The 230,686-nt window shown below is 34.9% G+C and carries 193 protein-coding genes, 2 tRNA genes and 1 pseudogene (1 of these 196 only partly in view); 122 read left to right on the top strand and 74 right to left on the bottom strand.

Annotated features, from left to right (window positions below; genetic code table 11):
* The 5 genes from KAOT1_RS18095 to KAOT1_RS18075 form a co-directional block, all read right to left on the bottom strand.
* Positions 1 to 412: the 5' portion of a hypothetical protein gene (locus KAOT1_RS18095; RefSeq protein WP_157560177.1), read on the bottom strand. Its footprint begins 167 nt before the window's first position; 412 of the gene's 579 nt are visible here — the first part of the coding sequence; it begins with the start codon at positions 410 to 412; its stop codon lies beyond the left edge, outside the window.
* A gap of 151 nt (positions 413 to 563) precedes the next feature.
* Positions 564 to 1,850 (bottom strand): site-specific tyrosine recombinase/integron integrase, encoded by a 1,287-nt coding sequence (gene xerA, locus KAOT1_RS18090; RefSeq protein WP_007096334.1) that lies wholly within the window; start codon positions 1,848 to 1,850, stop codon positions 564 to 566.
* A gap of 668 nt (positions 1,851 to 2,518) precedes the next feature.
* Complete coding sequence (locus KAOT1_RS18085; protein ID WP_007096333.1) at positions 2,519 to 4,531, bottom strand: carboxypeptidase-like regulatory domain-containing protein; 2,013 nt, start codon at positions 4,529 to 4,531, stop codon at positions 2,519 to 2,521.
* A 163-nt stretch (positions 4,532 to 4,694) separates the two neighbouring features.
* Complete coding sequence (gene odhB, locus KAOT1_RS18080) at positions 4,695 to 5,918, bottom strand: 2-oxoglutarate dehydrogenase complex dihydrolipoyllysine-residue succinyltransferase (RefSeq protein WP_007096332.1); 1,224 nt, start codon at positions 5,916 to 5,918, stop codon at positions 4,695 to 4,697.
* 129 nt (positions 5,919 to 6,047) lie between these two features.
* Positions 6,048 to 8,819 (bottom strand): 2-oxoglutarate dehydrogenase E1 component, encoded by a 2,772-nt coding sequence (locus KAOT1_RS18075; protein ID WP_007096331.1) that lies wholly within the window; start codon positions 8,817 to 8,819, stop codon positions 6,048 to 6,050.
* A gap of 206 nt (positions 8,820 to 9,025) precedes the next feature.
* Here KAOT1_RS18075 and KAOT1_RS18070 point away from each other — a divergent pair, with 206 nt between their 5' ends.
* A complete protein-coding gene (locus KAOT1_RS18070) occupies positions 9,026 to 9,478 on the top strand; it encodes a hypothetical protein (protein ID WP_007096330.1) in 453 nt (150 codons plus the stop codon).
* On the opposite strand, the gene KAOT1_RS18065 is transcribed toward KAOT1_RS18070, so the two are convergent.
* Positions 9,462 to 9,812 (bottom strand): hypothetical protein, encoded by a 351-nt coding sequence (locus KAOT1_RS18065; protein ID WP_007096329.1) that lies wholly within the window; start codon positions 9,810 to 9,812, stop codon positions 9,462 to 9,464. The two genes, KAOT1_RS18070 and KAOT1_RS18065, sit on opposite strands and share 17 nt — an antisense overlap.
* 388 nt (positions 9,813 to 10,200) lie before the next feature.
* Between KAOT1_RS18065 and KAOT1_RS18060 the strand changes: the two genes are divergently transcribed.
* Complete coding sequence (locus KAOT1_RS18060; RefSeq protein WP_007096328.1) at positions 10,201 to 11,520, top strand: DUF2254 domain-containing protein; 1,320 nt, start codon at positions 10,201 to 10,203, stop codon at positions 11,518 to 11,520.
* Between the two features lie 210 nt (positions 11,521 to 11,730).
* Here the strand turns inward: KAOT1_RS18060 and KAOT1_RS18050 are convergent.
* Positions 11,731 to 11,812, bottom strand: a tRNA-Leu gene (locus KAOT1_RS18050).
* A 154-nt stretch (positions 11,813 to 11,966) separates the two neighbouring features.
* Here KAOT1_RS18050 and KAOT1_RS18045 point away from each other — a divergent pair.
* From KAOT1_RS18045 to pth, 3 genes are all read left to right on the top strand, one after another.
* Positions 11,967 to 12,908: a ribose-phosphate pyrophosphokinase gene (locus KAOT1_RS18045; RefSeq protein ID WP_007096326.1), complete on the top strand. Its 942-nt coding sequence runs from the start codon at positions 11,967 to 11,969 to the stop codon at positions 12,906 to 12,908.
* Positions 12,909 to 12,933: 25 nt separating this feature from the next.
* A complete protein-coding gene (locus KAOT1_RS18040; RefSeq protein WP_007096325.1) occupies positions 12,934 to 13,533 on the top strand; it encodes a 50S ribosomal protein L25/general stress protein Ctc in 600 nt (199 codons plus the stop codon).
* Between the two features lie 180 nt (positions 13,534 to 13,713).
* A complete protein-coding gene (gene pth / locus KAOT1_RS18035) occupies positions 13,714 to 14,355 on the top strand; it encodes an aminoacyl-tRNA hydrolase (protein WP_007096324.1) in 642 nt (213 codons plus the stop codon).
* A gap of 66 nt (positions 14,356 to 14,421) precedes the next feature.
* Here the strand turns inward: pth and KAOT1_RS18030 are convergent, their stop codons facing one another.
* Complete coding sequence (locus tag KAOT1_RS18030; protein WP_007096323.1) at positions 14,422 to 17,784, bottom strand: reprolysin-like metallopeptidase; 3,363 nt, start codon at positions 17,782 to 17,784, stop codon at positions 14,422 to 14,424.
* Between the two features lie 216 nt (positions 17,785 to 18,000).
* Between KAOT1_RS18030 and KAOT1_RS18025 the strand changes: the two genes are divergently transcribed.
* The 18 genes from KAOT1_RS18025 to KAOT1_RS17940 all read left to right on the top strand — a co-directional run bounded on the left by KAOT1_RS18025 (position 18,001) and on the right by KAOT1_RS17940 (position 33,764).
* On the top strand, positions 18,001 to 18,933 hold the full coding sequence (locus tag KAOT1_RS18025) for a bifunctional riboflavin kinase/FAD synthetase (RefSeq protein ID WP_007096322.1): 933 nt from the start codon (positions 18,001 to 18,003) through the stop codon (positions 18,931 to 18,933).
* Positions 18,923 to 20,269 (top strand): HTTM domain-containing protein, encoded by a 1,347-nt coding sequence (locus KAOT1_RS18020; protein ID WP_007096321.1) that lies wholly within the window; start codon positions 18,923 to 18,925, stop codon positions 20,267 to 20,269. The genes KAOT1_RS18025 and KAOT1_RS18020 overlap by 11 nt, the downstream gene beginning before the upstream one ends.
* Positions 20,270 to 20,485: 216 nt before the next feature.
* The gene (gene serS, locus KAOT1_RS18015) at positions 20,486 to 21,757 is read left to right on the top strand and encodes a serine--tRNA ligase (protein ID WP_007096320.1); all 1,272 of its coding nucleotides are present in this window, start codon (positions 20,486 to 20,488) and stop codon (positions 21,755 to 21,757) included.
* A gap of 1,438 nt (positions 21,758 to 23,195) precedes the next feature.
* Complete coding sequence (locus tag KAOT1_RS18010) at positions 23,196 to 24,980, top strand: tetratricopeptide repeat protein (RefSeq protein WP_040559682.1); 1,785 nt, start codon at positions 23,196 to 23,198, stop codon at positions 24,978 to 24,980.
* A gap of 76 nt (positions 24,981 to 25,056) precedes the next feature.
* Positions 25,057 to 25,371 (top strand): DUF4286 family protein, encoded by a 315-nt coding sequence (locus KAOT1_RS18005; RefSeq protein WP_007096318.1) that lies wholly within the window; start codon positions 25,057 to 25,059, stop codon positions 25,369 to 25,371.
* A 2-nt stretch (positions 25,372 to 25,373) separates the two neighbouring features.
* Positions 25,374 to 25,814 (top strand): hypothetical protein, encoded by a 441-nt coding sequence (locus tag KAOT1_RS18000; RefSeq protein ID WP_007096317.1) that lies wholly within the window; start codon positions 25,374 to 25,376, stop codon positions 25,812 to 25,814.
* Between the two features lie 14 nt (positions 25,815 to 25,828).
* Positions 25,829 to 26,611 (top strand): 16S rRNA (adenine(1518)-N(6)/adenine(1519)-N(6))-dimethyltransferase RsmA, encoded by a 783-nt coding sequence (rsmA, locus tag KAOT1_RS17995; protein WP_007096316.1) that lies wholly within the window; start codon positions 25,829 to 25,831, stop codon positions 26,609 to 26,611.
* Positions 26,598 to 27,950, top strand: a complete 1,353-nt coding sequence (mgtE, locus tag KAOT1_RS17990; protein WP_007096315.1) for a magnesium transporter — start codon at positions 26,598 to 26,600, stop codon at positions 27,948 to 27,950. Before rsmA ends, mgtE begins: the two co-directional genes overlap by 14 nt.
* A gap of 86 nt (positions 27,951 to 28,036) precedes the next feature.
* Positions 28,037 to 28,558, top strand: a complete 522-nt coding sequence (locus tag KAOT1_RS17985; protein WP_007096314.1) for a GNAT family N-acetyltransferase — start codon at positions 28,037 to 28,039, stop codon at positions 28,556 to 28,558.
* A gap of 19 nt (positions 28,559 to 28,577) precedes the next feature.
* A complete protein-coding gene (locus KAOT1_RS17980; RefSeq protein ID WP_007096313.1) occupies positions 28,578 to 28,943 on the top strand; it encodes a cupin domain-containing protein in 366 nt (121 codons plus the stop codon).
* A gap of 5 nt (positions 28,944 to 28,948) precedes the next feature.
* Positions 28,949 to 29,887, top strand: coding sequence for a 2-hydroxyacid dehydrogenase (locus KAOT1_RS17975; RefSeq protein WP_040559680.1), 939 nt, complete (start codon positions 28,949 to 28,951; stop codon positions 29,885 to 29,887).
* Position 29,888: 1 nt separating this feature from the next.
* Positions 29,889 to 30,329, top strand: coding sequence for a LuxR C-terminal-related transcriptional regulator (locus KAOT1_RS23745; RefSeq protein WP_007096311.1), 441 nt, complete (start codon positions 29,889 to 29,891; stop codon positions 30,327 to 30,329).
* A gap of 199 nt (positions 30,330 to 30,528) precedes the next feature.
* Positions 30,529 to 31,044 (top strand): DUF4199 domain-containing protein, encoded by a 516-nt coding sequence (locus KAOT1_RS17965; RefSeq protein ID WP_007096310.1) that lies wholly within the window; start codon positions 30,529 to 30,531, stop codon positions 31,042 to 31,044.
* A 22-nt stretch (positions 31,045 to 31,066) separates the two neighbouring features.
* Positions 31,067 to 31,453 (top strand): VOC family protein, encoded by a 387-nt coding sequence (locus KAOT1_RS17960; RefSeq protein ID WP_007096309.1) that lies wholly within the window; start codon positions 31,067 to 31,069, stop codon positions 31,451 to 31,453.
* 154 nt (positions 31,454 to 31,607) lie between these two features.
* The gene (locus KAOT1_RS22575) at positions 31,608 to 32,180 is read left to right on the top strand and encodes a hypothetical protein (protein ID WP_007096308.1); all 573 of its coding nucleotides are present in this window, start codon (positions 31,608 to 31,610) and stop codon (positions 32,178 to 32,180) included.
* A gap of 74 nt (positions 32,181 to 32,254) precedes the next feature.
* On the top strand, positions 32,255 to 32,587 hold the full coding sequence (locus KAOT1_RS17950) for an ArsR/SmtB family transcription factor (protein ID WP_007096307.1): 333 nt from the start codon (positions 32,255 to 32,257) through the stop codon (positions 32,585 to 32,587).
* 190 nt (positions 32,588 to 32,777) lie between these two features.
* A complete protein-coding gene (locus KAOT1_RS17945) occupies positions 32,778 to 33,197 on the top strand; it encodes an arsenate reductase ArsC (RefSeq protein WP_007096306.1) in 420 nt (139 codons plus the stop codon).
* Positions 33,198 to 33,365: 168 nt separating this feature from the next.
* Positions 33,366 to 33,764 (top strand): VOC family protein, encoded by a 399-nt coding sequence (locus KAOT1_RS17940; RefSeq protein WP_007096305.1) that lies wholly within the window; start codon positions 33,366 to 33,368, stop codon positions 33,762 to 33,764.
* Between the two features lie 18 nt (positions 33,765 to 33,782).
* Here KAOT1_RS17940 and KAOT1_RS23065 read toward each other — a convergent pair whose 3' ends face one another.
* Positions 33,783 to 33,962: a hypothetical protein gene (locus KAOT1_RS23065; RefSeq protein WP_157560173.1), complete on the bottom strand. Its 180-nt coding sequence runs from the start codon at positions 33,960 to 33,962 to the stop codon at positions 33,783 to 33,785.
* Positions 33,963 to 34,060: 98 nt separating this feature from the next.
* Between KAOT1_RS23065 and KAOT1_RS17935 the strand changes: the two genes are divergently transcribed.
* The 4 genes from KAOT1_RS17935 to KAOT1_RS17920 are packed head-to-tail and all read left to right on the top strand — an operon-like array spanning position 34,061 to position 39,837.
* Complete coding sequence (locus KAOT1_RS17935; protein WP_007096303.1) at positions 34,061 to 37,192, top strand: TonB-dependent receptor; 3,132 nt, start codon at positions 34,061 to 34,063, stop codon at positions 37,190 to 37,192.
* A gap of 19 nt (positions 37,193 to 37,211) precedes the next feature.
* A complete protein-coding gene (locus KAOT1_RS17930) occupies positions 37,212 to 38,093 on the top strand; it encodes a sterol desaturase family protein (RefSeq protein WP_007096302.1) in 882 nt (293 codons plus the stop codon).
* Between the two features lie 5 nt (positions 38,094 to 38,098).
* On the top strand, positions 38,099 to 39,025 hold the full coding sequence (locus tag KAOT1_RS17925) for a DUF547 domain-containing protein (RefSeq protein WP_007096301.1): 927 nt from the start codon (positions 38,099 to 38,101) through the stop codon (positions 39,023 to 39,025).
* Positions 39,026 to 39,063: 38 nt separating this feature from the next.
* Complete coding sequence (locus KAOT1_RS17920) at positions 39,064 to 39,837, top strand: TIGR04283 family arsenosugar biosynthesis glycosyltransferase (protein ID WP_007096300.1); 774 nt, start codon at positions 39,064 to 39,066, stop codon at positions 39,835 to 39,837.
* A 137-nt stretch (positions 39,838 to 39,974) separates the two neighbouring features.
* Here KAOT1_RS17920 and thiL read toward each other — a convergent pair whose 3' ends face one another.
* A complete protein-coding gene (thiL, locus tag KAOT1_RS17915; protein WP_007096299.1) occupies positions 39,975 to 41,030 on the bottom strand; it encodes a thiamine-phosphate kinase in 1,056 nt (351 codons plus the stop codon).
* 92 nt (positions 41,031 to 41,122) lie between these two features.
* On the opposite strand from thiL, the gene KAOT1_RS17910 reads away from it, so the two are divergent.
* The 8 genes from KAOT1_RS17910 to KAOT1_RS17875 all read left to right on the top strand — a co-directional run bounded on the left by KAOT1_RS17910 (position 41,123) and on the right by KAOT1_RS17875 (position 50,689).
* On the top strand, positions 41,123 to 42,553 hold the full coding sequence (locus KAOT1_RS17910) for a choice-of-anchor B family protein (protein ID WP_007096298.1): 1,431 nt from the start codon (positions 41,123 to 41,125) through the stop codon (positions 42,551 to 42,553).
* Positions 42,554 to 42,584: 31 nt separating this feature from the next.
* The gene (locus tag KAOT1_RS17905) at positions 42,585 to 43,841 is read left to right on the top strand and encodes a choice-of-anchor B family protein (protein ID WP_007096297.1); all 1,257 of its coding nucleotides are present in this window, start codon (positions 42,585 to 42,587) and stop codon (positions 43,839 to 43,841) included.
* Positions 43,842 to 43,850: 9 nt separating this feature from the next.
* Positions 43,851 to 45,245 carry a hypothetical protein gene (locus KAOT1_RS17900; RefSeq protein WP_007096296.1) on the top strand — a complete coding sequence of 465 codons (1,395 nt, stop codon included), beginning with the start codon at positions 43,851 to 43,853 and terminating at the stop codon, positions 45,243 to 45,245.
* An 8-nt stretch (positions 45,246 to 45,253) separates the two neighbouring features.
* Positions 45,254 to 46,012, top strand: a complete 759-nt coding sequence (locus KAOT1_RS17895) for an MbnP family protein (RefSeq protein WP_007096295.1) — start codon at positions 45,254 to 45,256, stop codon at positions 46,010 to 46,012.
* A 114-nt stretch (positions 46,013 to 46,126) separates the two neighbouring features.
* Positions 46,127 to 46,660: a DUF421 domain-containing protein gene (locus KAOT1_RS17890; protein ID WP_007096294.1), complete on the top strand. Its 534-nt coding sequence runs from the start codon at positions 46,127 to 46,129 to the stop codon at positions 46,658 to 46,660.
* A gap of 190 nt (positions 46,661 to 46,850) precedes the next feature.
* Positions 46,851 to 47,921, top strand: a complete 1,071-nt coding sequence (locus tag KAOT1_RS17885) for a cytochrome-c peroxidase (RefSeq protein WP_007096293.1) — start codon at positions 46,851 to 46,853, stop codon at positions 47,919 to 47,921.
* Positions 47,922 to 48,257: 336 nt separating this feature from the next.
* Positions 48,258 to 49,721 carry an MBOAT family O-acyltransferase gene (locus KAOT1_RS17880; RefSeq protein ID WP_007096292.1) on the top strand — a complete coding sequence of 488 codons (1,464 nt, stop codon included), beginning with the start codon at positions 48,258 to 48,260 and terminating at the stop codon, positions 49,719 to 49,721.
* Between the two features lie 8 nt (positions 49,722 to 49,729).
* Complete coding sequence (locus KAOT1_RS17875) at positions 49,730 to 50,689, top strand: hypothetical protein (RefSeq protein WP_040559678.1); 960 nt, start codon at positions 49,730 to 49,732, stop codon at positions 50,687 to 50,689.
* Positions 50,690 to 50,757: 68 nt separating this feature from the next.
* On the opposite strand, the gene KAOT1_RS22140 is transcribed toward KAOT1_RS17875, so the two are convergent.
* Positions 50,758 to 51,786 (bottom strand): LamG-like jellyroll fold domain-containing protein, encoded by a 1,029-nt coding sequence (locus KAOT1_RS22140; RefSeq protein ID WP_007096290.1) that lies wholly within the window; start codon positions 51,784 to 51,786, stop codon positions 50,758 to 50,760.
* A gap of 417 nt (positions 51,787 to 52,203) precedes the next feature.
* Between KAOT1_RS22140 and KAOT1_RS17865 the strand changes: the two genes are divergently transcribed.
* From KAOT1_RS17865 to sufD, 6 genes are read left to right on the top strand one after another with little or no spacing between them, the layout of a single operon-like run.
* Entirely contained in the window at positions 52,204 to 52,533 is a 330-nt protein-coding gene (locus KAOT1_RS17865) for a HesB/IscA family protein (protein WP_040559676.1), read from the top strand.
* A 40-nt stretch (positions 52,534 to 52,573) separates the two neighbouring features.
* Positions 52,574 to 52,975, top strand: a complete 402-nt coding sequence (locus KAOT1_RS17860; RefSeq protein ID WP_007096288.1) for a four helix bundle protein — start codon at positions 52,574 to 52,576, stop codon at positions 52,973 to 52,975.
* 33 nt (positions 52,976 to 53,008) lie between these two features.
* Positions 53,009 to 54,457, top strand: a complete 1,449-nt coding sequence (gene sufB / locus KAOT1_RS17855) for a Fe-S cluster assembly protein SufB (RefSeq protein WP_007096287.1) — start codon at positions 53,009 to 53,011, stop codon at positions 54,455 to 54,457.
* A gap of 20 nt (positions 54,458 to 54,477) precedes the next feature.
* The gene (locus KAOT1_RS17850; protein ID WP_007096286.1) at positions 54,478 to 54,915 is read left to right on the top strand and encodes a hypothetical protein; all 438 of its coding nucleotides are present in this window, start codon (positions 54,478 to 54,480) and stop codon (positions 54,913 to 54,915) included.
* Positions 54,916 to 54,944: 29 nt separating this feature from the next.
* Entirely contained in the window at positions 54,945 to 55,697 is a 753-nt protein-coding gene (sufC, locus tag KAOT1_RS17845) for a Fe-S cluster assembly ATPase SufC (protein WP_007096285.1), read from the top strand.
* Positions 55,698 to 55,707: 10 nt separating this feature from the next.
* Entirely contained in the window at positions 55,708 to 57,027 is a 1,320-nt protein-coding gene (sufD, locus tag KAOT1_RS17840) for a Fe-S cluster assembly protein SufD (protein WP_007096284.1), read from the top strand.
* 59 nt (positions 57,028 to 57,086) lie between these two features.
* Here sufD and KAOT1_RS17835 read toward each other — a convergent pair whose 3' ends face one another.
* From KAOT1_RS17835 to KAOT1_RS17820, 4 genes are all read right to left on the bottom strand, one after another.
* Entirely contained in the window at positions 57,087 to 57,623 is a 537-nt protein-coding gene (locus tag KAOT1_RS17835) for a hypothetical protein (protein ID WP_007096283.1), read from the bottom strand.
* Positions 57,624 to 57,675: 52 nt separating this feature from the next.
* Positions 57,676 to 58,425: a hypothetical protein gene (locus tag KAOT1_RS17830; RefSeq protein WP_007096282.1), complete on the bottom strand. Its 750-nt coding sequence runs from the start codon at positions 58,423 to 58,425 to the stop codon at positions 57,676 to 57,678.
* Positions 58,426 to 58,494: 69 nt separating this feature from the next.
* On the bottom strand, positions 58,495 to 59,043 hold the full coding sequence (locus tag KAOT1_RS17825) for a DUF2589 domain-containing protein (RefSeq protein WP_007096281.1): 549 nt from the start codon (positions 59,041 to 59,043) through the stop codon (positions 58,495 to 58,497).
* A gap of 345 nt (positions 59,044 to 59,388) precedes the next feature.
* Positions 59,389 to 60,732, bottom strand: a complete 1,344-nt coding sequence (locus KAOT1_RS17820; protein WP_007096280.1) for a serine hydrolase domain-containing protein — start codon at positions 60,730 to 60,732, stop codon at positions 59,389 to 59,391.
* Between the two features lie 203 nt (positions 60,733 to 60,935).
* Between KAOT1_RS17820 and KAOT1_RS23060 the strand changes: the two genes are divergently transcribed.
* Together KAOT1_RS23060 and KAOT1_RS17810 are read left to right on the top strand one after the other, a co-directional pair.
* Entirely contained in the window at positions 60,936 to 61,196 is a 261-nt protein-coding gene (locus tag KAOT1_RS23060) for a class I lanthipeptide (RefSeq protein ID WP_007096279.1), read from the top strand.
* Positions 61,197 to 61,215: 19 nt separating this feature from the next.
* Complete coding sequence (locus KAOT1_RS17810; RefSeq protein WP_007096278.1) at positions 61,216 to 61,494, top strand: class I lanthipeptide; 279 nt, start codon at positions 61,216 to 61,218, stop codon at positions 61,492 to 61,494.
* 55 nt (positions 61,495 to 61,549) lie between these two features.
* On the opposite strand, the gene KAOT1_RS17805 is transcribed toward KAOT1_RS17810, so the two are convergent.
* Complete coding sequence (locus tag KAOT1_RS17805; RefSeq protein ID WP_007096277.1) at positions 61,550 to 64,033, bottom strand: O-antigen ligase family protein; 2,484 nt, start codon at positions 64,031 to 64,033, stop codon at positions 61,550 to 61,552.
* A gap of 253 nt (positions 64,034 to 64,286) precedes the next feature.
* On the opposite strand from KAOT1_RS17805, the pseudogene KAOT1_RS17800 reads away from it, so the two are divergent.
* The 12 genes and pseudogenes from KAOT1_RS17800 to KAOT1_RS17745 all read left to right on the top strand — a co-directional run bounded on the left by KAOT1_RS17800 (position 64,287) and on the right by KAOT1_RS17745 (position 74,875).
* Positions 64,287 to 65,496, top strand: a pseudogene (locus tag KAOT1_RS17800) (aminotransferase class V-fold PLP-dependent enzyme).
* 264 nt (positions 65,497 to 65,760) lie between these two features.
* Entirely contained in the window at positions 65,761 to 66,801 is a 1,041-nt protein-coding gene (locus tag KAOT1_RS17795) for a zinc metalloprotease (RefSeq protein WP_040559673.1), read from the top strand.
* 92 nt (positions 66,802 to 66,893) lie between these two features.
* Entirely contained in the window at positions 66,894 to 67,352 is a 459-nt protein-coding gene (locus KAOT1_RS17790) for a hypothetical protein (RefSeq protein WP_007096273.1), read from the top strand.
* A gap of 55 nt (positions 67,353 to 67,407) precedes the next feature.
* Positions 67,408 to 67,830: a SufE family protein gene (locus KAOT1_RS17785; RefSeq protein WP_007096272.1), complete on the top strand. Its 423-nt coding sequence runs from the start codon at positions 67,408 to 67,410 to the stop codon at positions 67,828 to 67,830.
* Position 67,831: 1 nt separating this feature from the next.
* Positions 67,832 to 68,158 carry a DUF59 domain-containing protein gene (locus KAOT1_RS17780; RefSeq protein WP_007096271.1) on the top strand — a complete coding sequence of 109 codons (327 nt, stop codon included), beginning with the start codon at positions 67,832 to 67,834 and terminating at the stop codon, positions 68,156 to 68,158.
* Between the two features lie 4 nt (positions 68,159 to 68,162).
* Entirely contained in the window at positions 68,163 to 68,678 is a 516-nt protein-coding gene (locus KAOT1_RS17775) for a DUF2480 family protein (protein WP_007096270.1), read from the top strand.
* Between the two features lie 108 nt (positions 68,679 to 68,786).
* Complete coding sequence (locus tag KAOT1_RS17770; protein WP_007096269.1) at positions 68,787 to 69,710, top strand: DUF3078 domain-containing protein; 924 nt, start codon at positions 68,787 to 68,789, stop codon at positions 69,708 to 69,710.
* Positions 69,711 to 69,816: 106 nt separating this feature from the next.
* Entirely contained in the window at positions 69,817 to 70,755 is a 939-nt protein-coding gene (locus KAOT1_RS17765; protein ID WP_007096268.1) for a DUF3078 domain-containing protein, read from the top strand.
* 242 nt (positions 70,756 to 70,997) lie between these two features.
* On the top strand, positions 70,998 to 72,392 hold the full coding sequence (locus KAOT1_RS17760; protein ID WP_007096267.1) for a sensor histidine kinase: 1,395 nt from the start codon (positions 70,998 to 71,000) through the stop codon (positions 72,390 to 72,392).
* On the top strand, positions 72,392 to 73,108 hold the full coding sequence (locus tag KAOT1_RS17755) for a response regulator transcription factor (protein ID WP_007096266.1): 717 nt from the start codon (positions 72,392 to 72,394) through the stop codon (positions 73,106 to 73,108). The genes KAOT1_RS17760 and KAOT1_RS17755 overlap by 1 nt, the downstream gene beginning before the upstream one ends.
* Before the next feature lie 31 nt (positions 73,109 to 73,139).
* Entirely contained in the window at positions 73,140 to 74,471 is a 1,332-nt protein-coding gene (locus KAOT1_RS22135) for a hypothetical protein (protein WP_007096265.1), read from the top strand.
* A gap of 200 nt (positions 74,472 to 74,671) precedes the next feature.
* Positions 74,672 to 74,875, top strand: a complete 204-nt coding sequence (locus tag KAOT1_RS17745; RefSeq protein WP_007096264.1) for a hypothetical protein — start codon at positions 74,672 to 74,674, stop codon at positions 74,873 to 74,875.
* A gap of 86 nt (positions 74,876 to 74,961) precedes the next feature.
* Here the strand turns inward: KAOT1_RS17745 and KAOT1_RS23055 are convergent, their stop codons facing one another.
* The 3 genes from KAOT1_RS23055 to hflX form a co-directional block, all read right to left on the bottom strand.
* Positions 74,962 to 75,135 carry a hypothetical protein gene (locus KAOT1_RS23055; protein ID WP_007096263.1) on the bottom strand — a complete coding sequence of 58 codons (174 nt, stop codon included), beginning with the start codon at positions 75,133 to 75,135 and terminating at the stop codon, positions 74,962 to 74,964.
* A gap of 31 nt (positions 75,136 to 75,166) precedes the next feature.
* On the bottom strand, positions 75,167 to 75,322 hold the full coding sequence (locus KAOT1_RS23050; RefSeq protein WP_007096262.1) for a hypothetical protein: 156 nt from the start codon (positions 75,320 to 75,322) through the stop codon (positions 75,167 to 75,169).
* Between the two features lie 220 nt (positions 75,323 to 75,542).
* Positions 75,543 to 76,754 (bottom strand): GTPase HflX, encoded by a 1,212-nt coding sequence (hflX, locus tag KAOT1_RS17740; protein ID WP_040559670.1) that lies wholly within the window; start codon positions 76,752 to 76,754, stop codon positions 75,543 to 75,545.
* Between the two features lie 84 nt (positions 76,755 to 76,838).
* Between hflX and KAOT1_RS17735 the strand changes: the two genes are divergently transcribed.
* The 30 genes from KAOT1_RS17735 (at position 76,839) to KAOT1_RS17595 (ending at position 119,572) form a co-directional block, all read left to right on the top strand.
* The gene (locus KAOT1_RS17735; RefSeq protein ID WP_007096260.1) at positions 76,839 to 77,801 is read left to right on the top strand and encodes an endonuclease/exonuclease/phosphatase family protein; all 963 of its coding nucleotides are present in this window, start codon (positions 76,839 to 76,841) and stop codon (positions 77,799 to 77,801) included.
* 91 nt (positions 77,802 to 77,892) lie between these two features.
* Complete coding sequence (locus KAOT1_RS17730; RefSeq protein ID WP_007096259.1) at positions 77,893 to 82,158, top strand: T9SS type B sorting domain-containing protein; 4,266 nt, start codon at positions 77,893 to 77,895, stop codon at positions 82,156 to 82,158.
* Positions 82,159 to 82,211: 53 nt separating this feature from the next.
* On the top strand, positions 82,212 to 83,129 hold the full coding sequence (locus KAOT1_RS17725) for a PorP/SprF family type IX secretion system membrane protein (RefSeq protein WP_007096258.1): 918 nt from the start codon (positions 82,212 to 82,214) through the stop codon (positions 83,127 to 83,129).
* A gap of 19 nt (positions 83,130 to 83,148) precedes the next feature.
* Positions 83,149 to 85,029: an OmpA family protein gene (locus KAOT1_RS17720; protein ID WP_007096257.1), complete on the top strand. Its 1,881-nt coding sequence runs from the start codon at positions 83,149 to 83,151 to the stop codon at positions 85,027 to 85,029.
* Between the two features lie 112 nt (positions 85,030 to 85,141).
* Positions 85,142 to 85,531, top strand: a complete 390-nt coding sequence (locus KAOT1_RS17715) for a hypothetical protein (RefSeq protein ID WP_007096256.1) — start codon at positions 85,142 to 85,144, stop codon at positions 85,529 to 85,531.
* 9 nt (positions 85,532 to 85,540) lie between these two features.
* Positions 85,541 to 88,126 carry a DUF4132 domain-containing protein gene (locus KAOT1_RS17710; RefSeq protein ID WP_007096255.1) on the top strand — a complete coding sequence of 862 codons (2,586 nt, stop codon included), beginning with the start codon at positions 85,541 to 85,543 and terminating at the stop codon, positions 88,124 to 88,126.
* A complete protein-coding gene (locus KAOT1_RS22130) occupies positions 88,126 to 88,770 on the top strand; it encodes a HesA/MoeB/ThiF family protein (protein ID WP_007096254.1) in 645 nt (214 codons plus the stop codon). Before KAOT1_RS17710 ends, KAOT1_RS22130 begins: the two co-directional genes overlap by 1 nt.
* A 94-nt stretch (positions 88,771 to 88,864) precedes the next feature.
* Positions 88,865 to 89,779: a TolB-like translocation protein gene (locus KAOT1_RS17700; RefSeq protein ID WP_007096253.1), complete on the top strand. Its 915-nt coding sequence runs from the start codon at positions 88,865 to 88,867 to the stop codon at positions 89,777 to 89,779.
* A gap of 139 nt (positions 89,780 to 89,918) precedes the next feature.
* Positions 89,919 to 90,773 carry a helix-turn-helix transcriptional regulator gene (locus KAOT1_RS17695; protein WP_007096252.1) on the top strand — a complete coding sequence of 285 codons (855 nt, stop codon included), beginning with the start codon at positions 89,919 to 89,921 and terminating at the stop codon, positions 90,771 to 90,773.
* A 332-nt stretch (positions 90,774 to 91,105) separates the two neighbouring features.
* Positions 91,106 to 91,678, top strand: a complete 573-nt coding sequence (locus KAOT1_RS17690; protein WP_007096251.1) for a DUF4255 domain-containing protein — start codon at positions 91,106 to 91,108, stop codon at positions 91,676 to 91,678.
* Positions 91,675 to 92,487: a hypothetical protein gene (locus tag KAOT1_RS17685; RefSeq protein ID WP_007096250.1), complete on the top strand. Its 813-nt coding sequence runs from the start codon at positions 91,675 to 91,677 to the stop codon at positions 92,485 to 92,487. The genes KAOT1_RS17690 and KAOT1_RS17685 overlap by 4 nt, the downstream gene beginning before the upstream one ends.
* Positions 92,488 to 92,538: 51 nt before the next feature.
* On the top strand, positions 92,539 to 94,119 hold the full coding sequence (locus KAOT1_RS17680) for a phage tail sheath family protein (RefSeq protein ID WP_007096249.1): 1,581 nt from the start codon (positions 92,539 to 92,541) through the stop codon (positions 94,117 to 94,119).
* A gap of 66 nt (positions 94,120 to 94,185) precedes the next feature.
* The gene (locus KAOT1_RS17675; RefSeq protein WP_007096248.1) at positions 94,186 to 94,647 is read left to right on the top strand and encodes a phage tail protein; all 462 of its coding nucleotides are present in this window, start codon (positions 94,186 to 94,188) and stop codon (positions 94,645 to 94,647) included.
* Positions 94,640 to 95,089: a phage tail protein gene (locus KAOT1_RS17670; RefSeq protein WP_007096247.1), complete on the top strand. Its 450-nt coding sequence runs from the start codon at positions 94,640 to 94,642 to the stop codon at positions 95,087 to 95,089. Before KAOT1_RS17675 ends, KAOT1_RS17670 begins: the two co-directional genes overlap by 8 nt.
* 19 nt (positions 95,090 to 95,108) lie before the next feature.
* Entirely contained in the window at positions 95,109 to 95,279 is a 171-nt protein-coding gene (locus KAOT1_RS23045) for a DUF5908 family protein (protein ID WP_007096246.1), read from the top strand.
* Positions 95,280 to 95,322: 43 nt separating this feature from the next.
* A complete protein-coding gene (locus tag KAOT1_RS17665) occupies positions 95,323 to 95,994 on the top strand; it encodes a CIS tube protein (RefSeq protein ID WP_007096245.1) in 672 nt (223 codons plus the stop codon).
* A 5-nt stretch (positions 95,995 to 95,999) separates the two neighbouring features.
* On the top strand, positions 96,000 to 97,796 hold the full coding sequence (gene vgrG, locus KAOT1_RS17660; RefSeq protein WP_007096244.1) for a type VI secretion system tip protein VgrG: 1,797 nt from the start codon (positions 96,000 to 96,002) through the stop codon (positions 97,794 to 97,796).
* Between the two features lie 171 nt (positions 97,797 to 97,967).
* Positions 97,968 to 98,267, top strand: coding sequence for a PAAR domain-containing protein (locus tag KAOT1_RS17655; RefSeq protein WP_007096243.1), 300 nt, complete (start codon positions 97,968 to 97,970; stop codon positions 98,265 to 98,267).
* Positions 98,260 to 98,688 (top strand): GPW/gp25 family protein, encoded by a 429-nt coding sequence (locus KAOT1_RS17650; protein WP_007096242.1) that lies wholly within the window; start codon positions 98,260 to 98,262, stop codon positions 98,686 to 98,688. Before KAOT1_RS17655 ends, KAOT1_RS17650 begins: the two co-directional genes overlap by 8 nt.
* Before the next feature lie 4 nt (positions 98,689 to 98,692).
* Positions 98,693 to 103,420 (top strand): hypothetical protein, encoded by a 4,728-nt coding sequence (locus KAOT1_RS17645; protein ID WP_007096241.1) that lies wholly within the window; start codon positions 98,693 to 98,695, stop codon positions 103,418 to 103,420.
* Positions 103,417 to 106,248: a hypothetical protein gene (locus KAOT1_RS17640; RefSeq protein ID WP_007096240.1), complete on the top strand. Its 2,832-nt coding sequence runs from the start codon at positions 103,417 to 103,419 to the stop codon at positions 106,246 to 106,248. The genes KAOT1_RS17645 and KAOT1_RS17640 overlap by 4 nt, the downstream gene beginning before the upstream one ends.
* Positions 106,241 to 110,452: a contractile injection system tape measure protein gene (locus KAOT1_RS17635; RefSeq protein WP_007096239.1), complete on the top strand. Its 4,212-nt coding sequence runs from the start codon at positions 106,241 to 106,243 to the stop codon at positions 110,450 to 110,452. Before KAOT1_RS17640 ends, KAOT1_RS17635 begins: the two co-directional genes overlap by 8 nt.
* 133 nt (positions 110,453 to 110,585) lie before the next feature.
* Complete coding sequence (locus KAOT1_RS17630) at positions 110,586 to 113,030, top strand: hypothetical protein (protein WP_007096238.1); 2,445 nt, start codon at positions 110,586 to 110,588, stop codon at positions 113,028 to 113,030.
* Between the two features lie 12 nt (positions 113,031 to 113,042).
* Positions 113,043 to 113,885, top strand: coding sequence for a hypothetical protein (locus KAOT1_RS17625; RefSeq protein ID WP_007096237.1), 843 nt, complete (start codon positions 113,043 to 113,045; stop codon positions 113,883 to 113,885).
* A gap of 51 nt (positions 113,886 to 113,936) precedes the next feature.
* A complete protein-coding gene (locus tag KAOT1_RS17620) occupies positions 113,937 to 114,860 on the top strand; it encodes a hypothetical protein (RefSeq protein WP_040560152.1) in 924 nt (307 codons plus the stop codon).
* Positions 114,850 to 116,202, top strand: coding sequence for an ATP-binding protein (locus KAOT1_RS17615; protein ID WP_007096235.1), 1,353 nt, complete (start codon positions 114,850 to 114,852; stop codon positions 116,200 to 116,202). Before KAOT1_RS17620 ends, KAOT1_RS17615 begins: the two co-directional genes overlap by 11 nt.
* 11 nt (positions 116,203 to 116,213) lie before the next feature.
* On the top strand, positions 116,214 to 116,732 hold the full coding sequence (locus tag KAOT1_RS17610) for a hypothetical protein (protein WP_007096234.1): 519 nt from the start codon (positions 116,214 to 116,216) through the stop codon (positions 116,730 to 116,732).
* A 29-nt stretch (positions 116,733 to 116,761) separates the two neighbouring features.
* Positions 116,762 to 117,799, top strand: a complete 1,038-nt coding sequence (locus KAOT1_RS22430) for a DNA/RNA non-specific endonuclease (protein ID WP_007096233.1) — start codon at positions 116,762 to 116,764, stop codon at positions 117,797 to 117,799.
* Positions 117,800 to 117,806: 7 nt separating this feature from the next.
* Complete coding sequence (locus tag KAOT1_RS17600; RefSeq protein WP_007096232.1) at positions 117,807 to 118,661, top strand: hypothetical protein; 855 nt, start codon at positions 117,807 to 117,809, stop codon at positions 118,659 to 118,661.
* Between the two features lie 74 nt (positions 118,662 to 118,735).
* Positions 118,736 to 119,572 carry a DMT family transporter gene (locus tag KAOT1_RS17595; protein ID WP_007096231.1) on the top strand — a complete coding sequence of 279 codons (837 nt, stop codon included), beginning with the start codon at positions 118,736 to 118,738 and terminating at the stop codon, positions 119,570 to 119,572.
* Positions 119,573 to 119,863: 291 nt separating this feature from the next.
* On the opposite strand, the gene KAOT1_RS17590 is transcribed toward KAOT1_RS17595, so the two are convergent.
* The 3 genes from KAOT1_RS17590 to KAOT1_RS23040 form a co-directional block, all read right to left on the bottom strand.
* The gene (locus KAOT1_RS17590; RefSeq protein ID WP_007096230.1) at positions 119,864 to 120,514 is read right to left on the bottom strand and encodes a response regulator transcription factor; all 651 of its coding nucleotides are present in this window, start codon (positions 120,512 to 120,514) and stop codon (positions 119,864 to 119,866) included.
* 11 nt (positions 120,515 to 120,525) lie between these two features.
* Positions 120,526 to 122,487 (bottom strand): tetratricopeptide repeat-containing sensor histidine kinase, encoded by a 1,962-nt coding sequence (locus tag KAOT1_RS17585; protein WP_007096229.1) that lies wholly within the window; start codon positions 122,485 to 122,487, stop codon positions 120,526 to 120,528.
* Positions 122,488 to 122,624: 137 nt separating this feature from the next.
* Complete coding sequence (locus KAOT1_RS23040) at positions 122,625 to 122,798, bottom strand: hypothetical protein (protein ID WP_007096228.1); 174 nt, start codon at positions 122,796 to 122,798, stop codon at positions 122,625 to 122,627.
* Positions 122,799 to 123,172: 374 nt separating this feature from the next.
* Between KAOT1_RS23040 and KAOT1_RS17580 the strand changes: the two genes are divergently transcribed.
* On the top strand, positions 123,173 to 124,108 hold the full coding sequence (locus tag KAOT1_RS17580; RefSeq protein WP_007096227.1) for a hypothetical protein: 936 nt from the start codon (positions 123,173 to 123,175) through the stop codon (positions 124,106 to 124,108).
* 105 nt (positions 124,109 to 124,213) lie between these two features.
* On the opposite strand, the gene KAOT1_RS17575 is transcribed toward KAOT1_RS17580, so the two are convergent.
* The 6 genes from KAOT1_RS17575 to KAOT1_RS17550 all read right to left on the bottom strand — a co-directional run bounded on the left by KAOT1_RS17575 (position 124,214) and on the right by KAOT1_RS17550 (position 128,559).
* A complete protein-coding gene (locus KAOT1_RS17575; protein WP_007096226.1) occupies positions 124,214 to 125,023 on the bottom strand; it encodes an endonuclease/exonuclease/phosphatase family protein in 810 nt (269 codons plus the stop codon).
* Positions 125,024 to 125,183: 160 nt separating this feature from the next.
* Entirely contained in the window at positions 125,184 to 125,759 is a 576-nt protein-coding gene (locus KAOT1_RS17570; protein WP_007096225.1) for a DUF2911 domain-containing protein, read from the bottom strand.
* On the bottom strand, positions 125,756 to 126,568 hold the full coding sequence (locus KAOT1_RS17565; RefSeq protein ID WP_040559666.1) for a DUF6503 family protein: 813 nt from the start codon (positions 126,566 to 126,568) through the stop codon (positions 125,756 to 125,758). The genes KAOT1_RS17570 and KAOT1_RS17565 overlap by 4 nt, the downstream gene beginning before the upstream one ends.
* Before the next feature lie 99 nt (positions 126,569 to 126,667).
* Positions 126,668 to 127,267 (bottom strand): methyltransferase domain-containing protein, encoded by a 600-nt coding sequence (locus KAOT1_RS17560; protein ID WP_007096223.1) that lies wholly within the window; start codon positions 127,265 to 127,267, stop codon positions 126,668 to 126,670.
* 62 nt (positions 127,268 to 127,329) lie between these two features.
* A complete protein-coding gene (locus KAOT1_RS17555) occupies positions 127,330 to 127,545 on the bottom strand; it encodes a hypothetical protein (RefSeq protein WP_007096222.1) in 216 nt (71 codons plus the stop codon).
* Positions 127,546 to 127,674: 129 nt separating this feature from the next.
* Positions 127,675 to 128,559: a hypothetical protein gene (locus KAOT1_RS17550; protein ID WP_007096221.1), complete on the bottom strand. Its 885-nt coding sequence runs from the start codon at positions 128,557 to 128,559 to the stop codon at positions 127,675 to 127,677.
* Positions 128,560 to 128,746: 187 nt separating this feature from the next.
* On the opposite strand from KAOT1_RS17550, the gene KAOT1_RS17545 reads away from it, so the two are divergent.
* From KAOT1_RS17545 to KAOT1_RS17530, 4 genes are all read left to right on the top strand, one after another.
* Positions 128,747 to 129,256, top strand: a complete 510-nt coding sequence (locus tag KAOT1_RS17545) for an RNA polymerase sigma factor (protein ID WP_007096220.1) — start codon at positions 128,747 to 128,749, stop codon at positions 129,254 to 129,256.
* Between the two features lie 50 nt (positions 129,257 to 129,306).
* Positions 129,307 to 130,215 (top strand): FecR family protein, encoded by a 909-nt coding sequence (locus KAOT1_RS17540; RefSeq protein WP_007096219.1) that lies wholly within the window; start codon positions 129,307 to 129,309, stop codon positions 130,213 to 130,215.
* Positions 130,216 to 132,576 carry a TonB-dependent receptor plug domain-containing protein gene (locus tag KAOT1_RS17535; RefSeq protein WP_007096218.1) on the top strand — a complete coding sequence of 787 codons (2,361 nt, stop codon included), beginning with the start codon at positions 130,216 to 130,218 and terminating at the stop codon, positions 132,574 to 132,576.
* Positions 132,577 to 132,662: 86 nt separating this feature from the next.
* On the top strand, positions 132,663 to 133,385 hold the full coding sequence (locus tag KAOT1_RS17530) for a glycosyltransferase family 2 protein (protein WP_007096217.1): 723 nt from the start codon (positions 132,663 to 132,665) through the stop codon (positions 133,383 to 133,385).
* A gap of 1 nt (position 133,386) precedes the next feature.
* Here KAOT1_RS17530 and KAOT1_RS17525 read toward each other — a convergent pair whose 3' ends face one another.
* The 7 genes from KAOT1_RS17525 to KAOT1_RS17495 all read right to left on the bottom strand — a co-directional run bounded on the left by KAOT1_RS17525 (position 133,387) and on the right by KAOT1_RS17495 (position 140,067).
* Positions 133,387 to 134,535, bottom strand: coding sequence for a glycosyltransferase family 2 protein (locus tag KAOT1_RS17525; protein WP_007096216.1), 1,149 nt, complete (start codon positions 134,533 to 134,535; stop codon positions 133,387 to 133,389).
* On the bottom strand, positions 134,525 to 135,805 hold the full coding sequence (locus KAOT1_RS17520; RefSeq protein WP_007096215.1) for a hypothetical protein: 1,281 nt from the start codon (positions 135,803 to 135,805) through the stop codon (positions 134,525 to 134,527). Before KAOT1_RS17520 ends, KAOT1_RS17525 begins: the two co-directional genes overlap by 11 nt.
* 40 nt (positions 135,806 to 135,845) lie before the next feature.
* Positions 135,846 to 136,934, bottom strand: coding sequence for an SGNH/GDSL hydrolase family protein (locus KAOT1_RS17515; RefSeq protein ID WP_007096214.1), 1,089 nt, complete (start codon positions 136,932 to 136,934; stop codon positions 135,846 to 135,848).
* A gap of 63 nt (positions 136,935 to 136,997) precedes the next feature.
* Complete coding sequence (locus KAOT1_RS17510; protein ID WP_007096213.1) at positions 136,998 to 137,768, bottom strand: LytR/AlgR family response regulator transcription factor; 771 nt, start codon at positions 137,766 to 137,768, stop codon at positions 136,998 to 137,000.
* 2 nt (positions 137,769 to 137,770) lie between these two features.
* The gene (locus tag KAOT1_RS17505) at positions 137,771 to 138,835 is read right to left on the bottom strand and encodes a sensor histidine kinase (RefSeq protein WP_007096212.1); all 1,065 of its coding nucleotides are present in this window, start codon (positions 138,833 to 138,835) and stop codon (positions 137,771 to 137,773) included.
* A 6-nt stretch (positions 138,836 to 138,841) separates the two neighbouring features.
* A complete protein-coding gene (locus KAOT1_RS17500) occupies positions 138,842 to 139,642 on the bottom strand; it encodes a hypothetical protein (protein WP_007096211.1) in 801 nt (266 codons plus the stop codon).
* The gene (locus KAOT1_RS17495; protein WP_007096210.1) at positions 139,639 to 140,067 is read right to left on the bottom strand and encodes an ABA4-like family protein; all 429 of its coding nucleotides are present in this window, start codon (positions 140,065 to 140,067) and stop codon (positions 139,639 to 139,641) included. The genes KAOT1_RS17500 and KAOT1_RS17495 overlap by 4 nt, the downstream gene beginning before the upstream one ends.
* Before the next feature lie 518 nt (positions 140,068 to 140,585).
* Here KAOT1_RS17495 and KAOT1_RS17490 point away from each other — a divergent pair.
* Both KAOT1_RS17490 and KAOT1_RS17485 read left to right on the top strand, forming a co-directional pair.
* The gene (locus KAOT1_RS17490) at positions 140,586 to 147,800 is read left to right on the top strand and encodes a T9SS C-terminal target domain-containing protein (protein WP_007096209.1); all 7,215 of its coding nucleotides are present in this window, start codon (positions 140,586 to 140,588) and stop codon (positions 147,798 to 147,800) included.
* 7 nt (positions 147,801 to 147,807) lie between these two features.
* Complete coding sequence (locus KAOT1_RS17485) at positions 147,808 to 148,815, top strand: PorP/SprF family type IX secretion system membrane protein (protein WP_007096208.1); 1,008 nt, start codon at positions 147,808 to 147,810, stop codon at positions 148,813 to 148,815.
* Positions 148,816 to 148,985: 170 nt separating this feature from the next.
* On the opposite strand, the gene KAOT1_RS17480 is transcribed toward KAOT1_RS17485, so the two are convergent.
* The 4 genes from KAOT1_RS17480 to KAOT1_RS17465 form a co-directional block, all read right to left on the bottom strand.
* Positions 148,986 to 149,711, bottom strand: coding sequence for a hypothetical protein (locus tag KAOT1_RS17480; protein WP_007096207.1), 726 nt, complete (start codon positions 149,709 to 149,711; stop codon positions 148,986 to 148,988).
* Positions 149,712 to 149,926: 215 nt separating this feature from the next.
* Positions 149,927 to 150,000, bottom strand: a tRNA-Asn gene (locus tag KAOT1_RS17475).
* Positions 150,001 to 150,100: 100 nt separating this feature from the next.
* Positions 150,101 to 151,435 (bottom strand): RIP metalloprotease RseP, encoded by a 1,335-nt coding sequence (gene rseP / locus KAOT1_RS17470; protein ID WP_007096206.1) that lies wholly within the window; start codon positions 151,433 to 151,435, stop codon positions 150,101 to 150,103.
* Between the two features lie 120 nt (positions 151,436 to 151,555).
* Positions 151,556 to 153,310 carry a M1 family metallopeptidase gene (locus KAOT1_RS17465; protein WP_007096205.1) on the bottom strand — a complete coding sequence of 585 codons (1,755 nt, stop codon included), beginning with the start codon at positions 153,308 to 153,310 and terminating at the stop codon, positions 151,556 to 151,558.
* A gap of 139 nt (positions 153,311 to 153,449) precedes the next feature.
* On the opposite strand from KAOT1_RS17465, the gene KAOT1_RS17460 reads away from it, so the two are divergent.
* From KAOT1_RS17460 to KAOT1_RS22425, 4 genes are all read left to right on the top strand, one after another.
* Complete coding sequence (locus KAOT1_RS17460) at positions 153,450 to 154,118, top strand: SCO family protein (protein ID WP_040560149.1); 669 nt, start codon at positions 153,450 to 153,452, stop codon at positions 154,116 to 154,118.
* Positions 154,119 to 154,196: 78 nt separating this feature from the next.
* On the top strand, positions 154,197 to 154,424 hold the full coding sequence (locus KAOT1_RS17455) for a FeoA family protein (RefSeq protein ID WP_007096203.1): 228 nt from the start codon (positions 154,197 to 154,199) through the stop codon (positions 154,422 to 154,424).
* Positions 154,425 to 154,432: 8 nt separating this feature from the next.
* The gene (feoB, locus tag KAOT1_RS17450) at positions 154,433 to 156,589 is read left to right on the top strand and encodes a ferrous iron transport protein B (RefSeq protein ID WP_007096202.1); all 2,157 of its coding nucleotides are present in this window, start codon (positions 154,433 to 154,435) and stop codon (positions 156,587 to 156,589) included.
* A gap of 4 nt (positions 156,590 to 156,593) precedes the next feature.
* Entirely contained in the window at positions 156,594 to 156,716 is a 123-nt protein-coding gene (locus tag KAOT1_RS22425; RefSeq protein WP_007096201.1) for a FeoB-associated Cys-rich membrane protein, read from the top strand.
* A 13-nt stretch (positions 156,717 to 156,729) separates the two neighbouring features.
* On the opposite strand, the gene KAOT1_RS17445 is transcribed toward KAOT1_RS22425, so the two are convergent.
* A complete protein-coding gene (locus KAOT1_RS17445) occupies positions 156,730 to 157,377 on the bottom strand; it encodes an outer membrane beta-barrel protein (protein WP_007096200.1) in 648 nt (215 codons plus the stop codon).
* 168 nt (positions 157,378 to 157,545) lie between these two features.
* Positions 157,546 to 158,196, bottom strand: a complete 651-nt coding sequence (locus KAOT1_RS17440) for an outer membrane beta-barrel protein (RefSeq protein ID WP_007096199.1) — start codon at positions 158,194 to 158,196, stop codon at positions 157,546 to 157,548.
* Between the two features lie 124 nt (positions 158,197 to 158,320).
* On the opposite strand from KAOT1_RS17440, the gene KAOT1_RS17435 reads away from it, so the two are divergent.
* The 3 genes from KAOT1_RS17435 to KAOT1_RS17425 all read left to right on the top strand — a co-directional run bounded on the left by KAOT1_RS17435 (position 158,321) and on the right by KAOT1_RS17425 (position 159,955).
* The gene (locus tag KAOT1_RS17435) at positions 158,321 to 158,572 is read left to right on the top strand and encodes a hypothetical protein (RefSeq protein ID WP_007096198.1); all 252 of its coding nucleotides are present in this window, start codon (positions 158,321 to 158,323) and stop codon (positions 158,570 to 158,572) included.
* Positions 158,573 to 158,663: 91 nt separating this feature from the next.
* The gene (locus KAOT1_RS23455; RefSeq protein ID WP_007092873.1) at positions 158,664 to 159,050 is read left to right on the top strand and encodes a helix-turn-helix domain-containing protein; all 387 of its coding nucleotides are present in this window, start codon (positions 158,664 to 158,666) and stop codon (positions 159,048 to 159,050) included.
* Between the two features lie 5 nt (positions 159,051 to 159,055).
* Positions 159,056 to 159,955 (top strand): IS3 family transposase, encoded by a 900-nt coding sequence (locus KAOT1_RS17425; RefSeq protein ID WP_007092993.1) that lies wholly within the window; start codon positions 159,056 to 159,058, stop codon positions 159,953 to 159,955.
* A gap of 291 nt (positions 159,956 to 160,246) precedes the next feature.
* Here KAOT1_RS17425 and KAOT1_RS17420 read toward each other — a convergent pair whose 3' ends face one another.
* The 7 genes from KAOT1_RS17420 to KAOT1_RS17390 all read right to left on the bottom strand — a co-directional run bounded on the left by KAOT1_RS17420 (position 160,247) and on the right by KAOT1_RS17390 (position 166,633).
* Positions 160,247 to 160,849, bottom strand: coding sequence for a cysteine peptidase family C39 domain-containing protein (locus tag KAOT1_RS17420; RefSeq protein WP_007096197.1), 603 nt, complete (start codon positions 160,847 to 160,849; stop codon positions 160,247 to 160,249).
* 12 nt (positions 160,850 to 160,861) lie between these two features.
* Complete coding sequence (locus KAOT1_RS17415) at positions 160,862 to 162,253, bottom strand: metal ABC transporter permease (RefSeq protein WP_007096196.1); 1,392 nt, start codon at positions 162,251 to 162,253, stop codon at positions 160,862 to 160,864.
* On the bottom strand, positions 162,246 to 163,316 hold the full coding sequence (locus KAOT1_RS17410; protein WP_007096195.1) for a metal ABC transporter permease: 1,071 nt from the start codon (positions 163,314 to 163,316) through the stop codon (positions 162,246 to 162,248). Before KAOT1_RS17410 ends, KAOT1_RS17415 begins: the two co-directional genes overlap by 8 nt.
* Positions 163,317 to 163,372: 56 nt before the next feature.
* Entirely contained in the window at positions 163,373 to 164,137 is a 765-nt protein-coding gene (locus tag KAOT1_RS17405) for a hypothetical protein (protein ID WP_007096194.1), read from the bottom strand.
* A gap of 10 nt (positions 164,138 to 164,147) precedes the next feature.
* On the bottom strand, positions 164,148 to 164,885 hold the full coding sequence (locus KAOT1_RS17400) for a metal ABC transporter ATP-binding protein (protein WP_007096193.1): 738 nt from the start codon (positions 164,883 to 164,885) through the stop codon (positions 164,148 to 164,150).
* A gap of 138 nt (positions 164,886 to 165,023) precedes the next feature.
* Positions 165,024 to 165,938 (bottom strand): metal ABC transporter solute-binding protein, Zn/Mn family, encoded by a 915-nt coding sequence (locus KAOT1_RS17395; RefSeq protein ID WP_007096192.1) that lies wholly within the window; start codon positions 165,936 to 165,938, stop codon positions 165,024 to 165,026.
* Between the two features lie 44 nt (positions 165,939 to 165,982).
* On the bottom strand, positions 165,983 to 166,633 hold the full coding sequence (locus KAOT1_RS17390) for a metal-dependent transcriptional regulator (RefSeq protein ID WP_007096191.1): 651 nt from the start codon (positions 166,631 to 166,633) through the stop codon (positions 165,983 to 165,985).
* A 107-nt stretch (positions 166,634 to 166,740) separates the two neighbouring features.
* On the opposite strand from KAOT1_RS17390, the gene KAOT1_RS17385 reads away from it, so the two are divergent.
* The gene (locus KAOT1_RS17385) at positions 166,741 to 169,014 is read left to right on the top strand and encodes a TonB-dependent receptor (protein WP_007096190.1); all 2,274 of its coding nucleotides are present in this window, start codon (positions 166,741 to 166,743) and stop codon (positions 169,012 to 169,014) included.
* Between the two features lie 269 nt (positions 169,015 to 169,283).
* Here KAOT1_RS17385 and KAOT1_RS17380 read toward each other — a convergent pair whose 3' ends face one another.
* The gene (locus tag KAOT1_RS17380; RefSeq protein ID WP_007096189.1) at positions 169,284 to 170,258 is read right to left on the bottom strand and encodes a polyprenyl synthetase family protein; all 975 of its coding nucleotides are present in this window, start codon (positions 170,256 to 170,258) and stop codon (positions 169,284 to 169,286) included.
* 131 nt (positions 170,259 to 170,389) lie between these two features.
* On the opposite strand from KAOT1_RS17380, the gene KAOT1_RS17375 reads away from it, so the two are divergent.
* From KAOT1_RS17375 to KAOT1_RS17355, 5 genes are all read left to right on the top strand, one after another.
* Entirely contained in the window at positions 170,390 to 170,998 is a 609-nt protein-coding gene (locus tag KAOT1_RS17375) for a TetR/AcrR family transcriptional regulator (RefSeq protein ID WP_007096188.1), read from the top strand.
* Position 170,999: 1 nt separating this feature from the next.
* Positions 171,000 to 172,427, top strand: a complete 1,428-nt coding sequence (locus tag KAOT1_RS17370; RefSeq protein ID WP_007096187.1) for a TolC family protein — start codon at positions 171,000 to 171,002, stop codon at positions 172,425 to 172,427.
* Positions 172,428 to 172,465: 38 nt separating this feature from the next.
* On the top strand, positions 172,466 to 172,828 hold the full coding sequence (locus KAOT1_RS17365) for a four helix bundle protein (RefSeq protein ID WP_007096186.1): 363 nt from the start codon (positions 172,466 to 172,468) through the stop codon (positions 172,826 to 172,828).
* Between the two features lie 84 nt (positions 172,829 to 172,912).
* Positions 172,913 to 174,082, top strand: coding sequence for an efflux RND transporter periplasmic adaptor subunit (locus tag KAOT1_RS17360; RefSeq protein ID WP_007096185.1), 1,170 nt, complete (start codon positions 172,913 to 172,915; stop codon positions 174,080 to 174,082).
* Positions 174,083 to 174,096: 14 nt separating this feature from the next.
* On the top strand, positions 174,097 to 177,654 hold the full coding sequence (locus tag KAOT1_RS17355; RefSeq protein ID WP_007096184.1) for an efflux RND transporter permease subunit: 3,558 nt from the start codon (positions 174,097 to 174,099) through the stop codon (positions 177,652 to 177,654).
* Positions 177,655 to 177,732: 78 nt separating this feature from the next.
* Here KAOT1_RS17355 and KAOT1_RS17350 read toward each other — a convergent pair whose 3' ends face one another.
* Complete coding sequence (locus KAOT1_RS17350) at positions 177,733 to 178,092, bottom strand: toxin-antitoxin system YwqK family antitoxin (RefSeq protein ID WP_007096183.1); 360 nt, start codon at positions 178,090 to 178,092, stop codon at positions 177,733 to 177,735.
* A 399-nt stretch (positions 178,093 to 178,491) separates the two neighbouring features.
* Between KAOT1_RS17350 and aspS the strand changes: the two genes are divergently transcribed.
* The 5 genes from aspS (at position 178,492) to KAOT1_RS17320 (ending at position 184,038) form a co-directional block, all read left to right on the top strand.
* Positions 178,492 to 180,246 carry an aspartate--tRNA ligase gene (gene aspS, locus KAOT1_RS17345; RefSeq protein WP_007096182.1) on the top strand — a complete coding sequence of 585 codons (1,755 nt, stop codon included), beginning with the start codon at positions 178,492 to 178,494 and terminating at the stop codon, positions 180,244 to 180,246.
* An 861-nt stretch (positions 180,247 to 181,107) separates the two neighbouring features.
* A complete protein-coding gene (locus KAOT1_RS22570; protein ID WP_007096180.1) occupies positions 181,108 to 181,629 on the top strand; it encodes a hypothetical protein in 522 nt (173 codons plus the stop codon).
* A 105-nt stretch (positions 181,630 to 181,734) separates the two neighbouring features.
* Positions 181,735 to 183,507: a chloride channel protein gene (locus tag KAOT1_RS17330; RefSeq protein WP_007096178.1), complete on the top strand. Its 1,773-nt coding sequence runs from the start codon at positions 181,735 to 181,737 to the stop codon at positions 183,505 to 183,507.
* Between the two features lie 16 nt (positions 183,508 to 183,523).
* Positions 183,524 to 183,763, top strand: a complete 240-nt coding sequence (locus KAOT1_RS17325) for a hypothetical protein (RefSeq protein WP_007096177.1) — start codon at positions 183,524 to 183,526, stop codon at positions 183,761 to 183,763.
* An 80-nt stretch (positions 183,764 to 183,843) separates the two neighbouring features.
* A complete protein-coding gene (locus KAOT1_RS17320; protein ID WP_007096176.1) occupies positions 183,844 to 184,038 on the top strand; it encodes a cold-shock protein in 195 nt (64 codons plus the stop codon).
* Positions 184,039 to 184,099: 61 nt separating this feature from the next.
* Here KAOT1_RS17320 and KAOT1_RS17315 read toward each other — a convergent pair whose 3' ends face one another.
* The 5 genes from KAOT1_RS17315 to KAOT1_RS17295 are packed head-to-tail and all read right to left on the bottom strand — an operon-like array spanning position 184,100 to position 187,784.
* Positions 184,100 to 184,555 carry a nucleoside deaminase gene (locus KAOT1_RS17315; protein WP_007096175.1) on the bottom strand — a complete coding sequence of 152 codons (456 nt, stop codon included), beginning with the start codon at positions 184,553 to 184,555 and terminating at the stop codon, positions 184,100 to 184,102.
* Between the two features lie 23 nt (positions 184,556 to 184,578).
* Positions 184,579 to 186,138, bottom strand: a complete 1,560-nt coding sequence (locus KAOT1_RS17310; RefSeq protein ID WP_007096174.1) for a LytTR family DNA-binding domain-containing protein — start codon at positions 186,136 to 186,138, stop codon at positions 184,579 to 184,581.
* Position 186,139: 1 nt separating this feature from the next.
* Positions 186,140 to 186,394, bottom strand: a complete 255-nt coding sequence (locus tag KAOT1_RS17305) for a hypothetical protein (RefSeq protein ID WP_007096173.1) — start codon at positions 186,392 to 186,394, stop codon at positions 186,140 to 186,142.
* Positions 186,395 to 186,417: 23 nt separating this feature from the next.
* Positions 186,418 to 186,858, bottom strand: a complete 441-nt coding sequence (locus KAOT1_RS17300; RefSeq protein ID WP_007096172.1) for a hypothetical protein — start codon at positions 186,856 to 186,858, stop codon at positions 186,418 to 186,420.
* 17 nt (positions 186,859 to 186,875) lie between these two features.
* Positions 186,876 to 187,784 carry a hypothetical protein gene (locus KAOT1_RS17295; RefSeq protein WP_007096171.1) on the bottom strand — a complete coding sequence of 303 codons (909 nt, stop codon included), beginning with the start codon at positions 187,782 to 187,784 and terminating at the stop codon, positions 186,876 to 186,878.
* Between the two features lie 282 nt (positions 187,785 to 188,066).
* Here KAOT1_RS17295 and KAOT1_RS17290 point away from each other — a divergent pair, with 282 nt between their 5' ends.
* Entirely contained in the window at positions 188,067 to 189,839 is a 1,773-nt protein-coding gene (locus tag KAOT1_RS17290; protein WP_007096170.1) for a 1-deoxy-D-xylulose-5-phosphate synthase, read from the top strand.
* Between the two features lie 410 nt (positions 189,840 to 190,249).
* Here the strand turns inward: KAOT1_RS17290 and KAOT1_RS17285 are convergent, their stop codons facing one another.
* The 3 genes from KAOT1_RS17285 to KAOT1_RS17275 are packed head-to-tail and all read right to left on the bottom strand — an operon-like array spanning position 190,250 to position 197,378.
* Positions 190,250 to 193,051 carry a WD40/YVTN/BNR-like repeat-containing protein gene (locus tag KAOT1_RS17285; RefSeq protein ID WP_007096169.1) on the bottom strand — a complete coding sequence of 934 codons (2,802 nt, stop codon included), beginning with the start codon at positions 193,049 to 193,051 and terminating at the stop codon, positions 190,250 to 190,252.
* A gap of 59 nt (positions 193,052 to 193,110) precedes the next feature.
* The gene (locus tag KAOT1_RS22125; protein WP_007096168.1) at positions 193,111 to 196,005 is read right to left on the bottom strand and encodes a M4 family metallopeptidase; all 2,895 of its coding nucleotides are present in this window, start codon (positions 196,003 to 196,005) and stop codon (positions 193,111 to 193,113) included.
* Positions 196,006 to 196,034: 29 nt separating this feature from the next.
* Positions 196,035 to 197,378 carry a deoxyguanosinetriphosphate triphosphohydrolase gene (locus tag KAOT1_RS17275; protein ID WP_007096167.1) on the bottom strand — a complete coding sequence of 448 codons (1,344 nt, stop codon included), beginning with the start codon at positions 197,376 to 197,378 and terminating at the stop codon, positions 196,035 to 196,037.
* 217 nt (positions 197,379 to 197,595) lie between these two features.
* On the opposite strand from KAOT1_RS17275, the gene KAOT1_RS17270 reads away from it, so the two are divergent.
* A complete protein-coding gene (locus KAOT1_RS17270) occupies positions 197,596 to 199,932 on the top strand; it encodes an inorganic phosphate transporter (protein WP_040559655.1) in 2,337 nt (778 codons plus the stop codon).
* 189 nt (positions 199,933 to 200,121) lie between these two features.
* On the top strand, positions 200,122 to 200,826 hold the full coding sequence (locus tag KAOT1_RS17260; protein WP_007096164.1) for a DUF6503 family protein: 705 nt from the start codon (positions 200,122 to 200,124) through the stop codon (positions 200,824 to 200,826).
* A gap of 432 nt (positions 200,827 to 201,258) precedes the next feature.
* On the opposite strand, the gene KAOT1_RS17255 is transcribed toward KAOT1_RS17260, so the two are convergent.
* The 3 genes from KAOT1_RS17255 to KAOT1_RS17245 form a co-directional block, all read right to left on the bottom strand.
* Positions 201,259 to 203,697, bottom strand: coding sequence for a ribonucleoside-diphosphate reductase subunit alpha (locus KAOT1_RS17255; protein ID WP_007096163.1), 2,439 nt, complete (start codon positions 203,695 to 203,697; stop codon positions 201,259 to 201,261).
* A 151-nt stretch (positions 203,698 to 203,848) separates the two neighbouring features.
* Entirely contained in the window at positions 203,849 to 204,829 is a 981-nt protein-coding gene (locus KAOT1_RS17250) for a ribonucleotide-diphosphate reductase subunit beta (RefSeq protein WP_007096162.1), read from the bottom strand.
* A 271-nt stretch (positions 204,830 to 205,100) separates the two neighbouring features.
* Positions 205,101 to 205,670, bottom strand: coding sequence for a DUF3109 family protein (locus KAOT1_RS17245; protein WP_007096161.1), 570 nt, complete (start codon positions 205,668 to 205,670; stop codon positions 205,101 to 205,103).
* A gap of 159 nt (positions 205,671 to 205,829) precedes the next feature.
* Between KAOT1_RS17245 and KAOT1_RS17240 the strand changes: the two genes are divergently transcribed.
* The 3 genes from KAOT1_RS17240 to KAOT1_RS17230 all read left to right on the top strand — a co-directional run bounded on the left by KAOT1_RS17240 (position 205,830) and on the right by KAOT1_RS17230 (position 207,305).
* On the top strand, positions 205,830 to 206,414 hold the full coding sequence (locus KAOT1_RS17240; RefSeq protein WP_007096160.1) for a MarC family protein: 585 nt from the start codon (positions 205,830 to 205,832) through the stop codon (positions 206,412 to 206,414).
* An 82-nt stretch (positions 206,415 to 206,496) separates the two neighbouring features.
* Positions 206,497 to 206,703 (top strand): hypothetical protein, encoded by a 207-nt coding sequence (locus KAOT1_RS17235; RefSeq protein WP_007096159.1) that lies wholly within the window; start codon positions 206,497 to 206,499, stop codon positions 206,701 to 206,703.
* Complete coding sequence (locus KAOT1_RS17230; RefSeq protein ID WP_007096158.1) at positions 206,703 to 207,305, top strand: FAD-dependent oxidoreductase; 603 nt, start codon at positions 206,703 to 206,705, stop codon at positions 207,303 to 207,305. The genes KAOT1_RS17235 and KAOT1_RS17230 overlap by 1 nt, the downstream gene beginning before the upstream one ends.
* Positions 207,306 to 207,535: 230 nt before the next feature.
* On the opposite strand, the gene KAOT1_RS17225 is transcribed toward KAOT1_RS17230, so the two are convergent.
* The 4 genes from KAOT1_RS17225 to KAOT1_RS17210 form a co-directional block, all read right to left on the bottom strand.
* Entirely contained in the window at positions 207,536 to 209,134 is a 1,599-nt protein-coding gene (locus KAOT1_RS17225; RefSeq protein ID WP_007096157.1) for a S41 family peptidase, read from the bottom strand.
* An 11-nt stretch (positions 209,135 to 209,145) separates the two neighbouring features.
* Positions 209,146 to 209,580 (bottom strand): deoxycytidylate deaminase, encoded by a 435-nt coding sequence (locus KAOT1_RS17220; RefSeq protein ID WP_007096156.1) that lies wholly within the window; start codon positions 209,578 to 209,580, stop codon positions 209,146 to 209,148.
* Positions 209,581 to 209,714: 134 nt separating this feature from the next.
* Positions 209,715 to 210,296, bottom strand: coding sequence for a HupE/UreJ family protein (locus tag KAOT1_RS17215; RefSeq protein ID WP_007096155.1), 582 nt, complete (start codon positions 210,294 to 210,296; stop codon positions 209,715 to 209,717).
* A gap of 62 nt (positions 210,297 to 210,358) precedes the next feature.
* The gene (locus tag KAOT1_RS17210; RefSeq protein ID WP_007096154.1) at positions 210,359 to 211,168 is read right to left on the bottom strand and encodes a molecular chaperone DjiA; all 810 of its coding nucleotides are present in this window, start codon (positions 211,166 to 211,168) and stop codon (positions 210,359 to 210,361) included.
* A 192-nt stretch (positions 211,169 to 211,360) separates the two neighbouring features.
* Here KAOT1_RS17210 and KAOT1_RS17205 point away from each other — a divergent pair, with 192 nt between their 5' ends.
* From KAOT1_RS17205 to KAOT1_RS17195, 3 genes are all read left to right on the top strand, one after another.
* On the top strand, positions 211,361 to 211,771 hold the full coding sequence (locus KAOT1_RS17205) for a BrxA/BrxB family bacilliredoxin (protein ID WP_007096153.1): 411 nt from the start codon (positions 211,361 to 211,363) through the stop codon (positions 211,769 to 211,771).
* A gap of 106 nt (positions 211,772 to 211,877) precedes the next feature.
* Positions 211,878 to 212,600 carry a lysophospholipid acyltransferase family protein gene (locus tag KAOT1_RS17200; protein ID WP_238528711.1) on the top strand — a complete coding sequence of 241 codons (723 nt, stop codon included), beginning with the start codon at positions 211,878 to 211,880 and terminating at the stop codon, positions 212,598 to 212,600.
* A gap of 4 nt (positions 212,601 to 212,604) precedes the next feature.
* On the top strand, positions 212,605 to 213,258 hold the full coding sequence (locus tag KAOT1_RS17195) for an HD domain-containing protein (RefSeq protein WP_040560146.1): 654 nt from the start codon (positions 212,605 to 212,607) through the stop codon (positions 213,256 to 213,258).
* A 48-nt stretch (positions 213,259 to 213,306) separates the two neighbouring features.
* Here the strand turns inward: KAOT1_RS17195 and KAOT1_RS17190 are convergent, their stop codons facing one another.
* Positions 213,307 to 214,179 (bottom strand): AraC family transcriptional regulator, encoded by an 873-nt coding sequence (locus KAOT1_RS17190; RefSeq protein ID WP_040559651.1) that lies wholly within the window; start codon positions 214,177 to 214,179, stop codon positions 213,307 to 213,309.
* A gap of 197 nt (positions 214,180 to 214,376) precedes the next feature.
* Here KAOT1_RS17190 and KAOT1_RS17185 point away from each other — a divergent pair, with 197 nt between their 5' ends.
* Positions 214,377 to 214,973: a hypothetical protein gene (locus KAOT1_RS17185; RefSeq protein WP_007096149.1), complete on the top strand. Its 597-nt coding sequence runs from the start codon at positions 214,377 to 214,379 to the stop codon at positions 214,971 to 214,973.
* A gap of 79 nt (positions 214,974 to 215,052) precedes the next feature.
* Here KAOT1_RS17185 and KAOT1_RS17180 read toward each other — a convergent pair whose 3' ends face one another.
* Both KAOT1_RS17180 and KAOT1_RS17175 read right to left on the bottom strand, forming a co-directional pair.
* Complete coding sequence (locus KAOT1_RS17180) at positions 215,053 to 215,484, bottom strand: hypothetical protein (protein WP_157560167.1); 432 nt, start codon at positions 215,482 to 215,484, stop codon at positions 215,053 to 215,055.
* A gap of 126 nt (positions 215,485 to 215,610) precedes the next feature.
* Complete coding sequence (locus tag KAOT1_RS17175; RefSeq protein ID WP_007096147.1) at positions 215,611 to 216,684, bottom strand: PA0069 family radical SAM protein; 1,074 nt, start codon at positions 216,682 to 216,684, stop codon at positions 215,611 to 215,613.
* 235 nt (positions 216,685 to 216,919) lie between these two features.
* On the opposite strand from KAOT1_RS17175, the gene KAOT1_RS17170 reads away from it, so the two are divergent.
* Positions 216,920 to 219,067 (top strand): S46 family peptidase, encoded by a 2,148-nt coding sequence (locus KAOT1_RS17170; protein ID WP_007096146.1) that lies wholly within the window; start codon positions 216,920 to 216,922, stop codon positions 219,065 to 219,067.
* 132 nt (positions 219,068 to 219,199) lie between these two features.
* On the opposite strand, the gene KAOT1_RS17165 is transcribed toward KAOT1_RS17170, so the two are convergent.
* The 5 genes from KAOT1_RS17165 to KAOT1_RS17145 all read right to left on the bottom strand — a co-directional run bounded on the left by KAOT1_RS17165 (position 219,200) and on the right by KAOT1_RS17145 (position 226,393).
* The gene (locus tag KAOT1_RS17165) at positions 219,200 to 220,243 is read right to left on the bottom strand and encodes a T9SS type A sorting domain-containing protein (protein ID WP_007096145.1); all 1,044 of its coding nucleotides are present in this window, start codon (positions 220,241 to 220,243) and stop codon (positions 219,200 to 219,202) included.
* A 217-nt stretch (positions 220,244 to 220,460) separates the two neighbouring features.
* A complete protein-coding gene (locus KAOT1_RS17160) occupies positions 220,461 to 221,243 on the bottom strand; it encodes an enoyl-CoA hydratase/isomerase family protein (protein ID WP_007096143.1) in 783 nt (260 codons plus the stop codon).
* A gap of 6 nt (positions 221,244 to 221,249) precedes the next feature.
* Complete coding sequence (locus KAOT1_RS17155) at positions 221,250 to 222,707, bottom strand: sensor histidine kinase (RefSeq protein WP_007096142.1); 1,458 nt, start codon at positions 222,705 to 222,707, stop codon at positions 221,250 to 221,252.
* A gap of 47 nt (positions 222,708 to 222,754) precedes the next feature.
* On the bottom strand, positions 222,755 to 223,306 hold the full coding sequence (locus KAOT1_RS17150; RefSeq protein ID WP_007096141.1) for a CopD family protein: 552 nt from the start codon (positions 223,304 to 223,306) through the stop codon (positions 222,755 to 222,757).
* Positions 223,307 to 226,393 (bottom strand): VPS10 domain-containing protein, encoded by a 3,087-nt coding sequence (locus KAOT1_RS17145; RefSeq protein WP_007096140.1) that lies wholly within the window; start codon positions 226,391 to 226,393, stop codon positions 223,307 to 223,309.
* Between the two features lie 266 nt (positions 226,394 to 226,659).
* Here KAOT1_RS17145 and KAOT1_RS22120 point away from each other — a divergent pair, with 266 nt between their 5' ends.
* Positions 226,660 to 230,142, top strand: coding sequence for a reprolysin-like metallopeptidase (locus KAOT1_RS22120; protein ID WP_007096139.1), 3,483 nt, complete (start codon positions 226,660 to 226,662; stop codon positions 230,140 to 230,142).
* A gap of 72 nt (positions 230,143 to 230,214) precedes the next feature.
* On the opposite strand, the gene KAOT1_RS22415 is transcribed toward KAOT1_RS22120, so the two are convergent.
* Positions 230,215 to 230,686: MATE family efflux transporter (locus KAOT1_RS22415; RefSeq protein ID WP_007096138.1), on the bottom strand; the 472-nt coding region annotated here is incomplete at its 5' end.

Raw genomic sequence — 230,686 nt, 5'->3', positions numbered from 1 at the left:
TTTTTCCTTTTGAATCGAGGGAATGCATTGTTGCTTGAACAGAAGAAGGTGTTAAATCATTTGAATAACTATTCCAACGCTCTTGGTCTAAATTAAAATCTTTGCTTAAAATTTTAGCAATCAGAATTTTTTGAGATTGTCTTTTAGCAGTATTTACATTATTACTTCCAACAGATGAAATCATTTCTAAACAAGCAGTTACTGCCAATTTTTGTTCTGTATTGAAAATTTCATTTATTACATATGAACTACTATTTTGTTTTGGAAATTGATTATTTGGCAAACTATCTACTGTAACTCTTCTTACTGGTTTTTTCGAACGTGCTTCACTTATCAATTTACGTTCAGCACGTTTATTTGAAACTAAAATATATATTATGATGGCGAACATCACAAACCCTAAAGGAATCATAAACATAATGTGTCTTTTTTTAGTGTATTAGTATTCACAGGCGTTTTTTTTAATTGTGGGCAACGTACGTATATACCGAATTCGGTATATTTCTACTATAACCAAACCTATTTTTATTTAAGAATTTAGTTATTTTAAAACTACAATTTTCTTACTTAAAGTCAAAATCATCCAACGGATTTTTAATGTTTTCAATACCCGTTTGTGTAATATGTGTATAGATTTCTGTAGTTTTTGAATTTTGATGTCCTAATATGTATTGTATATATCGTAGGCTGATTCCTTTTTCTAATAAATGAGTTGCAAAACTATGTCTGAGTGTATGAGGAGTTACATTTTTTGTAAGACCTGCTTCGTTACTATATTTCTTTATAAATTTTTGAATACTTGATGTTGCATATTTCCCTCCTTTTTGCCCTTCGATTAGATAGTGTTCTGGAGCATATTTTTTTATATAAATTTTTATGAGTTTCTTAGTTCTAACCGCTAAAGTCACGTAACGGTCTTTCTTTCCTTTACCAGCTACAATATGTATTTTATTTTCTTCTAAATAAATAGATGATAATTTTAAATCAATGAGTTCACTAACTCTCAGACCACAACTATAAATTACAGTTAAAATAGTCTTATGTTTTAAATTGGGAATAGATTTGAGTAATTGAATAGTTTCTTTTTGTGAAAGTACAATAGGTAATGGCTTGCTTCTCTTTGGACGGTCTATAAAATAGGTTTGCTGTTTTCCTCCTAAAACTTTTTCATAATAGAATTTTATGGCATTAATCATTTGATTTTGATAGGATTCACTTATCTCTCTTTCTTGAACCAAATAGCGCATGTACGTCCTAATCATTTCATTGGTAATTTCTTGAGGTTCATAAGCATAGTGATATGTAAAAAAAATTGATAGAAAACTTTTGTAAATTTTGATGGTTGATTCACTGTAACGCAATGCTTTTAATTTATCAATTACAATGTTAGGACAATCTCTTTGATGTTCTCTTAATACTTTGGTTTTACAGGACTTTTTAGCTCTTTTTTCTCTTTTGTCAATGTAATTGATTTTATAGTTGTTTTCAAGTATCGATTCCAATGTGTCAGTATTGATTTCTGTATAGGGAATTGTCCAATGTTTATATGCTGAATTATAGTAATAATAGCTAAGGGATTTAATAAACTTAATTCCTTTTTGTGTAGGATGACAAGTGATGCGGAGTCTATTTCCTTTGAGAATAATAAATGTAACTTCTTTTTTTGATTGCCTTGCAATAGATTTTAGAAATGTTCTTGAAGCTTCATTTTTAGGAAACAGCCATTTTTTATTCTTTTGAGACCATTTTGAATTAGCATAAGTCTTGATAAGCTCAATTCTCTTGTCCGTTCGATGAATTTCAACTTCATACCAATACTTATTTCTATAAAAAACTGCTGTTACTTTCATTAAAACTTCCTGTTATTATTCCAAATAGGAGAAATATACGGAAGTTTTAATTCTACTTTTTAAAATTGTTAATAAGCGTCATTAATAATGTATGAACGTTGAAAAGTGATTAATTTCATTTTTATTTAGTATAATTATAAAATTTTTCTGCTAAGGTCATACATCTCAGCTTACTTCTAATAATTCAGAATTATTTTCCAAGTACTCCCCAAAAACTATAATATCTTTGATAGAAAACTTAGATTTCGGAATGTTGTGGCTTCGAAAATTTTTAACGAAAAACTCCTGCTATACTGCGGAAAAGAAGAGTTTCAAACTAAAATTCTTACGTCAAACTCACGTTAGTTTAAGACTCCGTCCTGCGACGGAGTTAGTTTAACTAACAGTATTGAATGCGCATTTTGGCTTTTCAATACTGAGTTTCACTAAAACAGGTAATTTTACGTATTGTTTGGCACGTTTCTTTTGATGAATTTTACAGCATTGAAAAACCAAACTATATTTGTGATGACTTCCCTTAATCAAAACAATAAACGAGTTACTATTTTATTTGCCATACAAACCATCTTGTTAATTATAGGTTTGTGTTTGAATTTATATATGCTATTGTAAACTCAATTTTTGCACTTTATTTCGTTTTTTAGATTGAAGTGATTTAAAAGTTCATTTTACTGATCTAACTGATATGTTATTTTATCTAAGGTTACTTTTTGCAGTTGCTTGTAGAGTTTCACCACTTTTATTGAACGTTCTTCATTGGGTGTTCCGTAATTTTTGTAGATCGTATATTTTAGGTAAGCTGGATTGAACGCTTTTTCTTCTTTTAAATTTTTTACATTTATCATCCATTCGCCAGTCGTTAAAGCTTCGTCAATGATGAATTCTTCTGTGTGATATCCATTTTTTACTTCATCAAATAAACGGTCTTTGTTTTCAGCTACCGAATGTTTCCATGTGTACTCTTTGTTTTCTGGACTTACAAATTGCAATTCAAATTCAGCTTCAGGTTTGTTCCATTCAAAAACAACACGAACATCATATTTAAAGGTTGTTGTGAGTAAGTTTGATGGAATATTTTTATAATCTACTTCACTTCTGTGTCTACGCAATAAATGTTGCATTTCGCTGACAAGTGTTTTTTCCAATCCTACAAAACTGACATTTTCAAAAGAATCCGTAAGCATTTTTACATATAAATCTAGAGATTGTTGGTAATATCCTGAACGTTTGTAAATCAATGCTAAATCGCGATACGATTGCGCTGCATTTGGCAATAAGATTGCAATACGCTGATAGATCAATTTTGCTTCTTCAAAGCGTTCCAATTCTTCAAGTTTATACGCCAACACTTTTAGTGCTTTAGGATTGTTGTACGCTAATGTTTCAATATTTTGCAATACTTCCACAGCTTTTTCGTCATTCCACTTTTTAAAATATGCTGCTGTATCAATATAATAAGGGATGGTTTTATTACTGCTACTTTGTTGTTGCGTATTGTAAATTTTCAGTGCACTTTCATACGTTTTTGCATTTTCTAGTGCTGTAATGTATGCTGGTTTTTCCGTATTATTTGCGAGTAACGGAACTGTTTCGTTATAGTTATTATTGGTAAGCAATGCGCTGTCGATAATTTTTCCTTCTTCATCTCTTTTCTGGAATCTGTTTTTGGAAGTAATTAAAATTGTTGGTACACCGCCATATAATATGGTAGAACTGATCGATTTTAGAACGACAATATTATCAATGGTACGAATTTCAATATCGTCCACGCTTCCGCGGAATGGAAAACCATCATAATATACTTGCACTTGTTCTCCTCTGATAAGCATTAAAGTTTGTGAGAATGATTGTATTGGAGTTGCTTTCATTCCTCGTAAACTTTGTCGTGGAGAAATAGCAAATTTTGGTCGTGTGTTTGCGCCGCCGTTGTACACAAATAAACCTGCTACGCTTCCACGCAAAATATCGGAAGTATAAATGTGTTGTGGTCCAATATCTTCGGAAGTCAATACTTGACCAATTCCGTAATTTTCAAGATTTACAGGACCGAATCCAGAATCAAAATAACGTTTTTTCTTTTCCTGTTTTTTTCCTTTTAGCATTACTGTTTTTAAAAGTTCTGCATTTGGTTTTAATTTTACATCCATCATGATTGTATCTGTAACCACTACTTCTTTTTCGCTCATTCCAAGATATTCTACAACAAGTGTATCTCCTATTTTTGCAGGAATTTCGAACGAACCATCAAATGAAGTTTGCACTTCCGTAAAAGTGTTTTTGACACGTACAGAAGCATTTTGAATAGACATATTTTTTTCGGTAAATACATTTCCTTTGATGGTACTTACTTTCGAAATTTCTTTTTTGGGATGAAGATATATTTTGTTAGAAACCCTTAAGTATTTACTCAACTTTGACATTTCTACGGTAATCAAATCATATCCTTTGGTTTTAAATTGAAAACGATCTTCATCTAAAATGCTGTCTTCATCAAACGTCAGCGTAAACTTCCCAGAAGTATCTGTAACTGCCTGCAAATCTTTGTCTATACATTGCACATTTACATACGGAATTGGCTCTTTGGTATCCCTATCAAGCAAATATGCATCTATAGTAATTTGATATTGCGCAGAAACTACAGTTGTGATGAGCAAAAAAAGTATAAAAATGATCTTTTTCATGGCGGATTGATTTTGACTGTATAAGATACTAAAAATCAACACATAAGACAATATATAGATTCTTAAAAAAAGTTAATTTCTTTTGAGTAAAATTGCAGATTATTTCCAACAAAAAAGCCACTGCTTTTCGGCAATGGCTTTGATTTATTTATAGAATTACTGTTTACAATTCTAATGCTCTTAGAACATTGTTGTCCATTAATAATTCTTCTGGATTTTCTAATGCTTCTTTGACTGCTACTAAGAAACCTACAGATTCTTTTCCGTCAATAATTCGGTGATCGTATGATAATGCTACATACATGATTGGGCGAATTACCACTTGTCCATCAATAGCAACTGGTCTTTCTACAATGTTGTGCATTCCTAAGATTCCTGATTGTGGCGGATTGATGATTGGTGTTGATAACATACTTCCAAAAACACCACCGTTTGAGATTGTGAATGTTCCTCCTGTCATTTCATCAACTGTAATTTGTCCGTCACGCGCACGAATTGCCAATCTTTTTACTTCCGATTCTACACCTCTGAATGATAAGTTTTCTGCATTTCTAATCACAGGAACCATTAATCCTTTAGGTCCAGAAACTGCAATACTAATGTCACAGAAATCATAGCTTATCATTTCTTTTCCATCAATCATTGAGTTTACAGCAGGATATAATTTAAGCGCACGAACAACTGCTAGTGTGAAGAAAGACATAAATCCTAAACTTACACCATGTTTTGCTTTGAATGTTTCTTTGTATTGTTTACGCAATGCAAAAATTGGCGACATATCAACTTCGTTGAACGTTGTTAACATAGCCGTTTCATTTTTTGCAGACACCAAACGTTCCGCAACTTTTCTACGCAACATTGATAGCTTTTTACGTTCACTTCCGCGCGTTCCACCTGTTGGTGTTCCCATGCTTGGTTGTGCTTTTACAGCGTCATCTTTAGTAACACGACCGTCTTTTCCAGTTCCTTTTACTTCATTGGCGCTCATTCCTTTTTCAGCCAATACTTTTTTAGCTGCTGGAGATGCACTCCCTGTAGCATATGTTTTAGCAGGTTCTGCTGCTTTTGGCGTTTCTTCCTTTTTAGGAGCTTCCGCTTTTGGCGCTTCTTCTTTCTTTTCTTCCTTTGGAGCGTCGCCACTTGGTGCTTCTGCACTTGTGTCAATTAGACAAACTACTTGTCCAACTTCTACCGCGTCGCCTTCTTCGGCTTTTAAGGTGATTGTTCCACTCGCTTCTGCTGGCAACTCTAAGGTTGCTTTATCAGAATCAACCTCAGCAATTGCTTGGTCTTTTTCTACGTAATCGCCGTCTTGTACTAACCATTCTGCAATTTCTACTTCAGTGATGGATTCTCCTGGCGAAGGAACTTTCATTTCTAAAATCATCGTGTTCTATATTTTAGTTTTTATTTTACTTTTTTTGGGCGTTTGCTTCGACAAGCTCAGCAACCTTTGTTTGAGTTTTTGTATTGTAAAAGACTGCACTGCTTATTGAGCTAAGTCGAAATACAATCCTTAACGCATGTTATTTTTAGTTTTATCAAAAACATATGCAATTACTTCCGCATGACGACGTTTTGATCGTACTGCACTTCCTGCCGCTGGCGCTCCGTAGAATCTTCTAGAGGCAACTCTAAAGTTTCTTACTTCATCCATGTGCATTAATAAGTGACTGTACGCTCCCATGTTTCTAGGTTCTTCTTGCGCCCAAACAATATCGTCTGCGTTTGTATATTTTGCTAATATTTCTCTAATTTTTGTTTTTGGCAATGGGAATAATTGTTCTAATCGAACCAAAGCAACATCTTCTTTTCTACCTTGTTTTTCACGTTCTTCTAATAAGTCATAATAGAATTTCCCTGTACAGAATACCAATGTTTTTACCTTTTCAGGTTTTGCATCTACATCATCAATTAACGTTTGGAAACTTCCATTGACAAAGTCATCTATTTGTGAAACTGCTGCTGGTAAACGCAATAAACTTTTTGGTGTAAATACGATTAATGGTTTTCTGAAACTTGCCTTCATTTGACGACGCAACAGGTGATAAAAGTTTGCTGGCGTTGTACAATCGGCTACATACATATTGTCTTTTGCACATAGTTGCAAGTAGCGTTCCATACGTGCTGATGAATGCTCTGCTCCCTGACCTTCATATCCATGTGGCAGTAACATGACCAATCCGTTTTGTGTTTTCCATTTGTCTTCTGCCGAAGAAATGTATTGGTCAATCATAATTTGCGCTCCATTGCTAAAATCTCCAAATTGCGCTTCCCAAATGGTTAACGTGTTTGGACTCGCCATGGCATATCCGTAATCAAAACCTACAACTCCATACTCTGATAGTAAAGAGTTATATATGTAGAATTTTCCTTGATTTTCTGCTACGTGATCGAGTAATTTGATTTCTTCTTCTGAGTCTTCAACTTTTACAACCGCATGACGGTGCGAGAACGTTCCTCTTTCTACGTCTTGCCCTGTGATACGCACGTCAAATCCTTCTTCAAGTAAAGAACCGTATGCTAAGGTTTCTCCCATTCCCCAATCGATTTCATTTCTTTCAAAGAACATCTTGTTACGATCAGAAATAATCTTATTGATTTTACGCAAAAACTTTTTGTCTTCTGGCAATTTGGAAACCGCTTTGGCAATTTGTGCTAGTTTTTCTTCTGGATAGGTTGTATCGACCTCTTTTGCCATTTCATTTTCGTCTACTCTTTCCAAACCTACGTCTTTCCAGATATCTTGCATGAATGGTGTGATGACTGTTTTTTCTTCTTTACGAGAATCTTCTAGTTTTTCTTCTAGCGAGTCTTTGTATTTTTTTTCTAGTTCTCGTACATAGTTTTCATCAATGACACCTTGATTGCGGAGTTTTTCCGCATAGATGTCTCTCGGATTGCTGTGTTTTGAGATGGCTTTGTATAATTTTGGTTGCGTAAAACGCGGCTCGTCACCTTCGTTGTGTCCGTATTTACGATATCCTAATAAGTCAATAAATACGTCACGTTGGAATGTCATTCTGTATTCTAACGCAAATAAGGCGGCATGCACAACAGCTTCTGCAGCATCTGCATTTACGTGTAATACTGGAGAAAGTGTTACTTTTCCAACATCTGTACAATAGGTAGAAGAACGTGCGTCTAGATAGTTTGTGGTAAATCCAACCTGATTGTTAATGACAATATGAATGGTTCCACCAGTTTTGTAACCGTCTAGTTGCGACATTTGTACAATTTCATATACCAAGCCTTGTCCCGCAATTGCGGCATCACCGTGAATTACAATTGGCAATACTTCTGAAAAATTGTCTGCATGATGTCTGTCTTGTTTTGCTCTAGCGATTCCTTCCACAACTGCTCCAACCGTTTCTAAATGCGAAGGATTTGGCGCAATATTCATGCTTATTTTCTTTCCAGAATCGGTAGTTCTATCAGCTGTTAATCCTAAGTGATATTTTACATCACCATCAAAGATTGCTTCTTCGTAGTCTTTTCCATCAAACTCACTAAAGATGTTTTTGGCTGATTTTCCAAAGATATTTGTTAGCACATTGAGACGACCTCTGTGTGCCATTCCAAGAATAAATTCTTCCACACCTTTTTCTGCAGCTTTTTCAACAACCGCATCTAATGCAGGAATTAAGGATTCGCCACCTTCTAGTGAGAAACGTTTTTGCCCTACATATTTGGTATGCAAGAAGTTTTCAAACGAAACTGCTTCGTTCAACTTTTTGAGAATGTGTTTTTTCTGATCGGTTGAAAACTTTGGATGATTGTCGTTTTTGTTCAGCTGTTGCTGAATCCACTCAATCTGCTCTGGTTTTCTTATGTACATATATTCCACACCTATAGATTCGCAATAAATGCGCTCTAAATGTGTGATGATGTTTTGCAGTGTTGTTTTTCCAAGACCGATAATTTCGCCAGCTTCAAAAGATTTGTCTAAGTCACTTTCACTTAGTCCAAAGTTTTCTAAAGCTAATGTTGGCTCGTACTTTCTTCTTTCTCGTACAGGATTTGTTCTGGTGAATAAGTGTCCACGAGTACGATAGCCATCAATGAGTTTTACCACTTGAAATTCTTTCTTTACATTTTCTGGAACGACTACTTGTGACACCGTTTGGGAAGCTTCTTGTTCTTCTCCGTAGGTTTCTGTTCCAAAGTCGTATCCTTGAAAGAAAGCACGCCAACTTGGCTCTATGCTATCTGGGTTTTGTAAGTATTGATCGTATAATTCAGCAAAGTATGCTGTATGCGCTGCATTTAAAAAGGAAAATCTATCCATGTTTTTTACTTCCTGTCTTGTTTTGACAAAATTTTATCAAAAATACAACTTTTGGCAAAAACACATCATATGTTTTGCATATATTTATAGGATTAATATGTAAGCTTTTCCAAGAAATGAAAAATTCTATTTTTTATCGCCCTAAAATTGAGATTTTGACAATTTTTTTGTGTTTAATTTCATTTTCAGCATTTTCTCAGAATACTATGCCAACTTCACAAGGAAGTGATTTTTGGCGAAATGTCCGTTTTGGTGGTGGATTGGGCTTAGGTTTTGCCAATGGTGTTTTTAGTGCCACTGTTGCACCAAGTGCTATTTACGATTTTAATTCTCAGTTTGCTGCAGGAGTTTCACTGAACTACACTTATTTTAATGATGACGATTTTTTTAAGTCAACCATTGTTGGTGGAAGTTTTATTGGATTATTTAATCCGTTGCCTGAGATTCAGCTTTCAAGCGAGTTTGAGTATTTGCATGTGAGCCGAAATTTTGAAGATCCCATTTTTGAAGATGATAATTATTGGCAACCTGCCGTATTTTTTGGTGTGGGTTATACAACGAATAATATTACTGTTGGCGTGCGTTATAATGTACTGCATGATGATGATAAGAGTATTTATGCAGATGCGCTCGTTCCGTTTTTTAGAGTTTATTTTTAAACCATACTTTTTGCCATTCGCGTTTTAAGATTAGGAATGCAACTTGCGCAGAGAGTTCTACAACGTCTGAACCATCTAGCGCTTTTATTTTTGCTTCAGAAACATCCATGATGTAAAGCAGATTGAGATATTCGGCAAATTTTTCTTGAATAAGTTGATAGATGATTGCATGTAATTCTTTTTTGAGCTGTTCTGGTGAAATTCCTTCCGAAAACGATTCTTCAATATTTGCCATTAAAAAATCTTTGTTGAGTTGCGCAATGAGTTTTTCATACAATGCTTCCTGCGTTGCTTCAACCAATAGTTCTTCAATGTGCTTGTGATTTTTTAGCATGATACGAAGTTAGGGAAATAGTTGGCGTAATAAGTGCTCAATAGATTTAATTTGTTTATGATTAACAATATTTTAATACATTCGAGTTCAACATAAATTGTTTGAATAGTTTTCGGTTTTTTACATCGAATTCATTTTTTACCAACATCCGCTTACTGTAGGTGCTGTACAATGAAAAATTCTTCGTTCATCTTTAATTTTTTGCGCCTTAGGATTCGCGATAGTTTTCTTGACACCTTTTACAATTTTAGACTTCTTTTCTTTAGGGTTTGAGTTTTTATTTTAAAATAAATTTATAATTCGTGATAAATCTTGGTTTATTTTTCAATTCATTTAATAAAACACATTTTTAGTAATATCTTGTAAGAGATTAAAAAAAACAATCTACATGCTCAATCTAGAATATTTATTTAGAAAAGTACGTGACAGCTTCTGGTTTGTGCCTACGCTTATTATTTTTATGAGCATTTTGATGGCGATTTTCCTTTTATATATGGACAAAACGTATCCGTTTACACCTGAAGGGATTTTTAAGATTATTTTTTCTGAAAACTCAGAATCTGGCAGAAATGTATTGACGGTTATTGCTGGTTCGATGGTGGGAATTGCAGGAACCGTTTTTTCAATTACTATTGTAGTACTACAACTTGCGTCTTCACAGTTTGGTCCACGATTGTTGCAAAATTTTATGTATAAACGCCTCAATCAAGTTGTGTTGGGACAATATGTTGGTGTGTTTTTGTATTGCATTATTGTGATTAATGCCACGCGAGATAACGATAGTTACGCTTTTATTCCGAATTTGTCGATTCTTTTTGCGTTGCTTCTGGCGATTTTTAATGTGTTTTTGCTAGTGATTTTTATTCACAGTATTAGCATGAGCATTCAACCAAGCAAAATTATTAATGAACTGCGAATTCGCATTGAAGGAAATATAGAAACCATGTATCCACAACAAGTGGAAAAAGATGTGATTTTAGCAACAGAAGAAAAAGATTATACTTCAAATTTGACAAGAATTAAGCAAATTAAAGTAACTTCTAGCGGATATGTTCAGTATTTTGATTTGGATTTGTTAGTAAAGAAAGCTCGTGAACATGAAGTTATAATTAAGGTATTACTAAAACCAGGAAAATATGTCGTGAAAGAACAGGCAGTTTTTGATATTTTCCAGCAATCTAACTCAGAAAACACACAACTTGATGATGATTTTTCACTGAAAGAATCATTTAAAATTGCTACGAAAAAAACCTTTTTTCAAGATGTAGAGTTTGGGATTCATCAAATTGTGGAGATTGCTTCCAAAGCACTTTCGCCAGGTGTAAACAATCCGTATACAGCAGTGATTTGTATTGACAATTTGACTTCCGTTTTGTGTAAATTGGTTCGTATTGACATGCCTGATAGCGCCATGAAAGACGATGACGATATGACGCGCGTTATTGTGGTTAATGATTCTTTTGAAGGTTTTTTGGAAGCTGCTTTTAATTTGATTCGCCAATACGGGAAAACAAGTCCTTACATTATTATTAGATTGATGGAAGCGCTAACCGTTATTTTAGAGTTTGATACTTCTCAAAAGCATACAAAAACCTTGGAAGAATATGCAGAAATTGTAATGCAGACAGGCAAAAAATCATTTTTATTAGAAACTGACATGAATGATTTGAGAGATCGTTACACGGTTTTTAAAACATCTATCCGCTAAAACGAAAGCTAGAAACTAAAAAATTAGACACAAAAGCATCCTACTTCTTCTTGTAACATTTCTGGCAAATCTGGATTGTTATCATAAATGGAAACGTTTCCATCGCCAGGTTCGCACATAATAATACACATTAAACTATCACTTCCTTTAATGTGTCTTTGCTCATCTTTATAAAAAAACCCAACATTGCTGTTAGGTTTTTGTTTGAAGTACTCGAGGTGGGAATCGAACCCACACTCCCGAAAGAACTGGATTTTGAATCCAGCGCGTCTACCAATTCCGCCACTCGAGCTTCTTTTGTTTCAAAAGGAGTGCAAATTTAGAAAATATTTTTAATTCTCCCCTAAAAAAAGAAATAAAAGCTTTTAGAGTTGTAATAAATTTCTAAATTTGCACCTCATTTGACACAACACAACAATTAACTAACTACTAAACAGAATTTTAAAATGGCCTACACTGTCCCAGTACCAAAGATTTTTGCGTGTACGCAAAGTGATGAACTCGCAAGAAAGATTGCAAAAGAGTATGGAGCAGAATTAGGAAAAGTAACGTTCTCAACCTATAGTGATGGCGAATTTCAACCTTCATTCGAAGAGTCAGTTCGTGGAGCAAGAGTATTTATCATAGGATCTACGTTTCCAAACTCAGATCATTTAATGCAAATGCTTTTAATGCTTGATGCCGCAAAAAGAGCCTCTGCACGTCATATTACTGCCGTTCTTCCCTACTTCGGTTGGGCAAGACAAGACCGTAAAGACAAACCAAGAGTTCCAATTGGTGCAAAACTGATAGCAAAAATGCTTGAAGTAGCTGGAGCAACACGCATCATTACTATGGATTTACATGCAGACCAAATTCAAGGTTTCTTTGAAAAACCCGTAGATCATTTATTTGCTTCTACCGTGTTTTTACCATACTTAAGAAATCTGAACTTAGATAAACTCACAGTAGCTTCTCCAGATATGGGAGGATCAAAAAGAGCATATGCGTATTCTAAATTTTTAGAAAGCGACGTTGTTATCTGTTACAAACAACGTAAAAAAGCCAATGTGATTTCTCATATGGAATTGATTGGTGATGTAACTGGAAAAAATGTGGTATTAGTAGATGATATGGTAGACACTGCCGGAACATTAACAAAAGCTGCAGAAGTAATGATGGAAAAAGGTGCATTATCTGTACGAGCAATTTGTACACACCCAATTTTATCAGGACAAGCGTATGAACGAATAGAAAACTCAAAATTAGAGGAGTTAATCGTAACCGATTCTATTCCATTACGCAAAGAATCGAGCAAAATAAAAGTAGTAAGCTGTGCCAATTTATTCGCAGATGTAATGCAAAGAGTACAAAACAATACTTCTATAAGCTCAAAGTTTTTAATGTAATTAATTATTAATATAAACACAAAAAATGAAATCAATTACAATCAACGGATCTCAAAGAGAAAGCGTAGGTAAAGTAGCAACGAAAGCCTTACGTAATGCTGGAAAGGTTCCTTGCGTATTATACGGAGGAGACAATCCATTACACTTTTCAGCAGAAGAATTATCATTTTCTAAATTAGTGTATACTCCAAATGCGCACACAGTTGTGATTGCATTAGAAGACGGCTCTACACACAATGCGATTTTACAGGATATTCAATTTCACCCTGTAACTGACAAAATTTTACACATAGACTTCTACCGTTTATTTGACGACAAAGAAGTAACTATGGATATTCCTGTAAAAGTTGTTGGAAAATCTCCAGGTGTAATGAATGGTGGTGTTTTACGTTTAAACAAGCGTAAATTAAGAGTAAAAGCTATTCCAGCTAACTTACCTGATTTTATTGAAGCTGATATTTCTGAATTAAAAATTGGAAATAAATTATATGTGACAGCTTTACAAAATGAAAACTACAAATTGTTACATGCTGATAACACTGTAGTATGTCAAGTAAGAATTTCACGTGCTGCAATGAAAGCTGCTCAAGATGCTGCCAAAGCAGAAAAAGAAGGAGAAGCTTAAAAATAGTTGATCTTACAATCTATAAAAAGCATTCCGATATGGAATGCTTTTTTATTTTAGTGAAACTCAACTTTCAAAAATCCGTAGGATGTATTGAAAGCTGTATGTTGAACTAATTTTGATAGTTTAAGTTTGTCATAAGTGATAATACACTTTACTTTTACATAAATTTATAAAAACATGTTTCAGTTTTTAAAAAAAATATTTAGTCCAACTCAACTAGAATCATCACAAAAAATAGAAGAAACAGATCCTATGAAAAAATTTCTCATTGTAGGTTTAGGAAATATTGGAAGTGAATACGAAAATACGCGACACAATATCGGGTTTAAAATAGTAGACTTTTTTGCCAAGAAAGAAGAACTTACGTTTAAAACAGATAAGCTAGGCGATCTTTGTACGTACAAATTCAAAGGAAGAACATTTATCTTCTTGAAACCTAGCACATATATGAACCTCAGCGGAAAAGCTGTGCGTTATTGGATGACGAAAGAGAAAATTCCTGTTGAAAATATCCTAATTATTACAGACGATTTAAATCTTGAATTCGGAACAATTCGTGTAAAAACCAAAGGAAGCGACGGCGGACACAACGGATTAAAAAGTATTCAAGCATTATTAAACACGACAAAATATCCACGATTTCGTTTTGGAATCAGTGCCGATTTTGGCAAAGGAAGACAAGTCAATTATGTATTAGGAGAATGGAATGCAGAAGAAGAAGCAAAACTACCTGAGCGACTCGAAAAAAGCGTAGAACTCATCAAATCCTTTGGAACGGCTGGCGTTTCAAACACAATGAATAATTTTAATGGAAAATAAAAAAGAGTGGCACGTTTGCCACTCTTTTTATAGTATTTAGTTTAGTTAGGTATTATACCAAATCTACTATTGTACAATTAGTTTTTTAATACTCACTTTTTCTCCATCATTTACACGTACCATATACAATCCTGCTTGTGCAGAAGTTATATTCAACTCTTGTCTAAAATTGGATGAATTATTGTATTTCTTTGAAAAAATTGCACGTCCACGAACATCAAAAATATCAATCGTTATATCTTCAGAAGAAGTTGATGTAAAGTTTACTGTAAATTTCCCTCTTGTTGGATTTGGCCAAATGGCGAAGTTTTCCAGTTCATCTTCTACAGTTGATAGTGTATTCTGAACATTCACTCGATAATCTTCCACTTCCGCATCCGCACCATTCTCACAAGAAGTTGGGAATACAATTGTATTTCTTGAGGTATATTTTGTTGAAACTCGCATTGTTGTACTTCCTGTCAATGCTGTACTTGGCACCACAATCATCATTCCTGAATTTGCTGTAGCTCCATTGGCTACATTATCCGCTTCTCCTAAGTCATATTCTTCTCCAGGATCGTCAAAACTACAGTTCTGATTCCAATCAATCCAAACTTTCGTCTGTGTTCTATAATTTCCATCCGTATTCGCATTTACGGTAATTGGATACGAAGCTTCTTTAGTAACATTTGCAATATCTGTCGCTGTATAATCACTGTAACCTGAAGGTTTTCCTGAAGTTCTATTAATACTTTCAAACATTACCAATGTCGTACTTGTTTCAAATTGCGTATTGGCTACCGAAGCACATACACTACAACTTTGTGTCGTAAAAGAATATACACTAGAATATACAGTAGATACACAATCATTCGCAATACCGACTCTCCAGTAATAGGTTGTTGATTGGCTCAATGACGAAGGCATATAACTTTCTGTAGTCACTGTTGCCGATTCTACAATATTAGAGAATCCTGCATCGGTTGCAATTTGTACCTGATAATTATCTGCCAATGTTTCTTCCGACCAAGTTAAACTTGTATTGGTTGGCACATTGGTTGCCGCATCACTTGGAGAAACTAACGTTACAGGCGATAAACTTCCTGGCAAAACGCTCAATAATACATCTGCCGATCTTGAAGTGGCTCCAGATGTTCCTCGTGCCGAAAACGTGTAATTTCCTGCTGTAGTACCTGCCGTATTAGAAATTGTCAATGTTACCATAGTTCCATCTGCGGAAGCGCTTGTAGGGTTGAATGTAGCATTAGCTCCTGCTGGAAGGTTTACTGTTGAAAATGTTGTTGTACCACTAAATCCGTTAAAAGTATTGTACTCAAAAGTATACACTGCATCTGCTGGCTGACATGCTGTTTCGTCATTATCGGTAAAAACCAATGCAAAATCTGGTTCTACTAAAGTGAAATTGCTAGAGTTCATCGCATAAAAAATGTGTCCAGCTCCTTCTACAATAATTCTCGCTTGTGAAGTTGGCGTTGTTACAGGAACAGTAATCGTATGCGAACCATCATTTGCTACATTTGAAGCTAATGTTGTTGGAAATGTTTGTCCGCCATCTGTAGATAATAAAATATTGACGTTTGACGAATTTACTGGCGCAACATCAGTATTTGCAACATTCCACGTAATTGTTTGACTTGTTCCCATTTCCCAACTTACGTTAGAAGTTTGTGAACTTACCGTAAAAGGTCCTGCGGCAGTAGTTACTTGGATAGAAGTTAAATCAAAGCTAGATTGTCCTCCAAGTCCAGTCGCAGTTGGCTCTCTATCACGCACCGTTAATGCCCAATTCATGGTTCTGTTTACTGTGGCAACAGTTTCCCAAGCAGAATTTATTGTTGGATTTGTTTGTGTTAAATTCCCAGAAGCTACTCTACTCAACTTAGGAATATATCTATTTGGTGAATTTGTTGGTGGCAACGATCTGTTCATAGAACCATTTGTTACTGTTGGTCCAAATGACGTATTTGTTACCTGTCCGCTATCTGTTTGTTCCCAGCAATAGGTCAATGCGTCTCCGCCATCAGCATCTGTAGCGCTTCCTCTTAGCACATATGCCGTTCCTTGTGGAATGGTAAAATCGCTTCCCGCATTTGTGTTTGGTGGATTATTTGCCAACACTGGTGAGTTATTCGCATTCCAACACGTACGCACTTCTAAGTTATCCAATACTTGTTTGATACTGTGATAGTGAAAATATGGATCACTGTTTTGCTGTACGTTATTTGCACCTGTAATTCCTGCATAACCCATTACTGTAGATCCACTTCCTGGCTCTGCATTTACACCTGTTCCTTCAGTACTAAAAGCCCAAGTATGGTTAGCGCCCATTTGGTGACCAATTTCGTGTGCTACATAATCTACATCAAACGTGTCTCCTTCTGGAATTCCATCTGCTGGAGAAGTATATGCGCTTCCTTTATTTTTATCTGTATTATTTGCGGTATCGTCTCTACAAACACAACCAATACAACCTGCATTTCCACCGCCGCCAGTAGCTCCGAATAAGTGTCCAATGTCATAAGCTGCATTTCCAACAGTAGCAGTATTTGTCAAAACATTCTGTACTTGAACTCCCCAACCATTGGTATTGTTACTATTTGACGAAGCAGTTCCTACATTTGCATCAGAATACGGATCTGTGTTTGCATTGGTGTAAATAAGATCATCATTATTTGCAATCACTTCAAAGGTAACTGCCATATCTACTTCAAAAATTGCATTTACACGAAGCATTGTTGCGTTGATCGCTGCCATGGCATCTGCAACAGTTCCTCCATGATACTGAGTATACTCACCCGTAACAGAAATTGCGATACGAAATCTTCGTAATCTTTGATCGTCTGCATCTTCTGGTGAAAAATCTATGTTTGTAAATCTATCTTGAACTTCATCAATCGTTGAACATTTAAAATTATTCACAGAACTTGTTCTTGCATCTCTAGTATAGAGCACATAATTTTCTGCATTACTACTAGAAGGATGCATAAAGACGGTAGGTTGATTTGCATAAGAAATCATAGTTTGCACACCTTTATGAGAAACACTCATACGCAATTGCGCTCCGTAGTTATCTTGACTATAACCAACGTATGATTTGATATTTGGAAAATTGGCCGCAAGTTCTGGCGCAAAAACTGACGCTTCATACAATCTAAAAGATTCTATAGTTCCATTAATTCCAGGTACTTTTACAATTGTACTAGAATTCATTCCTATTCCTCTTAAAGGAACATTGACAAGTTGTTGTTTAAAATTTTCGAAATTGAGTTCAAAAAAATGAACTTTTTGTGCAGAAAGGTTAAACTTTGATACAGTTTCAGCACTTGTAGCGGTTTCTTGCTTCTTCCAGTCGTTGCTTTGCGAAAATGCGAAGTTTGAGAGTAAAAGTATACACACAAGTAAACCGAAGCGAGTAATATGCTTCATAGGTTTTTAAGATTTAGGGGTTTCTTTTTTGATTTCCAAAATTAGCGCATTTTACATATTTACATAAATTTCGACTGTTTTTTCGATTAATAAAGCAAATCGAGCGACGAAGCATTTATTTTCTTCCGTGAGTATCTTTTTTAAAAAAACAAAGATTAAAATCAGATTATTTACTTTTTGTAAAAGAATTAAATAGTTTTGTAAAAAAGACGCATAGTGAATACCATAGATTTTTTTGAAGCATACAAAGCAAAAAATCCATCTGCAATAACCATTGGTACTTTTGATGGTGTTCATGTGGGACATAAAAAAATTATAGAAAATCTCATTGCAAAATCAGAAGGTCTAGACACTATGTTACTTACTTTTTTCCCGCATCCGCGAATGGTCTTGCAACAAGATGCCAATATAAAATTGATTAACACAATTGATGAACGTATTCAACTACTAGAAGCTACCGGACTCAATACGCTCATTATTTACCCATTTAACAGAAAGTTTTCACGCTTAAAAGCAAGCGATTTTGTGCGCGATTTTTTAATAGCTCATCTAAATTTAAAAAAAATCATCATTGGTTACGATCATCGTTTTGGTAGAAACAGAACGGCAAATATTGACGATTTACGTGAATTTGGAGAAGCTTTTGACTTTAAAGTAGAAGAAATTCAAGCCAAAGAAATTGATGACGTTACGATCAGTTCAACCAAAATCAGAAAAGCATTAAACGAAGGAGATATTGCAACAGCAAACGCGTATCTTGGTTATGAATTTATGCTGACAGGAACTGTAATTTCTGGAAAAGGCTTGGGAAATACGATCAATTTTCCAACGGCAAACATTCATATCAAAGAAGATTACAAACTGATTCCAAAACAAGGTGTGTATTTTGTTAAAAGTATGATAGATGAAAAAACTGTTTTTGGAATGATGAATATTGGCACAAACCCTACCGTAGCAGGAAAAAAACAGACAATTGAAGTTCATTTTTTTGATTTTGATCGTGATATTTATAATGAAAAGATTCAAGTGCGACTCATTGAACGTTTGCGCGATGAGCAAAAATTTGATTCTGTAACGCAACTGCAAGCTCAATTGCAGAAAGACAAACAAACCTCTTTACAACTAATACAGAACTATCATGCTGAATAAACTTCTTTTCAAACAAGTAGACAATACTTCGCTCGTGGTTTTTCGAGTGTTTTTTGGTTTGCTTATTTGTTTGGAAGGATTTGGCGCTATTCTCACAGGTTGGGTAAAACGCACATTTATTGATCCTGATTTTACATTTACATTTATAGGTTTTGAATGGTTGCAACCACTTCCAGGAGTTGGCATGTATTTTTATTTTATGCTGATGGGAATTTGTGGTTTTCTAGTCATGATTGGGTATAAATATCGCTGGAGTATGGGAATTTTTACCATTCTTTGGACGTGTGCCTATTTGATGCAAAAAACATCATACAACAACCATTATTATTTATTGGTTTTGTTGTGCATTTTTATGTGGATTGTTCCTGCACATCATTACCTTTCGGTAGATGCAAAACAAAATCCGAAACTAAAAAAGATTCACATGCCCAATTGGGTTTTGGTAATTTTTATTTTACAATTATTCATTGTGTATACGTATGCTTCGGTTGCCAAAATGTATCCTGATTGGCTTTCGGGAGAAGTAACAACAAATTTAATGGCTGGACGAAAAGAATTGCCAATCATTGGTAAATTTCTACAACAAAAATGGATTCACACGATGTTAACCTATGTCGGAATTGGTTTTGATTTGCTCGTAGTTCCTGGATTGTTATGGAAACGTACACGCGTATTTTTCTTTGTGTGTTCTATCGTGTTTCACTTGTTCAACTCGTTTGTATTACACATCGGAATTTTCCCGTATATGTCCTTGGCTCTTTGTCTTTTCTTTTTCGAACCAAAAACCATTCGAAATCTATTTCTAAAAAACAAACCTTTGTATACAGGAAACGAAGTCATTTTGCCACCATTTCGAAAAATTGCCATTCCTATATTTACAATTTATTTCATTTCGCAAATTCTCTTACCTTTACGTCATTGGACTTTTGAAGATGATGTGCTTTGGACAGAGGAAGGACATCGCTTAAGTTGGCGTATGATGTTGCGCTCCAAAACAGGTTACATTCAATTGAAAGTTGTAGATAAAAAAACAGGCGATATTACGTATGTAAAACCTGCCAATTATGTAACAGCAAAACAAGCCAGCAGAGTTGCTACAAAACCAGACATGTTATGGCAATTTGTACAGTTTTTAAAGAAAGACTATGCCAAAAAAGGCACTGATGTCGAAATTTACGCTGAAGGTCGTGTACGTGTCAACAATCATCCGTACCAAAAACTCTTTGATCCTACGGTGAATTTGGCTGATGAAGAATGGTCACATTTCTCACATCATCATTGGTTATTGCCTTTTAAAAGTAAATATGACACCAACGATACTACCAAAAAGAATTGATTTTCAAATTCCTTTTCAAGCAAGCTAAAAAAAGTACGTCAATTCTGTTAATTTGATTATTTTTGTGCCTTCAATTAATTAATGCGTTAAGGATTAAGGCATTTGTTGAAGCTCCTCGTAGAGAGCGACTGCCGAAAGCCTGACCGAAGTACACTGTCACATTGAGCGCAGTCGAAATGCGAAAGTGTACGAAGGAAACGCCATAAACATAACAAAATGTTACAATTACAATTTATTAGAGAGAATAAAGCTGAAATTATTGAGGCTTTGAAGAAACGAAATTTTGATGCCACTGAAGTTGTAAACGAAGTAGTTTCGCTTGACGAAGCGCGTAGAAGTTTGCAAGTTGAGTTAGACAACACATTAGCTTCCTCTAATAAATTATCCAAAGAAATTGGACAGTTGTTTAAAAGTGGAGAACGTCAAAAAGCAGAAATTTTACGCGAAAAAAGTACGCAGTTAAAATCGCAAGCAGAAAGTTTAAAAGCAGACTTAAAAGAGAAAGAAACTTCGGTTGCTGAACTTTTATACACCATTCCAAATGTACCAAACGAATTGGTTCCTGCGGGAAATAGTGAAGACGATAACGAAGAAGTTTTTCGCAAAGGTGACATTCCTACATTGCATGAAAACGCACAACCACACTGGGAATTGGCAAAAAAGTACGATATCATCGATTTTGAACTAGGAAATAAAATCACAGGTGCAGGATTTCCTGTATATAAAGGAAAAGGTGCGCGTTTGCAACGTGCATTGATTCAGTATTTCTTAGATAAAAACACAGATGCAGGATACACAGAATATCAAGTGCCACATTTGGTCAATGAAGCTTCTGGTTATGGAACAGGACAGTTGCCAGATAAGGAAGGACAAATGTATCATGTAACGGCAGATGATTTGTATTTAATTCCTACAGCGGAAGTTCCTGTGACAAATATGTTTCGTGGCGATTTGCTAAAAGCTGACGATTTACCGATTTGCTGTACAGGTTACACACCATGTTTTCGTCGTGAAGCAGGAAGTTATGGTGCGCATGTTCGCGGATTGAATCGTTTGCACCAATTTGATAAAGTAGAAATTGTTCGTATTGAACGTCCAGAAGATTCGTATAAAGCATTGGATGGAATGGTAAATCACGTCAAAGAAATTTTGGAAGAATTAAAGCTTCCTTACCGAATTTTACGTTTGTGCGGTGGCGATTTAGGATTTACGGCGGCATTAACCTATGACTTTGAAGTATTTTCTACTGCGCAAGATCGCTGGTTAGAAATCAGTTCGGTTTCTAACTTTGAAACATTTCAAGCGAATCGTTTAAAACTCAGAATCAAAGACAAAGATGGCAAAAAACAATTGGCACATACGTTAAACGGAAGTGCGTTGGCTTTACCAAGAGTCTTAGCTGGAATTTTAGAAAACTATCAAACCGAAAACGGAATTGAAATTCCTGAAGTATTGCAAAAATACACAGGTTTCGATATCATATCGTAAGTTAAAAATTATACATAAGAACTAAATTAAAACATCGATAATGTATTTTATCGATGTTTTTTGCTTTTTGGCGATAATTTAATTACGTTTGTCATCCCAATTTAATACAAAATTATGTGTTACGTAATCCATAGATTAATAGCTAGTACGTACCATATAAGAACTTAACAGAAATGCTATACACCCAAACCTAGTTTTAAATAGTTTTAATCTATGGAATTTATAGCTGATAGAAATGCCTGAGCAATTGTTCGGGCATTTTGACTTTATAGTATAATGCGTTTCCACAAGTGTGAACATTGAGCTTGCCAAAATGAAGCCGATCTAGTATCTAAATCAAGAATCTAGAGTCAGGATTCAGGATGTTTTATAGAAAACTACGTCAAACTGAACTCGATTCAATTTCCCATAAGAGTGTGAGATTTTTAAAAAAGGTGAAGCAAAAAAACATCCGAGTAAGAAGTCTAAAAGCACGAAGTGCGATCTAAAAGCAAAGCGACCTTACTTCTAACAGCGATAGCGATCTAGTATCTAAATCAAGAATCTAGAGTCAGGATTCAGGATGTTTTTATAGAAAACTACGTCAAACTGAACTCGATTCAGTTTCCCATAAGAGTGAGAGATTTTTAAAAAAGGTGAAGCAAAAAAACATCCGAGTAAGAAGTCTAAAAGCACGAAGTGCGATCTAAAAGCAAAGCGATCTTACTTCTAACAGCGCAAAAGCGCGATCCAAAAGCAAAGCGATCTAGTATATGAATCAAGAATCTAGAGTCAGGATTCAGGATGTTTTATAGAAAACTACGTCAAACTGAACTCGATTCAGTTTCCCATAAGAGTGAGAGATCTTTAAAAAAGGCAAAGCAAAACATCCGAGTAAGAAGTCTAAAAGCACGAAGTGCGATCTAAAAGCAAAGCGATCTTACTTCTAACAGCGCAAAAGCGCGATCCAAAAGCAAAGCGATCTAGTATATGAATCAAGAATCTAGAGTCAGGATTCAGGATGTTTTATAGAAAACTACATCAAACTGAACTCGATTCAGTTTCCCATAAGAGTGAGAGATTTTTAAAAAGGCGAAGCAAAAAAACATCCGAGTAAGAAGTCTAAAAGCACGAAGTGCGATCTAAAAGCAAAGCGATCTTACTTCTAACAGCGATAGCGATCTAGTATGTAAATCAAGAATCTAGATTCAGGATGTTTTATAGAAAACTACGTCAAACTGAACTCGATTCAATTTCCCATAAAAGTGAGAGATCTTTAAAAAAGGCAAAGCAAAACATCCGAGTAAGAAGTCTAAAAGCACGAAGTGCGATCTAAAAGCAAAGCGATCTTACTTCTAACAGCTATAGCGATCTAAAAGCGGAGCGATCTAACATCTAAAAGTGCTGAAAGCACGATCATCCTCTAAAAAATATGTTATCTTTGAACAAAAGCTTTTATATGCGTTATCTACTTTTCATCATTTTCAGTTTGGCAATGTATTCACAAACAATTGCGCAAAGTGATGCATTAGCGCAGCAATATTACGAGAAAGGAGAATACAAAAAAGCAATTGTTGCTTTTGAAAAACTCTACAAAAAATCGCCACGTAAAATCAATTATTTTATTGGTATAATAAGCAGTCATCAACAATTGGAAGATTTTGAAACTGCTGAAAAATTACTCTTAGAAGCCATTCAAAAACCAAGACTAAATCCGTTGTTATTAGTAGAAACTGGCTTTAATTATGAATTAAAAAAAGATACTGTTAACGCCAATATTTATTACGAAAAAGCAGTTGCATATACAAAGCAAAAAGTATCGGCTTCTTATATTGTTGGTCGTTCATTTGAGAAAAAATCCTTGTTAGACTATGCTTTGCGAGTGTACAAAGATGCGATGATTCAAAACCCGAACTACAATTTCTTAAACAACATTGCACGTATTTATGGTGAAAAAGGGGACATTGAAAAAATGTTTTCTAGCTATTTAGACCTCATCAAAGATCGTGTAGAACAAAAAGGATATGCACAGCGAATCATCAGTCAGTTTTTACGTAACGATCCAAATGACGAAAACAATACCTTATTCCGAAAATTACTCTTGAAGCGCAATCAGGAAGAACCAAATTTGTTGTGGAATGAACTATTAAGTTGGTTATTCATTCAGCAAAAACAATACAAAAGAGCGTTCATTCAAGAAAAAGCAATTTACATGCAAGGCGATTATTCGTTGCAGCGTATTTTTGAACTTGCAAGTTTAAGTATTGAAGATGGTGAAATGGAAATTGCACGCGAAATCTTGACCTATATTATTGACAAATCTACACAAGATTCCACAAAAATTCGTGCGTCTCAAAACTTGATTCAAATTGACATTGAAGCCGTAACAGATGGTAATTATGATGCAATACAAGAACGTTTTGATGAACTATTCACAAACTATCAACGGAATTACCGAACGGTATTACTACAACGTGATTACGCAAACTTCTTAGCATTTCAAAAAAATGATCCTAAAGCCGGAATTGCCTATCTAAAAGAAACCTTACAACAAAAACTAACCCTACGTCAACAAGCTGCTGTCAAACTTGCTTTGGGTGATATTTTGGTGTATCAAGAGCAATTCAATCAGGCATTAATCTACTTTTCGCAAGTACAAAAAGCTTTAAAAAACGACATTACAGGACAAGAAGCACGTTTTCGTGTAGCGCGCACAAGCTATTACAAAGGTGATTTTGAATGGGCAGAAACGCAACTCAAAGTATTAAAATCGTCTGTATCTCAATTAATTGCGAATGATGCGTTACAACTCAAACTAATTATTTCTGATAATTCTTTAGAAGATTCCACACAAACAGCGTTGAAAAAATATGCAAAAGCAGATTTATTAAAATATCAGAAAAAAGAAACGGAAGCCATTGCTACGTTAGAAGATATTCTGCAAAATCACAAAGGAGAAAAAATTGAAGACGAAGCCTTACTCATGCAAGCCAAACTCTACGAAAAACGTGGCGAATATGACAAAGCACGCTTAAATTATAAAAAAATCATTGAGTTTTTTAAAGATGATATATTGGTGGATGACGCGTATTTTGCCATGGCACAACTCTATCTCCATCAATTTGACGATCCTGAAAAAGCAAAAGACTTCTTTGAAGAAATCATTTTCAATCATCAAGACAGCATTCACTATGTAGAAGCGCAAAAAGCGTACAGAAAGTTGCGTGGTGATTCGGTAAATTAAAAGATTAAACCCTTTCTCGATAAGGTGTAATTCAGCTTAAAACCGTAATTTTGCACTATATTATCAAAAGAGAGAGATGTACATTTACAACGTAACCATAAACATTGACGAAAGCATTCACGAAGAATTCAAAACGTGGATCAGATCGCACATTCCAGACGTACTAGCAACGGGAAAATTTACGGCGGCGCGATTGGTAGAAGTTTTAGTAGAAGAAGAAATGGGCGGAACAACTTATGCCGTACAATACACCGCAAAATCGAAAGCAGATTTAGAAGCATATTACGAAGAAGACGCGCCAAGATTACGTGAAGAAGGCATGAAAAAATTTGCAGACAAAATGTTAGGTTTCCGTACTGAATTACGAATCATAGAAGACTTTAAAGCATAGCGATGGAAAAAAGATATTATTCGCAAGTTGCGTATTTATTAAAAGCTGTATTAATCATTGTGGTTATTGGCGTTGGCTTTTACATTGCTACACAAGTTTCACACAAAATAGCTACTGAATTAAGCATCAAACTGCGTAAAGACTTGGTTGTAATTGAATATACAATTAACGCAATTGTTGGAATCATTGCCTTTCTTTCAATCTTGGTAATTTTACTCAGAGGAAAACCACAAATTTCCATCAACGATACAACCTTAAGAACGAATCGTTTTAAAAGAGATTTTTCAGAACTAAAATCCTATCATAAAGGCAGAGGTGGAAGCGAACCGTATGTCATTTCACATGACGGAAAACAATTTGACATTGAATTATCTTGGTTTTCTAAAAAAGATCGTAACGAAATTGAAGCATTCATCATCAATCAAATAAAAGCTGCTAACTAAACTTAAAAAGCAACATGTCAGACAAGGTAAGAGCAAAAAAACATTTAGGACAGCATTTTCTCAAAGATGAAGAAGTAGCGCAACGCATTGCAGATACGCTTACGCTGAATCACTATAAAAATGTATTAGAAATTGGTCCTGGAATGGGCGTTTTGACTAAATATTTGCTCGAAAAACCTGTAACTACGTATGTTTGTGAAATTGACACAGAATCGGTTGCCTATTTAAAAGCGCATTATTTACAACTTTCGAACAAAATATTAGAAGAAGATTTCTTAAAATACGATCTTAAAAAAACATTCAAAGACGAACCTTTTGCCATTATTGGAAACTTTCCGTACAACATTTCTACGCAAATCGTATTCAAAACCTTAGAAATGCGCGATCAAATTCCAGAATTCAGCGGCATGTTTCAAAAAGAAGTCGCACAACGTATTTGCGCACCACACGGAAACAAAACTTACGGAATTCTTTCTGTACTCACGCAAGCTTTTTACGATGCAGAATACTTATTTACCGTGCCACCAAATGTTTTCAAGCCGCCACCAAAAGTAGATTCTGGCGTGATGCGACTCATCCGAAAAGAAAACTACACACTTCCTTGTGAAGAAAAATTATTCTTTAGAGTCGTAAAAACTGCATTTCAACAACGAAGAAAAACACTACGTAACAGTTTAAAAACATTCAATCTTTCCGATAATTTAAAAGAAGATACTATCTTTGGGCTACGTCCTGAACAAGTAAGCGTTCAAGGATTTGTAGATTTAACCATCAAGATAGCAAATGATTCCATTTAAACTCAGCGAAGAACTCATTGCGCAAGTAGAACAGCTCATTGAAGAAAAAAAAGATACTGTACTTCTAGAATTGCTAGAAGAACTTCACTATGCGGATCTTGCAGAAATTATTGACGAACTCAATCTTGATGAAGCAACCTACATCATCAAACTGCTAGACAGTGAAAAAACGTCCGACATTCTTACGGAAGTTGATGATGATATTCGTGAAAAAATTCTTGAAAATCTTTCTGCCAAAGAAATTGCAGAAGAAATTGACGAACTCGATACAGATGATGCTGCCGATATTATTTCTGAACTTCCTGAAGAACGAAAGCAAGAAGTAATTTCAGAATTAGAAGACAAAGAACACGCCAAAGAAATTGTAGAATTACTTCGGTATGATGAAGATTCTGCTGGTGGATTGATGGCGAAAGAACTCGTAAAAGTCAACGAAAACTGGAATGTGCTTACTTGTGTGAAAGAAATGCGCAAACAAGCGGAAGAAGTAACGCGTGTACATTCAATTTATGTAGTGGATGATGACGATATTTTAAAGGGAAGACTTTCATTAAAAGACTTACTGACAACTTCTACTAGAACCAATATTAGTGATGTTTACATTCCGAAAGTAGACTATGTAAATGTAGGCGACAAAGCAGAAGATGTTGCCAAAGTCATGTCTAAATACGATTTGGAAGCCATTCCTGTAGTAGACGAAATGAAGCGTTTGGTTGGTCGTATTACTATTGATGATATTGTAGATGTCATTCGAGAAGAAGCCGAAAAAGATTACCAACTTGCCGCAGGTATTACACAAGATGTCGAAGCCGATGATAGTATTTGGCAACTCACACGCGCACGTTTACCTTGGCTATTTTTAGGATTACTTGGTGGAATTGGCGCTGCTGCCATCATGGAAGGTTTCGATAAAATGTTGGAAAGTTATTCAATTCTTTTCTTCTTTACTCCATTAATTGCCGCGATGGCTGGAAATGTTGGTGTACAATCGAGCGCTATTATTGTGCAAGGTTTGGCAAATGACGACATTAAAGGAAGTATTAACAATCGTTTATGGAAAGAAATGCTATTGGCAATGCTCAACGGCATTGCATTGGCAATCATTCTATTTATAGTGGTGGCAATTTGGAAAAACGATCCAATAGCTGCATTGGCAATTTCTGCGTCGTTAGTTGTAGTAATTATTGTTGCAGGAATTATAGGGACTTTTATTCCATTATTCTTGGACAAACGCGGAATTGATCCAGCAATTGCTACAGGACCATTTATTACGACAAGCAATGATATTTTTGGAATTTTAATTTATTTCCTCATTGCAAAACTGATTATTGGTATATAAAAAGAGCTACGCTCTATACTAATTCACTATTAACAAGCGTTACAATTGCGTCTTTATAACTATTTGACACAAAGGTTCAAAAAGCAATGGAAAATCATACAATTAGAAAAGCGGTTGTCGCAGATGCAAAATTTATATCACTATTAGCAAAAATTACATTTTCCGAAACCTTTGGCAATCTATTTCGTGACAAAAGTGACTTGCGTGCTTATCTAGAAAAAACCTTTTCCTTAGAAAAAATTACGTCTTCGCTCAAAAAAGAAGAAAATGTATTTTGGATCGCTTACGCGGATGAACTTCCTGTAGGATATGCCAAACTCAAAAAACGATCACCAGTACCAAATAGTTCCTTTCATGAAGCGGCTCAATTGCAAAAAATATACGTTCTCAAAGATTATTTAGCACATAAAATTGGCACAAAACTACAAGACGCACTTTTTAAAGAAGTGCAAACATTACAAGTCGCACAACTTTGGTTATCTGTGTTACATACCAATGAACGTGCTATTGGTTTTTATCGCAAACATGATTTTCATAAATATGATTCGTACAGTTTCAGCATCGGAAAAGAAGATTTTGTATTTAATATTATGATGAAAACATTCTAAAATCTTGTAATTTAGTCGCATGAACGCAATCAACATCAGAGAAAAATTTCAAAAAGTCAACGGACAATGGCATCCACACCAAATTGCTACGGTTGACGATATGCAAGTCATCTTGGCAAAAATTCAAGGCGAATTCGTTTGGCACAAACATGATGACGAAGACGAATTATTTCAAGTCATCAAAGGAACCCTATACATGAAATTTCGTGACAAAACTGTGACAGTTAACGAAGGCGAATTGATTGTTGTGCCCAAAGGTGTAGAACATTGCCCTGCAACCAAAGATGATGAAGAAGTACATCTTTTACTTTTTGAAAAACTATCTACGGCACACACAGGCAATGTTGTACATGAAAAAACACAAAGCGAATATCCTAAAATCTAACTCCTGTGAACATATTACATCTTGACAGAAATCATCCGTTGCTCATGTCGCAACTAGCAGCATTAGGACATACCAATCATGAAGATTACACATCTTCTAAAGCTGAAATTGAAGCAAAAATTCACGAGTATGACGGTTTTATCATTCGTAGTAGGTTTAAAATTGATGCAAAATTTCTAGCCAAAGCGACCAATTTAAAATTCATTGGACGCGTCGGTGCAGGTTTGGAAAATATAGATTGTGAATTTGCTGAAACAAAAGGAATCAAATTGATTTCTGCCCCAGAAGGCAATCGAAACGCTGTTGGTGAACATGCATTGGGAATGATTTTGTCATTATTCAACAAACTTAACAAAGCCGATCGTGAAGTGCGTGAAGGCAAATGGTTACGCGAAGCCAATCGTGGTGTAGAACTCGACGGACAAACTGTTGGAATTATTGGATATGGAAACATGGGGAAAGCCTTTGCCAAAAAATTACGTGGATTTGATGTCGAAGTCATTTTTTATGACTTAAAAGATGCTATTGGTGACGAAAATGCTACCCAAGTTTCACTTAACGAATTGCAAAAACGTGCAACAATACTGAGCTTACACACACCGCAAACTCCGCTTACGCTAAATATGGTAAATACACAATTTATAGAAGCATTTCGACATAACTTCTGGTTTATCAATACAGCACGCGGAAAAAGTGTTGTGACAGAAGATTTGGTAACAGCATTGCGATCAGGAAAAATTTTAGGCGCAGGATTGGACGTATTAGAATACGAAAAAAGTTCGTTTGAAAATCTATTTAATGACGATCAAATGCCAGAAGCATTCAACTATTTAATTCATGCAGAAAATGTATTGCTTTCACCACATGTTGCAGGCTGGACCAAAGAAAGCAAAGAAAAACTTGCACAGACAATTGTAGATAAATTCAAAGCTCACTTTCACTAGAATGAAAAAAACTATTTTCATTTTCTCTATCTTAATCATTTCAATACTCGTACTATTCCAACTGAGTAAATTCTCGATTATACGAGGCGAATCCATCATAGAATTGGTCATCGTCATTGTTGCCATTGTTTTTTTATTCATCGGAATCTATATCAATAAAAAAGGAAAACGCACGGAAGATGATTCAAAATTTTCCTCAATAGAAGCAAGCGCACCAATAATCAATTATGCACAAATTGAAACTTTAGGATTGAGCAAACGTGAATACGAAGTATTATGCCTTCTTGCCGAAGGACATTCCAATAAAGAAATTGCTTCGCTCCTATCTGTCTCAGAAAGTACGATAAAAACACATGTTTCTAATGTGTACACCAAACTTGATGTAAAGCGACGTACACAAGCCATTCAAAAAGCAAAACAGTTGCAAATTTTACCTAATTAAAAATGTACTTCCCTCAGTAAAAACACTTTTTGTGGTACTTGGAGTGAAGCTAGCGATATCAAAAGATGGTTAAAATAATTTCAAATACACTGAATTTCTCAAAATTACTACCTTAGTATGACTGAATTGGTACTTTCGTATGAGTACTATTTTCAAGGTCTATGCTACTTTTGAAGCATCAACATAAAATCATACTACTATGAAAAACACAATCTTCAAATACGGAATATATGGCTTTCTAACGGCGTTGATCGTCTTTTTTAGTATGCTTTATTTCGGACAAGGATTAAGTTTCCCGACTCAAGAAATTCTTGGTTTTCTTTCTATTTTTATGGCGTTAAGTTTTGTTTATTTTGGCATCAGACATCATAAAAACAATGAACTTAACGGAACAATTGATTTTAAAACTGCCTTTATTGTCGGCGCATTAATTTCGATATGTACAGCGATAGGTTTTGGAATTGTAGATGCAATTTATATTACCAAAATTAATCCAGATTTTACCGAACAATACTTAACCTATCAAAACGGTATTATTGATGCAAAAACCAATCTTACGCCAGAAGAAATAAAACTAGAAAAACTAGCTTTATTAAAACAAAGTGAAGCGTACGGAAGTCCTGGTATTGTATTTTTGGTAATGTCAATGACAGTGCTTGTGATTGGCGTTATTATCTCATTACTTTCAGCTTTAATTCTACAAAAAAAAGAATAAAAAATAATTAAATAACGAACAGATGAAAAATAGAGTTACAGGTTTGGGCGGATTCTTCTTTAAAACTGAAGACCCAAAAGGACTAAAAAATTGGTACGGAAAACATTTAGGTTTGCCTGTAGATGATTATGGTTGCACTTTTTGGTGGAAAGATAAAGACGGAAACGACTGTTCTACGCAATGGAGCACATTTCCAAACGACACCAAGTATTTTCAGCCAAGCGAAAAACAATTTATGATGAATTTTAGAGTAGAAAATTTAGTCGAATTGTTAGCCGTTTTAAAAGAAGAAGGTGTCACGGTTGTCGGTGAAATTGAAGAATACGAATACGGAAAATTTGGTTGGATTGTAGATCCTGAAGGTAATAAAATTGAACTTTGGGAACCTAAAGACGATGCTTTTAAATAATTTTCTTGTGTGAATTTAATAATTTGATAATGAATTATGTAACAAACAATCATCATTCATCACTAATTTTAATACAACAATATTTGCTTTTTAAGGAAAATAACAAAATTCGAAAAAAAGCTATACATTTAAGTGTCCAACTAAACAGAGTATTATGAGTGAACAAAATGACGATTTAAAGAAAAAAATAATAGATGACGCTGAAAAAAATGCTCCCGAAGTAGAAAATGAAGCGAAAGCTAATACAGAAAGTAAAGCAGAAGAAATCAAAGATGAAGTAAAAGATACCTTTGGTACTGCCAAAGAAAAAGCTACCGAATTTGCCGAAGCTGCTCAAGAAAAGGCTGCCGATTTCGCTGAAGAAGCGAAAGAAGCATTTGGAGATGCCAAAGAAAAAGCATCTGAGTTTGCAGACGAAGCAAAAGAGAAAGCTGCTGAATTTGCCGAAGCTGCACAAGAAAAAGCTGCCGACTTCGCCGAAGAAGCCAAAGAAGCATTCGGAGATGCCAAAGAAAAAGCGGCTGAGTTTGCAGATGAAGCCAAAGAAAAATTTGAAGAATATAAAGAAGTTGCCAAAGAAAAGGCGGCTGAATTCTCTGAGGAAGCAAAAGAAGTATATGAAGATGTAAAAGAAAAAGCATCTGAATTTGCCGAAGAAGCAAGTGAAGTTATTGAAGAAACGACTAAGAAAACGAAAAGCTTCTTCCAACGCTTGTTTGGAAAATAAAAATATTGAAAAAGCTGGAAAATATTTCCAGCTTTTTTTATCTTTATTGTAATATTACGTTATAATCTTATTTTATGGGTATTACAAAAAATCACATCTTTGACGATTACCAAAACGAAACAGCTTTAATCACTAAAGTACTTGGACATCCTGCAAGAATTTCCATCTTACAATATATTAGTAAAAACGAATATTGTAATTGCAACGAATTGGTCAAAGCAACAGGTTTGGCGCAACCAACGGTTTCACAACATCTTTCTGAAATTAAAAGAATCAACTTACTCAAACAGAAACATCAAGGGAAAAATACATTTTATGCCATTGATGTAGATTTATGGAATCAATATCGACGAAAAATCAATGACTTTTTTGTAAAAGTTCAGGTAAACTGTCAAAGTAAAAGTTAGGACTGTAATTTCAATCTTGCATATGTTAAAATCACATCTTTTTGCTTAAAAGATAAATAGCGTATACATTCTTCTTCTTACATTTGCAATTAACTAAACTGTTTGCTGTCTAAGAATTTCCCAAATCGACAAAGTACATTTTCTTTGATGCTGACATGATTTAGTTACATATAAAACCTACCATAAAATTATGAAAAATGTACTCGTACTTTGTACAGGTAACTCATGTCGCAGTCAAATGGCACATGGATATCTGGAACATTTTGCACAAAAAAAAGCTAGCATTTATAGTGCAGGAATTGAAACACATGGCGTAAACCCGAAAGCGGTTGCCATTATGAAACTAGACAACGTAGATATTTCAAAAAATACTTCAAACAATGTTTCAGAATATCTAGACATTGATTTTGACTTTATCATCACCGTTTGCGATCACGCATATGAAAACTGCCCGTATATTCCAAGTAAAAACGCCAAACGCATTCATCAAAACTTCTTTGATCCTTCAAAAGTAATTGGCTCAGAAGAACAGGTTTTTAATGCTTTTCGAAAAGCAAGAGCGCAACTAAAAGATTTTTGTAAAAACTTTATAGAAACAGAGTTGCGTTAGGTTTTGTGTCTCGACTACGCTTGATGTGACAGGTTTTAGGTTTTGCAATAAACTCTAAAATAATAAAAGTTTACATCTTGAACTAGTCAAAAAAAAATCATGTTGATTTTATTAATATAACTATTAAAATTAAGATATTTGATATTAAAACCGATCAAACCTTTATAAATGCACACGTTTTCATTCAACCATATCGCGCTTTCTGTAAAAGATGTTGACAAATCTGTCGTCTTCTATCAAAAAATATTTCAGTTTAAAGAAATTGAAAATACTGCATCTAATTCTACAACAAGATGGTTGGCGATTGGCAATGGCAAACAATTGCATCTCATTCCGCGTCCAGATGCAGAAATAAAAACCAACAAAGCAGTTCATTTTGCACTCGCAACTCCAAATTTTAATGCATTTGTAAACTTTCTAGAAGAATTAAAACTTCCATATTCTGATTGGCGAAATACTCCAAAAAAAGACTATATCCGAAAAGATGGCATCAAACAAGTATACTTTCAAGACCCTGACAACTATTGGATTGAAGTTAATAATGACACGCCACAAAATGAATTGTAGCAATCCTGAAAAAAATCTTTATTTGATAAATTTTGAGCTTACAAGCTTGTAAATAGTCAGCGCAATTAAGATTGATCCGACAAGGATAATTGTGTCACTTGCGGTTTCATCTTTTACAAAAGAAGTAATTGGAATCACTGTAACAATAACAAAAGCCAACAGAAGTGAACCTACGGCTAAAAAAATTTTTTTAAGCATCTTCCAAAAATATGAAAAATTCAAAAAAAATGCGGAAACTGTAAGTTTTAAATGATTTTTAAGACTAAACCTGCCCAAATTGAATTTCAAACCATTACATGAACTACTCATTGTTACGCATAACCTTGTTATGTTTTTTCCCCTTAATAATATTCGCTCAAGAAACTACAGGTCGTCTAGAAGGTAAAATAAATGACACTAAAAATCAACCGATTGCCTTTGCTGATATAATTGTAACCGACACTTCAACAAATTTTAAATATGGAAGTATTTCGCAAGAATCTGGATACTATCTCGTAAACAATCTTCCACCAGGAAACACCTATAAAATTGAAGTCCGTTTTTTAGGATATCACACGGAAACGCTAGAAAATATCACGATAAATTTGGGCGCAACTACGACAAAAGATTTTATCTTAAAAGATGAAGATGAAGCACTTGACGCTGTTGTTTTAACTATTGATAGAACAAACTTTAAAAAGGACAACGAAAAGCTCATTTCAAGAAAAACCATTGCACAAACGCCAACCATTAGCAGAAGCATTCAAGATTTAACACGAACGCTTCCAGAAGCAAATTTAAACTCGTTTGCAGGCGCGAGTAACCGTTTTAACAATCTAAATATTGATGGAGTTGCCAACAATGATGTTGTGGGTTTTCAAGAACCTGCAAGTGGCGCTGCTGGATCTTCCGCCAATGGAACACCAGGAAGTTTATCCAAAACACAACCTATTGCGTTTGGCGCGATTAAAGAACTTTCGGTAAAAACCACTCCTTTTGATGTTAGCATCGGAAACTTTACAGGTGCAAATATCAATCTAGTGACCAAAAACGGAACCAATACTACGAAAACGGCTATTTATGGTTTTGGAAACAATCAAAGTTTGGTAGGAAAATATGCTGATGGAACGCGCCAAGAAGTCAATAATTTCTACGACATTCAAGTAGGTGCAAGTATTGGCGGCGCGCTAAAGAAAGACAAATTATTTTACTTTATAAATGTAGAACAATCGCTGAGCAGCCTTCCTGTATTAAACGCGCCCGGAAGTGCAACTTCTAATATCGATTTTGAAACAGTACAGTTAATTTCCGAGACGCTTCAATCACGATACAATTACGATCCTGGAACGTTTACCAATGCAGAACTCAAAACGGTAAGTACGAAGATTTTTGCACGTTTAGACTATAATATTTCAGACAAACACAAACTCACACTTCGCAACAATTATGTGAACAGTTTTTCAGACAATTTAGAATGGAATGAATCTATCTTTAACTTTGGAAATCAAGGATATCGACACAATAGCATTGCCAACAGTCTGACAGCAGAATGGAATGCAAATTTCAACAACAACACATCCAATGTATTATCAATTGGGTACAACAAAGTAACGGAAGACAGAGAATTTGAAGGTCGTGTGTTTCCACATTTACTCATTCAAGATGCTTCCAACAGAATATTTGCAGGAACATATCGAGAAGGTTCTGTGTATAATACAGATTTAAACACATTTCAAATCACCAATAAATTTAATTACATAAAAGACAAACATACATTTACAATTGGCGCATTATTGCAATACAACGATATTGATTACGGCTTTTTATCTGCTTGGAATGGACGCTGGCAATACAACTCTGTAGAAAATTTTATCAACGACAGACCTTCGCGAATTCGTGGCGTGTACAGAACGTCTAACAATACGTTTGACTTTGTGAGCAATACACCTTCGGCAACGTTAGATATTTTAACGACAGGATTTTATGCCCAAGATCGAATTCGTTTCAATGATCTTTTAACGGTTTCTGCGGGAATTCGTTTGGACAATCAAGTATTATTGGATGAATTGCCTGTGAGTGATGAAGTAAAGAATACACCAGAATTCAGTCGTTTTGAAAACACCATCAATGCTACGCCACAAATCAATCCGAGAATTGGTTTCAATTACTATCTCAACGACGACAAAAAAATTCAAATTCGTGGTGGTACAGGATTATTTACGGGTCGTATTCCCTATTTATGGTTCGCTTACGCGGAATACATCTCGGGAACGGACTATTTTAACGTAGACATTCGCCCAACAGGAGAAACACCAATTGTGGAAAATGTGGAAGATTTGGCGAGTCAGCAACCTGGTTTAACCGAAATAAATTTGATTGATAATGATTTCGATTTACCACGCGAATGGAAAAGTAATATTGCTGTAGATTTTAAATTACCAAATAATTTTGGGGTGACCGTTGAAGGAAGTTACACCAATGTCATTAACGGAATCTTCTTCAAATCGATTAACAGAAAAGACGAAACGGCGACATTTTCTGGCGCTGACAATCGTTCGTATTTTACAGGAACTGGCGAAGCAATCAAAATCAATCCAAACTTTACCAATGTGTTTTTACTTACGAATACCAACAAAGGTTATCGCTACAATTTAACGCTTGGTTTGACAAAAAGAACCGATCAATACAACGGATTTTTAGGCTATACGTACGGAAAGAGTAAAGACATTTCGAGTACGGTTCGCAATTCGCCTGCGGCTAACTTTGAGTGGAATCAGTCCATAAATGCAAACAATCCTGAATTGTCGTTTTCCAACTTCGATTTACGGCATAAAATTGTGTCGTCGCACAGTTATCAATTCAACATTTCAAACAAAAGTGATTTCTTAGTTTCCATGTTGTACAACGGAACTTCGGGAAGTCCATTTTCATTCGTAAATCAAGGTGACGTTAATAGAGATGGTTCTTCACGAAACGATTTGGTGTATGTACCAAACGATCAAAGTGAAATTAATTTGATAGACATTACAGACAGCAACGGAACTGTAATTACTTCTGCCGAACAACAGTGGGAAAATTTAAATAATTACATCAACAATAACGATTATTTACGTTCTCGTCGCGGACAATATACCGAACGAAATGGTGCAAATACACCTTGGAATCACCGATTTGACGCACGTTTGGAGTACGGTTTAAAACTGAAAGGTTCGCATCGCATCAGTTTGTCGTTAGATATTTTTAATGTATTGAATTTGATGAACAGAAATTGGGGAAAACTCGTTTTTGTACCCAATGTGGTAAACTCTAGTTTTAGTTTGCTGAATTTTCAAAGAATTGAGAACAATCAGCCAACGTATCAATTTCAAATTGAAGACGCTACACCGTGGGTTGTAGATACGGAAAGTTCGCGTTGGAAAGCACAATTTGGAATAAAATATCATTTTTAACTTGTATCTTTACAACGCTATGGAAAAGTATCTTGAAATCATTCAAAACTCGTATCGCGATTATTGGAATTACTTCCAAGGACAAGTTTTTTTTGAACATTTAGAGAATTATTTTTATGGTTTAATTGCAATTTCACTTATTGTTTGGATTTTAGAAATTGTTTTTCCTTGGCGAAAAAATCAATCGATCTTTCGTAAAGATTTTTGGTTGGATACGTTCTACATGTTTTTCAACTTTTTCATCTTTAACCTCATCATTTTTGCAGCATTATCCAATACAGTTGCTACTTTTTTTAATGACATTTTAGGAGTTGTTGGTTTGTCTATTGAAAGTTTTCAATTGTTTGATGTAGACGACCTTCCAACGTGGTTAGGTTTGCTGATTTTCTTTGTTGTAGCAGATTTTGTGCAGTGGAATACACATCGTATGTTGCACAGAGTTGACTTTTTGTGGAATTTTCACAAAGTACATCATTCGGTAAAAGAAATGGGCTTTGCGGCACATTTGCGTTTTCACTGGATGGAAACCGTTGTGTACAAATCTATGTTGTACATTCCGATGGCAATTATTGGCGGATTTAGCGTGAATCATGTCGTTTTTGTATACTTTTTTACCATTGCTATCGGACACTTAAATCATGCTAATTTGGGTTGGGATTATGGTTTTTTAAAATACATTTTCAACAATCCGAAAATGCACATTTGGCATCATAGCAAAGAACTTCCTGTAAGGTATGGTGTGAATTTTGGACTAACCTTAAGTGTTTGGGATTATATTTTTAAGACAAATTACATTCCCAAAAACGGTCGCGATATAGAACTAGGTTTTACCAATGACGAAGCGTTTCCGCAAGATTTCATTCAACAAGAAATCTATCCTATAACTCTTAAAAAAGAATAATATTTATGATTCGATCTACCTATATATTTTTAGTTTCTTTCCTATGTATCGCTTGTGGAACGCATCAGAAAACGGTTAAAAATTCTTCGGAAGAAACAACCAAAACTGTCAATTCAGCCATTATTGATTCTGTAAATGCGCAACATGATAAAGTTGCAGTTACCGATAAAATGGAAAGTGAAACAATGAGAGACACTGTTGCTTTTAAAAAAAATGTAAAGTTTACGACCACGAAAGATTCTGTAGTTTTCAATGGTAAAAACACCGTAAAAAGTACAAAAAAAGAAACTGCTTTTAGTCATGAATCTTTCAATTCTCTATTAAAAAAACATGTTTCGCCAACTGGAAATGTAAATTATAAAGGATTTAAAAAAGATTGGGCAAAATTGCGTGCTTACATTGCTTCTTTAGGTAAAAATGTACCAACCGACAATTGGACAAAAGAAGAAAAATTAGCGTATTGGATTAATGCGTATAATGCACTGACTGTAGATTTAATCCTGCGAAATTACCCATTAGAAAGCATTAAAGATATTCGTAAACCTTGGGATCAACGTTTGTGGAAATTAGGCAAAAAATGGTATAATTTAGACGAAATAGAACATAAAATTCTGCGTAAAATGGACGAACCAAGAATTCACTTTGCAATTAATTGTGCATCTTTTTCTTGTCCGCCATTATTGAACGAAGCATTTACTGCAAAAAAACTAGAAATGCAATTAACGAATGTTACGAAAGCTTTTTTGGCAGATTCCAAACGAAATACCATTACAAAAGACAATCCAGAAATTTCCAAAATCTTTAAGTGGTTCTCAAAAGACTTCAAACAAAACGGTTCGCTGATCGATTTTTTAAATAGCTATACAACTATTAAAATAAGTGAAGACGCTGACATTGACTATAAAGACTACGATTGGACGTTAAACGAATAAACAAAAACCGCCACGCTCCTATTTACGTATATTAAGAAATGAAGCTCCATAAAATTTCTATCATTGTACCAATTCTCAATGAAGCTGAGAATATTACTTTACTCTTACAAACGCTGTTGGAGCGCGTAAAATATACACATCATGAAATTCTGTTGATTGATGGCGGAAGTACAGATAACACCGTAAAAATTATCTCCGAATTTATTGTCAATTTTGAAAAATGGCATCATCCAAATGCAAAAAGATGTGTAGACGGTTTGTTTGAAATGAAAGAGGAAAATATTACGATTCAATTATTTTCTTCCAAAAAAGGACGAGCTAAGCAAATGAATTTTGGCGCACAAAAAGCCACTGGAAATATCTTGTATTTTTTGCATGCAGATACATTTCCACCAAAACATTTTGACGAATTTATTCTTAAAAAAGTAACCGAAGGATATCAAGCTGGTTGCTTCCGAATGAAATTTGATTATTTACATCCTGTGCTAATCGTTTCACAATTTTTTACACGTTTTAATGTGAATTGGTGTCGCGGTGGCGATCAATCATTATTTGTGAGAAAATCGTTGTTTCACGAATTAGAAGGTTATAATGAAAGTTATCCTATTTATGAAGATTGCGAATTTATTCATCGTTTATATGAACAAGAAGAATTTACTGTAATTCCAAAAAGTGTTGTGACTTCTGCCAGAAAATATCGTGAACAAGGAACTTGGAAATTACAGTATCATTTTGCAGTTATTCACATTAAAAAATCTAAAGGTGCTTCACCAGAAGAATTATACGCGTATTACAAGAAATATGTTTGTTAGCTTCGCTTTGCGCTATTCAAGTGTTTGATAATACACTATTAAATAAAAACAATTAACGTGATTTCTTAAGCGAACTGACGTTAATTACAAAGTTTTCTTAGTGTACGGTTAATTTAAAATTCAATATTCAAAACCTATTATTCCGAATCAGCATCCATTGCATTCCAACCTTGTGCTTTCAATGGAATTTTAGTATTTGCTCTTGTAATCAAATGAATACCTTCACTTGCTTGTGTCATATGTCCGATAACGGTTAAGTTCGGATTTGCCTTAATTTTTGGAAAATCTTCCTGACTGATGGTAAACAACAATTCGTAATCTTCGCCACCACTCAAAGCAACCATTGTACTATCTAGATTGAATTCTTCACAAGTAGAAATCACTTGCGGATCTAATGGAATTTTATCTTCATACAAATTACAACCAACTTCAGATTGCTTGCACAAATGCATAATTTCAGACGACAAACCATCGCTAATATCAATCATAGCAGTAGGTTTCACATCTAAATCGTTCAGCAAAACAGGAATATCTTTTCGAGCTTCTGGTTTCAATTGACGTTCAATAATATAAGAATACATATCCAAATCTGGCTGATTGTTCGGATTTACTTCAAATACCGATTTTTCACGTTGCAATACTTTCAACCCTAAAAATGCGCCACCAATATCGCCACTTACAACTAACAAATCGTTCTCTTTTGCGCCGTTTCTATAAGTAATTTTTTCTTCTTCAATTTCGCCTATTGCTGTTACACTAATCAGCAAACCTTTCGTAGAAGAAGTTGTGTCACCACCAACAACATCTACATTATATATTTTTGCAGCCAATTGAATTCCTGCATACAATTCTTCCAAAGCTTCTAGCGGAAATCTATTGGAAACAGCAATGGATACAGTTACTTGCGTCGCTGTTGCATTCATGGCATAAATATCAGACACATTTACCACAACTGCTTTATAACCCAAGTGTTTTAGCGGCATGTAACTCAAATCAAAATGAACTCCTTCAACAAGTAAATCGGTAGAAACTACTACTTTTTTCGATTTAAAATCAAGAACTGCGGCATCATCACCAATTCCTTTTATGGTAGAACTTTGTGTAATCTTAAAATTTGCTGTCAAATGATCTATCAAACCAAACTCTCCCAAACTTGCTAATGACGTACGTTGTTCATCTTTATCTTTTAACATGCTGCAGTTGTATTTATTAAGTTAGAAATTGTATTTTTATGGACTGTTTTTTTAAGCCTCGATCACTTAAAAACGCAAAATTAGCCAAAAAAATGACACCTATCGCACGAAACCTACTCTTTGTTCTTGCTCTTTTTAGTATTTCCCCTTTAATTGCCCAAATTGTTCCTTGTAATGGAGGGTTTGCAGGTTCATTTCCTTGTAACGGATATGACTTACTTTCAAACTTGCCAAAATCGACACTCAGCAACGAAGATGGAAGTGATATTTGGGGCTGGACAGACACTACTACGAATAAAGAATATGCACTAATCACTTTTGAAGATAAAACCTGTTTTGTAGACGTTACCGATCCTGTAAATCCGTTATATTTAGGAGAACTTCCCAGCAATGCAGGCTCAAATTTTTGGAGAGATATTAAAGTATACAATAACCACGCATATATTGTTGCCGATAATGTGGGAAGTCATGGAATGCAGGTTTTTGACTTAACTCGATTGCGAAATGTATCAAATCCTCCACAAATATTTTCGGCGGATAATGTTTTAACTGATGTGGGAAGTTGCCACAATATTGCCATCAATGAGGCAACTGGCTTTGCCTATTTAGTAGGTTGTAATACATTTAGTGGCGGACCACATTTTGTAGATCTTTCCGATCCTGCGAATCCTGTTTCTGCTGGCGGATATGCTGCTGATGGTTACACTCATGATGCGCAAATTGTAATTTATAACGGTCCAGACATAGAACATGTTGGAAAAGAAATTATGATTGCTAGCAATGAAAATGAAATTGTGATCTTAGATGTTTCAAACAAAACTGCTGTCGTTAAACTTTCTGCCATTTCATACACAGATGTTGGATATACACATCAAGGTTGGCTTTCTGACGATCATCGTTATTTTTATCTTGGCGATGAAACAGATGAAATCGATTTTGGCTTTAACACCAGAGGTTTGGTATTTGATTTTGCAAATTTAGACAGTCCAAGCTTTCTATCGTCATTTACAGGAAACTCAAATGCAATCGATCATAACTATTACACAAAAGGCAACAAACTCTACCAAGCCAGTTATACTGCTGGTTTACGAATTTTAGACATTAGCAATCCTTCAAATGTGACAGAAATTGGTTTTTTTGACACGCATCCAGAATCAAATAACACCACATTTTTCGGTGCATGGAGCGTATATCCATACTTTGCAAGTGGAAATATTATCATAAGTGATATTGACAGAGGGCTTTTTGTAATAAAAGAAAGTGGCACAACGTTAAATACACAAGAATCAAGAGCTTTTGACTTTATGATGTATCCAAATCCTGCTACAGAAAATACCATGATTAGAGCTGGGGAAAATATGCTTATCAACAAAGTAGAAGTCTTTGACATATTAGGCAAAAAAGTACTAGAACATACCAACATAAATGAAATTCTATTTCAATTACATGTTACAAAATTACCCTCAGGAATGTATGTTGTAAAAATAAATGAGGCAACATCTCAAAAATTAATCGTAAATTAAGGACACCGATTATTAACCAAAACTAAATTGCATGAAAAATTTCAAATTATTACTACTTACAATTTCGGTTGTAGTATGTATAACCGCATGCGCGGATGACGACAATGCTCCTATCACGCCTGGTAGTGTCCCAAATTCATCAGCTTTCCCTGGAGCAACTATCTGTGAAAATGGTTTTGCAGGACAATATCCTTGTGATGGATATGACTTAATGGCACACATTCCTTTAAGTATATTTGGTGCTTCTCAAGGAAATGATTCTTGGGGTTGGACAGATCCACAAACAGGAAAAGAATATGCATTGATTGCTACTAATGAAAATGCTTCCTTTGTAGATATTACGGATCCGGTAAACCCTATTTATGTTGGAAAACTTCCTACTGCAAGTACTGCCAGTAATTGGAGAGATATAAAAGTCTATAACAATCACGCATTTATTGTGAGTGAAGCCACAAGTCATGGAATGCAAGTATTTGATTTAACACGATTGCGCAATGTTACAAATCCGCCACAAACATTTACAGCCGATGCCCGATATGAAGGTTTTGGAAGTGCGCACAATATCGTAATCAATGAAGAAAGCGGTTTTGCCTATGCGGTTGGCGCAAAAACATTTAATGATGCTGCGTTTTCCTTTGATGGCGGACCACATTTTGTAAACATTCAAAATCCTACCAATCCTGTAGCTGCTGGTGGTTATCCAAACGATGCGTATTCACATGATGCACAAGTGGTAACTTATAATGGACCCGATACAGAACACGTTGGAAAAGAAATATTAATTGGTAGTAATACAAATGAAGTGGTTATCATTGACATTTCCGATAAAAACAATCCAATTCAATTATCAACCATTGCTTACACAAACATTGGCTACACACATCAAGGTTGGTTTACAGAAGATCAACAATACTTCATCTTAGGAGATGAATTAGACGAACTCAACTTCGGATTCAACACAAGAAATATTGTATTTGACTTATCAGATTTAGACAACCCTTCCGTAAAAATGACCTATACAGGACCCACAACTGCCATAGATCATAACGGATATGTAAAAGGAAATACATTTTACTTAGCAAACTACACCGCAGGAATTCGCGTTATAGATATTTCAAACATTGGCACAGGTCAAATGCAAGAAGAAGGTTTTTTTGATACTTTTCCACAAAATGACGATGCCGTTTTTAGTGGCGCGTGGAACATATATCCGTACTTTGAGAGTGGAAATATTATCGTCAGCGATATCAACTCTGGATTATTTATCATTCGAAAAAATAATGAATAAATACGCTACATGAAAAAGAAAAAAATTGTAACCAAACTTTGCCTGCTCCTCTTATCTATTAGTATTCTCAGTTGTTCTTCTGATGATGGAAATGCGGCAGACACAAACGACGACAATAACAATATAGTTGGTTTTCAAGGCGAAATTGATTGGATAAAAACACTTGGTGGCACAGAAGAAGATACCGCACAAGACATCACTTTAACTTCTGATGGCGGATACGCAATTGTTGGGTACACGAAAAGCATCAATGGTGACATTACCGATCATACTTCAGAACAAAATGATTATTGGGTTGCTCGTTTAAATGCAGATGGCACATTATTGTGGAGCAAAACCTATGGTGGAACTGCAGACGATCGTGGAGAAGCTATCAAAACGACTTCTGATGACGGATTTATCATTACAGGATACAGCCGAAGTGGAGATGAAGATGTAAGTACAAATAGTGGATTTTACGATCAATGGATTGTAAAACTTGACGCGAATGGTAATTTAATTTGGGAAAAAAGTTTTGGTTACTCTGGAAGCGATCAAGCTTTTGACATCATACAAACCAGTGATGGCGGCTACTTTACGACAGGGTTTTTAGATATTACCGCTTCTGGCGGACAAGGAAGTGTTGGCAAACCAAATAACACCAACGGAAGTTTTGCTAATCCCGAACATGGTGTTGGCGAATATTGGTGTCATAAACTAGATGCCAGTGGAAACATTATGTGGAGTCGCTATTTTGGTGGAACAAATAATGACAGATCGTATGCAACTTTAGAAACGAATGATAACAATTTTATCATTGCAGGTTCTTCAGAAAGTGATGATTTTGATGTCACAAATAGCAAAGGAAGTTATGATTTTTGGGTGGTAAAACTAAATAGTACAGGCGATCTTATTTGGCAGAAATCTTACGGAGGAACAGGAATCGATATTGGCTACGACATTACCAAAACTACTGATGGAAACTATATAGCGGTTGGAGATACCAGAAGTTCTGATGGCGATGTTTCCAACCTTAAAGGTTCTGCTGATTTTTGGGTGATTAAAATAGCTGACACAGATGGTTCTCTAATTTGGGAACGCACTTTTGGTGGAAGCGACTTCGAATCTGCAAGAGCTATCACACCTTTGCAAGATGGCGGATTTGCTATTGTGGGAAGCTCAAAAAGCAATAATGTTAATGTAGCTTCTAACTATGGTCAAAATGACTTTTGGGTAATAAAAATTGGTGACACAGGCAATCTAACTTGGGAGAAAAACTTTGGTGGTTCGCAATTAGATATCGCATACGGAATTATTGAAACTGCTGACGAAAAATTAGTAATTGCAGGAAACACACAAAGTAACGACGGCGACATTATAGAAAATAAAGGCATCAAAGATGCACTCATTATCAAAATAAAATAAGAATACAGATGAAAAAGATCACATATATATTCACAATAGTACTATCAATACTTACATCATCGTGTAATGACGATTCAAATGCAGTTGAAACTTCTGCGGTAGAAATTACCTTTGACAATCGTATTTCTGCCAATCAAGATTTAAACCTTGGAACAACTGCTTTTATCAATCAAAATAACGAAAGTATCGTTACCAACGAATTAAAATATATCATTTCAAACATTCGCTTTATTCAAGATAATGGAACAATTTTCGAATATCCAAAAGAAGAATCTTACTTCGTTATCAATGAAGCAGATCCGAGTAGTTTGACATTAAACTTAACAGGAATTCCCGTTGGAAATTACACGCAAATAGGCTTTGGTATTGGTGTCGATCAATCAAAATATCCTTTAGATGGTGGCGTGATGAATTTTATCCCAAAAGCAGAAGAAGCTGGCATGTTATGGAATTGGGCGGCTGGCTACAAATTTATCAAGTTTGAAGGGACATTTACACCACAAGGCGGTACGGAAAGTCCGTTTGTCATTCATGTTGGAAGTCACGGACAAACGCTAGATAATTATAAATTTATAACGCTTCCGCTAGAAAATACACTAAATATTGCGACAGGAAACACAGCAACGGTAAACGTACAAACACTTGTGCAAAATATCATTGATGCCACCAATCAAATCAAATTAGAAGACACAAGCGACATTCAGGTTGATCCTGTAAATGCTCCAAGAGTTGCAACCAATTTAGAAAGTTCGTTTAGCGCACAATAAAAATATTATTTATTAAGCACTTTTCTAAGTCTGAATTTCCATACATTAGAACTTTAGCTTTCTTATAAAGCTACAACACAGGATATATTTTAAAAATAGAAAAAAACTAAAATTATGGATTGGATTTATGATGCCAAAGATCCATTAGTGGAAACACTTTTGGGAAGTTTGATGATTTTTATAGCAGTAATCATACTTACGAGAATTATAGGACTACGGTCGTTTGCGAAGTTTACAGCGTATGATTTTGCGTTTACCGTTGCCATTGGTAGCATCATATCATCTACACTAACATCAAGCACAACAATTGTTCACGGAAGTGTTGCTATTGCTAGTCTTTTGGTATTAACATATATATTTTCTACACTACAGAAAAAAATTCCGATGTTGAGTTCTACAATCTCAAACGATCCTTTATTACTCATGAAAGGTGCTACTATTTTGAATGAAAATTTAAAGCATGCTCGTATTGAAAAATCGCAACTTATGGCAAAATTACGAGAAGCTAATGTTTATAAATTCGATCAAGTATTGGCAGTTGTGTTAGAATCTACAGGAGATATTTCCGTATTGCACACCACTTCAGATGATGAAGAAGCTTCAAAAATAGCCGACGAAATTTTAAAAGGTGTCAGAGAAAAACCGTAATTCATTTCATGGAAACACAAAAAAGTAAAACTCTGAATACAACAACCCAACTTTCCGTATAAAACTACAGATCAACTCTAAAGCGATAGCGATTCAGTTAGCCAATGGAAAAAAATGACATAAAAACTCATTGTACAAAATGTAGTATGTTTTGCTCAGTCGCCATACATTTGGTATTTTAGCAACAGCTATGAAAATCAACTATTACATATACGTATGTGTTGCGCTTCTTTTTGCTTCTTGCAAAAATGAACCGTACGAAGACATTCCTTCGCAAGAAGCAGGCGAATTTCAAAACGTATTGCTTGATTTTAATATACCTTCCAATTTTCCAGCGTTAACGTATGACTTAGAAGCAAATCCGCCAACAGAAACAGGTTTCGAATTGGGAAGACGCTTATTCTACGAAGGTCGCTTGGCTTCCGACAATGTTGTTGCCTGCGGATTTTGTCACATACAAGAATTTGCATTTACACATCACACACATATTATCAGTCACGGAGTTGATGGCGCTTTGGGAAGCAGAAACGCGCAACCGTTGCACAACTTGGCATTTCAAAACGAATTTACGTGGGATGGTGCAGCGATTCATCTAGACATGCAACCCATTATTCCTATTACGAACGAAGTTGAAATGAACGAGACATTTACGAATGTCATCGCAAAATTGCAAGCACATCCTGAATATCCACGATTGTTCCGTGAAGCATTTGAAAATGGTGAAATCAACTCAGAAAACATTCTCAAAGCCTTATCACAGTTTATGGTAATGATGGTAACGTCCAATAGTAAATACGACAAATTTCGTCGCAACGAAGGAAATGTAACCTTAACGGAAAACGAAACACAAGGCATGGAATTATTCAATCAAAAATGTGCTTCTTGCCATTCGGGAGAATTATTTACCGATCAGTCGTATCGAAATAACGGTCTGGCAATTGATCCGCAATACAATGATATCGGTCGCGCACGTGTAACTGGATTTCCTGCGGATAATTACAAATTTAAAGTACCAAATCTGCGCAATATTGAAGTTACGTTTCCATACATGCACGATGGTCGCTTTGCAACTCTTGATGACGTTTTGGAACACTATCGAAGTGGCATTACCGATTTCGAAAACTTAGATGATTCGCTTCGCCAAGCAGATGGAACACTCGGAATTCCCATGACCGACGAAGAAAAAGTACGTATTATTGATTTCCTCAAAACACTCACCGATGCCGATTTTATTTTCGATCAGCGATTTTCAGAATTTTAATTTTTTTGGGCGCAACGTCAACAAAAATTGATCTCAGGTGTATACTGAGCGTAGTCGAAGTACTATTCGCTTCAATTTCTAATTTTACTGCGGAATTTGCACTACTATCTTTTGTGCGTCACAATCACAGAGCGTCAAATTCAAACTAAAAAACGTCAGTTCGAGTGCCAAATCTGTGATTTGGTGTATCGAGAACAACTTCAATTCTTAGACGTTTCACATTTAAAATATATCATTTTACATTTTTGAATTTTCAAGTAGTTCTCGACTTTTAAACATTCTAATTCCAAAATTTGATTACTTTTATTCCATCAAAAACAACAACCAACACGCTAAATGCTCTTTAACTCCATAGAATTTGCACTATTCTTACCTGTGGTATTTATACTGTATTGGTTTGTAACCAACAAAAATGTACGTTTTCAAAACTTTTTCTTAATCGTAGCAAGCTACTTTTTTTACGGTTGGTGGGATTGGCGGTTTTTAGCACTCATCGCCTTCAGTTCTTCAGTAGATTATTTGGTAGGAATTTCTCTTTCAAACACAGACAATCAACAAAAACGAAAACTCCTTTTATACACAAGTATTTTTGTAAACATCGGATTGTTAGGGTTTTTCAAATATTTCAACTTCTTTGCCGAAAGTTTTGCAGATGCATTTACTTTACTAGGAAATCCAATTGAAACAAGCAGATTAAATATTATTTTACCTGTCGGAATCAGTTTTTACACCTTTCAAACACTTAGTTATTCTATAGATGTTTACAGGCGGAAACTTGCGCCAACTAGAGATATAATTTCATTTTTTGCTTTTGTGAGTTTCTTTCCACAATTAGTTGCTGGACCAATAGAAAGAGCAACGAACTTATTACCGCAATTCTATAAAAAACGAAGCTTTAACTACCAAAATGCAGTCGATGGTTTGCGACAGATTTTATGGGGATTATTCAAAAAAATAGTCATTGCTGATAACTGTGCCGATCTCGCCAATCAGGTTTTTAATAACTATACAGAGTTGAACGGAAGCATGCTCGTGTTGGGAGCAATATTTTTTACCTTTCAGATTTACGGAGACTTTTCAGGATATTCAGATATTGCCATTGGAACCGCACGATTATTTGGTTTTAACCTAATGCAAAACTTCAATTTTCCATACTTTTCTCGTGACATTGCAGAGTTTTGGAGACGTTGGCACATTTCGCTCAGTACTTGGTTTCGAGATTATGTGTACATTCCGTTAGGCGGAAGTCGCGGTGGGACTTGGATGCAAATTCGAAATGTATTCATCATCTTTCTCGTCAGCGGATTTTGGCATGGTGCTAATTGGACATTTCTCGCTTGGGGATTTTTAAACGCTTGTTACTTTTTGCCACTTTTACTCACCAAAAACAATCGAAATCATTTAGATACGGTCGCACAGGGAAAAATAGTTCCTTCACTCAAAGAAATTATACAAATAGCAATCACGTTTGCAATTACGGTAGTTGCGTGGATCTTTTTTAGAGCAGAAACGATGACAGATGCTTTTGGTTATATTGGTCAAATATGTTCAAGTTCACTTTTTGAAAAGCCTTATATCATCAAAGAAAAAACAGGAACACATATTTTTCCAAAAACCATTTATGCATTGTTATTTATTTTTTTAATCATAGAATGGTTTGGTCGCGAACAAAAATATGCCATTGAAAAACTAGGATTCACTTGGAAACCTTCGTTTCGCTATGCGTTTTATTACGCCATCATTTTTATGATTTTTTGGTTTAGCGGAAAACAACAAGAATTTATTTATTTTCAATTTTAAATCGTACCATGAAAAAATTTCTATTAAAAGTATGTCTGTTTATATTACCCTTGGTAGTACTGGCGTATGCGCTAGATTTTTTCATATCAACCAACCTAAAAAAAGCACAAGTTTTTATGGAAGGAGAAATTGGTGTTTGGGAAGATATTTACAATCAGCGTGTAAATTCGGAGGTACTTATTTATGGTTCGTCACGAGCGTATGTACACATAAATCCGATGCAAATTCAGGATTCACTAAATGTACGTTGTTATAATTTTGGTGTGAACGGTCAAAACTTCCGAATTCAGTATTTGCGTCATTTAGAATATATGGAACACAATCCGAAGCCAAAAACGATTATTGTCTCAGTAGATATTTTTTCTTTGCAAAAAGTTGCTAACCTATACAATTACCGTCAGTTTTTACCATACTTACACAAAGAAAATGTTCAAAAGTACACATCAGCATACAACGGATTTAACACTTTTGATTATTACTTACCACTTGTAAAATATTACGGTGAACATGATGCTATTAAAAGGGCATTTGCAAAATTTAACGAAAAAACGCCACACCAACAATTCCGTATACGCGGTTATCATCCTGTAGATCGCGATTGGAATACTGATTTTTCAAAAGCAAAAACTAAAAAAAGTTCGTATGTAATTGAAGTCGACGCTGAAATTCAACAATTATTTGAAAACTTTTTAGCGGATTGTCAAGAAAAAAATATTCAAGTTGTCATGGTTTATACACCAATATATAAAATAGGGCAGCAGTATGTAGAAAACCACGACGATATTACTGCTTATTTTGAAAAACTCAGTACTGATTTTAAGATTCCGTTTTTCAATTATTTAGAAGACGATATCTGCTTAGCGCAACGCTATTTCTACAATTCCACACATTTAAATAAAAAAGGATCTATAGTATTTACAAACATGTTGATTCGTGATTTGAAAAAGAATCATATCTCGTTAGATTAAAAACAAAAAAACAGCTAGCGCCATTTTTAAATGATTTCTAGCTGCTTTTTGTATTTTTTTGAGTGAAATTATTTCTTTACAAACTTAATACTTTCCCCATTTTTAAATTTTAAGAAATACAATCCTTTTGAAAAAGTACTGACATCTATTGGTTGGTGGCTCTCAATAGTTCCGCGTTGTAAAACTGCTCCAAGTGTGTTGTGTATCATATAATCTTGCTTAGTTTTCAATCCACTAATTTGAATAAAATTTGTTGCTGGATTTGGATATAGTTTCACGTTTATATTAGTAGTTTCAAAAGTAGCTGTAGACAACGTATTATCTGGCACAGAATCTACCCAGTTAGAACAACTTCCCCAACGGCTTACATTCCACAAATCTCCTGGACGTCCGTTTCCTGTATGATCTAAAAGTTGGTATAAAATCCAATTATCATTATTTGGTATTCCTTCATTACATTGAAAATATTGTATCAATCCCGAAGGAAGCGCAGAAGTATCTAATTGCATTCTTCTTCCGGTGTTTATTTCACTTACTGTACGAATGGTATTCCAAACTTTCACCTCATCGAAAGCACCTCCAAAATATGTGTTTTCATACTCTGAACTCGCCAAACGTGCATCAACAGTGTTTCCAAAAACAGGCGTAAATCCTGTAGCTTGCCCTTGGTAAACTCCGTCAACATACAATCTCAATTTTCCGACGACTTCTAAGGTTACCGCTACATGATGCCAATTTCCATCGTTTATCACTCTTGATCCTGTTACAGTTGTCCAATTGTTGGTTGTATCTGCAATTCCTGTAGTTACCGTTCCCGAAGGACTTTTTTCTATAAAATATCCTTCTTTGGCTGTTCCGCTATCATAGTGTTTGGAATACATATGTTTTCCACCATTTCCATTATCTTTTACCCAAAATTCGATGGTAAAATCATCGTTATTTGCATTCGTTCCAAAAATTCCTGTCTCGGAAGTTCTATACACAGGCGCAAAATCGTTCATACCATCAAAGCACATGGCATATCCTAAAGTTTGCGCATTCAAGCCAAAAATGCTGACGGTTAAAAAAGCTACTAAAAAAATGTACTGTTGTTTCATATGTTCTAAATGTTTTTAATTAATAATAGGGGTTAGTAATTCACATTTGTTTTAAATGATATCGCTTTTAATTGTTATTAGCGAACAGGACAAATCTATAAGCTTCAATTCGTTTGGATGTGGTGAGAATTACGCAACTTATACAAACAGGTAAAACTGCATAGAGAAATTCTTGCATTGATAATACAACTTCATCCTAAGTATTTGTTGGACTTTTATACGTATTCGACTTTTTTAAATGAAGATGCAAATCTCAAAAAAATCGGTTGATGAAATAAAATTTACTTCACAAACAGTGCTGAAAATTCACTATTAGAAATTTTTATAGCATGATTTGTTATATAAATGTTAGGTTTTTTCATATAAAGCGGCAAATAGCGTATCTTTGCAGATACAGAATAAACGTAAATTAAAAAAATGATAACAGTTTCAGAAACAGCCCGTAAAAAAGTGGTCGAGCTTATGACAGACGACGGTTTTGACGCTACGAGCGATTATGTTCGTGTTGGCGTGAAAAGTGGTGGATGTTCAGGCTTATCATACGATTTAACTTTTGATAGAAATACAGCAGCAGAAGATAAAATATTTGAAGATAACGGCGTAAAAATTATAGTAGACAAAAAAAGCTTTTTATATCTCGTTGGAACCACACTAGAATATTCTGGTGGATTGAACGGAAAAGGATTTGTTTTCAACAATCCAAATGCACAACGCACGTGTGGTTGTGGAGAGTCGTTTTCTCTTTAGGTTTGATGTTCAAGGTTTTTGATTCAATGTTTAGATTCTAATGGCAACTATAAAACAATTTGAAGATTTAGAAATCTGGAAACTAGCCAGAATACTTTGTCAAGATATTTTTAAAATTGGAAATAGTAGTGATTTGAAAACCGATTACAAACTTTACAATCAAATAAATGTTTCTTCAGGTTCTATTATGGACAATATTGCAGAAGGATTTGAGAGAAACGGAAATAGAGAATTTATACAGTTTTTATCTATTGCTAAAGCTTCATGTGGAGAAACAAGATCGCAATTGTATAGAATTTTAGATAGAAAGTACATCACAAGTGAAACTTTTGAAACATTAAAAACAGCAACACTTGTATTGAGTAAAAAAATAAGCGCATTTATAAATTATTTGTCAAAAAGTGACATGAAAGGTAGTAAGTACAAAAGTAGGCAACCTTGAACATGACACTTTGAACTTTGAACAAACAAGAGAATGAGTAAGTATACTGAAGAAGAATTACAAAAAGAGCTCGAAACGAAAGAATATGAGTACGGTTTTTATACCGACATTGAAAGTGATACGTTTCCTAGTGGTCTTAATGAAGACATTGTAAGAGCCATTTCTAAAAAGAAAAACGAGCCAGAATGGATGACCGAATGGCGTATTGACGCATTTAGAATTTGGTCGGAAATGGAAGAACCAGAATGGGCAAATGTACGTTATGACAAACCAGATTTTCAGGCCATTTCTTACTATTCTGCTCCAAAGAAAGCAGATCCAAACAAAACATTGGACGATGTAGATCCTGAATTGTTGGAAATGTATAAGAAATTGGGAATCTCTATCGATGAGCAAAAAAAATTACAAGGTGTCGCTATTGACATTGTTGTCGATTCGGTTTCAGTAGCAACTACCTTCAAAAAAACGCTCGCTGAAAAAGGTATCATCTTCTGCCCTATTTCAGAAGCCATTCAAGATTATCCTGAATTGGTACAAAAATACTTGGGAACCATCGTTCCTAAAAAAGACAACTTTTACGCAGCATTAAATTCGGCTGTTTTTACCGACGGATCTTTCTGTTATATTCCAAAAGGTGTTCGTTGCCCGATGGAATTATCAACGTATTTCCGAATCAATCAAGCAGGAACTGGTCAGTTTGAACGCACATTGGTAATTGCTGATGAAGGAAGTTATGTAAGCTACTTAGAAGGTTGTACAGCGCCAAGTCGTGATGAAAATCAATTGCATGCGGCCGTTGTAGAATTGATCGCTTTAGACGATGCAGAAATCAAATATTCAACAGTTCAAAACTGGTTTCCAGGAACCGCAGAAGGAAAAGGTGGTGTCTACAACTTCGTAACCAAAAGAGGTTTGTGCGAAACCAATTCAAAAATTTCTTGGACACAAGTTGAAACAGGTTCTGCTGTAACATGGAAATACCCAAGTTGTGTATTAAAAGGAAACAATTCGGTAGGTGAATTCTACTCCATCGCTGTAACCAATAATTATCAGCAAGCAGATACAGGAACAAAAATGATTCACCTTGGAAAAAATACCAAGAGTACCATTATTTCTAAAGGAATTTCGGCTGGAAAATCTCAAAATAGCTACAGAGGTTTAGTGCAAATTGCTGCCAAAGCGGAAAACGCGCGTAATTTTTCGCAATGTGATTCGCTTTTAATGGGAAATAAATGTGGTGCACATACGTTTCCATACATTGAAGCAAAAAACAAAACGGCACAAATAGAACACGAAGCAACGACAAGTAAAATTGGAGAAGATCAAATTTTTTATTGCAACCAACGTGGAATTGACACTGAAAAAGCCATCGCACTCATTGTCAATGGTTTTAGCAAAGACGTTCTCAACAAATTGCCAATGGAATTTGCTGTAGAGGCACAAAAATTATTAGAAATCTCACTAGAAGGTTCAGTAGGTTAATCAATCAAATATATCGTAAAATGAAAAAAATCTATTTCGTATTCGTAGCATGCTTACTCATGTTAAGCTGTAAAAACGAAAACAAGTCAAACAACGAGACAGCGAACGAAACTACCGAAACAAAAGGATACACAGAAACAACGACTGTTGGTAATAATTATGAAACATTTTCTGGAATGTTTTTATACTTAGAAGCCGATAAAGCTGCTGTATTACAAACTGCAGGAAGCAAAATATATGGTGTTGTGGTAAACGATCAAATGTATGCATTGAATGAAAAATGCAAAGACTATAAAACAGCAGAGCATACCATGGTTCCTGTCATTGTCAGAGGAGAAAAAAAGCCGAATCCTGTAGAAAATGCTTGGAAAGAAGTCATTGAAATCAAGCAAATCGTTTCTGTACAAAAACCAAATGAAGGTGACAACGGCACAATTATCATAAAAAGCAATCAATAATTCGTTAAAAAAATAACACATAGTTTAGAATGTTACACATAAAAAATCTACACGCAGGTATTGAAGACAAAGGAATTCTGAAAGGAATCAACCTAGAAGTAAAAGCAGGAGAAGTACATGCGATCATGGGACCAAACGGATCTGGAAAAAGTACCTTATCATCTGTTATTGCAGGAAAAGAAGAATATGAAGTTACCGATGGAGAAATTTTCTTGAATGGCGAAAATATTGAAGAATTAGGGCCAGAAGAACGTGCGCACGAAGGTGTATTTTTATCGTTCCAATATCCTGTTGAAATTCCTGGAGTTTCTGTAACGAATTTTGTAAAAACTGCAATCAACGAAACCCGAAAAGCTCAAGGTTTGGAAGACATGCCAGCGAGTGAAATGTTAAAGAAAATTCGCGAAAAAGCAGCATTACTAGAGATTGACAGAAAGTTTTTATCTCGTTCTTTAAATGAAGGATTTTCGGGTGGAGAGAAAAAGCGTAACGAAATTTTTCAAATGGCAATGTTAGAGCCAAAATTAGCCATTTTAGATGAAACGGATTCTGGTTTGGATATTGATGCTTTACGAATTGTTGCCAATGGTGTCAATAAATTACGAAGTAAAGACAATGCCGTTATCGTAATTACACACTACCAACGTTTATTAGACCATATCGTTCCAGATTTTGTTCATGTATTACACGATGGAAAAATTGTAAAATCAGGAACAAAAGAATTGGCTTTAGAACTAGAAGAAAAAGGATACGATTGGATTAAGCAAGAAGCAACTATTTAAGGAGCAACACATGGAACTAAAAGATAAATTATTATCATCTTTTATGGTTTTTGAAGATCGTTTAAACGACGAATCAAAACATTTGAATGAAATCAGAAATGAAGCAATTAACACGTTTCAGCAAAAAGGATTTCCTTCAAAAAAAGATGAAGACTGGAAATATACCTCGCTAAATGCATTATTGAAACACGATTACTGTATTTCGCCACAACAAGAAACTGCGGTTGAATTTAAGGAAATAAAAAAATATTTCATCCACGATATTGATACATATAAAATTGTATTTATTGATGGAAAATATAGCTCTTTCCTTTCGGAAACGACACATGATGGAATTGACGTTTGTTTGATGAGTTCTGCATTAAACAAACCCAAATATAAAATCATTATTGATTCGTATTACAACAAAGCTGCCAAGTCAGATCATAGTTTAACGTCACTAAATACGGCGTTTGCTTCTGAAGGTGCATACATTCATATTCCAAAAAATAAAGTGGTTGAAAAACCAATACAAATCATTCACTTTTCAACTGGAAATGAAGCTACACTAATGTTACAACCACGAAACTTGATTGTTGTGGGTGAAAATTCGCATGTGCAAATTATAGAGCGTCATCAGAGTTTGACTTCTAATGTTGTGCTGACAAATTCGGTAACGGAAGTATTTGCGAACAAACGCGCTATTGTAGATTATTACAAAATTCAAAATGACAACCAACAAGCTTCGTTGATTGATAATACGTATATTTCTCAAAAACAAAGTAGTCATGCATCTGTACATACGTTTTCATTTGGTGGAAAATTAGTACGTAACAATTTGCAGTTTTTCCAAAAAGGAGAACATATTGATTCTACTATGAAAGGAATTACGATTATTGGTGACAAGCAACACGTAGATCACAACACACTTGTACATCATATTGAACCAAATTGTGAAAGTCACCAAGATTATAAAGGTATTTTTGGCGATCGTTCTACGGGAGTTTTCAACGGAAAAGTAGTGGTTGAAAAAGAAGCACAAAAAACAAACGCATTCCAAGCGAATAACAATATTTTGGTAGACGATAAAGCGACGATAAATACCAAACCGCAACTAGAAATTTTTGCAGACGATGTAAAATGTTCGCACGGTTGCACCATTGGTCAGTTGGACAAAGATGCTTTATTCTACTTACGTTCACGCGGAATTCCTAAAAAGGAAGCAAAAGCATTACTGATGTATGCTTTTGCTAACAACGTTTTAGAAAGTGTGAAGATAAACGCTATAAAGACTCGAATCAACAAGCTAATTGCACAAAAGTTAGGCGTAAATTTAGGATTCGATCTATAAAGGAAAGTAAAAAAGAGTTGTAAAATCCCGAAGCGAAAGCTTTGGGATTTTTTTGTTGTTTAAATTTCGACTTCTTCTGCAATAATCCTGTAAATATCTACTTCTGGAAGTAAGGTTTGTAATTGCATTGCCACGGAGCCAAATTGTGGATCTTGTCGTAATCGTTTCCAGATATTTTTCACGTATTGATTAAAGTTTTCGTTTGCTCCTTTTTGATACGCAGGATCTTCCTTTACCATAGTTAAAATTTGCTGAATGGTTTCTCTACCTTGCGTTATTTTTGTCCTAATAGGTTCGTGCAAGCCTGCCAACATTTCGTGGGCTTTTTCCAAACAATTTGCACCAACCATCAATAAATGTCTTCTTTTTTGAGGAATATCTTGTGCTTTAGCTACAAATAATTGGTTTCTTAAAATGCTCATACGGCTCGATTCTATAAACCCAAATTGCTTCAATACTTCTTGATTCTCTGAAAGCCAACGTTCAATCTCTGCTAAAAAGCGGGAAGATTTGGAACGAAGCAATTCAGAAATCAATTCTACCTTAAAAATTGAAGTCTCAAAAAAGGTATTTTTTTCTATTATACTTGTTTTCATCTGTTTCTGTTTAGTAGTTTTTCATAAAATAAATATGAACAACAATAAATTTTTATTGGTAATCTAATGTTTGTACGGTATTACCATTTTCATCAATATCCGTAATCCATTCCATAGCATCATCGGTAATATTTACCTTGATACTAATCATACTTGCAGGATCGTTAATTTCTTTTAAACGATTTGTTTCTACAATAACTGGAAGATCTTCAATTGCTGGTTTTCTAGGCTGAAGATTACTTTCAATTTCTTGCACCATGGCGTAACGAAAAACTTCTTCTTCAACATTGATCTCGCTTACAAATCCATAAGACGCATCTACAAATTGGTTTGCAGCCTCTGTTACAGCAGTCATATACGCAGTGTTTTCATCACCTGCAGATTTAGATGTTGTTTCTTGCTGTGGTGTAGCTGTAGCAGATGCTTGTTGCAAATTACGCTCTGTACGTGAAGATTCATGCTGTGCTTTTGTTACAAGTTCAGGTCTGATATCTTCTAAATATCGTTGTTCTTCTTCTGTTCGATTTGGAAATAAATCAGCATTAACCTTATAAAACGCATCTTCGTATACCTTTTGAATTTCGGCTGCGGTATAGTCTCTTGTCACAGTTTGTGTAGCATCTACTGCTACAGGAATTGTCAATTCCATGTCTTTAATACGAATATTTGGCACGGCAAAATGTCGCAACATCGGATTTTCAACATATTCTTGCGCAATTGCTAAAGTTTCAATATCAGATTGAACCTTCGCATTGGTTACTTCCTTATAAATCTTTCCTATATAGTCTTTTAATGTAATCATAATTTTTTTGTTTTTTTAAGGAAAAGAAACCTCCGAGGAGGTTTCCTTACTTTGTTAGTGTAATACGTTTTAAGGAGTCGTTTCTGTTTCAGAAATTGACTCTTCAAGCATATCTAATACACGACTCATTCCGGCTGGAATTTCGTCTTGTACAGCATGAATTTTAACGTTCATACTATAAGAACGCTTCGCTTCATCAGAATAACTCGTTTTCTTTTGGTACGAGTAACTTCCTTTAAACTTGAAACGTCCCCAAGCCCAACGCAAACTCAACTCTGCACTCAAATCTAACTTATGAGATGTTGTAGAGGTGAATTCTGTAACACTAGAAATTTTAGCGTTAAAGTCGATTGTAGTGTCGGCAACTCTCAAAAACGGAATTGGAACGATCGTTAATAATGGTGTTGTCAATGTAACTTCCGTTACTGTTCCATCAATTAATTTGGAATAGATGAATGATACATTTTTTACGGTTCCATCCGCATTAAGACCAACTTCGTTGATAAAATCAACTGTAGATAATGCTGCTGCTGCTTGTGCATCAATAACGGCTGTTAAAGGTTTCCCTAACATCGCACTGAAATTGATACTTGCAATTTCATTTGGACTAACTGGCATAATTATAATTTTTAAAATTGTTTACCTACTCTTTTTAAAAAGGCTTTTCGGCTTTCTCCTTTAGATTGTAAAAAATAGTTGCGAACAATTTTTTACACCATTTTAAGCTTAAAACACACTCTTTCGAAAGAATTACAGTGCAAATATACAACAAATGTTTTATTTTACAAACATATTACAATAATATATTTTGTAATTTTACAATATATCTGTAATATGTTCCCGTCTTTAGAAAATGATTGGGTTACGGTTTTTGCACATATAAAAAGAGCTGCAATTTACGTAGAAACACAAAGTACAGCTCGCTTGGTATGGTATTAATACTGTAGTTACAGCAGGTATTTTTTACTCAATTGCTTCACAAATTTCACTTAGAAATGTATTGAAGTCAATCGCTTCGCCAGCAGCTAATCCAAAACGGACAACCACCAAATTTTTTGAAGGAATGATATATACGCGTTGTCCTTGATAGCCATTTGCAGAATACATGTCTTTTGGCACATCAGGAAGGAATCCGCCATCGTTAAGCCAAAAATGCGCACCATAACGACCATTTGACGTTGGTGTTGGTTTGGTGATATAGTCTACCCAAGAATCATCAAAAATACGGGTACCGTTCCAATCGCCTCTGTGTAAATACAAAGTTCCAAATTTTGCCCAATCGCGCGGCGTTGCCCACGAATAAGAAGATCCAACATAATTTCCAACCATATCTGCCTCAATCAACATCGAATGCATGCCAATTTTATCAATAAATTCACGGTAAGGAAAATCTAAATAATCTTGATGTCTTTTAAACTGCTTTCGCAAGATTCCAGATAGTAAATTGGAAGTCCCTGAAGAATAATACCAAGTCTCGTTTGGTTTTCCTACCAACGATTTTTCTATTTGCGGTTTGGTCATGTCTTTTTCAAGGAATAACATTTTAGTTACATCTGAAATTTTACTGTAATCTTCTTCCCATTCCAATCCGCTATTCATTTGTAATAAATTATGAATGGTAATCGCGCTACGTTCGTCATTTTTCCATGCATCGATCGGTGCTTTGTCCCAAACATTAATTTTACCTTGATATTGCAACACACCATACATCGTGCTTACCAAGCTTTTAGTCATTGACCAACCTAACAACTTCGAATCTTTGTTCAATCCGTCTGCATATTGTTCTGCAATAATTTGGTCTTTGTATAAAATTAAAACAGCACGTGTTTTTTTAATGTCTTCGCCTTGTTCTTTGGCAAAAGCGTAGTTGACTGCATTTTTTATTTTAGAATAATCAACATTGGCAAAAGTAGTGTCTTTTTGTTTCATATTTCCGTACGGATACGGTGTCATGCGAGCTATTTTAGTACGATTTGGAACTGGTGTTTCTTGTTTTATATCGTAATCATCATCAATTAAAACACTTCCCAAACCTTTTCGCCATACGGCTTTGCGCTCCATCAAACCATATACAGAAGCCGTTGCCACTTTTTGTTTTTCGTCTACGACATCTTCCGCAATATTAACAGGTCCAAAATTATTATCGGTACTATCTGTAAAAGCCACAGTTCTCCCAGCAACAAAAACAGAAGAACTCATGTTTTTGGCAGAATATCCTGAAATAATATTCAATCGAGAATAATTAAAAGCTACCACAATGGCTAGAATAGCAATGATAATGAGCGTTATTTTTAAAACTTTTTTCATCGTGTATAATTTTAGACATTCAAATATATTAAAATGAAAATTAGTTCATTGGTTTTTGATGGTGTTTTTCCTCATCAAAAAACAGGAAAAACACCTACAAGAAGTATACATAAAGCTGTTTATGAAACCATAAATATCGTTGAACTTTGTAAGACTGTTACGTAACGGTAAAAAATAATAACCTTTTTAAAAACTTAACAACCATGAAAAAAAAGAAGAAAAGTTTGAAAAAGCTTTCATTAAACAAGAAAGTAGTGTCGAACCTTGAAGGGCAACAAGCAAACGGTGGAACAATTGTCTCACAGATTTGCCCAATTAACACAGTATGGGTTTGTCCTATTGACACCTTAGTTTGTCCGATTGATACCAGACTTTGTCCAATTGACACAAGAGTTTGCCCAATTGAAACATTAGACTGTCCTTCAGTTGCCTGTCCAACCGACACTTTTGCGTGTCCTTATTAACCTATTAAATTTTTAAATCATGAAAAAAAATAAAAAGAGTATCAAGAAACTGACATTAAACAAGAAAGTAGTGTCAAATTTAGAAAGTAATCAAGCGAATGGAGGAACAATTGTAAGCCTAGCGTGTCCTTCATTATTTTGTCCGACTAACTTTAATTGTCCGACATTAGCTTTTAATTGTAAAACATTAAACATCAGAGATTGTCAAAGTCCTACAACAACACTGCAAACAATTGCAGGTCCTGGCTGCGGCGGATCGTTAGTTGATGGTTGTCAGACAGCTTTGGGTTGTTTCTAAAAACAACGTTATAAAACTACAGTTTGGAAGCTGCCGTAAAAAGCAGCTTCTTTTTTTATTTGTATTTTGATTCTGGAAGCGCCATTGCTTGCGGATATTTTTTGGCTCTACTGTCGCTGTAATCTTTTTTCGCTTTTTCAAATTCTCCCAATTGTTCGTAGCAATAACCGCGACTGTATTCTGCTTTTCCATCTTTAAAGGCTTGCGCGTTGATGACTAACGATAGATTTTTGATAGCTTCTTCGTAATTTTTATTAATCAACTCAATAATTCCAATGTTTTGGATTGACAGATAATCTCTTGGATTTGTCTTAAGAATTTCTTCAAAAATCTTTTTCGCTTGCGGATATTGTTGTTTCACAAAGTAATCATACGCTTCTTGATGTTTTGCCTTTACTTCATCTTTACTTAGGAACGATTTGAATTTTAGCTTTCCTAAAACTTCTTGTTTGGCAGCAATCAATTTTCCACTATAGGAATTGTACGCCAATCCAGTATCGAGCACTTTTAGCATTGCCTCACTGTCTTTTGTAAAGTCGTAAATTGTATTGGCTTTCGTTTTCCATTCGTTGACATCTCTGTAATTGTATTTGGTATACCGATTCATCACACGTAACAAACCTACGGTATCTTTTTGTTTTTTGTAGATACTTTTTAGCATGTAATAATTCGTTTTAAATCCTGGATAAATATCAAAAACCTTTCCTGAATAATACTTTGCGCTGTCTAAATTTTCTTTGGCATTGAGGAAGATTTCTGCTTTGAATGCATTAACCAACAAAGCATCTGTATTGTATGATTTTGAACGATTTAAAATTTCCAAAGCTTCATCATATTTTTTCGCTTTGATCGCGTAGTTTGCCAAATACACATTATTAACCGTTCCTACGTAACTTAATTGTGGATATTTGCGCCATTGTTGTTTGATACTTTCATAATTATTTTTCAGTTTTTCATCACTAAAAAGTGTTTTCCCTGCCAAATCTGTTCGCATGTCACGTTGCAATTGATATGCTTTTAATACTGCATAATTGGAAGCAATACTTGCAAAACTGAATAAAAATAACACACCAAATAATACTAAGTTTCGTTTTTTATTAAATTCATTTTCTTCTGATGCAGTGTCTTTTCTGGCGAAAGCCAACATAAAACCAACTGCAACTATAAAATATAGCTGAATTGGCGGTCGCTCAAGCGGAAAGTTGAGCAATGCATCCAACGTGTAGCCAACTGCCACTAGAAAAATGGTGACATACATAAACTGTTTTTTATAGTCTTTTTCACGGCGCAACAAACCGACAAACCATAGAAACGGCACCACAAACAAGGAAACATACAATAGAAAACCGACAATTCCTGTTTCGGCAAGTTTTTCCATAAAGTCACTATGCGCACGTCTCGGATTGGCAAAAGCACCTCTACTATTGGCATAATTTTTATAATGTTCGCTTTTTCCAACAGCTTTGTAATTTCCATAACCGACACCAAGTATTGGGTTCTTTTTAAAGTTTCTAAATGCGAGTTCCCACAAAGAAAAACGCCCTGAACTTGTTCGAGAAGCTTTATTGACTTTTAAGTTGATTGGCATCATTGTTTTTTCGTTGGAATAATTATTTTTTACAGATTTTCTTCCGCCGTAAAAATCAAGGTTTTTGGTATTTAAAAGATCATCAATAGAGTTCATCGAACCTTTATCAATTCGGTTTACATTCAACACTAAAAAGATGAGTAAAAATGGAGCTATTCCTAAAATTAATGCTTCTTTTTTCAGTTTCACTGTTTCTGAATGTTTGACAATTCCGTAAATCATAAAACTTATTGTACAAATAAAAATGACCACTAATGATAAAACCGCCGTTCGTGTTCCTGCAAACAGCAATGCTAAAATCACCATATAAGTGACAATTCCTGCGGCATATTTCCAGATTTTTTCAAAGAATAAAAAACCATACATCAACAAAGGCAATTGAATGACTAAAAACGCACTGTAAATATTGATGTTTGAAAAACCGTGTTGAAATCCTATGATAAGTTCGTTAGATCTTGATATGTTATTGTTGCTTAAAAAGAAATTAATTGCCCGAAAACTATAAAAAGTCACTACAAAAATGGAAAGTTTGCTAATGAAGTTTAAAAAGGCTTTCGGATCTTTTCTGATGAAAATATACAAACAAAAAAATGCCACAATTACATTGACAAAACGTGCCAAATGCACCAAACTTTCACTTGCGTTAATTGCCGTTATCATCGACAAACAAGCGACAGCAAAGAATCCTGTGAGCAAACCTAAGTATAGCTTGGCTTTCTTTTGTAGTTGAAAAGCTTGAAAAAAGGCATTGTTTTTATAAATAAATACCAAAGCAGCAACGTTGAGTAAAGAAATATACAACCATTGTGGCGCGTCATAATCCATCGCATTTAGCAAAGGCACCAAGCAAGAAAGTAAATATAAAAAGAGGAAAAAATGGGCAACAATAAGTTGATTCGGTAACTGATTCTTTTTTGAAATAGTTTTCTTTTCGGGTTTATTTTTTGGCATTGATCTGGTTTTATGTCAAGAAAAATAACAATTTTACAAGTGTAAGTCAAGCAAATATAAACGACTATTCTTGTATTGCTAGGTAAACAAATTACGAGAAAAATCTTGAATTCTGCGATATTGTCTTTTGAAAGAATTTCAGAAACCCGATTAAAGGCAAAAAATTGAGTTATAAATACAACTGATTTCCCTGTAAAAGTGACGACAGAATCTAAGAATAGTTAGTACCTTTGTAATGTTAGAAAAAGAACTTATGCTAGATATTCAAAAGATACGTAAAGACTTTCCAATTCTCAACCGAGAAGTAAATGGAAAACCTCTAATATACTTCGATAATGCGGCAACTTCGCAAACGCCACAGCAAGTAATTGACTGTATTGTAGATTATTATTCACGCTACAATGCAAATATACATCGCGGCGTGCATACCTTGAGTCAGGAAGCGACAGATGCGTATGAAGAAGCACGTATCAAAATTCAGCAACATTTTAATGCGGCAAAACCGTATGAAATGATTCTGACTTCAGGCACAACAGACAGTATTAATTTGGTGGCTAATGGTTTTGCTTCTTTATTGAAAGAAGGTGATGAAATTATCGTTTCTGCGCTGGAACATCATTCAAATATTGTTCCTTGGCAAATGTTGTGCGAACATACCGGAGCTGTTTTAAAAGTCATTCCGATGTTTGAAAGCGGACAGTTAGACATGGAAACCTATGTTTCTTTACTAAATGAAAACACGAAATTGGTCTTTTGTAATCACGTATCAAATGCACTTGGCGTGATTAATCCGATTGAATTTATCATTGAAAAAGCACATGAAGTAAACGCTGCCGTATTGATTGATGGCGCACAAGCTTCTCCACATATCAAAGCAGATGTTCAAGCACTAGATGTAGACTTTTATGTAGCTTCGGCACATAAAATTTGCGGACCAACTGGTGTTGGATTATGTATGGAAAGAAAATTGGCTCAATAAACTACCTCCATACAAAGGTGGCGGCGAAATGATAGATCAAGTGACGTTTGAAAAAACAACGTATGCAGGTTTGCCACACAAATTTGAAGCGGGAACACCAAATATTTGTGGAGTGATTGCTTTTGGAGCGGCACTCGATTATATGAATGCCATCGGATTTGAAGCTATTGCAACGTATGAAAACGAATTGTTGGAATATGCTACCGAAAAATTATTGGCAATTGGCGATGTTACGATTTATGGAACTGGTGATAAAACTGCCGTGATTTCGTTTAATATTGAAAACATTCATCCGTATGATATTGGTACAATTGTAGACAAACTTGGAATCGCCGTTCGTACAGGTCATCACTGCGCACAACCTATCATGGATTTCTATAAAATCCCGGGAACGGTTAGAGCTTCATTTTCGTTTTACAATACCAAAGAAGAAATTGATGTTTTTATAGAAGCAATCAAAAAAGCAAAAATGATGCTTTCTTAAAAACGTTTCAAAAACACTGTTCATCTATAGAATCGACCCATTGGTCGATTCTTTTTTTTGCTATTGTATTAAAAAGCATAAGTGTATTTCATCGATCAACAGCCTATTCTTCACTTGTAACCCTTTAATCACAACTTTGTTATATTTGCAACAAAGTTGCGATTAAAATGTTGTTTATCTAATAAATACGTTAAAAAAGTGATAAATATTTAAAAAAAAGTACATTTGCGCATTATTAACCCGAAATAAACTTAATAATTAATTATGAAAAAACTTTTTATGAGCATGATCGCTGTAGGTGCGATGATGGTATCTTGTAGTGACGACCAGACTGCAGATACAAACGTAACAGATGCGCAAGGAGTTGACATGAGCGACTTTTACTTATACACTGATAACAGTGAAAAAGTAGCAGGCGGATGTTTTACAATGCAAAAGTTGAATGCGCAACTTGACAAAGATTCTGAATTATTTGACAGAATGTTTGATATTGAAAAAAAATACCGACAAAGAACCTTAGCTAAAAAACCAGGAAATGGAAATGGCGGCGGAAACAATGGCGGCGGTGGTGATCCAGAACCACCAGGAGACACTATGGGAGTTGTAACTATTCCTGTGTACGTACATGTTGTATACAGTAATAATAATGAAAACATCAGCGATGCACAGATTAATTCGCAAATGGCAGTATTGAATGATGACTTTAGAAGATCTAACAGTGATGCTAACCAAACACCTTCTTTATTTTCTGGTGTAGCTGCAGATACTGAAATTCAATTCAGCTTGGCGGGAACATTCAGACATGCCAATTCAAGAACTTCTTGGGGAACGAATGACTTAGTAAAATCTACATATCCACCTGTAACACCTTCAACTCACATGAATATTTGGGTTTGTAACATCGGTGGAGGAATTTTAGGATACGCACAATTCCCTGGAGGAAACTCAGCAACAGATGGTATTGTAGTTGGACCACAGTTTTTCGGAACTACAGGTTATGTAGCTGCTCCATTTAACGGAGGAAGAACAACAACTCACGAAGTTGGACACTACTTAAACTTACGTCACATTTGGGGAGACGGAAGATGTAACAGAGACGATTTTGTTGCTGACACACCAAAGTCTGATGCACCAAACTATGGATGCCCATCATTTCCAACAACAAATTGTCGTTCTACAGACATGACAATGAACTATATGGATTATACTGATGATGCTTGTATGAATATGTTTAGTGCAGGACAAAAATCTAGAATGCGTGGAGTTTTAGTTTCAGGAGGAGCAAGAGCTAGCCTCGTAAACTAAATATAGAAAGTGCTAAATTAAATATAGAAAAGACGCCAAAATTGGCGTCTTTTTTTGTATTATTATATAACCAAATTTAAAAATTACGACACATGAAATTCTTACTTTGCTTATTTGCTGTCACACTGTTTACAAAAGGTTGTAATGATGCTGATTCCAACAAGGAAACCATCAAAAATGCACAAGACGATATATCTATTCAGTACAAAGCGTCTTCACGTGGATTTTATCAAGACATCAAACTATCTAAAGCACAATTATCTTATACAAATGTAAGAGGTGGAAAAGTTTCTGTACAACAAGATATGTCTTCGGAAGATTGGAATGAAATTGTACAACTACTCGATAAGATTGACGCTGAAAAACTGAAAAGTAATTATGTAAATCCTGATGATCTTGGGCGAGATGCCGTAATTCCAGCGACATTAACCATCAATTACAAAGAAAACATCGTACGAAATATTGAATTCGGACATGGAAATCCGCCAAAAGAATTGACAGCTTTGGTAAATAAAATTCAAGCAATGGCAAATGCAGTTGATAAACCGTAATAGTTGTTGTATTTTTGCGTCTAATTAAAGAATTATACACCAAGAACGTATAAAAATGACGATACAAGAGATACAAGACGAAATAGTAGACGAATTTAGCATGTTTGATGATTGGATGCAACGCTATGAATACATGATTGACCTTGGAAAATCATTACCACTTATCGATGAAAGTCTGAAAAAAGATGAAAACCTCATCAAAGGTTGTCAAAGTAAAGTGTGGGTTCATGGAGAAATGAAAGATGATAAAGTAGTTTTTACGGCAGATAGTGATGCTATTATTACCAAAGGAATTATTGCCATCTTAATTCGTGCTTTCTCCAACCAACATCCTGCTGCAATAATTGAAGCAAATACAGATTTTATTGATGAAATTGGTTTAAAAGAACATTTATCACCAACAAGAGCCAACGGATTGGTCAGTATGATTAAACAATTAAAATTATACGCAGTAGCGTATCAAACTCAACTCAATTAACATGTCAGAAATCACAATAGATACAGACGCTTTAGGCGAAAAAATAGTACGCGTTTTAAAAACCATCTACGATCCAGAAATTCCGGTAGACATATACGAACTCGGATTAATTTATGATGTTTTTGTCAATGAAAATTCCGATGTGAAAATTTTAATGACACTCACTTCACCAAATTGTCCAGTAGCAGAAACGCTTCCGCTAGAAATAGAAGAAAAAGTAAAATCGCTCAAAGAAGTCAACAACGCAACCGTTGAAATTACTTTTGATCCACCTTGGGATAAAGATTTAATGAGTGAAGAAGCAAAATTAGAATTAGGCTTACTATAAAATCATGGCAGACGAAATTATCAACAGAGTTGCGCAAAGCAAACTAATTACTTTTGACTTAGAAGATTATTATCCTTCTGGTGAACGTGTATTGTTTGATATTTCAGATTGGTTGATGCAAGGATTGATTCTTCGCGAAAAAGAATTTAGAAAACATGTCTCCGAATATGATTGGTCACAACATCAAGGACATTATGTGGCACTTTCCTGTTCGACAGATGCTATTGTGCCTGCGTGGGCATACATGTTATTAAGCGTACATTTAGCACCATTTGTCGAAAAAGTAATAATTGGCACTTTAGACAATTTGGAAACGGCTATTTACCAAAATATCATTGACCAATTGGACGTTTCTGAATTCTTAAACAAATCAGTCATTATAAAAGGTTGTACCAACAAACCCATACCAGACAATGCATACGCGATGATGACAGTAAAACTACAAGGCGTTGCCAAAAGCATTATGTATGGAGAAGCTTGCTCCGCTGTTCCACTCTACAAAAAGAAAAGACTGCGTTAAAAAATTTTCAAACACTTATAAATCAATCATTTAAATATTTCGTCCTATTTTTGTGAACTGATAGGCAACACGTATATTTGCCACCGCAAAAACCTAAAATAAACAATCATGAGAAAAATCGTATTTGCAATCGCATTATGTATAGGAATTACTTCCATGAATGCGCAAACAAAAGAAGAATTACAAGCTAAAAAAGCAGAAAAACAAGCTGCTGCAGATGCATTACAAGCAGAAGCAAATGCTATACAAGCAGAAATTGACGCGCTTCCAGGATGGAGAAAAGGAGCATTTGGTACTATTGGTGGAAGCCTTTCTGAATTCAACAATTGGTACGCGCAAGGAACTCCAAACAACTCCTCAGGAAATATTGGATTTACCGTAAATGCTTTTGCGAACTTAAACCAAGAGAAATTTTTCTGGAACAATAGTTTGAATGTAAACTTAGCTTGGGTAAAGCTTGATGACAAAGACGATCCAACTGATAGCGATAAATTTAGAGAAGCTACAGATGTTTTTAACATTAGTTCTTTATACGGACGTAAATTAAGTGAGAAATTCGCAATCTCTGGATTGGCAGAATACAGAACTACACTTTTAAGTAACTTTAATGATCCTGGATATTTAGACCTTGGTGTCGGTGGAACTTGGACGCCAATTAAAAACTTAGTCGTAGTAATTCATCCTTTAAACTACAATTTTGTATTTAGTGATAATGATACGGTATTTGAATCTTCTTTAGGAGCAAAAATCGTTGCTGACTATACAAGAAGTATTGGTGCTATCAACTTTAAAACAAACTTGTCTATGTTTCAAAGCTACAAAAGTAGCGATTATTCAAACTGGACATGGACCAACTCATTCAGCTATACATTATGGAAAATGATTGGTGTTGGTTTTGACTTTGGTTTAAGACAAAACAAGCAAGAAGCGGTAAACTTCAACCTTGCTCAAGGAAACGCAGGTACAACATTTGACAATGTAGACAACAAATTACAGTCGTATTGGACAATTGGTATGAGCTACAACTTCTAAAAAAATAAAATTTTATCTAGAAAGCGTTCCAAATCGGAGCGCTTTTTTATTTTTGTTTGGTATAATTTTTGATGAAAGTTTTTCTATTTTAAAAACCAGCCAACCTATGAAACATGCATTGACGCTTTGCCTATTATGTATAAGCACACTTGTTACTGCGCAAGGAGTAAAAAACATGACTGCCATAAAAGCAGCACTACAAAAATCGGCAACCATCAAAAAACCTAAAACTCCTGTAAAAGATACCATTCCAAAAGGTTGGCGATCTAATGGAAAAGTTTCTTTCCTCTTTAACCAAGCTGCGTTTTCCAATTGGGCTGCTGGTGGAGAAAATAGTATTTCTGGTACTTTAGGGCTAAATTATGATTTGCATTACCACCAAGAGGAATGGGATTGGGACACGCGCGTTCTAGTGGCTTACGGACTCACACAAACCAGAAATAGTGAATTTACTCGAAAAACAGACGATCGTTTTGAACTAAATTCTGTAATTGGAAAAAAAGGGCAAAATCATTGGTTTTATTCAGGGTTTTTAAATTTTAGAACACAAATGACTTCTGGTTTTCGATTTGACACGGATGAAAACGGAAAAGAAATTCGTATGAAAAATACAGACGCTTTTTCACCAGCATATCTTTCGTTTGGTCCTGGAGTTTTGTGGAAAAAGCATGCTGATTTAAAGTTCAATATTGCTCCAGGGACATCTAAAGTAACAATCGTTGATGATGATTTTACGTTACCAAATGAAGAATATTTTGGTGTTCCTGAAGGAGAAAGCATTCGTTACGAAATTGGCATGTATGCTTCTGGCTATTACAAATTTACATTGTTTGATAATATTGTGATGGAAAACATTTTGAATCTTTATTCTAATTATTTAGAAAATCCAGAAAATATAGATGTTGATTATAATATAAACTTAGTGATGACGATTAATAAATACCTTTCTACCAACATCAACTTTCAAACGATTTATGATGATAATGCTTTTAAAGGATTTCAAACTCGTGAAGTACTTGGTTTGGGCGTCAATTATGGATTCTAGCAAAAAAAATCTTTCTGTACAGATATAAATTTGAGTTAATAACTCCGTTAATTCTCTTTGTTAACTTTCTACAGCGTTCCATTAACGTAAAATCAAAACCTCAGCAAATATAGGCATTTCCAATGCTTTTTAGGTTAATGATCGGTTAACGATGGTGTTTTTTATGGCTACAAATGACTGATTGCCTACTTTTGAATTGTTGAAACTGCAAAAACAGTCAACCGCAAACCAACAATCACCAAATGAAAAACAAAATCACCATACTAATTATTGCTTCTATTGCAACCTTAATTGCCTTATCAGCGATTCAAGCATATTTAGTAGAAAATGCTTATCAATTAAAGAAGCGCGCATTTATACAAGAAACAGACGATGCGATTTCTGATATTGACAATCATCCAGAATTAGATTCGTTGGTAGATGTTCTTGGCGAAGATTTGCGTATCAATTTGGGCGATTATCAAAATAAACGCATTACAAAAGCTGAGGTAATTAGAAACTTACGCATAAAAGGCGACAGTGTCAATCCTGCTTACATGAAGCGTTACAATAAAGAACTCAAAGCGATTAACTTAGGATATAAAATTCGCTACAAGCGAGAAGTAACAAGCATTGTGGTGTATGACGGACAAGAAAATGATACAATTTTCCCATTACCATCACAGCAAAACGGAATTATTTTAGGAGAAGATTTTCAAGACAAAAATTCGCACGTAGTCAAAAGTTCACGTACGTTTACGGAGTTTGATTTTGTAGCACAAGAAAACGACAGTGTGTTTACCAAAACCGTTGATGTTGAACTAAAAACACGCGATGTTATCTTAATTACCGATTGGAAAAGTATTGTATTTCGTCGTATGGCAACACTACTTATTTTCTCAGTATTGTTATTTTTATTTGTAGTTGGATTGCTCTATTATTCTATTAAAACTTTAATCAATCAGAAGAAAATAACAGAGATCAAAACAGATTTCATCAACAATATTACACACGAATTAAAAACACCATTGGCAACTTTGAGTGTCGCTTCAAAAAGCTTGAAAAACAAGGAAATTCGTAATTCTGCGGAAGCGTTCGATCATACGTTAAATATTGTAGACCGACAGAATACTCGTTTGCAAAAACTCATCGATCAAGTATTGACCAATAGTTTAAGCGCCAACGACATTGTATTGTCGAAAGACGCCGTAGTTGACAATGAATTTTTTAATGATTTGATTGCCGATTTTAAACTATCAACACAACAACGCGAATTGAGCATTATAAACAATGTGTGTTCGCAAGAAGTATTATTGCGTATTGACACCTTTCACTTTACAACAGCAGTTTTCAATATTTTGGAAAATGCGGTGAAATACGGAAACGATCAAACAGAAATTATCATAGAAACATCGCTAAAAGGCAACGAATATATCATCAACATTAGTGACAACGGACAAGGAATTGCAGCAGAAGATCAGTCACAAATTTTTGAAAAATTTTACAGAGTCAGTCACGGAAATGTTCACAATGTAAAAGGACTCGGACTCGGATTGTATTATACAAGCCAAATTGTAAATGCACATCAAGGAGAAATTACCGTGCAAAGCGAATTAGAAAAAGGAACCACGTTTATCATCACAATACCAATAAACTAATGCAACACACAAAAGTTTTACTCGCAGAAGACGATTATGATTTTGGAAGTATTTTAAAACAATACTTAATGATTCATCAGTTTGAAGTGATTTGGGCAAAAAACGGACAAGAAGCTTTTGAGTTTTTTACCGCAGACGAACACCAACATGAAAATGCGTTTGACATTTGTGTATTTGACGTGATGATGCCAAAATTAGATGGTTTTTCCTTGGCAGAAAAAGTGATTCAACACAACCCAGAAGTACCTTTTATCTTTTTGACAGCCAAGAAGATGAAAGAAGATAAAATACGAGGATTAAAACTCGGAGCCGACGATTATATCGTCAAACCATTTGAAGCAGATATTTTGGTATTACGCTTGCAAAACATACTGAAACGAACAAAAAAAATAATCATTTCATCAAAAAACGAACAAGAATTTAGTATCGGAGCGTATGTTTTTGACACGGTAAACTATCAATTGAAACTCAATGGAGAAACACAACGAATTACTGAGAAAGAAGCGCAATTGATTCAGTATTTCTACGATCACAAAAACCAAATGATAAAACGAGAAGACGTTCTTGAAAATGTTTGGGGAACAGATGATTTCTTTTCGGGAAGAAGCATGGATGTATTCATAAGCCGACTCCGAAAATATTTTAAGAAAGATCCAAATATTGCCATAGAGAGCACGCGTGGCGTTGGATTGACTTTTAAAATCATCGAAAATTAATGTAGTCATTCATCAAAAAAACAACATCAAAATGAAAAATTTAATCATCACCATTATCAGCATATTTTTAGTTCAACTAATTCATGCACAAGAACCACCATTACCACCAACGCCGCCGTCAACAAGTTCTAGCTCAAGTTCGTCATCCACATATAGTAGCAGTAGCAACAACAGTAATGAGAAAACGTCAATTTCTATCAGTTATACTGAAGACGATTATAAGTTACGTGCGCGTTTTCCAAAAAACAGGTATGAAAAGCTTAAGAATTTAATTGAAAATACGCTTGGCGGAAAAAATATGGATATCGGAAAAGGATATTCTAAATGGAGCAACGACGAAAAAGTGTATGACATAAAACTAACAAAGAAAAATTTGCGTATCTCTTTAGATTTAAATGTAGCTTCTCCTGATTTGATAGAGAAATTTAAAAATTTAGGAGAAGATGCTAAAATTATCATCTCGGGAAGTTCTGTAAATATTGAAAGAGAACGCGTTCAGCGAGAAGCAGATCGTATTCGTGTGGAAGCTGAACGTATGAAGCGCGAAGCCGCACGTTTGGAAAGACAGTATGAACGACAAGCTGCACGCGCAGAAGAAAGAGCAAAGCGTGAGATAGAACGCGCAAAACGTATGGAAGCACGAAAAAAAGACCAATTGAAACTTGAAGCAAAACGCATAGAGCGAGATGCAAAACGTGTGGAACTTGAAGCAAAAAGATTGGAAAGAGAAGCAAAAAGAATTGAAGAAAAAGCACGTCACAAAGGTGGCGTGAGCTCTTATATAAAACGCTTATTAGACGACCCAAAAACAGTATATACCACAACTCCTTCTGGGGCAAATCTTAATTGGATTTGGCCAGAAGTTCAAGAAAACCTACTGACTTCTTTACTTAAAGACAAGCTAATTACCTCTACTTCTGAAGTAACGTTTACCAATGAAAAAGACCGTATGTACGCCAACGGAACCGAATTGACAGAAGCACAAAGACGTAAGTACAATACAATGTTTCGCAACGCAGGAATACAATCAAATGCAGACTTTTCTTTTTATAAAAAAGGAAATAATATTGTTGTGATTGGCTTAAATGCTAAGATTAAAAAAGTATTCAATGACTTGCACAAAAAAGGCTACATTGCTTCTACAGATGAAGCTGTGAAATTGGCTATTGATGGAAGTTCAGTTACACAAAACGGGCAACGTTTGGCAACTGATAAAGTAGCAGCGTACAATGCTATTTTGCGCGATAACGGAATTATTCCTTCGCCAGGAAAATATATTGAAATGAAAAAAGCGGGAAGCTACCGATTGGGTTATAGTTTAGGAAAAAAAGGAATTGTAGGTACTTGGATTGAGGAAGATTGATTGTTTTATAAATTGAACGCTTCTTGTTTTTACACGCCTATAAAAAGCTCATATTTCAACATAAACTACTGACACAAATTGATCTAAGACAAAGTTATGTTGTTTTTGTTTTATAAATTGACAAGTACTTTTCTTGTCATATCTATACTGTTGTTTTTGCTTTACAAACTATAATTAAAAATCAAAAACTTTTAAACATTATGAAAAAACAGAACATCAAAAACTTATCTTTAAGAAAAAGAGAAATTTCTAATTTGAACTTTACATTTGTACAAGGAGGAAAAGGAGAAGCAAGCGTTGACAATCCTTGCGCTACACAAACAGAGTTTCCTACATGTAATGCCGTAAGCATTAAGTTTCCATGTGCTACACAAACAGAATTTCCAACGTGTAATTCCAAATAAGATTTAAAAAAAGCTGTCTGAAAAAGCAAATTCTTTCAGACAGCACCTTTTTTATACTTGTAAAATTTTAATGATTTTTAAGCAGACTATCGTTGTCCTGGGCAGATAAAACACAATGTCATCGCTGTTGGTCCTGTTGGTCCAGTTGTGTATGTATCTGAAGTATCATCATCTTGTCTTTGAAAACCACCTTTTACTTTTTCTGATAAGTTTGAAACTGATTTTTTATTGAGTGCTAATTTTCTTAAGTTTTTTTTCATTTTATAAAATTTTAGTTTTGGTTTGTTATTATTAGTAAGTCACTGAACAGTCAAAACATCCTGTGTTTGCTGTAGGATCGTTTGTTGGAAAACTGTCTCCAGCTCTTTGCAAACCTCCTTTAATTTTTTCGGTTAAATTTGAAACGGCTTTTTTGTTCAATGAAAGTTTTTTTAAACTTCTTTTCATATTAATGAATTATTAAGTTGCTCCTACTCGTACGTTTTTCGGATTCCACGTAATTGTGTACGGTATATTTTCTGAGAGAAAAAACCGTATTGCAACTGCTTAAAAAAGTAAGGGAATATGCTATACAAACGAAAAAGCACAGAAATATGGCTTTTACGTTGTAATAAATGTAAGCAAAAAAGGAGATACTTGCAATGATCTCCTTTCTCAATATGAAAAACTATTGTAAATCCTCGTAATCTGGATAAAGGAAATTGTTGTATGGAAAGCGTGTTACATGTATTTCGCGTACAACAGTATATACTTTGCGCTTAAATTCGTCTAAATTTTCTTTATTGAGCGCAGAAATGAACAATACATCTTCCGCAGAAGAATTCATCCACGTTTTTTTCCAGTCATCAAGCGTGTAATGTGCTTTGGTTTTTTCAGTAACCAAATCATCACTATCTATGGTTTCATGCGTATATGCATCAATTTTATTAAAAACCATGACTGTTGGTTTATCGCCACTTTTTATTTCGCTTAAAATCTGATTTACAGAAGCTATGTGATCTTCAAAATTTGGATGAGAAATATCTACGACGTGCAATAACAAATCGGCTTCACGAACTTCATCTAAAGTACTTTTGAACGAATCGACCAATTGTGTCGGTAACTTTCGGATGAATCCTACGGTATCACTCAACAAAAAAGGAAGATTTCCAATAACTACTTTGCGCACAGTTGTATCAAGCGTAGCAAATAGTTTATTTTCTGCAAATACTTCACTTTTACTAATTACATTCATCAGCGTAGATTTCCCAACGTTGGTATATCCTACCAATGCTACACGAATAAGCGCGCCTCTATTTCCACGTTGTACAGCCATTTGTTTGTCAATCGTTACCATCTTTTTTCGTAGCAACGCAATTTTATCACGTACAATACGTCTATCGGTCTCAATTTCCGTTTCTCCAGGTCCACGCATTCCAATTCCACCTCGTTGACGTTCCAAGTGTGTCCACAAACCTGTCAATCGTGGTAATAAGTATTGGTATTGCGCCAATTCTACTTGTGTTCGTGCATAACTTGTTTTGGCGCGTTGTGCAAAAATGTCTAGAATTAATCCGGTTCTATCAATAATCTTACACTTTAGCAAACGTTCTATATTTTTTTGTTGTGAAGGAGATAATTCATCATCAAAAATCACTGATCCAATATCATTCGACTTTACAAATTGCTCTACCTCGTCCATTTTTCCTGTTCCTATGAATGTTTTCGGGTTCGGAACATCAATCTTCTGCGTGAAACGCTTTACAACTTCGCCGCCTGCGGTGTATGTTAAAAATTCAAGCTCATCCAAATACTCTTTTGATTTGGCTTCATCTTGATCTTTAGTAATCACTCCTATAAGTACGGCTCGCTCGTATGCGATGGTTTTCTTTTCTAGCATAAATAAAATTAAAAACACAAAGTTACACATTTCCTTTCTTGATTTTACTACTTTTATATGTATAAACAGACTTTTATAGCACTTATGGAGAAAAAAGACACGATACACAAATATCATACAATAGCATTTTACAATCTTGAAAATTTATTTGACACCGAAGATGATAAGTATGTTTTAGATAATGATTTTTTACCAGAATCGGATCGTAATTGGACTCCAAAACGTTATGATAAGAAAATTTACAAACTAGGTTCTGCCATTTCAAGTTTGGGTCCAGAAGACACAAAAAACGCACCTGTGCTTGTAGGTGTTGCTGAGGTTGAAAATAAAACGGTTATGCAGGATCTTGTCGACTCTAAACAACTGCAAGAATACAATTATGATTTTGTGCATTACAACTCACCTGACGAACGCGGTATTGACGTAGGTTTGTTGTATCAAAAAGAACATTTTGAAGTCGTTCATTCAGAATCAATTCCTATCCTTATATATAATGAAGAAGGAAATCGTGATTTTACCCGAGATACTTTATATGTAAAAGGACTCTTAAACAACGAACCAATTCATGTATTTGTCAATCATTGGTCATCCCGTAGAGACGGTGCTGCTGAAACGGCATACAAACGTATTGAAGCAGCAAAAACTGTTCGTGAGAAAATAAATTACATTCAAACAGAAGAAAACGATCCACATATTATTATAATGGGTGATTTTAATGACGATCCTACTAGCGAAAGTATTCAGAACTATTTAATGGATACTGATTTGTACAATCCGATGGAAAAACTATTGACTATCTATAAAGGTAGTCTTAACTATAGAGGAGAATGGAATCTATTCGATCAAATTATTTTTACCACCAACTTTTTCGATTATAAAAAAGGCACGCATAGTTTTGCTTCCGCAGCTATTTTTGACGAACACTTTTTAACACAATGGAAAGGAAAGTACAAAGGCAATCCATTCCGCACTTATGCAGGTAGAAGATATTTAGGTGGTTACAGCGATCATTTCCCTGTATACATACGATTAAAATTCAACAGGTAAACTTTATTTTTTACAACTAAAGTGTTAAAGTAAAGTTAAGTTTGTATTTTTTTACTATTTTTAGGGCTACTAACTATTAACCAACTTTTTTATGAAAAAAATTACCTTGTTGATCATGGTGACCTTTTTCAGTGCGTTATCATATTCTCAAACAGTAGACTGCGCTGTGGGACCTGTAAATAACACAGGTTTCTGTTATGGAAATAATGATACAACTTCCTTCACTTACACAAGTAGTGACGGATCTCCACTGGCAGTCATCTTCAACGCCGGACAAGTAGAGAATAATTGGGATGAACTTATCATCACAGACTCTGATGGAACAACACAAATTTATAACGGATATGGAGCAGGAGGAGACCTAACAGGTCTATCTTTTGAATCTACAGGAGACACCATTACAATTGGTATTACTTCTGATGGTTCTGTAAACTGTACAGGCAACGGATTTACTCCTTGGGACTTTACCGTATCTTGTGTAGATACTACATTACCTCCTTCATGTGTTATAGTTACTTCACCAACTGATGGAGCAACAGATGTAGATGAAAATGAAGATATTACTTGGGGAACTGCAACGGGCGGACCACAAGGATATTTAATTACTATTGGAACTACACCAGGAGGAAATGACATTGCAAATGCAGTAGATGTAGGTCTTGTAAACACCTACGACCCTGGAACGTTAGCGTATGGCACTACATTTTATGTAACCGTAACTCCTTACAATGCAAACGGAAATGCAACGGGTTGCGTAGAATCTAGCTTTACAACACGTCCAGATCCGAATGTCGTTGTTGACTGCGCTTCTGGAGTACCTGTAAATGTTACTGGCTTCTGTTATGAAAATAATAATACAGAAGTTTTCAATTTTGCAAGTTCTGATGGTTCTACCTTACAAATAGTATTCAACTCAGGTAACGTTGAAAACAACTGGGATGAATTGATTATTTACGATTCTGATGGCGTAACCGAATTATACAACGGTTATGGAAACAACGGAGATTTAGCTGGATTGATTTTCGAATCATCTGGTCCTTCACTAAGCCTTACGGTAACTTCTGATGGTTCTGTAAGTTGTGTAAGTAGTGCAGGAATTCAGCCTTGGGATTATACAGTATCTTGTGTAGATCCTTCTTTACCTCCAGGATGTGTTTCACTAACATCACCAGTTGATGGGGCTACAGATATCAACGAAGAAGATGATATTTCTTGGACTACAGCAGCCGGAAACCCTACAGGATATTTAGTTTCTATTGGTACTACACCAGGAGGAACAGATGTTTTAAATGCATTTGATGTAGGTCTTGTAAACACATATGACCCAGGAACGCTAGCTTTTTCAACACAACATTACGTAACAATTACTCCATATAATGCTAATGGTAATGCTGTAGGTTGTCCTGAAGAAAGTTTCACCATACGAGACGATCCTTTCGTTCCTGTAGATTGTAATGCTGCTCCTCTAAATGTAACAGGATTCTGTTACACAAACAATGATACAACTACATTCAGCTACACAAGCTCAGACGGAACTTCTACACTTGCATTATTATTCAATGCTGGTCAAGTAGAAAATAACTGGGATGAGTTAATCGTTTTCGATTCTGATGGAACGGAAATTTACAACGGTTATGGAAATGGTGGTGATTTAGCGGGTCTTAGCTTTGAAAGTTCAGGATCTACAATCACGTTCCAAATCCAATCGGACGGAATATTTAGCTGTCAATCACAGGGATATACTCCTTGGGACTTTATCGTAGGATGTATTGATCCTACTGCGCCACCTTCTTGTGTATCTTTGACAAGTCCTCTAGATGGTGCTACTGCCGTAGAAATTGATGAAAACATTAACTGGGGATCTGCAATTGGTTCGCCAGCAGGATATATCTTAACAGTAGGAACTACACCAGGTGGAAATGATGTTGTAAACGGACTTGACGTTGGAAATGTAAATTCATACTTATTAGATACCGATTACGACACTACATATTACGTAACAATATTAGCATACAACGGAAATGGATTGGCTACAGGATGTACAGAAGAAAGCTTTACAACTAGACCTGATCCTAATCAAGTATTCAACTTAGTATGTGCTGATGGTCCAATAGATGTAATGCATTGTTATACAAATAATGATGATAATACATTCTTATTCACATCAGACTCAGGTTTCCCTGTAAGACTTACATTTACGACAGGAACTATTGTTGATGATGATGATATAATTAATTTTTATGACGGGTCAGACAACACGTTCCCTGTATTATTCTCAGGAAATAACGCTGGAGACCTTACAGGATTAGTGATTGAATCTAATGGTGGAAACCTATTTATGGAAGTTATCAGTGATGGATTTACAAGTTGTGCCGCAGGAAATGGTACTACTTGGGAATGGACTGCTGAATGTTTAACATGTTTCAAACCATCTGCTACATATACTGTAGTTGAAGATTGTGCTGAAGGAGATCAGTTCCTAGTTGATGTAGAAATTACAGATACAGGTGACGCTGATTCAATTTCAATTTTTGATGACTTCGGAAGTGCTTCACAAGTAGTTACAGATCCAGGAATATACACTTTTGGACCATATCCAAATGGAACGCCAGTAGTATTTACGGTAGCTGATACTGATGATACAAACTGTGTATTAACGAGTGATCCACAAACACAAGCATTCTGTCCAGATCAAGCATGTAGAATCATCAATGCAGGATACGATCAATTACAAACGTGTGATGAAACATCAACAGATTTATCGGCTACGTTTATGGCAAGTTCCATTACATCTAACACAAGTACATATACTATTAGTGACTTACAATGTCCTCCAGATAACTTAACTGGACAGCCAACTTCACTTACTTTAGATGATAGATGGTCTTCATTAATTCCTTTAGGATTCAACTTTGAATACTTCGGAACTACATATACAGATGTAGTTATTGGTGCAAACGGTTTAATATCGTTTAACGCTGGAGATGCTGGAAACTTCTGTCCATGGAACTTTGCTCCAGGTGATTTATTACCAACGCCAGCAGTTCCAGATAACGCAATTCACGGTGCATACCATGATATTGATCCAGGAGTAGATGGCGATCACTACATTGAATATGCAATTGTGGGTACAGCACCTTCACGTCAATTTAAAGCAACATTCTTTGAAGTACCTCACTTTGGATGTAATGATATAAGCACAACACAACAGATTATTTTATACGAATCTTCTAACGTGATTGATGTTATCTTAATAGAAAAGCCAGTTTGTCCAACATGGAATGATGGCGGTATTGCGATTGTAGGTATTCAAAACGCAGGTGGAACTGTAGGTTATGCACCTCCAGGAAGAAACAATGGTGTTTGGGATGTAACAACGCAAGAATTATGGCGATTTGTACCAGACGGAACACCTAACTATACATTTGAATGGTTAGATGAAGATGGAAACGTAATTAGTAACGATACGGATATTACTGTATCTCCAACGGAAGATACTACGTATACGGCATCTATAACGTATGCATTAGCTGATGGTTCTTTAGTAACCTTAACAGACGATGTAACGGTACGTGTTCAGAGAAATCCTGAAGTTGTTGCTACAGAAACATTAAGAGCTTGTGATGATGACTTTGATGGTATTGCAGAATATGATCTTACAGTACAAGATGCAAACGTAATTGGAACGCAAACAGATGTAACAGTTACATACTATGAATCAATGGCTGATGCAGAAGCAGGAACAAATATGCTTGCTGATCCTGCAGCTTATACAAGCGCTAGTGGAACAGTATATGTTCGTATTCAAGATGACAATACTGGATGTTTTGCAACAGGAGATTTCCAAATAGAACTATTGCCACAAATTGATCCAGCAAATATTGGTTTAGAAGGAGAATGTATTAATGATGAATATACCATTACGGTATCTCCATTAAATAACGGATACGATCCTGCAACTGTTACATACGAATGGTCAGGTGGTTCTTCTATAGACAACGATGGATCGCAATTTATTGCAACCGAAGATGGAGAATACACTGTAATGATTACAACTGCTGACGGATGTACTAGCATGCAAACATTTACAGTAATAAATGCAATGTGTTCTTTCCCACAAGGAATCTCTCCAAATGGAGATGGATTAAATGATACTTGGGACTTACGAGCGTTTAGAGTTGAAGAAGTAGAAATATTTAATTCTCACGGACGTTCAATTTACAAGAAACTCAAATACACCAACGAGTGGATGGGACAAACAAATGATAATGATAATTTACCTGTAGGAACTTATTTTTATGTATTGAGACTTGAAAATGGACAATCGAAAAATGGATGGATTTATTTAAATAAATAATTCATTGCATAAAAATTAAAATCTATATTCTTAAAATAATATTACATCATATCATGAAGAACATATATATCGCACTATTTATATTACTTTTCACACTACCATCGCTTGCACAGCAAGATCCGCAGTACACGCAGTACATGTACAATATGGCAGTTATCAATCCAGCTTATGCAGGATCTAAAGAAGGAATATCTTTAGGTGCATTATACAGAAATCAATGGACCGGATTTGACGGTGCCCCAAGAACGTTTACGTTCTTCGGGCATTCGCCTGTCGGTAAAAATGTAGGGCTTGGTTTATCTTTAATTTCAGATCAAATTGGACCTGTAAAAGAAACAAATGCTTACACAGATTTCGCATATACACTAAAACTAGGTGGCGCACACAAATTAGCATTTGGTATTAAAGCTGGATTAACATTCCACGATATCGGATTATTATCTCAAGTAAATCCAACGCTAATCGATCAAGGTGATGAAGCATTCTCTAGTAACGTAAATGAAACGACCTTTAATTTAGGTGCCGGGCTTTTTTACTATACCGACAATTACTATTTAGCATTATCTGTTCCTAACTTTTTAAAAGGAAAACACTTAGATGTAAATGGTAGAGCGTATGGTTCGGAAGTACAACATTACTTCCTTACAGGTGGTTATGTATTCCAAGCTAGTCCAAACACCAAAATCAAACCTTCATTCTTAGTAAAGTCTGCATTTGACGCACCTACGTCATTTGATGTGAACTTGAACGCCTTATTTTATGAAAAATTTGAAATTGGTGCTTCATACCGTTTAGACGACTCTTTCAGTGGAATGGTCAACTTCGCGATTAACCCGAGATTACGTATTGGTTACGCTTACGATGCCGTAACTTCAGAAATTTCTTCTGTTGCTAGTGCCTCTCACGAAGTATTCTTATTATTTGATTTATACTTCCCAAGAAAAGTTTCTCGTTCGCCAAGATATTTCTAACATAATACGCCAAAAAACAATGAAAAAACTATATATATTATTTCTAATTCTAGCAACTTCGAACGTTTTTGCTCAGAATGATAAAACTAAAAAGGCTGACAAGCTATATGACAGGCTTGAATATGTAAAAGCTGCTGAGGAATATGAAGAAATTGCCATTGACGACGCCGATGCTTATGTATATGAGCAACTCGCAAACTGTTATTACAATCTTTTCAAAACTGAAGATGCTGAACGTTGGTACAGACAAAGTATTTCTGAAGGAAACAAAAAAGCAACAGTATATTTTAAATATGCCCAAATGCTAAAAGCCAACGGAAAATACAAAGAACACAACGAATGGATGTCTAAATTTGCAGCAGCTAAACCAAATGACAAAAGAGCCATTGCCTTCAATAAAAACCCAAATTACATTCCGCAAATTCTAGCGAAAGTAACAAAGTTTGAAGTGAAAAACTCTGAAATCAATACGAAAAACTCTGACTTTGGTGCCATTGCTTCTGGAAACATTGTATACTTCACTTCTACTCGTGATGGTGGAAGAAAGTACGGATGGAACGATCAGCCATATTTAGACATTTACATGGCTTCTTATGATGGAGATGGCGAATTATCAAGTGCGCAAGCATTATCTAAAGACATCAATACGAAATACCATGAAGGAACTGTAAGTTTCTCTCCTGATAAGAAAACAATGTACTTTACACGTGAAAGTTATTATGATGGAAAATTCAAAAAAGACGAAGATGGTAAAGGAACGCTAAACCTATACACTGCAAAGATGTCTGGTGGAGAATGGACAAATGTACAACCTGTACCATTTAACAATGATGAATATTCTGTAGGACATCCATCGGTAAGTGCTGATGGTAAAACACTATACTTTGCTTCAGATATGCCAGGAGGATTTGGTCAGTCAGATTTATACAAAGTAGCAATCAACGATGATGGATCTTTTGGAGAACCAGAAAACTTAGGAGGTGACATCAATACTGAAGGTAGAGAGTTTTTCCCTTACATCAGTAACAACGGAACGTTATACTTCTCATCTGATGGAAACTTAGGGATTGGAGGATTGGACGTTTTTGCTTCCAAAGTAAAAGGAGACTCTTACGGAGCAGTTCGTAACTTAGGAACACCATTAAACAGTAACTCAGACGATTTCTCTTTCACTTTTGATGAAGAAACTAAAAAAGGATTCGTTGCTTCCAACCGTGATGGTGGAAAAGGAAGTGATGATATTTATGAAGTTACGCTTATCAATCCAATTTGTGATGTAGATTATGTAGTGGTTGTAACTGACAAAGAAACAGGAGCTGCATTAAGTGGTGCAAATGTGGTATTGGCAGACGATCAAGGAAACAGCGTAGGATCTAAAACGACTGATGCTGAAGGAAAAGTAACGTTCAAAGTAGAATGTGACAAATCTTCAAGATTGGAAGCTACCATTCAAGGATATGTTCCACAGCAAGTAGACGTAAACAGTGGAGACGATCCAACTAAATTGGTGGAAATTCCACTAGCTCCAATTGAAGAAATCATTGAAGATGTCATTGTATTAAATCCAATCTATTTTGATTTTGACAAACACAACATTCGTCAAGATGCAGCTTTCGAATTAGACAAAGTAGTAAATGTAATGACTAAGTATCCAAACATGGTTATCAAAGTGGAAACACATACAGATATCAGAGGTTCTGCGTCATACAATCAACGCTTATCGGAAAGACGTGCAAAATCTACCGTACAATACATCATTTCTAAAGGAATAGATGCTTCTCGTTTAAGCAGTGAAGGAAAAGGAGAAAGTTCTCCATTAATTGACTGTGGAAACAAATGTACAGAGGAAGAACACCAACAAAACCGTCGTTCTGACTTTATCATTGTAAGCAAAGACTAAGTACATTATCTTATAAATTATAAAACCTGTAACTCCCGTAGTTGCAGGTTTTTTTATGAAATAAACTTTCTATCCACAATCAAAATTAGTAAGTTTAATAAAAAATAATAGCATGACGATTACTATTAAGGATGAATCTTTAACAGGCGACATTCTCAATCAAATACAAATCGCTGTCGAAAACGAAATTGTAACGGTGAAAGACATTATTACTGCGCGTGTTTCTGCGGAAGTTAAAGCGTACAACAAAAAACTTCCCGAATACTTTAAAGGTCTTATTCGTCCTACAGCATCTGAAAAAACACTGAACGGTTACAAACTTAAAAAACGCAAAAAGATAGATATTGAGCAACAAACGTTCATCGCTTTTGATGCCTTTCAAAAAAATGGCTATCTCGTTCTTATTGACGATCAGCAAGCAGAAAGCCTTGAACAAGAAGTGTTGGTAGCCAAAACAACAACCGTAAGCTTTGTAAAACTGACACCATTAGTTGGTGGATAACTAAAAAATATGGGATTTGCAGACAGTCTAAAAAATCTATTTAGTAGTAAAAAAGAATCAAAAACACTACAAAATTCCCCATTCGACGAACAACTAAAAAAGATCATGCAAGATGCTTTTTTAGAAGGTTATACCTATACGATAAAATTTTCAACATTAAAATCATACAACGAGCTAAAAGCGAAAGATGCCACAACAAAAAAAGAATTTGTACAATACTTAGCTGAAAAAAAAGTTGAATTATTAAAGATAAGTGTACGAAGATCACTTACCAATGTCGAAAGGAACAAAAGTCATATCTGTGGAGAATTAGTCACAGTACTTTTACGAAGCAATCTTGAATACAAACCATCTGAAATAGCGAAATTATTAGATTTCTTTGCAAATTCTTCCTCCAAAAACAACCTCATACACTTTACAAATTGGCCCATTGGATACGTAACACAACAAATAGAAAAAAGTATCAAAAAAAACGGCGTTACTTCTGAATGGAGAAGCTTCATCGAAAAATTTTTAGCCTCGCCAGTTATGAACAAAAAAGATCATTATTGGGGCGTTGATTTGGAAAAAGTAGCAACGAAACTAAAAAAAATACTCTTTGAAGATCAAAATACTGATGGAAAAACACTTCCATATGTACATACAAACGATCGTTTTGGCGAAATGTTCAATCCTAAAATTATCACTATAGATGAAAATCTCCGCGATCACTTCTATCAACTCTGTCACCTATTCTCAAAAGCTACCAGCGGAAAACCTTCGCAACGATTCTTAAAAAATACAAGCAAAATCATTGACGAAATTGGAATTGCCAAATACAAAACTACCGTACATCCGTGGTTAGAATTTGTAATACAACTTAAAGAAATTGAAAAAACAGTACAAAACACCTATTCAGGACGTGTGTATGAATATACATACTATGAATTTTTACATGAAAAAAGCACGGCATTTTTAAAAGGATTGGTATGGAGCTTGGCAAAATTTCATGATACGGCAACCTTAAACCTAATTGCTAAACTTGCAGAACGCTGCTATAAAAAAATTCCTGGTGTTGGTCCTGCTGCGGCTGGAATTGGAAATGCCTGCATCTACGTATTAGGAAATACAAAAGGTTTAGAAGGTATCAGCCATCTATCGCGATTAAAGCTTAAAATAAAGCAGAACAACACGCGAAAACTCATCGAAAAATACATTGAAGCTGCTTCTACAAAACTTGGTGTTTCTTCTTCTGAAATAGAAGAACTTTCCATTCCACATTTCGGGTTGACAAACGGAGCAAAAACAATTGCTTTTGATGATTATACGTTGGAAATCACCATTCAAGAACTAGGAAAAGTAAATCTCATCTGGCGAAAGCCTGACGGAAAACAGCAAAAAACGACACCTGCATTTGTAAAAAATTCTGCAAAGCATGCACATACACTCAAAAAAGCAAAAAGTGATGTAGCACAAATAAAAAAATACCTCACAGCGCAACGCGATCGTATTGACAGATTGTATTTAGATGATCGTATATGGACGTATGAAAATTTTACAAAACATTATTTAGATCATGGTTTAGTTAGTTTTATCGCAAAAAGACTTTTATGGCAATTCAAAAAAGAGGATACATTTGTTACCGCATTTTACCTAAACGACCAATGGACAACGCAAGAGAATACTACACTTGATTGGATTTCGGAAGAAACAGAAGTTCGTTTGTGGCATCCAATTTATGAAGCCGTAAATGATGTATTATTTTGGCGAAAAAAACTCGAAGAACTCGAAATAAAACAACCGCTCAAACAAGCATATCGTGAAGTATATATCTTAACGGATGCAGAAATCAATACGAAAACCTATAGCAATCGTATGGCAGCGCATATCTTAAAGCAACACCAATTCAATGCACTGACAAGTATTCGCGGTTGGAAATATTCACTTATGGGTGCATTTGATAACGGAATTGACGCAGAAATGGCAACAATTCATATAAAAGCGCATGACATACAAGCGCAATTTTGGATTAACGAACTGAATGCAGAAGACGAATTTAATGATACTGGAATTTGGAATTATGTTGCCACCGATCAAGTACGATTCCTAAAAAATGAAGAAGTCATGGACATGATTGATGTTCCGAAATTAGTCCTTTCTGAAATATTACGCGATGTTGATTTATTTGTGGGAGTTTCTAGCGTTGGAAATGATCCGGAATGGAGAGATAATGGCGGATTACCACAATATCATAACTATTGGACAAGCTATTCTTTTGGCGATTTAACCGAAGTTGCCAAAACCAGAAAACAAATTCTTGAAAAACTCCTTCCGCGCTTAAAAATAAACAAAGTTGCCACCATCGATGGAAAGTTTTTACGCGTAAAAGGTACGAAACGAACCTACAAAATTCACATTGGAAGTTCTAACATTCTCATGGAACCAAACGATCAATATTTATGTATCGTTCCAGCAAGAGGAAAAGACAAAAATACGAGCAATATCTTCTTACCATTTGAAGGCGATCGTGGATTATCGCTGGTATTAAGCAAAGCTTTTTTACTAGCAGAAGATCATAAAATTACGGATGTAACCATTCTAAGTCAAATACGATAATGACAAAAGAAGAAGCGCATATTGTCGTCGTTGGTTGCGGTGGTTTGGGTTGTGCAACAGCGTTATCGCTTACGTTACTTGGCATTAAAAAACTAACAATTATTGATGATGATCGTGTAGAAATTGACAATTTACAACGTCAGATTTTATTTGATCTCAATGCCGTTGGAAACTATAAATGTGACGTCGCAAAAGCGGCATTGGAAGCACGAAACAAAACAATTGAAATTACAAGCGTCAAAGAACGTGTTAGCTCAAAAAATAGCAAAAAACTACTAAAAAACGCAACGATTGTTGTGGATTGTACTGACAATTATGCTTCGCGTTTGGTCATAGATAACGCATGCGCAGCATATAACATTCCGATGGTATATACTGGTGTAAAAGGCGAAGAAGGTCACATTTCTGTGTTCAATTACAAAGGCGGAAAATCATTCAAAGCAACATTTACAAATGAGCAAGAAATGTTTCAAAATGAAGACTGCAATGATTCTAGAGTGATGCCACAAATTGTAACGATGGCTTCTAGTTTACAGGTAAACGAAGTCATAAAAATTATGCAAAATGCTTCAAATGTATTACAAGGAAAATTACAGGTTTTCAATCTCGCAAAAAATACATTTCGAGTTTTTGAATTGAAATAAAAAGTACAATTGCATGAAAAAATAATCACGTAGTATCACGCTATTTCAATCAAAGGATACTTTCTATATTTGGAACAACCAACCACTCCATATTATGAAAGTCACTAACATTCATGCTATTACACAAGCAGATTCTAGTTCGGACGAAAACTATCACGATGGTCGTCCTTGCTTTAGTCCAGATGGAAAAACCGTTCTTTTTGAACGCGTAGGAAGTACGATTTCGTTACAGGAATTCTGGTCAGTAGACATCGACACCAATTCAGAAACTTTATATTATAAAAGTGACACATATGCCTGCTCGAGAGCTTCGTGGTCATGGAATCCACAGGCAATGCAAAATCAAATAGTCTTTACAGGTGTTTTCCCTAAAGACGATTTGCCCATGGGAAGAATCATGCTATTAAGCGATTATTCACCAAACAATACTGCGCTAAGACTTCCAGTGATCGGTTACCAAAATGCTGAATTATATTATCCTACTTGGTATGCTGATGAAAATATTTTATTAGTAACCGATTATTCAAATCAGCAACCAAAACTTTTAAAAATAGACATCGATACATTGCATCCAGAAGTAGTAACTTATGATGGATTTTGGTCAGGAATGGGCACCGTAAATCCTGTAAATACAGACATAATAGCTTATGCAGGACAACCGATAACTTCCAAAGGATACAATCAGCAATACAACAAAGTATATCTCCAAAACGGAAACAATGAACCAATTCTTTTTTCAGAAACCATTCCTGGTGTCAACGGACGTGCGCCTTGGTTTAGTAATGACGGACTTGTGATGGCATTTGAATCACAATCGGAAACTACCAATCTACAAATATTTCTAAAAAGTGTTGATTTAGAGAATCCAAATACACCAATCATTCCTGTGAGCGATCCTGAGTTTCCTGCCCAACATGCAAAATTTTCTCCAGATGGTTCAAAATTAGTTTGGGCACAAAATTACAATTCAAAAAAATCTCAAATTTTTATGGGAACGATTGAATATTAAAAAAACGCTCAAACGTCAAAATCGCGTATTTCTACCGTGTTTTATTAAAGCTTATAATGCTACATTTGAAAGGTATTTTTGACGTGATTCCCCAAAAAACTTACTGTTTACTTGTTGAAGGAAATATTTCATAGTAATAATGACTACACACGAAAATATACTTATTGGAAGTGACTCTTCTGCTTCACTAGCGGCTATTTTAAAAAGCTTACAAACAGTGAATCAATATAGTTTCATTACGGCAACTCGCATGTCGGACATCATTCAAATTTCAAAATCAGTTCAACCAGTTTTAATTATTCTGAGCTTTCGTGACAATCAAAATATCATCAATTCTTTACTGTCATACAATAGTAATTTTTCGATTCCGTTATTGTGTTTACGTCAAAAAAATGAACACCGAGAGCTGAAAATAAAAGAACATATTATTGTATTTACCCAATCGTTTGAATACGGTGTGCAATCAAATCATTTAAGCACCAATATTCAGGGAATACTAAAGCTAATTCAACACAAAGCAACAAGTGCAACATCATGCACACAACATTCGCTTCTTTCAAACGATCAAACAAAAGATTTAACACGATTTACCTTAGAACTCGATCAAAAAAAAGCAGTTTTAGACAAAATAAAAGAACGCATCAAACAATTGTATGCTGACGTTGACGCTTCTACCAAAGCACAATTAATGTCTATTGTAAATACGATCAAAATGACGCGAAACGACCGTAAACATTGGGACGATTTTAAACGCTATTTTGAAAATATCAATCCGAATTTCCTAAAAACCCTCAGCGAGAAATTTCCATGTTTAACGGCAAAAGATTTAAAATACTGTTGTTACTTAAAAATGAACATGTCTAATGAAGACATTCGTTTAATCTTAGGAATAAATCAAGAAAGTGTACGCACGCACAAATACCGATTAAAGAAAAAAATGGTATTAAAAAAACATCAAGATCTTCGCAACTATCTACAAACCTTTGCAAGCTAAATTTGCTTCTTAGTGATGATTTTCTACTGAAAAAAACAAGCATTTGCCAAAAAAAATTGTACGATACACAATTAATATTTCCGTATCTTAATCACATGAAGTATTGCTGAACAACTTCTGCCCTAAAATTAAGAATTACGTATACATCACATTTTTTACAATACACGTAGTTGTGTGTACACACATTTCATTCTTGTCTACGATTTGTCTACGGAAAAATTCGTACAACTATAAAATGTACATAAATAGTATACGCCTACACTACTGCACGCACACAATGTATTATTAATTTTAGCATGCTGTAAAGTAGCTAACCAAACCATTCAACTATTATGATTGAAAAAGCAATTCGATTTACAGGAAAAGCACTCAACCAATTTGTCAAACAAAAATTTGGCTTAGATGAAGATGTCGTCGTGATAAATTCTATCATCGACCAAAATGGCACAGTGCCCAGAGCAAACCAAAACAAGGTTGTCATTTCACTAATTCATGTAGAACAAGACAACGTAAAACAGTTTTACAACCGAAATCAAACATTAGACAATGGAAACTTCGTTAGAAAACCTGTTTCACATCGTTACAACCTTTTTACACTAATTACTCCAAATTTTGATGACTACGGAGAAGCCTTAAAATTCTTAGATGCTTCCATTCAGTTTTTTCAGATAAATCAACTCATAGATGCTACCATAAATGCTGAAATTCCTCCCGAATTAGGCAAACTTGAATACGAATTTCAAAAAGGTGAAAATTACATGCAAATGCAAAACTTATGGACAGCGCTTGGCGCAAAATACCAACCATCTGTGATTTACAAAATTAGATTAGTAAATATTGCTTCTGATGAAATTGAAGGGTTTGACACCGCAGTTAAAAGTATTAATACAAACGCAAAACCATGAATGTAACGTACACATCTTTGTTTAAAACAACAGTAGCGCATTCGTACTATGCGTCCAATATCTGTGAATGTTTACAATACAAAGCAAGTACGCAAACAACAACAATATTTGACAAATACGGATTCGTCATGCGTTTACTACACAACGGATTTGAAATATATACCAACACCAGTCAAACCATTGAAGAAAAACTCAACTACATTTCGCAAGTAGCAGGAATAGATGCTTTTAATTTTTATGGAATTACTACCGATCAAAATTTTTACAATTTTACCAATATTCCTATGAATGAATTAGGCGTATTAACGTATGTGAGTGATGCCACAGATGTTTCAACAGATGCGACAATACAACTTGCAGAAACCATCATTTCTGACACGACTACGCAATATGCAGTAAGTATCAGTATAAAATTTGATGACATCATTCGCCTAAAAAAATCAAGTGATGCTATTCATTTCAACATACAAATGCAAGCGCGAGAAACACAATGGAATTATTACATCATCAACAATTCAAACCAAGAATACAATCAATTAGAAATCACAGGAAGTAATGACATCCAATTTGGACAATCGGAAGCAGTAACGCTTCAAAACGGACAAAAAGCATTGCTATTCACATCAAAAACTACCAAAATCCCATTAAAAAATGAAGTAACCTACACATTTGACTTAATCAACACTAAAAAAACCATTGCTGGCGACCGAAAGGAAATCATCTTAAAAGGATTGCCTATTCCAAATCCGCAAAACTTACAAGTAAACAACGACCATACAATAGTATCTTTAATATATATCTATATCTAACATGCCTTATCAATATTTATAAAAATTAATACGAACTAATAACTATGTTTTATGAATTTATCAACCATTAAATCTCCAGGGGTTTATATCAATGAAATAAATGGTTTCGGAAACTCTGTTGTCCCAGTGGCAACTGCCGTTCCCGCTTTCATTGGATATACACCACAAGCGATGTACGAAGGGAAATCGTACACAAACGTACCAACCAAAATTACGTCCTTTACAGACTTTCAAGCAATTTTTATGCTGCCAGATCCGCCTGCACCTGCAGATCCTGCAAAACAGTACGATCCGCAATACTACTTAGTCGCAGAAAAAAGTCAGCCAGAAAAAGGTGACTACATGCTCATTGACGGAACCTACTACTCTATCGTTCCAGATCCGAACACAATTTACTACTTGTACAATAGCATTCGTTTATTCTACGAAAATGGCGGTGGAGACGCATATATTGTCTCCGTTGGAAGTTATGGCGCACAATCTGGAAAAGCAATGACTCCAGGCGATCAAATTGTAAATCCAAACGTACAATTAAACGATTTGACGAACGGATTAGCTTTGTTAAAAAACGAGCAAGAACCAACCATGTATATCTGTCCAGAAGCTACATTACTATCTGTTGAAAACAACGGAACGTTAATGGCTTCTATGTTACTACAAGCAGAAGAAATGCAAACTGCGGTAGCTATTTTAGATATTATTGGTGGAAGAAACCCAGATCCTGTTATGTGGATGGACGATATTACAACCTTCCGTGACAACACAGGAGCCAACGGACTTAACTACGGAACAGCCTATTATCCATTTGTTGGAACCACAATAATGCAAACCTCTGACATTGATTATACCAATCTTTTTGGTGGCGATTTAAAACAATTACAACCGCTTTTAAGTCCAGCAGACAATCCTAACCCAACGGTAGAAACTATTATTGGAAACATTGAAAATCCTTCAGGAACACCATTAACAACAAGTCAGTACAACAACTCACTTATTGCAGCAAGTAAAACGTACAGTACCATTATCAATCATGTATTAACTGATGCAAATATGTTACCACCAAGTGGCGGAATGGCTGGTGTAATTACAGTAACCGACAATGAAGTTGGACCATGGCAAGCACCTGCAAACACATCAATGGTTGGCGCAGCGTCACTTCCTATAAAACTGTCAGAATCACAACAAGCTGGCTTAAATGTAGATGCAATTTCAGGAAAATCAATCAATGCGATTCGTTTTTTCAACGGACTTGGAATTCTAATTTGGGGCGCAAGAACCTTAGACGGAAACAGTCAAGATTGGCGTTACTTATCGGTGCGAAGAACCATGAATTTCCTAGAACAATCATGTAAACTAGCCGCGCAAGCATACGTATTTGCTCCAAATGACAAAAACACTTGGGAAGCGGTAAAAACCATGATTGGAAGTTTCTTAACCAGCGTTTGGAAAGAAGGTGGATTGCAAGGAGCAACTCCTGCAGCAGCTTTTTCGGTTGAATGCGGATTGGGAAGCACTATGACTTCAGACGATATCTTAAATGGATTTATGAACGTAACCATAAAAGTTGCGGTCGTTCGTCCGGCGGAATTTATTGTACTGACATTCCAACAACAACAAGCGACTTCTAGTTAATCAACAATTAATTACAGAAGCACAATAATATTTAAATAAAAAATTAACACATAAAAACATATAATTATGGCAGATGATGGAAGTAAAGAAGGGTCAACATGGCCCATGCCAAAGTTCCGATTCGAAGTAGATTTAGGAACTGAACTAAAAGGAGTTGCATTTCAAGAAGTTTCTGGAATGGACGTAGAAAATCAAATCATAGAATATCGCAAAAGCAACAGCACATTATTCTCTACCGAAAAAATGCCTGGCATTGTAAAGTACGGAAATGTAACGATGAAACGCGGAGTTTTTGTCAACGACAACACATTTTGGAATTGGCACAAGGAAATTTCTATGAACACAATAAAACGTAGAACGGTAATCATTAAACTTTTAGATGAAAACGGAAAAGTAACAATGCAATGGACACTCAACAATGCGTGGCCAACAAAAATTACGAGTACCGATTTAAAATCTGATGGAAATGAAGTTGCCATTGATACCTTAGAAATTGCCCACGAACAACTAATCATTGCAAATGGATAATAATAGCGCGTATCCTGTTGGATTCTATTTTTCACTTTCGTTTGAAGGAGAAGATGCGGCTTTTAAAGAAGTCTCAGGAATCAGCAAAGAACTTGGTGTTGAAGAAGTAGCTGGCGGCGGTGAAAACCGTTTCAAATATCGTTTACCAACGGTAAGTAGCAGTAAAAACTTAGTCCTCAAAAGAGCCATTGTACCAACAGGATCAAAGCTAATTAAATGGTGTTCGGATACGCTCGATGGCGGATTGGGCAATACAATACAAACACAAGATGTTTCCGTTGATTTGCTTGACGATCAAGGAAAAGTATTGATGAAATGGACATTTCACAACGCATATCCTGTAAGCTATGCAGTATCTGATTTAAAATCGCAAGAAAGCGAAATACTAATCGAAACCATTGAGTTAGCGTATACCTATTTTAATATCACATCAAACTCATAAAAAGTATATAAAGCAAATTATGCCTATAGAAATCAGAGAATTAGTTATCAAAACCGAAATAAAAACGGTACATGAAAACTTACATTCAAAACGCAATGCGTACGATACTTCCAAACTAAAAGAAGAAGTATTGGAAACTTGCCGACGAATGATTTCTGAAGCACAAAAAAGAGAAAAATACAACAGGTAAATGATAGCAACTATACAACTTTATTAGCAAGTAAATTACGATTATGGCTTTAGAATATATGAAAATAACGGGATACAAAGATGAAGACTTTACACAAGCAGTCTCTGGTGATCCGTATAATCTAATGATAAATCCAGAGTCTATAAAATGGAGTCGAAGTATTGAATACAATGAACAACAGCCTATAGATACCAGTACATCATCGCAAAAATACAAACATACACCAAGCGACAATCTCAGTTTTGACATTGTCATTGATTGTACAGGAGTTGTAGACAACAAGCGAACTGATCTCAACAAGGAAATTGAAGCACTTGAAGATATTGTATACACATACAACGGCGACATTCACAGACCCAATTTCGTAAAAATACAATGGGGAAGCGATTTGGTTTTTTACAGCGTATTAAAATCATTTGACACTACGTACACATTATTCAAACCCGATGGAAGTCCGTTAAGAGCAAAAATTTCGTTGAGTTTTGGAAAATATGTTTCTGCTGACAAGCGAAAAAAAGAAGACAACGAAAGTTCTCCAGACATTTCTCACTTGGTTGAAGTCGTAGAAGGTCAAAGTTTACCGCAACTATCAAATGATGTATGGAACACGCCATACTATTATGTTCAGGTAGCAAAGTATAACGATTTAAACAAATTCAGACAATTAAAAGGTGGACAGCAATTACTGTTTCCGCCCATCATAAAACCAGCATAAACTATATGAGTGCATCAACAAACATTACAAGTGGCGGATTAGTAACATTTGATATCAAAAGCAACGGAAGTGCTATTCCAGATGCAATGGACGTGCAATCTATTGAAGTTGAAAAAGGTGTCAATCGTATCTCAGTCGCAAAAGTTGTCATCATTGACGGAGATCCTTCTAAAGAAACCTTTGAGGCAAGTTCTTCAAGTACCTTTGTACCAGGAAACACAATCACTATTGAAGTCGGGTATGATTCAAAAAATGAAGTCATCTTCACAGGTATCATTACCAAACAAAGCATTCGTATACATGGCGCGCAAGGTGCTGTATTAGTAGTTGAATGTCGTGATGAAGCTGTAAAAATGATAGTTGGACGTAAAAGTTTGACCTATTCCAAGAAAAAAGACAGCGACATTATGAGTGCTATTATCGGAAACTACGGATTGTCTGCTGATGTAACCGCTACCACCACAGAATGGCCAGAACAAGTACAATACTATGCAACTGATTGGGATTTTTTACTCGCTAGAGCAGAAACGAATGGAATGATTGTCACAACACTCAACGGAAAAGTTTCGGTTTTTCCGCCTGACAATGACACAACTTCTGTACTAGAAATTGCATATGGAAACAATCTGTTAGAATTCAATGCTGCCTTAGATGCGGTAACGCAATTAGGTTCAGCAAAAGCAACTTCTTGGGATTTTACCACACAGCAAACCATTTCTGGAGATGCATCAAACAGTTATGCAGGTCCAGGAAATTTGTCATCAAAAAAACTATCGGAAGTTGTCGGACTTTCAGACTATGAATTGCAAAGTACGGCACCAATTCAAAATGCTGATTTAACAAATTGGTCAAAAGCGGCATTGGTAAAAAGTGCTTATGCTAAAATTCAAGGCGATGTAAAATTTCAAGGAAGCAACTTAGTTGATCCTGGAAAATACATCACGTTGGCAGGATTGGGCGATCGTTTTAATGGCGATCACATCATTTCAAACGTACATCATGTAATCGGACATGGAAATTGGACCACAGAAGTTTCCGTAGGATTATCACCAGTTTGGTTTACGGAAGAACCTGATGTCATGGCGCCACCAGCTTCTGGATTATTGCCTGGCGCACAAGGATTATTTAATGCAACAGTAAAAAAAATGTATGAAGATCCAGACAGTCAATATCGCGTATTAGTAGACATTCCGCTATTTGATCCAAATGGAGAAGGTTTATGGGCACGATTGACAAATTTCTATTCCACTTCAGGTGCTGGAACATTCTTTATGCCAGAAGTTGGCGACGAAGTAGTTGTTGGGTTTTTAAATGAAGATCCTCGATATCCAATCATTCTAGGAAGTATGTACAGTGCTGACAAAAACAAACCTTTTGACGGCTTAGATCCAAATGAAAATAATACCATAAAAGCTTTTGTCTCTAAAAGTGGAATCAACATCAAGTTTGATGATGAAAACAAAGTGCTCACGCTTGAAACACCAAGTAAAAATACTGCCATTTTTAGTGATGAAGACAAGCAAATTACCATCAAAGATCAAAATAACAACAGCATTGTCATGTCTGAAAGCGGTATTACTATCAAAAGTGAAAAAGATATTACTGTGGAAGCGACGCAAAATCTCACACTAAAAGGCAATCAAGGAGTTACCATTGAATCTTCTGGTGGAGACGTCCAAATCAAAGGACTAAACATCAAAGAAACCGCGCAAATGGAATATTCCGCAGAAGGAAGCATGACAGCTTCGCTTCAGGGAGGAACACAAACCACTATTAAAGGCGCGATGGTGATGATTAATTAGGTGTTTGGTTTTAGGTTTTAGGTTTTGGGTATTAGGTGCTGGGTATTAGTCAATATCTCGATAACCATTTTACTTCAATATTAATAAAAAAATAAATACTAAACATGAATTGTGAAACACCATGTGTAGACTCAATTCTCAATACTAACATCTCAACTAAAAAAACAAACTATGCCACCAGCAGCAAGACTAACCGATTTTCATGAATGTCCAATGGTAACGCCTGGCGTTCCTCCTATTCCGCATGTTGGCGGACCTGTCATTGGTCCTGGAGAGCCAACCGTTTTAATTGGCAAATTACCAGCCGCACGTGTGGGAGATATGCTTACCTGTGTGGGTCCGCCAGATTCTATCGTAAAAGGATCAGCAACGGTAATGATTGGCGGAATGCCAGCTGCACGTGTAGGCGACACAACTGCGCACGGCGGATCAATTGTTTTAGGAGATTTTACAGTGATGATCGGTGGATAATATAAACAACATACAAAAAGAGTTTCTCGGTTCGGGTTGGTCATTTCCTGTCACTTTTTCTGTGGAAAATCACCAACTACAACTCACAAAGTATGAAACGAATATCAATGAAATGATTCACTTGATATTGCAAACCACCTTAGGAGAACGTCCATTTTCGCCACAATTTGGCTCAGGATTACAAACATTTTTCTTCAAAGAAATGCGTCCAACATTACAAGGAGAAATCAGAGAAGCCGTAAAAACAGCGCTTCTCAATAACGAACCAAGAATAAAAGTATTAGCCGTTGAAGTCACGTTTTCAGACATCCAAAATGGCTTGGTAGAAGTTACCATCAATTATATGTACAATCAAACCAATACAAGACACAATTATGTGTATCCTTTTTTCATAAAAGAAGGAACCAATTTACAACGATAACGCAATGAGTCAATTCGATCAACATACAGCAATGATAGCACTAGAGGAAGCTTTAGTGCCAAGTGCTAATTTGGTGGATAGCAGAACGGAAACTGACAATTTACGCCTGCTAGCTGACTTTGCAACATTATTTAATTTTTACGATAAAACCAATAATATCAATGGAAATTGGTCACCCTTTTTACTAAAAGATCCTGTTTTTTTAGTGGCTTCTATTGCAAAAACATCGTTTCAAAAAACATATGCGCTGTTTATTAATACATGTTCACAACTCAGAAAAGCACTCGATCTTGACTTGAATACTCCATTTATTTCCAATGGTTTCAATCAACTATTCGATCAATTGAGCTTTGTATTTCAAAAAATTGAACGATGGACACATTACATGCAACAATCAACATTGACATACAATTTAAAAACCTATGTCATTCAACAAGTACAGCAACAACAAAGCGCGTTACTTTGGGCAATTTTAGCTTTAAAAAATGATGTAAACATCAATCAAATTGTTCCCAACATACAACCTGTAGATACCTTTCTTTATAAAAAATACGATAAAAAAATCTGGAAAGAAAGCAAAGGAAAAACACCGTATTGGAAACTTCTAAATCTAAAATTTCCACCAGAAAAAGAGTATAGCTATTACTTGTTTAAAGATTTTATCACGCTGATTACAAAACTACTTCCTATTCTAAATGGTGAAAAACCTATCTTATTAAAAGAAATTCGTTCAATTATTGAAGCAGCTTTTACAGCGTTAAAAGACACACTAAACTTACTGTTTTCTGAAGCAGTTGCTATCATAGAAAAAGTAATTGATTTTATAAAAATTGCGGTAGAAACGATACATAAAGTAATAGATACAATTCTAAAAAAACTTGGAGAAGTCCTAAAAAACGACACAAATCAAACTATTTCTGATACGCTACAAAATCTTCATGAAGAATTGAAAACCGTGCAAGATACGCTCAAAACAACATCAGGAGCGTTGAATTTGGAAAATTTTAGGCAACTGATAGATAAGATGCTAAATGATCTTAAAGAAATTGCGCTCTTTATTGTCAACATCTTAGAAAAACTTGGAGAATGGTTTTTAAAATTAATACAAGAACTGTTTGAAATAATTGCAAATGATGTGATAAAAGCTGAAGAAGAAGTCTATCAACTCCTCAAAGAAATTGCCTCCTACATTTTAACAAAACAAGTTCGATTAGATATTTTTAACGGACTCAAAAGTGCGGGAAAATCTCTATTCGCTTTTTACAGCAAATGCATTTCTTATGCAGATACAGAATTGGTATCGATACAGAATATTCCTGGACATTTTCCAGATACTATTTTGTTGAGAACCTTCACGAGTTTGCTAAAAATTTATCAGAAGCAATTCAATTCTTTAGCAAGCAAACATTTAGATTTCTATTACAGAGATATTTTAAAACAAACGCCAAATAGTGTTACGGCAGATACTGTTTTTGCAAGCAGCAATCTCGCAAAGAAAACGGCAACATTTCAACTCGAAAAAAATACTACTTTCTTAGCAGGAACTGACGCTAATAAGCAACCCATTTTGTTTGAAACTACGCAGAAAACATTCCTCAATCCTGCAAAAATTGTAGAAGCATATACGCTTACCAAAACAAATGATTCAGACAATACACAGTTGTATTTAGAAAAATTACCGCCTGTAAATGTGGTGGCTAAAGACGAAGCTGGCGTAGTACAATCATGGCAAACATTTGGTAGTGCGCAAACACCAAAAGGTACTAAACAAGCTTTGGCATTTACGATTGCTTCTCCGATGTTTTACCTTCAAGAAGCAAACGGTACAAGAACCATCACACTTGATTTTACCTTCAAAAATGATGCTGCTATTGCATTTGTTCAGCCAGATTTTCAATACTATCTAAGCACAAAAGATACTTGGTTTGAAGTTCCTGTACCAACAAATCTTTCGGAAGTGATTGTTGAAAATAAAATTACTATTGTTTTAAATCCCACAGATCCAGCAATCAATCCATTTACCAAAAACCCTGATGGATATACGTCTGAATGGCCATTACTAAAAATTGTATTTCCAAGTTATGCAACATCGTTTTCAGAACTCACAATTTCCAAATTAGACATCACAGTGACCGTTGATGGATTGCAAAATTTTCAATTGTATAATGATTTCGGACAATTGAATCCTAAAAAACCGTTTCAGTTATTGGGAGGCGCACCAAAAATGAATCAAAATTTTATGGTAGGAAATGCCGAAATTTTCAGCAAACCTGTCAAAAACCTCAATTTTGAACTCACTTGGAATCCTTTTGCTGTAAATTTTGACTTTGCCACGTATTACTTAGAATACAATAACTACTTAAACAATATGTATTCTAGCAGTTCTGAAATTCAGACACTAGAAAAACTATTACAAGAAATTAAAGATTCTGAAGATGTTTTCTTCGAAAATATAACGAATTCCGAAACACAACTTTTTGACAATATATCAGCAGATGGCACAACTGTAGCTGAAGTACAAACTTATGTACAACAGAATCAAACAGCCATACATAATGCAACAAATACACAAAACACAACATTAAATTCCATTGAAGGTTCAGAAATTACACTAACCAGTGAAATTATTACTCTAAACAGTAGCATGATTGCCGAAATTGAAGCTTTACAAAATGAATTGGTCGCTACAATCAACGCCGCAAATACAATAGATACTACAACGGTAACCAACGCAAAAACCAGTATTTTAAACACCATCAACAGTTATAAAAATACTGTAGATGAAAAAATTATTGAAGCAGAAAGTGCTGTATTATCTCCTTTTATAAAAGCTCCTAAAAAGAAAACATTCTTGGGAAAAATTTTCAGCTTTTCTAACAAAAAAGAAAAAACAGTAGAAGCGCATAAAAAAACGACAGAACCAACAAAACCGTTTTCAAATACTGCATTTAAAGTTGATTTTAAAAGGTTGCAAAATGGTTTTTGGGGAAATGTGAATGCTGTTAAAACTGATGAAAAACAAATTCTAACTATTCCAGAAAATTTATTCTTCAAAGACGAAAAAAACACCAAAATAATTCCTGCATCGCGTACTTTTGACTTCTCAAAAATCAACCTCAACTCAGAAGATGTTGATACAACCTTACAGCAAAAAACACTACAATTAACAGATAAAACAACTTCAGGGTTTTTAAAAATGAGACTCGCCACTCCAATCTATGGTTTTGGCACAGAATTATATCCAAAAGTTGTCGCGGCAATTGCGCTTTTTAATGCACAAATTATCACAGAAAAAAGTGAAGATCCAGAAAGTAAAGATGCGTTGGTTTCTCCACCAAACATTCCGTTTGTTCCTATGGTAAGCACTTTTAAAGGTGGTTACTCAGCTTCGGTGAGCTATGATTTTTCTACGAATAAACAAAGCTATCCGTTACAATGTTTTTACAATTCACCTTTTGCCAATTACAAAGTATACGATACAACTTTAGACGAAAAAATCATTGCCAAAAATACTACGATCGGAAGTTCTCCTCTACGAGATAATGACGGAAACATTATTCCATTAACAGGTTTGCCATTAGTACCGACATTTTTAGCAAAAGGACAATTATTTATAGCTTTAAAAGACTTGATTATTCCTGCCGAAGTAAGTTTTTATATTGAATTGGCGCGAACCTACACGGAAAAAGCTGTAGCCAGAAAAAAAATCAACTATTCGTATCTTAGTACAACTGGCTGGAAACCTTTGACAACTATTGCTGATGGTACAAACAATTTTACCTGTTCGGGAATTATTACGATCAATATTCCGGAAGATATTACTACGGTTCATGATATGATAGCTGGAAACAATTATTGGATTGCGATTGGCACACAAAACAACCCTGACAGTTTTCCTGAAACATCATATTTAAAAACAAACGGATTTACCTTACAACGCGTGGTTGCTACGAATGATTTTTCAATCGAAACGCCAAAAATTCAAGCAAACATCATTACAAGTCCACAAACTGTTATTCCAGAAATTGCAGCAACTACGCAACCTTTTCCTTCTTTTGGAGGAAAAGCGGCAGAAACAACTGCACAGATGAATTCGCGCGTAAGTACACGATTAAAAACCAAAGATCGATTGATGACAACAACCGATTTTTTCAATACCATTCGATTTGAATTTCCAGAAGTGTACTATTCAAAATCAAGCTATGACAAATCAAAAAAACAAATCAATACATATGTTTTAAAACGTGTAGCAAATGTAACAGACACCAACGCGTTTGTTCCACTTTTAAACGAATGTTATGAATTGAACATTCAAGAATATCTCAAAACGCGTGTTTCTCCTTTTGTAAACGTTTCCGTGGAAAATTTTGAATTAAATTATGTACAAATCACAGCAAATATTCAACTGCAACCCAACGAAGATGTAACAACTGTTGCCAAAGAAGTAAACAACGGAATCAACCTATTTTTAGCTCCGTGGATTACGAGCGCACAAACACAAATTACAATTGATAGTGGCTTAAATACCGCACAATTAGTAGCATTTATCAATAGTTACAACAGTATTTTAGAAGTAAAAAGCATTTCGTTTCAACTAGGAAAAAAAGATTTTTCAACAGGAACTATCGACTACGAAAGTAGCACACAAGAAGTATTGCCAAAAGATGGAAGCATTTTAGTTCCTTCTTTAAACAACACCACAAAAAACAGTTTAATCAAGTATCATTTATGACACAGGAAAACTACATAGTAGATGCACAACTTCCTTTAGAGCTTGATTTTAAATCGCTCAAGGCAGAAGGTTTTGCGTACATTCAACAGCATAGTAGCACAGAGTGGACCAACTTGAATCCGAGTGATCCCGGTGTGACTATTTTTGAGCAACTCTGTTATGCTTTTACGGAACTTGGCTATTGCGGAAACTTTTCCATGAAGGATATTTTAACGCAAAAAAATGGTAAGCTAACTGTAGAAAATCAATTTTTCCTTCCGCAAAACATCCTTACCACTTCGCCAATCACGCTTGAAGATTATATCAAATACATTATTGATCGAGTGGAAAGTGTGAAAAATGTAGTTATCACGCCAGTTTCAACAATTTTTCCTTGTGCCAACGGAATTTACAAAGTGTATTTGACATTGCATCCAAGTGATGATGAAACTACTGAAGATGCCGCAAAAACAGAAACATTTTCCCAATTAAACACTTGTAGAAATGTTGGCGACTTGTTCTTAATGCCAGAAATACTAAGTCCCAAAAAATACACGATTAACGGAAATATTCAACTAAAATCTGGATACGATCTGCATTCGATTCTCCCAGAAATGATTCAAACGATTGCCAACTACATTTTTCCAGATGTCGTGCAAACAGGTTATGACAAACTAAAATTGGAAGGCAAAAAAACCAATGAAATTTTTAATGGCGCTACTTTAAAAAATGGCTGGATTCCTTCTGAAAGTATGCAACCTAAAAAAGATAGCATTCATGCGTTTGAAATCACGCAACTCATCCTTGAAATTGAAGGCGTACAATCCATTGCTGGAATTTCGTTTAAGTACAACGATAAAGAGGCAACCAATACAGCAATTTGTTTGCCAAGTGAAATTCTAACGTTTGATTTTTCTTCATCGTTTTTAACAAACAAAAAACCAGCTAGTTTCTCTGTAAACATGCAAGGAAAACAACTTAACACTTCCATAAATGCATCATTAATTGACGAATTAGCAAACATGCAACAAACCAATGTGCAAGTCAATGAAGTTGCGGCAGTACAAATGGCACCTGTACTTCCTGAAGGAAAATACAGAGACATTACGAGCTACTACTCTATCCAAAATACATTTCCAGAAATATACGCTGTTGGATTGAATGCCACCAATTCGAATACGCCCGATTATCAAGTGGCACAATCGCGACAACTAAAAGGATATTTAAGTTTATTTGACCAAATGTTGAGCAATCAATTTGCGCAATTAGCAAACCTTGACAAGCTATTTTCCTTTAAAAATGCCGCTATAGGAAATCCTGCTGATTTTGAACATTACAACAATATCAAAACGGCAGCAGAAAAAGCAAATCCTGCATATCCTGCACCGTTTGAAGTATTTTCTCCAACCTATTTTTATCAATCGCTATATAAAAGTGTGCCGAATATTGAACCACTTTTGCGCAACAATGATATTTTTGACTTCGGACCTGTTTCAGAATCTGACGACTCATTAAAACACAAAAGCTGGTTGGCATACCAAGACGATCCGTACAATTCTTACATGTATGGTTTATTGACGTTTTCGGAAGATGATACGGTAAATTTACAGCGCAGAAACGACTTATTAGACCATTTATTGGCGCGTCATGGCGAGTCGCCTTTGGTGATAGATTCTATCTGTTACGGAACTGCTTATTCAGGCGATATCTTAAAAGATCGTGTCATAATTAAAAGTGTATATCTACAAAACTTAGCGCTCCTATCGTACAACAATACAAAAGCTTACAATTATATCAGTGCACAAAAATTGCAACCTGAAGTATTGACTTTAACAGTTGAACTGATTGATGAGCTTACGCAGAATAATACGCTAAACGTTCCAGAAAAAAACGCAAAAAATCTTTCGAAAGATGCTTATAAAGAGGCACTTGAACTGTATAAAGCAAAAAAAGAATTACAAAATATTCTAAGGCATTCTTATGAAACTAACGGAATTTTTGATACAAATCGTTTTGATGCTTCTCAAAAAATTACCACGCAAGATTGTAACAACTACAGTACGTTTGAACTCGAAATATCCATGCTTTTAACGCTTGAACCTTTCTATATCAATTTCATACAAGAAGCGAGTTCATCAGAAGCGTTAACAACTGAAAAATTACTCAAAATTTATGTTGCTTTTTGGTTGATAACTCAGCGAAAAGGCACAATTTCGATTGAGACAAATCTCTTGGCAAATTCGGCTTCGTTTACAATATACATGGCAAAAAAAGTAAATGACACGTTTGTCTATTACAGCTATAAAACCTCATTAAACTATACAGACAGTGTAGTACTTGCAGATGCCTTTTGTACTATGCCAGCATGCATTGCAGCAATTATTCTGAGTGATGAAACGGCTTGGACTGAAGTTCTAGAACCATCAACCGAAGTGACAAACTATGCAGTTTCTATCGGAGAAACCTCTTATAAATGGAACATGATTGCGAGTTGGAATGACACAACAAAAACATCCATAAACAATCCTGTTTTTAGTGATACGCTTTTAACGTTTTTTCCAGATTTTATTCCTGAAGTAAACACGGATGAATGGCAAAACAGACTTTCCTTTTATAAAGAAAGTAAGTTGCCATTACATATAGCACAACACACTCAATATCTCTCGGCAGAAAACTTTGCGAAGTTAATTCCGCTATATATCAGTTGGTACAATGCACATATTTATGCAACTCCAAAAATGTTTGAAACAGCAGAAGACGCAGCTGCCAAACAAGAACAACAAATTATTACAAATTCAGGAAACTTACTTGCGTACTTAAAAACAATTTATACAAAAACCGATGCATAGTCAAGGAGCACATATCGTCACACGTTGCCAATGGAATACTGCTTTCGATTCCAAAGGACTTGCGTATCAATTACAAACGGATATTAGTACGTGGAGTTCCTATAAAATGAAACGCATAATTGATCGTGTTTTTGACAGTATTTGTCCAAAAGGGCAAACCTTAAAGATCAAAAAACTGGCAGTTGATTTGGGAACAATGACGTATGAAAATATGCTTAGTGAACTTCCATTACGTTTGGAAGAAGCTTTGCGAAATGCTTTATATGACTTAATTCTATATCCGAAAAATGGTGATAAAACTTTAGAAATAATCCATGAAGATATTGCACAAATAAACGTCTTACGCGATTTTCTTTTACAAGGGATTTTACCGTGGAATTATCAAGAAAGTTACGGAACAGCATCGCAAATTATGCGTTTGCAATTGCTTAACAATCGTTTGGATGTAATTCAAATGATTCAACAAACGGCAATTTCTGAAAACGTTCGCAAACGGATTGCCTGGCAATTTCCTGATGCAACTATCAAAAAAATCATAGCAGGATTAGAGCCAAACAATCATCAACAGATCATTGCTTTTTCGGAAGAATTTGTAAAAGTTCAGGAAAAAGAAACCATTGTACAAACTAGCACAAACGACCTTAAAAAGAACATTTGGTTGTGGATTTTAAATTACTTGTTTACCGAGCGTGGCACTATTTTTAACAAAGTCGCTTTTGTGAGAAGTACGATTGTACAAATGGCAAATCATTTCAATATTTCATATGACACAATGATTGAATTGATTGAAGATGCAATTGATCGCGCAAATGAATATTCACAAGTAGACAAAGGTTTTATCGCAATTTTAAGATTATTATCAGAAGAACTACACAACAAGTCATTTTCTCAGGTAAAAACAGCCAAACAAAAAGAAAACTTCTGGTTGAAAATTGAAACGTATTTCAATTCTGCGGCAGCGAGAAACAACAATGTACAGAAGAATGAATTTAACGAATTGGTCATTCATTTATCAAAAGTAGATGCCAAACGTTTTCAAAAAATCGTATTGAACGTTGCGCACAAACCAACAACGTGGAAGCCAATTTTAAAAGACTTAATTCCTGCGGCGATTGAAAATTTATTTGTGGTTTTATCGCCTTCGGAATCAAAAAATATACTCACACAAATTTTGTTTCTCTCAAAAGTTTACAAAACTGCTCGTGTAAAAATTGATCCGTTAGATTTGTATACTTTCGGAATTGAATTTTGTGTAGAAACACAACATACGTCCATTTCTAAAAATGCCTTTTTAGCGTTTGTAGTAGAAAAATTAGCCAAGCAACAACAGCAAACTAAGCTTGCTATTTTAGATCATTTTGTGACTGCTGATGTGACAAATACGCAGAAAAAAACAGCTTTTATTTCTTTATTTAAAGCATTGAATGGTTTGTATCAGCAAGAAATTTCTAGTGCAAAAACATTCAGCTCAGCAGAAAAATTACAACACGTAGTTACACGATACGTTACTGAAATTCACCAATCAAATCAGCAAACAGAAGCATTTTATTCTTTAGAAAAAACACTTCAAAAGTGGATTTCGGCTTCGCCAACAAAATTCTGGGAAGTTTTTGAAAAGATTGACAAAACACCAAAACTAACGGTTCATATTACGGCACTAATTTCCGTGTATGGAACCGAACGTTTTTTGAGCGTCGTTGTCCCTGAAATTGTTGTTGTTTTGTCAAAAATTCAACAAATCATTGATGTGTTGATTGCAAAGCATCCAAAAAAAGCAACAACATTACGCGCTCTTAAAAACGGACTCATCACATTAGCTTTTGAAGCCGTATGGCATTCGCAAAAAGCAAATACTACGGAGTTTTTTATACACTTATTGCAACGTTTGCTACGACAAGAAACTAGCTTAAAAGTTTCAAAAAATGACATTCAAGAAGTAATTGAATTGTTATTAGAAACACCCAAAATACGCACATTGGCTTGGTCGGCATACGAGTTTGCTTCAATTCAAAAAGCGCATAAAATTCAACTGAATAAAACGCCATTACAGGAAATTATAGAACGAATTGCACAACCCAATCAGCAAATTGAAGTTGCTAAAAGCATTTCAAAATTGGTCCATGCAAAAAAAATAACAACAAGCGAATTCAAAGCAAAAGAAGCCACTTTAATTTCCTATCTCGTATCAAACGGAATGCAACTTCGCAAACGTTTATTGGCTCAGTTTTTAAAACAAGTTTCGGCAACGACAACATACAATAACAATCAAATTAAGGAACTTTTACAGGATTGTTTTTGGCAATCGTTGGTACAATATCAAACACATCGCGGAAACGAACGAAGATTTGTCAACGTCTTTGAAACAAACATTTTGCACACATTTCCAGTTGTAAAAACGAGCGAAATATTACAGGAAAAAATAGCGATTGTAGCAAAAACAAATCCTGCACAAACACAAGTTTTAGCAACGCCGTATCACATTTCGGTTGCAGTATTGTTTGAAGCTTTAATTTCAAATTTAAAAACGACAAACGCACAGTTTGAAATCTCAAATACGAACTACAAATTTTCAGCATTATTTGCTGTCGGATTGGAAACTTCGCCTGCAAAAATTAGAACCATTATTCAGGAAACTGTAGCAACAGAAAAACAGCTTACTTTCTTGCGCAATCAGATCAAGTTTGAAGAATTTATTGTTTTTATGTCGCATGATGTTTCTAGTTCAAAATTAGACGTTTACAAAGCGATTCACGTATTAGTTACCATTGCCAAACAACTTGGAAATACCACAATTTTAAAAGCTTTAGAAGCTATTTTTTGGAAACAAACCATTGCGTTCATTCAACAAAAAAAATCTTCGAAAAAAGTCTTAGAAAACCTTGTAAAAACTACGTTTGACAAGCTTTCTGAAATTGCCACACTCGATCAAATTACCATTGTAAAACACATTCAAAACAACAGATATAACGTTCCTGAAATTCTAAAAACTGTTTTGATTGAAAGACATCGTATTTTCGAATTGGTTTCAGGAAACAACCAACAGCGTTCACTTTCGGAAGCGATCAAGAATTGCATTTCGGCTCAAAAAATTGAATTCCTGAGCGAATTTCTCATCACACAGTATAAAATTCCAGCGTGGTTTCAGCATAAAGAAGCGTATACATATTCGCGCATTTTAAACGAATTGATCGCGCAACAACCATTAGTGATTTTAAAAACGCTCCGCGATCCAAAAATTTCAGAAGTACAACAAATTCACTTTGTGCAAACCATCCATTTTGACACGTTTATTACGGCGTTGCAAAAACTATATACGGCGCAATACTACGAACTTTCAAACATTCACAAGTTGTATGAAAGCATGGGTTTTGTGAATATCCGTGGAATTTCCACAAAAAGTTTACAGGAAATCATCATCAAAAAAGTAGTGACCGCTTGGCAAACTTCCCATTGGAATTTGATAACAAGTACACGAATTTGGAATGAATTGCTTTGGGAAACTTGTGGAAAAAAAGCGGTGAGAAAGCAAGATTTTTTCACCGCAGTGAATACTATCAAAACCATGTTGCCAACGGCTTTATTGGTCACGTATAAAAATTTGATTTCGCTTGATACAGCTGCCAAAAGCACAAAAAAAGAAATTACACTTAAAAAGCTAAACAAATCGCCTATGAATACAGCATCAACTACATTTCCACAAGAAGGTGTTTCCATTCCAAATGCAGGATTGGTTATGCTTAACAATTATTTTTTAATGCTCTTAGATCGTTTGGGAGTTACCGAAGACAACAACTTTATTTCGGAAGAAGCACAATTAGACAGCATTCATTATTTACAATACATCGTTACGGGACTTACCGAAACGGAAGAATCTTTACTGACGCTAAATAAAATTTTAGTTGGGCTTTCGCCGAATGTACCCGTAAAAAATAGTATTGAGATGACTTCGGAACAGAAAGAACTTATTGACGGAATGATTACAGCGTCAATACAACATTGGACAGCTATTGGAGAAACTTCCGTAGATGGTTTTCGTGGAAATTGGCTCGTAAGAGATGGCATTTTGATAGAAACCGAAGACCGTTGGGAATTGACTGTAGAAAAAAGAGCCTATGATATTTTAATGACGAGATCGCCCTTTTCATTTTCAATAATAAAACTACCATGGATGTCCAAACCACTGCACGTGACTTGGCCATTTTAAAAACCAATAAACCATGAACAGCTATAAAAAACCATTAAAAATAGACAGCAGTTAAATCTGAATTTCCTCAGATATGATAAGAAAATAACCAAAAAGGTTAAAAAATTAATTAACAAACTAAAAAATAAAATTTATGAGTTCTTACAATGACAATCTACATTCTAGTGTCGTTTCATCGTTGAGCGCACAAGAATTAGAATTACAAAAAGTAGAAGCAAAACGGGAAGCATCTATGTTTTCGCTTTACTATGCACAAGGTGCACGAATTACAACTGCAGAGGAGTTAGAAATAACCAATGCAAAATATGCTTTTGAGAAGTTGGTACACGAGCAAGCTATTATTGATAGTGATGTATCTACCAATGTACTTACCTCAGCAAACAATGCAAAAGATTACACAGCAAAATCTGTAACAAATACCTCTGTTGCTGCGGCAAATGTTCAAATTGCAGCAAATGCTATTTTAAAATTAGCTAGCGATACGGGAAGCATTTTTAGTATCATCAATGCGGCTGATTTTGATACAGATATTTACGCTCAAAGCAACAAAGCAAGTGTATTGATGAATGATACTGCATATGCGGCAGAACAAGCTTCGCAACACAGTATGGAAGCTTCATCATCTATTGCAGAAGTTACCACAGCCAATTTAGATAGCAAAGCCACTGTAACCGATTCTACGATGAAAGATTTGCTAAGTGTAGTGTCAAAACAATTTGATGATACTACGACATTGTTGGCGACACAATCTGCCGAATTAGCAACTGCAAATACCGAAGAAAAACAGGCAGAAGGCATATTGGAAGATTTAAGTGTTGGATATGAAGCTACCGAAGAAGCTTACAAGTTAAGCAACGATGAATTAAACATGAGTCTTACAATAAAAACTCCTGTAAATGTTGGAAATCATGATTACTACACGGTTTCATTTGATTCGTACAAAAGTGCTTTTCAAGAGCAAACTGCTGATGGAACTCCAAAGCCAACCAACCAACCTGTTCAAAATTACAACATCATACTTGTAGAAAACAGCAAAAGTCCTACGTTTAGTATGAATGACGCAGAAGGTATTATTACTGGAGGTTATACAGATCGTTACTTTCAAATTACACCAACAACACCATTGGAACCTACTGAACCAATTGTTGTAACAAATACAAATCATACCATTACTCAAAAATTCTATATTTCAGGAGAAAGTACTGCTGAAAAACCTGTTTTAAAAGATTCTGACGGAAATCCGTTGGAGTTAGGGAAAGAGTATACAATATATGTGCTTACTGTATTTACAATGGCTTACAAAAAGGTTATTAACACTTTTGACGATTATTTATCGGCTCCTTCAAAAATGTTTATACTTCAAAACCAGTTGAATGCAGCCAATGCAAACACAATTCGAGAGCAAAAGAATGTAACAGATGGAGATGATCCAACAGCAGAAGCTGCTGATATTGTTACAACGCCAACGTATCAAGTTATTGATTTTGGTGTGTTTAAAAAGCCAGCGTATGAAGTAGAATACCGTTGTGTGTTTTTACCAAACAATCCAAACTTAGTCAACGGATTACTCACAGTAGAAGAAATAGATAGTATTGAAAATAATGTGCAGCGTTTAAATAAAATTGAGAATATCTATGATCTTGAAGTTTCTCTCATAAACGATCAAATACATGACTTAACGGTTAAGACTGAGAAACTGAAAATGACTATTGCAGATAATAAAAAGAAAATTGACGCTAAATCGACCAAAGAGTCAACTAGAAAAAAACTCATTTCTGAAAACGAGAAGAATGAAGAAAATCTTAAAGAAGAAGAAAAAAACCTAACAAGCTTACAAGCTTCTTTAGCGACTTTAAGAAAAATTAAAGAGCTTGCTATTAGCAATGTAAATATTGATGTACACATTCAACCTGGATTCTTCTTTAATTTGACCACTGCTGAAAAAATTTCTGCCGGAAGCTACACAGTTGCTGAGGAAATAACACCAACAGATACTGATTTACATACATACATCAATAACTCTTATGATAAAATTCAGCAAGATATTGAAGCAATAGAAAAAGCATTAATTTCTGAAAATGATATTAAAGGAAAAACAGAACTAACTGCTTTTGAGAAAAATATTCCAAGCAAACTAGATCCTTCAGATGTAGCACAAATACAATCTGACATTGAGCATTTAAGACAAACTAGAAATGGTATTTTAGAATTTATAATAGCTGATGAAATAGTGAATCCTCAGGGAGAAAAATTACAAAATGCTGTCAATGAATTTATTGAAGATTGCGATCAACTCATTATCGATTTGCTTCAAATACTTGATGGTTACACCTTTAAAAAGATGCAGGTTACCTTGGCTGCTGAGACTACAGATAACTTTGGGAATCGCTTGATTAATAACAACATGTACATTCCTACGATCATTTCAGTAACAAATAATACGGACGAAACGGTAAACTCGCAGTTTATCAATGCACTTTCAGACTTTAATCATACAACTCCAATCAAATATATTGATCCGTATGCAAATCCTGATAAAGTAGTAACATATTCACAACTAACAACAAACCAATCCTAAAAAACATACATTATGAGTAGTAGAGAAACCATATTAATCCCAACAGATCCTGCACCTGCAAAATACGGGATTACCGAAAAAAAGAAGCAAGAAATTGATCTTTTAACGCAAGAAGTCTTAAATGCTGAAGATGAAGTGCAACAATACCAAGCTATTGTAGATTCATTAAAGCAAAAATCGACAAAATTAGATGCCGAATTAGCTACCGCAGAAGCAAACAAAACGCAAGCATTAAACAACAAAAACTCAGTTGATACTTTAGCAAATCATGCAAAAGATTTATATCAAAGCTCTAAACTAACGCACACAGAATCTGCAAAAGCAGAAAGCGATATAAAAGGTGTTGCTATACAAGTAAATACGGTAATTAACAAACTAATTTATTCGGCGGAAGTCATCAATAAATTATCAAACTTGGTCATTCGTAAAAAAGCAATCAATCCGCTAATTTCAGACGAATTAGTTACAATGGTCACAGAAGCTTCTACCAATGCCAATAATGCAGTAGCACTAACCTTAGTTGCTTTAGAATCTGTATTTGCAGCACAAGCGACTACGATCGAATCTAAATCGGCAATGTCGTTAGAACTATTGCAATCAAGAAAACTATACGAATTTATTACAGGTCATAAAGTTAGGAATGATAAAAATGCTACCAATAAAACTTCGTTGCTGTATTACTTAGATCAAGCATATAATATTACGAGCAACATGTACGAAAAAACCTTAGCAGCTTCTGAAGACAATGCGAGTCAGTTAAATGCAGCACAAGTATCGCTCAGCAAAGCTCAGGTAAAATTACAATCATTACAATCTGGGCTTGCAGCAGCAAATGCAGCAGCGTTAGCATCCTAACTTTCATTATATTACATGGAACTAATCACCTTAAAACACTCTTAAATGACTATGGAAAATATATTTAAAAAATTTTACAGAAGTTTTTACAATAGCACCAATGGTTTTATACCGACAAAACCACTAAGTCAAAACATGTATCCAGGTGATTTTTTCCAAATTATAAATGGAGAGCTCATAGTTTTAGGAAATATTTTCAGAAAAAATATCATCAATGCTGATGATGTCATCTTTGAAAATGGTAGAAAACTCAATGCTGCCAATTGGAATTTTAGCGAAGGTGTCTCCAAACCATATTCTGGACGAGATACTGGACATAATTCGATTGAAGGTGATTTTGAATACAGCAAACAAGTGTTGGCTTTTGACGGATTTGGAAGCTTTTTCTTTAAAAGTAATGCTCCCGAATCTGTCAAAGTTGCCAATTGGAGTCTTTTTAAAGACGAACTCATCATTAAAATGACACAAACAATGTTTTCCTTTCGAGAACTTTACATTGTTACGGAATCTGTTACAACTGAAAATTGGACACTCGCCATTGCAAGTTCTGACAAAGGCGAATTGGAAATTGCTACAGAATCTGAAAACTTCGGATTGGTAGATATTTTTGGAGATTCGAGCGCAAAAACCATTCAAGCAAGAGAAATTGAATTCTATCATCGTGAAGAAAAACGAAAACCATCATTTTTTAAAGCTAAAAAATTAATCATTCAACAAGAAAAACTAGAAGTATTTATCAGTGAACTTATCAATGACAAAACGAAAGTCGCTTCTTGGGCAAGTAATTTTTATGAATATGATTTTCATCATGATGAGATTTCGTATCACTCGCCAATAACAACAAATGCGCAAGCGTGTGTATTAGACATGCTACAAGCAAATCAACTAAATCCAAATACGGCTTTGCAGTATTTTTCTTGGGCAGATACAAATTTAGACGACTTAGAAAAGCTATTTATAAAATATGGACACTAACAATCCTATTTTTTCACTTTTTCAAGAAATTGATTGGTTGCAAAATGTCATCAATCAAGTGATAAGTAGCTATTTGCAACACGAAGGTGCAGAAACGCATTGGACAGAAATTGAAATGCCTGATCTTTCGGAAATAGATACTCCATTTGCAAATACTGTAAATCAATGGAATTTAAATACGTTAGAACGAATGGCACTAGCATTGGCAATTGCGCCACATATTCGCCCAGAAGTATTGGATATTTTCTTTGGTCAAAATAAAATATACAATCGTGGTTTTACTGAATTTGGCGGTGTTATTGACAAAGGTCACAGTGGTTTTTTACCCACAGGACAAACCTTATTTTTTCTGCTGACGACATTAAATCCCGAATGGCGATTGGAAGTGCTTTCGTTCTTTGAAAAGAATCATATTTTTCAAAAAGAACAAGTATTAGATATCGAATCGACAGAAAGTTATTTACCAAAATACAACGGAGTTCTCAGTATAAATCATCGTTGGTTGCATTATTTTATCACAGGAAAAAAACCAAAATTAGAACACAGTATAACGTTTCCTGCTCAAAAAATCACCACCAATTTAAACTGGGAAGATATGGTGCTAAATCCTACCATTGAAGATCAAGTAGCAGAACTAAAAACATGGTTGTTGCACAAAGACACTTTATTGAACGATTGGGGATTATCCAAACACTTAAAACCTGGTTATAGAGCCCTATTTTACGGTCCGCCAGGCACAGGAAAAACCTTAACGGTTTCGCTATTAGGGAAAAACTTAGGTTTGGATGTATATCGTGTAGATTTATCAATGATTGTCTCCAAATACATTGGAGAAACAGAAAAAAACCTATCGCGTATTTTTGATACTGCTGCGCATCAAAATTGGATTCTATTTTTTGATGAAGCCGATGCTTTGTTTGGAAAACGTACAAAGGCAAATTCGTCCAACGACCGACATGCCAATCAGCAAACGGCATATCTATTACAACGCATTGAGGATTTTCCAGGATTCATCATTTTGGCATCCAACTTAAAAGCAAATATGGATGAAGCATTTTCGAGAAGATTTCAATCAATCATACACTTCAAAATGCCTTCTGTAGAAGAACGTATCAAACTTTGGCAAAAAGCATTTTCTGGAACCTGCACATTGGCTCCTGACGTTGATTTGAATGTCATTGCTAAAAACTATGAATTGGCAGGTGGCGCTATCATCAATGTGCTTCGTTATTGTGCTTTGGCTGCTATTCAACGAAAAGATACTGTTGTAAACAAACAGGAATTGCTCACAGGAATCCGTCGTGAATTCAAAAAAGAAAACAAAACCATCATACAATCATAAGCAACAATTTCATGGATATAGAAGAACTCATATTATTACCAGAACATTCACAACTATTGGTGATGAATTCTTGGCGACATGAAATTCTGCATGAGCAACGAAATATTATCATTGCTGAAGCATTAAATAGCTGTACGGTACACAAAGGTTTCAAGCTTTTAGGTTATCTCATTACCAACAGGCGGTTGTTTTTAATTGGTTCAAGTGAAGTAACTCCTTTTCAGGAAGTATTACAGTATTTCTACCATCAAGTTTCTTTGGGAATTATCAACTATAAAAAGATGCTGAATCTTTATCATGATGACACGTATTTATTACCTAAAAATACAGATGAACTATTTACAAAATATCCTTTTTATAATGTATATATCAGAAATTTAATTACGGGAAAAGAAGTGAATTCAAAATATTATGATCCGCGTTTATCACGACTGAAAAATTACATTCACAATCACAAATATTCTTCTGCTGTAGATTATGCTGGCGGAAAAAGTCCTGTTATTGTTGATACGAGTGCTATTATCATTTAATCTCATACTTACAACAGAAACCTTTTGTTATGAAAACGTCTCTTACCAGAAAATCTACGAAAGAAACAGTACAAACTGCGGCGGCTCACAAAACGATGCATCCTAAAACTCAAGGAAAAACTCTTGAAGATAATCGTCCGTCAACCATCATTCAACAACAAAAGAAAAATAATACAGGTTTGCCTGACACTTTAAAATCAGGAATAGAAAATCTTTCTGGTCATTCGTTAGATGATGTAAAAGTACATTACAATTCGTCCAAACCTGCGCAACTCAATGCACACGCGTATGCACAAGGAAAAAATATTCATCTCGCTTCTGGACAAGAAAAGCACTTACCACATGAAGCTTGGCATATTGTGCAGCAAAAACAAGGCCGTGTACAACCTACAAAAACGGTAAATGGCACCAAAATAAACGACAATGCTAGTCTGGAAAAAGAAGCAGATGTGATGGGCGCAAAAGCATTGCAACGAAAAGAAATTATTCAAAATAGAAATCTGAGTAATAAAACTCATTTTGGCGTCGCACAACGTGTTAAAAAACTAACACCTGCCACAAGATTGACGCGACTTCAGGGTTTAGGATTAGTTACACATTCTTCTAGAATAAGGCGAGGACGCAAATCTGTTCCAAAAAATTTAACTGGATATTCAACAAGAAACATTGGTGGTAGAAACTACTATTCTAGAAAAGACCATTTAGGAAGAGTCACTAAATTCGCTGGAATTCTAAAATACCATAAAGGCAAAAGAAAGTCAACACCAAAAGTTCCTTACAAAAGAGTCAACGATCAAGCTGGACATTTGATTGCACATAGTTTTGGTGGACCTGCAAAATTTACAGACAATTTTGTCGCCATGGATAAAAAAGTAAATAGTAAAGGTGGCGCATGGGGAAAAATGGAGTCGTATATCAGGCAACGTTTACAACAAAAATATATGAGCGTATGGATGTCTGTGAAACCACAATACGACGGAATAAAAAAGCGTCCAAGCAGTATTTTAGTGAGTTTGACATTTACAAAATCTCCCTATAAAGTAAGGTTTAATATTCCAACACCATAATTTGAAGATGAAATATACAACTACACAAAAAAAGGCAGAAAAAGCACCACAAGTTTCGGTTGCCAACACAAAAACAAAAAAGAACGTTGGATTTTCTTTGGAAGATAATCGTGCTACGACAGTCGTACAACAGCAAAAAATCAATAAAATACAACATACAAAAGCTCAACCAATACAATTAAAAAAGAAAGGTATGAGAGCTCGTATTAGGGAAAAGTTGGCAAAACGCATTCCTTTAACAGATAGAGAAAATAAAAAAGCAATTTCATTAGGAATACTTCAAGATCACGAACACACTCATAGAAATATTCCAGATCCAGCGCCACCGTTGTTAGCAACAGGAAGAAGAGGTTCTGTGACAGAGGCAAATTTATTAGACACAATACATCCATCAGCTTCTATACCACATACAGGTTTGAACTTGGCTGATTTTAGAGCTAGATTTCAACCGTTAGTTCAAGGAGGAAACATCTCTACAGCTAGATTAACAGCATTGCTACCAAAGCACAAAGCGGTTGCTTTTCCACCAGCAAGAGGTGGAGGAGCTGATGAAATTAGAGCTGGTAGAAAGTGGGAAATCCCAAATCCTGATGGAGGAACACATTCTATTTGGGTACATACCAATGATCCTAGACAAGATACATCAAAAAATGCAGGAGCTGGCCCAATTGTAAGAGTTCAAGATAGTAGTGGACGATATTTATCTAATGTAGAACATGTCATTAATCCAGCTGTTGATGCTCAAAAAGATAAAAATGAACAAACTAGAGCAGCTTTTAATAAAGCTCAAGCAGAAGCCGTTGGACATTGGACAACTTATCATAAAAATCGAACCGAAAGTCAACATATCCCATTAGTGTAAATTTAATCAATAATAATTTGTATATTTTTTCATAATTTCAATTATTTTTGTGACCTTCAAAAAAGCACAATTTCATGCTCAAAAAAGCAATTCAATTTATGATTATCAGTGCAATTGCGTTTGCTTTTTTAAATGCTGTTGTAAAATACTTAGGTGATTTTAACGCATATCAAATTGTGTTTTTTAGATCAATTGGAACTTTGGCTTTTACCATTCCGTTTTTGCTAAAACACAAGATTTCTATCTATGGAAATAAAAAAACATTACTGATTTTACGCGGAATTGTTGGTGTTACTTCTATGGCATTATTTTTTATGTCGCTCAAGTATTTACCTATGGGATCAGCAGTTTCTTTACGTTACATCTCTCCTATTTTTGCAGCAGTTTTTGCTTTGTTCATTTTGAAAGAAAAAATAAAATACATTCAGTGGTTATTTTTCCTGATCGCGTTTTGTGGCGTCTTAGTTTTAAAAGGATTTGACACACAAATTGGGACAACAGGATTGCTTTTGGCATTGGCTTCTGCCTTTTTTAGTGGTTTGGTATTTATCACTATTCGTAAAATTGGTACGGACGATCATCCTGTCGTGGTGGTAAATTATTTTATGATCATTGCACTTTTGGCTGGCGGAATTTTATGCATTCCATACTGGAAAACGCCCATTGGTTGGGAATGGGCTTTGCTACTGAGTTTGGGAATTTTTGGTTATGTAGGACAATTATACATGACCAAAGCATTACAACTAGCAGAAACCAACAAAGCGGCACCTCTTAAATATATTGAAGTTATTTTTACCATGCTCATCGGACTTAGTTGGTTTCATGAGTCTTATACACTTTGGAGTGTCCTCGGAATTATTTTAATTGTCATTGGATTGACGTTGAATACGTATACAAAAACTGCTAAATAACGTCAGTTCGATATAAATCATTCAATTTATATTTATAGTAATTTTAGAAATAATTCTGTTATATAATTCATTTTTAGGGTTTTATTTTCGTTTTCTTTGCTTACCCAAAGAAAAGAAACAAAAGAAAGGGAACTTTTCCAGAGGTATTTTTAGTTTTTCTTTTATGGAAAAACTAAAACCGCATGAGTTTTTCTAAATTTTCTCCAAGGTTTCGAAAATTTTTAACGAAAAACTCCTGCTATACTACGGAAAAGAAAAGTTTCAAACTAAAATTCTTACGTCGAACTCACGTTAAATAAGTCCCAAGTCTTTGATAATTGACACCAAATGTGTGGTATTTTTTGCTCTGAATACGATTTTGAGTGCGTTCAGACGTTTTTCGACAGAACTTGTGCTGGTAAACATCAACCTTGCAATATCTTTTTGAATGTGTCCTTCCGACAAGTGTTTTAAGATTTCAATATCAAAATTACTCAGTTCTGTAATATCTTTTCGCGTTAATGCAGGACGTACTTCTGGAGATAAATAGATTTCTCCTTTGTAGACTTCTTTGATGCAAATTAGCAACTCGTCCAAACCTGTTCTTCCTTTACAGACATATCCATTTAGTCCAATATCTTGTATTAATTTCCTGATCTTTGAGAAACGTTTTTCGACAGAGTACACAATAATTTTTGTGTTCGTATCTTCTTCTCTAATTTTCATGGCAAGGTTATCGCCTGAGGTTATTTTTTGCTCTCGATAATCGCCTTCAAAAGACAAATCGGTAATCAACAAATCATAAGGTTCTTGATCGAGAATGGCTTTTTTGTACTTCAAATATGCATCATCACAATACTGAACTAACTCTAGTTTTTCAATTTTTAAATTTTCGTTTAAAAAGGAAACAATACCTTCATTTATTCCTTTTAAATCTTCGGCTACTAATATTTTTTTAAACATATACAGGTAAATTATATCGGAAAAGTCATGCTTAATTTCAATCCTTTTCCTGACTCTGAATCAAAATTAAGCGATCCTTGAGCACTCTGTATACGGTTTTCCATATTTAATAATCCCTTCTTTGAAGCTTTGATAAACGGCAAGCCAATTCCGTTGTCGGAATAATGTATCATAAGCTTCTTATCTTTTGTAGAGAATGTCAACACCACAACATTGGCTTTGCTGTGTTTTTTCATGTTTACCATTAACTCCTGCAACACGCGATGAATAATAATTTTTACATAATTTTCAATGGTTTCCCAAGCTGGATATTCAATATCTTTTACAATAATGGCAACTTCTTCGGTATTAAAATCACTAATCATTTCGCGCAAACCATCAACAAAATCTTCTCCAGTATCGATACTGTGATTTTCATGTGAAATATTTCGGGTTCGCACATAAATATCTTCTACCTGATTCAATACTTTTGGAGGTAAGGGTGTTTTGTTTTTTAGTGATTTCTGTAAAATTACCATAACATTATACACATCATTGGCGAGTTCGTCATGCACTTTTTTCGAAATTCGTGTTTCTGTGTTGTACACTTGTAATGCTTTTTCGCGTCGGTGTTTTTGATACAGAAAATAAAAGTAAATTATGGCAATGAAAACAATAGCCACCGCAATGATGGAGATAATGGTTTTTTGTTGTTGTTGTCGTTCATTTTCCAAATCTTTCTTTGCATTATCTAATTGGAGTTTTTCGTTTTCCCTTTTAGCTTCTTTTGTATCATATTTTGCTTTTGCGAATAAATTTCGAGCTTTCTTTTCTTCAACATCCATGCTGTCACGCAAAGCAATAAACCGATCTCTAATAGTAATATCATTAGGTTTTACAGTATGTATTATTCGCAAAACATCAAGTTCAGCATTGGGTCGCCTGTAAACTCTACTATTGGCAATTACTTTTTCTCCATATTCAATAGTTTTTGTTACATCTTTATTTACGTAATATTCTGCTAAATGTGTGTAACTTGCAAAAAGTCCTGTGATATCATTTATAGAATTGCGTATTTTTAATGCTAGAAGAAACTCATCAATCACATTAGCTTCTGGATTTTTCAACCATTTGGCATATGCTAAATTATCTATAACTCTTGCCTCTAGTTTTTTATGTTTTTTTAATAATGAATCTTGTTTAATTTTATGAAGTAACTCAATTGCTTTCGAATGTTCATCGAAGTCATTATACATTGCCGCTAGGTTATTTTCATATTCCAATCTATCTTTTTTACTTGGAGTTTTTTTAATGGCAATATTATAATTCCCCACAGCATCTTCATAACGAAGCAATTCTCGTTGAATTTTTCCTAAAAGACTATGTATGCTTGCAATATATTTTTTGTCTTCAGAGTTTTTTAAATATGTTAAAGCTTCAACTGCTGTTTCTTCTGCTCCATGGTAATCATTTCTATTTTTTTGTAAAGTTGCAATATTGATTAAATTTCTACCTAGCTTGATACTATCTTTGATTTGTATATATAATTTTTTGGCTTCATTTAAATTATATAATGCTTTGTCTGTTTTATTCAATCTTCTGTAATAACTGCCTACTAAATCATGGTACATTGCTTGATACTCTTTATTATCCATACTTTTAGCGCGAGCAAGTAACAAATCACTTACAATAAAAAAGCTATCTTTTTCTTTAGCTAGGTAATGTTGTAAAGATTTGGTATACAATGTATTTAAACCATTAATAGAATGATTGTCATATTTTATAACAAGCTTATATCCTTTTTCAAGCTTCTCTAATTTCGTACTTTCTAAATAGCTTTCATTTAAAGCTTCTTTGTAATAAAAATTTATAGAGTCTTGAACCGAAACTAATTTTGATTGCTCGTCAATAGTAGTATTACAAGAAATAAGAAAGCAAAAAAATAAGAAAAGAAATATACGTTGAAAGGTATTTATTTGGCAGCTAGAATACATGAAATTTATTTTGAAAAAACTTCAATAAATATAAGAAACTATACACAAAGAGTCTCTTTAACTTTTAAGGTTTTTGCAAAAAATAAAATCGCCCAAGAATTGCTTCTCAGGCGATGAATTAGTTATCTACTTATTTACTATCCTCCAACATTTGGCGGTGGCGGTGGCGGTGGTGGCGGAGTAACATCTCCATCATCTCCTTCTGTGGCTTGCAATTCAGTATATTCTTCTTCTGCTAAAACTTCTGGCGTACACGAAACGGTGTATAAACTCAAAAATACGATAGCAACTATGATGCTTATTTTTCTCATAATCTATGTATTAAAATTTGAATGTTAGGTGGCCGTCCGAGACATTGATCTCAGATATTTTTTATCACTCTGATAAGGCCAGGAAATACGTTTTGTATTTCGCTTTTTTGAGAAGAGGAAAGCGTATCAACAGAAGTCTCTAGGTTACTTCTCAATACTATTGACTAGCTGTTTTTACGGCTTTCCGTAACAATAAATCTTGTACAAGTATTATGTTGCAATTCATAACACTGATGTATTGTTACAGCAAATATATATTGAGTTTAACCCCTGATTTTCAAGTAATTCCAAAGATTCCGAATGTTTCTTTGAAATTCTGATGAACTCCGAAAGATTCTGAAGAATTCCGATAAATTCTGAAAAAAATAATAACTATGCCACCTAAAACTGAAGCAACATACAAAGCAGAAATCCTAAAAAAGCATCAAGAAAACACTGAAAAATCTGGATACTTGCTCAAGCCAACTCCAAAGAAAATTCAGAAAGCATGTTTGCATTTTTTCGAACAAAGAAATCAAGCAGAAGACACTAGAATTTTAAATGCCTTTTTTCAATTTGATGCTACATCAGACAGGAAAAATTTTATAAAAAATTATGAACTAGAAAAGTTTAAACCCATTCAAAATTTTCTGAATGGAGGAACAAAAAAACCAACGTCAGAGAATGTCGATTTTACAGCTTGGCTCGTAGATTTTACACCAAGACCGTTTTTTAAATATTTACAAGAAGAAAATGATGAGAAAGTTCCAACTACTGAAAATGATCCACCACAAACAGTTAATACGCCTGGAGAAAATGAGGAAGACGAAAATAAACCTACAAAGACCCGAAATTCTTCTTGGTACAAGATTGCAGGCATTGCCTTGTTGGTTTGTATAAGTCTCATTTTGGGGATCAATTATTTAATGCAAGAAGTAAAAACCAATACGGAGAAGATTCCGATTGAAAAGAATAATTTGACAAATATTCCAGAGAAATGCATGGCTTGGAACGGAATAGAATATAAACTTGCAAACTGTGCAGATTCGATTCATCCAACATACCTAACAAAAGTAGTTCCTTACGATGAAAGTGATTTTAAGAATTTAAAGAAAGTAACGGTTGATATTGAGACACCTTTCTTTGAAGCGAATAATAAAACACCATTGATTTGGTATTATAAATTAGGTAAAGGCAAGTTTGAGTATTATAAAAGTCACGGAATTCATCCTGTAAATGGTGAACCTTTGGAAGATATTACACAATATCATATTGATAAATATATCCCGAAGCATAAGCCAAAGAATAGCTCATTTTTGCAAGAAGATTGAATAGAAAAAAGCTTTTGAAAAGCAAAAAACAGTAACCAAATTAATTGGATAAGATTCTGGATCAAGTCCAGAATGATGTTTCTAAAAACTTTTTTATATATGTATCTACAATCTAAATTTAAGTTCTACAGGCAAATGATCTGAAAGACGTCGGGAAGCAGTTAAGTTATCACAATGCTTTACAAAATCAATGATCTTCGTAGAAGTTGCGTTAATCTTAGGTGTGTAAAATATATTATCAATCGGATAATTTAGGTATGAAGCATTTTTACAAATTAGTTTTAAAGTGGTTTTTTGGTCAATGTTTACAGGTTTGAATCCTGCAAGTTTGAAATTTTTAAACACTTCTTCTGATTGACTCAAATTGAAATCACCCGCCAATATGAATTTTTTATTTTTATAGTTCTTTTGTACATACGCCAATAACTCTTTTACTTCGGGTCTTGGGTTTCTTTTATGTGGTTTTGCGTGATAATTCATCACAAAGAAAGAAGTATCAGCCACGTAAAACTGAACTAAAAACGGTTCTCTATCTACCATTTTATCAAGTTCTTTTACCAAGCTACCTTCATGCCCTTTTTTAATTTTAATATGTTTGTTTTTCCACACAATGGCATAACATTCTGTCATTCTACTAGGACTGTTGGTTTTTTCACTTATCAAATAATCCCAACTTTCGCCTTTTTTTTCTAAAGCTTCGGTAAGTCTATTAACAGCTTGTACACCTTGAAATGTAGTTACAACTTCCTGAATTGCAATAATATCCGCATGTTTCACGATTTCTGCAATTTTTTCAATTTCTTCTGCATTTTTCGTTTTTCCAAAATGTTGAATGTTCCATGAAATGATTGTGATCTCTTTGTTTTGTGCAATTGTAGTAGTTGCAAAGAGTAAAAGAATAATAAGGTAGCGCATATGGTTTTAGTTTTATGATACGAATGTAATAGCCAAATGCGCTTCTCTTGTTACGGAATTCCGTATAATTTTTTTAGTTGGGTAAAAAAAAAAGCACTTTCGAATTCACGAAAGTGCTTAGGATTCAATTAAAAAAATCTAAACTAAAATTGAATAATTTTTATTTTAATGTGATTGGAAATTCAGCAACTGTAGTGTCCCAACCAATTTTTAAATGCACTACATTTTTACTTTTTTCGTATAAAACGATTGCCAATTGTTCCAATTCTTTATCACTTTTTTGAGTTGGTACTGTAATACTCGCCACATCTTTAGAAGCGTCATACGAGTAATTTCCCCAACCATCATTTTCGGAATTGATTTTTAACGTCCACGAATCTTTGTTTGGAATAATAATCACAGAATAACGTCCTGCTTTTACTTTAGTATTACCAACCATTACGTCTGTCATAAACAAGATTTCAGTAGATTCGTTTGCGCCTACTCTCCATGCTTTTCCGTACTTTAATAAACCTCCAAAAACGTCTCTCCCTTTTTTAAATGGACGTGCATAAATCACTCTGATTTTTGGCTCTAATGCTTTTTTCTGAGCATCTGATTTTGCAAAGGCTCTTTTTGCTGCATTTGTCGGATAATGTGCAATGTCTGTTGGACTTTTATCTGTTTTTGGAAAATCTTGTGCGTTTACGGTACTTACTACTGCAAAAAATGCAAGTATCATTACTATTTTTTTCATGACTTGTTGTTTAAATTGATTACTTTTTGAGTTTCTATTTTAGATAATTCTTTGAGTTCTCCTCTTTCATATAATGCTGGCAAATCCTTTAGTGGCGTAGCAACTTCGGCTTTGTAATTGATATAATCTTGAAATGTAATTCCATCAACCACACGTCTATTATAAGCGCTTCTAAAACGAACACCACCATCATTTACTTGGTAGTTGTATGCCAAATAATCTATTTTTTTTGTCTTTTGATTGATCCAATAATGGTATTCATCATCATAATCTTCGCCACCGCCTTCTTCATTGAATGTAATTTTTAAAACATCGTATTTTTGTCCTTTAATTGTGGTTTCCGCTACAAACTCTTTGTTTACAGCGGCATCTTTTAATTTGTGAGGTAAAGTTGCAAAGTAGATTACGGAATTGACCGAACCAATTGCGCTGTTTTTCTTTTTTTCGGAAAGTGTTACTTCTTTATTGTCCACTTGGCGTGAAAAGTCTCCGTTTTCAAGAACATCAAGTGTTTTTGTTCCGCCTTTTGTAGTTTCTAGCTCGTATCTATATTCGTTTCCGTTATTTTTGAAACGAAATGTTTTTCCACGAAATTCAAATTGGTAATTCGCCTGATCGTACAAAGTGCCACCGTGTGCTTTAATGGTTTCCTGCAAAATTTTGGTGGCTTTATCTACGGATTTTGTGTCTTCTATTTGAGTAGTTTCAACAACTTTGCTTGTTGTTTTGGAAGTTTCTTTTTCGTTAGTTTCACATGCTGTTATACCGAACAACAAGGAAATCACCAAGAATAATGGAATCAATTTCATAAAAATAGATTGGTCTTGCAAGTAACCTTTCGGGTCACTTTTTTATTAGTTCCTGAATTTGTCGAATTAATTACAAGTCCTTTCTTTTTTTAACAGATTTTAACTTTTTATAAAAATTCCGAAAAGTTCATTGCCTGCACGTGGCGCGATAGAGTTGTATGCTTTTTCAAATGTTTTTACGTCAAAATATGGTTTAAAATATTCCAAATATTCTTCTTTGCTTCCACCAAACGGACGTTTTTCCAAATCATCGGTTAATGGAAAATCAAACCACAAGCCCACTAATTTCCCATTCGGATTTAGTAAATCAGCCATGTGTTTTGCATATTGTGCGCGTGTTTCTGGCAACGGAGGAAACGAACAAAAGAACGTTTGTTCAATGATAAGATCATACGTGTTTTTATGTGTAAAAAAATCATCACAGAGCAAACGATCTGAAGGAAATTCGGGATTTCGCTGTTTAAATTCTTGCAGTGGAATTTCAGAAATGTCTAAAATATAAATGTTTGTAAATCCTTGTTGTAGTAAATATTCGGCTTCATACGCATTTCCTGCACCTGGAATTAAAATTTTGAGATTTCTATCTTTTAATTGATCGATATACGTTTTTAATGGTGTAGATGGCGAACCAATATCCCAACCTGTGCTGTTATCTTTGTAACGTTGTGACCAATATTCTTTTGTGGCGTCTGAATTCATAGCAATTATTTTGAATGTAAAGTTCTGAAAAGAATTTGACTTCTTATAAAATTTATGTTTTACTACTTCTTTTTCTCTTTGTTCTTTTTACTATTCATAATTATTTTGACTGTAATCGCTATAGCTACAGAGGTTCCAATAACTAACGAAAAAGATTCAATCACTTTTACAGAATTGTCTCCAATAGTTTGAATTTTATCCTGAAACAAAATCCAACATAAAACCACCAATACCAGAAAAAAGATCAATAATCGTTTTTTAGGGAATTTATACTTCATTGTTTTATCATTCAATTCATAGCAAATAAAACCCTTGCTTCTGTTGAAACAAGGGTTTTGGTGAGTAATTAAGAACTTTACGTTGGCTTAAAAACGTATTGTTAGTAATGTCGTCGTAACTAAACGCTATTAATTACAAGCGTCAAATGCTGCTGTTAATTCATCATCACTATTAATTGTTGCTTGCGTACCATCTTCATACTCAATAGTCATTGGATAAGTAATTGTAAAGAATGCATCGTCTGCTAAACCATCTAAGTATGTAAAAAATTCGTCTTCATCGTTTACCGTTGTTACGTTTCCGCTATCATCTACCAACGTTAAAGGGAATACGATTTCAAAACAGATTGTTCCGCAATCATCACATGGTTCAATATCATAGCAATCGTTATATAAAGCATCAAAATCTGCATCACTGTTTATAGTTACAATATCATTTCCTACCGTTACAGTAATTGGGTATGCAAAACCGATGGCATCTTCAACAGAAAATAATTCAAATTCATCGTTTACAACTACTGTTGCTCCATCTATTGTTTCCACGGTTAATGGGAAGTTAAATTCAAAACAATCGTTTCCAATAGGATCAATATCGCCACCTATACAGTCTTCCAAAACTTGAAAAAGTTCAAATTCGTCTGCAACTGTTACTACGTTTCCGTCTGCCATTGTAATGGTTAACGGAAATGCTGGCATATATCCTAAGTTTGCATATGCTTCTGCTTCTTGATCGTTGTTTACAACAACATTATCAGTACCGTTAGTAACTGTATACGGATAATTTAGAGTAAAACAGCTATCAATTGAATCGCTATTTTCATTGTTATTTTCAAATACATTTTCAGCTTGATTAGTAGTCGTTGCTGTTCTTGCATACGTTGTTAAGTTTGCTTTCAAAGTAGCGTTTACTACTGTACTTTCTTCTTCGGGAATTACATCTGTATTGTCGTTACTACAAGAAAATGTAAAAATAGCAAGTGCTAGGATGAGTGAGAATTTTAGAAACTTTTTCATAAATATTTAATTTAGATTGTTTGTTTTTGGGTTTACAAATTATAGACAACTCGATTGCATTGCGCCCTACCTTTGCAAAATAAAATTTAAAAAATATTTTTTATTTTACTGATTTTCAGAGCTTTAGTGATTATAATTTTTTCTATACTTTTGATTCGAATAAATTTACAAGATAACTTTCAACACATTGAAGCCTAAAAAATCAGTTTGTGAGTCTCAACATTTTGATGCGCTTTTTAAGCAGCATTCTAGAACGTTGCGTAACTATATTTACTATAAATGTGGTGATGAAAATTTGGCGGAAGACTTAGTACAAGAAGCTTATATTAAGTTGTGGAATAATTGTAAAAAGATTCCGTTTGCAAACGCTTTATTCTTTTTGAAAAGAGTTGCCAATAATGCTTTTTTGAATGTCGTAAAACATCAGAAAATTGTGCTACAACATCAACAAACGAAAAAGTCGGAAGTCGATGTGGAAAGTCCGGAGTTTTTATTAGAAGAAAAAGAATTTTTAACCAAATTAGAAAATGCCATTGCCGGTTTATCTGAAAAACAACGCGAAGTATTTTTGCTGAATCGAATTGACAAAAAAACCTATGCAGAAATTGCTGTTTTTCTCGATATTTCAAAAAAAGCTGTTGAAAAGCGTATGCGGAATGCACTGAAAACGCTCAGAAAAGAAATTGGTGATATTTAAAAAGGTAGGGTAAGCAACTTTTGAGTTGTCTATAAGATAAGTGAGACATCATGAATAGTGAAAAAAATAACGAAATAGACATAGCAAAATGGCTTAGTGGAGAATTGACTCCAGAAGAACAGCATGCTTTTGAACAATCAGAAGATTACAAAGCCTATGCTAAAATTATCAGCGCAACGGAAAAATTAAGCGATCCTGCGTATGATGAAGCTACTGCTTTGGCTAAAATCAAAGAGAAAATAGCAACACAACCAAAGGTGAGAAAGCTTAACTTACGCTATGTGTATGCTGTTGCGGCTTCATTGGTTTTGTTGTTTGGATTTTACTTTTTTATGAAAACTTCAAATACAAGTTTTGAAACAGATTTTGGACAACAACTTGCTGTAAATCTTCCTGATGGTTCAGAAGTTACTTTAAATGCAAAATCAACGGTATTTTACGATAAAGACAACTGGAATAATAATCGAACATTGCATCTAGATGGAGAAGCCTATTTTAAAGTTACAAAAGGTGCTACGTTTACGGTTATTACAAAAGAAGGAAGTGTACAAGTTTTAGGAACAACATTTAATGTAAATACTAACGAAGATTTCTTTGAAGTACAATGCTACTCAGGAAAGGTAAATGTAATAAATACAGCAAAAGCTGAACATATTTTAACCAAAGGAAAAGCTGTACGAACGTATCAAAATGTTGTTAGCAATTGGACATTTGACACTACAGAAAAAAATTGGCTTTCAGGGCAAAGTTCTTTTATGGAAACACCATTATCGGAAGTCATTGAAGCTTTAGAAAATCAATATCAACTTCAAATAAAAAACACCGAAAGTTTCACCAAAGAACGTTTTACAGGACGCTTTACCAACAACAATCGTGCTGTTGCATTACAAACAGTTTTTGAAGCAATGGATATTGATTACACATTGAATGATAACGTAGTGACGCTCTCAAAAAGGTAAATGAAAAAAGCATATTTAGTTTATATTTTACTTATATGTTTCCAAGCATTGCATTCGCAAGAACGTACAACGGCTTATGACAATACGCCACTTAAAAAAGTACTCACTGATATTGAAGAACGCTACGATATTAGCATTTCATACAACTCAAAAATTGTTCAGGGAAAGTTTATCACACTTAAAAAAATTCCGCCAACACTGTCTGGAAATTTAAAAGCAATTTCACGCCAAACGAATTTATCTTTTCAAAAAATTACGGCAAAAACGTATGTGCTAAAAGTTCGTAAAAAGCAGCAAAAAACGTTAAAAGAACGTATAATTGATTTAGATAAAGTTATCATTTCTGAATATTTAACAACAGGTTTTTCTAAAAATATAGATGGCGCCATTGAAGCAATTCCCAAAGATTTTCAAGTGTTGCCAGGTTTTGTGGAGCCAGATGTATTGCAAAGTGTACAGTTAATTCCAGGCATTCAAAGTCCAGACGAAACCTCAACAGGATTGAATATTCGTGGTGGAACTCCTGACCAAAATTTGATTTTGTGGGATCATATTAAAATGTATCAATACGATCATTTTTTTGGAATGATTTCGTCTTTTAATCCGTATGTAATCGAAAATGTAAAAATTTATAAAAATGCTGCTGCTGCACGCTACGGAAATCATATTTCGGGTGTTATTGACATTCAATCGCTTTCCAAAATTCCTAAGAAAACCATTGTCGGATTGGGCGCAAATATGATTTATGTCGATGCGTTTGTACAGCAACCAATTGGCGAAGACGTAGCGGTTATCACTTCCTTTCGTCGCTCGTATTCGGATGCGTTTGAAACGGTTACATTTGACGAATTTTCAGAGCAAATTTTTCAAAACACAAAAATTACTGATAACAACGAAACCTTTAGTGATGTACTTTCGCAAACAAATAATAGCTATTATTTTGTAGATTTTACAGCTAAAATCATTGCCAATCTTTCTAAAAATAGTCAGTTGACTGTAAGTTCAATTTTTTCTAAAAATGAACTTGATTTTGAATCAAAGTTTGATGAGATTAATCAACGAACTAAAGATGATTTATTCATCAACAATCGTGGAATTGGCGCAACATGGAAAAATGATTGGACTTCAAAACTTGCAACGGAATTAAGCGTGACAGCTTCTCGTTATAATTTTGAATATGTCGGCGAAGAATTGTTGTCAAATTTGTTTGATTATGAAACCGTGAAAAAGAATAAAGTAACCGAAATCGGACTGCATTTTCAATCGGAATATCAACTCAATAAGAAGCATTTTTTCGTTGGCGGTTATGAGCTGATTCGCAATGAATTAGATTATACCATCGGAAAACAATCGGATGTTATTTTTGATCCTGACTTTTTTATTACTTCTGAAAATTCTAAAAATACCATTCACGCTATTTTTGGCGAACATCATTTTAAGTTTCGTGATTGGAACGTTTTTACAGGCATTCGCGGAAGTTATGCTACAGAACTTGGCAATTTCTTTTTTGAACCAAGAATTCACATTTCTAAAAAGCTGAATGAACAATTTAACTTGACTTTTTCTGCGGAACGTCAATATCAATTTATAAGTCAGATTATAGAATTTGAAACAGAAACTTTTGGGTTGGAAAATCAAGTTTGGGTTGCTGCAAACGATACTACAATTCCCGTATTACAAAGTGAACAAGTAAGTTTTGGTGGAACTTTTCAGTACAATTCTTGGAATATTGATGCAGAAGCGTATTATAAAAAAATTAATAATTTAACAACACTTTCCAGAGGTTTTGAAGAAGAAAGCAACACGCTTTCTGTTGGCGAAAGTACCATTACAGGTTTGGATGTTTTGGTCAAAAAACGCTTCTATAATTTTACAAGTTTGGTAAGTTATGCACTAACACGAAACGATTTTCAGTTTGATAATTTAAACAATACCAATGCTTTTGCGGGTAATTTTGACATTCGCCATTATTTGTCTTTGGTACAATCGGCGAAATTTGGCGCTTTGGAATTATCACTTGGCTGGCGTTACCGAACTTCGCGTCCGTATACCTTCGCAACAGGTTTGGAAGGTGACAATGCGGACAATATTGCTATTGTGTATGGCGAACGAAATGGGGAACGTTTGCAACCTTATCATCGTTTGGATTTCTCAGCGAAGTATGAACTAAAACCTTTTAAAAATAATAACCTAAAGGCTTCTTTTGGATTTTCGTTGTTGAATATATACAATCAGAAGAATATATTGAACCGAAATTACCGTGTTATTCTAAACACAGAAAATGCCGAATTTCAATTGCGAACTATTGATAAAATTTCGTTGGGAAGAACGCCTAATTTTATGGTACGATTGGAGTTTTAACAATTGATTGTCAATTAAAAAATAAAGTCATATTTTAGAAGTTGAAAATCTGAGTGCTTGCATTTAGATGCTCAGAAACGAACCTGATGACTGTACAAAAAATTTCTATCATAATTCCTGCGTATAATGAAGCTGCAACTATTTGCCAAATTTTGACAAAAGTTCAAGAGGTCATTTTAATACAGAATATTGAGAAGGAAATTATTATTGTAGATGATTGTTCAACGGATGCTACCGAAGCTAAAATTCGTCAATATATGAATGCCAATCCTTCGGCGAATATTCAATTCTTCAAACAGAAAGTTAATACCGGAAAAGGAGCTGCGTTACACACCGGAATCAGCAAAGCTACAGGTGATTGTTTGGTAATTCAAGATGCTGATTTAGAATACGATCCGCAAGAATATAACGATTTACTAAGACCTATTGTAAATGGTTATGCAGATGTTGTATATGGTTCGCGATTTATGGGAAATAATCCGCATAGAGTCTTGTTTTTTTGGCACACTATCGGAAATAAATTTTTAACATTTTTATCAAATATGTTTACCAATTTGAATTTGACAGATATGGAAACATGCTATAAAATGTTTAAAACAGCTATTATTCAAAACATCAAATTAAAGGAAAAACGTTTTGGTTTTGAGCCTGAAATTACTGCAAAAATATCAAGAGTTCCGAAAATTAGAATCTACGAAGTTGGTATTTCCTATTACGGACGTACATACGAAGAAGGAAAGAAAATCAATTGGAAAGATGGCGTACGAGCTATTTATTGTATTTTAAAATATGGTGCTTTTAGAAGCTAAATCACTTCTTTTTTAAGCCTAAAATACTAAAGAAAAAGCTAAAGAGAATTATTTGCAATCCTAACATGATCGTAAAAACCGCAGGAACAATAATACGTAATGTTTCCGCAGGATCTAAATCGCTAAAACTTGTCGCTTTCCAAGCTAATAATCCGTGAACGCTGAGATAAATTCCAACAACTAAGGTTAAAAAACCAACAATCAACCCTTTTTCCAGATTGAAATAGTTGAATAGTTTGTGATAACGATCACTTTTGGGCAACAATCCATTTTCTACCGCAAAAACTTTCGTCAATCCGTAAAACATTAAAAACTGAAATCCAATGATGACAAAACTCGCGGTGTATAATAAGGTGTGTACATCAAAGATGATTCCGCCAAAATCCAACGGTTTTACTATAAGAATTCCCGATAGGATAATGCCGACAATTATCAGCAGAAATGCAGGATATAAAAATAACCATCGCGGACTGTATAATAGTAAGAAACGCAAGTGTCGCCAGCCATCGCTCCATGTGTTTAAGTGTGGCGGACGTGTGCGTCCATCTGGATGTAATATGGTGGGAACTTCTGCAAACGTTAGTCCGTTGAGTTTCGATTTTACAATCATTTCCGAAGCAAATTCCATTCCCGTAGTATTGAGGTTCATTTTATGAAATGCTTCTTTGGAAAATCCGCGTAAGCCACAATGAAAATCTCCAATTTTTATATTGAAAAATAATCTTCCAATAAATGACAATACTGGATTTCCCAAGTATTTGTGTAAAAATGGCATCGCACCTTTTTTGATGCCGCCTTTAAAGCGATTTCCCATGACTAAATCATGCCCTTCGCGTAGCTTTTCTAGGAATAATTCGAGCGAAGAAAAATCGTAGCTGTCGTCCGCATCGCCCATAATTACATATGTTCCTTTCGCTGCTTTGATACCGCCTTTTAGTGCATTTCCATAGCCTTTTTCAGCAACAGGAACTACTCGTGCATTGAGTTTTTCTGCAATGGCTTGCGAACCATCTGTACTTCCATTATCTGCAATGACAACTTCTCCGTTTACACCGTGTTTTTCAAAAAATGATTGCGCTTTTTTGATACATATTGCCAAGGTTTCCGCTTCGTTGAGACACGGCATCACTATAGATAATTCAGGATTCATACAGTTTTTTGTTAAGCGAATTTAATAAAATAAAAATAGTGAGAAATAGTACCCAATCGTTGTAAAAAGTAAATCGGATTACTGCGTGCATTCCGATGGAAACAATCATAATGTTTGCAATTAATGCCAGCGAAATTAGCAATAAAACTTTGTATGTGTTATGGTTTCGTTTGAGTAACGCAATAAAACTACAGATTGCGATAAAAATATAGAGCAACGCGAGTTTCATACCGCCAAAACCAAAAATCATGTTGCCTGTGTAAATTCGTCGCCATTTGGTAAAATTGTCTGCAATTAATGGTTTTGAAACTTTTTTTGTGAATTCGTCAAGCGCGATGAATTGTTCTATTCTAGACTGCGAATCATCCATCATTTCATCAGCATTTTTAAAAATCGGTCCCATCTGCAAATTCGCGTAATTGTTGATGTAATACAACGTTGGTGTTTCGTTCGGATTCAAATTCAGCTTACTGATATGCATGTTGGCTTCTACCAGATTGTGATGTGTTTTTTTGAAAAATTCTTTTTCCTGCGTCGTTTCTAACACAGCTTCATCTTCTGCATCAGCGACAAATAATACAGGTGTAATGATGCTCATTCCTGTCCACGGCGTACTTGTAAAATGACCGTGAATTATTTTATGATAGGTTTTATCCGCCAAGGAAGTCATCAGCGGAAGCGATAAAAATAAGAGTACTAAAATACCATATTGCTTGAACTGCTTTTTTTTGAAACTTACCCAAAAAATAAGCAATAACGCCAACGGAATGAGATAGACAAATTGATAACGTGTAATGAGTAAAATTCCTAATATAGGCAATGAATAATAGAGTTCTTTTTTGTTTTTTGTGATGAAAAACGCAATGAATTTCGCAATGATTATGAGATATAAACTGTATGATATTGCTTCCGACAGGATGTTGTTGACAATTTTTAAACCTGATACAAATGGCATGAGTAAAACGAGCGTAAAACATACACTAAAAAATGTGTTTAAAAGTTGTAGCGAGCGTAGTTTGTTGATAAAATAGAAGATGCCAAAACAACCAAATAACACCTGAAAGATGACTGTTGGCAATTGATAATTGTCGCCAAAAATAGTATGAAACACGTTTAAAAATAGTGGATATCCTGGCGTACGAATAATGTGCATTTCTAGATAACCTTGAGAATCGGGGAAAACGCCAATCGGATTGCGAAGTACCACGACAAACGTAATGAGGAATAGAATTCCTATCGCAATGTTACTTTTTTGTTTCAACCACTTCACAATTTTCGTTTTGGTAAAAGTATGTATATTTTTTAGATTGCTATTTTACAAACTCGATTTCGCTGAGCTTTTGATAGATTTTTTTCCCTAGTTTTTTAGTGCCAATTGGTGTCATGTGATAGTAATCGTAGAAATCGACAGCATGCCAATCTTCGTCATTTGTCAAATCGATCACCAATTCTGGTTCCGAAACTTCCTTGATGGCTTCGTTGAGTTTGTTGAGTAATTTGTAATAGCCAATGCCATTGTACGGATATTTTGCTTCAATGTATTTGGTGGCTTCCGTGCCGTAAATTTTGCCATTTCTTATTTTGTAATGAAAGCTTGGTTGTGTGATAAAAAAGGGAAGTGCGTTGATACTGTCTGCATATTCAATCAGCTTTTTGATGCGCGCTTTGAAAGCTTTTAAGTTTTTTTCGTTGTAAATTTCTAGTAGTTTTTCGTCTAAAATTTCTTCTGTGGTGAATGGAATCCTTGAAAAATTAATTTTACGATGTCCGACTTCAAACTTTTTTGCTTTTTGCATTCCGCGAAGTTTGCGATATACATTGTACAACACCGATTTGTCTTTGATGTGACTTTTGATTCCAGGATTTTCAAGTTCTTTGATATTGTCGTATTCCGAATCGCTACTGACTTTGTAAAAATCATTGATTCCGACGTAAAATAGAATAATTTCAGGTTGTAGTTTTTCTATTTTTGGAAACCATATTTCCGTACTTTTTAAGTGTCCGTACGTTGATTGTCCATCAACACCAGCATTGGAAATATAGGTTTCTTCTCCGTTTTTTCGGAATTCTTTTTCTAAGACTTCTTGCCATGTTTGGGAATCGTCTATGTATCGTTGATCGGTGGTGCTTCCACCAACAGTTAGAATTTTTATTTTTCCAGGTTGATTGTACGACGAAATTCCACGCAAGCCATACTTGTCTCTTGTATACGTAATTGTTGGAGTTTTGGTGTCGTACAGTTCGCTGACATCAAACTCAAATTTGGCATCTCTGATGATTCCTAAGTTGCTCAATTGATTGCTATTACTAAACCATCCGCCGAAAAATAGTTCGAGGAGCAAGATTCCTATCAACAGAAAGGAAATATTTATGAGGATGACTTTGAGTTTTTTTGGCATTGCAAGACGAAAATACCAATTTATAAGTTAATTGCGTATTTTTTTTAGCTTCTTATGCAATTACTACTGATTCATCCACGCTTTAAAATCACTCGTTTTTTGACGACTCACAATAAATTCTTGATCGCGTTCTTTGGAAACCGATAGTTTGACACGATGATTGAAATACGGATTTATTTTTTGAATGGCGTTTTTGGCAACGATTTGTCCGCGATTTATTTTGTAAAATTGATCGTGATCGAATGAGTTGAATAACTGATCGATGGTTTCATCAATCACATAACGCTTACTTTCGGTTACGCCAAAAGTCACACTATCTTCCGAATATACATAAAGTAAATCGGCAATTTTTATTTGCACAAAACCTGTTCCTTCTTTGACTAATAAACCATTTCGTTTTTTGGCGTTTTTCTGTTCGGTTTGCGTTTGTATGCTTGTTAGTAATTGTTTTAATACTGAAGTTTCTATGTGTTGCGACTGATTGGATTTGTTGAATTTTTCAAGTGCTTTTTGTACGTCTTCTTTCTGAATTGGTTTTAGTAAATAATCAACACTATTTACTTTAAACGCCTGAATTGCATATTGGTCAAACGCTGTGGTAAATATAATTGGCGCTTCTACTTCTACTTTTTGGAAAATTTCAAAGCTTAAACCATCTGCCAATTGAATGTCCATAAATACTAAGTTTGGCATTTTGTGAGTTTGAAACCAAGTTACAGCATCTTCAACCGTATCAATAATATCGAGTAAGTTATATTCAAAATCACAGGTTTTGAGCATGTTTTGCAACTGATTTGCCGCGCGAAATTCGTCTTCGATGATGAGTATGTTCATGCTTATGCTTTTAGGTCTGATGTGGTTAGTAATGGTATTGCTACGGTAAATTCTTTTCCAGTATTGGTAATTTTTGGTAGTTTGTTTGAGATTAATGCTTGCCTTTTTTCAATATTAATTAATCCTAATTTTGTGGAAGGCAATTGTGTGGATTTAGGTTGCTTTTTATTGTGTACAATTATATGATCGTTTTCAATTTTAACAGTAATAATAAGTGGTTTTGATCGTGAAATTACATTATGTTTTATAGCATTTTCGAGTAATAATTGCAAACTCATCGGAACAATCATTCGATCCAAAGTCGTTTCAGGCAATTGCCAATTGAGTTTGAGATTGTCGCCAAAACGTTCTTTTTGAATGTGAATGTACGCGCGAGCAAATTTGAGTTCGTCCCGCAATGGAATTAGGTTTGCATTTCCTGCATCTAGAATAAATCGGTACACATCAGAGAGTTTGTCAACAAATTGTTTGGCATCTTCTTTTGAGTTTTGATCGATGATATCACGCAAGGTGTTTAAACTGTTAAAGAAAAAGTGCGGTTGCGCCTGATTGCGTAACGCATCTAATTGTGCCAAGACCACTACTTGTTTTGCTTGTTCTTCTTCCCGAATTGATTTTTTGAGTTGAATGTAAAAGTAAATCGCTTCATAAATTGCCATGACCATCATACTGATAATGATGATCGGTAATAAGACTTGAAAACGTTCAGTAAAATAATAGGTTTGATTGTATATGTAACCAATGATAATTCCGCCAAGCGCGTCAATCAACGTAACCGTAACAACGATAGAAAGAAAGAGTAGTAATGCACGTTTGCCAACATCTTCCACTTTGGTAAATTTCTTTCGCAGAAAAATAAAATTGAAACGCATGACAAACCAATTAGTAACTGAGAAACCGAAAGAAATACTCCAATGAACAATGGCTTCCCAAAAAGGGAAGCGTGCAAATGAGTTGTTGAATAGATAGTCTGTTACAAAACTTAGAATAATAATTCCGAAAACAACGAACCAAATGTCATTGAAACCTATGTATTTTAAGCGTTTTTCCTTGTTGAGAAGCTTCATAATTGCCTATAGTTTAATGAGTGGCATTCCTTGTTTTGCTTGATAAAACATGTACGCAATCCAAGCAGAAAATAGCAATCCAAAAATGATGACTGCAATGACTTGTTTTGTATTCGTAGTTTTCCATTTTTTGACCAGCATCCATGCGAATAACGGAATTATTTGAATACCATGCAATCCGAAGAAATGGGCAACGCGTAAATCGCCCGCAACTGTACTCCAATTTAAGATAGGCAAACCTTCTCCGCCATCGGCGACTCCGACATTGTGTGCAAGTTGCCCAATCATTTGTCCGCCAACCCAACTTCCAACGATTACGACAATCCATCCCATGAAAATGGCAACTTGTACAGGTTTTGCGACTTTCATTTTTAGTCGTGCTGCATCAAAGGCAAACAAAATCATGAGTAATACATTGATAGCAATTAATATTCCCATGGCAGCAAAAAGCAATCCGTCAAATAATGAATCTTGATTGTAATGCGAGCGAACACCACGTGCTGCTTGGTAGAAAATGATTCCGATTTCTAGTAATAACGTCCACGAAACAATATTGTTTAGGATGTTTTTCTTTTTGGTGGAATACGGATATTTTGTCATTAAAAAACCTACTGTCAAGATGTAAATTCCGCCAGAAATACAGAATTTAAAAGGTTTTATCCAAACGTTGATTCCCATGAGAGTTCTTTCGTCAATTAGAATTCCGCCAATACAAACGACAGCACCTAGAAAATGCATCATGACAATGGTAAATAGTATAGGACTTTCCTTTTTTACCGTACTAAATATGTGTTTGAGTAGTTTCATGATGGCACTTTTTTAAGTTTGAATGTTTTGAGAATCATAAATACAAGGAATCCGACTGGACCAAACATAAAGGTTCCGAGTAAGCAGGTTGCAATAATGATTGGATGAATTTTCAGGGTTTTGTTTTGATTGACGATCCACATACCGACTAATAAATCGAAGGCTAAATAGTGAATCCATCCTGCTAAGACTGCATTTTCTACCGTGAATAGCTGCATGACCGATTGGAGACTTCCAAAATCCATCATACCGCCAGCAACAAGTGATTTTACAATGTAAATTGCATAGATTATGGATAAGATAATGGGAATAATTTTATAATCGATTAGGAATCGTGTTACTTTCCATTTGGGAAGAAAGATGAGTAAAACCCACATCGGCATGGCAAGCATTCCGACAATTTTAAAAACTTCTGATGGTGTCATAATTTTTTAATTTTTAGTGTTCGTTTTTTGATTGATGCTTCAAAAGTGCTGTAGTTTGTGTTAAGATACAATCACTTTTTGTTGAATTGTCGTGAATTGAGTTTGAAGTGTTGTTTCCTTAAAAATCAGGAGATAAAAAATCATCCAATATGATGTTTCATGAACAATAATGCTATGTTAATTTAGCCTTAACTAATACATAGAATATTAAGAAATAATGAAAAGTGTTTCAAATATGGGAATCCGTAAAAATAAATGGATTTAATTGAATTATTTTGAAAACGAATATAATATTCACAATTTACCACAATGATTCTTACATTTATGAAAGATATTGAGTACATTTAAATGTTAAAAAAATTAACACTTTATCTTTTTTTGATAAAACACGATTGTCCAACAATTAGATAAGTTTTTATATGGTCAAAAAATACTTTTATGTAATACTTTTAGTTTGCTTTTCACTACAGCTAAATAGTACTACATCGTCCTTTTCGGAACATAATCATTCTGTTGTAATGCCCAATGCAACTATTAGCGTAGATGTTACTACAGTTTGTCAATATAACGATTCGCCTATCATTACGTTTACGGGTTCAGCTGGAACGGCACCGTATACTTTTACATATACAATTGGTACTGGCGCATCGCAAACCGTAACTTCTACGGGAGATATTGCTACAATTGAAGTTCCTACAAATACTGATGGAACGTTTACGTATACTTTGACGCAAGTACAGGATGCTGTGAATCCTATGCCCACAGTAATATCTAGTCAAGCAGTAACAATTGATATTACCTTAGGGCCAGATCCAGAAATTAATGGTCCAGGAGAAGGAGAAGCACCTGACGGAACACCTGTATTTAGTTTATGCGATAGTTCTGGTCCAACACTATCATTCTCTAATGCTTCTAGCACGAGAAACACTATCAATATAAATTATACAATCGATTGGGGAGACGGTACACCGAATTTCGTGGGAAGTGATTGGGGACTACTAGATCACGATTATGCACCAGGAACTTACAATATGATTTATACCATTGAAGGAAATAATAATTGCACCACTGTACAAGAGTATATTGTATTTATAGGTTCAAATCCAGCTGTTCTATTTGGAAGTGCTGGTAATGATGGAGTGATATGTAGTGGATCTTCATTAACAATTCCTATTGATGGGACTGAAAATAATCCTCCAGAAACAACTTACACTATTTCCTTTAATGATGGCTCGCCTGATGAAGTATACAATCATCCTCCACCAGAAAATATAACGCATGTATTTACCACTTCTTCGTGTGGAACAAGCAGTAATGGCTTTTCAAATTCGTTTTCTGCAACTATGGTTGCAGAGAATTTATGTAGAAGCACTGAAGTTCAACTAGTACCTATTTACGTAGCAACTCAAGCTGAAGCTGAATTTTCAGGTCCAACTGATATTGTCTGTACGGATACTGAAGTTTGCTTCCAAAATTCATCAACAGGGAATGAAATTAATGGTGGAAACGGAAGTTGTGACACCAGCCCAAGTATCGTTTGGGATATATCTCCAAATACATTTACATTAGGAAATGGCTCCCAATTAGGAGATGATTTTGATACTACAAATACAAATTTATGGTCTAGTGGTTCAGATGAATTGTGTATTAATTTTACAGCTCCAGGAACATACACAATTGCTTTAACAGCAGGAAATACCTGTGGGATAGACACAACAACACAAACCATCTGTGTAGAAGCTCCTGTAAATCCACAATTTACGTTAAGCAGTGATAACGGTTGTACACCTTTAGATGTTACAACCACAAATAACACAGACGAATCTACAAGTTGTAATCCGCCAACATATGAATGGCAAGTTACCTACACTGCTGATTTTTGTGGAACAGGTCCAGAGGTTTGGAGTTTTACCAATGGTACTTCGGCAACTTCGGCAAATCCATCTTTCAATTTTGTAACGCCAGGAACATATACCATTCAATTAATAGGAACTAATGAAGCTTGTGGAAGCGAAACAAGCTCACAACAAGTCATTGTTAAGCAACCTCCAACGGTAAGTATAAACCCTATAGATGATTTGTGTAATGCAAATTCTATAAATCCGACAGCAATGATTGCAAATTGTACAGATGATCCGAGTTCTGTAACCTATTCGTGGCAATTTGCGGGAGCAAATACAACATCTTCAAATTTAGAATCGCCAGGAACTATTGATTATCCTTCTCCAGGAACCTATACAGTTACGTTGCAAGTAACGAATGATTGTGGTGTTTCAGAAATGGCTATGGAAACATTTACCATTCAAGAAGTTCCTGTGATTACAAATACCGATCTAACGCAAGATATTTGTTCTGGAGCTTCAAGTGCCGAAATTAACTTAACCTCAACTAATCCTAGTACTACGTATACATGGACAGCAACAGCAACTGCGGGAATTAGTGGTTTTATTACAGCTGGAACTTCAAGTACGATTCCTTCTCAAATTATCACAACTAGCAATACCTCATCGGGAACGGTTACGTATACTGTAACGCCATCTATCAATGGTTGTGATGGTACTGCTGTAGATTTTATCATTACAGTAAATCCTGCACCAGAAATCACTACACAACCACAATCGAGTACGGTGTGTCAAAATGGAACGCCCATTACACTTAGTGTAGCTACTTCTGGAGTTTCTGCACAATATCAATGGTTTTCTAATACAATAGATAGCAATACAGGCGGAACTCCAATTGCAGGTGCAACGAATGCAGATTTTGATCCGCCAACAGGCACAGTAGGAGTTTTATATTATTATTGTGAAATTACTTTTACTTCTGGTGGATGTTCTTCTTTAAACTCTCAAACAGCAAGAGTTGAAGTAACACCTAATGCTAGTATTACATCACAACCAACGGCCACCCAAAGTTTGTGTGTAGGAAGCACAATTGACAGTCCATTATCTGTAGCATTTACAGGAGGAACGGGAACTGTTTCTTATCAATGGTTTAGCAATACCACTAACAGCAATACAGGCGGAACATCAATTTCGGGAGCAACAAATTCTGATTATACACCACCAACTTTTACGACTGCCGGAAATTACTACTACTATGTAGAATTGTCTTTTGCAGGAAGCGGCTGTGATGATATAATCAGTGATGTTGCAGAAATTATTGTGGTTGATTTACCAATTATTAATATGCAACCATTAGTGACACAATCACTTTGTCAAAACACGCCATCACAATTATTAGAAGTACAAGCATCTGGAGGTTTGGGAACATTTTCCTATCAATGGTTTAGCAACACTTCAAATAGCAATATTGGTGGAACCGTCATTGCAGGTGAAACCAATTCAACATTTACACCACCGACTAATACGGTAGGTACCTTGTATTATTATTGTGTAATTTCGCAAGCTGCTAGCGAAAGCTGTATAGTTACGAGTGATACCGCAGAAGTTATTGTAAATGCTGCTCCTTTGATTAATTCTCAACCACAATCACAGGAATTATGTCTAGGAGACGTCATAAACACACTTACGGTAAGTTATGCAAATGGTGTAGGAACACCAACCTATCAATGGTATTCCAATACGGTAGATGATACTACATCTGGAACTGCCATTACGGGAGAAACAACAGATTCATATACACCAGACGTTTCTGCAGTTAGCACAACTTATTATTATTGTATCATTACGTTTGCTTCGGGTGGTTGTCCGGAAGTCACTTCGAATACGGCTGAAATTATTGTGAATGAAACACCAAGTGTAAGCAACTTTACAGAAACACTTTGTAGTGGTAATAGTTTTACTATTATTCCAGATACTTCTAACGGAGATATTGTTCCAACAAATACAACGTATACATGGGGAACGCCAGCCATTTCTCCTTCGGGAAGCGTTACTGGAGCAACTGCCGAAACTACACCACAAACAGAGATTAGTCAATTTTTGACAAATACAACGGATGCTGTAGCAACAGTTACGTATACAGTAACTCCTTCAGCTGGAAATTGTGATGGAACGCCTTTTACCATTGAAATTACACTAAATGCTGCACCAGAAGTTACGATGCAACCACAACCAAGTACTGTTTGTATTGATGGAACTCCAAACACATTGAGCATTACTTTGGGAAATACTTCAGACACGCCACAATATCAGTGGTATAGTAATACAACCGACAGTACTACGGGCGGAACTCCAATTGCAGGTGCAACCACCGCAGATTACGATCCGCCAACAGATACCATAGGCGAAATTTATTATTATTGTGAAATTACTTTTACTTCTGGAGGTTGTTCATTGATTACTTCTCAAACTGCATTGGTAACCGTAACGCCAAATGCTACCATTACCGATCAGCCAACAATGACCGAAAGTTTATGTGTAGGCAGTACAATTGACAGTCCGCTATCGGTAGTATTCACAGACGGAACAGGAACTGTTTCTTACCAATGGTTTAGCAACACAACCAATAGTAACACTGGCGGAACTGCCATTGCAGGTGCTACCAATGCAGATTATACGCCACCTGTATACACAACAGCTGGAACTTTTTATTACTATGTAGCATTATCCTTTGCAGGAAGTGGTTGTAATGATGTAATTAGTGATGTTGCAGAAGTCGTTGTTGTTGATGCTCCTGTAATTGACGTACAACCTATTGCCTCTCAAACACTTTGTCAAAACAGTGTTCCACAAGATTTAGAGGTACAAGCTTCTGGTGGTTTGGGAACATTTACGTATCAATGGTTTAGTAATACAGTCAATAGTAATACGGGCGGAACAGCTATTACAGGTGAAACTAATGCTATTTTTACACCTCCAACGACAACAGTAGGCACATTATATTATTATTGTACAGTTTCGCAAGCAGCTAGTGAAAGCTGTACTGCTACAAGTAATCCTTCCGAAGTAATTATAAATCTTGGGCCGCAAATAGATGCACAACCACAATCGCAAGAATTGTGTACCGCAGATACTGTAAATGCTTTAACTATAAATTATTCTAACGGAGTTGGCACACCAACGTATCAATGGTATTCTAATACAGTTAATGACACGACTACAGGGACTGCCATTACTGGAGCAACTACCGATTCATACACACCAGATACTTCTTTACAAGGAACAACATATTATTATTGCATTATTACGTTTTCATCTGGAGGTTGTTCTGAAATTATTTCTGATACCGCAGAAATCATCGTAAATGAAACTCCAAGCGTGAGCAATTTTACTGAAACGATCTGTAGTGGCAACAGTTTCACCATTACTCCAGATGCTTCTAATGGTGATATCGTTCCCACAAATACGACATATACTTGGTCTGCACCTACAATTGTTCCTGCGGGAAGTATTACTGGTGCAAGCGCAGAAAATACACCTCAAACAAATATCAGTCAAACTTTAACCAATACAACAACTTCATCCGCTACGGTTACATATACAGTAACACCAACAGCAGGAATTTGTGAAGGAACTCCGTTTACAGTAGAAATTACCGTAAATCCAGCAATTTCAGCAAATACGACCATTACTCAAATTGATTGTTTTGGGGCAAATAACGGTGAAATTGTCACCAATATTTCTGGTGGTGTACCATTTACTACAGGAACACCCTATATTATTTCTTGGACAGGACCTAACGGATTTACCGCTAGTGATCCTACCATTTCTAATCTTGTACCAGGCGACTATACTTTATCGGTTCAGGATGAAGGCGGTTGTCCGTTTTCTGAAACCTATACAATTGCTGAACCAGAGGAGTTAATCGTAACTGTTGATGACGAGAATTCAATTAGTTGTTTTGGAGCAAATGATGGAGAAATTTTAGTGACTGTTACAGGTGGAACTTTAGATTATGTATACAACTGGACAAGAAATGGTATTGCCTTTTCTATGGATGAAGATATTTCAAACCTTAGTGCAGCTACTTATGAACTTACAGTAACGGATGCCAATGGTTGCGGTCCTGTAATACAATCTTTTGTGATTACTGAGCCAGATGAATTAATGGCTTCTGTAGCAAATCAAACAAATGTGGCTTGTTTTGGAGAAACTTCAGGAGCTATTGACATTAACGTTACTGGTGGAACACCAACCGAAACAGCTCCAGGCGTATTTGAATATACCTATGCTTGGACAGGTCCAAACGGTTTTACAAGTAATTCTCAAAATATAGATAATTTAGCAGGCGGAACATATAATTTGAGCGTAACAGATGAAAATGGTTGCGACGATACACTAAGTGTTGTCTTAATGCAACCCGATGAAATCGTCATTACTACCGAAGCAACAGAACTTATGTGTTTTGGTGATAATGATGCAATGATTACAATTACAGATATTTCAGGCGGATCTGGCTCATACACCATTACGTGGAGTAATTTTGGTGAAGGAATGATGCAGAATAATTTATCTGCTGGAGATTATACCATAACAGTTACCGATAGTAATGATTGTACCGCCGCTGTAACGGTTACTATTGAAGCACCGCCAATATTTACGATTGAACCTGTAGTACAGCAAATTTCTTGTTTTGGAGCAAATGATGGAAGTATCAACTTAAATTTTCAAGGCGGACAAGATCCTATTGAATTTGAATGGGCAGATGATCCAAATGCAGGTGTAGAACGTAATAATTTAGGTCCAGGCACATACACCATCAATATTGTAGATGGAACGCCGTGTACTATTACCGAAACATTTATTATTATAGAACCTGCCGAATTAACGCTTTCTGCGAATATTACCAATGCTTTGGATTGTGATGATGCGAGTTCAGGCGCGATCAATTTACTAATTTCTGGAGGATCGGAACCATTTATGGTTTCTTGGTCTAATGGTGCAACTACAGAAGATTTAGACAATATTACTGCGGGCGATTATTTAGTCACCGTAGTCGATGCTAACGGTTGTGAAGCTACAGATACGTATACAATTATTCGTCCACCAGAAATTATCATTGATGTTGATACAGAAACAATCGTTAATTGTAATGCTTTTACAGCAAGTCAAAGATTTACCGCTCAAGTTTCTGGCGGCGTTCCACCCTATACACTAAACTGGTCTAGTGGAACAGTGACAGGTGCCAATGATGAGATGATGACTACTTCTCAAAATGGACTTGTTATTTTAGAAGCAACAGATGGTCTGGGTTGCGTTAGTAACTATACTTTTGAGGTAGACATTCCTGAATATAGTGATGCTGATTTTTCACTCACCTCAACAGCATTTGAAACCTTCGGAATTTATTCACAAATAGATCCTATTCAATTTACAAATACCACAACGGGCGATTATACGAATGTGTCTTGGGATTTTGGAGATGGAAACTTTTCTAATGAAGAAAATCCAATACATTCATATTCGTCTCCTGGCGCTTATACTGTAGTGCAAACTGTTACTTTTCCAGAAGGTTGTGTTTACACCAAGGTCATTACATTATTAATTGAAAAAGGATACAAACTTATTATGCCAAACGCTTTTACGCCAAATGAAGATGGTTTAAATGATCGTTTTAAACCTGTGTTTATAGGATTGGACGAGATGGAGTTGAATATTTATGATACTTGGGGAAGCTTAATCTATTCGGAAACAGGCGACAATATACAAGGTTGGGATGGAAAAGTTAAAGACGAATTTGTCGAAAACGGAAACTACTATTATACATTTACAGCAAAAACATTTTTTGGAACAACAGTCCGTGAAAAAGGACCGCTTACGTTAATCTTATAATTACAGTATGAAATTAAAAATATGCCTTTTCATTATTGGTTTATGCTTTGTTCCTCAAATAAAAGCACAAGATCCAATATTTACACAATACTTTTTGGTGCCACAAACCTTAAATCCTGGTTTTGCTGGATTTTTAGAAACGACACATATCGGAATCATACACAGAACTCAATGGCCTGCTTTAGGTTTTCGAGTTGATACGAGTTATGGATTTGCCAGCACTTGGTTTCCAGAAGCTAATAGTGGCGTTGGTGTTAGTTTTTTGAATCAACGCGAAACTCAAAGTGGATATACGTTTTCGCAAATAAATTTTAATTATGCATATCAAGTACAACTTGGAGACGATTGGTATTTTAGACCTGGACTAGAAGTTGGTCGTGGTTGGAAAAATATAGGATTTCAAGGTTTATTACTGGAAGATCAAATCAATATTCAAACGAATACGATTAGTCCCACATCAATTGACGCCATCTTTTTTAATAATGAACAGCCAATTGGTTTTTGGGATATTTCTGCGGGACTATTGTTTAATAATGAAAATGCGTGGATTGGTGTTTCTGCAAAACATTTAAACCGTCCAAATATTTCACTTACCGTAGATGGAAATGCGCCTCTAGAAACTTTTTTCTCCGTGAGTGCAGGATATGAGTTTTTGGTTACTGATTTTATAGATATCAGTTTTTTAACTTTTGAAACACGACTATTGCTAACAGGAAATTATATGCATCAAGGACGTTTTAACCGATTTGATTTGGGAACTTCACTTTCAGTAGGTCGTTTTTTTGTAGGATCAACCTTAGTGACAAATCCTGGAAAAAATAGCGGAAATAGTCATTTGTTAACTTCGGTAAATGCCTTTACAGGTTTGCAATATACCAATTTCCGATTTGGAGTTTCCTACGATTTTAATACTTCTCAAATTGGACGAACTGGTGGCGTTTATGAACTTTCGTTAACCTACCAATTTGATTCAGAAGCCAAAAGATGCTATGGATGCCCTGATTATCAGGATTAATACCAAATCTTTTTTAACGTTTGTTTTTTGATTGATGCTTTAAAAGTACTGTAGTTTCTGTTGATATATAATCACTTTTTGTGAAAGTATGGTGCAATAAGTTATAAAATTCACTATAAAAAAAAGCCATCTACTGAGATGACTTTTTGAAAATCGTATGATGAAATATTTTAGATACTGTTGATATACGTTACCAACATTTTCAAATCTTCTTCTTTGCGAAGTTTTAATCTTTCTTGTTTTATAAATGTCAGTATTTCTGCTTCTTTGTCTGGAAATAATGCTGCCAATTCTTTTTTGTTGTTTGGTAATTTTATCGCCATTCCAGAATTGTTGATTTCAACATAGAAATATCTTCGTGCGTTTTGAAATTTTGCTTTTTCTTTTGATAAAGGTCTTGTAGAACGTACATATTTCTTACGATCTTTTCGGTATAAAGCCACAGATTCGTTTGTTTGTAAAGCGATAAAATATCCAGATGTTATCTTTTTGTTTTCATCTTGTTCTCTCAACACTTTGTAAGTCATATTTGTTTCAGCAAGTGTGATTAAACGATTGTCGTATTTTTTGTTTAAGTATACAATTTCGTTTTCATGCGTGATTTCCATTTCGTCTAAAAAAGCGTTGTATCGTACATTAAATATATAATCTGAGCCTGAAATGGTCGCTTTTCTAAATTCTTCATCGTAATAAGAAGAACCACTTGCTTCGGCTACTGCTTTTTCAAATGTTTGCTGTTTTTCATCTCCTGTATGTGATAATTCATCTACGGTATTGTTATATAGAAAAGGATAAATATTTCGTTGTTCTGAGAAATCGATTCCTTGTGCATTGATTTCTGTGGTGAATAGTATTACTACAATGCTTAAGGATAAAATTTTAAATGGTAACTTCATAATGTTCGGTGTTTGTGTTAATGATTTGTTTGACTTATTGTATTTGTGTTTCAGGTTATAATGATGTGTGAAACACTTTAACAAGCATCAAAAACTATTCCAAATAAGTAGTAATTTATTGACAGTAAATACTTTTAAAATCTTTAAAGAAGTTATGATTTGAAAAACACATCCATAAAAAAAGCCACCCTAATGGATGGCTTTTGAAAGCTTTGCTCCCCCTCTTGGGCTCGAACCAAGGACCCTTTGATTAACAGTCAAATGCTCTAACCAACTGAGCTAAGGAGGAGTGTTATTGCTTTTTGCGGTTGCAAATATATGCTATTTTTTATTTCGAACAAACATTTTTTTAAAATTTTAAAAACTTTTTTGTTCTGTAGATTCTCTTATTAAGATCCACCTTTGATTAAGTTCCAAATATCATTTCCAAAGATTACGACCATTAAACTCATAATGATAACAAAACCAATGATTTGACCAATTTCCATTACTTTTTGAGATGGCGCTTTTCCAACAATAATTTCATATAACAAAAACATAACGTGTCCACCATCTAAAGCTGGAATTGGTAAGATGTTCAAGAAGGCTAACCAGACAGAAAACATTGCCATGAATCCCCAGAAAAACTGCCAATCCCATACAGGCGACATCATTTCTACAATACCGATTGGACCTTTTACTTTTTTGTATCCTTGAATAACAGGATTAAAGATTAGTTTAAATTGTTTTACCTGACGCACCAATACATTAATCGTTTCTTCAAAACCTCTTGGTACTGCTTCTAAAAACCCATATTCTCTTGTAACGAATAAGTCTTTTAAAGCAAGTTGTCTATTGTTAAAAACTCCAAAAGGCTCTTTAGTGTCTAATTTTGCGTTTAAATTGACCAACTGTCCATCTCTTTTAACCACTAAATCGACAGAATTTCCTTTGTTTTTATCTAATGATTCTACAAATTCATCCCAAAATACAAGTTTATTATTGTTTATGGAAACAAGCTCATCTCCTACTTTTATTCCTGATTGTTTTGCGTTTAATGTATCGACGACTTTACCAATTACCAAAGATCTATATCTTGGCGTCACGAAGTTTCTTCCTTTACTATCTAAGGCTGCTTTTTTTCCTTCATCACTTAAGGTAACTGTTTCTTCTTTTCCATTTCGTAATACAGTTGCTTCGTCTCCTAATAATATATCAATGGTTAAATACTTATCTAGTTTTTCAACTTTGTTTCCATCAATCTTTAGGATTTTATCACCCGTACGTAATCCGATTTGCTCACTTATTTCATCTACATACAAACCGTCTTTGATTTGATCTACAGGAATGTATGTTTCTCCATAATACATAAACATTGATATGTAAATTACCCAAGCCAACAGGAAGTTAACAATAACTCCACCTAACATAATGATTAAGCGTTGCCAAGCTGGTTTTGAACGAAATTCCCATGGTTGCGGTGGTTTTTCCATTTGCTCTTTATCCATGCTTTCATCAATCATTCCTGCAATTTTCACGTATCCACCAAGCGGAAGCCATCCAATACCATACACAGTATCTCCAATTTTCTTTTTTACAATAGAAAACCACGGGTCAAAAAATAAGTAGAATTTTTCAACTTTCGTTTTAAAAAGTTTGGCTGGTATAAAATGTCCTAATTCGTGAAGAATCACTAAAATAGATATGATAAGGACAAACGTTGTAATCTGAATAAATAATCCCATTTATACTGTAAAATGTTTATAGAACGCACAAAAGTAAGCTTTTATGATTACTTAAAAAAAATAGCGGTGTGCTAAAAATTAGATTTTAGCATATTTACTCAGAAACTAGGTGTGATTGTATTATTTTTTAGCGTCGATAAAGGTTGTCTTGTTCACTGTATTTTCAATAGAAGGCTTAATTTCCAATTCAGCGACAGCTTCAATATCAATTCCAATAGTATTGTTTTTAGAGATCATATCAAATTTTGGATCAAAGATGATATCTGAAATTTCAAAATCAACAGCGATTGCAAATTCTTGTCCGTTAGTTGTGTGATCTATCGTGATGTATTTTTCTTCTCCTTGCGCTCCCATAACTAAAAATGATACATTCATCTCAAAAAAGTCAACTTTTCTGTTAGACTGTGATTGATCGATTTTAATATTCAATTCATTCTGTTCACCTTGAAACCAAGCAACATCATATGAAGGATAGCCTTCTCCATAAATCCAATCGTTAAAGAATTCTTCTAAATTTTGACAGCTCGCTTTTTCCAAATGTGCTTTCAATTGATCTGTATTTGCATATCCATACGCTAATTCTTCATCATTCAAATAGTTTTTAATTCCTTGAAAGAATACGGCATCTCCCAATTTTTGACGCAACATATGAATTACCATAGCAGCTTTATTATAGCTTAAGCGTGAACTAAAAATACGTCCTACATTATCTAATTTATCATCAGTTACATATACAGAACCATTTCGAGAAGTAGTAATATCTGCAATTTTTCCGCGTTTCCAATTGATGAAATCTTGCTCACCATCAAAGTGATTTTCAACCAATCCTGATAAATACGTTGCAAATCCTTCATTTAACCAGATATCGTTCCAAGAACCACAAGTTACTTTGTTTCCAAACCATTGGTGTGCTAACTCGTGTGCAATTAAGGATCTGCTAAAGTTCCCCATAAACGAAATTGTAGTATGCTCCATTCCGCCACCATATTCAAACTCTGCATGACCATATTTTTCATCTTTATAAGGATATTCTCCAAATAAATCTTGAAATAAATTCATGATCTCTACCGTAACTTTCGTGTATTCTTCGGCTTTGTCTTTTGATTCAGGATATACATAATTTACGATATCAAAACTATGTCCGTTACGTTCTACCGTTTGAGAAAAAACTTCGTAATCTGTCACTGCAATTCCAATCAGATATGATGGAATTGGGTAATTATGTTGCCAATGAGTCGTCATCAATGCCCCATCTTTAGTTTCTGATATTACCATTCCATTGGAAACAGCTTTGTAAGCTGCAGGAGCAGTGATGATGACGTCAATTTGGTCTATTTTATCGTTTAAATCTTGTTTGCAAGGCCACCAATCTCTCGAACCATAAGGTTCTGATAATGTGTATAAAGATGGCGTATTGTTGTGTGTTGTGGTTACAAATCCTTCTCCACTTGCATTTTTATTAGGAGTTCCTTCGTAAGCAATTTTTACAGTTTGTGTAGCGTCTTCACAAATCCCTTTTGTAAAAGTGATGGTAAGTTCGTTATTGATATGTGTAAAACTTAAATTTTCTTCTTCAGTAGTTACAGAAGCTACTTCTAAACTATCTGATAAATCAAATGTAATAGTATCTGTATTTTCTAAAGCACGAAATTCTGTAGTAACTTCTCCTTTTATATAATGTTTGGCAGGATCAACCGCTAATTCTAACTTGTGATACAATAAATCGTATGAGGCTGTATTTTCATTTGTTTGAAAATCTTGTAGTTGTTGGGCTCTATATTGTTCTCCTTCAACCACGTCGATCAATTCCTGATCTGCTTGGCTAAAAGCGATACATGTCCACAAGAAACCAATGGCTAATATGGTATTCTTCATAGTTAAGTTAGATTTGGGACAGACAATATAAGAAATTTTCACTGTGATAAATAAAAATCGTAAATTTGCACACGGTTTTTTCGACGAAAGTAACGAAATAAGTCGACGAACAGTAAAAATATCCGTTAAACGACATCAAATGCTTGAATTCTTCAAAAAATACAGACTTTTCGCAATCGTAATGACTTGTTTGTCTACGATTATTGTCACAGCTTTCTACTTTGCCTTAAAGAAGGAAAATGTGCTTCCTATATATCAACCTGCCAATGTAAATGTCGAATTAGTTGACAATTCCATACAACATGTAACCAAATATCATAAAATAAATGATTTTTCTTTAGTGAACCAAAATGGCAAAACCGTGACGCAGCAAGACTATGCAGGCAAAATTTATGTTGCAGATTTCTTTTTTACAACCTGTCAAACCATTTGCCCGATTATGACAAAAAACATGGCAGCCATCCAAAAGGAAATTCTTGACAACGACGATATTATGCTATTATCACATTCGGTAACTCCCGAAATTGACACTGTTGCACAATTAAAACGTTATGCGATTGAAAAAGGTGTGATTGATTCAAAATGGAATTTGGTTACGGGCGATAAGAAACAAATTTACGACTTAGCACGTAAATCATATTTGGCCGTAAAATCGCAAGGAAATCACGATTACGGAATGGTGCACACCGAAAATTTTATGCTGATTGATAAAGAACGTCGCATTCGTGGTTTTTATGACGGAACAAACGAAGAAGACATCAAAAAGCTACTTGAGGACATTGAAACGTTAAAAGCATCCTACGAATAACGGTTTTTCTACGCGGAAATTTTCTAACTAAACTTTTTAGCTTATTTTTGCTTCTTTAAAATTAATCTAAATAAAGGAATGCTAACTGTTGCCGATTTACAAAAGGGAGAAAAAGCCGTTATCCTTGACTTTCCCGTAGATACAATTCCGCTAAAACTCATAGAAATGGGTTGTTTGCCAGGAAATGAAGTTGAACTCATACAAACTACCTTATTTAACGGACCTTTATTTTTGATGATTAATGGCAGCAATATCGCAATTAGAAAAAATACTGCCGCAGAAATTTTAATCGAAAAAGTACTTTAATCCTATTTATGAGTGATTCAACAATAAAAGTAGCCTTAATAGGAAACCCAAACACAGGAAAAACATCACTGTTTAACCATTTGACAGGATTGAACCAAAAAGTAGGAAACTATCCTGGAATTACGGTTGATAAAAAAACAGGAACTTGCAAACTTTCCAAAACGCACAAAGCCACTATTTTAGATTTACCTGGCACGTACAGTTTGAATGCTTCTTCTGCTGATGAAAAGATTGCTATCGATATTTTAAACGATGAAACCAATGAGTTTTCTCCAGATGTAGCTGTGGTTGTTGCCGATGTAGAACAATTGAAACGAAACTTACTTATTTTCACGCAAGTGAAAGACTTAGAGATTCCGACATTGTTAGTTATTAATATGGCTGATCGGATGAAAGCAAAAGGAATTTCCATTGATATTCCGCAATTAGAAGCCGATTTAAATACAAAAATTGTCATCATCAGTTCCAAATTACAAACTGGAATTGACGAAGTTAAAGAAGCGATTCTTTCATACAATTCACTTTCTACCGAACGTTGTATTGCTGCAGAAAAAATTGAACAAAACTCCATTACTAACACTGAGTTAATCAGTACACTTTCAAAATTAGAACTTAAAAAAGTACAACATCGCGAAACTATTATTCGTTATCAATTTATCAATGATACACTCAAAAAATCGTATCGTGTTGACAAGGAAAAGGCTTCTGATTTACAAACCAAACTCGATCGAATTTTTACACATAAAATCTTCGGATATGCCATTTTTGGCGCATTATTACTACTTATTTTTCAAGTGATTTTTGAATGGAGTTCTGTACCGATGGACTTTATCGACGAAATTTTTGGCTCGTTGGCAGATTGGACAAAAGACGTACTACCTGCAGGAATGTTTACCGATTTACTTGCCGAAGGAATCATTGCTGGTTTGGGCGGAATTGTCATTTTTATTCCACAAATTGCCTTTTTATTCCTCTTTATCTCCATTTTGGAAGAAAGTGGTTATATGAGTCGTGTGGTCTTTTTAATGGATAAAATTATGCGACGATTTGGCTTAAGTGGAAAAAGCGTCGTTCCGTTAATTTCGGGTGCTGCCTGTTCTATTCCAGCAATTATGGCAACTCGTAATATTGAAAGTTGGAAAGAACGTCTCATCACAATTTTAGTCACACCATTTATTACGTGCTCTGCACGATTGCCTGTGTATGCCATTCTTATTGCGCTCATTATTCCGAGTGAACGTGTATTTTGGTTTTTTAATTGGCAAGGAATCACATTGATGTTACTATACATCATCGGATTTGCTGTTGCTTTACTTTCCGCTTATATTTTGCACAAAACTTTAAAGATTGAAAGCAAATCCTATTTTGTGGTAGAATTGCCAAAATACAAAGTGCCATTGTTTAAAAATGTAGCATTTACAGTAATTGAGAAAACGAAAGCATTTGTGTTTGAAGCTGGAAAAATTATCTTAGCAATCTCCATTATTTTATGGGTTTTGGCGTCAGTTGGTGTGAATGAAAAGTTTGAAAACGCTGAAGATATCATCACAGAAACGGTTGAGCAGAATGGTTTTAATGAAATTCAAGAAGTTTCCTTACAAAATAAAATGTTCCGCTATAAAGAAAGCCTAAAAGAAGAAGCTGAAGAAACTGGAAAAACCATAACACCACAAGAGATCAATTCAGCTATAGCTGAAAAAACACCCGAATTTAGAGCTGCTGTGATTGAAGATGAAATTGCCGCTTTGCGATTGGAAAACTCTATACTTGGTGTCATCGGAAAAACGATTGAACCTGTCATAAAACCATTAGGTTACGACTGGAAAATAGGAATTGCCTTAGTAAGTTCGTTTGCTGCACGTGAAGTATTTATTGGAACGTTGGCAACTATTTACAGTGTTGGAAGCGAAGGTGATGATGAAGAAGGAAACACTATTAAAGCCAAAATGGAATCGGAAGTGCATGCAAGTTCAGGCAAAAAGGTATTTACTTTTGCTACAGGTATATCGCTTCTATTGTTTTATGCGTTTGCCATGCAATGTATGAGCACGCTCGCTATTGTAAAACGTGAAACTAATGGTTGGAAATGGCCAATGGTTCAATTGTTCGGAATGACCATTATTGCGTATGTCGCAGGATTCATTGCCTATCAATTTTTAAAATAAACGTATGATTCAGGAAATTTTAGTTGGCATCACATTTTTAATTGCAATTGCTTTTATCGTAAAGAAATTTTTCTGGAAAAAGAAAACCGCAAAAGCTTGTGGTAAAGACGATTGCGGTTGTCATTAATTGCAAATTGTTTTTAAAAATAATAATTCAATCCAAAGAAGACATTTGAAGTATTTAATGATAAATCAAATGCATTTCGTCTAGTTTCTGCATTCGATTGATTACTTTCTATTTTTGATGTTGTATATCCTAAGGCGCCAATAGAAGTCTCTAATGCCAAGTTTTTATGGAGCATGTATGTAATTCCTGGACGAACTCCGAAGAAAAAATTATTTGACGTATTATCATTTAAAGCATTGAATTCATTTTCAAAATGTGAATAGCGTACTTCTCCCTGAATGTATAGTGCTAACTTTTCGCCAATTCCTTTATAGTAACGTACGTACGGAAATATTTGGTATGATTCTCCTGAAGATTCACTCTCCAAAACACCACCAACAGTATATTCATTTGTGTTTTTAGAATATCCTACACCTAAGCCAAGAAATAAGTTGTTGTTAATGGCGTATGCATACGAAGAATTTATACTAAAACCGAAGTTTTTTGACTCTTGCGCTTGTGTTGTGCCTTGAAAATCTGAGGCATCTGAACGTAGCGATAGATTTAGATTTACAAACTGCGTTCCTTTTTCAAAGGTAAGTTTGTCCGTTTGGTTTTGGTTATCTTGTGCATTTACAAAGGCAATAATTAACAGACACACAAATAGTGTAATTTTTTTCATAATAATTGGTATTAATGTTTAATGTTGCTACCAAAATACTATAGCAAAAGCAATCTGATTGTGTGTTTAACAGCTTTTTAAACTTTTTTAATAAAGTTTAACGTAAAAAAACCGCAACTATCTTTTAAGACAATTGCGGTTTTGCTAAATATGTTTTTTTAATTCTTTCTAGAAATAGTAACTCAACCCAAAAAGTAAGTTTGATGAATTTAAAGAAAAATTGAAACTGTTGGTATCAATTTCAGAATTATTTGCTAAGTCGTCTGTGTTACTTGTGGTGTAACCTAAAGCTCCGATAGAAGTTTCCAACCCTAAGTTTTTATTAAGCATAAATACAAATCCTGGACGCACACCAAAAAACAAAGTATTTGTCTCTCTAGCATCTTGATTATTTACTTCATTTTTAGAATTTGTATAACGCGTTTCTCCCTGAACGAAAAAAGCTAATTTCTTTCCAATTCCTTTGTAATAACGTACATATGGAAATATTTGAAATGAGTTAGTGGTCGCTTCATTATCAGCTGCGCCGTTTATTTCATTTTCTCTTTTGTTATGACCATATCCCAAACCTAAGCCTAAGAAAAAATTGTCGCTTATGGCATAACTGTATGAAGGATTTATATTAAAACCAAAGTTTTTAGCTTCCTGCGTTTGTGTTGTTCCTTCAAAATCTGAAGTACTTGTATTTACCGACAAATTCAAATTAATGAATTGCGATCCTTTTGCAAACGTTAATTTATCCGAACTGTTTTTATCTCCATCCTGAGCGTTTACAAAAGCAAATGCCAAAAGACATGCAAAAAATGTAATTTTTTTCATTGTGATTTTTTTAATGTTAATTTATACAACACCAAAAATATTATAGCAAATACAGAATAACAGTATGTTTAACATATTTTTATTGATTGCACCTACATTTAAAAAATAGTCTTACATTTATAATATGTCATTACCACTGCTCTTTTTTTCGCCTATTCTACTTATTGGCATCGGGTATTATTTCGATTATAAAGACAATCCCGAACGATTTATGTCTAGCCTTAGCGGCGGATTGTTATATTTTTTAGCATTACTTCTATTTATTTTGGTGCAAAAAATAGCCTTCAATGTAGGGTTATTACTTTTAGTTGGAGAAGTTGCGCTGTTTATTATCTTATCATTACTGATAAAATTTTTACTCCAGAAAGAAAAATAAAGCATAAAAAAAAGAGAACGTTAAGCCTCGCTCTCTTTTTTCTAACAAATTGTCTCGTCCTGAAATAGCGTTACACTAAATTTTAAGCGTAATGAAAACAAATTATGTAAAACGTACTCAAAAAGATTATTCATTATCTTTTAAACTCCAAGTAGTTCAAGAGATTGAACAGGGCAAACTGACACGCTCACAAGTCTTATCAAAGTATGGTATACAATCTGGATCTACCATCAGAACTTGGTTAAAAAAATATGGTAACTTTGATTGGCATAATCAAACTCCACTTTCTATGACAAAGACTCCAGAACAAAAGATTTTAGAATTAGAAGAAAAAATCAAACTGTTAGAAAAGCAGAAGGCTCGTGCAGAACATCTGGCGGAGCGTGCTGACAAGAAAGCTATTTTGTTTGATATGATGATTGATTTAGCAGAAAAAGAGTTTAATATTCCTATCAGAAAAAACTCCAAACCCAAGTAATCGATATGTTTAGAATACATTACAGAGAAAGTATCTCATCTACTTGTGAGTTACTTGGGGTAAGCAGGCAAGTATATTACCGAGCGATACGTTCAAAAGAGAAACGACAGTGTATTGCTAGTGATGTGATAGAGCTGGTTCAATCTGTTAGAATAGAGCAACCACGCATTGGCACAAGGAAGTTATATCATATTCTACAAGAGTCTTTACGTAGTTTAGGTGTCGGCAGAGATCGTTTATTTGCTATTTTAAAGGCAAATCATATGTTGATTAAACCCAAGCGGAGCTATCATATCACTACTAACTCTCATCATCGGTTTAGAAAACATAACAATGTAATAGAGAATTTAGATGTAAACAGACCAGAACAAGTTTGGGTAGCAGATATTACCTATGTAGGTAATCGAGCTAATCCCATGTATTTATCGCTTATTACAGATGCATATTCTAAGATGATCGTTGGGTATTATCTATCCAATACCTTAGCAGTAGATAGTTCTATAAAAGCATTAAAGCAAGCTGTTAAAAACAGAAAATATCCCAAGGAAAGGCTAATACATCATTCTGATAGAGGTTTACAATATTGTAGTAATCAATATCAAAGAATATTAACTAAGAGTCATATTAAATGTAGTATGACAGAATCCTATGATCCATATCAAAATGCAGTAGCAGAGCGAATCAACGGAATCTTGAAACAAGAGTTTTTAATGGGCACCTCTAAAATAGACATCAAACTAATGAAGAAAATAGTACAACAGAGTATTAAAGTTTATAATACCAAAAGACCGCATTTATCATGTCAAATGCTAACTCCAGAACAGATGCACAAACAAAATAAAGTCAACATAAAAACCTATAAAAGAAAAAACACAGATAAGACAGCTGTCTTATCTGTGTTTTAACTATTTTTAATCCTAAATAACTGTAACGGTTTTTTAGGACGGGTCAAATAATTGTTATCTATGTTTTTAAGAAACAACTATAATGATTTCTAAAATTACTCAATGCTAAAGTACATACTTTGACTTGTTTTTGATTTTTAATTAGATAAACACACTCGATGAATCGATAAATGTACTTAATTCTTCGTTAAACGGTAATTTTAAAAAAATACAAATGACTGAATTTCAAGCAACTAACATTTGTTAGCTGTTTTAAGCATCATTTGAAAGAATCTACGTTTTTTACACGTATCAATTATCTTCTTCTTCTTGAAGAATTAACGCGTCTTTCTTTTTCTTTTCAATTCTACTTTGAATTTGTACCTTAATTTTAGTTCTCGGATCAAAAAAAGAATCTGTAGGTTCAAAAAGTAACGCATAACCTTCCTGTAATGGATTTAGCGTATCTTTTGCTAGCCAATGCGGTAAAAATTCTTCCTTTGTATACGACACATATCCTCTAGCAGGATCAGCAAGCCAAACAGAATCTTTGTCCATTTTATAAACGACCAAAAAATGATGTCCATCCCAATGCAGCATCGCAGGATACGGAACTTCCTCAAGTAAGGTTTGATAATCTATTTTTACGGCTAAATTGTACAATCCTAACATACTAGCAGCTTCTGAAATTTGTCCCATCGAAGTTCCTTCATATCGTTTCATTTGTGAAATAAGTGCCAAGGTTTCAAAAGTATAATCGCCACCATAATGATCACTTACCATTTTTAAACACGCTGGACCACATTCGCTAGGAGTTTTTTGAAAATATAACGGAAACGGCTTTGCTGGTTTTTCAAATCTTTCGCAAGCAGCAAATAAAAGTGCTAAACAAAAGAAACTAATTAAATATTTCATACTTGTAATTATCTAACCTCTAAATAAGAAAAAATCATCTTTCATTTCTTCTATTTCTGTGTCTTTATTTGTAATGATGTAATCGATGGCTTTCTCGGTAAATTCTTCTCCTTTTTTGGTTAAAGAAATAATACTACTATCAATTGTAATCATGTTATTTTTTTGTGCCAATTCTACAATCGATTTCGACCGCAATCGTTGCCAATTAATATGTTCGTTCAAGTGTTTTACATGGCGTTCACTTTCCTCTGAATGGTTTCTGATGTGTAACAAAAACACCAACAACATAATTTCGGTTTTCTGTTGTCGCACCTTATAATATCCGTAAATCACACCTCTTTTTGGCAAAATATAGATGAGAAATGCAGTAAGAACTGTAGCAATTATTAAAATGTATACATAATCTAAAAAGACAAATTCAGCAAAAACTGTTTGTATCTTTTCTCCCAAAAGCATGTGTTCAATGCCAGTTTCATTTGCTACTAACAATTCGTAATATTGATAAAAAATGGTGCTTGTACCAACTGTCAAACTCACTAAAATAGAAGTAATAATTGGTTCATATACCAACAAAAACAGAATTGCTAAAACCGTTGTCATTGAACCCGAAATGGAAGCATCTAAAATATGTGCCAGCCAATATCCTGAAATTGCCGCAAACACACCAAAAAAGCAAGAAAGCAATAGCATTTTCTTTAAATCTTTGGTAAACAAATACGCGGTTGCCGCTGGCGCAATCATCAAGGCAACGACTAATATAGGACCAACAGCATCAAATGCACCGACAATGGTGATGGATGAAACCGTCATTAATCCATAGTGCATAATTAGTGGTGAAAATCCTAAAGCGGCTGCCAAACCAGCATCAAACGTGCTGACTTTTAACTCTTTAAAAAACATAAAAAGTAAAATCAATGTAATTACTAATATTGTTCCAATTACCCAAATAGCTTTTGGACCAAGGTTGATACACGAATCTGTAACACCTTCTATACAACCAATTTGCAATATATCAAACGGTGCTAAACTCAAATCACCAACCATCACAGAATCAATGTCTAAATGTACATCATTGGCATTTTTAGAAATCAAAATGACTCCAATACTAAACAACGCAGGAAACACCAAACCGATAGCAGTATCTTCTTTGACCAAACCCGTTTTTTGAATGTATTCGACCAAAATAACCGTGACAATTCCCGCCAAGGCTGCCAACACAATCAGTAATGGCGAAGCAGTATCTTCCACAATAAAGAAACCAATTACAATTCCTAATAAAATGGAATGACTAATGGCGTCACTAATCAACGACATTTTGCGCAACACCAAAAAAGTTCCTGGAATCGCACAAGCAACTGCCACGAGCGCCACAATAATTTGTATGATAATTTGCGCGCTATTCATGTAGATTTGTAATTTGTTGATCGTATAAATTTGCAGCGGTATTGAAACCTTCTTGTGTCATGGACCATTGTTGACCAGAGATTTTTACATAATTTAAATCGACCAATTCCTGCAGTGATTTTTTCGAGAATCCTTGAAATCCATTTAAAATCTTTATCGCGTGCGGATGCGAAATATTTTCGTGCGTTTTAGCAATTCCGTACATAAATGCCAACGTTTTTTGCATTTTGATGTTATTTCTATTTTTTCGAAAACGAATCTCTCTAAATAACAATCCTCTGTTTGGCGAAAAGATAAACGAAAACAATACAATACTTGCCGCGACCAATACAATTACTGGACCTGTAGAAAGGTTTCCTTCAATCGTACTAATTCCTGTGCCCACAACACCAGAAAATGCTCCGAATATTGCTGCCAACAGTACCATAATTCCCAAACTATTTGTCCATTGTCGTGCGGCGGCAGCTGGCGCGAGCAACATAGCACTCATCAAAATGACACCAACGGTTTGCAATCCTAAAACAATGGTAATTACTATAAAAGTTGTAATCAGGATGTCTATAAATCGTGTATTGAAACCAAGTGTTTTGGTATACTCAGGATCGAATAGCAAGATTTTAAATTCTTTCCAAAACACAAAAACAATCAGCAATGCAATTCCTGCTACGATAGCAATTAGCCAAACGTCTTTTTCTAGTAATGTTGCGGCTTGTCCAAATAAATAGGTGTCCAATCCAGCTTGACTGGCATTTGGTTGTTTTTGAATAAAAGTTAAGAGCAACATTCCAAATCCGAAGAATAAAGAAAGTGTCAATCCTAAAGCTGTATCTGATTTTAAGTGTGTTTTTTGTGTAATTCCACGAATCCAAAATGTTCCAATCAATCCACTTATTAATGCACCAAGCAACAACAAATTACTGTCTTTTACACCTGTAATTAAAAAGGCAATTGCAATTCCTGGTAATGCTGCATGCGAAATGGCATCGCCCAATAAACTTTGTTTTCGCAATACGGCAAAACTTCCCAACATGCCACAAATAGCACCTAAAATTGCGGTTCCCAATGTAACTGTACGCGACGTATAATCTGTAAAAATAAGTGATATGTAGTCTTGAAAATCTATGGTTTTTGCTTTTTTAGTTGTTTTACAAACTGCTTTCCATCAAAAGTTAGCAGTACTTTTTTGCCTGTTGGCAGAAAAAATCCGATGTCATCATCTAGTACAAATTCGCTATGTGTGATCGTTTTTTCTTCTACGTTTATTTTTAAGTCAAAGTCGTACTTTCGTGGAATTTTAAAAACGTATATGAATTCATTATTTTCAAAAATTGCTTTTCGGACTAATTTTTCATCAATCAACTCAAAATAAGCGACAATTTTATGATGATGTCCGCTTCCGTACGTTCCAAAACCTTCAAACAAATACCCTTTTTCAAAAGGATAAATTCCTAAAATTACAGCGTCGGCAAACATATCGTTTCCTTCTTCTTCCTCGTCAATTGGTTTTTCATCTTGAAATGAAAGTACGTGTATTTTTGTGTCTGTTTTAAATTGAATCAAGCTTCGCAATGCATGCCAACTTCCGCCTAAGCGACTGTCCCAACTAAAAGTTCTTATTTTTTTATCTCTCGAAGTTTCTATGTTGATGTATTTACGGAGTTCTGGAAAGCTATACGTCCAACTTTTTTCCTTAGAAAGTACTGTTTTTAATGTTGCTTCAAAGTGATTGGCTGCTTTCTGTCGATCAATACCTTCTTCATTAGAACGTACTTGTTGCAATGCTTCAAGTACTGTAGTTTCAGCAGATTCCATATAGGTTTGCGCAAACGTCGAAAAAGAAAAAAGACCGAAATACAGTATTAAAAAAAAGTTTTTTGTTTTCATACACCTTGATTTATTCTTGCACACTCACTTTATAATTAATTCCGTAAGTTTTAGTCAAATTATCATCATTGAAAATATCTTTTACAGGACCTGTCGCAATTTTTTTCACATTCAAAAACGTCACCCAATCAAAATATTCGGGAACGGTTTGCAAATCGTGATGCACCACTACAACGGTCTTTCCTGCTTTTCTGAGTTCTTTTAAAATGTTGATAATTGCTTTTTCGGTCGTAGCGTCAACACCTTGAAAAGGTTCATCCATAAAATAGATTGAGGCGTTTTGCACCAACGCTCTTGCAAGGAAAATTCGCTGTTGTTGTCCACCAGAAAGCTGACTGATTTGACGATTTTTAAACGGTAACATTCCTACTTTTTCCAACGCTTCCAACGCTGCTTTCTTTTGTTTTTGCCTAGGACGTTTAATCCATCCGAGACTTCCGTACGTTCCCATCATCACAACATCTAACGCTGTGGTTGGAAAATCCCAATCAACACTTCCTTTTTGTGGAACATATGCCACTAATGAACGTTGTTTTTCATAGGGTTTTCCAAAGATAGAAACCGTTCCAGCAATTGGTTTGATGATTCCTAAAATTGATTTAATTAAGGTAGATTTTCCCGCGCCATTTGGTCCCACAATGCACATCAACACACCTTCAGGAATTGCCAAATCAATATCCCACAACACAGGTTTGTAATTGTATGCTACCGTAAGATCATCTACAGTGATGGCATATTTTGTTTCCATGGATTTTCAGGTTTTTGGTCTTTGGTCTTTGGTTTTTGGTCTTCGAAAATTATGATTTCTACAAACGTCAGTTCGAATAAAATTCTGAAAATCATTTCTAAAAATCTAACATTCTAACGATCTAACAAGTCTATAAGTCTATTTCAAAGCATTTACAATCGTTGAAACATTGTATTTATACATTCCGATGTACGTTCCTTCTTCCGTTCCTGCATCGCCTAACGCATCAGAATACAACGTACCGCCAATGGCAACTTCATGATCTTTAGATTGTACAGCAGCTTGCAATGCTTCTATAGTACGTTTTGGTACGGAACTTTCTACAAATATCGCTTTGATATCTTTTTCAATAATAAAACTTGCCAATTTTTGTACATCTTGCACACCAGCTTCCGTTGCCGTTGATAATCCTTGCAAACCAACCACTTCAAAGTTATGCAATTTTCCGAAGTAGTTAAATGCATCATGTGCGGTAACCAAAATACGTTTTTCAACAGGTAAAACCTGAATTTCCTCTGAAACTTCTTTTGCCAACGTCGTCAATCGCTCGATATATTTTTGTCCTTTTTCCTCAAAATATTCCGCATTTTTCGGATCTAGTTTTTTGAGTTCATCAATCACAAATCGTGTGGCTTGTTTCCAATAATCAATGTGAAACCAAATATGCGGATCGTAACTAGAAGCAAAATACTCAGAGCGTATCAAGCCACTTTTATCAATCGCATCAGAAACTGCAATAGTTTTCTTTTGTTGCTTGCGCATTTTTTCGAAAATGTCTTCTAATTTTCCTTCCAAATGCAATCCGTTGTAAATAATTACGTCAGCATTAAAAAGTTTCGTCACATCACCTTCACTTGCTTTGTACAAATGTGGATCAACACCGCTTCCCATCAAGCCTTTTACGTCTACTTTAGTTCCACCAATAGTAGCAACCATATCTGTAATCATCGTTGTTGTAGTAACTATTTGAAGCTTTCCATTTTGCTTTTTCACTTCATTTTTACAACTGATTATTGTAAAAACTGCTAGTAATATGTATAGGTATTTTTTCATTTTTCCAATTTAAAATTCAACATTCACAATTCGACATTCAAAAATCATTTTTTGATATAAATATTATTCGCAATTTGTTGTGAAATCATAAATTCTTCTTTTTTGATTCGAATTTTCATCGAGTTGTCAAACGGTTCTTTATCAATTACTTTTATTTTTTTGCCTAGCGCAATTCCTTGTTTGTCCAAATATTTTAAGAATGATGATGATGAATCTTTGACTCCTACAATAATTCCTTTATCATTTTTATTTAATGTGACTAATAAAACATCCGCATGATCGGACATGTTTCCGTCTTTATCAGGAATTGGATCACCATGCGGATCACGCTTTGGAAATCCTAAAAATTCATCCAATTGATTGATGAGTTTTTCAGATTTAATATGCTCCAATTGTTCCGCTACATCATGTACTTCATCCCAAGTAAAATTCAGCTTCTCCACCAAAAACACTTCCCAAAGTCTGTGTTTTCTAATGATATTTGCTGCGACTAATTTTCCTTCTGCCGTTAAGGCAGAACCTTTGTAACGCTTATAATTCAACAACCCTTTTTCAGATAATTTTTTAATCATATCTGTCACAGAAGAAGCTTTGGTATTCATCTTTTCCGCAATAGCATTTGTGCTAATGCCGCCTTCACAAGTATCACTAAGGTGATAAATTGCTTTGAGATAGTTTTCTTCTGAAAGTGTCATCATAATTATGTAATTAATACCGCAAAGATACAATTTTTACTTATATGCTTTATATTTTTTTAGACAAGACTAAAAATAAGTTATATATTTGCAAAAAAAATGTTTCAATGAACTTAAAAATTAGTTTATTATTTGCCTTTTTATGTTCAGCATCTTTTTCTCAGACAACTGAAATAAAAGGAGTTATCTCACACAAAAGCAGTCCTCAGGCTTTTGTCAACGTATATATTAAAAACGGTGACAAAGGAACAATTACAGAACATGATGGTACATATTCATTAAAAGTAGCACAAGGAAAGTATACGTTGGTTGTACAAGCAATCGGTTTTAAAACTATTGAAAAAGAAATTACTGTTGGCAAGACAACTTTACTATTGAATTTTAATTTGAAAGAAGATCTTTTAGGGCTCGATCAAGTAGTGGTTTCTGCTACTAAAACCGAATTGAATCGTCGTGAAGCACCTGTTTTGGTCACCGTTACAAATGCTGAATCTCTGAAAAATGTACAAGCTGCCACGTTGTTTGAAGGATTGAATTTTCAACCAGGATTACGTACCGAAGTAAATTGCCAGAATTGCGGTTTCTCACAAATTAGAATCAATGGTTTGGATGGTGCATATTCACAAATTTTAGTCAACAGTCGTCCCGTATTTGGTTCGCTGAACGGAATTTACGGTTTGGAGCAAATTCCAACGAATATGATAAAGCAAATTGAAGTAACACGCGGTGGCGGATCTGCTATTTTTGGCTCGAATGCGATTGCAGGAACGATCAATATTATTACAAAAGATCCAATTGAAAACCAATTTCAAGTAGCTTCAAAAGTTGGTTTGATTGATGGTAAAAGTGTAGATGCTGTGACTACTTTTAATTCAACTTTAGTTGCAGGTGATTTGAATAAAGGAATTACGTTTTTTGGCATGTATCGCGAACGTGAAGGTTATGATAACAATGATGACGGATTTACCGAAATGACCAAATTGCGCAATTTGAATTTCGGTTTTAAGTCGTTTTATAAATTCGATTTCCGACGTAAGTTAACACTCGAATTTAATACTACACATGAATACAGACGTGGCGGAGATTTTATTGATAAATCACCCATTTTTGCCAATATTGCTGAAGAAATTACAAGCAATGTAATCGGTGGAGGAATTACTTTTGATTATTTTTCGGAAGATTATTTGCAGAAATTTTCCGCTTATGGAAACATTCAAAATACAAGCTCAGACAATTATTACGGAACCAACCAAGATCCAAACGGATTTGGTGTAACTAAAGATTTTGTAACAGTTTCAGGCATACAGCATACCGCGAAGTTTGAGAACTTTTTTAACGGAAGTATGGATTTGACTTCTGGTGTAGAACATCGCTTTAACCGCATTACAGAACGTCGTGAAAATCCGTTGGTAAATCAAATTACACAAAACACGAATACACTTGGTATTTACACACAACTCGACTGGAAAATTTTAGAGAATTTGAAACTTCTTACTGGAGCGCGAGGCGAATTATTTACGTCAAATTTAAATGATGAATCACTTTTTATTGTAAATCCGCGTGCGAGTCTTTTATACAATATTACAGAAACCATCAGCTTTAGAACTGGTTATTCACAAGGATTTAGAGCACCACAATTTTTCTCGGAAGATGTACATTCTGAGATTATTTCGGGCGAAGTACGTCGTGTGCGTTTGGCAGCAGATTTAAAGAAAGAATTGTCGCATAGTTTTATTGGTTCGTTAGAATATTCGCATCAGCATGAAGATCATCAATTGGTATTGACTTTTGAAGGTTTTTATACCACAATCAACGATCCGTTTGTGTATGAAGCACGTGGCGAAGTTGATGGTTTGGAGATTAAAGAAAAAATTAATGGTGACAATGCAATTGTAAATGGTTTTAATTTGGAAGCGCGTTTTAGTCCGAATCCGAAGTTTTTATTTCAGCTTGGCGGAACATTTCAGAATAGTTATTTTGAAAATTCATACGAACCTGAAGAAGGAATTGTAACGAATAAAATTACACGTACGCCAAATGTATACGGAAATATGATGGTAAATTTTACACCGAATGAACGCTGGGATTTTAACCTCAACGGAGTCTACACAGGAAGAATGTTTGTACCACATGTAGCAGGTTTTATTCCTGAAACAGTTTTGGAAGAAACGCCAAATTTGTTAGAAATTGGTTTGAATGCTAGCAGAACGTTTACGCTTTCAGGTAAGTATCAATTTGAGATTAATGGCGGAGTTAAGAATCTTTTTAACGCGTACCAAGATGATTTTGACCAAACTATTGATCGTGATCCGAATTATATTTATGGTCCGGCGCAACCGAGAACTGTTTTTCTGGGTTTAAAATTTGGAACAGATTTGTAGTTTAAATATTAGATCGCTTCACTTTGACTCCGCTCAGTGTGAACGCTTTTAGATTTTAGATCGCTTTGCTTTTGGAACGGCTTCGCCTTTTAGTTTTTTGTTTTTTGTGAATCTCTAACTTTTCAATAGTATATTTTAATTTCAAAACGTCAGTTCGAGTATTTTTTGATAAAAAATGTATCGAGAACAACTTAGAAATTCATAGCACTTTCCGATCCTTAACAGTGAGAAATCTCAATACTAATTTCTCAATACTCAATACTACCAACCTACACTGTTCTATTCATCAATTGCTCTCCAAAAGTTTGCAATAATTGCTTTTCTTTGGCGCCAATATTTAAGGTTTGTAATAATTGAAAAGCCTTTGATGTATAGTCTTCTATCGCTGTTTTAATGGCTTCTGGTGCGTTACTTTCGTTAAAAATTTCCATGACAGCTTGTACTTTTTCTGTAGTATCATCTGGTTGTACTGAAAATAATTGCGTTAATTTTTCTTTGTTTGCATCCGAAGCATTTTGAAGTGCTTTTAAGTATAAATACGTTTTTTTGTTTTCAATAATATCGCCACCAACTTGTTTTCCAAAAGTTTCTGGATCGCCATACGCGTCCAAATAATCATCTTGTAATTGAAAAGCCAATCCTAAATAACGTCCAAAATCATAAATACCCTGTGCATCTTTTTCGCTGGCTTCTGCAACCAACGCGCCCATTTTCATTGCCGCACCAACTAACACAGCCGTTTTGTATTCAATCATTTTTAAATATTCAGGAATTGTGACATCGTTTCTCGTTTCAAAATCAATATCATATTGTTGCCCTTCACAGACTTCAATTGCCGTTTTACTGAACAATTCTGCCAACGCTCTAAACGTTTTTCCTTTGTAATTTTCAAACAGTTGATAGGCAAGAATCAGCATCGCATCACCCGATAAAATTCCCGTATTGATGTCCCACTTTTCATGCACTGTTTCTTTTCCTCTACGCAGTGGCGCATCGTCCATAATATCATCATGTACGAGCGAAAAATTATGAAAAACTTCCACAGCTAGCGCTGCATCTAATGCTTTTTGAGGAGAAGCTCCAAAAATTTCAGCAGTCATTAATGTCAACACAGGACGCAAACGTTTTCCACCAAGTTGCAAAATATAAATGATAGGTTCATAAAGATTTTTAGGTTCAGAAACGGTAACTTTTTCTTCTAAGTAGCTGATAAAAGTGTCTCTGTAGTGCGCAATGTGTGTCATTTTTGTGAAAATTTCAGCTAAAATACCATATTTCCAATTTACGCAAATGAAAATAGCTTGTTAAATAAATGTAAAAACTTAGGAAACTTTTTTTGTTTTCAAAGTTTCCGTCATACATTTGCAGCCTACTTATGAAAGAGAAAATTAAAATAACGGCAACAGAATTGTTCTTAAACTTAGGTTTTAAGAGTGTTACGATGGACGATATCGCCAACGAAATGGGGATTTCTAAAAAAACCATTTACACACATTTTAATAATAAGACAGCTTTGGTAAATGAAGTTACAAGCTCTTTGTTTTGTGTAATTAGTGAAGGAATTGATCTGATTTGTGCAGCAGAAAAAAATTCTATTGAAGAATTATATGAAATTAAACGATTTGTGATGGAACATTTGAAAGATGAAAAATCTTCTCCACAATATCAATTGCAAAAATATTATCCAAAAATCTATGCAACCTTAAAAAAGAAACAATACGACGTCATGCAAGATTGCGTAAAGGATAATTTAATTCGTGGCGTACATTCGGGTGTGTACCGAGATACAATCAATATAGAATTTATTTCAAGAATTTACTTTAACGGTGTTACTGGAATTAAAGACAATGAATTGTTTCCATTAAAAGAATTCTCTATGAATACACTGATGGAATATTTTTTAGAATACCACATTCGTGGAATTTGCACGCCAAAAGGACTCGAAACATTAAACAAATTTATAACAACTAATCAATCATCATAACATGCGAAACAAACTAATATTTATCTTTAGTTTATGTTTTCTAAGCTTAGGGTTTTCTCAGGAAAATCAAGAAGTGCCCAAGAGTTTCTCTTTGGATGAAGCCATTGCGTTTGCACTTGAAAACAACAGAACCGCCAAAAATGCAGTTCGCGATATTGAAGCCGCAAAGAAGCAGAAATGGGAAACGACTGCTACGGGACTTCCACAAATTAACGGAACGGTAAATTATCAAAACAATATAAAACAACAGGTTTCTTTACTTCCTGCAAGTGCTTTTGATCCTTTTAATCAAATTAGACAATTGAATGATTTTTACGATTTAAGCAGTTTGCCCGTAATAGACAATATTCCGCCTGCGCCAGGCGCTGACGAGTTTATTCCTGTAGTTTTTGGAACGAAACAATCAGTAAATGCGAATGTGACCTTGAATCAGCTCATTTTTGATGGTTCGTATTTGGTTGGATTGCAATCGGCAAAAGTATTTTTAGAAATTTCTCAGAATGCAAAAGAAAAGACTGATTTACAAATTCGTCAAGCAGTAATAAACGCATATGGAAACGTATTGCTTTCAGAAGAAAGTGTTGCTATTTTAGAACGAAATAAGCTTACGCTAGAAAAGAACTTAAACGAAACCAGAAAAATTTACGAAAACGGATTGACAGAAGAAGAAGATGTAGAACAGTTAGAAATTACACTCTCAAGTATTGAAAGCAACTTGCGAAATGTAAAACGTTTACGCGATTTATCCTATAAAATGCTAAATATTACGATGGGAATTGACTTGAATGCTGACACACAATTAACAGATTCGCTTCAATCGTTAACAATTGAAAACCTTGCACCTTCTATCCTATTAATTGAAGACGACGTTACAAAAACGGTAGATTATCGAATTGCAGTCAACGATACAAAATCTAAGGAATTGTTATTAAAATTAGAAAAAAGCAAAGCATTGCCATCACTTTCAGGTTTTATAACTGCGGGTTATAACGGAAACGGAAATGACTTCGGTTTTTTTGAAAGAGAACAACAATGGTTTGGCTCTGCTGCTTTCGGAATCAACTTAAACATTCCAATTTTTAGTTCATTACAACGAAGCGCTGCTACACAACGTGCAAAAATTAATTTTGAAAAAGCACAAGATGATTTATTGGAAGTAGAACAACAATTACGATTACAAGTAAATGCCGCAAAAAGCGATTACCAACTTGCCATCGAAGAATACGAAACGGCAAAGAAAAACTTAAGACTTTCTGAACGTATTGAAAAGAAAAACCAAGTGAAATTCTTTGAAGGAATTGGTTCTAGTTTCGAATTACGCCAAGCACAAACACAACTATACTCAGCACAGCAAGAATATTTACAAGCGATGTTGGATGTAATTAATAAAAAAGCAGCATTAGAAACTATTTTAAATCAAACGAATTAAATCTTTTATCTGTTTATAAGTTTATAAGTGTATTAGTTATGAAGCAGTTCTCATTTGAAAAATTAATAGTCTGGCAGAAATCTAAAAAACTTGCTGTGAATATTTATAAAGTCACTAAAAAGTTTCCCAATGAAGAACGCTTCGGACTTATGAGTCAAATGAGGAGAAGTAGCATTTCAATTTCTTCAAATATTGCTGAAGGAAGTGGTAGAAACTCTGGCAAGGACAAAGCAAGATTTACAGAAATAGCCTTTGCATCATTAATGGAATTGGTAAATCAACTTATCATAGCTTACGATTTAGAATTTATCACAAAAAGTCAATACGAAGAAACAAGAATAGACATAGAAGAAATTGGCAGAATGCTAAACGCTCTACGCAAATCACAACTAAACTTATAAACTATTTAAACTTATAAACTATACTAAACTCATAAACTGTTTAAACTTTCAAAAAAACTCATCAACTATAAAATATCAATCACAATGAAAAAAATAAATATACTCATCCTTCCTATCGTGTTCATCTTAGCTTCTTGTGGCGGTGGCGCTGAGAAAGACATTGATACGTTGATCTCTGAAAAAAACATTGAGGCAATCACAAAAAAGAGAGACGCGCTAAAGGCAGAGAAACAAGAACTTGATGCAAAAATCAAACAGCTTTCAAAAGCTATTGAAAATATCAATCCAACAAAAAAGAAAACATTAATCACGGTCTTTACAGCAAAAGATACCATTTTCAATCACTACTTGGAAATACAAGGAAATGTTGACACAAAGAAAAACATTGTGATTACTCCTGAAATGTCTGGAATCTTAAAACAAGTATTTGTAAAGGAAGGACAGCGAGTTGCTAAAGGACAAATTTTAGCAAGAGTTGACGACAACGGATTGAGTCAGCAATTATCACAATTGCAAATTCAGGCAGATTTAGCCAAAACAACATTTGAGCGTCAAAAAAGATTATGGGATCAAAAAATTGGTTCTGAAATTCAGTTCTTACAAACTAAATCTGCATACGAATCACAACAAAAAGCGGTAGATCAATTAAAAATTCAACTAGGTAAAACAGCAATCAGAGCACCATTTTCTGGCGTTGTAGACGATGTTATTACTGAACAAGGTTCGGTAGTTGGCGCAGGACAAACGCCTATAATTCGTATTGTAAACTTACGCGATATGTATATTGAAGCCGTGATTCCTGAAAAATACCTAACAAATGTAACCGAAGGAAAAGATGTCGAAGTATATTTTCCAGTTTTAGGGAAAACAATAGATGCTAAAATACGTCAGGCTGGTGATTTTATTGATCCAAATAACCGAACATTTAAAGTGGAAATTGCTGTACCAAATAAGGAAGGAAACATCAAACCTAACCTTACAGCAAAACTTAAAATCAACGATTACACCAATCCGAAAGCAATTTTAATTCCGCAAAGTGTCATTTCTGAAAATGCAGAAGGCGATCAATATGTATATGTTGCTAAAGACATTGAAGGAAAATCGGCAAAAGCAAAACGTGTCATCATTACCACAGGAAAACCACAAGGAGATTTTATTGAAGTTACAGAAGGACTCAAAGATGGCGATGCTGTTATTAAAGAAGGTGCTCGAAGTGTAAAAGATGAACAGGAAATTGAGATTATCACCAACTAATAATCGAAACTAACATGGCGAACAAAAAAACAAATAAAGAGTTCATTTTGTCCTCTTGGGCGATAGATAATAAAACCATTATCTACATTATAATGGGCCTAATTCTCGTTCTGGGAATCTCTGCGTACTTTAGTATGCCAAGGGAAAATTTCCCAGAAGTTATTGAAACCAAAATCTACGTAAGTACAATTTATCGTGGAAATACGGCAGAAGATGTAGAAAAACTAATTGTCGATCCACTAGAAGATCGACTCAAAAATATAAGCGGCGTTGTCGAAGTTACCTCTACTTCACAAGAAGATTACGGAATCATCGTTGTGGAATTTGATGATAAAATCAGCGTCGAATCTGCAAAGTTGAAAGTAAAAGACGAAGTTGATGCAGAAAAAGGTGGTGAAGATTGGCCAACATTCAACGGTGCAAAAGTAGAACCGAATATTTTCAATCTAAATCTTTCGGAAGAACAACCTATTCTAAACATCAATATTTCAGGAGATTATCCAGTGGAAAAACTCAAAGAATTTGCTGAAGACCTGCAAGATGATATTGAAGATTTAAAGGAAATCAAACAAGTAGATATTCGTGGTGCACAAGAAAAAGAAATAGAAGTTGCTGTTGATATTTACAAAATGACCGCAGCACAAGTCAACTTTGATGATATTCGTGGAGCAATTGCCAATGGAAACGTTACCATTTCAGCCGGAAACTTAATTTCTTCTGGACAAAGACGTACTATTAGAACCATTGGGGAAATTGAAACACCGCAAGAACTCAATGATTTTGTGGTAAAATCGCTCAACGGACCTGTATACCTTCGCGACATTGCCAAAGTTACTTTTAAAGAAGAAGACAAAACAACGTACGCACGTAAATTTTCGGATGATCCAACTATAATAGCACGTGATGTGGTGATGCTTGATGTAAAAAAACGTGCTGGAGAAAACATGGTCGCTGCCGCAGAACAGATAAATGTTATCATTGACGATTTCAAAAAGGCGCATGAAGACTTAGATATTTCCATCACCAACGATCAATCTGAAAAAACCATCAACCAAGTAAATGACTTAGTAAACAATATTATCTTCGGAATCATCTTAGTTGTATTTGTGTTAATGTTTTTCTTAGGATTCAGAAACGCGTTATTCGTAGGATTGGCAATTCCGATGTCAATGTTCATGTCGTTTGTCATTCTAAATCTATTCGGTTACACCATGAACACCATGATTCTTTTTGCCTTAATTATGGGATTAGGAATGTTGGTTGATAACGGAATTGTAGTGGTAGAAAACGTATATCGTTTAATGGATGAAGAAGGAATGTCGCGCATACAAGCTGCCAAAAAAGGGATTGGCGAAATTGCATTTCCAATTATCATTTCTACCTTAACAACAGTTGCTGCCTTTGTTCCACTTGGAATGTGGCCAGGAACTATGGGACAATTTATGATCTATTTCCCTATTACGCTTTCTGTCGTATTAGGTTCTTCCCTATTCGTTGCCATCTTTATCAACTCGTTAATGGTATCGCAATTTATGGAAGTTGGAGAACGCAAACTAAAAGTACGCCAACTCATCATTATAAGTGTTGTCCTAGGAATCATTGGTATATTATGTATACTAATTGGTGGCGCTGTAAAAGGCTTGGGAACACTATTCATTTTTATTGCAATGATGTTCTGGATATACAAATATGTACTAAAACCAATGGCGCGTTTCTTCCAAAACAGAATTTTATCTTGGTTAGAACGTACCTACGAACGCTTCCTGCGTTTTGCGCTTAGCAGTTGGAGACCTTATGTATTAACAGCCGGAACGTTTGTACTATTATTTGTGGCGGTTGGACTTTTCGTAGTTTCAATGTCGAGCAAACGTACCAAAGTAGAATTTTTCCCAGACAACAAACCGAATCAAATTATTGTCTACATCGAATATCCGCAAGGAACTTCCATTGAAAAAACCAACAAAATCACCAAAGACATTGAAAAGCGTGTGTATACCGTTTTAAATGGTGATGAATACATGGACAATGGCTACAATTTCTTGGTAGAATCTGCGGTATCACAAGTTGGTGAAGGAGCTGGAAACCCACAAACGGATGGTGGTTCGGCAGCAGAAATGCCACACAAAGGAAAAATTACAGCTTCCATGCGTGAATACAAATTCCGACGTGGCGAAGACAGTGAAGTGTTGCGTCAAAAAGTTACAGAGGCATTAAAAGGAATTTATCCAGGAGTTGCTATTTCGGTTGAAAAAGATGCCGTTGGTCCGCCAGTAGGTTATCCAATCAACATCGAATTGGAAGGAGAAGACTATACACAACTTATTTTGGAAGCAGAACGTTTTCGTGAAATTGTCAATTCTAAAAACATTGCAGGAATTGAAGAATTAAAAATTGACGTAAATAAAGGAAAACCTGCCATGCAAGTGGTAATCGACAGAGAAAAAGCAGGAGAATTAGGTGTTTCTGCGGCACAAATCGGTCAACAATTACGAAACTCACTATTTGGTGCAAAAGCGTCTGTGTACAAAGAAGACGGAGAAGATTATGATATCTATGTTCGATTCAATGAAGACAACCGATACAACATTAGTTCACTATTCAATCAAAAATTGATTTTCAGAAACCAGATGGGACAATTAAAAGAAATTCCTCTTTCTGCTGTAGTGAAACAACGTAATACGTCTGGTTTTAGTGCCATAAAGCACAAACAGAAAAAACGTATTGTAACGGTATATTCTGGTTTGGCACCAGGTTTTACAGATGCAGGAGCAATTGTATCTCAGATTCAGGCAGAAATGACAGAATTTAAACCTGATGGAATTGAAATTGACTATACAGGACAAATTGAAGAACAAGACAAGCAACAAGCCTTTTTAGGAAGTGCATTTTTTGCTGGTTTAGGTTTAATTATGTTAATCTTAGTTTTCCAGTTTAGTTCTATCTCAAAACCAACCATCATTATGATTGCGATATTTTTGAGTTTAATTGGTGTTTTCGGTGGAATTTTAATCACAGGTGCGCCATTCGTAATTATGATGACCATGATGGGAATTATTTCCTTGGCGGGAATTGTAGTAAATAACGGAGTGGTTTTACTCGATTACAATCAATTATTGATTGATCGTAAAAAGGAAGAATTAGACATTCCTGATGACAAATATTTACCGATCAATCATGTATTTGAAGCTGTCGTACGAAGTGGAAAAGCGCGTTTGCGTCCTGTATTATTAACGGCAATTACAACCGTTTTAGGATTAATTCCATTGGCGATCGGATTTAATATTGATTTCTTCTCACTATTTAGTGACTTTGATCCGAAAATATACATTGGTGGAGACAACGTAATTTTCTGGGGACCACTAGCTTGGACAGTAATCTACGGATTAATCATTGCAACGTTCTTAACATTAATTATTGTTCCAATACTATTTTTCCTCATCACAAAATTCAAATTCTGGGCATTTAAAAGCAAGCGCCCAGAAATTGAACAAGAAAAACTTCCGCAAACCAGAAGCGAAGGAGACGACGACATAGACATCAATGAAATAGATTTGCCTGTAGAAACAGTTTAATCATTCGATAACATATAAAAACAAAAAATCCCGAAATCTATAAAAGACTTCGGGATTTTTCTATAATTGTAAAAATACTTACTTATTGCTTACAACTGAACTTGTACGCTGCCAAGTATTTACGTTTTTAACTTTACTTCCAGAATAATCTACTTCGCTAAGTTGATTGGTGTTCCAAAAAAACCATTTTCCAACTTTTTTTCCGTTCTCGTAATTTCCAACGGCAGTTTTCTTTCCGTTAGCATCAAAAGATTTCCATTCTCCTTGTAACTTACCTTTCAGATTGAAAAAACCAATTTGTGCTACTTCTCCATTATCATGGTAATAAGTAGCTTCAATCAAATCTCCCTTTTTCTCTAACTTAGGCTTATCGTTGTTTTGTGCGAATGCAATTGTTCCTGAAACTAGGAAAACTGCTATTAAAAGTAACTTTTTCATATATATATTTTTTAAATGATTTGAGGACTTTGTTAATAATTACATTACAAACATAACCTTTTTTTTACTTTTAAGCAACAATTACGTAACATTAAATTAACACTGCAGCGGTAAAAACTTAATAATCAAATAATTGATTTGTTAACAATTCATAACTTTCAACAAGAAAAAAGATACTATATATTAAGAATTTCAGATTTTATAGCTGCCTTCTTAATGTTAATACGCGGAATCAAAAGCACAAAAATTTCATCCTTTATATAAAACTATTTTTATTGATTTTTGTGAAGATGTTTAAGTTAAATACAACTTCCTTTTCAATTTCGAATTAATTTTTCCTTTCCAACACACATCATCCACTAAAAACCATTAAATTTGCGCTTTTAAAATCGCATACACATGTACAGATCACATAGTTGTGGTGAACTAAGAGCATCACACATTACACAAGAAGTTACCTTAGCAGGTTGGGTTCAAAAGTCTAGAGATAAAGGTTTTATGATTTGGGTCGATCTTCGCGATCGCTACGGAATCACACAATTAATTTTTGATGAAGAACGCACACCAGCCGATATTTTTGAAAAAGCAAAAACGCTTGGTAGAGAATTTGTCATTCAGGTAAAAGGTGAAGTGATTGAACGTGCTTCGAAAAATCCAAACATTCCAACAGGAGACATTGAAATTTTAGTGAAAGAATTAACGGTTTTAAATGCTTCCTTATTGCCTCCATTTACGATTGAAGATGAAACTGATGGTGGAGAAGATATTCGAATGAAATATCGCTACTTAGATATTCGTCGTAATCCTGTAAAAGACAGTTTGATATTTCGTCATAAAGTAACGATGGAAGTACGTAAGTATTTGTCTTCGCAAGAATTTATAGAAGTAGAAACACCGTATTTAATCAAATCGACACCAGAAGGCGCACGCGATTTTGTGGTGCCATCTCGTATGAATGAAGGGCAATTTTACGCCTTGCCACAATCGCCACAAACCTTCAAACAGTTATTGATGGTTGGCGGAATGGACAAATATTTTCAGATTGTAAAATGTTTCCGCGATGAAGATTTACGTGCCGACAGACAACCAGAATTTACGCAAATTGACTGCGAAATGGCGTTTGTGGAGCAAGAAGATATTCTAAACGTTTTTGAAGGATTAACGCGTCATTTACTCAAAGAAATCAAAGGAATTGAAATCGATAAATTCCCAAGAATGACCTACGATCACGCGATGAAAACCTACGGAAACGACAAACCAGATATTCGTTTCGGAATGGAGTTTGGCGAATTAAACGAAGTTGCACAACACAAAGATTTTAAAGTATTCAATTCAGCAGAATTGGTTGTTGGAATCGCAGTTCCTGGTGGCGCAAGTTACACTCGTAAAGAAATTGACAAACTCATTGATTGGGTAAAACGTCCACAAGTTGGCGCGTTAGGAATGGTATATGTAAAATGTAATGAAGACGGAAGCTTTAAATCTTCGGTAGATAAATTTTACGACCAAGAAGATTTGGCAAAATGGGCAGATGTTACTGGTGCAAAAGCAGGTGATTTGATCTGTGTACTATCTGGACATACCAATAAAGTTCGTGCACAACTAAGTGCTTTGCGTATGGAGTTAGCAGAACGCTTGAATTTGCGTAATCCAGAAGAATTCGCACCACTTTGGGTAATGGATTTCCCATTATTAGAACTAGATGAAGAAACAGGACATTATCACGCCATGCACCATCCGTTTACGTCTCCAAAACCTGGTCAGTTAGAATTATTAGACACCAATCCTGGCGATGTAAAAGCAAATGCATACGATTTGGTCTTAAACGGAAATGAAATTGGTGGTGGTTCTATTCGTATTCACGACAAAGAAATACAAGCGATCATGTTTAAGCATTTAGGATTTACCGAAGAAGAAGCAAAAGCGCAGTTTGGATTTTTAATGGACGCTTTCCAATACGGAGCGCCACCACATGGAGGATTGGCTTTTGGTTTGGATAGATTGGTGGCAATTTTGGGCGGACAAGAAACGATTCGTGATTTTATTGCATTCCCAAAAAACAATTCAGGTCGTGATGTCATGATTGATGCGCCGGCACCTATTGATGACGAACAATTAAAAGAATTAAGTATAAAGCTCAATATACAAAGCTAAGTTATCCTAATTCATGTTTTATAAATACAAAAACCCTGCAAATTTGCAGGGTTTTTTTAGTCAAAGTAACTCATTGTGCATTTATAACTAAACTATTTACTGAGACGTCAGTTCGAGTGATTTTGAGAAACGAAAAATCGTATTGAGAACTTATTTCGTATTAAAAATTCTATTCTCGATACTAATTTTACTCATTTTCAATCGTAAAATTCACTCGAATTGACGAATTTAATCTAAATGCACAACAGGTTATATGTAATTTTTTTACACTTTTTATGTAAGTCTAAAGAAAGAAATTGCCAACGTTATCAATAACGAAACAGATAAAAGAATAAGCTTTGTTTTTATATTTGATTTTATATCTTTTTTAAAAGAATGAATCAATATTGGTAATGTTATTAGAAATATAATAGCAAGAGAAAGCATTTGATATGTGAACTCATCTTGATAATAATTTTTAAAAAAAATAAGATGAATCACTAAAAGTGCTAACGGTATATATTTAATAATTTTCTTCATAATTTTTATTGACTGTTATTACAATCCTCTATATCAGGTTAATACTTCTAATATTTAAAATGCTTAATAAAGCTTTCACTAAAAAAATTATATACTTATATGCTCAGGTTACTTCAAATATAGTAATTTTCTTAAATTTTGTAAGAATTTATTTTGTCAAGTACGATTTATCTAGTTAGGTAGTATATACTAGATACATACTATAATTCTTAAATAACTTTTGAATTCTTCACGTAATGTTATAATTTCGAGAAACTTAAGGAAGTATATTCATCTTTTATTAAAATGAACTCTATCTTTAAAACAATAACCCAAACAAATCACTAATAAATAAGAAGGATTATGAAACTACAAAAAACCCGTTTAGCTGTTGCAATCGTAATGATATGTTCTACATTGGCTTTTCAAAGTTGTGACAACAAAGAAGCAGAGAAAATGCATAAAGAATTAGTCGAAGCGCATCAAAAAATGGATTCTATCCATGAAGTTTTTGAAAAAGAACACGCTAGTTTTGAAGCTAAACACGAAGAATGGAAAAAGAAACATCAAGCAATTGATAGTATTGTTGGAGAAGGCAAACACACAGCTTTTGAAATGCAACATCAAAAAGTAATTGACAAGCATTCAGATATTTTAAAGCGTCACGAAGAACTTATCAAATCACATGAAAAAATTGAAGAAGCACACACTTCTGGTGAGAAATCTGTAGAAGAAATTAAAGCAGAGCACGATAAATTGGCGGAAGAACATGAAAAAATGGAAAAAGAACATGAAATGATGATTGAAGAACACAAAAAAATGAGCGAACAGCACGAAATGATGTTGAAAGAACACGACAAAAATAAAGAGGAAGACAAAAAATAGTCTTGCCTTCTAAAAATTTTAAAGCTGTTTGAATACCTAATTATTCAAACAGCTTTTTTAGTTTTGAGTATCTTTAATTAGAAAATTAAAATTCTAACATTCCTAATGACTAAAAAATCACGCTTTACACGTTTTTTGATTTGGAGATATAAACATATTTCCAACAAAAACTTTGTATATATTTTAAGCGTTTTGGTAGGTTTGGGTTCTGGTTTGGTGGCTGTAACGATTAAAAACATCACATTTTCAATTCAAGCATTGTTAGAAAACGGAATCATCTTTTCTAAAAATCAACTGTATTTTATTTTACCTGTCATCGGACTTTTTTTAGTCTATGTTTTACTGCGATATGTCTTTAAAAGGGAAACCGAACACGCCATTTCGTCTATTCTCTACGCCTTATCAAAACGCACCGGCATCATTCCGAATTATAAAATATATTTACCATTAATCACTGCGCCGTTAACGGTTGGTTTTGGTGGTTCTGTCGGATTGCTTGGTCCTGCTGTAGCTTCTGGTTCGGCCATAAGCTCAAACATTAGCAAACTATTTCACATTAACAGTAAAACACGAATGTTATTGATTGGTTGTGCTGCTGCTGGCGCCATTTCGTCCATTTTTAAATCGCCCGTTGCTGCCATTATTTTTGCGATAGAAGTGTTCAGTCTCGATTTAACATTAACTTCTTTAATTCCGTTATTATTAGCTTCAGTTTCGGCAGTTGTAACTTCGTATTTTTTCTTGGGGAATGAAAACTTGTTCAATTTTACCCTTTCGGAGCAATTTCAACTGAGTGACATTCCTTTTTATATTGCACTTGGCGTGGGAACGGCCTTTGCTTCTATTTACTTTACCAAAATGCACTTTGCCATTACGAAATTCTTTGAACGCTTTCGCAAGAAAAAACATAAGTTGATTTTTGGTGGATTGACTATTGGTGTGATGTTGTATTTTATTCCTCCGTTGTATGGAGAAGGTTTCGGTTTTATCACCAACCTGCTCGACGGAAACCACATTGAAGCTTTAGGAAAAACACCTTTAGATAATTACACTGAAAACATTTGGATAGTTATTGTACTATTAATCGGAATTACCATTTTTAAAGCCATTGCGATGACCACAACCTTTGCTGCTGGTGGTTCTGGTGGAATTTTTATTCCAACAATGGTCATGGGAAGTGCGTTAGGAAATGTGGTTGCAAAAATTATCAATCAGTTCGGATTTAACGTTTCAGAGTCAAATTTTACTTTAGTTGGCATGGCAGGATTGATTGCTGGTGTTTTACATGCGCCACTAACTGCTATTTTCTTAATTGCAGAAATTACAGGCGGTTATGATTTGTTCGTTCCGTTGATGTTGACGTGTGCGATTTCCTTTTTAATCACAAAAAATCTATTAAATTATACCATTTATACGCGTGAATTAGCAGAAACTGGCGAATTGTTAACGCATAACAAAGATGAAACTGTACTGACTTTGATGGCGCTTGATAGTGTGATTGAGCAAAACTTTAGCACGATTCATCCGCAAATGACTTTGGGGAAAATGTTGCATGAAGCTGTGGCGAAATCGAGTCGAAACTTATTTCCTGTCGTAGATGAACATGAAAATTTGGTAGGAATTATTGTGTTGGATGATATTCGCGAATTTATGTTTGATACTTCTTTGTACGATTCGCTTCACGTAGACGACATTATGCATAATGCACCCGATTATATTATTTACGAAAAAGATAATATGAAAACTGTGATGAAAAAGTTTCAAGATAGCAGTGCTTGGAATTTACCCGTTCTGAAAGATGGAAAATATTACGGATTCGTTTCAAAATCGAAATTATTAACCGCATATAGACGAAAGTTAATTACTTTTACACGATAAATTCAACAAGAAATAAATGAAATACTTTCTTATCATACTTATTATTGTATTATTGGGCGTGGGAATTTTTGCCTATACTTATGAATTTGCCGAAGAAAACTTTGATAAAAAAGTAATTGGATTGTGCATTTTGACCTTTTCTTTTATTTGGATGCCGCTATTTATTTACCACAGATATAAGAACAAAAAGAAGGAAGATTTTATACTTACAAAGGATAAATTGAAGGAAATGAACGACTTCGCTCGAAAAGAATAATGGAAAAACATCATATAATTGTCTGGGTTGTGCTTTAAAAATGTTATTTTAGATACCTATTAATTTTATTTTTATCACAAATGACTGGTACAGTTAAATTTTTTAATGAAGACAAAGGCTTTGGATTCATTACCAACGATGACACAGGAAAAGACATTTTTGTTCATGTTTCCAACTTAAACGGCTTAGTATTAAATTCAGACGACAGAGTTTCGTATGAAGAAGAAGAAGGTCGTAAAGGAATGGTTGCTACACAGGTACAAATTATTGAATAAGTAATTAAAAACCCACCATGACAAGCTATGCGCGCAATATTATTGCGCGTTTTTTATGCTTTTAATTTAGATTTCTTTTTTGAATGAAGAACCTTTTCAATAGTTGAGAAGCTTCTTCGGCTAGGACGCCACCTTTCATCACAGTTTTTGGATGTAATTTTGTATTCAGCTTGATGCAGCCGCGTTCTTCATCACGCGCACCGTATACAATGTTTGATATTTGACTCCAATATAATGCGCCTGCACACATTTGGCAAGGTTCTAAGGTGACATACAAGGTGCATCTTTTGAGATATTTTCCGCCTAAAAAGTTTGCTGCCGCTGTAATTGCCTGCATTTCCGCATGTGCGGTAACATCGTTTAGCGTTTCTGTTAAGTTATGTCCGCGAGCAATCACTCTGTTATCAATCACAATCACCGCGCCAACAGGAACTTCGCCTTTTTCGAATGCCATTTCTGCTTCTTGCAGTGCTTTTTTCATAAAATAATTATCGTCAAAGATATTTTCGAGTTGCATAGACTAGCTTATTTTTAGCAAAGCTACGGTTTATCTTTGAAATTGTTTTTGTGTGATCGCGATAATGGAATTTCCGTTTTATCGAGTAGAATGATATGATTTTTATTAATTTGTTTGATAAAGTTTGAATTGATAATGTACGAACGATGTGATTGTATGAAATTTGGTGGTAGTTCTTCTTTTATTTGACTCAACTTTCCGCGAACAAAGGCACTTTTGGTATCGTTGGTAAATATCCTCAAATAATGATCTTCTGATTTGATATACATTAAATCGGAGATATACACTTTGGTTTTGTCTTTTAGAACAATATGATTTTTAATCACAATTTTTTTGAGTTCTTCAATTTTTTCGAGTGTTTCTGATTGTGCGGATTCTAGGGTTTTTGATTTGGATTTATAGCGTTTAAAAAGATAAAAGGTAAAGATGAGAGCCAAAATAATAAAACCTAAAATTGGCAATAAAATGTACATATTACTTTTCAACGCTTGGTTTTTGGCTATTAAACTAGCTTCTTTTTCCTTCCAATTGTAATCATTTTCAATTTCCTTTACTTCTTTGGCGTATTTAAAAGTATCTAATTGACCTTTCACCAAACTCATTTTACGAAAATAATACAGCGAACTATCAACAATTTGCAAGCTATCATAGGATTTGTGAAGCCATTCATTCGCCCTGAATTCTTCAACAGGTTTTTGCTCAACCATACTATTTTTCAATGCTTTTTTAAAGTACGGAATGGCTTCTTTGTATTTTTTTAACTTAAATAAAACAATTCTTAAATTAAGTTCATTCCCTGAAATTCTATTTTGAGAATAATATGCTTTTTCTTTATTATAATTTTGAATCGCTTTTTTAAAACTTCTTGCTGCTTTCTCATAGTCTCTAAGAAAATGATTGTAGTAAATACCTTCTAATTGATACGTTTGCCCTTGTAAATAAAAATCATTTTCTGCATAATCATGAAGTTTTTTGAAATCAATATGCGGTACTTCAATTGGTACTTTTGATTTCTTTTTTACTTTTTCATAGTTTGCTAATTTGGTTACAATCGTATAGTAATAATACCAATACCTATCTGTAGCATCCTGTTGATAGGATTGATACAATTCACTATATTTTTTAAGTTCGTCAAAATTAGTAAGATGTAAATAATACAAATGCTTTAAGATTTTAGGAAACACAGCAGCTGCCAACACAGTATCTTTCGTTTTGATAGCTCCTTTTAAGGACTTTAAGTAGTTTTCATAAATACGAATAGAATCTTTTTTTTGGTTGCTGTTTTTATAGTATTCTCCTTTAATAAAACTGTAAATTGTAGCATTTCGAGGCGAAAAATCTTGTTCTTTAAATGCTAAAAATTTAGGATCAAAATCTCCATATTTATTGAAATTCCAATATGAACGAAATACTTTTTGAAGCGACTCATTTTCAAGATCATTGATAAAACCTTTTGCTTTATCTAATTGATAAGACTTAAAAGCATTTAGAATACTATCTGTAATATGATCTTGATTAGTTTGACCAAAAACAGACAAGAAACAGCTTATAAAAAAGAGACTAAAAAAAGTATTTCTTTTCATGTTAGTAATTTATAGCTGTTTTACAAATATGGCCACCAAAATTTATCTTACCATTTATAGATTTAACTTCTTTCTCTGGCGGTACAATTTTGAAATCGAAAATAGCATTTTTAAAAACGGATAATTTTGTATTCATTTCATTTGCATCTTTGCAAGAAGGCTTTGTTTCGGTTAATTTAATTTCTTTTTCGTTAAGATTTTGCGCAATACTTAAAGAACTTGTAATTAATATTAGCAAAAAAATAAGTTGTTTCATTAGTTATGATATTTAGTCGTTTTTTAAAAAGTAATTTTCGATTTACAAATATGCCCACCAAAGTTTTCCAATCTAGCAAAAGGAAGATATGAATCGCTTCCATTTTCTTTATTGTACATTTTTACAACAAGTTCCGTTTTATACACACCTAGTCTTACTTGATTGTAAGGAATTCTATGTATTTCATCAGAATCTGTATCAGAACAATTAATTCGTATCACTGTTTTTTGGCTCGTCATTTCTTCAAAAATAACTTCATCAATCTTTATATTTTGTGAGGCAATATCAAAATTAGCAATGTAAAATTCAATTTCAGTAATGGTATATCTACCAGACCAAAACTGCTTATAACCATCTACTTTACCCATTACAGCGAACTGTCTTGGCTTGTTAACCAATTCAACATGAAATAGTTGCTCATCCGTATGATTCCTTAAATTTAAATTAAAATAGTATTCTTCCATGATATTTTCTTACTTTTTTATTGATCTCCTAGTTGTCCTTGTTTTTCTTTATCATTTGTAAATAGCGATACCCCAATAGCAATTCCCAACCATGGTTTTCCTTGAAAAGCCCATGATTTTCCAACGCTTCTGGGTATTAAATCTGTACCAAAAAAAGCACCTACTTGAAAAGTTTCGTATTGATATAAACAACCGATATTTAACATTAATGCAGCGGCTGTTTCTTCTTCTGTAGTTGCATTTGGTATTGTGTCTTCGTTAAAGGTCACTCTGGAAATTCCAACACCACCTAAAAAATTTATCGATTGTTTTACTCTACTTGGAAGTTGTCTTTGATATCCAAAAGTAAATCCTAAGTTTAAATTTTCTTCAAGATTGAAAAACCGTTCATTACCATTCCCAAAACGTACTTTGATGGGTAAAGTCATAACTCCATAGGTGAAATTATTAGAAGCTGAATAGTATTCTATGGTTTTGTCATTCAAGTCCGTTAATTTCATTTTGAACTGTAAATAATTCGCCCAATAACCTATGTATTTATATTCAAGATTTAGCTTCGCATCAATATCTTGATTTCTTAATCTATTTCTCTTTCTTTTAAGAATTTCAGTTACTTTTTCCATCTTCAATGTGCCTTTACCATCAAATCTCGTATGACTATCTTTAAGTTCAGAATCTGAGAAATTCCAAAAAGTAATTAATGCATATTCGCCTTTAATTTCATCAACCGAAAACTTTACTCCCTTTGGAACTTTGTAGTTTTTTGTAGTGTAGTTAATAGTCTTTGTGCTATCAATAATTTTAATACTGTCAATTGACGTTACTTTAATATTATCAACAATAGTCATATAAGATTTCCCTGTAATTTCTTGACTAAATACTTTTGAAGTTAAAAGCACTAAAAATAGTAGTATAATTTGTTTCATTATTATTATTTTAAATTAATAATCCAATTCACAAGCGTTGCAACAGCTTTTTCCAAAACTATCTGATAATCAGATTTAAAAACAAAAAAATGTCGTGAATGACATGAAAAATAACGCGAATGACGCGAATGAACTTGTAAGAATAAGCTTTCTAATATAGTAAGTTCAGTTTTTGGAATGTTTCAATAATTGAATTGAATAATCAAATCGTGTTTTTTTATCATTCTTTATGTTAAAATCTTCTCGATTTAAAATCGTAATTTTACCATTCGCAATTCATACATGAAAAACTTACTTTCACATATTCATTCGCCTATCGATTTACGGAAACTTGCTAAGGAAGATTTACCGCAAGTTGCTCAAGAATTACGTGAATTTATTATTGATATTGTGTCTACTAAAGAAGGACATTTAGGCGCAAGTTTGGGTGTGGTAGAGTTGACAATTGCGCTACATTATGTGTTTGATACTCCGAATGATTTACTCGTTTGGGATGTTGGACATCAAGCATACGGACACAAAATTTTAACAGAACGCAGAGAAATTTTTCATACTAACCGACGAAAAAATGGTGTTTCTGGATTCCCAAAACGTGATGAAAGCGTTTATGATACGTTTGGCGTAGGACATTCGTCTACAGCAATTTCTGCTGCTTTAGGAATGGCAATTGCTTCTAAATTGCAAAATGATTTTACAAAACAACATATCGCCGTGGTTGGCGATGCTTCTATTGCGAGCGGAATGGCGTTTGAAGCGATGAATCATGCTGGAGTTACCGATACAAATATTTTGATTATTCTGAATGATAACGCCATCGGAATTGATCCAAGTGTGGGCGCACTCAAAATGTATTTGACCAATGTAAAGAAAGGAACTGAAAAGCAAGATAATATTTTTGAAGCGCTGAATTTTGATTATTCTGGACCAATTGACGGACATGATATTTTTGCCGTTGTTGCCGAATTGGAACGTCTGAAAACAATAAAAGGCCCAAAGTTTTTACATGTAATTACCACTAAAGGGAAAGGATTGCAAAAAGCAGAAGAAGATCAGGTGAAATATCATGCACCAGGGAAATTTGATAAAATTACGGGCGAACTCACTCCAAAAGATACGACACATTTACCACCTAAGTTTCAAGATGTGTTTGGACATACAATTGTAGAACTTGCCAACGAAAATGAAAAGATTGTGGGAATTACGCCTGCCATGCCCACAGGAAGTTCCTTAAAATTTATGATGGAAGCAATTCCCAATCGGGCGTTTGATGTCGGTATTGCCGAACAACACGCCGTTACGCTTGCCGCTGGAATGGCAACACAAGGATTGATTCCGTTTTGCAATGTATATTCTACATTTTTGCAACGCGCATACGATCAAGTGATACACGATGTAGCACTACAGAATTTACCTGTAATTTTCTGTTTAGACAGAGCTGGTTTGGTGGGACAAGATGGTGCAACACATCATGGCGTGTTCGATTTAGCCTATTTACGCTGCATTCCAAACCTCATCATTTTTGCACCTTTACACGAAGTTTCACTACGAAATATAATGTATACAGCACAACTTGGCTTAGAACATCCGATTGCCATTCGCTATCCAAGAGGTCGTGGAATGTTGACTGACTGGAAACAACCTTTTGAGAAAATCGAAATTGGAAAAGGAAGATGTATAAAAGAAGGAACACATATCGCCATTTTGAGTATTGGGCATATCGGAGTTGCCGCTATTGAAGCTGTCAAGGAATTTGATTTGTCTAAAAGAATTGCCCTGTATGATATGCAATTTGTAAAACCTTTAGATGAAACACTTTTACATAAAATTTTCTCCAAATTTGATACAATTGTCACACTTGAAAATGGTGTGATAAATGGCGGATTTGGAACTGCCATAATTGAGTTTGCTTCTGAGTTTAATTATAGAACAAATATATACGTTCGTGGTGTTCCTGATGAATTTATAGAACATGGAACGGTTGAAGAATTGCACGAACAATGCGGAATTTCTAAAAATGTAATTAAAGAATTGTTGCTTTCGCTGTTGTCGAATTAGACCGCTATGTTGTTAGACTGCTTTGATATTAGATATTGACTGCTGATGCATTAGACTTGTTCCTGTTTTGGTGTGAATCTACTCAGAAACAATAAAGCTTCAAATTTTATAAAAAACAGTATTAGAAACATCTTGATTCGTGACTCTTGATATCTTGAATCTGTAAAAATCCAAAGCTATTTTCGATATAAAATTTCTTCAAAATTTCACTTGAATTGACGACTGGAATAAGAAACGTCTTTGCGAGGAAGCATGACGTGGCAATCTGTAACTTCAAAAAACAGAAACGTTGTGTGATACACAGATTACTTCACTATCGTTCGTAATGACGAATCAAAAAGTTTAGTGAATTCCAGAAATAAATCTAACAATCTAAAAGCGCACACTGAGCGGAGCCAGAGTGAAGCTGTCTAATTGATTATAATTTTCTTCGTTTGAATTTTCTCGCCTTGCTGAATTTTTAAAATGTATACACCAGAAGCCATATGAGAAAGGTTGAAATTTGTTTTGGTGTTTTTGGTAAGATTGATGGTTTGTTGGTTCACTTGTTGACCAGCCAATGTATACGTAGTTAGTGTTGCTAAACCGTTTTCATTCGCGCCAAGCGTCATATTTCCATCAGAGATTGTTGGATAGATAGTGAAATTGTTTTCAGCCTGAATTTCTGTAGTTGCCAACGTTCCCGATAAGAATTGTCCTGTGAAAAGTCCACGTCCATGCGTAGTTGCCAATACAACTTTGTCGGAAGCACGCATGTCCAAATCTAAGACAGGAACAGCACGCATTCCGTTGTCAGATTGAATCCAAGTTGGTGACGCTGTTTCAAAGTTTTGCGTACGCCAAACACCTAATTCTGTTCCTATGATTGCTTCTACACCGTTTGTCAACGGATTCATCAAGATACATTTTACAGGCAAATCGGGTAAGTTTCCTTCTTTGCTATTCCACGAAACTCCTTGATCGTTTGAATACCAAATATTGTCAACTCCGTAATTATGAAAAGTTACTAATAGTTGATTTTCATTCAAACCGAATTCAATATCCGAGATGCTTCCCACAAAATTAGGATCGCTAATATTTGTAAAAGTTGGCGTTTCTGTATGTGCGTTGTCAATTTTTAATAATCGTCCGTTTTTTAAACCTGCATACAATGTTTGTCCATCTGCGGAGATTTTTAACGCTGTCGGCGGATTGTTTAATAACGGATCAACAAACTCAAAGGTGATTACGTTTCCGTTTCCGCCCGTAATATTAGAGTGTTGCCCAATTTGAAAAGCTCCGTTAGAAATAGAAGCATTTGTAAACAATCGGTTGTTGGTTTTGTCTAATTCGGCTACATTGATGAATTCGCCTTCACGAAAACTAAACGGATTGCTTTCAAACGCAATGAAATATCCTGAAAAGATATCTAAGGAAGGATACGGAACATACGCATGATTTAAGAAAGGAAATGAAATGACCGCATATCCATCGGCTTCATCAATTTCAGTATATGCACCATCGCCTGTAATTATTGTTGAAAAGTTATTGATTCCCGCAGTAGCATCAATCGCAGCAAGATTTCCATTGTCTTGTGTTCCGCCTAGAATATCATCGCCATCTAAAATGTCAGCATCCGCAATAGCACCATAATAAAACTGCGTAACATTGTAGTCTTTTACACGTGGTTGAATCGCCGTGGCATTATTCACGGAAGTGGAAAAAGCATCGCTAAAGTATACGCCACCATCATTTCCTATGAGTGCATGATTGCCATTGTTTGGGCGAAAAACAATTGCGTGTTGATCGGCATGTACGAAAGAAGCTGTAATGTTTTGCAAACCGCTATCGTTTTTCCATTTGGAGATTTGATCCCAATCTTCAGTTATAGTATTGTATTTGAATAAGTCAATTCCGCCAACGTACAAGTTATTGTTTTCATCAGCTTCTATGACCAAATCGTAGAAGGCTTGTCCGCGTGTGAAGTCGGTTGCAGAAATGCCCGTATCAGCATCATTTGGTTCTGCAATTGTATTGACAGACATGAAATTGTTATCAGTAAATAGTACATCTGCTTGCCGATTGATTTCAGCCAGAATCCAGAAGGTTCCCGCAGTTGTTGACGAAGGTTCTATTTCCGTTCGTTGCGCATTGGCAATGGTATGTTGTAGCGTAAACGTGTTTCCGTCAGTAGATTGATAGATGTAACCACCAGGATTGTTAAAGAAATCGTCTGTAGTTGCCAGCCAGATATTGTTGTTGATGTCTAATTCTATATCGTTCGGATTTACGTAAATTCCGCTTGGGTATTGCAACGGAAATCGTGACCAAGTTGTGCCATCATCTATGGATTTATATAAACCGCGTTCATCAAATCCTAAGATGTTAAACGGTGCAGCTGCGTCTCTGTATGAAGCACTTGCAATGGCAGCGTAAATTTCTGTAGTTCCGTTGTTGTTTCTAGCTACGATGTCATTGACATGAAATATGCCATCAACATAGTATGAAGCGCCATCTACAGAAGATGTTCCTGCATTTCCGCCTAAGATTTGTTGCCAAGTTGCGCCTCCATCCATTGATTTGTAGATTCCGCTTCCAACGCCAAAACCACTTGTGTAGGATTCTCCAGAACCTAAGTATAGCGTGTTTGAATTATTAGGATCTGCCACTAAAACCGTCACTGAAATGTTATCAGGCAAACCTGCTACCAATTGCCAAGACGAGTTTGCGTCTGTGATATCGTCATTTACCCATAAACCACCTGAGACACTTCCAGCAAAGACACGTGTATAATCGTCAGCAGGATTGGCATTGTTGGTGTCATTAGGATCGAATAGTATAGCTCTTGTACGTCCTCCAATGTTGTTTGGACCTCTTTCTTCCCATAGATTGTCGCTCGCATCGCCTGGAGTGCGTTCTTGTAGTTCAAATTCTTGTTGTATTCGCACTAAGTTTTCAGGAGTTGGACGTCCTAAATTTGGATTTATGGTAAGCTCCCATTGTTGCTCATAATAAGCATTTGGTGGTAAACCTTGTTCTTTTCGATCAGATCTTGATAGATATTTTGAAGATGAAAATGGACTATTTTCTAAGTGAAAAGCGTGTTTTTGTTGCAGTGTTTTTTTGGAAGTTTTCTTTTCCTCATCTTTTTTTGTCTTACTACTTAGCACATACCCAATGATTGCTAGAAATAGTAAAATATAAAATATCCTTCTCTTTTTCGTTCTGTCCATAATTTAGATATTCAAAAGAGAAGGATATTTGTGCATGATTTATTAGCGTAAGCTACAAATTATTCGATAATGATCTTCGTTGATTTTACAAAATCTTCTCCTGCTACTCGTAGGATGTATAATCCTGATTGCAAATTATCTAAGTCAAAGTTAACAGTTCCTGATAAATTAACATCTTTAGAATATAAATTTCTTCCATTAATGTCAAATATATTTACTGTAACGTCTCCTAAGTTTCTTGCTGCTTGTATTTTAAAGCTTCCATTTGATGGATTTGGATATACTGAGAATGCATTGTTGTTAGCAAAATCTTCTACACTTAATACCGAAGCAACTCTTAGATTGTCAATAATTGCACCTTCATTGTTTGTTGCTTGATCTGTTACCAATACAAATCTGAATACCATATTTGGCTCAGTATTGAAAGCTGATAGATTGTAGCTGTATTGTTGCATCGTTGTATTTGTACCTGTCCATTGCGAACCGATACATGTGAAACAGTCTGTGTTTCCTGAAGAAGCAAATGTTCTGTCACTGTTGTACCAATCTGGATCAGATGCAGATCCTAGTACATTCCATTCTCGTCCGCCGTTTGTAGAGTATTCTACGTATAGATAATCCCAATTTTGCTCTATATCAAAAGCCATGTCAAATTGAAGTGTTGGATCTACAACTCCAGTTAAATCATAACAATCTGTTACTAGATAACTTCTTGTATTTTGGAAATAGTTACCATTTAGGTTAGTTGCGTATACTTCTCCTGTGAGTGTTGTAGTTTCAAACACACTTCCTGTTTGGTTGTATGTTCCTCTACTCCATATTTGCGGAACTCCTTCAGAGTATGTAAGTAAATCATCATCTGCTGATTCAAAGTCATAAACATCTTCTATATTTCCGTTTTCGTTTACACGTAAAGCAAAACCTTCTTGATTGTTGGTTGCATCTCCATCATTTACTAGAGCTACTGTAAAGCTTAGTGCATGCAATCCTTTAGTAAGCGTTATGGCAGGAAGGTCGATGTCTTCTGTTGCTCCAACTGCGATGTTTCCGTTGTATGTGAATGTGTTTACAGCGCCACCATCAATGGTGTAGTTGATATCTAATGTTGTAATTGCATTAGAAACTCCTGAGTTTTCAACCGTTACTCTTGGACTGTATGTGTCTAATCCACAGTGAATTTCAGGTTCATTAACTGTAACTAATCTTGCATCTGTTGCTTGTGCTACATATGGCGCTCCAACATTTACTGCGTAGAAAGCATCTTGTGTTGCAATTGCTTCTGGACTGTTAGATCCATATAAGCTTAGTGCTACGTCTACTGCGGCATTTCTTGTGTCTAAGAATGTACTGTTTGGTGTTAAATAGTCTCTTAATACGATGTATGCGATTTCTTCTGCTTTTTGCATTCCAATTCCAGTTACGTCGTATGCATTGAATGCATCATTTGTTCCAGCGCCACCTTGTACTAATAGGTAAAACCAGAAGTTTAATACTCCACTGTTACTGTGTACACCACATTGGTCATTACTATTGTTTGGTGTTGGACAACCTGCTACTGATGTTGGTCTCCAGTTTGTTCCTTCGTAACTATCTGGATCACCGAATAAGTTTGGATTGCTCATGCTACGAATTCCAATTCCGTTTGCGGCAATTTCTTCTCCTATTTGCCAAGTTTCTGCATTTGGATTAAGGTCATCACCGTTTCCTTTTGCATAGAATTCAATAGCTGCTCCCCATAAATCAGAGTATCCTTCATTTAAAGCTCCCGATTCTCTAGCATATACTAGGTTGTTTGCAAATTGTGTAACTCCGTGCCCGATTTCGTGTGCACAGATATCAATACAAGTTAAAGGTTCAAAACCTCCGCCACCATCACCGTATGACATTACAGATCCGTTCCAAGCAGCATTAACCCAACTTCCTCCATTTTGTGGATTGGCAACATGTACATAGCTTCTCATAGCAAAACCATTTCCATCAATTCCTTCTCTTCCATGAACATTTAACCAATAATCATAAGAACGCATTGCGCCCCAATGTGCATCTAAAGCTACATCATCTGGAGAAGGAAGCGTCCAAATGTTATCATCGTCTGTGAATTCTGCAAAGTTGTTAATGTATCCGCCTCCAAAAGGTACGTTTTGTGCGTCTCTTGTAAATACGCTTCTTATGTCGTCATTTAAAGTAAACATTCCGCTTGTTTCTAAGCGTGTTTCAATATCTCTTAATCCGCTGTAGCGTGTGTTAGCAGAACCTAATACAAATGCTGTTGCTGCTTCTTTTTTAATTAAGTTTGCTGGATTATTAAGCATTTCACGACCTTCATTATTGGCATGTTTGATAATTTTGTTATTGAACAATATTTGTCCATTTTGTGCATCAACATATACTTCTCCTCTACTTACAGGTTGTGTAGCGTACATATCAAATTTGTATGCTAAGTTTAACAACCCTGAATACGTATTCATTTCTGGAAGTAATACCAATTCTCCTGTAGGTTTAGCATAGTTTATTGCTGCTGCTTCCTCAGGATTTGACCATAAATACTCTTGTGCGCCTACAAATGCTTTTGCTTTTTCAAATGCTTCTTGGGGTGATAGCGCTGGTGAAAGATTTACACCGAGACCATTGTACACTTCTCCATTGATACTTTTTACTACATTATTTTTTGAGTGAACAATCATGGTACCAAATTCAACTTTAATTCCGTTGTAGTATTGTTGGAGTCTTTCGTGCTTCATTCCTGTTCTATCTTGGTTTACAACCGTTCTTTGGAATGTGTTATTATCGTCTAATTTAAATTTTTGTAAGAAGTCTGCTTTTGCTTTCTCAGGAGAGACTTCATTAGTGAATTTCATTCGTTTATTCACTGAAACTGCATCTTGTGCGTTTGTCTGCAATACAAATAGTGCACAAAAAATTAGTAATCCTGATTTAATGTAATTTGAGTACATATATAATTGGGTGTTTGTGGCTTAATAAATTATACTGTTTTTGCTGTGAGTTTATTGAATAAGATGACCGCTTTACTGTCTGATAGTCTCGATATGTAATTGGTAATATTCATTAATCTCTTATATAAATGGTCTGTAGTATAGTCTACATTTTTGGGTAAAACTTTCAAAATTAACCGGTCATAATTAGAAAGAGCATCATGATGATGATTTTCCACAGCTGTGATAAATGTATCTAATAGATATTGCAATACGTGATATCCTGTGATTTCTTTTTCTATAACTTCGTCGCTTTTGTATATCTTATCGACACTTATTTTGATAATGTCATCTATTTGTGCTTTGTATTTACTTTTATCCATAATACCTACGGAAAAATTACCTGCACAGATTGCTTCTTCATTTTCTAAGAAAATACGAACAGCATCTTCTATAAGTGTGTTGATAGATAAGGCTCTTAGATAACTCAAACGATCTTCACGATGTTGTAATGAGTTATACTTTTCTGTTTGAATGGTATCTCTTACTAGATTTATTAAATATTCTAAAGCATATTCTTCTTGAATGAGTCCAAGATTAATACCATCTTCAAAATCAATAATTGTGTAACAGATATCATCGGCAGCTTCTACCAAGAATGTGAGTGGATGTCTTGCATATCGGATGTTTTCGCCTTCACCATGTTTTTGCAAGCCAAGTTCATTAGCTACATCAGCAAAAGCGTCTTTTTCAGACTGAAAAATTCCGTATTTCTTATCCGCAATATGTGTTGTTGGTTTTTTGGGCAACGATTGTTTCGGATATTTCATAAAAGCACCCAAAGTTGCATAACTTAATCGCAAACCTCCTTCTACGCCTTTGCGGTTTTCGGTCAAAATTTTGAATCCGTTAGCATTTCCTTCAAAATCACACAAATCTTGATATTCTTTTGAAGAAAGTTTCGACTGAAAATGTATTCCTTTTCCAATTTTAAAATATTCTCCAATAGCTTTTTCTCCAGAGTGACCAAACGGCGGATTTCCAATGTCATGTGCTAAGGCTGCAGCAGCAACAATAGCACCAAAATCATTAAATTGAAATCCATGAACTTCTTTAAGATGTGGATATTTTTGTAAGAGTTTCGTTCCAACTTTTCTTCCCAAACTTCTTCCTACTACTGAAACTTCCAAACTATGTGTAAGTCGTGTGTGTACAAAATCTGTTTTGGATAAAGGGACAACTTGTGTTTTGTCTTGCAAGCTGCGAAAAGCAGATGAGAAAATTACTCTATCATAATCTACTTCAAAGCCCAATCTGGTCTCATCTTGTTCTTTGCGCAATCGCTTATGGGTATCCCCGTAACGTTTTAACGAGAGTAATTGTTCCCAATTCATTAGTAAATAGCATTTTTCCTTGCAATATACTACATAAATTGTAGAAATGCCACTGTTCGCCCATTCTTGCCTTTAAATTTCTGTAGTTCACGCAGTTATTTGTTATATTTAACAGCCAAAATTTTACATGAATGTCAAACCCTAAGATATAACCTTATGGTAACATTACATTTGACAACACTATTGATATTTGTAAATTATTTTATAATACCCACATATGAATAATATTTACTTACTGATGATTATTGCATTGACTGTTTTGGCTATTGCCGATTTGGTCGTTGGAGTTAGTAATGACGCAGTAAATTTCTTGAATTCGGCTATTGGTTCTAAAGCTATTTCTTTTCAAACAATTATGATTGTTGCCAGTGTCGGTGTTGCCGTCGGTGCTATATTTTCTAGCGGTTTGATGGAAGTCGCCCGAAAAGGAATTTTTCAACCCGAACAGTTCGTATTCCACGAGATCATGATTATTTTCATGGCAGTAATGATAACCGATATTTTGTTACTCGATTTCTTTAATACGCTCGGAATGCCAACATCAACTACGGTTTCCATCGTTTTTGAATTGCTTGGAGCTGCCGTTGCCATGGCGTTGATAAAAATTACGAATCAAAGTGATGATTATGACACGTTACTTCAATACATAAATACTTCTAAAGCTACCGAAATTATTATCGGCATTATACTTTCAGTCGTCGTCGCCTTCTCCGTTGGAGCTCTTGTGCAATGGGTTTCGCGTTTGTTATTGTCCTATAATTTTAATGAAAAAGCGCGTTGGGTTGGTGCCGTCTTTGGAGGAATTGCCCTAACAGCTATTACCTATTTTATTTTTGTAAAAGGAATTAAAGGAACAGCGTATGCAAGCACTATTGTAGATGTGAAAGCTTCGCTAACACTAAAGGAATTTTTAGAAATAAATGTACTTCCTATTGTAGCTATTAGCTTAGTAGCTTGGTCAGTCATATCATTTTTAGTGATGTCTTTGCTTAAAACTAATATTTACAAACTCATTATTGTTGTTGGAACTTTTGCATTGGCGCTCGCTTTTGCTGGAAACGACTTAGTAAACTTTATCGGTGTACCCATTGCAGGTTGGCAATCGTATGATAAATTCATGTTGGATGCTGGTGCAAATGCTTCAGATATAGAAGTTGCTGCAAGAGGTTTCAAAATGGATTTCCTTGACAAAACTGTAGAAACTCCAACACTTTTCTTGGTTATTGCAGGATTGATTATGGTGGTAACGCTTTGGTTTTCAAGCAAAGCAAAAGCTGTTGTAAAAACGTCTATCGATTTATCTAGTCAAGAGCAAACAAAAGAACGTTTTAAGCCAAACTTCTTATCTAGAGGTTTTGTGCGTATGTCTATTGGAATTTCTCAAGGAATTGTTGCCATTACACCAAAATCTTGGCAAGAAAAAATTGATAAACAATTTGCAGTTCCTGCGGTAAGCACTTATAAAAACAAAGAAGATATTCCTGCTTTCGACATGGTTCGTGCCGCTGTAAACTTAATGGTAGCCAGTGTTCTGATTTCTATTGCAACGTCTATGAAATTACCACTATCTACAACCTACGTAACATTTATGGTTGCCATGGGAACATCTTTAGCAGATAGAGCTTGGGGCGCAGAAAGTGCCGTATATAGAGTAGCCGGCGTATTAAATGTAATTGGCGGATGGTTCTTTACAGCAATTGTAGCATTTCTAGCCGCAGGATTGATCGCATTGCTACTGAATCTCAATTTACCAATCATGCTTGGTGCATTATTAGCATTAGCTGCCTTTTTATTGATTAGAAACTACATCAGTCATAATAAAAAAGCGAAAGAAGCAAAGGTAGAAGACAGTTTAAAGAAAGCTGAAAGTAGTTCGGTTCAGGGTGTTATCCACGAAAGTGCGAGCAATATTGCCAATGTATTGAAAAGAGGAAATAGAATTTACACAAGTGCCATCAATGGTTTGGCAAAGCAAGATTTGCAAATGCTAAAGAAAAACCGAAAGAATATTTCGAAGCTGTCTAATGAAATTGATGAATTGCGCGATAATATTTTCTACTTTATTAAAAATTTAGACGAAACCAGTGTTGGAGCAAGTAATTTTTACATCAATATTTTAGGCTATTTGCAAGACATTACACAGTCATTGGAATATATTTCGACAGCAAGTTTAAAACATGTGAATAATAATCATCGAAAGTTAAAATTCAGTCAAATTAAAGAATTGAAACAGGTTGATGAAGCACTAGAAATATTATTCAATAATACAAAACAGGCTTTTGATTCGCGTTCTTTTGAAGAAATTGGTAGTGTGTTGACTAATAAAGAAGAAATTTTCCAGTTGGTTCGACAAAAAATACAAACTCAGGTTGAACGTACACGTACTGAAGAATCGAGTCCAAAAAACACTACATTGTATTTTAGTTTATTATTGGAAACTAAAGATTTACTAAAAGCAACAATGGATCTTTTGGAAGAATATCATACAGCACACGATAGTTCGGTAGAACCGGCAAAGATTACAAAAGATAAAAATTCCGATCAAGAAGAATAAGCTTTTTAATTTGGCAATTTGCTGATTTGAAAATGTATCAATATTGGATTCTGGATCGCTTTGCTAGTAGTTTTTTCACTATCATTCCTGTGTAGGCAGGAATCTATTGTTGTTTGATTTGGATTTTTTTTGTTAAGAATCATGAAATAAATATTCTTATCTTGAAACACCTTATCAAACACTTTACACATGAGTAAACACATCACAACTTTTATCATTCTATTTAGCTTTTCTATAGCTTTTGGACAAGAAATAACTGGCAAAGAATTACTAGAAAAAGCCATTCAATACCACGATCCTAACGGAAATTGGGCGACTTTCAATGGAACTTTACAAGTAACGATGGAAACTCCAAAAAATAAACCACGTGTGAGTACTATTAAGATAAATTTACCAAAAGAGTATTTTTATGTAAAAGCAACTCGCGACAATAAAACCACTGAATATACTGTTGAAAAAGACACGTGTGCAATCGTTTTTAACGGTAAAACGGATATTCCTGTAGAGGACATTCAAAAGAATAACTTAAGCTGTGAGCGTGCCAATTTGTACAAAGGTTATTACGAATATTTGTACGGTTTGCCAATGAAATTGAAAGATGAAGGCACTATTATTGATCCGAAAGTGCAAAAGAAAACTTTTAAAGGAAAAGCGTATTTGGTCTTGAAAGCGACCTATACAGAAGACGTTGGAAAAGATATTTGGTATTTTTATTTTGATCCGAAAACCTACGCTATGGAAGTGTATCAGTTTTTTAAGAATGAAGCTAAAAATGATGGCGAATATATTTTGTTAACGGAAGAAGCTGTTATAAATGATATCAAAATGCCAAAAAAACGGGCTTGGTATTATAACAAGAATGATGGCTATTTGGGAACAGATATTTTGAAGTAATCTTTTTGTCGCATACCATTTCTGCTTTTTGAAGTCACAGATTACTACGTCATACTGACTCGCAAAGACGTTTTTAAGGAAACGAAAAGATTCAAGATACTAGAGTCAGGAATCAGGATGTTTCTAATATTATTTTTTAAACGTTTGAAACTTCTCTCTTTTCAATGTAAATTTCTGTTTATGTGAAGAAAAGCCTAAAAACGTTATTAGTGTGGCAATTAGTTTCAAACAACATTCAAATTTGCCTTAGAAACGCATGTAACATTTAGCATTTTATATAAAATCAAGTATCGTTCTCAGAAATAAATAACCTTGAATTATTGAATTTTTAAATCTTTAAATTGAGCGAAGCGAACAGAACCCAAATAAAAAAAGGAACACTTTTTCAAGCATTCCTTTCTATTTTGTCGGTTTTTTATAAAACGATATGATTTAAGAGCCACACATCAAGCAATCATCATCTTGACCATCTTTTGCTCTTGCTATCATTTCTTTCATTTCTTCTGGTGTTAACGGTTCAACCGCTACAGGAGCTGGCTTTGAACCTGTAGTTTGCACAGAAATTCCCGCAGCAGCTTCCGCAGGTACAGCTATCGATTTCTTCGCTTTTTTCACAGTAAACTTAATCGCATCTACTGCCGATTTTGTACGCAAGTAGTACATTCCTGTTTTTAATCCAGATCTCCATGCGTAGAAATGCATTGATGTTAACTTTGCCATGGTTGCGCCTTCCATAAATAGGTTTAATGACTGCGATTGGTCAATGAAATATCCTCTGTGACGTGACATGTCAATAATATCTTTCATACTCAATTCCCAAACAGTTTTGTACAAGTCTTTAATGTCTTGTGGAATTTCGTCAATGTGTTGGATAGAACCATTCGCACGCATTAATTCTTGCTTTAAATCTTCTGTCCATAAACCTAAGTTTACTAAATCTTCAAGCAAATGTTTGTTTACCACGATGAATTCCCCAGAAAGTACTCTACGCGTATAAATGTTTGACGTATATGGTTCAAAACATTCGTTGTTTCCAAGAATTTGAGACGTAGACGCTGTTGGCATTGGCGCGACTAATAGTGAGTTACGCACTCCATTTTTGGCAACTTGCTTGCGCAGTTTTCCCCAATCCCAACGACCGCTTAATTCTTCATCTTTAATTCCCCATAAGTTATGTTGGAATTCTCCTTTTGACATTGGCGAACCTTCATACGTTTGGTATGGACCTTCTATTTTTGCCATTTCCATAGATGCTGTAACTGCTGCAAAATATAAAGTTTCAAATATTTCTTGATTCAGTTTTTTAGCTTCATCAGATGTGAAAGGCATTCTTAGTTTGATAAATGTATCTGCCAATCCTTGTACACCTAATCCGATTGGACGATGACGGAAGTTTGAATTTTCTGCTTCTTTTACAGGATAGTAATTACGATCAATTACTTTATTTAAATTTTTCGTCACACGTTTGGTCACACGGAATAATTCTTTGTGATCGAATTCGCCACCTTTGATAAACATTGGCAATGCGATAGAAGCCAAATTACAAACTGCAACTTCATCAGGAGATGTATACTCCATAATTTCTGTACATAAATTTGAAGAACGGATAGTTCCTAAATTCTTTTGGTTCGATTTGCGGTTTGCCGCATCTTTATATAACATGTATGGCGTTCCTGTTTCAATTTGAGATTCTAGGATTTTCTCCCATAACTCACGCGCCTTAATCGTTTTTCTTCCTTTTCCTTCAGCTTCATATTTTAAATATAATGCTTCAAATTCTTCACTGTGTACGTTGAATAAGTTTGGACATTCGTTTGGACACATTAACGTCCACGGACCATTTTCTTCTACACGTTTCATAAATAAATCCGGAATCCACATGGCGTAGAATAAGTCACGCGCACGCATTTCTTCTTTTCCGTGATTTTTCTTTAAGTCTAAAAAGTCAAAAATATCTGCATGCCAAGGTTCTACATAAATCGCGAATGAACCTTTACGTTTTCCACCACCTTGATCTACATAACGTGCGGTATCGTTGTATACGCGTAACATTGGCACAATTCCGTTACTGGTTCCGTTTGTTCCTGCAATGTATGATCCTGTAGCACGAACATTGTGGATAGATAAACCAATTCCTCCTGCTGATTGTGATATTTTCGCCGTTTGTTTTAAAGTATCGTAAATTCCATCAATACTGTCATCTTGCATTGCTAATAAGAAACATGACGACATTTGTGGTTTTGGTGTTCCAGAGTTAAAAAGCGTTGGCGTGGCATGAGTAAAGTATTTTTTAGACATTAACTCATACGTTTCAATCGCCGCGTCTAAATCATTTAAGTGAATTCCAACAGAAACACGCATAAGCATGTGTTGTGGACGTTCTGCAATTTTGCCATTTAATTTTAGCAAGTAAGAACGTTCTAATGTTTTAAATCCGAAGTAATCATATCCAAAATCGCGGTTATAGATAATGGTAGAATCTAAGCGATCTGCATTTTCCATGATAACGTTGTATACTTCATCAGAAAGTAGCGGTGCTTTTTTTCCTGTTCTTGGGTTTACATATTCGTATAAATCCACCATGGTTTCAGAAAACGATTTTTTGGTGTTTTTGTGTAAGTTTGATACGGAAATACGCGCTGCCAATCGAGCATAATCGGGATGCGTTGTAGTCATGGTGGCGGCAATTTCCGCAGCCAAGTTGTCTAATTCTGAAGTGGTAACACCATCGTATAATCCTTCAATTACACGCATAGCAACTTTTACAGGATCTACTAAATTGTTTAAGCCATAGCATAACTTTCTCACTCGTGAAGTGATCTTGTCAAACATCATTGGCTCTTTTCTTCCGTCTCTTTTTACTACAAACATATGCTCATCTCTTTTTTAATTCTTCTGACTTTCGTTCAGAAAAGGGGTTAGTTTATTTACCAATTTTTCGGCAAAAAAATCAGTGTTTAGGGTATTTTATTATGTTTTTTGAGTTTAGCTGTAATCAGCCAAAATCATTCGGGTTTTTCAACTAGAAATCAGCGTCGAAGCTAAATTTGTCTTTTTCTTCTTCTTTGTTAAGAACACCTGCTTTTTGATATTCAGAAACTCTTTTTTCGAAGAAGTTTGTTTTACCTTGAAGGGAAATCATATCCATAAAATCAAATGGATTTGACACATTATACTCTTTTTCACAACCCAATTCTTGTAAAAGTCTGTCGGTAACAAACTCTAAGTATTGTGTCATTAATTTAGCGTTCATTCCAATAAGACTTACAGGTAAAGATTCTGTAATAAATTCGCGCTCAATATTTAATGCATCTACAATGATGGCACGAATACGTTCTTTAGGAACTTTATTTACTAAGTGATTATTGTGTAAGTGTACTGCAAAATCACAATGTACACCTTCATCACGAGAAATTAACTCATTAGAAAACGTTAATCCTGGCATAATTCCTCTTTTCTTCAACCAATAAATTGAACAGAAAGCACCTGAAAAGAAAATACCTTCTACGGCGGCAAACGCAATTAAACGTTCAGCGAAACTTGGTGATTCAATCCATTGTAAAGCCCAATCTGCTTTCTTTTTGATGGCAGGAAAATTTTCAATTGCCTTGAATAATTTATCTTTTTCTGCTTCATCTTTCACATACGTATCAATTAATAATGAATATGTTTCTGAATGAATGTTTTCCATCATAATTTGGAATCCGTAGAAAAACTTTGCTTCCGAGTATTGTACTTCATTTACGAAGTTTTCTGCTAAGTTCTCATTTACAATTCCGTCTGATGCTGCAAAAAAGGCAAGAATATGTTTGATAAAATAACGTTCGTCATCATTCAATTTTGTAGTCCAATCTGTTAAATCTTGGTGAAGGTCAATTTCTTCAGCTGTCCAAAAACTAGCCTCAGATTTTTTATACCATTCCCAAATATCTGCATGTTTGATTGGAAAAATAACAAATCTGTCTTTGTTTTCTTGTAAGATGGGTTCTATTGCTGATGACATAAAATTATCGAGTTTTTAATGTGAAATTGGGTAAAAGACTATTGTTTGATTTGGGAATAACAAAGATTGGAAAATGAATGCGGAAATGAAAGCCTAACTTATTCACAATGTTCGTGAGTTTTTAACAACACTACGGTTTTTTCTTACATTTTAACATTTTTCAGAAATGGCATTTTTTATTGAAAATCAGTAAGTTACAACAATCAATTCTTTGGTAACAGCGATAAAACGTGAAGTTTTAAAAAAAAATGAGAAAATGAAATTTTAACAATTAGCGACCTAATTTTTGTGCAGTCTTCTCTAATTCGAGATACCAATCTTCGCCAAATTTTCGGATGAGCGCTTCTTTGACAAATTTATAAATCGGAACTTGCAATTCTTTCCCTAAAGTACAGGCATCATCACAAATAGGCCACTTATGATAGTTTACTGCGGCAAATTCGCTGTAATCTTCCACACGAATTGGATATAAGTGACAAGAAATTGGTTTTTTCCAATCGATCAAACCTTTGTTATAGGCTTCTTCAATGCCGCACAAAGCAGTATTTTTATCATCAAAAATAACGTACGCACATTCGGCGCCTTCTACCAAAGGCGTTTCCAAATCGCCATTTTCTCTAACAATATAAGTTCCTTGTTTTTCGATAGCTTCAATTCCTTCTTTTCGTAAAAAAGGTTTCACCGTATCATAGATATCGTCTAATATTTTGATTTCTTCTTCTTCAAGTGGCGCACCCGCATCACCTGCTACACAACATTCGCCTTTACAAGCTGAAAGATTACAAACAAAATCCTTTTCGATAATGTCTTCCGAAACGATGGTTTTTCCTAGTTGAAACATGCTGCAAATATACTTTTTTTCTAATGTTTTAATTCCGCTAGTTGTACGATTTTTTTGAGCTTCTTAAATTCACTTTAATTTAACCTAAAAAATATGTCTTTTCGCTTTGATAATTTGCCGAATACTGTACTTTTGCCGCGAATTTAAAATTGTATCAAAATGGAGTTAAATTTCAAACATATTTTAACAGCAAGTATGGTACTTTTTGCCGTGATCGATATTATAGGCAACATTCCTATTATCATTGACTTACGTCGAAAAACTGGACATATTCAATCTGGAAAAGCCACAATTATTGCTGGTGTAATTTTAACGGTATTTTTGTTTATAGGGCAGAGCATGTTGAGCCTTATTGGAATTACCGTAAATCAATTTGCCATTGCAGGTTCTTTCGTGTTATTTTTTCTAGCACTTGAAATGATTTTGGGAATTACTTTGTTTAAGGAAGATGAAGAAAATGCGATGAGTGACGCCTCTGTATTTCCTATTGCCTTCCCATTGGTGGCAGGACCAGGAAGTTTGACATCTATTTTATCACTTCGTGCAGAATTTGATGCATTAAACATTGTTATTGCCATTTTAATCAACATGATTATTATGTACATTGTGTTGAAAGCTTCCGCTAAAATTGAACGATTACTTGGGCAAAACGGAATCCGAATTTTAAGAAAAGTATTCGGAGTGATCTTGTTGGCAATTGCTGTTAAAATATTTACTACAGGTATTCAAAAAATATTTGAGTAAATTTGCAATACATAAAGTCAGTACGCATTGACGCTTTTCTTGGTGTTTTATGCGTATTGACTGCCTATTTAAAAAAAAGGAAATGAAGATATTCACATACGTAGCCATGGCAATCGCCGCTTTACTTTGTATTTACAATGCTACCAAGTTAGATTTTGAAAATTTATTAGATGGCGACAGCCTTATTGCACTTATTAGTATTGTAGCCTCTTTGTGTGTCATTTTGATTTTATTAATTTTTATGACTTCCAAAAAGATTGAGGAAAAAGTAAATAATAATAAGAAGTAATGTTTGATGTATTGGTAATTGGTGGTGGCGTTTCTGGAATGCAATGTGCGCTCGTATTAGGTTCTGCAAAAGAAAAACCGTTTGCCGAAGGGAAAAAGATCGGAATTATATTGCATCAAAAAACTTCACATTTACAAAATGCCTTGTTTAATAATGTGCTCGGTTTGCCTGAAGGAAAAACGGGAGCTGCTATTCTACAAGAAGGACAATTGCATTTACAACGCATGTATCCGCATGTAGCGCAAATTGAGAAAGAGAAAGTTTTGGAAGTTTCTGGGGAAGCTGGAAATTTTCAAATTATTACGAATAAGAATACGTATCACAGTAAGTTAGTTGTCTTAGCACTGAATTATGCAAAACCGTTGACGATTGATGGTTTGGATGAATTTATTGCGCCGCATCCAAGAGCTGCAGCCAAAAAAGATAGAATCTACCTTGCAAATAACGATCATTTGGTAAAAGATGGTTTGTACGCATGTGGCACTATTGCTGGTTGGAGAAGTCAATTTGCTATTGCTGCAGGAAGTGGTGCGCAAGTTGCCACCGATATTTTAACACTTTGGAATGATGGAAATCATACGAAGGTTCATGATAAAATTTAGGTTTGCTACGCTCAATTCAAAGATTTAGAAACTTCCTGTTTAGATTTGGCTTCGCCTGTTGGATCGCTGGCGATGTTAGATGTTAGACCGCTTCACTTCTACTTCGCTCAGGGTGGACGCTTTTAGACTTTTTCTCTTGCACATAATATTCTTAGAAAAAATCCTGATTCTTGACTCATGATTCTTGATTCTTGATTCTAACCTTTGGTTTTTTTAAAAATGTAGTAAAACTATTTCCCTTGTAATTCCAATACTTTGGCAATCATCTCGTCGCCTTCATTAAGTTGTTGCTGATACCCATTGATGCCAAATAATTGCTCAATATAAACCGCTTTGATGTGTCTTTTTATTTGTGTAGCATATTTTTCAATGTAAATACGCTGTCCACGCATGTCGCTTAAAAAGTTGGTGTATTCTTCAAGTAAATCATCGCTTACTTCAAAGTTGTCCATAAACTCTTTAAACTTCATATTACTGTACATTGCTCTGTCGGCATCTAGTTTATTGAATACAAAATCATTGATATATCCTACTATTTTGGCTCGTAATCCTCTTTCGAGTGATATTTCTTCTGGTGTGCTGGAAAGTGGTACAAACACATCGGGAATAATTCCGCCGCCACCATATACGATTTTCCCTTTTGGCGTTTCAAATTTTAGCGAATCTGCTACCTTGATGCTATCAATAGATTTCAATTCTCCCGATTTGAATCGTGCGTAATATTCATCAAAATAATCTTTATTTCCATTTTTGTACGAACGCTGAATGGAACGTCCTGTTGGTGTGTAATACCTAGAAATCGTCAATCGTACTACAGAACCATCGCCCAAAGGCATCGGACGTTGTACCAATCCTTTTCCGAACGAACGTCTTCCCACAATAACACCTTTGTCATTGTCTTGCAACGCGCCTGCAATGATTTCACTTGCCGAAGCCGATTTTTCATTGATTAAGACATAAATTTCGCCATCTTCAAAATCGCCTTCATCCGTTGCGTAGTATTTGTCAATTTCTCCTTTTTTGTTTTTGGTAAATAGAATCAGTTTGCCATCTTCTAAAAATTCATCTGCAATACTGCGCGTTACATCTAAAATTCCACCAGGATTGTTCCGTAAATCAAGCGTCAAATTTTTTGCGCCTTGTTGTTGCAAAGCTTTCATAGCTGCGACAAACTCATCATACGTAGTTTCTGCAAAACGATTGATTTTAATATATCCTAAATCGTCTGTAAGCATGTAATGTGCTACAACACTTTGAATTGGCACTTTGGCTCTTTGTAAATTGATATTGAATATTTTATCGGTTTGCTTGCGATATATTTTGAGATTTACAAACGTATTTTCAGCACCTTTTAGCTTGGAGATTATTTGCGTGTTGCGCATTTTCTTGCCGTACAACGTATCATTATCAGCCATTAAAATGCGATCGCCTGCTTTGATTCCTGCGGCAACGCTTGGTCCGCCTTCTAATGTTCTAACAACGGTTAAGGTGTCGTTTACCATATCAAACCGAATTCCAACACCAACGAAATCACCTTGCATATTTTCTGCAATTCTTTTTTCGTCTTCCGAAGGAATATATATCGAATGCGGATCGAGATTTTCGAGAATGTTTGTCACCGTAACATCTACTATACTGTCAACATTTACCTCATCAACATATTCGTAATCAATGTAATCTATTAACCGATTGAGTTTGTCTTTGCTTGTGTTTGACGAAAATAACGTTTCGGGCGTAGCACTGAAGTTTAATTTTCCACCAATAAATACGCCTGCGGCTACAGCGGCTGCAATAATCACGGGCAATAAGTATTGTGTTGTTTTATTCAAAATGCTTTTATTTATGAGGTTTGTAATACAGGAATGTGTTCTACTTCAACGCCTGCTCTTTGTAAAAATTGTATTCCTGAGTCATCTTTGTATGCATCTACATACACTACTCTTGTAATTCCAGCTTGATGAATGAGCTTGCTACATTCTTTACATGGCGACATTGTAATATACAACGTTGCACCAACGCATGATTGTGTAGAAGCCGCTACTTTTAAGATGGCATTTGCTTCTGCATGCAACACATACCATTTTGTATATCCTTCTTCATCTTCACAGAAATTTTCAAATCCGGATGGCGTTCCATTGTAACCATCAGAGATAATCATTCTATCTTTTACAATAATCGCGCCGACTTGTTTTCGTTTGCAATAAGAGAGTTTTCCCCATTCTTTTGCCATTCGTAAATAGGCGTGATCGTATTTTGCTTGTTTTTGTTTTGGCATGTGTAAATTTAACCTTTTTAAAGCAAAAAAAAGCAACTATAATAGTCGCTTCTTTGCTTATGTAACGAAGATATTAGGTTTCTTATGGATTCACAACAGCTTTGTTGTTAATTTTTTACCAAAATTATAGGTTTCTACAAGAAGTTTGCATCTACAATGTGAATGGCAATTCCTAATACAATTGCCGAAATGACCATAACCCAATCTCTTTTAGAGAATCGAAATACGGTTTGAAACACAAATGAAAGTACCAACATGACTAAAACCACAATGATTTGCCCAGCTTCTACGCCTAAAGCGAATTCTAACATTGGCAGAAGTTTACTATCTAATCCGCTTGTAATTTGCTTGAAATAGTTTGAAAACGCCAAACCGTGAATTAGTCCGAAGAATAAAGCTGCCACTAATAGAATAACCAATTTTGTTTTATTGATATTTTTCCCTGCTGTAAATATGTTGAATAATGCAGTTGCTAAAATGGTAATATAAACTAATAATTCGGCTAAATTTGCCTTTACAGAAATGACTCCGTATGTTGATAGCGTTAGTGAAATGGTATGTCCGACAGTAAAAATAGTTACGAGCCAAAAAACTCGTTTCCAGTCTTTGAATGTGTATGCAACTGTAAGAACAATTAAGAATAATATATGATCGTATCCGTTAAGATCTAATACGTGATTAAGTCCTAATTTAAAGTATATCCAGAATTCGTTCATTGATGGTGTAGGTATTTAAGGTTTGGGGTTAAATGTTTAAACTTACATTTTATTAATTTATTCTAAAAGCCGCGTTCTTTTTGCAGTTGTTCGTAAGCTTTTTGTACTTTTTGAAACTTCTCGTTAGCACCTTTCATGTGTTCTTCTCCTAAGTGTTCTAATTTGTCAGGATGAAATTTCTTCGCCATTTTACGATATGCTTTTTTGATTTCGTTATTGGTCGCCGATTTGTCTATTTCTAGAATTTTATACGCACTGTCTACCGGATTATAAAACATGGCTTTGATCGATTGAAAATCACGATCGTTGATGTATAAATATCCTGCAATTTTTTCGATTAAGTCTACTTCACTTTCATCAACATGTCCATCTGCTTTGGTTACACCAAATAAATAGTGTAATAGTTGCAAACGTGACGAATGATCCATGTACATTTGAATTTGCTGACATATTTGACGTGTAGAAATGTCTTCTTTTTTTAGCAATCCGTTAAAAAGTTTAAACGCATGATTTGCACGTTGTTTTCCATACATTTTGGTAAAATAATTACGTACAAAATCTTTTTCAGACTCAGAAACTTCTCCATCTACCTTCATGACAATCGCAGAAAGCACTAATAAGCTTACTTCAAAATCTCCCGATTTGGTTTGCGCTTGTTTTTCTCTAACTGTTTTGCGCCTTCTTCTTTTTTCATATACAGGATCTACACGTTTGCGACGTTGTTGACTGCCACGCTTTGGTGGCTCAAGTAATAATCCTTTTGACGTTGCTTTGTCAACCGCTGCTCCAATGGCAAATCCGATGGCGGCACCAATAGGTCCACCAAGTGTCCAACCCAACGCGCCTCCAATCCAGCTTGCAAATCCACTCATATATTTAGTTTCAGTTTGTTTTTATCAAAGATACATTTTCCCGAGAAAAAAATATTGAAGACAACCATATTTCTAAGAATTAGCGCTAATCTTTTACTTTTCTTTAACAAAAAAACTGTTTTTATGAATTCGGGTACAACAGGAATTATCCGTATCTTTGCACAATTATTAATGAATTTAATTTAAAAGATTATGTATCCACCAGAATTGGTAAAGCCAATGCGCGCAGATTTAACCGCAGTTGGTTTTGAAGAATTACATACGGTAGAAGCTGTTGATAACGCTTTGGCTAAAGAAGGAACAACACTTGTCGTTGTAAACTCTGTTTGTGGTTGTGCAGCAGCCAACGCAAGACCTGGCGCAAGAATGTCTTTAGATAATGATAAGAAACCAGATAATTTGGTAACTGTTTTTGCAGGAGTTGATAGAGAAGCTACCGATAAAGCAAGAAGTTATATGATTCCTTTTCCGCCTTCTTCTCCAAGTATGGCACTGTTTAAAGACGGACAATTAGTACACATGCTAGAACGTCATCATATTGAAGGAAGACCAGCAGAAATGATTGCTGAGAACTTAAAAGATGCTTACAACGAGAATTGCTAATACATTCTTCCAAAAAAATAATTACGAACCACGCTTTTGCGTGGTTTTGTTTTTTAATTTTGCCATATTATAAAGTACCAACGTAGTGAAGTTTTTATCGTATATATTGACCAGTATTTATTTACTGTTTTTCGGATTATTATTAGTTGTTTTTCATGGAATCCAGTGGATTTTTCTCAAAGTTGGCGGACAGAAAGGACATGACATGAGTGTGAATGCATTGCAATTTTCTTTGATGCGTTGCCACAATATTTTGGGAACTCGTCATACACTTAGAAATCCGTATAAATTAGAGACAGACAGACCGTTAATTATTGTATCAAATCATCAGAGTATGAATGATATTCCGCCGTTAATTTGGTTGTTTCGAAAGCATTATCCGCGATTTATCAGCAAAAAAGAATTGGGAAAAGGAATTCCAAGTATTTCTTTTAATTTACGTCATAGTGGCGCCGCTTTGATTGATAGAAATGATCCAAAACAAGCCATTTCAGAAATTATTCGGTTTGCAAAACTGATTCACGAAAATAATTATGCTGGTATTATTTTCCCAGAAGGAACTCGTAGTCGAACTGGCGTACCGAAACCTTTTAAAACAAAAGGATTGGATGTGTTGTTTAAATATATTCCTGATGCACAAATTGTTCCCGTAACAATTAATAATTCGTGGAAAACGACCAAATATGGAAAGTTTCCGTACGGATTGGGCGCACACATAAAAGTAGACGCACACGAACCAATTAATTTGAGAGATTATCCTAAGAATAAACGTGCCGAATTGATAGAACGTCTTGAAAAAACTATCACAGAACATGTAATTGTTGATTGATTGTATGCATAAAGAAAATATCATAGCACAAACCATTGCTTTTGTTCAAGAAACTTTGCAACATGCCGAAGGTGGACACGATTGGTTTCATATTGAACGTGTGTATAAAAATGCCTTATTGATTGCCAAAGAAGAAACTGTAGATGAATTTGTTGTGAGTTTGGGCGCGCTTTTACACGATATTGCCGATGCGAAATTTCACTACGGCGATGAAACTGTTGGACCAAAAGTAGCACGTGATTTTTTGGAAAGTATCGCTGTGGCAGAAGATGTCATTGTGCATGTTGAACAGATTATTACAAATATTTCTTTTAAAGGCGGAAACTTTGAGCAACCGTTTACGTCACCTGAGCTTAACGTAATTCAAGATGCAGATCGTTTGGACGCGATTGGCGCCATTGGAATAGCACGTACATTTAATTATGGTGGTTTTAAAAATCATAAATTGTATGATCCGGCGATTGTGCCAAAGCTGAATATGACGAAAGAAGAATATAAAAAATCTACCGCACCTACAATAAATCATTTCTACGAAAAATTGTTGTTGCTAAAAGATAAAATGAACACTAACACTGGAAGGCGAATTGCAGCAAAACGTCACAAATTTATGGAAACGTTTTTGGAACAGTTTTTTGCGGAATGGAATGGGGAAATTTAGGTTTTAGACTTACTTAGAGTTGTTAGAGTTGTTAGAATTTATCTTTTTTTATTGAATCATTAATTTCATTTCACTTCTGTATTTGGACGCACTTTTTCCTGTAATTTCTTTGAATAGTTTGTTAAAATGTGAAAAGTTGTTGAAACCACTTTCGTAGCAAATATCTGTAATGCTACTTTGACTTTCCAAAAGGAGTTTTGTTGCGTATACCACACGATATTCATTGACCAATTTGGTAAATGTTTTTCCCGTAATTTTTTTGAAATACCTACAAAACGCAGGAACTGTCATGTTTACTTCATCCGCAATTTCATCGAGTGTAATGTGTCTTTGGAAATTGTTGTTAATATATTTAAAAATAGTATCAATTTTCACGCTGTCTTGTGGTTGTGTTTCAAAGGCAAATCCGTCAACGTTTAGCAATTCATAATCTTCTGCCAACGCGAGCATGTTTAGAATTTCAAGAAGTTTTATAACTCTTTTAAAGCCATCATATTTGGGTAGTTTTTCAATTTTTGGTCCAACCAGTTTTTTTGTTTCAGGTTTAAACCGAATTCCCTTTTTTGCTTTTTCAAGCAAGAGTGAAATGTGTTGCATTTCGGGCAGATTGTAAAATTCTTTTCCTAAAATATCAGTTTTAAACTGAATAAGCGTTTCTTTTCCTTTGGATGTTAATCGATCTGCAAAACCATTGTGAGGCAAGTTTGATCCAATCAATATTAACTGACTGTTATTGAAGTATGACAAATGATTTCCTATATGACACTTTCCGTTTCCTTTATTGACATACACCAATTCTACTTCAGGGTGAAAATGCCAAAATGCCAAGCCACGCTTGCGTTTTTTCGTATTCTGCGCGACTAGAATAGAATTTCCAAATTCAGGCGTTATTTTTTCATACGTTGGTTTTGTAATCACGATAAATGCTTTACTACAAATTTACTATTAATCTTAATTAAATTATATGTTCATTTACCCTAATTGTATACTATTTTAACTTGTAAAAAAGATTACAATTATTTAACGGTTAAAATAACACATAAAACAGCCAAAATAGTTGTTTTTTTAACACGCGATCAGATGTAGATTTGTACTGTAATTATTTAAAACTAAAAGTCATGAAAAAAAGAATGAACAAGATTGTAGTTATACTAATGATGACAATTAGTGTAATGAGCTACGCAAACAATATGTTTTCTGTTGAAACGACAAAGACAAATACTATGCTAACGTTAAATAACGTAAAGAAAGGACACGAACTGATTATTAAAGACACAAATTTATTGGTGCTTTACAGAGAATCTATACAACAAAACGGAACGTATAAAAAAGGTTTTGACTTGACTGCTTTGCCTGATGGAGATTATTTTTTCGAACTTGATAAAGATGTTGAGATTCTTACGATTCCGTTTAAAGTAACATCAAATACAGTCCTTTTTGACAAGGAAAAGGAGTCAATTATTTACAAACCTACTGTACGAGTTGATGATAATCATTTGTTTATTTCGCGACTTTCGCTAGATGCGCAACCTTTAAAGATATCAATGTTTTATCGTGGGTCTTATAATTATAATTCTTCAATGATTCTTTCTGAAGAAATTGAAGATACGAAGATTATTGAACGTATTTACGAGCTTTCTAAAGAGAAAAAAGGAGAATACATCATTGTATTTGAAACTCAAGGACGATCGTTTACTGAGAAAATTAAATTTTAGGCTAATATTCTATTCAATTATTAATTAGGTGAAAGCGTGGCAACCTCCAAAAGTGCCGCGCTTTTTTTAATGTATATAGTTAAAACTTAATGTCAATTACGCCGTTGGTAAATGTAAAAATTGGCAGATCTCTTCTATCTTTTATGGTCACTCTAAAAGTTCCTTCCATTGTAGAATCTGTATGTGTTGTAATCGATGTTTCCCTATCGCCATACGTAGGATCGGAACTGTATTGCACACCATTTTCAATGAGTATAAATTCATCTATTTGATTGGTTTCTTCTACCATGACAAAGAATAAAAGCGTTTTGGTGTCGTTGTCAAATGTTGCTTCAATCATACGATCGTTAGCATCTTCAGGATTTAACATAACGGTGTAATCTGTTAAGAAATAATGTATTCCATTAAGATTAAATTGTAAACCTGTTTCGTTGGCAATTGTTGCACCTTCATCGTCACAAATACAGGATAAAAAGAGCAAAGTAGAGACATATAGTAGTACTTTTTTCATTGTAATTTGGTTATAATTATACTTCATTTTAATCATCATTGTTGATGAACTTTTTTAAATATATAGTATAGATGAATGCAATGCTTTAGATAGTTAATAAGCGTCATATATATTTCGTAAGCGTCATTAAAACAGTGAATATTGCCCATTTTTGTACTGTTCGTGAAGTGTGGTATTGAGTTTTGGCATTTTTTTATTTTTAAAATATTTTAAGCGAGCCAATTGAATTAAGTTGCGTATTTGTTCTGCGATTTTACCTTCGCCACGCATTCGATGTCCGTATCGACTATAGTTTAAGGTTCCGCCGTGACAACTTTCTATTTGGTTCAATACTTTCGTTGCTTTATCTGGCATGGTTTTTTGAATCCAATCTGTAAATATTTCGCCAATAGCGCCATTCAAACGAACAATGGTAAACGCAATGGAAGTTGCGCCCAATTCAGAAACTTTTTTTGCTAATGGAAGAATTTCATGACTGTTTATGGATGGAATGATTGGAGCCAACATCACATTGACAGGAATTCCGTTTTCAGCAAGTGTTTTTACCGTTTCTAATCGTTTTTTGATGGTTGCTGTTCTTGGTTCTACTGCGCGACGTGTTTCTTCCGACAAAGACGTTATGGAGATATTTACGCCAATTAGGTTGTATTTTGCGAGTTCTTTAAGAAGGTCTAAATCGCGAAGTATTAATGAGTTTTTGGTAATAATTGCTACAGGATGTTTGTACTTTAGGAATATTTTTAAAAGACTTCTGGTAATTTGCAGTTTTTTTTCAGCAGGTTGATAACAATCGGTATTTCCAGAAAGTACAATGGGACATGCTTGCCAACTTTTCTTTTTGAGTGTTGCTTCTAGCAATTGCGCTGCATTTTGTTTGACAAGTATTTTTCGTTCAAAGTCTAGTCCTGCGCTAAATCCCCAAAACTCATGACTGTTTCTAGCGTAGCAATAAATACAACCGTGTTCACAACCTTGATACGGATTTAGTGAGTATTCCATACCAACATCGGGACTTTTTACTTTGTTTACGATGGTTTTTGGAAATACGTTAATGTATTTCGTTTTGTTCGTATCAGCTTCTTCGCCTTCTTTGTGGCAGTATTCTAAAAAATCAGAACGTACTTCATGTGCATCTTGCAAAAAACGATTGTGTACATTTTTTTGCGCGCCTCTACCTTTGATTTTTGATGAATGTTCCAAAACTCCTCATTTAGTACATCAAAAATACATTCCGCGAAAGCGAAAACAGGAAAATGAAGGTGCATTTTAGTGCAACTACGGGAATCAAAATTGTATGGTGTTATTAATACTTTACCTATGATGAATTTGGTGATTGAATATGTTTTTAACTTAACAAAGCTTAAAGATACTCGGTTGCATTAACGTTTTTTTCTTGCTTTTTTTAATATCTTTAGCCTTTAAAAAAATATAATTTATGAAGAAAGTTTTTCTATTTATGATAGTAAGCATTTTTATGATGCCTACGAGTTCTAATGCCAATGAAGGCATGTGGTTTTTAATGTTTATCGACCGACTAAACCATAGAGACATGCAAAAAATGGGGTTACAGTTAACCGCAGAAGAAATTTACAGCATCAATAATAATAGTTTAAAAGATGCAATTGTGCAATTTAACGGAGGTTGTACAGCAAGTATCATTTCTAATAAAGGCTTGGTATTGACCAACCATCATTGCGGATATGACGCTATTGCAGAACTATCTACGGAAGAAAAGAATCATTTAAAAAATGGTTTTTGGGCAAAAAGTTTTGAAGAAGAACTAAAGCCAAAAAGTCTATATGTACGCTTTTTTGTGAGAATGGATGATGTTAGTGAGCGAATTTTAGCAAAGGTAAACGATAGCATGACAGAAAAAGAAAGACAAGCTGCTATCAATAAAGAAATTGCTGAAATTCAAAAAGAAAATGATGAAGGCGGAAAGTATACAGTTTCTGTACGTTCCTTTTTTCAAGGAAATGAGTTTTATTATTTTGTTTATGAAGATTATGAAGATGTTCGTTTAGTAGGAACACCAACTGAAAGTATTGGAAAATTTGGTGGCGATACGGATAACTGGGAATGGCCACGTCATACAGGAGATTTTTCATTGTTTAGAGTATATACTGATAAAAGCGGAAACGCCGCAAAGTATTCAAAAGACAACATTCCGATGAATCCTAAGAGACATTTAGCTGTAAATTTAAGTGGTGTAAAAGAAAATGATTTTGCTATGATTTTAGGATATCCAGGTCGTACAAATCGTTGGATGCCAGCTGAAGGAATTGCACAAAATGTAAACTATGCATACCCTGCTTGGGTTGAATCGTCAAAAACAAGCATGGATGCCATGAAAAAGCATATGGATAAAAGCGAAGATGTAAATTTAAAATATGCTTCTAGTTATGCTGGAATCGCAAATTATTGGAAAAATAGACAAGGAATGATCGATGCCTTGACCAAACATGGAACTGCTGATGAAAAACGTGCTTTGGAAAAGAAATTTAATCGTTGGGCAAATAAAAAACGTAATAAAGCAACCTATGGTAATGTGATGACAGATATTAACAATTATTATGCACTGACAAACGATAAAGCACGTCATGATAATTACTTAATTGGAATACTACGTGGAAGCAAATTTGCTGTTACACCATGGAGATTGGGTAGAAATTTAAAATACTATACAGATCAAAATAAGGCTAAACGAGAAGAAATTCTTCCTAGACTACAAACATTGATTGATGAAGCTTTTAAAAACGCATATATGCCTTTGGAAAAAGATGTATTGGCAGCTTTATTAAAATTATATGTGGAAAAATCTGGATACGAATTGCCTCCATTAGTAAAAGAAATTAATGAAAATATTGATGGAGATTTTGACAGTTATATTGATGCAATGTTTGAGTTGAGTATTTTTACTTCTAAAGAACGTCTGGAAGCATATTTAAAATATCCTAACAAGGTTTTACTTGAAAATGATCCGTTGTTTTTATTATCATCAGATTTGATTGCAAAATACAGAGATCAACCAGAAGCTATTGCAACTGCAAAAGAAGCTTATGATAAAGCCTACCGAAGGTTTGTGCAGGGATTACGCGACTCTGAATTAAGTACTGTAAAGTATCCTGATGCAAATTCAACACTGCGTTTAACATATGGAAAGGTAGTTGCATTGCCGAAAGATGCTCGTAACGATGCAAAAATTAACAACTACACAACCATGAAAGGTATGGTTGCAAAGTATAAGCCAAATGATGACGAATTTGATCTTCCTAAAGAAGTATTGGATTTATACAAGAAAAAAGATTTTGGACAGTACGCTGATAAAAACGGATATATGCCAGTAAACTTCTTAACAAATAATGATATCACAGGAGGAAATTCAGGTTCGCCAGTATTGAATGGTAAAGGAGAATTAATCGGATTGGCTTTTGATGGAAATATCGAAGCTATGGCTGGCGATGTTATTTTTGATGATAAACTACAACGTACCATCAATGTAGATATTCGCTATGTATTGTGGTTAGTAGACAAACTTTCTGGCGCAGAAAATATTGTGAACGAATTAACTATTAAGAAGTAATAAAACATTTAAAACTTAAAAGAGGCTGTCTAGAAAGTTATTACAGACGTCATTCTGAATAAAGTTCAGTTTGACGAAACTTCAACTTTCTAGACAGCCTCTTTGTTGTTGTCTTACATATTACAGAACAGTTTACTGCTTGATAAATTTTTTAATCACAGAACGATTTTGGTCATCAACTACTTTTAGGAAATAAATTCCGTTTTGCAAACTACTTATGTCAATTTGCGTGAAGTTATTCGGTGAGATTGCTACTTTCTTTCCTTGAATATTGTGTGCTTCTATCGTTTTAATATTGGCAATTCCTTGAATGTTCAATACACTTGAAGCGGGATTTGGATAGATAGAAACGTTGGTTAATTCGGCTTCTTCAATAGATAAGGTTCGAGAAAAATTTATCTGACTACAATCGTTAGAAATAGTAACATAACGCATTTGTGTCACAACACTATCAGGACAAAAAGCACCGAGTACAAATGTAAAAGCTCCATTACTATTCGGGCCTGGTGCATAAATATCACACTTAGAAACATCATACATATCACCTAATGAATTAGTGTCAGGAATTACATATAAAATCCCTGTGTAATTGCATGGGTTTTCAAACATTGTACCACCGTTTATAATTTCTATCTCAGCAGGCGAAGTGTTATAGAAGTCATCTTCTATAGCTTTCACATTTAGCGCATCAAACGCAGTATTCAATACAAAAGAAGTTTTCCCTGCATGCGTACCTGAGGTAATGTCAGTAAATTGCTGAACACTAAATTGATATTGATTTAAAAAATTATCAATCGTAGTCACATTTGTCATTCCTGTATCTTTCAAGTTTTGCACCCAACTCACATTGGTGTCTACTCGAAACTGAATTCTTTTATACCTTATTAGAAATTTATTAACGTGAAACTGAAACTCATTAAAAAGGGAATCAATTTCTGGTTCGTTATTTAGGTTTTCATATATTCCCGATAGCTTTTCTAAATAACCATCTACGCGCGATTGTGAAAGAAACGGGTTGTGACGATCTGGATCATTGTCATCATTCGAAATTTCCCGAAGAACTAATAATTTCGCATCTAATTCATAATTCTGTTGAATAAATGGACTGATATTACATTGTGCATGTACACAAAATATATACAGGCAAAAAAAAGTGGTTAGTAATAATTTTTTCATGGCAACGGTTTTTGGTATCAAAGATTTAAAAATAGTTGTTTTTGAATTATTTATCGGACATTTCGCCTAAAAAGTCATCGATCGATCGTAAAAACACGGAGAAATACCTACATACGCCAGATTTTGTATTGTTTTTATAACAAAAAAGTGTAACAAACGCTCTTTTACATGAACGGAGTGCTACACTATTTTAAGTATAATTTTTATTTTTTACAGCCTATTTTCCAGGGAAATCAGCTTTGCGCTTTTCTAAGAAAGCTGTGGTTCCTTCTTTAAAATCTTCCGTTCCAAAGCAGTTTCCAAATTCTTCAATTTCTGTTTTAAAGCCGTTCACACCATCTTCATAGTTTGCATTGATTGCTTTGATTGCTCCACGAATGGCAACTAATGAGTTTCGCATGATTTTGCTTGCCAATTTGTTTGCCAGTGGTAATAATTCTTCTTGCGTAGTCACATGATTTACCAATCCGCATTGCAGTGCTTCATCAGCTCCAATCATTCCAGCAGTCATCACCATCTCCATAGCTTTTCCTTTTCCTACTAATTGTGGCAAACGTTGTGTTCCGCCATAACCGGGAATGACACCAAGAGAAACTTCTGGCAAGCCCATTTTTGCATTATCGCTGGCAATTCTAAAGTGTGCTGCCATGGCTAATTCCAATCCGCCACCAAGCGCAAATCCGTTTACGGCAGCAATTACTGGCGTTCCTAAGTTTTGTACAAAATCGAATAGTAATTCTTGTCCTTTTGCTGCTAGTTTTCCACCTTCATCCACAGAGAAATCAGCAAATTCACTAATATCAGCGCCCGCTACAAAAGCTTTTTCGCCACTTCCTGTTAAGATAATTACTTTCGTATGTGCATCATCATTCAACTTTTCAAAAGCATTGTGCAACTCTTGAATCGTGTCTCGGTTTAATGCATTTAACTTTTTTGGACGGTTAATCGTAATCGTAGCAATACCGTCATTTTGCGCTACAAGTATGTTTTCGTAACTCATGGTTGTTTATGTTTTTGGAAAAGACACTGTAAAAGTTGTGCCCACATTTTCTTCTGATGTAAAAGTAATACTTCCATCATAAGTTTCCACAATATTTTTTACCATTCCGAGCCCTAATCCCATTCCACTACTTTTTGTGGTGAATTTTGGCTCAAATATTTTTGGTTCGTTTTCTTTTGTAATTCCGATTCCGTTATCTTTTACAGTAATCATCACGCTTTCGTTATGCTCAAATACGCGAACATCAATACGCGGTGTACGTTCTTCAGAAATTGCTTGTATGGCATTTTTTACCAAGTTTGTTATCACACGAATTAACTGTGTACGATCAAATTTTACAATAATTTCTTCTTCTTCGTACGAATAATTGATGTAATCTTCGTTAAAAAGATCCATTGCCAAACGTGTTACTTCAACAATATTGAGCATTTCATTTTGCTGTGCAGGCATTTTTGCAAAGTTAGAAAATGCCGAAGCGATACTGCTCATGGTATCAATTTGCTGAATCAATGTTTTTGAATATTCATCTACTTTTTGAAGAATGTCTGGATCTTCTGGATCAAATTTTCGTTGAAAACTTTGTACTGTCAAACGCATTGGTGTTAGCGGATTTTTAATTTCGTGTGCCACTTGTTTTGCCATTTCGCGCCAAGCTTGTTCACGCTCACTTTTTGCCAGTTTTACCGCACTTTCATCAAGTTCATCAATCATACCATTATAGGCGTTGATTAGGTTATAGATTTCTTCACCGGCATTGTCTACAATAATTTTCTCATTGCGTTTGTTCAATCGAGTTTGATCTAACTTTTCTCCAATTTTTTTAAGTGATTTTGTAATGTATTTAGATACAAAATAAGCAAAGATAACCGCAATTACGAGCATGATTAAGTAGGTCAATCCTAAGCGTGCTAAAAATTCCCTTAGTTCTTTATTGGTAAATGAATCGACACGTTCATACTGCAAGTTTAAGATACCAATAGGTTTTGATTTTGCATCTTCAATAATGGTGTAAGACGATTGATATTCTACATTATTTTCTACAATAATATCATCGATAAAGTGACTTTCATAGTCTTTTTGCAAACCGTTTAATACTTTGGCGGGCAAACATTCTACAATACCTTCACTTCTGATAGAAGTATCTGATGTCAATATAAATTCGCCTTCTAAATCGTAAATATTAATCGTTATGTTGTGAACATCAGATATTTTATAAATTTCGTATTTAAAAATATACTGTAAATTTTCAGTAGTTACTTCATACGTTGTTTCTCTGTTGATAAGGTATTTTACATTGGCACGAACCTGATCTTCTTTACGCTCCAAACGATCGTCATGGTAATCTTTTGATTGCTCACGATATTGCAGTATTGTAACTAAAGCAATCAAAATAGAAGATACAAGAATCAAGAGAATCATGTAGGCAAATATTCGAGAACGTAACGAAAGTCTAGCTAATTTCATGTAAATCTGTTTATCTTCCTTGCTTTTGCACAATAATCAAGCCAATATTATGCTTCTGGGTTTTTCTCGCGAATGCGTTTGTAAATCTTAAATCCTAGCATGAGTAAAATTGCCAAAACAAAAATTCCAATGACGCCAAAAATCCAGTTGATAGCACTTTTTAAGATGACTAAAAAAACGACTGCAAATAGGATAAATGTTGCGCCTTCATTCCACAATCGCATAAAGTTTGAACTGTATTTTACCTCATCGTGTTGTAACTCATTATACATTTTGTGCGTGACAAATTGATAGATGAATAATAACAAAACAAAGCCTAGTTTTACGTGCATCCAACCTTGTTCTAACCACGCTGGCGTGATGATGATGAGTAACACTGCAAAAATTGTTGCAAGCACAGATGATGGCCACGTAATGATAAACCACAAACGTTTTGCCATCAACTTGAGTTGTTTGCCTAAAATTTCCTTTTCAGGTGAAGGTTTATGAAACGCTTCTATTTGATATACAAACAAACGTGGAATGTAAAATAATCCCGCAAACCAGGTCACTACAAATATTAAATGCAGGGATTTTATATAGTCGTAATATGCAGCCATTTAATCTTCTATGAATAGATAGTTTAGTTTTTTTGCATTAAAAGCTTCGTTAAACGCTTTAATTTCTGTGTCTACCAAATTGTTAAATTCAGTCAATTCTTTATTGATTTTCTGCGTTAGTTCATTTTTTACCGCAATGTCTTGTTCGGTTGGTGCAAAATCGCCCATACTTACTAATGAATTTAAATGTCCTAATTTGTTGGTAAGACGAATTGGGAAATTCAACGGATCCTGTCCACTACGATTTTTTGTTTGATACAACGCTTCTTCAATCGACGTAAATTTCTTTTTCAATTCTTTGGCTTTTTCTACCAAATCTTTTACGTTTTCGTCGTCTTTATACTGCGTTGCAAAAGAACTCAATTTTGCGTTAATTTTTCTAATTTTTTTGATGGATTTATGCGCATTGTCCATCGTTGCATTCACATCTTTGATAAAGTCGAACTGCTTTTGCATGTCTGTCAACGTACTTTCCGCTCTCGGATCAGCCAAAATAGTAAATGGTTTGATGATTTCCTCAGCATCTGAACCTTCTTTTTTAATCGTCAATTTTACTTTGTATTCTCCAGGAACCGCTTTTGGACCATTTAAACTTGCCCACCATAAAATCATTCCTTTTAACTTTTCAGTACCTTTATACGTCATGTTCCACACAAACTGATTGCCTCCTTTTTCAACTTTCAATTTATCTTTCTTTTTGTTTTTTGTGCTGAATTTTTTGATGACATCACCATTCGCTTCCATATACGTTAACGAAACCTCATCTTTTTCGTCATAATCATTCAAATAGAAATATGTCATCACACCATTTGGATGATTCGTTCCTTCAGTTTTGCTTCCTTTTTGAGAACCGCCACGCATTCTGTACGTATCTTTTGGCGTGTAGAGAATGTTGCTGTTTTTGGTAATTCCGTACTGCTGATGAATCACGGTTAAATCGTCAATCATCCACAAACTTCTACCTTGTGTAGCTACGATTAAATTGTTGTCTTTTATCGTTAAATCAGTAATTGGAACAATTGGAAGATTCAACTGAAACGATTGCCAATTTTTTCCATCGTTAAACGAAATATACATGCCTGTTTCTGTTCCTGCGTAGAGTAAACCTTTGCGTTTTGGATCTTCACGAACAACACGTGTAAAGTGTTCTGCATTGATTCCGTTGGTAATTTTTCTCCATGATTTTCCATAATCTGTCGTTTTGTAAATGTATGGAGTAAAATCGCCTGTTTTGTATTTTGTTCCAGCTACATAACATGTTCCTGCCTCAAAAGCACTAGGTTCAATACTGTTAATCATCATCCATTCTGGCATTCCTTTTGGCGTCACATTTTGCCAAGTTTTTCCACCATCTTGTGTTACGTGAATCAATCCATCGTCGCTTCCAACCCATAATAATCCTTCTTTTAAAGGTGATTCTTGCGCGGCAAATATCGTACAGTAATATTCCACGGAAGTGTTATCCTGCGTAATAGGTCCACCGGAAGATTTTAATTTTTCAGGATCGTTTCTAGTCAAATCTGGACTGATAACATCCCACGATTGCCCTTCATTTTCAGTCACATGCACACGATTTGAAAACGTATACAGTCGGTTTGGATTGTGTTTTGAGAAGATAATTGGGAAATTCCACTGAAAGCGATATTTCATACCTTCTGCACCATGTCCCATTGGATTGTCTGGCCAAACATTAATCGCTCTTACCGTTCCTGTTTTATGATTTTTTCGGGTGAGGAAACCATCGTAACTTCCACCATATACAATGTCGTTATCTTTTGGATCGACTGCAATATGTGCCGATTCGCCACCTGCCGTACTTTCCCAATCGTCGTCTGAAATTGACCAACCATCTGTTCTGTGCGGAATTCGTATGGTAGAATTATCTTGTTGTGCTACATAAATTCTGTATGGAAAGCTATTATCTGTCGTTACCCTGTAAAATTGCGATGTTGGCTGATTATGGTATGTACTCCAAGTTTCGCCACCATCATAGGTAACTTGTGCGCCACCATCATCACCAATAATCATACGTTTTGGATTTTCGGGTGCAATCCACAAATCGTGATGATCGCCATGCGGAGCGTTGTACGTACTAAATGTTTTTCCGCCATTGGTACTTTTATGATAACGAACGTTCAACACATACACCACATCTACATTTTCAGTATCGGCATATACACGTGTGTAATACCAAGCGCGCTGACGTAGTTTGCGTTCGCTGTTGACTTGTGTCCATGTTTCGCCACCATCTTCACTTCGGTACAAACCGCCTTTGTCTTTGTTTTCTACAATTGCCCAAACACGTTGGTTGTTTAATGGAGAAACTGTCACACCAATAATTCCAAGTGTTCCTTCAGGAAATCCTTTTTTGGTAGAAATTTCTGTCCAAGTTTCACCACTATCGGTACTTTTCCACAAAGCAGAACCATCGCCACCAGAACTTAGGCTATATGGAGTTCTGCGAACGCGCCATGTAGAAGCGTATAAAATTCTCGGGTTTGTCGGATCCATGATTAAATCGACCACACCAGCATCTGCATTGGCAAAAAGTGTTTTTCGCCATGTTTTTCCGCCATCTGTACTTTTGTAAACACCTCTTTCATCAGAAGATTTATAAATATTTCCCATCACGCCTGCATATACAATGTCTGAATTCATTGGATGTACTGCCATTCTTGGAATATGTCTTGAGTTTTTTAATCCTGAAGCTGTCCATGTTTTTCCTGCGTCAACACTTTTCCAAACGCCGTAACCAGAAGAAACGTTTCCACGCACGGTTTTTTCGCCACCGCCAACATACATGACATTCGGATCACTTTTTGAAACGGTAATAGAACCGATACTTCCACCGAAAAATCCATCAGAAATATTTTCCCAAGAACGTCCACCGTTGGTAGTTTTCCAAACGCCGCCACCTGTTGCGCCAAAGTAAAATAAATTTGGTTTGTTGGGAACACCTGTTACTGCAGCACTTCGACCTCCACGGAAAGGACCGACCAATCGGTATTCGAGGTTTTTATAATAGGTTTCATCAAAAGTTTGTGCTTGTGTTTCAAATTGGCTTCCTACTGTAAGAAATAGTGCCATGAGAATGGTTAAGATTCGCATTTTTTAGGTTGGTTTGGTTTCAGCTACTAAAAATAAGGATATTCCTTTTTGCTTGCTAGCATTTCCGCTTTTTTATGATGTATACCATGCTTTTTTCTACATCTTTCTTTAATGCTACACCAATGAAAACTTTAAAAATGGGTAACAAAACCTGTTCTGTTGATCTTATTTATATAAGTAATTATGGCGGAATCCGAAAAGCCTTTATAAAAACAGAGTAGGAAAAAACAATAAAAAGTTAGACCATGAAAAAAAACTTTTACTTTATTCTTTTCGTGCTCTTTAGTTTTAGCGGCTTCAGTCAGGGAAGCTTCGATAACTATTGGCAGGATGTACGAAAACCGACAACGATTAAACAACAAAACTCAGCACCAACCAATGCCAGAGTACTACAACTGAATCAACCTGCATTAAAAAATGATCTTAGGAGTCTTAGGGAAGCTCCAAGAGGTCAAAAAATAATGCTTAGCATTCCACTTCCAAATTCAGGAATGGAAACTTTTGAAGTGCAATATTTTCCAATTATGGAAGAAAAATTAGCTGCAAAATTTCCAGAAATTCATTCATACAAAGGGGTAAGTATGGACGATCCGAATAAAACGATTGCTTTTGGATTTACACAAAAAGGATTTCACGCACAAATATTAGGCGGAAAAACAATTTTGATAGATCCGATTTCTAAAATTGAAATATCTGATTATTATCAAGTGTATTTTAAAGAAGATACTCCAATACAAAAGAATTTTACTTGTGATTTTGAAAACATTCCTTCTTTTAAAGATAAACCTACCAATGGTGCTCCAGAAATAGATTTAGGTGATTGCCAAATTAGAACTTTTAGACTAGCGCTCGCGTGTACTGGAGAATATGCTACGTTTCACGGAGGAACGGTAGCAGACGCAATGGCGGCTATTAATGTAACGATGACCAGAGTAAACGGAATTTACAATCGTGAAATGGCAATTCATATGATTTTAATTGGAGATAATGAAGATATCATTTATTTGGACGGAAGTTCAGATCCATACACAAATAATAATGGAGGTACTATGCTCGGGGAAAACCAATCAAATATTAATAGCGTTATTGGTAGCAATAATTATGATATAGGTCACGTTTTTAGCACAGGTGGTGGCGGAATTGCAACACTTAACTCTCCATGTAACAATAGTACTAAAGCACGTGGAGTAACTGGTTTACCTTCTCCAATTGGTGATGTTTTTGATGTTGATTTTGTAAGCCATGAAATGGGACATCAATTTGGTGCAAATCATACACAGAATAATAATTGTCAAAGAAATGGAGCTACTGCTGTAGAACCTGGTAGTGCTTCAACAATTATGGGATATGCTGGAATTTGCCCAGCAAATGTACAAGCAAATAGTGATGATTATTTCCACACTGTCAGCATTGAAGAAATGTATGACAACATTATTAACGGAAATAGCACTTGTGGAAACATTATCAACTCAAACAATTCCAATCCAACAGCAAACGCAGGTATTAATAGAACTATTCCAAGATCAACACCATTTTTCTTAACAGGAGAAGCTTCTGAAGCTTCAACGTATGCTTGGGAACAAATAGATAACGAAGTTGGTGCTACAATGCCACCAGCAACTACAAATGCACAAGGACCTATGTTTCGATCAATTCAACCATTAGCTACCGAAACTCGTTTCTTTCCTAATTTACCAGCAGTTTTAAATGGCACGACTCCAACATGGGAAGTTTTACCAAGTGTAGGACGTGTGATGGACTTTGCTTTTACCGTAAGAGATAACAGATTCGGTTGGGGATGCCAAGCTGTAGATGAAATGAGAGTTACCACAGATGGCGGATCAGGACCATTTTTGGTCACATCACAATCAGGAAATCAAACATGGGCTCAGGGTACAACACAAACCGTTACATGGGATGTTGCCAATACAGATAGCGCGCCAGTGAGTTGTGAAAAAGTAGACATTTTACTTTCTACAGATGGCGGATTTACTTGGGATGTTGTTTTATCTGAAGCTACTGAAAATGATGGATCAGAAGATATCATTGTTCCTGGAAATATAACCTCAAACGGTAGAATTATCGTAAGATGTTCAGACAATATTTTTTATAATGTTTCAGAAGGAGTTGTAACGGTAACACCACCACCATGTGATGTGACAGATTCTCCAGATTTTGAAATTAATGTCATTTGTGATGATGGAACATGGAAAGTATCGGTACAAGCATTAGATTTAGATCCTCAAAACCATTGGTGGGGACTGTATCAAACAGATACACAAGGTGAAGTGAGTGATGCAAATACGGTAGATGGACCTATTGGAAGCATTCAAAATGGTGAAACTGCTAACTTTAACTGGTTAGATATGTCTAAAAGATATTACATCAAGCACGGAATTTGGACAGAAGGTTGTTACGGTTGGCGAGAAAAGAGAATCGCTATTGAACCTTTTTACGTAGAACCAGCAGATTTTCATTTAGAAGATGAAAACAACGAACAAAAAGACACGTTCTGTATTGGCGAAGATATTTGGGCCGATGGAAACGCTACCGTGGGAGAAGGCAGATACAATATCCATGCTTGGAGAGTTGTAAATGGTCAAAAACAATGGTTTGGCTCTATCGGATGGTATTTTGGAGAAATGGACGAAGTGAATATTACCGAAGAATTTGCTGCACTTGACAACCCTAAATATTTCACAGAAGGCGAATACATTCTTACCATTGCTTTTATGAATCTAAGTGAATGTGAGGTTTGGACTCCTGTCGAAAAATCATTCAAAGTGACTTGCTGTGACGATTTTATTGAAGCGAATTTCTTCCTTGATCCAGAGCATGTGAATAACGAAACATTTAATCTTTCAGCAGTCAGTTATGAAACATACAATAGTTCATTTCAACATGAATGGTATATACTAAGCAGTCCAAATTTAACTGGCGGACCATATACACCAGAAAGTTTTCAAATAGGAGAAAATTTCTCTTATAATGCTGCTTATGGAAAATGTTATTTTGTAATTCATAAAGTAATCTCTGACTGTGGCGAAGTTTGCTACGGACGTAGTGTATGTCAAAGTGAACGCTCAGGTGAAAAAGGAAGCTGCGAACTATGTGATGAAATAAGTTGTGATATCTTAGATCAGTGGTGGCCACCTTGTAGTGAAACGGTTGCTCCGACAAACGTTCAAGTAAGTGGAAGTACTATAAGTTGGGATCCAGTTCCTGGCGCTACAGGATATATTGTTGAACCTGCTCGTGTATGGCCAAGTGACTGTAGATGTGATTATCCAGTTTCAATAACTACAAGAGAAACTACGGAAACAAGTATAAATATATCTTTAGGAAAGTTAAGATGTTCTGCTGTTGTCGTAAGAGCTATTTGTGGCGAAGGTGTTACATCTCAACCATCTGAAATAGTTTGTATTGGTGGCGAAAGACTAGCATCTGAACCTCATGAACCAGTGAAACCTATTGATGATGCTCAGGTAGCACCAAATCCAAATAATGGTGAAATGACGTTTAAAGTTACTACATCAGAAACGTTACCTGTTAACATTGAAGTTCGTAGTTTTAATGGAATTTTAATCTACAATACTACTATTGAAGCGAGAGCTAATACCACGCAATCTGTTCATTGGAATGGAACCGCAAAACTTTCGGATGGAATCTACTTTGTTAGCTTTAAAACAGATAAAGATATCATTACGAAAAAAGTAATTGTACAATAATTACAACATTTTAATTATATATAAGTAAGCCGCTTTTTATGTAAAAGCGGCTTATTTTTTTGTGATAAAATTTTATACCTGTTCAGCATTCAGCGTTCGCCTTATTTCTCTATTTAAATACCAACCTGTTACAATAGTTGCTAGCAAATCGGCAATAGGAAACGCAACCCAAACACCAAAAATTCCATAAAATTGTGGCAATATTAAAATTAGCGGAATGAGAAAAAATCCTTGCTTGGTAAGCGTAAGTAACAACGCAGGAACTGCTTTTCCAATAGCTTGAAAATATCCGGAACCAATCATTTGTACAGCAATTAATGGTGTGACTAAGAAAACCCAACGCAATGCATTTGGCGCGTCGCGAATTACGGTTTCATCTGTAGTAAAAACAGCTGTAATTTGTTCTGGAAAAACATAATAATGGCAAAATAGCCAATGCCAATCCTGTTCCGTATTTGATCGAAATATTGATACTTTCGCGTACACGCAACATTTTTCTGCACATAATTGAACCCTGCATGGTAAAATCCTGCGAAATCCCATC

Source organism: Kordia algicida OT-1 (genome assembly GCF_000154725.1).
In the GTDB taxonomy this organism is placed as follows: Bacteria; Bacteroidota; Bacteroidia; order Flavobacteriales; family Flavobacteriaceae; genus Kordia; species Kordia algicida.
Note: the sequence above shows the minus strand (reverse complement) of the source record. Positions and strands in the feature narration are given on the sequence as shown.

Excerpts from the sequence above, each read along its gene's own strand:
- KAOT1_RS18040 (WP_007096325.1), top strand. The coding sequence starts at position 12,934 with ATGAAATCAATTACAATCAACGGATCTCAAAGAGAAAGCGTAGGTAAA.
- KAOT1_RS18020 (WP_007096321.1), top strand. The coding sequence starts at position 18,923 with ATGCTGAATAAACTTCTTTTCAAACAAGTAGACAATACTTCGCTCGTG.
- KAOT1_RS17445 (WP_007096200.1), bottom strand. The coding sequence starts at position 157,377 with ATGAAAAAAATTACACTATTTGTGTGTCTGTTAATTATTGCCTTTGTA.
- KAOT1_RS17505 (WP_007096212.1), bottom strand. The coding sequence starts at position 138,835 with ATGAAGCTTCTCAACAAGGAAAAACGCTTAAAATACATAGGTTTCAAT.
- thiL (WP_007096299.1), bottom strand. The coding sequence starts at position 41,030 with ATGTTAAAAGATAAAGATGAACAACGTACGTCATTAGCAAGTTTGGGA.
- KAOT1_RS17240 (WP_007096160.1), top strand. The coding sequence starts at position 205,830 with ATGGAGTTAAATTTCAAACATATTTTAACAGCAAGTATGGTACTTTTT.
- KAOT1_RS17245 (WP_007096161.1), bottom strand. The coding sequence starts at position 205,670 with ATGTTTCAACTAGGAAAAACCATCGTTTCGGAAGACATTATCGAAAAG.
- serS (WP_007096320.1), top strand. The coding sequence starts at position 20,486 with ATGTTACAATTACAATTTATTAGAGAGAATAAAGCTGAAATTATTGAG.
- KAOT1_RS17950 (WP_007096307.1), top strand. The coding sequence starts at position 32,255 with ATGGGTATTACAAAAAATCACATCTTTGACGATTACCAAAACGAAACA.
- KAOT1_RS17890 (WP_007096294.1), top strand. The coding sequence starts at position 46,127 with ATGGATTGGATTTATGATGCCAAAGATCCATTAGTGGAAACACTTTTG.
- KAOT1_RS18075 (WP_007096331.1), bottom strand. The coding sequence starts at position 8,819 with ATGGATAGATTTTCCTTTTTAAATGCAGCGCATACAGCATACTTTGCT.
- KAOT1_RS17325 (WP_007096177.1), top strand. The coding sequence starts at position 183,524 with ATGAAATACTTTCTTATCATACTTATTATTGTATTATTGGGCGTGGGA.
- KAOT1_RS17985 (WP_007096314.1), top strand. The coding sequence starts at position 28,037 with ATGGAAAATCATACAATTAGAAAAGCGGTTGTCGCAGATGCAAAATTT.
- KAOT1_RS17530 (WP_007096217.1), top strand. The coding sequence starts at position 132,663 with ATGACTGTACAAAAAATTTCTATCATAATTCCTGCGTATAATGAAGCT.
- KAOT1_RS22140 (WP_007096290.1), bottom strand. The coding sequence starts at position 51,786 with ATGAAACAACAGTACATTTTTTTAGTAGCTTTTTTAACCGTCAGCATT.
- KAOT1_RS17940 (WP_007096305.1), top strand. The coding sequence starts at position 33,366 with ATGCACACGTTTTCATTCAACCATATCGCGCTTTCTGTAAAAGATGTT.
- sufB (WP_007096287.1), top strand. The coding sequence starts at position 53,009 with ATGAGTAAGTATACTGAAGAAGAATTACAAAAAGAGCTCGAAACGAAA.
- KAOT1_RS17865 (WP_040559676.1), top strand. The coding sequence starts at position 52,204 with ATGATAACAGTTTCAGAAACAGCCCGTAAAAAAGTGGTCGAGCTTATG.
- KAOT1_RS17825 (WP_007096281.1), bottom strand. The coding sequence starts at position 59,043 with ATGCCAGTTAGTCCAAATGAAATTGCAAGTATCAATTTCAGTGCGATG.
- KAOT1_RS17435 (WP_007096198.1), top strand. The coding sequence starts at position 158,321 with ATGTCATTACCACTGCTCTTTTTTTCGCCTATTCTACTTATTGGCATC.
- rseP (WP_007096206.1), bottom strand. The coding sequence starts at position 151,435 with ATGGGATTATTTATTCAGATTACAACGTTTGTCCTTATCATATCTATT.
- KAOT1_RS17625 (WP_007096237.1), top strand. The coding sequence starts at position 113,043 with ATGAGTAGTAGAGAAACCATATTAATCCCAACAGATCCTGCACCTGCA.
- KAOT1_RS17880 (WP_007096292.1), top strand. The coding sequence starts at position 48,258 with ATGCTCTTTAACTCCATAGAATTTGCACTATTCTTACCTGTGGTATTT.
- KAOT1_RS17715 (WP_007096256.1), top strand. The coding sequence starts at position 85,142 with ATGACGATTACTATTAAGGATGAATCTTTAACAGGCGACATTCTCAAT.
- aspS (WP_007096182.1), top strand. The coding sequence starts at position 178,492 with ATGTACAGATCACATAGTTGTGGTGAACTAAGAGCATCACACATTACA.
- KAOT1_RS17165 (WP_007096145.1), bottom strand. The coding sequence starts at position 220,243 with ATGAAAAAATTATTACTAACCACTTTTTTTTGCCTGTATATATTTTGT.
- KAOT1_RS17145 (WP_007096140.1), bottom strand. The coding sequence starts at position 226,393 with ATGGCACTATTTCTTACAGTAGGAAGCCAATTTGAAACACAAGCACAA.
- KAOT1_RS17850 (WP_007096286.1), top strand. The coding sequence starts at position 54,478 with ATGAAAAAAATCTATTTCGTATTCGTAGCATGCTTACTCATGTTAAGC.
- KAOT1_RS17300 (WP_007096172.1), bottom strand. The coding sequence starts at position 186,858 with ATGGAAGAATACTATTTTAATTTAAATTTAAGGAATCATACGGATGAG.
- KAOT1_RS17895 (WP_007096295.1), top strand. The coding sequence starts at position 45,254 with ATGAAAAAGATCACATATATATTCACAATAGTACTATCAATACTTACA.
- KAOT1_RS17935 (WP_007096303.1), top strand. The coding sequence starts at position 34,061 with ATGAACTACTCATTGTTACGCATAACCTTGTTATGTTTTTTCCCCTTA.
- KAOT1_RS17675 (WP_007096248.1), top strand. The coding sequence starts at position 94,186 with ATGGCAGATGATGGAAGTAAAGAAGGGTCAACATGGCCCATGCCAAAG.
- mgtE (WP_007096315.1), top strand. The coding sequence starts at position 26,598 with ATGATTCCATTTAAACTCAGCGAAGAACTCATTGCGCAAGTAGAACAG.
- KAOT1_RS17685 (WP_007096250.1), top strand. The coding sequence starts at position 91,675 with ATGAATGTAACGTACACATCTTTGTTTAAAACAACAGTAGCGCATTCG.
- KAOT1_RS17390 (WP_007096191.1), bottom strand. The coding sequence starts at position 166,633 with ATGACACTTTCAGAAGAAAACTATCTCAAAGCAATTTATCACCTTAGT.
- KAOT1_RS17690 (WP_007096251.1), top strand. The coding sequence starts at position 91,106 with ATGATTGAAAAAGCAATTCGATTTACAGGAAAAGCACTCAACCAATTT.
- KAOT1_RS17635 (WP_007096239.1), top strand. The coding sequence starts at position 106,241 with ATGCATAGTCAAGGAGCACATATCGTCACACGTTGCCAATGGAATACT.
- KAOT1_RS17925 (WP_007096301.1), top strand. The coding sequence starts at position 38,099 with ATGATTCGATCTACCTATATATTTTTAGTTTCTTTCCTATGTATCGCT.
- KAOT1_RS17900 (WP_007096296.1), top strand. The coding sequence starts at position 43,851 with ATGAAAAAGAAAAAAATTGTAACCAAACTTTGCCTGCTCCTCTTATCT.
- KAOT1_RS17330 (WP_007096178.1), top strand. The coding sequence starts at position 181,735 with ATGACTAAAAAATCACGCTTTACACGTTTTTTGATTTGGAGATATAAA.
- KAOT1_RS17910 (WP_007096298.1), top strand. The coding sequence starts at position 41,123 with ATGACACCTATCGCACGAAACCTACTCTTTGTTCTTGCTCTTTTTAGT.
- KAOT1_RS17575 (WP_007096226.1), bottom strand. The coding sequence starts at position 125,023 with ATGCGCTACCTTATTATTCTTTTACTCTTTGCAACTACTACAATTGCA.
- KAOT1_RS17580 (WP_007096227.1), top strand. The coding sequence starts at position 123,173 with ATGCCACCTAAAACTGAAGCAACATACAAAGCAGAAATCCTAAAAAAG.
- KAOT1_RS23060 (WP_007096279.1), top strand. The coding sequence starts at position 60,936 with ATGAAAAAAAAGAAGAAAAGTTTGAAAAAGCTTTCATTAAACAAGAAA.
- KAOT1_RS17695 (WP_007096252.1), top strand. The coding sequence starts at position 89,919 with ATGACTACACACGAAAATATACTTATTGGAAGTGACTCTTCTGCTTCA.
- KAOT1_RS17185 (WP_007096149.1), top strand. The coding sequence starts at position 214,377 with ATGAAAAAAAGAATGAACAAGATTGTAGTTATACTAATGATGACAATT.
- KAOT1_RS17860 (WP_007096288.1), top strand. The coding sequence starts at position 52,574 with ATGGCAACTATAAAACAATTTGAAGATTTAGAAATCTGGAAACTAGCC.
- KAOT1_RS17420 (WP_007096197.1), bottom strand. The coding sequence starts at position 160,849 with ATGAAATATTTAATTAGTTTCTTTTGTTTAGCACTTTTATTTGCTGCT.
- KAOT1_RS17665 (WP_007096245.1), top strand. The coding sequence starts at position 95,323 with ATGGCTTTAGAATATATGAAAATAACGGGATACAAAGATGAAGACTTT.
- KAOT1_RS17375 (WP_007096188.1), top strand. The coding sequence starts at position 170,390 with ATGAAAGAGAAAATTAAAATAACGGCAACAGAATTGTTCTTAAACTTA.
- KAOT1_RS17835 (WP_007096283.1), bottom strand. The coding sequence starts at position 57,623 with ATGAAAACAAGTATAATAGAAAAAAATACCTTTTTTGAGACTTCAATT.
- KAOT1_RS23050 (WP_007096262.1), bottom strand. The coding sequence starts at position 75,322 with ATGAAAAGAAGTTTAAAAAAACTTTCATTGAACAAAAAAGCCGTTTCA.
- KAOT1_RS17615 (WP_007096235.1), top strand. The coding sequence starts at position 114,850 with ATGGACACTAACAATCCTATTTTTTCACTTTTTCAAGAAATTGATTGG.
- sufD (WP_007096284.1), top strand. The coding sequence starts at position 55,708 with ATGGAACTAAAAGATAAATTATTATCATCTTTTATGGTTTTTGAAGAT.
- KAOT1_RS17270 (WP_040559655.1), top strand. The coding sequence starts at position 197,596 with ATGAATAATATTTACTTACTGATGATTATTGCATTGACTGTTTTGGCT.
- KAOT1_RS17195 (WP_040560146.1), top strand. The coding sequence starts at position 212,605 with ATGCATAAAGAAAATATCATAGCACAAACCATTGCTTTTGTTCAAGAA.
- KAOT1_RS17215 (WP_007096155.1), bottom strand. The coding sequence starts at position 210,296 with ATGAACGAATTCTGGATATACTTTAAATTAGGACTTAATCACGTATTA.
- KAOT1_RS17260 (WP_007096164.1), top strand. The coding sequence starts at position 200,122 with ATGAGTAAACACATCACAACTTTTATCATTCTATTTAGCTTTTCTATA.
- KAOT1_RS17485 (WP_007096208.1), top strand. The coding sequence starts at position 147,808 with ATGAAATTAAAAATATGCCTTTTCATTATTGGTTTATGCTTTGTTCCT.
- KAOT1_RS17600 (WP_007096232.1), top strand. The coding sequence starts at position 117,807 with ATGAAATATACAACTACACAAAAAAAGGCAGAAAAAGCACCACAAGTT.
- KAOT1_RS17395 (WP_007096192.1), bottom strand. The coding sequence starts at position 165,938 with ATGAAAAAATACCTATACATATTACTAGCAGTTTTTACAATAATCAGT.
- KAOT1_RS17495 (WP_007096210.1), bottom strand. The coding sequence starts at position 140,067 with ATGACACCATCAGAAGTTTTTAAAATTGTCGGAATGCTTGCCATGCCG.
- KAOT1_RS23045 (WP_007096246.1), top strand. The coding sequence starts at position 95,109 with ATGCCTATAGAAATCAGAGAATTAGTTATCAAAACCGAAATAAAAACG.
- KAOT1_RS17455 (WP_007096203.1), top strand. The coding sequence starts at position 154,197 with ATGCTAACTGTTGCCGATTTACAAAAGGGAGAAAAAGCCGTTATCCTT.
- KAOT1_RS17630 (WP_007096238.1), top strand. The coding sequence starts at position 110,586 with ATGAGTTCTTACAATGACAATCTACATTCTAGTGTCGTTTCATCGTTG.
- KAOT1_RS17805 (WP_007096277.1), bottom strand. The coding sequence starts at position 64,033 with ATGCCAAAAAATAAACCCGAAAAGAAAACTATTTCAAAAAAGAATCAG.
- KAOT1_RS17205 (WP_007096153.1), top strand. The coding sequence starts at position 211,361 with ATGTATCCACCAGAATTGGTAAAGCCAATGCGCGCAGATTTAACCGCA.
- KAOT1_RS18060 (WP_007096328.1), top strand. The coding sequence starts at position 10,201 with ATGCTCAATCTAGAATATTTATTTAGAAAAGTACGTGACAGCTTCTGG.
- KAOT1_RS17525 (WP_007096216.1), bottom strand. The coding sequence starts at position 134,535 with ATGAATCCTGAATTATCTATAGTGATGCCGTGTCTCAACGAAGCGGAA.
- KAOT1_RS17810 (WP_007096278.1), top strand. The coding sequence starts at position 61,216 with ATGAAAAAAAATAAAAAGAGTATCAAGAAACTGACATTAAACAAGAAA.
- odhB (WP_007096332.1), bottom strand. The coding sequence starts at position 5,918 with ATGATTTTAGAAATGAAAGTTCCTTCGCCAGGAGAATCCATCACTGAA.
- KAOT1_RS17555 (WP_007096222.1), bottom strand. The coding sequence starts at position 127,545 with ATGAAGTATAAATTCCCTAAAAAACGATTATTGATCTTTTTTCTGGTA.
- KAOT1_RS17795 (WP_040559673.1), top strand. The coding sequence starts at position 65,761 with ATGAAAAAACTTTTTATGAGCATGATCGCTGTAGGTGCGATGATGGTA.
- KAOT1_RS17295 (WP_007096171.1), bottom strand. The coding sequence starts at position 187,784 with ATGAAACAAATTATACTACTATTTTTAGTGCTTTTAACTTCAAAAGTA.
- KAOT1_RS17360 (WP_007096185.1), top strand. The coding sequence starts at position 172,913 with ATGAAAAAAATAAATATACTCATCCTTCCTATCGTGTTCATCTTAGCT.
- KAOT1_RS17700 (WP_007096253.1), top strand. The coding sequence starts at position 88,865 with ATGAAAGTCACTAACATTCATGCTATTACACAAGCAGATTCTAGTTCG.
- KAOT1_RS17285 (WP_007096169.1), bottom strand. The coding sequence starts at position 193,051 with ATGGACAGAACGAAAAAGAGAAGGATATTTTATATTTTACTATTTCTA.
- sufC (WP_007096285.1), top strand. The coding sequence starts at position 54,945 with ATGTTACACATAAAAAATCTACACGCAGGTATTGAAGACAAAGGAATT.
- KAOT1_RS23065 (WP_157560173.1), bottom strand. The coding sequence starts at position 33,962 with ATGCTTAAAAAAATTTTTTTAGCCGTAGGTTCACTTCTGTTGGCTTTT.
- KAOT1_RS18045 (WP_007096326.1), top strand. The coding sequence starts at position 11,967 with ATGGCCTACACTGTCCCAGTACCAAAGATTTTTGCGTGTACGCAAAGT.
- KAOT1_RS17885 (WP_007096293.1), top strand. The coding sequence starts at position 46,851 with ATGAAAATCAACTATTACATATACGTATGTGTTGCGCTTCTTTTTGCT.
- KAOT1_RS23055 (WP_007096263.1), bottom strand. The coding sequence starts at position 75,135 with ATGAAAAAAAACTTAAGAAAATTAGCACTCAATAAAAAATCAGTTTCA.
- KAOT1_RS17250 (WP_007096162.1), bottom strand. The coding sequence starts at position 204,829 with ATGTCATCAGCAATAGAACCCATCTTACAAGAAAACAAAGACAGATTT.
- KAOT1_RS17610 (WP_007096234.1), top strand. The coding sequence starts at position 116,214 with ATGGATATAGAAGAACTCATATTATTACCAGAACATTCACAACTATTG.
- KAOT1_RS17965 (WP_007096310.1), top strand. The coding sequence starts at position 30,529 with ATGAAAAACACAATCTTCAAATACGGAATATATGGCTTTCTAACGGCG.
- KAOT1_RS17710 (WP_007096255.1), top strand. The coding sequence starts at position 85,541 with ATGGGATTTGCAGACAGTCTAAAAAATCTATTTAGTAGTAAAAAAGAA.
- KAOT1_RS17745 (WP_007096264.1), top strand. The coding sequence starts at position 74,672 with ATGAAAAAACAGAACATCAAAAACTTATCTTTAAGAAAAAGAGAAATT.
- KAOT1_RS17180 (WP_157560167.1), bottom strand. The coding sequence starts at position 215,484 with ATGAAAAAAGTACTACTATATGTCTCTACTTTGCTCTTTTTATCCTGT.
- KAOT1_RS17540 (WP_007096219.1), top strand. The coding sequence starts at position 129,307 with ATGAATAGTGAAAAAAATAACGAAATAGACATAGCAAAATGGCTTAGT.
- KAOT1_RS17210 (WP_007096154.1), bottom strand. The coding sequence starts at position 211,168 with ATGAGTGGATTTGCAAGCTGGATTGGAGGCGCGTTGGGTTGGACACTT.
- KAOT1_RS17275 (WP_007096167.1), bottom strand. The coding sequence starts at position 197,378 with ATGAATTGGGAACAATTACTCTCGTTAAAACGTTACGGGGATACCCAT.
- KAOT1_RS17350 (WP_007096183.1), bottom strand. The coding sequence starts at position 178,092 with ATGAAAAAGTTACTTTTAATAGCAGTTTTCCTAGTTTCAGGAACAATT.
- KAOT1_RS17170 (WP_007096146.1), top strand. The coding sequence starts at position 216,920 with ATGAAGAAAGTTTTTCTATTTATGATAGTAAGCATTTTTATGATGCCT.
- KAOT1_RS17230 (WP_007096158.1), top strand. The coding sequence starts at position 206,703 with ATGTTTGATGTATTGGTAATTGGTGGTGGCGTTTCTGGAATGCAATGT.
- KAOT1_RS17310 (WP_007096174.1), bottom strand. The coding sequence starts at position 186,138 with ATGAAAAGAAATACTTTTTTTAGTCTCTTTTTTATAAGCTGTTTCTTG.
- KAOT1_RS17405 (WP_007096194.1), bottom strand. The coding sequence starts at position 164,137 with ATGAAAACAAAAAACTTTTTTTTAATACTGTATTTCGGTCTTTTTTCT.
- KAOT1_RS17465 (WP_007096205.1), bottom strand. The coding sequence starts at position 153,310 with ATGAAGAATACCATATTAGCCATTGGTTTCTTGTGGACATGTATCGCT.
- KAOT1_RS17565 (WP_040559666.1), bottom strand. The coding sequence starts at position 126,568 with ATGAAATTGATTCCATTATTCTTGGTGATTTCCTTGTTGTTCGGTATA.
- KAOT1_RS17535 (WP_007096218.1), top strand. The coding sequence starts at position 130,216 with ATGAAAAAAGCATATTTAGTTTATATTTTACTTATATGTTTCCAAGCA.
- KAOT1_RS17500 (WP_007096211.1), bottom strand. The coding sequence starts at position 139,642 with ATGAAACTACTCAAACACATATTTAGTACGGTAAAAAAGGAAAGTCCT.
- KAOT1_RS22570 (WP_007096180.1), top strand. The coding sequence starts at position 181,108 with ATGAAACTACAAAAAACCCGTTTAGCTGTTGCAATCGTAATGATATGT.
- KAOT1_RS22425 (WP_007096201.1), top strand. The coding sequence starts at position 156,594 with ATGATTCAGGAAATTTTAGTTGGCATCACATTTTTAATTGCAATTGCT.
- KAOT1_RS17315 (WP_007096175.1), bottom strand. The coding sequence starts at position 184,555 with ATGCAACTCGAAAATATCTTTGACGATAATTATTTTATGAAAAAAGCA.
- KAOT1_RS17590 (WP_007096230.1), bottom strand. The coding sequence starts at position 120,514 with ATGTTTAAAAAAATATTAGTAGCCGAAGATTTAAAAGGAATAAATGAA.
- KAOT1_RS17730 (WP_007096259.1), top strand. The coding sequence starts at position 77,893 with ATGAAAAAAATTACCTTGTTGATCATGGTGACCTTTTTCAGTGCGTTA.
- KAOT1_RS17150 (WP_007096141.1), bottom strand. The coding sequence starts at position 223,306 with ATGGCTGCATATTACGACTATATAAAATCCCTGCATTTAATATTTGTA.
- KAOT1_RS22130 (WP_007096254.1), top strand. The coding sequence starts at position 88,126 with ATGACAAAAGAAGAAGCGCATATTGTCGTCGTTGGTTGCGGTGGTTTG.
- KAOT1_RS17460 (WP_040560149.1), top strand. The coding sequence starts at position 153,450 with ATGCTTGAATTCTTCAAAAAATACAGACTTTTCGCAATCGTAATGACT.
- KAOT1_RS17365 (WP_007096186.1), top strand. The coding sequence starts at position 172,466 with ATGAAGCAGTTCTCATTTGAAAAATTAATAGTCTGGCAGAAATCTAAA.
- KAOT1_RS17235 (WP_007096159.1), top strand. The coding sequence starts at position 206,497 with ATGAAGATATTCACATACGTAGCCATGGCAATCGCCGCTTTACTTTGT.
- KAOT1_RS17765 (WP_007096268.1), top strand. The coding sequence starts at position 69,817 with ATGAAACATGCATTGACGCTTTGCCTATTATGTATAAGCACACTTGTT.
- KAOT1_RS18085 (WP_007096333.1), bottom strand. The coding sequence starts at position 4,531 with ATGAAAAAGATCATTTTTATACTTTTTTTGCTCATCACAACTGTAGTT.
- KAOT1_RS17550 (WP_007096221.1), bottom strand. The coding sequence starts at position 128,559 with ATGAAAAAGTTTCTAAAATTCTCACTCATCCTAGCACTTGCTATTTTT.
- KAOT1_RS17510 (WP_007096213.1), bottom strand. The coding sequence starts at position 137,768 with ATGAACATACTCATCATCGAAGACGAATTTCGCGCGGCAAATCAGTTG.
- KAOT1_RS17680 (WP_007096249.1), top strand. The coding sequence starts at position 92,539 with ATGAATTTATCAACCATTAAATCTCCAGGGGTTTATATCAATGAAATA.
- KAOT1_RS17655 (WP_007096243.1), top strand. The coding sequence starts at position 97,968 with ATGCCACCAGCAGCAAGACTAACCGATTTTCATGAATGTCCAATGGTA.
- KAOT1_RS23745 (WP_007096311.1), top strand. The coding sequence starts at position 29,889 with ATGAAAAAAACTATTTTCATTTTCTCTATCTTAATCATTTCAATACTC.
- KAOT1_RS17480 (WP_007096207.1), bottom strand. The coding sequence starts at position 149,711 with ATGAAGTTACCATTTAAAATTTTATCCTTAAGCATTGTAGTAATACTA.
- KAOT1_RS18005 (WP_007096318.1), top strand. The coding sequence starts at position 25,057 with ATGTACATTTACAACGTAACCATAAACATTGACGAAAGCATTCACGAA.
- KAOT1_RS23455 (WP_007092873.1), top strand. The coding sequence starts at position 158,664 with ATGAAAACAAATTATGTAAAACGTACTCAAAAAGATTATTCATTATCT.
- KAOT1_RS17160 (WP_007096143.1), bottom strand. The coding sequence starts at position 221,243 with ATGAGTTACGAAAACATACTTGTAGCGCAAAATGACGGTATTGCTACG.
- KAOT1_RS17945 (WP_007096306.1), top strand. The coding sequence starts at position 32,778 with ATGAAAAATGTACTCGTACTTTGTACAGGTAACTCATGTCGCAGTCAA.
- KAOT1_RS18070 (WP_007096330.1), top strand. The coding sequence starts at position 9,026 with ATGCCAACTTCACAAGGAAGTGATTTTTGGCGAAATGTCCGTTTTGGT.
- KAOT1_RS17355 (WP_007096184.1), top strand. The coding sequence starts at position 174,097 with ATGGCGAACAAAAAAACAAATAAAGAGTTCATTTTGTCCTCTTGGGCG.
- KAOT1_RS17385 (WP_007096190.1), top strand. The coding sequence starts at position 166,741 with ATGAACTTAAAAATTAGTTTATTATTTGCCTTTTTATGTTCAGCATCT.
- feoB (WP_007096202.1), top strand. The coding sequence starts at position 154,433 with ATGAGTGATTCAACAATAAAAGTAGCCTTAATAGGAAACCCAAACACA.
- KAOT1_RS17380 (WP_007096189.1), bottom strand. The coding sequence starts at position 170,258 with ATGACACACATTGCGCACTACAGAGACACTTTTATCAGCTACTTAGAA.
- KAOT1_RS22430 (WP_007096233.1), top strand. The coding sequence starts at position 116,762 with ATGAAAACGTCTCTTACCAGAAAATCTACGAAAGAAACAGTACAAACT.
- KAOT1_RS17720 (WP_007096257.1), top strand. The coding sequence starts at position 83,149 with ATGAAAAAACTATATATATTATTTCTAATTCTAGCAACTTCGAACGTT.
- KAOT1_RS17305 (WP_007096173.1), bottom strand. The coding sequence starts at position 186,394 with ATGAAACAACTTATTTTTTTGCTAATATTAATTACAAGTTCTTTAAGT.
- rsmA (WP_007096316.1), top strand. The coding sequence starts at position 25,829 with ATGTCAGACAAGGTAAGAGCAAAAAAACATTTAGGACAGCATTTTCTC.
- KAOT1_RS17930 (WP_007096302.1), top strand. The coding sequence starts at position 37,212 with ATGGAAAAGTATCTTGAAATCATTCAAAACTCGTATCGCGATTATTGG.
- KAOT1_RS17490 (WP_007096209.1), top strand. The coding sequence starts at position 140,586 with ATGCCCAATGCAACTATTAGCGTAGATGTTACTACAGTTTGTCAATAT.
- KAOT1_RS18030 (WP_007096323.1), bottom strand. The coding sequence starts at position 17,784 with ATGAAGCATATTACTCGCTTCGGTTTACTTGTGTGTATACTTTTACTC.
- KAOT1_RS17415 (WP_007096196.1), bottom strand. The coding sequence starts at position 162,253 with ATGAATAGCGCGCAAATTATCATACAAATTATTGTGGCGCTCGTGGCA.
- KAOT1_RS17920 (WP_007096300.1), top strand. The coding sequence starts at position 39,064 with ATGAAGCTCCATAAAATTTCTATCATTGTACCAATTCTCAATGAAGCT.
- KAOT1_RS17640 (WP_007096240.1), top strand. The coding sequence starts at position 103,417 with ATGACACAGGAAAACTACATAGTAGATGCACAACTTCCTTTAGAGCTT.
- KAOT1_RS22135 (WP_007096265.1), top strand. The coding sequence starts at position 73,140 with ATGAAAAATTTAATCATCACCATTATCAGCATATTTTTAGTTCAACTA.
- KAOT1_RS22575 (WP_007096308.1), top strand. The coding sequence starts at position 31,608 with ATGAGTGAACAAAATGACGATTTAAAGAAAAAAATAATAGATGACGCT.
- KAOT1_RS17830 (WP_007096282.1), bottom strand. The coding sequence starts at position 58,425 with ATGATTACATTAAAAGACTATATAGGAAAGATTTATAAGGAAGTAACC.
- KAOT1_RS17875 (WP_040559678.1), top strand. The coding sequence starts at position 49,730 with ATGAAAAAATTTCTATTAAAAGTATGTCTGTTTATATTACCCTTGGTA.
- KAOT1_RS17755 (WP_007096266.1), top strand. The coding sequence starts at position 72,392 with ATGCAACACACAAAAGTTTTACTCGCAGAAGACGATTATGATTTTGGA.
- KAOT1_RS22125 (WP_007096168.1), bottom strand. The coding sequence starts at position 196,005 with ATGTACTCAAATTACATTAAATCAGGATTACTAATTTTTTGTGCACTA.
- KAOT1_RS22120 (WP_007096139.1), top strand. The coding sequence starts at position 226,660 with ATGAAAAAAAACTTTTACTTTATTCTTTTCGTGCTCTTTAGTTTTAGC.
- KAOT1_RS17620 (WP_040560152.1), top strand. The coding sequence starts at position 113,937 with ATGGAAAATATATTTAAAAAATTTTACAGAAGTTTTTACAATAGCACC.
- KAOT1_RS17440 (WP_007096199.1), bottom strand. The coding sequence starts at position 158,196 with ATGAAAAAAATTACATTTTTTGCATGTCTTTTGGCATTTGCTTTTGTA.
- KAOT1_RS17320 (WP_007096176.1), top strand. The coding sequence starts at position 183,844 with ATGACTGGTACAGTTAAATTTTTTAATGAAGACAAAGGCTTTGGATTC.
- KAOT1_RS17905 (WP_007096297.1), top strand. The coding sequence starts at position 42,585 with ATGAAAAATTTCAAATTATTACTACTTACAATTTCGGTTGTAGTATGT.
- KAOT1_RS17515 (WP_007096214.1), bottom strand. The coding sequence starts at position 136,934 with ATGCCAAAAAAACTCAAAGTCATCCTCATAAATATTTCCTTTCTGTTG.
- KAOT1_RS17255 (WP_007096163.1), bottom strand. The coding sequence starts at position 203,697 with ATGTTTGTAGTAAAAAGAGACGGAAGAAAAGAGCCAATGATGTTTGAC.
- KAOT1_RS17735 (WP_007096260.1), top strand. The coding sequence starts at position 76,839 with ATGGAGAAAAAAGACACGATACACAAATATCATACAATAGCATTTTAC.
- KAOT1_RS17585 (WP_007096229.1), bottom strand. The coding sequence starts at position 122,487 with ATGTATTCTAGCTGCCAAATAAATACCTTTCAACGTATATTTCTTTTC.
- KAOT1_RS17780 (WP_007096271.1), top strand. The coding sequence starts at position 67,832 with ATGTCAGAAATCACAATAGATACAGACGCTTTAGGCGAAAAAATAGTA.
- KAOT1_RS17820 (WP_007096280.1), bottom strand. The coding sequence starts at position 60,732 with ATGAAAAAAGTTTTAAAAATAACGCTCATTATCATTGCTATTCTAGCC.
- KAOT1_RS23040 (WP_007096228.1), bottom strand. The coding sequence starts at position 122,798 with ATGAGAAAAATAAGCATCATAGTTGCTATCGTATTTTTGAGTTTATAC.
- KAOT1_RS17960 (WP_007096309.1), top strand. The coding sequence starts at position 31,067 with ATGAAAAATAGAGTTACAGGTTTGGGCGGATTCTTCTTTAAAACTGAA.
- KAOT1_RS17560 (WP_007096223.1), bottom strand. The coding sequence starts at position 127,267 with ATGAATTCAGACGCCACAAAAGAATATTGGTCACAACGTTACAAAGAT.
- KAOT1_RS17425 (WP_007092993.1), top strand. The coding sequence starts at position 159,056 with ATGTTTAGAATACATTACAGAGAAAGTATCTCATCTACTTGTGAGTTA.
- KAOT1_RS17760 (WP_007096267.1), top strand. The coding sequence starts at position 70,998 with ATGAAAAACAAAATCACCATACTAATTATTGCTTCTATTGCAACCTTA.
- KAOT1_RS17290 (WP_007096170.1), top strand. The coding sequence starts at position 188,067 with ATGAAAAACTTACTTTCACATATTCATTCGCCTATCGATTTACGGAAA.
- KAOT1_RS17670 (WP_007096247.1), top strand. The coding sequence starts at position 94,640 with ATGGATAATAATAGCGCGTATCCTGTTGGATTCTATTTTTCACTTTCG.
- KAOT1_RS17220 (WP_007096156.1), bottom strand. The coding sequence starts at position 209,580 with ATGCCAAAACAAAAACAAGCAAAATACGATCACGCCTATTTACGAATG.
- KAOT1_RS17775 (WP_007096270.1), top strand. The coding sequence starts at position 68,163 with ATGGCAGACGAAATTATCAACAGAGTTGCGCAAAGCAAACTAATTACT.
- KAOT1_RS17570 (WP_007096225.1), bottom strand. The coding sequence starts at position 125,759 with ATGAAAAAAATAGTAATGATACTTGCATTTTTTGCAGTAGTAAGTACC.
- KAOT1_RS18010 (WP_040559682.1), top strand. The coding sequence starts at position 23,196 with ATGCGTTATCTACTTTTCATCATTTTCAGTTTGGCAATGTATTCACAA.
- KAOT1_RS17645 (WP_007096241.1), top strand. The coding sequence starts at position 98,693 with ATGAGTCAATTCGATCAACATACAGCAATGATAGCACTAGAGGAAGCT.
- KAOT1_RS17370 (WP_007096187.1), top strand. The coding sequence starts at position 171,000 with ATGCGAAACAAACTAATATTTATCTTTAGTTTATGTTTTCTAAGCTTA.
- pth (WP_007096324.1), top strand. The coding sequence starts at position 13,714 with ATGTTTCAGTTTTTAAAAAAAATATTTAGTCCAACTCAACTAGAATCA.
- KAOT1_RS17155 (WP_007096142.1), bottom strand. The coding sequence starts at position 222,707 with ATGAAATTAGCTAGACTTTCGTTACGTTCTCGAATATTTGCCTACATG.
- KAOT1_RS18000 (WP_007096317.1), top strand. The coding sequence starts at position 25,374 with ATGGAAAAAAGATATTATTCGCAAGTTGCGTATTTATTAAAAGCTGTA.
- KAOT1_RS17770 (WP_007096269.1), top strand. The coding sequence starts at position 68,787 with ATGAGAAAAATCGTATTTGCAATCGCATTATGTATAGGAATTACTTCC.
- hflX (WP_040559670.1), bottom strand. The coding sequence starts at position 76,754 with ATGCTAGAAAAGAAAACCATCGCATACGAGCGAGCCGTACTTATAGGA.
- KAOT1_RS17400 (WP_007096193.1), bottom strand. The coding sequence starts at position 164,885 with ATGGAAACAAAATATGCCATCACTGTAGATGATCTTACGGTAGCATAC.
- xerA (WP_007096334.1), bottom strand. The coding sequence starts at position 1,850 with ATGAAAGTAACAGCAGTTTTTTATAGAAATAAGTATTGGTATGAAGTT.
- KAOT1_RS17790 (WP_007096273.1), top strand. The coding sequence starts at position 66,894 with ATGAAATTCTTACTTTGCTTATTTGCTGTCACACTGTTTACAAAAGGT.
- KAOT1_RS18065 (WP_007096329.1), bottom strand. The coding sequence starts at position 9,812 with ATGCTAAAAAATCACAAGCACATTGAAGAACTATTGGTTGAAGCAACG.
- vgrG (WP_007096244.1), top strand. The coding sequence starts at position 96,000 with ATGAGTGCATCAACAAACATTACAAGTGGCGGATTAGTAACATTTGAT.
- KAOT1_RS17595 (WP_007096231.1), top strand. The coding sequence starts at position 118,736 with ATGCTCAAAAAAGCAATTCAATTTATGATTATCAGTGCAATTGCGTTT.
- KAOT1_RS17980 (WP_007096313.1), top strand. The coding sequence starts at position 28,578 with ATGAACGCAATCAACATCAGAGAAAAATTTCAAAAAGTCAACGGACAA.
- KAOT1_RS17785 (WP_007096272.1), top strand. The coding sequence starts at position 67,408 with ATGACGATACAAGAGATACAAGACGAAATAGTAGACGAATTTAGCATG.
- KAOT1_RS17725 (WP_007096258.1), top strand. The coding sequence starts at position 82,212 with ATGAAGAACATATATATCGCACTATTTATATTACTTTTCACACTACCA.